A 223,863-nucleotide genomic window follows, 5' to 3' on the forward strand; every position below is an offset into this window, starting at 1 on the left:
CGGTGGTGGTAGCGGGGGGGGGGGCGGGGGCTTTGGGTCGTTGTGTTCTTTTTTCGTTCTTTGTTTTCTTTTTGGGGGTGTTGCTTCCCCTTCGGGGGGGGGGGGGGGGGGGGGGCTCCCCCCCCCCCCCCCGTGCCACACCCCTCCCCACCCTCACCCAGTTCCCAGTTTCCCCTCCCTCTCCGAAGGAGCGTTCCGTGCAACGCAAGCGAGTTCTGCCGTTGGCCGCCCTGCTGCTCTGCGCACCGGCCCTCGCCGGTACGGTGCCCGCCGCCGCGGCCGAGCCGCAGGGCGGGCCGGCGCCCGCACCGGTGCCCGCGGGCCCGCTGCGGATCCTGCTCACCAACGACGACGGCTACAACGCGCCCGGCATCCGCCTGGCCTTCGCGCGGCTGACCGCCGCCGGGCACGACGTCACCATCGTGGCCCCGCTGACCAACCAGAGCGGCGCCGGTACGAAGACGTCCAACGCCCCGTCCATCACCGTCCGCCACCCCGAGCCGAAGGTGTGGGCGGTCGACGGATCCCCCGGTGACTCGGTGAACTTCGGGCTCTCCGAGGTGTTCGAAGGGCGGGCGCCCGACCTCGTCGTGTCGGGCACCAACTTCGGTCCGAACCTGGCCGCGATCACCAATCACTCCGGCACGGTCGGCGGCGCCATCGCCGGACTGGACGCCGGTGTGCCCGCCATCGCCCTGAGCACCGGCGGCCTCGTGGCCCCCGACCCGGTGACCACGGTCAACGCGATGGGTCCGACGGTCGACTTCGCGGTCAAGCTGATCGACCGGCTGCGCGCGCGGGCCCGCTCCGGCCCGCTGCTGCCCAAGGGGGTCGGCCTCAACGTCAACCACCCCGTCATCGGCGCCGACGGCAAGGGAACCCCGGCCGGGGTGGCCACCACCTTCCAGGACGCGCAGGCAGTCCTGAAGGCCGACTACACCGACGCCGGCGACGGCACCTGGAAGGTCGGCGTGACGGTGGACCTGAAGACGCCGGCCCGGGGCAGCGACGTGGAAGCCGTGGCCGCCGGGAAGATCGCCGTCAGCCCGATGAACGCCGACTGGAACACCGGACCGGTCGACTTCGCCGTCACCGCGGCCCTGCTCACCGGGCTCCGCCCGTAGGCCTCCGCGCCAACCGACCCTCCGGGGGCGGGGCGGGGCGTCCCGCGCCCCGCTCCGCCCCCGGACTGCCCCGAACCCAGGAGTACGGATGCCACGGCCTTCGCACCGGACCACCCGGCTTTCCACCTCAAGACCCTTACTCGGCACGGTGCTCGGCCTCGCCGCGCTGATCGCCGCCGCGCTCCCGGCGGCGGCATCTCCCGCCACCCCCGCCGGAGGAGTTCCGGACGGCGCGCCCCGCCCGGTGGTCTCCGTTGCCCAGGGCGCGCTGCGCGGCCGCGCCCACGACGGCGCGCAGGAGTTCCTCGGCGTGCCCTACGCCGCCGCCCCGGTCGGGGAGAACCGGCTGCGCGCCCCGCAGCCGCCCCGGCGCTGGAACGGAGTGCGCGAAGCCGTCCAACAGGCCCCGGCCTGCCTGCAGTTCTCGCCGTTCGGGCTGAGCGATCCCTCGGCCGTCAGCGAGGACTGCCTGTACCTGGACGTGTACCGGCCCGGCCGGGCCCGCGCCGGGTCCCGGCTGCCGGTGATCCTCTGGATGCACGGGGGCGCGTACAGCCAGGGCACCGGCACCCAGTTCGGCGGACGCACGATGGCGGAGCTGACCGGCTCCGTCGTGATCAGCATCAACTACCGCCTGGGCCAGCTGGGTTACCTGGGCCTGCCCGAACTGGGCCGGGAGAACGCGCTGCGCTCCGGATCCTTCGGGCTGATGGACCAGATCCAGACGCTGCGCTGGACGAGGGAGAACATCGCGGCCTTCGGCGGGGATCCGGGCAACGTCACCGTCTCCGGCCAGTCCGCGGGCAGCGGTTCGGTGTGCGGGCTGCTGGCCGCCCCGTCGGCGGCCGGCCTGTTCCACCGGGCCGTGCTGCAGAGCGGGCCGTGCACGCTGCTGCGTACCCCCGACCGTGTGCGGGCCGAGTCCGAGGCGCGGGCCTTCGCAGTGGGCGCGGGCTGCCCCGATCCGGCGGACGTCGTGGCGTGCCTGCGGGCCGCGTCCGGGTCGTCGCTGGTGAATGCGGCCCGTACGCGGGCCACTTCGGGTCCCGCCTCGGGCGACGGGCTGCTGCCGCGGGATCCGGCCGCCGCGATCTCGGCCGGGGCCTGGAACAAGGTCCCCGTCCTGATCGGGAGCACCCGTTCCGAGGCGCGCTTCTTCGTCGCGCTGACCCAGCCCGGCCTGACGGCCGAGGAGTACGCGCAACAGGTCCTCGCGGGCTACGGCGCGGCCGGGCCTGAGGTTCTCGCCCGCTACCCGGTGGCCGCGCACGGATCCCCGTACCTGGCGCTGTCGGCGGTCCTGACCGATTCGACGTTCGCCTGCGAAACCGCCTGGACGGCCCAGTCGTTCGCCCGGCAAGTTCCGACCTTCGCCTACGAGTTCGACGACCCCGACTCGCCGACCCTGGCGGGCGCGCAGGTCCCCGGCCTGGACGAGTCGAACGCGCACAGCGCCGAGCTCGCCTACCTGCACGACTTCACCATGGGCGAACGGCCCCTCGCCTCCGTCCAAGTCGCCCTGTCGACACGGATGAAGCGCTACTGGGGTGCCTTCGCCCGCCACGGTGTTCCCGCCGTCGCGGGGCAGACCCCCTGGCCGGCGACCGGACCGGGCGGCACCGTACTGACGCTGGCGCCCGCAGGGGACCGGCTCGACCGGGCGTTCGCGGCCGAGCACCAGTGCGGCTTCTGGCGCGACCAGCCCTCCCGGCCGCTCTGACGGGAGACGAGACCCGGTGGTCCGTACGGGGGTGATCCGCGCTCGCGTCAACGCGTGAGCGCAGAGGTCATCCCTTGGTGATCACCGATTGGGCGGCGGCCCGGGGGGTGCCGCCACGCCGCCGGATGCCCCGAGGGCCACGGTCCCCACGGGCATCCGGCGGTTCCTTGCGTCCACGACGCGGGTGCGTGGCGCGCTGCGGCGGTTGATCGCCGCGGGGAAGGGGTCGCGCAGGTGCCAGCATGCCCGTTCGGGCAACGGAACTCGGGCGAAGCCGTTGCGCAGGCACGGGAACAGGCACGGAAGGTGGGCAACGTGACCGCTCGAGCGGTGGACGCGGAGGATCGGTCGGCACCTGAGGGGGACCGGCCCGCGGAATCGCCTACACCTGGGCATCTCGCAGAGGCAGAGGCAGAGGCAGAGGCAAAGGCCGGCGCCGGGGCCGCGGAAGCGAAAGCGGAAGCCTCCGGCTCTGCAGAGGCGGCAGGGGCCGCGGACCCCGCCCCGGCCGCGGACTCGACGCCGGCCCCGGACCCGGACCCTGCCCCGCCCACCGATCCGGCCCTGGTCCCCGCTCCGGCCCCGATCCCCGCTCCCGCCGCGGCCCCGGTCCCTCATCCCACCCCCGCCCCCGAGCCCGCAGCAGCCGCCCCGGCGGACCGGCGGCGCACGGACCCGGAGCTGCTCCTCGCGGCCTCGGTCCTGCTCGCGGACGCCGCCCTCACGGCGAAACAGGCGGGCGCCGAGCTGTCGGGTGCGCTCAGCAGCCCGCGGCTGGCGCTGGAGGCGCTGCGCCGCCCCGGCTGGGCCCTCGGTACGGCGGTGTCCTGTGCCCGGGCGCTGGCAGGCCCGTCGGGGCTCGGCTTCGGGTCCCATGGCGGACTCGTAGGGGAACTGGCCCGGTACGCCGGGATCGTGACCTACCGCCGGCCGGCCGCCGTGGCCCTGGCCGTGGACGCCTTCGCCCTGCGGATCAGCGCGACCGCCTCCGACCACCCCAACCTGGACTCGCCGCTCGCCAGGCGGCTGACCGATGCCGTGGCGGCCGGCAACCGGCTGGAGGCGCTGCGCGCCATGTACGCGCTCGTCGAACTCCTCGGGCTCACCCGCGCCCTCACCACGGTGAGCCCCGTGATCATGGAACTGCTCGCGCTGCTGAGCCTGCTCGACGAGAACCCCGTCAACGACGGCTTCTCCTGGGTGACGCTCGCCGGCGGGGTGCCGACCACCGATCCGCTGTTCGGGCTGCCGAGCACCCTGCTGAAGTACCTCAACCCCGGTCCCGGCCGGGCCGAGCGGGCCGAGGCCGACTCCATCCTGGCCAAGGTGCTGGGCACTTCCGCCAACGACATCGTCAGCTACGTCACCGACATCGGCGCCCTCGGCAACCACGGACTGGTCCTGCTGCGCCGCGTCGAATGCACCGACGGCGCCGTCCGGTACGTCCTGCTGCTTCCCGGAACGAGCTTCGCCCTGCTGAGCAACAGCACCCCGCAGGACCTGGTGGGTGCGTTCGACGGACTGCTGCGCACCGATACGACCTACACCCGTGCCGCACGCAAGCTGCTGCTGCGCGCCGGGGTACCGGCCGGGTCGGAGATCATGCTCGTCGGGCACAGCCTGGGCGGGCTGACCGCGATGAACCTCGCGGCCGACGTGGAGGTGTCCTCCCGCTACCAGGTGACGCACGTGATCACGCTGGGCTCGCCCATCGACGGCAAACGGCCCGCCGACCACACCACCCGGGTCATCAGCCTGGTCAACAAGCACGACGTGATCCCGATGCTCGACGGACGCGGCCCCGCCTCGCCCAACGGCATCCCCGACAGCTGGGTCGAGTTGGCCTGGCTGGACGAGTCGTACGACTACCCCCTGTCGCACGCCCCTCAGGCCTACTCGGACACCCTGCGCGGCCCCATGGCGCATCACCGGGAGAAGGTCAACGCGCTGATCGGCGCCTACGACGGCCGCATCGTCGGCAACCAGCCCTACATGCTGCGCGACAAGTGACCCCCGGAGAGCCCGAGATGACCGCTGCCACCAAGACGACCCCGGCCCCCGTGCCCCCCGCCCCCGAGTCCGCCTGGGCCCTGGAGAACGCCGTGTTCAGTGCGGCCATGGTCGCCCGGCGGCTGCCGTGGACCGATGGCCCGGCCCGTGCGCTGGGCCTGGACGTGCTGACTCGTGAAGGGGTCGTGCGGACCCTGCTCGAACACCTGAGGCGCACCCGCTCCGGGCGCCCGGTCCGGCTGCGCACCCCCTTCGGGGAGTTCCTCGTACCGCTGACCCCCGGGGTGTCCGAGTCCCTCCTCGTCCGGGCGGACGAGGAGGGGGTGTTGGAACCCGCCAGGGGGCTCACCGCCGGCGGGCACCGGTACGAACCGTCCCCGCACACCGAGCTGCCCTGGGAGGTCGCCGCACCCGACGGCGACCTGTCCGGCCTCGTGGCCCGGGACGTGGACGAGGCGGTCGCGGGCCGGCGCGGGGACGGCACCCTGGAGTGGCAGGGCTGGCACGAGGTGATGGCACGGCTGGGCCGACGCCTGGTGGCGGGCGAGGCGGCGGCCGAGGACACCCTGCTGAGCGCGATGGTGACCCGGGCCGCGGCGGCGGAGAGCCGCAGTGCCCGTGCGGAGGCGGCGGCCGCCCTCCGGCGCAGGACGTCCCGCTACCTGGAGAGCCCGGACCCCGCTTCCCTGGCCGGCCGCCTGGTCGCGGCCGGGACCTGTCCGGACACCACGGTGGCCGCGCTCGCCCACGCGCTCGCCCTGGTCTCCGAGGCCGCCTCCGCCACGGTCCTCCAGGCCCTGGCCCTGCACACCGTGGAGCCGGCGGCCGCCCCGGAGGAGGCCGTGGCCCGGGCGCTGCGTCACTATCCTCCGGTGGCGGCCTCCGTCCACCGGGTCCGCGCGCCGTTCGTCTGGGAGGGCCTCGGGATCGGCACGGGGACGGAGATCCTGTGCGCTCCGGGCTGGCTCTCGCCGCCGAAGGAGGCCGCCGGCCCGGGCATCTGGCCGTCGGCGCTGTGCGGAGCGCCCGGCGCGTGCGCGGCGACCCGGCTCGCGGTGCTCGTCGCCGAGGAGCTCGTCCGCGCGATCACCGCGGTCGCCCGGCCCTTCGTGGTCCACCCGAAGCTGACCGCCGGCCGGCTGCCGGGCACGCTCGACCCGCGCTCCCTGCTCATGGCGCTCGCGGAACCGCCCGGCGGGCCGGGCGACGGGCGGGTGACCGTGGGCAGCCCGTCGGCCGTACCGGTACCGGTACGCGGCTGCGCCCCCGTGGCGTACGGGGCTCTCGCGGGGGCCAGTGCGGAGCGGCTGGCGGCGCACGCGGAAAGCCTGGCGGCCTGCGCCGGGGCGGACGGCTGGGACCGGGACGAGGCGGGGGAGAGGTTCCGCATGATGCTGCTGGACCACGCGGGACGGTGCGCGCAGGCGGCCGACGGCGTACGCCGGGCCGCGCACCGGCTGGCGGACTGAGACGTGAACCGGGCCGCATCGGGGGCGTATCCGGGGCGGCATCCGCGCGGGCGCCGGGCGGCCCCCGGCACGCCGGGGCTACCAGAAGGGCGTCACCCGCCTGGCGCGCTCCCGGTCCACCAGGGACTGCACCGCGTCCCGGGCCTCGGCGCACAGCCCGCGGGCCGCGGCCGACCGGGCGGCGAAGGACTCGGGCCTGGGCGGCGCGGGGATCGGCTCGCCCACCGTGACGAGCCACTTCGCCGGCAGCGGGAAGAGCGGGGTGAGCGGGAAGAAGGGGAGGTCGAACAGGCGGGCCAGGGCCGGGATCTCGCCGAGCCTGGGGCAGGCCTCCTCGGCGCCGATGACGGCCACCGGAACCACGGGCGCCCCGGCCTGGACGGCGGTCACCGCGAACCCGGGGCTGAAGGGGCGCAGCCGGTAGCGGTCACGGAAGGGCTTCTCCAGACCGGACGTCCCCTCGGGAAAGACCCCCACGAGTTCCCCGGCCGTCAGATGTTCCAGCCCGAGCGTCGGATCGAGAGGAATGGCGCCCCCTTTCCGGGCATACGAACGAATGACCGGAAACCGGAAGACGGGGGAAGCGGACGGCACGCGCAAAGGGCGGTCCAGATGGCGGGCGAGTGCTTTGACGAGGACGAAGGCGTCGAGCCCCCAGGCCCCCGAATGGTTGGCCACGATCAGGGCGGGTCCTTCGGCCGGAATGTTCTCCCACCCCGTGATGTCGAGCCGGAAATAGTCGTCCATCAGCCAGTCGAGCAGCCGGTCGCAGGCGCCCTCACCCGCCTCTTCGAGCCGCTCCCGAACGTAACGGAGTTCCGCGCTTCCCGCCTCGATCACATCGTTCATGCTTTCCGACACGCGTGTTCTCCTTCACCCCTCGGCCATCTGCGTCACCCTGGCGCAACGGGCCGCGCTACCGCAAACGAGAGATTCCATGACCACCTCCGCACCCGAATCCACGATCGATCTGATCGGCGCGATCCTCATTGAAATGTTCGAATTCCCGGCCGAGGAGGTGCAGGGCGGCACCCTGATGCGGGACATGCTCACCGACTCGCTCATGGTGGTGGAGATGGCGATCGTCCTTCACGAGAGGCTGGGCATCAAGGTGGACGAGGAGGAGCTGCGCGCCCTCACCCTCGCCGAGTTCGCCGACGTCCTCGACGCGCGCATCACTGCCCTCTGAGGGACGCCCCCGACGACCGGGCGGCGGACGGTCCCCTCGGTACCCTGGTCCGATGACCGCAGAACCGCCCCCGGGCGGAGTGGAGATCACCCAGGCCGAGGCGGAGGCCAGGTGGGCGCACGCCTGGACCCCCGCCGAGGTGGCGGCCCGGCTCGTGGGCGTCCGCGCCCCCTGGTACGTCGCCGGGGGCTGGGCCGTCGACCTGTTCACGGGCGGGCCGCCCCGGCCCCACGGCGATCTGGAGATCGCCGTCCCGGCGGGGAGCTTCCCCGAGATCCGGGCCAGGTTCCCGGAGTTCGGCTTCGACGTGGTGGCGTACGACCGCCTCTGGGAGTTCACGCCTGAGGCTTCGGCACTCGGCCACCAGACCTGGCTGCGCGATCCGGCGAGCGGGAACTTCCTGGTGGACGTGTTCCGCGAGCCGCACGACGGAGAGACCTGGATCTACCGGCGCGACCCGTCCGTCCGGCTGCCGTACACCGCCGTGGTGTGCCGGACGCCGGACGGGATCCCCTACCTCGCGCCCGAGCTGGCGCTGCTGTTCAAGGCCAAAGCGGTCCGCCCCAAGGACCAGCAGGACTTCGCCCGCGCGCTGCCCCTGCTGGACGAAGCCCGGCGCACGACCCTGGCCGAGCTCGTCGAGCGGGAGCATCCGGGGCACGCCTGGCTGGCGGACCTCCGGCCGGGCGGCGCCCGACCGGCCGGAGGCGTTCCCGACGGCTCCGACGCGTCCGCCGGCTCCGAAGGGTTCGCCGTGTCCGACGGGAACGTCCGTCCCTAGCGTGCGCCCGCCGCAGCGTGGGCCGGTGCGGTGGAGGGCGCGGCCACCGTCGCCGCCGACGTGGCGTGCACGGTGTCGAGCTGGGCCTCCATGTCGTCGAGCGCGCTGCGCACCGCCGCGATCCGCAGCAGGAGCTCGTCCGCCGCGTCGGGCGGCGACTGCTTCGCCAGGAGCGCGGCCCGCTTCTCCTCCTTCTCGGCCTCGTCCTCCATCTCCCGCGCCTCCTCGAGGGCGTTGAGGACCACGCCGATCAGGACGTTGACCAGGACGAAGGAGGCGAAGAGCACGTAGGAGGCGTAGAAGAGGATGCTCAGCGGGGAGATGGCCAGCCCGGCGTGGACGGCGTCCCCGAGCCCTTCGAGCGTCATCAGGAGGAACAGGGTCAGCCCGGCCCGGCCGATGGACCCGTAGTGCTGCGGGTCGTGCTCGGCGAAGCAGATCCAGCCGATCATCGCGTACACGTAGACGATCAGCGCGCCCACGAACAGGAAGCTGACCGTGCCGGGCAGGCTGCGGCCCACCGCGACCAGCAGGACCCGCAGCTGGGGCATGAACCGGGCGGTCCGCAGGACCCGCGCCAGCCGGAGCAGCCGCAGGAGCGTGGTGTTCTCCCGGAGGAACGGGATGAAGGCCGAGGAGACGACCAGCAAGTCGAAGACGTTCCAGGGGTCTTGGAAGAAAGCTTTCGGCCGGTCGGCGTGCGCGCCGAGGCGGATCAGCATCTCCAAGGTGAAGGCGATCACGCAGAAGCGCTCGGTCGCCGAAAGGAGGCCGTTGTACTCGGCGGACAGGCCGCTGTACGTCTCGGCCCCCAGGAGTGCGGCGTTGAAGAGGATCACCGCGAAAACGGTGAGCGAGAACGCGGGCGCCTCGCACACGTCACGGCAAGGTGCGGCAAGCCTTCCACGCCAGGTGTCCACCGCGGTCGGGTCGGTCATCGTGCTCCCTCGTACGGGCCACCGGCCGCCCCCGGACCGCACGCGCCGGCTGCGCCGCGACGGAAGACGAGGCAGCCGAGGCGATGTTCATGTTCCGGGTCGTGTAACGCCGTACGGGCGAATTCGAGACGCCCTGGAGCGCTACATCGCCCGATCGGGGCCCCGCCCCGCCCCGCGGGGGCCGGGGCGGCGTGTGCAGGATGGGCGCATGAAGACGAGTGACGGTGGGACCGGACAGGCATGGGCCGCGTTGGGCGGCCCCGAGGAGCTGGCGGAGCGGGTCGGCTACCGGGGGCCCGGCGGGCTGGGGGACGGGCCGCTGCCCGTACGGGAACTCGCGCGGGCCACGGTGGGCGTGTGCGCGCTGGCCGCCGCCGAGCTGGCCGCCGTACGGGCCGGGGGGAACGCGGACGACGTGGCCCCGCTGCAGGTCGACGAAGGGGCCGTGGCCACGGCGTTCGTCAGCGAGCGGCACCTGCTCGTGGACGGCCGGGCGCCCGTCACCTTCGCGCCGCTGTCCGGCTTCTGGCGGGCCGCCGACGGATGGGTGCGGACGCACGCCAACTATCCGCACCACGAGACCGCACTGGTGCGCGTCCTGGGTGCCGGGACCCGGGAGGGCGTGGCCGCGGCGATCGCCCGGCGCCGGGCCGTGGACGTCCAGGAGGAGGTCTACGCGGCGGGCGGGCTGGCGGTGGCCGTGCTGACCGACGGGTACGGCGCACCGCAACCCCTCGTGGAACGCACGGAGTCGGGCGTGCCCGGGCGGCCCCTCGGGGCCATCGCCGCGGGCGCCGGACTGCCGCTGGCCGGGGTCCGTGTGCTCGACCTGACCCGGGTCATCGCGGGGCCGGTGGCCACCAGGACGCTCGGACTGCTCGGCGCGGACGTCCTGCGGATCGACTCCCCGGGGCTCCGGGAGTCGGACGACGCGTACGCGGACACCGGATTCGGGAAGCGCTCCGCCCTCCTCGACCTGGGGGAGGCGGGGGACCGGGCGGTGTTCGACGGGCTGCTCGCCGGAGCGGACGTGGTGGTCACGGGATACCGGCCGGGAGCACTGGAGCGGTACGGGCTGGGCGCGGCGGAACTGCTGGCGCGGCGGCCGGGGCTGGTGGTGGCCGAGCTGTGCGCGTGGGGCCCGCGGGGCCCCTGGGCGGGGCGCAGGGGTTTCGACTCGCTCGTCCAGGCGGGGTACGGGATCTCCGCGGCCTGCGGGGACGAGCGCGCCCCCGGGGTGCTGCCGGCGCAGGCACTGGACCACGGGACGGGGTACCTGGCGGCCGCCGGGGTGCTACGGGCCCTCGCGGAGGGCGGCGGGCAGGCCCTGCGGTTCTCCCTGGCGGGGACGGCGTCGTGGCTGATCCGCGAGGTCCCGCGGGCCGGCGCCGCCGAACCGGGGTACGCCCCGGAACCGTGGCTGCGCGAGACCGCATCGGGATACGGGCCGCTGCGGTACGCGGCTTCGCCGCTCGGGGGCCGGGCGTGGGACCGGGGCCCTTCCCGGTGGGGGACGGACCGGCCCGCCTGGCTCTGACCCGGGGCGGGGGACGGGGCGCGCACCGAGACGGGGCCCCGGCCGGGGTGTCGGCCGGGGCCCCGCGGGGAGGACTAGAAGTAGACGTTCCAGGTGACGTTGACCGAGGAGGACTTGCCCGCGGCGTCGGTCACGGTGAGGGTGCTGCCGCCGAAGCCCCAGGTGGTGGGGGAGCCGGTGATGACGCCCGTGGTGGCGTTGATGCTCAGGCCGGCGGGAAGTCCGGTGGCCTTGAAGGCGTAGGGCGCGGTGCCGCCGGTGGCCTTGAGGGCGAGGCTGACGGGCTTGCCGATGTAGACGGTCTGGTTGCCCGGGTTCGTCAGGACGGGGCTGGTGCCGGTGACGGTGCTGACGGTCCAGGAGAACGTGGCGGACGCGGTCTTGCCGGCGTTGTCGGTGGCGGTGACGGTCACGTTGGAGGTTCCGGCGGTGGTGGCGGTACCGGTGATGGTGCCGGTCGTGGAGCCGATGCTCAGGCCGGCGGGCAGGCCCGTTGCGGACCAGGCGTAGGGCGCGGTGCCGCCCGCGGCCTTGACGGTCAGGCTGGCCGCGGCGCCGACGGCGGAGCTCTGGCTGCCGGGGTTGGTCACGGACAGGGCCGTGCCCGCGGTCGTGATCGTCCACGAGAAGGAGGTGGAGCCGGTCTTGCCGGCGTTGTCGGTGGCGGTGACGGTCACGTTGGAGGTTCCGGCCGTGGTGGGGGTGCCCGTGATGGTGCCGGTGGAGGAGTCGATGGCCAGCCCGGCGGGCAGGCCCGTCGCGGACCAGGCGTAGGGGGCCGTGCCGCCCTCGGCGCTGTTGCGCAGCTCGGGTATCCGGGCGCCGATGACGCCGTTCTGCGCCGAGACCGCGGCGACGGTGACGTTGCCGGGCTGCGGGGTGGAGGTGACCAGGGCGACCTTGAAGTAGGTCAGGGCCTCGATCACGGGCTGGAAGATCGTGTACTTGTCACCACCGCTCGTGGAGCAGATGGCCGAGCCGCCGCCGGAGTGCAGGCCCACGGCCTTGCCGCCGGTCGCCGTGACGTACGCACCGCCCGAGTCGCCGCCCGCCGAACAGGCGCTGGAGAAGGACAGGCCGCCGATCTTGACGTTGCCGTAGTCCACCTCCTGGTTGACCTTCGTCACTTCGCCGCACCGCAGCTGGGTGGTCTGACCTGAACGGCAGATCGCGGTGCCCACGACGGCTTCGGCCGAGCCGGTGAGGGTGAAGTCGGGCTGGGTCCCGTACCCCGCGACCTTGGGCGCGAGGTTCCATCCGGTCTGGTCGACGTCGACGAGACCGAAGTCGCCCACCGGCCCGTTCACGCTGTTGCTGCCGCCCTTGTTGGACGTGCCCAGACGGGTGCCGTCCTTGCCGTAGGCCGCCTGGTTGGCGTCGTTGGTGCAGTGGCCGGCCGTCACGAACGCCTTGCTGCCGTCGCTGGTCCGGGTGGTGGAGAAGCCGATGGAGCACGGGCTCTCGGAGCCCGGCACCCACTTCTCGCCGCCGACCACGTCACCGCCCTGCTGCCGCGGGCTGCCGGTGGTCTCGGTGACGTGGACGATGCCGCCCAGGGCCCCGAGGCGGGCCACGAAGGCGTCGGTGGACGCGTTGCGCGCCGTCCGGTCGACCGTGACGTCGATCCGGTTGTTCCGGACGTCGGGACCCCACGACACCACACCCGCGATCCCGGACCCGATGTCGCGCGTCACGATGCGGGCGGTGGCGGCCAGTTCGGCCGGGCCGTACCGGGCCTGCCGGGCGACGGCGCCCGCGTCCCGTACCACCGCGGCGTCCGCGGCGTTGGTGACGGCGGCGTTCAGACGTCCCGTGGAGGAGTCGAACCACAGGCCCGCCACCCGGTCGCCGACCCGGCCCCGGATGAGGGTGGCCGCCTTGCCGGCCGCCGCTTCGTCGGTGATCCGGTCGCGGGCCTGTCCGGGGGTGAGGTGGAGATCGCGCTGCATGGCCTCGAAGACCTGCGGGGACACGGACGGTCCGGGCCGCGCGGCCGCAGTGGCCTGGGCGGGCAGGGCGCCGAGACCTCCGAGAGCGACGACGGCTGTGACCGAGGCCGCGGCAACTGAGGCCCACGTGGACCTGCTTGACAGATTTCGCACGGAAATCCCTTCATGGGGGGCGAACCGGAGGGGTAGGCCGGGACGGATGCGCGTCCCGTGGGGGAAGGACCCTTCACGTCCCCGGAGTGCGGAGGTCGGGGAGCCGCGCCTTCGCTCTCCGGGATGGCCAACAGAGTGATCCCGGGCCGGTGCCGCGAGCATCGGAGGAATCCCTTGCTGCCGAGCCGGCCGACCGCCGGCCACGGGCCGGTCCGCCGAGCCCGGCCTCCGGACCAACCCGCCTCGCCCCGGCCCGCGTTGGCCCTCCGAGTCGACCGGCCGGGGGGTGGGCGCGCGCGGCGGCCCGCGCCGACGCGCGTACGGCGCCTGGGACCCGGCGACCTGGACCCGACGCGCCGGGCCCGAGGCGCGGTGCGGCGGGCCGTCCGGACCGCGCCCCGCTCCTCCCGTGGAGGGTGCGGTGCTCCGGGTCTGCCACCCCGCACCCGGAGCACGGACGGCCCGCCGTGGCACCACCATCGCCGGGAGCCGCACCCCTTGGCATCAGGGGAAACCCTTGATCCCCCGGCCCGGCTGCACTCGGCGTTGTCACGGGAACCGACGCCGCCTACGGTGCCTCCTCGTGACGCCGGACACTTACTTGGCCAACCCCGCCAACCCAGCCACCCACGCCATCCCCGTGCCGGTCACCAGGGGAAGGCACGGGGACGCGGGCGCGGCCGCCCGCGCGGCCGCAGTGCTGGAGCGCGAGGGGCGGGTGGCGCTCGCCGGCCCCTGGGGCGCGGGCAAGACCACCGCCCTGGAGGAGGTGCTGCGCACCCTGTCCTCCGGCCCCGGCTCCGGCCCCGGTCGTACGGTGCTGCGCGTCACGACCGTCGAAGAGGACCGCGATCACGTCTTCGGCGCGCTCGCCCAGATGCTCTCCCACTGCGGTGCGGCCCAGCTCGCGGTGCTCTCCGGCCGGCAGAACGAGGTGGTCGACCGGATCCTGCACCGGGGAGCCGACGAACCGCTCGCCGCCTCCGAGCAGTTGCCCGCCCGCCTCGCGGTGACCGCGCTGCTCGCGTCGGGCCGCTGGATGCTGGCCGTGGACGGGGCCCAATGGCTCGATCCGGCCAGCGCCGACGTCCTCGGCTACGCCCTGCGCACCCTCGCCGCACCCGGGCTCACCGCGCTCGTCACCGAACGCGTCCACGGGCGCGCGCAGGCCGCCGCCCGGCTGCTCGGCGGGCATCCCGTCCAGGTCGACGTGGACCCGCTCGACGCGGAGGGGACGGCCGCCCTGCTCGACGCGCACGGCCTGCCCACCCGCTGGGCGGGCCCCCTGCAGAGCCACTGCGGCGGCCACCCCCTGCTGACCTCCGTGTCCTGTACGGCACTTGCGCGGATGCCCGCGTCCCAGCGGCACCGGCCCGCCATGGCCGAGCAGACGGTCGACGCGGCCGGAGCCTGGCTGCACGCCACGCTCGGCGAACCCGCCCGGCACACCCTGATGCTCGCCGCCCTGACGAGCCGGCCCTCGCTGCCGCTCCTCCTGCGGGCGGGCCGCTCCGACGCCGAGGAACACCTGGCCCGGGCCCAGGCCGCCGGGATACTGAGCGTGGACGGGGCGAGCGCCGTCCACTTCACCGCGGCGGCCCTGGCCCGGGCCGCCGCCCGGTCCGGGGCCAGGCCCCTGCGCGCCGCCGCCCACCTGACGCTCGCACGGGCCGTCGGGGACCCCGTCCACGAGGTGCGCCACCGGGCCCTGGCCGCGGACCTGCCCGACCAGGGACTGGCCGAGGACACCGAGACCGCCGCGGCCACCGCCCGCGAGGCGGGCGAACGGTCCCTGGCCGCCGAACTGTTCCTGCTGGCCGCCGAGATCACACCGCCGGCCCGCTCCGCCCTGCGCATCCGCAGGCTCTCGTACGCGGCCCAGGAGGCCGCCTGCGCCGGCTCCGTCGACATCGCCCGGCAGGCCGCGGACGCGCTGACCGCCGGCAGGGCCGAGCCCACCGACCAGGTCACCGCGCTGCTCGCCGTCGTCGACGCCCACGGCCAGGCCGTCTCCGATCTGGAGCCGCTGCTCGCGCGCTGCCGGGAACTGGGGGCGGGACACCCCGGCCTGCTCGCCGCCGTCGAGCTCCGCGCGGCCATCGCCGCCAACGTGGCCCACGCGGCCCCGGAGCGGGCCCTGCGCGCGGCGGGCCGGGCCGCCGAACTCGCCGCGGCCGGCGGCCACCGCCCCCTGCAGGCGGCCGCCCTGACCATGCGGGCCCGGATGGAACGCGTCCTCGGCACCGCCGACGCGCCGGGCACCCTCGCGGAGGCCCTCGCCCTGGGGATTCCGGCCCAGCACTCCGGCATCCGCAACAGCGCCCAGTACCTCGCCGCCCGGCACGCCGTCTTCGACGACCGGCTGGCCGAGGCGCGCGAACGGCTCCTGGAACTCCTCGCGCTCGCCGAGCACGAGGGCGACGCCGAGGACCTGGTCGACATCTGGCGCAGCCTCGCCGAGGTCGACACCCGGCTCGGGGCCTGCGCCCCGGCGCTCGCGTGGGCCGATCAGGCCGTACGGCTGTCCACGGGGGCGGGGCTGTCCATGGGCCCCGCCTGGTACACCGCGGCGCTGACGCAGAGCGCCGCCGGATCCTTCGCGGCCGCCCTGCGCACCGCCTCCTGCGGGGCCCGCGCCTCGCAGGAGGAGGGGGACGGACTGTACGTGTCGCGCAACCTCTGGGTCCTGGGCGCCGTCCAGCTGCACACCGGGGACGTCGCCGACGCCGTGGCTTCCCTCACGGCCGTCGCCGAGGCCGAGCGGCACGTTCCGGCGGCCGACCCGGGCATGTTCCGCTGGCAGCCGGACGCCGTGGAGGCGTTCACCTGCGCGGGCCGGCTCGACCTGGCCCGGGCCCTGCTGGAGCGTGCGGGGCCCGCCCGGGGCCGGGCCGGAGCGGACTCGGGTCCGGGGGCGGCGCTGGACCGTGCCCGGGGGATCCTGCTGGCCCGCGGCGGCGCCGTGGAGGAGGCGAGCGGTCTGCTCCACCGCACGGCGGCCGCCTTCGAACGGCTCGGCCTGCCCCTGGAGCAGGCCCGTACGCTGCTCGCCCTGGGCCGGGTCGAGCGGGCCCGCAGGCGCCAGGCGGCCGCCCGCGCGGCCTGGGAGGCGGCCCGGGCCGTCTTCGACGAGACCGGCGCCCGCCCCTGGCAGGAGCTCACCCGGGAGCTCCTCGACCGGGCGGGCGGACCGGCTCCGGCCACGGGGCCGGCTCCGGGCGCGGGGAGGCTGACCGAGTCCGAGTCGCGCCTGGCGGACCTCATCTGCCAGGGGGCCACCAACCAGCAGGCGGCCCAGCACATGTTCATCTCGGTCAAGACGGTCGAGGGCATGCTGAGCCGCGTCTACCGCAAGCTCGGCGTCCGCTCGCGCACCCAGCTCGCCGCGGCCCGCGCCGCCGCGGCCCCGGGCCGGGACGGACGAACGCCCCCCGAGTGACCTCAGGTCACTCGGGGGGCGTTCGGTACGTCCGGTCCTACGGGGTCCTACGAGGTCCTGCGGATTCAGGCCGCCGGCGCCGGGTAGGTCGGGTACTCGACGCCGGACACGTGCTGGACCACACGGATGACCTGGCAGGAGTAGCCGAACTCGTTGTCGTACCAGAGGTAGAGGATGGCGTTGTCGCCGTCCACCTTGGTGGCGCCCGCGTCGACGATCGAGGAGTGGCGCGAACCGACGAAGTCCATGGAGACCGCGTCGGGAGCCGTGGTGAAGTCGATCTGGCGCTTGAGCGGCGAGTGCAGCGAGACGTCGCGGAGGTAGTCGAGGACCTCTTCGCGGGTGGTCTCACGGCCCAGGCGCAGGCTCAGGATGGCGATCGAGACGTCCGGGACGGGGACGCGGATCGAGCTGCCGGTGATCGGCGCCTTGAGGTCCGGCAGCGCCTTGGCGACGGCGGAGGCGGCGCCGGTCTCGGTGATGACCATGTTCAGCGGCGCGGAGCGGCCACGACGGTCGGCCTTGTGGTAGTTGTCCAGCAGGTTCTGGTCGTTCGTGAACGAGTGGACGGTCTCCACGTGACCGCGCAGGACACCGTACTCGTCGTCCATGGCCTTGAGCGGCGGGACGATCGCGTTGGTGGTGCAGGAGGCGCAGGACAGGATCTGCTCGTCCGGCTTGATCGTGTCGTGGTTGACACCGTGCACGATGTTCGGGACGTCGCCCTTGCCGGGAGCCGTCAGGACGACCTTGTCGATACCGGGGCGCAGGTGCTTGGACAGACCCTCGCGGTCGCGCCACTTTCCGGTGTTGTCGATCAGGATGGCGTCCTTGATCCCGTACGCCGTGTAGTCGACCTCGGACGGGTCGTTGGCGTAGATCACCTTGATCTCGTTGCCGTTGGCGACGATGGTGCTGGTCGCCTCGTCCACGGTGATCGTGCCCTGGAACTGGCCGTGGATCGAGTCGCGGCGCAGCAGCGAGGCGCGCTTGACGAGGTCAGCCTCACCGCCCCCGCGGACGACGATGGCACGCAGGCGCAGGCCGTTGCCGGAGCCGGACTTCTCGATCAGCAGGCGGGCGACGAGGCGGCCGATGCGGCCGAAGCCGTAGAGGACGACGTCGCGGCCCTCGCCGCGCTCGATCTTGTTGGCACCCGTGGCACCGGCGACGGCGAGGGCGGTGAACTCCTCCACCGAGAGACCGCGCTCGTCGGTCGCGTACGTCGCGGCGAGCATGCCGAGGTCGATCTGCGACGGACCGAGGTCGAGCGTGGTGAGCGCCTGCAGGAACGGCAGGGTCTCGGTGACCGAGAGCTCCTCGCCGTCGATCTGGCGGGCGAAGCGGTGGGTCTTGAGAATGCTGACCACGGACTTGTTCACCAGGGAGCGGCTGTGGAGCAGGATCGTGACGTCCCGCTCGCGGTGCAGCTTCCCGATGATCGGGATCATCGACTCCGCGATCTCCTCGCGGTTCTTCCAGTTGGTGAACGAGTCGTCGTCTTTGACAGTCACAGATCATATCTTTCGAGCTAGGCGGCGCTCATATGCTAACCCGTGCCCGATTCGGGACTTCAGGCACCCCCTGAGCGGCCCTTCAGCCCTCGGCCCGCTGGGTGACGGGGGCGTTGCTCTCGTCGCCCAGGAACTCGTACCAGCGGCGCTGGAGGCACAGGTACCGGGTGTCCGCCTCGGCGAGCGCGAGGAAGGAATCCACCGTGTCGGCCAGGCGTCCGCGCAGGCCCGGATCGGTCAGCTCGCCGTCCTCGCCGAAGGCCGAGTGCGCCGCGGCGAGGCTGAACATGTCCGGGTACACCCGGGCCCCGAGGTGTTCGAGCGGGACCCGCAGCGCCCAGAGTCCGCGGTTCCCGCCGACCATCGAGGGGGAGGCCGACACCAGCAGGGTCTGCTTGTCCTTGAAGGGCTGCGGCCGGAACCGGGAGACCCAGTCGACGGCGTTCTTCACGACGCCCGGCACGGAGGCGTTGTACTCGGGCGAGGCGATCACCAGGGCCTGCGCCGCGAGCAGCCGCTCGCGCAGGGCGGCCGATCCGGCGGGCTGGCCGTCCGCCTGCTCGGCGTCGCCGTCGTAGGTGGGCATCGCGAAGTCCCCGATCCGGGCGAGGTCCGCGACGGCGCCCGAGCGCTCGACCTGACCGGCGACCAGCGCGGCCAGCCGGGCGTTCACCGAGCCCTCGCGGGAGGACCCCGCGAGGACGAGGACCCGTAGCGGGTCGGGTGTGGTGGTGACGTTCAGGGGATCCGGCGCGGCCGGATCCGTCGGGAACTTCGGGCTCTGGGGCTGGTTCGCATCGGTCACGTGCGGGACCGTACGGGACCCGCCACGGGTCCCCGCGGCGCGGCGCACGGGCTGTCACCCGGACGGGGTCAGTTGGCGCTCCAGCCGCCGTCCAGCGGGAGCGAGGTGCCCGTCACGTATCCGGTGTGCGGTCCGCACAGCCACAGGGCGGCCGCCGCGACCTCCTCGGGCTCGATGAGCCGCTTGATCGGAGACCGGGTCAGCAGCACCTCGGAGAGGACGTCCGCGGCGGGGATGCGGTGCGCGGCGGCCTGGTCCAGGATCTGCCCCTCGACCAGGGGGGTGCGGACGTAGCCGGGGCTGATGCAGTTGCTGGTCACCCCGTACGGGGCCCCCTCGATCGCGGTGACCTTGCTCAGCCCCTCCAGCCCGTGCTTGGCCGCCACGTAGGCCGATTTGTACGCGCTGGCGCGCAGCCCGTGCACGCTGGAGATGTTCACCACCCGGCCCCAGCGGGCGGCGTACATGTGCGGCAGCACGTGGCGCAGCAGCAGGAAGGGCGCGGTGACCATCACCTGCTGGATCAGGGTGAAGCGCTCGGTCGGGAACTCGGTGATCGGGGCGACGTGCTGGATCCCGGCGCTGTTGACCAGGATGTCGACGGCGGCGGGCAGCTCCCCGATGGCGGCGGGATCGGCCAGGTCGACGGCGTGGGCGTACCCGCCGACGAGGGCGGCGACGGCCTTGGCCGCCGCCGCGTCGATGTCGACCACGTGCACCGTGGCCCCGGCGTCGGCCAGGGCCACCGCGCACGCCCGGCCGATGCCGCTGCCGCCGCCCGTCACCAGGGCGATGCGCCCTCGCGGACCGTTGGGGGAAGGAGGTTCGCTCGTCATGGCCCGAAGCCTAGGGAGGGCCGCGGGCGGGGCCCACGGTGCCGCGCCCCATACTCGGGGCCGCCCGTATGGAGGCGATCACCATGCGGCCCGCGGCGTGCGCGGCGGGGGCGGTGCCTCTTCAGGAGCCGAGCGGGCAGCTGGTCAGCAGGGCCGCCGGGGTGGCCGACGGGTCCCGGGGGACGGTGTGTCCGAGCGGAGGCCGCACACCGCGGCCGATCCAGTCCTCCAGCGCGGTGAAGGCGGCGCGATGGCACGGGGTGAGCGGGCGCAGCCGGTCGGGGAAGGCGTCGACGAGCGAGTCCACGTGGGTGCCGCCCTCGATGCGGTAGTACCGCAGCAAGTCCCCGCGGCCGGACTGCCGGACCATCTCGGCGTACACGTCGGAGTCCCGGGAGATGGGGAGCAGGACGTCGAGGGTGCCGTGCAGGGTGATCAGCGGTTTGCCGATCCGGCCGGTGAGCGCCACCCGCCGGACGGCGCGCCGGACCTCCGCGGGCCGGTCGGCGTAGGCGTAGTCGGCGTCACAGGCCGGGGTGCCGGGCGCGCAGAAGGGGGTCCCGGCCTCGGTCGGACCGTCGAAGCCCGGATCGAACTCCTCGCGGTAGATCCGCTGGGTGAGGTCCCAGTAGGAGCGGTGGTGGAAGGGCCACAGGAACTCCGACCCGGCCGGGAACCCGGCGGCGAGCATCGCCTCGTGCGCCTGTCCGGCGCCCGGGCCGCCGGCCGCGTAGGCGGGGTAGGCGGCCAGCGCCGGGGGCAGGAAGGTGAGCAGGTTGGGGCCGTCGGCCCGCCACAGGGTGCCCTCCCAGTCCACCCCGCCGTCGTACAGCTCCGGATGGTTCTCCAGCTGCCAGCGCACCAGGTAGCCCCCGTTGGACATGCCGGTGGCGAGGGTGCGGGAGGGGGCCCGGTGGTAGCGCTGGGCGACGACCGCGCGGGCGGCCCGGGTGAGCTCGGTGACGCGGGTGTTCCACTCGGCGACGGCATCGCCGGGTGCCTGCCCGTCCCGGTGGAAGGCGACCCCGGTGTTGCCCTTGTCGGTGGCGGCGAAGGCGTAGCCGCGCGAGAGCACCCAGTCGCCGATGGCCCGGTCGTTGGCGTACTGCTCGCGCACGCCCGGGGAGCCGGCGACGACGAGACCGCCGTTCCAGCGGTCGGGCAGCCGGATGACGAACTGCGCGTCGTGGTTCCAGCCGTGGTTGGTGTTGGGGAGGGCGGCCGGGGCGGCCGTGTCGGGGAAGTAGCCGTCGATCTGGATGCCCGGCACGCCCGTGGGGACGGTCAGGTCCTTGGGGGTGAGACCGGCCCAGTCGGCCGGATCGGTGTGCCCGGAGGCCACGGTGCCGGCGGTCGTCAACTCTTCCAGGCAGTCGGCCTGTTGGTGTGCGGCCCCCGGTACGCGGAGGTGGGCGCGGCGGGCACAGTGCGCGTCGGCCCCGCCGGCGGCGGCCGGGGGAGCGGGGAGCGCCAGCAGGGCCGAGGCCAGGAGGGCGGCGGCCGCGGTGGCGGTGAGGGAACGGATGGCCGGTGGCATGGGGGAGGCTCCAGAGGGCGCGTCGGGACGGGGTGGGGAGGACGGACGGCCGGCCGGGTGGCCGGCCGTCAGGGTGGTCAGGGGCAGCCCGCGTCGGCGATGACGAAGTAGCCGGCGGGCGCCTCCTTCAGCGTGTGCGTGACGTAGAGGTTGTAGAGGCCGAGGTTCTGCCCCGAGCCCTTGGCGTAGGCGTAGCTCCCGTCGGTCGTGGCCCGACCTGCCTGTACCTGCTGGTAGTTGTTCGCCTTCCAGCACGCGGCGGGCGCTCCGGTCGTGCTCGCCGTGACCGGCGCCGAGCGGGCTCCGATCGCTCCCGCGCCGTCGCGGGCCGCCACGGTCCAGGTGTGCCCCGTACCGGGGGCGAGGCCGCCGTCGGTGTAAGGGGGCCCGGCCGGAGTGGCGACCTGGATCCCGTCCCGGTGGACGGCGTAGTCGGCGGCGCCCGGCACCGGGTCCCAGGTGAGGGTGACGCCGGTGTCCCCGACGGCGGAGACGGCCAGGCCGGAGGGTGCGGGCAGGGTGCCGGGACCGGGGCCGGGGTCGGTTCCGGAGCCGTCCAGACCGAAGAACTCCGAGATCCAGTGGGCGGAGCAGATCGAGGCGAGGAAGTACGCCGCCCCCGTGTGCCCGCACTGCCCGGGACCGGAGCCCGGATCGACCGGGGTGCCGTGCCCGATGCCCGGGACCCGGTCCACCTCCACGGCCACCGTGCCGTCGGCCGCCCGGTACTCCTCCCGGCGGGTCGCGTCGGGCCCGATGACGGAGGTGCGGGTGGGGGTCGGGGCCAGCCCGTGCAACGCCGTCCACTGGTCGCGCAGTTCATCGGCGTTGCGGGGCACGACGGTGGTGTCCGCGTCGCCCTGCCAGATCGCCACACGGGGCCAGGGGCCGGGCCACGCCGGATAGGCGTCGCGGACCAACTGGGCCCAGGCCGCCGGGGACTTGTCCACCCCGGGGTTCATGCACGTGTAGGGGCTGCTCCCTTTGGCGCAGTCGTACGGCAGACCGGCGATCACTGCCCCGGCCGCGAACACGTCCGGGTAGGCCGCGAGCATCACGGCGGTCATGGCGCCGCCGGCCGACAGGCCGGTGACGAAGGTGCGGGCGGGGTCGGCGGAGTAGGCGGAGGCGGCGTGAGCGGCCATCTGCCGGACGGACGCGGCCTCGCCCTGACCGCGCCGGTTGTCCGCGGACTGGAACCAGTTGAAGCACTTGTTGGGGTTGTTCGCGGAGCTCGTCTCCGCGAAGACCACCAAGAAGCCCTCGCGGTCGGCGAGTTCGGGCAGACCGGAGTTGTCGGCGTAGGTCTGCGCGTTCTGCGTGCAGCCGTGCAGGGCGATCACCACCGCCGGGTCGGCCGGGAGGGAGGCCGGGCGGTACACGTACATGGCGAGCTGTCCCGGATTGGTCCCGAACCCGGTGACCCGCTGGAGCGCGACGGCCGCGCGTGCGGGGGAGGCGGGCCCGGCCACGACACCCCCCACGGCCAGCAGCACCAGCGCGAGCACCCGCACGAGGGCCCGGCGCGTCCGCCCGTACGTGTGTCTGTACGCCCGCCCGAGCGACGGACGCCCGGGCGGCGGCCCGGGCGTGCGCCGTCGGCCGGTGGACCGGGATGCGGACGGTCTGCTGCGCAAGGACATGGCGGCTCCCTGAGGTGACGGGCAGGGCGGGGCCCCGTCACACGGGGCGGCCTGCGGTGCCCGCCACCGTAGGACCGGCTCCGTCCGCTCCGGCATGGCGCGGAGCGCCATACTCGGCCCCCGGTTGCGGGGACCACGAGGGTTGCGGGCGCCTCCCGTCCGCTGCTAACGGCCTGCTCTACTGGGGCACATGAGCATCGGCTTCCACGCGGACGATCTCCGGACCGCCGTTGCGGCGATCAATGGGCTGTTGCCGGCGGGCCGATGACGGCCTCCTCCGCCGCCGTACCCTCCGGCACCACCAGCTCCGCGTCCGTCGCCGTGCGGACCTCGTCCAGGCAGACCCCGGGCGCCAGTTCGCGGAGCAGGAAGCCTTCCGGGGTGATGTCGAGGACCGCGAGGTCGGTGATCACCCGGTGGACGACGCCCCGCCCGGTGAGCGGCAGCGAGCACCGCTCCACGAGCTTCGGCGTGCCGTCCCTGGCGGTGTGCTCCATCAGCACGATCACGCGGCGCGCGCCGTGCACCAGGTCCATCGCGCCGCCCATCCCCTTGACCATCTTCCCCGGGATCATCCAGTTGGCCAGGTCGCCCGAGGCTGACACCTGCATGGCGCCCAGCACGGCCGCGTCCACGTGCCCGCCGCGGATCATGCCGAAGGACAGGGCGGAGTCGAAGTACGAGGCCCCCGGCCGGACCGTGACCGTCTCCTTGCCCGCGTTGATCAGGTCCGGGTCCACCTCGTCGGGGAGCGGGTACGGGCCCACGCCGAGGATGCCGTTCTCCGACTGGAGCACCACCTCGACCCCCGGCGGAACGTGGCCGGGGACCAGGGTGGGCAGCCCGATGCCCAGGTTCACGTACGTACCGTCCGTCAGCTCGCGGGCGGCCCGGGCCGCCATCTGCTCGCGCGTCAGAGCCATGTCACATTCCGCCTTGCTGTTCGGGGAGGAGGGGAGTCCGGACCGTGCGACGCTCGATGTACCGCTCCGCCGCCGGATCACCGGGGCGCACGCGGACCACCCGCTGGACGAAGATGCCCGGTAGGTGGACGGCGTCCGGATCCAGCTCTCCCGGCTCCACCAGTTCCTCCACCTCGGCGATCGTGATGCGTCCCGCCATCGCGGCCAGGGGATTGAAATTGCGCGCCGAGGAATGGAAGACGAGATTGCCGTGCCGGTCCCCGGCCGCCGCCCGCACCAGGGCGAAATCGGTGGTGATGCCCTCCTCCAGGAGGTGCTCCCGGCCGCCCCAGCTGCGCAGCTCCTTGGGCGGCGAGGCCACGGCAACGCCGCCGTCGGCGCGGTAGCGCCAGGGCAGGCCGCCCTCCGCGACCTGCGTGCCGGCCCCGGCCGGCGTGTAGAACGCCGGGATGCCCGCGCCGCCGGCCCGCAGCCGCTCGGCCAGGGTGCCCTGCGGGACCAGCTCCACTTCCAGTTCGCCGCTCAGGTACTGCCGGGCGAACTCCTTGTTCTCGCCCACGTACGAGCTGGTCATCCGGGCGATCCTGCCCTCGCGCAGCAACAGTCCCAGCCCCCGGTCGTCCACCCCGCAGTTGTTCGACACCACCTCCAGACCGCGTACCTCCGTACGCTCCAGCAGCGCGCCGACCAGCACGCCCGGCACCCCGCACAGACCGAAGCCGCCCACCGCGAGCGAAGCTCCGGCGGGGATGTCCGCCACCGCCCCGGCCGCGCTCGCGACCTCCTTGTCCAGCCCCATCGCACACCCTCCATCGCCCGGCCCCGGGCCGCCGGCCACCCGAACGGGCCGGCGCGCGACCAGGTCCGCCCGACCGACCCTAGGAACCGCCGGCCCGCCCTGGCCATGGCGGCCGGTCACACAGCGGGCCGTCCTCCTGTGTGGTCGGGCGCCCCGGGGAACCGGTGGAGGCGGTCGTACGTCACAGGCGTGCCGATCGGGCAACGGAGAACGAGGGAGAGCTGCTGATGGTGCGTCGAACCGGCCGGGGACACCTGAGCGTCCCGAAGGCGAAGGCGAAGGCGAAGGCGAAGGCGAAGGCGGGGGCACGAATGAGGGGCGGCGCAGCCGCCGCCGTGGCCGCGGGCATGACCGTCGTGCTGCTCACCGGCTGCGGAAAGGGCCCGGCCGAGTCGGCCGTGGCCGATCCGGTCGCTCCGGCGGCTCCCGGCGCGGTGGCCGCCTCCCCGGCAGCGGACCGCACGTGCCCAGTGATCGACCCCACCGCACCGCAGTCGCCGCCGGTGGTGATCGACGGCTCCCCGGCCAACACCCCCGAGGGCGAGCGGCTCTCGCAGGCCATCGGGGCGCAGGGCTACGGAGCCTTCGCCGACGTGTACGCCACCCAGATCGTCGACCACCCGGCGGGCCGGGTCGCCCTGTGCGTCACCGACCTCGCCCGCGGGCGGCTCCTGGTGGAGGCCGCGCACGCGGCCGATCCCGAGGCGGACCCGGCCCGGGCCGACCTGTACCTGAGCAAGTACACGCACCGCACCCTCCGGGCCGCCGGTGCCAAGCTCATCGATCTGAAGGCGAAGTTCCCGATCTACAGCGTCTCCGGCAGCCACGGAGCGGCGGTGGAGGTCACCACCACCGAGGAGGGTGCTGCTTCGGCGGAGTTCAAGGCGCAGTTGGAGAAGGCCACCGGGGGCATCCCGGTCGCCGTCACGAAGGGCGAGCAGGCCTCGCCCCTGGACGGCCCGATGACGGCCGCTCCCTGACGAGCGGCCCCAGGCCGTCGGCCAGGACCCCCGTCAGAGCCTCGGTCAGGGCCGCGGCGTAGGGGTGCGGCCGGCGGCGGCGGAGGGTCAGGACGCCGATGTGCCGTGCGGGGCACGGTGCTTCGACCGGTACGACGGACACGCCGGGGGCCGCCGCGTCACGGCTCCCGTCCGCGTCCCCCGGAGGCAGTGCAACCTCGGGTATCAGCGCGACGCCGACGCCCGCCTCGACGAGGGAGCGCGCGAAGAAGTAGTACGTGGTGGAAGCCGCCACCCGGAGGTCGAAACCGGCCCGCTCCGCGTATCTGCGCAGGTACGCCTCCGTCTTGAGGCAGCCCAGCACCCAGCGGTCGGAGGCGAGTTCGGCCGGGGCCACCGAAGCGCGCCCCGCGAACCGGTGCCCCGGCGGCAGCACCAGCGCCAGCGGATCCTCCATCAGCGGCAGCCAGTCCAGCGCGGCCCCCGGCCGGAGCGGCAGCGGCCCGTCGAAGTGGTAGGTCAGCGCCAGATCGGCGGCGCCCGAAGCCACCATGGGCACCGCCTCCTCCGGCTCGGCCTCCAGCACCGTCAGCTCCACCTCCGGATGCGCGGCCACGAACCCGGCGAGCGCGCCCGGCAGCAGCCTGCGGCCACCGCTCACGAAGGTGGCGACCGTCAGCCGCGGCCGCTCGGCGGTGACCCGGTCGATCTCGTGGCGCACCCGGTCGAGCTCGGCCGACACCGCCTCCGCCGCCTCCACCAGCAGCCGGCCCGGCTCGGTGAGCGTGATCCCGCGCGTACTGCGCACCGCGACGGGGTGACCGAGGCCGCGCTCCAGGGCCGCGATGTGCTGGGACACGGCCGAGGGCGTCAGGAGCAGCGCCCCGGCGGCCTTGTTGAAGCTGCCGTGCTCGGCCACGGCGCGCAGGATGCGCAGCCGCTGCACATCGATCATCAGTTTCCCTTACGACGCGGACAGCATTCCGGTGGTTCCGCTGGGGACGGTACCGCGGCAGAGTCCCGGACATGAAGAAGATTCTCGTCATCGGCGGAAGCCGCTATTTCGGAAAGAACCTGGTCACCCTGGAGCGGGACGCCGGGAACGAGGTGACCGTCCTCAACCGGGGCTCCGCCGTCCCGCCCCGGGGCGTCGGCCACGTGATCGCCGACCGGGAGGACGAAGCGGGGCTCCGGACGGCGCTGGGGGAGCGCACTTTCGACGTGGTCTTCGACCAGGTCTGCTACACACCCGGGCAGGCCGAGACCGCCCGCCGCGTCTTCGCCGGCCGCACCGGGCGGTACGTGATGACCTCGACGATGGAGGTCCACGACCCCGCGCCGCCCACCCCCGAGGCGCGCGCCTACGCCGAGGGCAAGAGGCGGGCCGAGGCGGTCCTGGGGGAGGAGCCCGCTTTCGGGCACGTGGCGGTGCGCGCCGCGCACGTACTCGGCGGCGGCCGGGCGGAGTTCACCAGCCGCCTCGCGCACTACGTGGAGCGGATCGGCGCCGGGATCCCGGTGGAGGTGCACGAAGCCCCGTACCCCACCTCCTTCATCCACCACCACGAGATCGCCCGGTTCCTCCACTGGGCCGGGCAGCAGGACTTCACGGGTCCGGTGAACGCCGCCTCGCACGGGGAACTGGACGTGCTCGGGCTGTCCGGAGCCGTCGGCGAGCAGGTCGGGCGGGCACCGCTCCTGCGGACCGTCGCGGCCGGGTCCGAGGCCTCGCCGTTCTCCTTCGACCGGGCCTACGCGATGGACAACGGCCGGGCCGCGGCGCTCGGCTTCCGCTTCGGGCGACTCGCGGACTGGCTCCCGGGGGCCATCGGGGAGAGCGCCGCCGCGCTCCGGGCATAGTGCCCGGAGCGCAGGTCGCCCGAGGTCGCCCTAGGACCGGTCCCCGGCCCGGCGCTCCAACGGAGTTGCTACTGCCGAGTTGTTCACACTGAAGGTGACGCTGCCCGCCCGGTAGCGGTCGTCGGACCACTCGATGGGGCGGCCCGTGCGGGTCGCGGAGACGTGCCGCTGGCGCAAAAGCGGGCTCCCGCGGCGGATCTCCAGCAGCCGGGCGTCCTCGCTGCCGGCGGGCAGGGCGTCGATGAGGTGCTCGCCGTAGTGGGCGACGATCCCGGAGTCGTTCGCCAGCCCGTCCATCACCGAGCGGCAGTCCTCGGGCATCGCCTCGACCGCCGCCGCCACCCAGTCGGCGTAGGCCGTCCGTTCGACCATCGTCGGCTCCCCGTCGAGCAGCCGGAGCCGCAGCACGGCGAGGATCTCCGTGCCGGGCGGCAGGGCCAGCCGGTCCGCCTCCTCGGCGGTGGCCGGGCGGCGGGTGCGCGACAGGAAGCGGCTCGCGGCCTGGTGGCCGACCCCCTCGGCCCACTGGGCGAAGCTGTTGAGCTCGCCGAAGCTGTGCTTGCGCTCGTGGCGCAGGACGATCCTGCGGGCCCCCTGCCGGGAGCCGATCAGCCCCTCGGCGGCGAGTGTCGCCACGGCCTGGCGGACGGTCCCGCGGGAGGCCGACCAGCGCGCCGCCAGATCGCTCTCCGAGGGCAGTTGGGCGCCCACCGGGTACTGCCCGGAGAGGATCGCCCGGCGCAGCGCCTCGGCGATCTCCAGATACCGCACCGTAGCCATGCTGTCCCGTTCCCCCTCGCGTGGATGTGTCCACCGGTCCCGCGGCGTCCTGCGGCCGTGCCGCCCTGCCGCCCAGCCGTCCGGTGTCGGTCGCGCCCGCCCTCAAGCCTAGGGGGTGCGCCGAGCCCGAAGATCATCTCGAGGGGCCTCCGTCACGTCTGTATCCGGCCAGTCTCCGCTCTTCGTCGAGACGTGCTCCACGGGACAGCCGCCGTTCACCGTCCGTACAGAGACCCAGGGCGAACTGGAGCCAACTTGTTCAGACAAGTGAATCCCCTCCACGCATTCCTCATGCGTTTTCGTCTCCGGGAGAGACCGTGCTCAGTTCCTCCGCCCGTCGCGGTGCGGCCGTCCTGCTCAGTGCCGCCGTGCTCACCACGCTCAGCGCGTGCGGCGCCGCACCCGACCAGTCCGCCGGCTCCGCCGGTGGTGACGGCAAGAACAAGACCCAGCCCGGCACCGCCACCTCGGTCGCCGACTTCGGCGGCCTGGAGGGCCTCGTCGCGGCCGCCGAGAAGGAGGGCGAGCTCAACGTCATCGCGCTGCCCGCCGACTGGGCGAACTACGGCGAGATCCAGAAGGCCTTCGCGGCCAAGTACCCCAAGATCAAGATCAACGCCGAGAACCCGGACGCCTCCAGCGCCGACGAGATCGCCGCCGTCAAGTCCCGCAAGGGCCAGACCCGCGCCCCCGACGTCCTGGACCTCGGCATCGCCTTCGCCCGCAGCGGCGCCGCCGAGAACCTCTTCGCCCCGTACAAGGTCACCGGATGGGACCAGATCCCCGCCTCCCAGAAGGACGCGGAAGCCCGCTGGTACAACGACTACGGCGGCTACGTCTCCATCGGCTGCGACGCCGCCCGCATCCCCAACTGCCCGCAGTCCTTCGCCGACCTGGCCAAGCCCGAGTACAAGGGCAAGGTCGCCCTCAACGGCAACCCGACCAAGTCCGGCTCCGCCTTCGGCGGCGTCTACGCTGCGGCCCTCGCCAACAAGGGTTCCTTCGCGGACATCCAGCCCGGCATCGACTTCTTCGGCCGGCTGAAGAAGAGCGGGAACTTCATCCCCGTCGAGTCCACCCCGGCCACCGTCGAGAAGGGCGAGACCCCCATCTCGATCGACTGGGACTACCTGAACGCCGGCTACGCCGAGCAGTTCAAGGGCAAGGGCGTCGACTGGAAGGTGGCCATCCCCACCGACGGCGTCTACGCCCAGTACTACTCGCAGGCCATCAACAAGGACGCCCCCCACCCCGCGGCCTCCCGCCTGTGGATGGAGTTCCTGTACAGCACCGAGGGCCAGAACCTGTGGCTGAAGGGCTTCGCCCGCCCCGTGCTGCTGCCCGCCATGATCCAGGCCGGCACCGTCGACAAGGAAGCCCTCGCCAAGCTCCCGCAGGTCCAGGGCACTCCGGCCTTCCCGGCCTCGCCCGAGCTGGACAAGGCCAAGGCCACCCTCGCCGAGAAGTGGGACAAGGCCCTCAGCTGATGTCCGCCTCCACCACCCTCCCCCACTCGACGGGGACCGCCGGCGGCAGCACCACCCGCCGCCGGCGGCGCGGCCCGCGCACCTGGCTCGCCGCCCTCCCGCTCCTCGTCTTCACCGGACTGTGCTTCGGCGTCCCGCTGGGCGCCATCGCCTTCGGCGCGGTCACCCGCACGGACCCGGTGAGCGGCGCCACCGAAGCGACCGGCGAGCACCTGGCCCGCTCCCTCCAGGGGCCCTACCTCGGCTCCCTCATCGGCAGCGTCCAGCTCTCCGGCCTCACCGCACTCGTGGCCGGGGTGCTCGGCGTCCTCATCGCGCAGGCCGTCGTCACCTCCCCCTCCCGGGCCCTGCGCGGAGCGACGCTGACCGCCTCGGGCGTCCTCGCCAACTTCGGCGGGGTCCCGCTCGCCTTCGCGTTCATCGCCACCGTCGGGATCTCCGGGGTCGTCACCCAGCTCGCCGACCTGACCGGCCTCGGCTGGAACCTCTACTCCTTCACCGGCCTCACCGTGGTCTACCTCTACTTCCTGACCCCGCTCATGGTGCTGGTGACCGTCCCCGCGCTGGACGGACTGCGCCCGCAGTGGCGCGAGGCCGCCCAGAACAACGGGGCGAGCGGATGGCAGTTCTGGCGCCACGTCGGTCTGCCCGTCCTCGCACCCTCCCTGCTCGGCGGATTCGTGCTGCTCTTCGGCACGGCCTTCGCCGCGCACGCCACGGCCGCCGCCCTCGTCGGCGGCTCCGTCCCGCTGGTCACGCTCAAGATCGCGGACGCCCTGTCCGGGAACGTGCTGACCGGCCAGGAGAACGTGGCCCTGGCCCTCGGCCTCGACATGATCGTGATCGCCGGCCTGGTCATGGCGGTCTACCTGCCCCTCCAGCGACGGAGCGCCCGATGGCTGCGATGACCCCGACGCCCGCCCCGAACGACGAGGCCGCCCCGGCGGCTTCGAGCACCCCGGCGGACGTGCACGCCCCGGCAGCCACACACGCCCCGGCCGCGGCGGATCCCCGGGACCGGGCGCCGCGCCGGTTCCGCTCGCGGCCCCGGCCCCGGGTGTGGCGCGGAGCGGTCCTCGCGCTCGCAGGCGCGTACTTCCTCCTCCCGCTCCTCGCCTCCTTCGTGTTCACCGTGCACGTCCCCGGCCAGGGCATCAGCTTCGAGGCGTACACCCAGCTGCTCGGCGCCGAAGGGTTCACCCGGAGCCTGCTGCTCTCGCTTGGCCTTGCCGCGGCGACCATCACCGCCTCGCTGCTCCTCGCCGTGCCCGCACTGGTCGCCGTGCGCATCGGCTCGCCGCGGCTGCGCCCGGTCGTGGAGGTGATGTGCATGATGCCGCTGGTGGTGCCGCCGATCGCCCTGGTCACCGGCATCTCCACCGTGCTGCGCTGGGGTCCCGAACACCTCTCCAGGACCCCGCTCTACCAGACCTTCCTGGCCGTCCAGAACCCGGACTTCCCCCTCGTCCTGGTCCTCGCGTACACCGTGCTCGCGCTGCCCTTCGTCTACCGCTCCCTCGATGCGGGCCTGCGTGCCGTGGACGTCCCGACCCTGGTCGAGGCCGCCCGCAGCTGTGGCGCGAGCTGGCCGTACGTGGTCCTGCGCGTGATCCTGCCGAACCTGCGGGCCGCCCTCGCCGGAGCTGGCTTCCTCACGCTGGCCCTGGTCCTCGGCGAGTTCACCATCGCCTCGCTGCTCGGCTTCCAGCCCTTCGCGGTGTGGATCGTGTCGATCTCCGGAGCGCACGCCCGCATGTCGGTGGCCGTCTCCGTCCTCAGCCTGCTCATCACCTGGTTGTTGCTGCTCCTCCTCTCCCGGGCCGGCACCGCCCCCGCTACCGTGTCTCCCGGGACCACGCGTCACTCCCGTACCTCCCGCACCTCCGGCAAGGAGTCCTGACCCGCATGTCCCTCACCCTTCCCGAGGCCAGGAAGTCCGCGGAAAGCGAAGCGGCCCCCGGCGGCGCGCGCGTCGAATTCCGCGGCTTGCGCCGGGCGTTCGGCTCCACCGTCGCCCTCGACGGACTCGATCTCACCATCGAGCCCGGCGAACTCGTCGCCCTGCTCGGCCCGTCGGGCTGCGGAAAGACCACCGCACTGCGCGTCGTCGCCGGATTCGAACAGCCCGACTCCGGCGAAGTCCTCCTCGACGGACAGGACATCACCCGCATCCCGGCCAACCGCCGCGACGCCGGCATGGTGTTCCAGTCGTACAGCCTCTTCCCCAACCTCAGCGCCCGCGACAACGTGGCCTTCGGCCTGCGCGTCCGCAAGGTCGGCGCGGCCGCACGCCGCGAGCGCGCCGCCGAACTCCTCGACCTGGTCGGCCTGCCCGACCACGGCGACCGGTACCCGCACCAGATGTCCGGCGGACAGCAGCAGCGCGTCGCGCTCGCCCGCGCACTCGCCCTGCGGCCCCGCGTCCTGCTGCTGGACGAGCCGCTCTCCGCGCTCGACGCGAAGGTGCGGGCCGGACTGCGCGAGGAGATCCGCCGGCTCCAGCTCTCCCTGGGCATCACCACCGTGTTCGTCACGCACGACCAGGAGGAGGCGCTGTCCATGGCCGACCGGGTCGCCGTGCTCAACGCGGGCCGCCTGGAGCAGTGCGCCGCCCCGGCCGAGCTGTACGAGCGGCCCGCGACCCCGTTTGTTGCCGAGTTCGTCGGCACCATGAACCGGCTCCCCGGACGGCTGTCCGGCTCCGGGACGGTGGAAGTGGCCGGCTCCCGGCTGCCCGTGGACGGCCCGGTGCCCGCGACCTCGGACGTCGAGGTCCTCGTACGCCCCGAGAACATCACGGTGACGGCGTCAGCAGAGGGCGCCGCAGGCACGGCCACCGTCGTATCGGCCTCGTTCTTCGGGTCGGTGACCCGGCTCCACCTGGATCTGCCCGACGGCACCCGGATCAAGGCCGACCTGCCCTCGCGCGACGCCGGAGCCCTCGGACCGGGCGCGCGGGCCACCGTGGGTCTGGCCGAACGTCCCGTCCTCGTCGTCGCCGCCGCGACCGCCGCGGTGACCGCCCCGGCCTCGGCCTCAACCACAAGGGATGCCCCATGACCGGACTCGCCGCCGTCCTCTTCGACATGGACGGCACCCTCGTCGACACCGAGGTCCTGTGGTGGCAGACCACCGTGGAGATCGCCGCGGACCTGGGGTACGCACTGACCGACGCCGACGCACCCGAGGTGGTCGGCCGGGCGGTGGAGGACACCGCCGCCCACCTCGTACGGGTCGCCCGCGCGGGAGACGCGCAGGAGGTGGTGCGGGCCCTGACCGACAGCTTCTTCGGCCGGGTCGAGGAGGGCGCGCCGATGCGTCCGGGCGCGCAGCGGCTGCTGGCCGCACTGGAGGCGGAAGGCCTGCCGTTCGCCCTGGTCAGCGCCTCGCCGCGCGTGGTCGTGGACTCGGTGGTGGGCGGCTCGCTGGCCCACGTCCCGTTCGCCTTCACGCTCTCCGCCGACGACACGTCCCTGACGAAGCCCCACCCGGACCCCTACCGGGCCGCCGCCGCGCGCCTCGGCGCGGAGCCCCGGCAGTGCGTGGCGGTCGAGGACTCCCCGGACGGCGCGGCCTCGGCCGAGGCGGCCGGCTGCGCCGTGCTGGTGGTCCCGTCCCTGCTGGAGGTCCCCGCGTCGCCGGTACGCACCTTCGCGCCCTCCCTCTCGGAGGTCACTCCGGCCACCCTGAGGGCCTGCCTGGTCGCACCGCTGGGGGTCTGACGGGGGCTGGGCCGCTCCGGAGGCGGCCCGGGCCTGACCTGCAAGATCCGAAATGGACGGCCTAGACCGCCAGGTCGAGCAGGCTCAGGATGCCCTCCGCGTAGGCGGCCGATTCGGAGCCCGGGCGACGGGTCGCCGTCTCGCGCAGCCCGGGCGCGCAGGCGCGGATGTGCGCGGCGCACTGGCCGTACAGGCCCGCCTCGTGCGAGGAGCCGTCGTCCTCGGCGCCGAGGAGGCGCAGCAGGGCCCACAGCAGGCCCTCGCGCGTCGACTGCCGGGGCGGACCGGCCGACCAGACGGCCATCAGGACCCCGCACACCGCCGGGGCGGGCGGCCGCAGCACGCCGTTGTGGAAGGCATGGCCCTCCAGGGCGCGGAACGCGGCCGGGTGTCCCTCGGCCGCGTCCCACAGGGTGTCCACGAGGTGACCCGCCGGGCGGCCGCAGCCGCATTCGATGGAGTTCCAGTCGTGCCGGGCGATCTCCCGGGCCACCGCGTCGGGCACCAGCGGGCTGGTGCGGGGCTGCTTATCCGTCGTTCTCACGGGAGAAGTATGGGATCAGGCCGGTGGCCCGTCCAGAGCGGCCCTCCCGAAGGGGACCGGAGGATCAGCCGCCGTGCCCCTGGCAGCCGCAGCCCTTCGCCGCGGCCCGCGGCAGCCCCTCGGTGAACTCGCTCTGCGAGAACACCGCCAGGACCGTCGCCGGCTCCGTGCCGTGGTTGACCAGGGTGATCTCCTTGCCGGCCGGCAGCATCGCGAAGGTGCCCGCGGTCACCGTCTTCGCGCCGCACCCGCACGAGGCCTCCACCGTTCCGGCGACGCCCGTCAGCAGCAGTTCGGACGCCCCGTGCGCGTGGGCCGGGATCGTCCCGCCGGCCGGCACCTGGATCCGGACGGCGGCGAGCTCGCGGAACGGACCGCCCGCGGGGTCGAGGCGCAGCGCCGGGCCGCCGGTGCTCGTGTCGGGGGTGGTGTCGATGGTCATGCCGAACATGGGTGGTTCCTCCACGCGTTGGTGCGCGGCTCCCGCCGCGCGGGCCGTGCCACGGCCACCGGTCCTTCCGGTCACGCTTCGAATTTAGACGACGGGCATCATCTCAATACCGGGTGGAACGTCCCGACCTCCCGGGCCTTTCGCCCCACCCGGCCCATGACAGGCTGACCCCGTGAACGAGGCACCGCGCGACCCGGAACCCAGGACCCCGCTCTACCTGAAGGTCGCCGGCGACCTGCGGGCCGCCATCACCGCGGGCGAGTACGGATCCGGTGCGCGACTGCCCGCCGAGGACGAACTCGCCCGCCGCTACGCAGTCTCCAGGGGCACCGTGCGCCAGGCCCTCGCCGCCCTGCGCACCGACGGGCTGATCACCTCGCGGCGCGGCACCCGGCGGGTCGTCCTCGGTGGCGGCACGGGGGAGGCCGGGGGAGTCGCGGAGCTCCGCAGCTTCACCCGGTGGGCCCGCTCGCTCGGCGAGGACCCCGGAGGGCGGACCGTCACCGTGGACCGGGGCGAGGCCGGTGCCGAGGAGGCGGAGCAACTGCGGATCGACGCGGGCGCCCCCGTGTACCGCGTACTGCGGCTGCGCACCCTGTCCGGAACCCCCGTGATGGTGGAGCGCACGACGTACCCGGAGCCGGTCGGAGCCCTGGTCGCGGCCATGCCGCCGGACACGGTCTCGTACTCCGAGGAACTCGCCCGGCACGGAGTCCTCTTCGCCGACGCCCACCACACCATCGACATCACGGCCGCCGACGCCGACGACGCACGGCTGCTGGGCTGTCCGCAGGGCGAGGCCCTGCTGCGCGAACGGCGCCGCTCCACCGACCCGGCGGGGATCCCGGTGGAGTGGTCGCAGGACCGCTACCTGCCGGGGACGGTCGCCTTCACCGTGCACACCACCGCCGCCGGCGCGCTGGGCCGACTGCTCACCCCCTGATCAGGCGTTCTTGATCAGCAGGGACTCCAGCAGCGGCCGGAAGTGGTCGAAGCCGGGGGTGGCCCGCTCGGGGTCCTTGGCCTGCTCGTCCCAGCGCCGCACGGCCACCGCGTCGGCCGCCCCGGGGAGCGCCTCGAACGCGCGCGCCTGGTCGGCGGTCATCGGGCCGCCCTGGACCCGCAGGGTGTGTACGGAGGCCTCGGAGAGCAGGTGGAAGTAGCCCGGCTCGGCCGTGCACAAGTACCGCTTGGCGGCCACGTGCAGCCGGACCGGCTCCGTCACCTCCGGCCCGAACCACCGGGCCAGCCGGTCGGCGCCGGTGTGGCTGTGCCGGTTGTCCTGCCCGCCCTCCATCAGGTCGCGGCCGGTCACGGTTCCGTGGAAGTGCCCGATGTCGTGCAGCAGGGCGGCCGCCACCAGGTGCGCGGGGGCCCCGGCGGCCTCGGCGAGGGCCCCGGCCTGGAGCATGTGCTCGGCCTGGGTGACGGCCTCGCCGAAGTACTCGGCACTGCCCTCGCCCTCGAAGAGGCGCGCGAGCACATCGAGGGCGCCGGTGCTGTCGTGGGCGTTCATGCGGAGACTCCTTCGCGGCGCAGGACGGCAAGGGTGGAGAGCAGCCCGTCGAGATCGGCGTAGGTCCCCTGGAGGTGGCGTCCCCCCGATTCGGCGAAGGCGGTACGGGCGTGCAGCAGACGGGTGTTGTCGAAGACCACGCAGTCGCCGGGCGCGAGCCGGAAGTCGAGCCGGAGCCCGGGCCGTTCCAGCAGCTCGCCGAAGAGGCGGTAGGCCGCGTAGAACTCCTCCAGTACGGCGGCGGGCTGGTGCAGCGTGGAGAGGGAACGGTTGTTGAAGCGGACCTCACGGATCCGCCCGAGCGGGTCCACGTCGATCAGCGGCCGGTGGGCCCGCAGTGCGCAGTGCGCGTCGGCGAAGGCGAACTCCGCCGGTACGCGGGTCAGCACCTCGAAGGCCGCCGGTTCCCGCTCGCGCAGCAGCGCGGCGGCGCGGAAGCCGTCGACCAGCCCGGAGTCGCCGCCCCGGGCCTCGTTGCGCAGGCAGTGCAGCAGCTGGAGGGTGGGTACGGGGTCCCGGTAGGGGTTGTCGGTGTGCGGGCTGATCGACGCGGCGGTGAACGCCAGGTTGTTGGGGTCGGCCTCCACGCGGACGTCGAAGAGCTCCCCGTAGTTGGTCTCGCGGACGAAACCGAAGGTGCGGGCCACGTCCAGCACCATCCGGTCCCGGCACGGAACCTCCCGCAGGAAGGCGAAGCCCAGCCGGACCACGCTGTCGAGGACCTGTTCGCGGACCGCGCGGGAGCCGATGTACGCGTCCCAGCCGGCCTGCGGGATCCGCCCCTCCAGGTCCCCCGCCGCCCACAGCTCCTTGTCCGCCTCGGTCCGGCCGTCCCCGGCCGCGCGGTACGCCGGTCCGCCCGGGCCGTGGGCTTCGAGCCACCGTGCCGGGTACAGCGAGCGGTGGCCGTCCGGCTGCCACACCACCTCCCAGCCGGGCCCGCCGTCGGCGGCTGCCGCTTCGCGCACCGAGCCGACGGCCAGCCCGGCGGGCAGCTCGGTGATCTGGAACAGCTTCTGGCCGGTGCGCGGGTCGCGGCACTCGGCGCAGGGGCAGTTGTCGCGCAGCCAGGGCGCGGGCGGGCGGGTGATCGCCGGTACGGACATCGGTGGCTCCTGCCAGGCTCGGGAAAGTTGTATATACAACTTGGGGGTGCCCGCAGCGTGGCAGGAGCAGGTGGCCGGCAGGTGGCGCACAGGTGACCGGAACCGGATCACGGCGCCGGGCGTCTGAGTCCCGGGCCGGACGGGCCCGCGGCCGGTTGAGCGAAGGGTGTGGGGCGTGGGGGAGATGGTGGGGACGGCGAGGGTGGCGGCCGCAAGGGTGCGGGCCGCGGGGGCGCGGACGACCGGGTGGATCCGGCGCAGGGTCGGGCTCCTGCTGGTGGCGGTGCTCGCGACCCAGCTGGGATCCCTCGTCAGCCCGGCGTACGCCTGCGGCTGCGGGGCCATGGTCCCCGACGGCACCTCGCGGATCGGCGTCTCCCGGGAGGCCTCGGTGGTCCGCTGGGACGGCAGGACCGAGCAGGTGGCCATGCGGTTCACCGTCGGCGGCGATGCCAAGCGGGCCGCCTGGGTCATGCCGGTACCGGGACGGGCCACGGTGCGCCTCGGCGACGGCGGGCTGTTCTCCCAGCTGGTGGACCTCACCGGGCCCGAGTACCGCACCCGCGGCTACTTCTGGCCCCGCGAAGGGGACTGGCCCTTCGACTCCGGCCGGGGAGACGCGGCCGGAGCGGCCCCGCCCGGCAGCGCGGAGGCGCAGGTCGGCGTCATCGGCCGGGAGCGGCTCGGCGACTTCGACGTGGCCCGCCTGACCGCGACCGACCCCGAGGCGCTGGGCGACTGGCTCGAGGCCAACGGGTTCGTGCTGCCCGACCGCCTCACGGCCGAACTGGAGCCGTACGTGGAGCAGCGCTGGGAGTACGTCGCCGTACGCCTCGCCCCCCGGGAGCCGGGAGCCACCCTGCGCGGCACCCTGGACCCGCTCCTGATCCGCTTCGAGAGCGACCGGCTCGTCTACCCGATGCGGCTGTCGCGGCTGGCCGCCACCGCCCAGTCGCTGGGCCTGTACGTCCTGGCGGAGCACCGCATGGAACCCGTCTCCGCGATCGGCGGCAACGCACCCGAGGTGACCTTCGCCGGGCGGATCACCCCGACGGGGCCGGTCGCCGAATTCGCGGGCGCGGACCCGGTGTTCCTGACGGCGATCGACCAGAGCTTCCCGGTCCCGTCCCGGATCGACGGCGACCACGAACTGCGCGCCGCCGCCGGGGACGCCCCGTACCGCCGGGTCGAGTACACCGACGAGCTGCTCACGGCCGGCGGCGTCCCGGTCTGGATCCTGACGCTCGGAGGCGTGCTCGTGGCGGCGGCCCTGGCGGCCGTCCTGACCGCGCTGCGGCTGCGCCGCGGCCGGACGACCGCCGGGCAGGGGCGGCCGTACGTGTGACCGGCGCGGCTCCTGTCCTCAGTGGGCGGGGGATTCCGCTTCTGTCGACCGCCGCCGGGTGCGTGCACGCCCGGTGCCCCGTCCGGCCTCCCGGGCCAGTGCCGGGGCGCAGAGCCACCAGGCGACCAGCCCGGCCCCCGCGCCGGCCGCGGCCCCGGCGGCGGTGTCGCTGAGCCAGTGCGCGTGCAGCCAGGTGCGGCTCCACATCATCGCCACCGTGAACACTGCGCCGCCGATCCACCACGCCCGGCGCCGGGCGGCCGGGACGAGGATCGCGCCGACGAGGACGACCAGGAGCGCCGCGCCGGCCGCGTGCCCGGAGGGGAAGGAGCCGTGGTCGACCCGGACCAGCGGGTTCTCCGGGCGCGGCCGGTCCACCAGGTGCTTGAGGCCCTGTACGACGAGCATGTTTCCGGCCATGTAGACGGCGAAGAGGAATCCCGCCGCCACCCAACGCCGCCGGACGAGCAGGAAGACCAGCAGGCCGAGCGGGACGACGGCGCCCGCCGGGCCCCCGAACCAGTTCAGCAGCGTGGCGATCACGGAGGGGAACCCCTCGTGCGGTCCACCCATCCAGGTCAGCCAGCGGTCGTCGAAGGACTGGAAGGGCGGCCGGGTGACGTCCCTCCGTACGACGAACCCGAGCGCGGCGGCGGATCCGAGCAGGGCGATTCCGAGACCGAGGGTGCCGGTGCGGCGGCTGCCCCGGTCCGTCGCGGACGCGGGTGCGACGGCTTCGAGGGGTGGGTCGACGGGGAGCGTGGACATGGCTGTGCTGCCTCTCGCGGCGGTGGAGAAAGAGGGGAGACGAGGGGGGTGCAGGGGAGGAGGGGGCTGCAGGAGGTGTGGCGGGTTCAGTGTGGCCACATCTCGTGCTTACACGTGTAATCAAGGAATGTAGCCATGCCCTCCCCGCACCACAAGCCCCTCGCTGCCGGCAGCACGGCGGGCCGGCAGCTCCGCAGGCCGGCGGCCCGGTCGCCCGGCTCAGTTCCGTCCGTCGGCCCCCGGCCGGATGATCGTGATCCCGGGTCCCGGCGCGGTGCCCATCGCCGCCAGCGCGGCCGGCGCCCCGTCCAGCGGGATCGTGGAGGAGACCAGCAGGTCGGGCCGTAGGGCTCCGGAACGGACCAGTTCCATCATCGGCGGGTACGCGTGCGCCGCCATGCCGTGGCTGCCGAGGATCTCCAGCTCCCAGCCGATGACCCGCTCCATCGGCAGCGCCGCGGCCCCCCGCGCCGCGGGAAGCAGCCCGACCTGTACGTGCCGTCCGCGCCGGCGCAGCCCGCTCACCGACGCCGCGGCCGTGAAGGGGGAACCCAGCGCGTCGAGGGACAGGTGCGCACCGCCGCGCGTCAGCTCCCGTACGGCCTCGGCCGCGTCGACCCGGCCCGGATCCACGCAGTGCGCGGCCCCGAAGGACCGCGCCAGTTCCAGGGCGGCCGGCGCGGTGTCCACGGCGACCACCCGGGCGCCCGCCGCCACCGCGATCATCACGGCCGACAGGCCCACCCCGCCACAGCCGTGTACGGCGACCCACTCGCCCGGAGCCACCCGCCCCTGCGCGACGACGGCCCGGAAAGCCGTTGCGAACCGGCAGCCCAGCCCGGCCGCGGTGTCGTACGAGAGCTCCTCGGGCACCGCCACCAAGTTGACGTCGGCATGCTCCAGGGCCACGTACTCGGCGAAGGACCCCCAGTGCGTGAATCCCGGCTGCGTCTGCCGGGAGCACACCTGGTGCTGCCCTGCGGCGCACTCGGCGCAGCTTCCGCACGCGCAGACGAACGGCACCGTCACCCGGTCCCCGGTGCGCCAGTTGGCGACTCCCGGCCCCACCGCCTCGACCACACCGGCCAGTTCGTGGCCGGGCACGTGCGGGAGCGTGATGTCCGGGTCGTGCCCCATCCACCCGTGCCAGTCGCTGCGGCACAGCCCCGTCGCCTCGACCCGTACGACCACTCCACCGCCGGACGGCACCGGATCGGCCACGTCCCGCACCTCGCCGGGCTCTCCGTACCGCTCGAACACCATCGCGCGCACGCCGACCGCCTCCACTCGCCTGATCCGTCCGACCCGGGCTCACTTGTGGGCCCCCGGCCCGGATGCGAAGCTGCCGGGACGACCACCACACACCATCAGGGGGACCCCATGACCCGCAAGACGACCCGCAAGCGCGCCACGGCCACCGCCGTATCCGTCCTGCTGGCCCTCACCGTCACCGCCCTCGGCGCGAGCGCGTCGGCGTACGCGGCCGCGGGCGACAAGAAGGTCGAGGTCATCAAGTAGCCAATCGGCTCCCGGTCCTGCCTCCGCTCCGGCTCGCGGGCCGTCTCCCTACACTGGCGGGCATGGTAAGCCGCATCAGTGAGCTGGTCATCGACTGCGCCGACCCCGAGCGCCTCGCCGCGTTCTGGAGCGAGGCCCTCGGCTACGTGGAGCTCGCCCGGGAGGACGACGGGAGCATCGAGATCGGGCCGGCTGCCGCCGGCTTCGGAGGTCCGCAGCCCACCCTCGTCCTCAGCCCGAGCAGCGACCCCCGGCGGGGGAAGCTCCGCCTGCACATCGACGTCAACCCCGTCGACCGCGACCAGGACGCCGAACTGGAGCGGCTGCTCGCCCTCGGCGCCCGCCCGGCCGACGTCGGCCAGACGGGCGCCGAGAGCTGGCACACCCTGGCCGACCCGGAAGGCAACGAGTTCTGCCTCCTGCGCACCCGCCTGCAGCCGCTCTGACCTGAGCTCACCGGTCCGCGGATCCGAGCCCGGTTCCGGCCCGGTGGGCTCTGTCCGCCTCAGGACGGCTTGGCGGAGGACCAGGCGGTGACGGTCACCTTGTCGTCGCAGAAGGCGAACACGCCGTCGTCCATGGCGATCTGGTGCTTCCCGGCGCCGAGTACGCCGATGACCACCGTCGGGTAGGAGCCCGGGGTCGCGCCGGACTCGCAGTAGCCGTCCGCCTCGCCCTGGACCTGGACGAAGGTGAGCTTCGTCCAGGCGCGGGCGCCCGGAGCCAGCACCACGTTGGCGGCGTCCGGGCCGGTGTGGGTGGTGGCCAGCGGCTTGTTCTTCTCCGGCGAACCGTTGCCCGCCGCCGCGACCGTCGGGTACCCGTACACCTTGCAGGGGGCCTTGGAGGTGTTGGTGACGGAGACCACGGCGGCCCCGGTTCCCGTGCCCGACGGGCGGACGTCGGCCTGGTGCCCCTCGGAGACCTTGATGTCGTCGACCGTGCAGGGCTTCTTCGTCGCGTCGCCGGTCCCCCCGGAGGAGGAGCCGCCGCCTGAGGAGGTGCCGCCCGAGGCCGAGGGCGACGCGCCGCCCGTGGAGCCTCCGCTGGCACCGCCGTTGGTCGTTCCACCCTTGTCGCCGCCGGTGGCCGAGGGCTCGGCCGGCCGCGAGGCCCCGGTCGGCGCCGAGGGTGCGGCGGCCCCGCCGCCGTCGCCGGTCGGCGTACAGCCCGTCATCAGAGCCGCGGCCGCCAGAACCGTCGCCAGAGCCGCCGCGGTCCGGCCGGTGCCTGCTGTGTACTGCATTGGTGCTCCCCGAGGTTCACGACCGGTCCCACACCGGCACTCGCGTGCAGGACCACGACTCCCTGACCCGAGCAGGTTCCCGCCGCACGCCGCTGTGGCGGTTCCGTGACGCGCCCATGACGAACGGGATCACCCCGGAGCCGTACACGGGCACCGAGGCGCTGAACGGTCGGACCGGGAAGCCCTTGCGGTACGCCCCGATCCCGGTCCTAGCCCTTGGCCCGGCTGAGGGCCAGGGCTGCCAGGGCCTCGGGGGCGCCCGGCTGGTCGCGGACGCCGGGGAAAGCGTTGACGTCGACGATCAGCGGGGAGCCGTCGGCCGTGGCGACGATGTCCACGCCGTAGACGTCCAGGGAGTAGAGCTCGCCGACCCGGCGGGTCAGATCGGCCCATCCCTGCGGGAGCCGGGGCAGCGGCAGGGTGGGGCCGCGGCCTTCCGGGGAGAGTTCGGAACGGCGCAGGGCCGCGAAGACGCGGTCCCCGATCGCCCAGAGCTTGTGGTCCCAGCCGTTGTTCGGGGCGAAGTCCTGCACCACGACCGGTTCGTCGGGCCAGTCGTCCGCCAGCTCCGCGAGGCGCGCGGTGTCGTCGACCCGGGCCACGAGGTCCTCGCGGCGGCTGTGGCGGCTCTTGACGACGACGGGGGAGCGCAGCGAGACGCCGGCCGCCCACGACGCGAGCGCGCCGACGGTACGGGTTCCCGCGAACGGCAGCCCGGCCGGGACCGCCAGCTCCGCCATCAGGGTGCGGTCCTGGCAGAGGGTGGTCGCCGCGGCGGAGTTCACCACCGGCGCCCCGAGCCGCTCCAGGCGCCGGGCCAGTTCCAGTCCGGGCGGGGTGTGGGCCTTGAGGAGGTACACGTCGGCCGGGGCTCCCGCGGCAGCGTCCGGCGAGCCGGGATCCAGCAGCTCCACCCCGTGTCCGCCGGCCTGCAGGAGACCGGCCGCCGCCGAGAGCAGCGGGTGCCCGGGCTTGTCCGTGATCAGGCCGATCCTCATACGGGCTCTCCCGTGGGGGCGGCCGGGGCGGCAGCCGCTACGGCGGAAGCCGCGCCAGTGCCCGCGGCGGCGGCCGTGGCCGCCGTAGCCTGGAGGGGGATCGACATCTCCTGCCCGGACCGGCGGGGGAGGACGGACCCTGCCTCGGGGCAGGGGCGCGAACCGGCGCCCCGCGCGAGGTCCAGTACCGCGCGGGCCACCCGGGCCGCGGCGTCGGGTACCTGACGGAAGCTCGGGAAGTCGTTCACGTCCACGACCACCGGCCCGTCGGGCCCCAGCAGCACGTCCACCCCGTACAGGTCGAGCCCGTACACCTCCCCGACCCGTGCGCCGATCTCTGCGATCTCCGCGGACAGCGGGACGAGGCGCTCCGGGACGGAGGCGTCCGGATGCAGGGGAGAGCGGCGCTCGGTGGCGAAGAGCTCCCCGCCGACCGCGTACACCTTGAGGTCGGTGCCCGAGTTCGGGACGTAGGGCTGGGCGACGAGCATGCCCTCGCCGACGAGTTCGGGGAGCATCGCGGCCAGCCGCTCCGGCGAGGAGACCAGGTGCACGGCCCGCCCGGAGCTGCCGTCGGCGGGCTTGACGACCAACGGGTACTCCGACGCCGGGATCTGCGCCAGCAGCTCCGGCCGGGCCGCGGCGTAGGTCGGCGGCAGCGGCAGTCCCCGGCCGCGCCCGATGGCGGCGGCCAGCGCCTTGTCCCGTACGCCCCGGATCGCCCGGGCGTCGTTGACGGTGGTCGCCCCGGCCGCGGCGGCGGCTTCGAGCAGGGTCAGCCCCGGCCCGCCGGACACCGTCTTCAGGACCCAGGCGTCATGGGCGCCGGCCTCCACGGCCTCGCTCATCCGCAGTAGCGAACCCCCGGGCCGCAGTACCTCCACCCGGTGGCCCCAGGCCTTCAGTTGCCGGACCACCTCGTTCGGCATGCCGTCGTGGCGGTAGTGCTCCTCCACCAGGAAGCAGAGCCTCATGGACCTTCCCCATATTCCCCGGACGTCCGCCGATCCCGTCCGGCGAGTTGTGACGTCACAGGATGTCATGGGCTGCAATGTGATGATCGGTCCGTGTACGCAGCAACCCGCGAGGATGCCGCCGGGCGGGTTTCGCGGTCCGGTCGTGGTCCGGTCGCGGTCCGGCCGTGGCCCGGCGGAAACCCGGTCGGCCTCCGGTCGCTGTCCGTCCACTGGGACGCGGGGGGATCGGATGGCGCGAGCTCGCGATTTCCCTCCCGTCCAAAGCGCGACAGAAGGACCCTTACCGGTCGAGGGTGAGCGGAAAACTTGTCAGAGGCTGCCCAAAGCGATCAACAACTCTCCTATAGTGATGCCTCGTTGCCAGGAACCTTCTCCTCCATTTACGCCCGGTATGAGGCTTTGATTGATGACGGCGTCGCCCTCCCCCCTTCGCCCCTCCGCGCTGGCCCTGCTGATCACCGCAGTCGCCGGCGGCGCGCTCACCACGGCGGCGGTGGCCGCGGCCCCGTCGTCCATCGCCACCGCCCTCGGCTGGTTCGCCGGCGCGGGCGTCCTGTTGCTCGCGGTATCGGCCTTCGCCGTCACCTGGTGCGCGCGCACCTCCCGGGTCCAGCGCACCCGGATCTCCGGCCTGAGCGCCGAACTGGTCGCCCGTGACGGGCACATCGCCCGGCTGATCGCCGACGCGACCCGTGACGCGGCCGCGCACACGGCCGAGAGGTCCCGCCTCACCGCCGAACACACCGCCGTACTGGACCGGCTGACGGGCGACCACGCCGCCGCGCTGGAACACCTCACGCGCGTGCACGCCACCGAACTCGACGGTCTGGCCGCCGCCCAGAACGCCTCCCGCGAGCGGCTCGGCGGCGAGCTGCGCCGCGCCGAGTCGGGCCGGGCCGCCGCCATGGCCGCGGCCGCCAACGCCGCCGGGCGGATGCAGGCACTGGCCACGGGCATGCTCGCGGACCTGCGCGACATGGAGCACCGGCACGCCGACGAGGACGTCCTCGGCGACCTGCTCCACCTCGACCACCGCACCGCCCAGGCCGGCCGCCTCGCCGACTCCATCGCCGTCCTCACCGGGGCCCGTTCGGGCCGCCGCTGGGCGAAGCCGATCGTCATGGAGTCGATCCTGCGCGGCGCGATGGGCCGCATCGGCGGCTACCAGCGGGTCAGGCTCCACTCCACCAGCGACGCCGCCGTCGCCGGGCACGCGGCCGAGGGCGTCATGCACGCACTCGCCGAACTCCTCGACAACGCCGCCAACTTCTCCCCGCCGACCGCCGAAGTCCACGTCTACGTGGAGGAGGTGCCGTCCGGGATCGTCATCACCGTCGAGGACAGCGGCCTCGTCATGAGCGAGGTCCAGCTGCGCCGCGCGGAACAGGCCGTGACCGCCGTCTCCCTGGACCTGGCCGGACTCTCCGGGACCCGGCTCGGCCTCGCCGTCGTCGGCCGCCTCGCCCGCAAGCACGGACTGACCGTCTCCTTCCGGCCCTCCGCCCGCGGCGGTACGGGCGCACTGATGATGCTCCCGCAGGAGCTCATCAGCCGGACGCCCGCCGAAGCCCCCGCCGCGCCGCTCGCCGTTCCGGCGCAGCCCTCCGCCCGGGTCGCGCCGAAGGCACCCGCCGCGGCCGAAGTCCCCGCCGGGACCAAGCCCGGGCCCGGGCCTGAGCCCGAGGCCGTGCACGACACCGCCGCCGGTCGCGAAGACTCCGTCCGCGCGCAGGACCGTACGGCGACGGACGGCGGGAGCGCACTCCCCGGCGCAGCGGGCACCGGCACCGGCGCCGACCTCGGCGCCGCGTCCGAATCCACCGGCGAGCACCCGCACTTCGGCGACAGCGGCCTGCCCCAGCGCCGCCGCGGCCGGACCCTGGCAGCCGCCCACCCCGAGGGCGCCGACGGCGCGGGCGCCGATCCCCGTACGGCCACGGCCGCGACCCCGGCCACGGGCACGGCATCCGTGCCCGGCGGGGCGTCCCGGTCGGCCGCGCGGTTCGGCAGCTTCCGTCAGGCCGTCCGCGGCGCGGCAGCACCGGGCGCAGCAGCGGCCGGAGCCCCCGGCGAAGAGCAGCAGCCCGCGCACACCCCAGACCCGGAAGGCAACACGCACTCATGACCGGCTTCACCACCGACGAGACGCTCAACTGGCTCCTGGAAGGCCTCCTGGAACGCACACCGGGCGCCCGCCACGCCCTCGTGCTCTCCCGCGACGGCCTCAAGCTGTGCCGCACGCCCGAGCTCTCCGTCGACCAGGCCGACCAGCTCGCCGCGATCGCCGCCGGGATCCAGAGCCTGTCCCACGGGGCGTCCATCGAGTTCGGCGACGGCACCGGCGGGGTCCGCTCGGCCATGGCCGAGTTCTACGGCGGGATCCTCTTCATCGTCGAGGCCGGCGAGGGGGCGCACCTCGCGCTCGTGGCCAACGAGGACGCCGACGCCGGACTCGTCGGCCACAACATGTCCGAACTGGTCGAGCAGCTCGGCGAACACCTCATCGCCAGGCCCCGGGGATGAGCCGGCCCCGGCCGGGCCGGGACGATTCGCCGGACCGGCTCTACACCCTCACCGGTGGCCGCAGCCGCTCCGGCTCGGACGTCTTCGACCTGGTCACCCTGGTCGTCGCCGAAAGCGATCCGGCGCCCGGCATGCAGTCCGAGCACGCGGCGATCCTGCGGATGTGCCAGTTCCCGACGGCCGTCGTGGAGATCGCGGCCGAGCTCGGACTACCGGTGTCGATCGTCCGGATCCTGCTGGCAGACCTGCTCGCCACCGGACGGATCCGCGCCCGGCACCCGCGTACGGCGAACTCGGCTCACAGCTATACCGACCCCGACATCCTGGAGCAGGTGCTCGTTGGACTCCGCAATCTCTGACGCGACGATCCCCGAAGCCGCGTCATCGGCGAGCGCGCCCGTGGGGGCCGAAACGCTCCGGCCCCGCCAGGCGTTGCGCAGCACCGCCGACAACGGACTGAAGATCGTCATCGTGGGCGGTTTCGGCGTCGGCAAGACCACGATGGTCCGCTCGGTCAGCGAGATCCGCCCGCTGAACACCGAAGAGACCATGACCAAGGCCGGCGAGGCCGTGGACGACACCCACGGGATCGCCGGGAAGAGCGCCACCACCGTGGCCTTCGACTTCGGGCGCATCACCCTCGACGCCCGCAACGTGCTCTACCTGTTCGGCGCCCCCGGCCAGGAGCGGTTCTGGTTCCTGTGGGACCGGCTGTTCTCCGGCACCCTCGGCGCCGTGGTCCTCGTCGACACCCGGCGCCTGGCGGACTCCTGGTACGCCATCGACCGGCTCGAACACCACGGCACGCCCTTCGTCGTGGCCTGCAACGACTTCGGCGGCCCCGAGCACGCCCCGGAGCAGATCCGCGCCGCCCTGGACCTGCCGGACGCCATCCCGCTGGTGTTCTGCGACGCCCGCTCCCGGGAGTCCAGCAAGCAGGTCCTGATCTCCCTCGTCCAGCACCTCCAGACGGCCGCGCTGTCGAGCAACCGGCCGAGCCTCCAGCCGAGCCCCCTGTCCCAGACCCCGGAGCCCACCCCGTGACCTGCCCCGCCGCCTCCGAGCACCAGCCCGTCTACCTCGGCGGCCCCCGGTTCCAGACCGACCCCGCCGAGCTGTACCGGGAGATGCGCCGCGACCACGGCGCCGTCGCCCCGGTCGTCCTCGACGGAGACGTACCGGCCTGGCTGGTCCTCGGCTACCGCGAACTGCACCAGGTCACCAGCGACCCCGTGCTCTTCTCCCGGGACTCCGAACTGTGGAACCAGTGGGAGCGCATCCCCGCCGACTGGCCGCTGCTCCCGATGATCGGCCGGCGCCAGCCCTCGATCCTCTACACCGTCGGCGAACGCCACCGCGAGCGGGCCGCCGTCATCTCCGAAGCCCTCGAAGCCGTCGACCCCTTCGAACTCAAGGGGCACGCCGAGCGGTTCGCCGACGAGCTCATCGACGAACTGTGCGGCAAGGGTTCCTGCGACATCGTCGGCGAGTACGCCATGCTGCTCCCGCTGCGCGTCCTCGCCCGCCTCTACGGGTTCTCCGACGCGCAGGGCCCCGGCCTCGTCCACGCCATGAACGAGATGATCAACGGGCGGGAGGGCGCCCTGGAAGGCCAGCGCCACCTCGCCGAGTCGATGTTCGCCCTGCTCTCCGCCAAGCTCGCCGAACCCGGCAACGACGTGGTCTCCCGGATGCTCGCCAACCGGACCGGCTTCACCGTGGAGGAAGTCGCCCAGGACCTCATGGTCATGATGGCAGCGGGCCACCAGCCCACCGCCGACTGGATCGGCAACTCCCTGCGCCTCATGCTCACCGACGACCGCTTCGCCGCCTCCCTCGCCGGCGGCCGGCACAGCGTCGGCGAGGCCATGAACGAGGTGCTGTGGGAGGACACCCCCACCCAGAACGTGGCCGGCCGCTGGACCTCCCGCGACACCCACCTGGGCGGACAGCGCATCGGCAGCGGAGACCTCGTCCTGCTCGGCATCGGCGCCGCCAACGCGGACCCGCACGTGCGCACCGACGCCGGAGAACTGACCGGCGGCAACAACGCCTTCTTCTCCTTCGGGCACGGCGAACACCGCTGCCCCTTCCCCGCCCAGGAGGTCGCCGAGGTCATCGCGCGCACCGGCATCGAGGTGCTCCTCGACCGGCTGCCCGACGTGGACCTCGCCGTGCCCGCAGGGGACCTGGCCCGCCGCCCCTCGCCCTGGCTGCGCGGCCTCACCGCCCTTCCCGTGACCTACACCCCGACCCCCGCCCTTGGAGCCACCCGATGACGTGCCCGATCGACCACACCGGCCCCGCGGCCATCGTCCTGGACCCCTTCGTCGCCGACCTCGACGCCGAGAGCGCCGCGCTGCGCGCCGCCGGTCCCCTGGTCCAGGTGGTCCTCCCCGGCAACGTGGCCGTGTACGCCGTCACGCGCCACGCCGAGGCGCGCAAGCTGCTCACCGATCCCCGGATCGTCAAGGACATCGACGTGTGGGGCGCCTGGCAGCGCGGCGAGATCCCGATGGACTGGCCGCTGATCGGCCTCGCCAACCCCGGCCGCTCGATGCTCACCGTGGACGGCGAGGACCACCGCCGGCTGCGCACCCTGGTCGCGCAGGCCCTGACCGTACGCCGGGTCGAGAAGCTGCGCGCCGGCATCGAGGCGCTGACCACCGGGATGCTGGACAAGCTGGCCGCGCTGCCGGCCGGCGAGACGGTGGACCTCAAGGCGCAGTTCGCGTACCCGCTGCCGATGAACGTCATCAGCGACCTGATGGGCGTCGACGCCGAGGAACACCCGCGCCTGAAGGCCCTGTTCGAGAAGTTCTTCTCGACGCAGACGCTGCCCGAGGAGGTGCCGCAGATGATGGCGGACCTCGGCGCGCTGTTCTCCCGCATCGTCGAGTCCAAGCGCGAGAACCCGGGCGACGACCTCACCAGCGCCCTCATCGAGGCCTCGGAGGACGGCGACCACCTCACCACCGAGGAGATCACCAACACCCTCCAGCTGATCGTCGCCGCCGGCCACGAGACCACCATCAGCCTGATCGTCAACGCGGTCGTCGCCCTCGAGACCCATCCGGTCCAGCGCGACCTGGTCCTCAAGGGCGAGGTCTCCTGGGAGAACGTCATCGAGGAGACCCTGCGCTGGTCCAGCCCCACCTCGCACGTCCTGATCCGCTTCGCCACCGAGGACGTGGAGGTCGGTGACCGGATCCTGCCCAAGGGCGAGGGCCTGATCGTCTCCTTCGGCGCGCTCGGCCGCGACGAGACGCAGTTCGGCGAGACGGCGGGCGAGTTCGACGCCACCCGCACCCCGAACCGGCACATCTCCTTCGGCCACGGCCCCCACGTCTGCCCCGGTGCGGCCCTCTCCCGCCTGGAGGCCCTGGTCGCCCTCCCGGCCCTCTACGCCCGCTTCCCGGACCTCACCCTGGCGGTCCCCCCGGCCGAGCTGCGCAACAAGCCGATCCTCACCCAGAACGACCTCTTCGACCTCCCGGTCCGCCTGGCCTGATCCGCGGCTGCCCCGCCCCCTCGAACCGAGAGCGGGCGGGGCGGCCGATTTAATCGGATGTGCTTACGGGGCACGGTTGTTAGGTTCACCGTGTGCCGAAGCTGAATCAGATCATCGCAGTCGAAAAGGGCGTCAAGTCCAAGGCCCTCCAGGAGCTCACCCAGGCTCACCAGGACGTGCAGAAGCCCGCCCTGCTGGCCGGCATCTCCCGGACCTACCAGCCCAAGGACGAGGAGGGCGAGCAGCTCCCGCCCGAGTCCACCCGGGTCCAGATCAAGGCCGAGGACGCCCTGCGCGCGACCGCCTCGACGCTCACCCGGCTCTTCGACGTGACCGCGACGAAGGACTGGGCGAACCGGTCCGCGGCCGCGGACGTGGTGGTCGACGGCCGGGTCCTGCTGCCCCAGGTGCCCGTCCCGTACCTGCTGTTCCTGGAGAAGCAGCTCACCGACCTGCACACCTTCGTGCGCAAGCTGCCGGTGCTCGACGCCTCCGAGTCGTGGAGCCTGGACCCCTCGACCGATGCGTGGAAGACGGACGCGGTGCGGACCATCCGCACGAAGAAGGTCCCGCGCAACCACGTGAAGGCCGAGGCCACGGAGAAGCACCCGGCGCAGGTCGAGGTGTACTACGAGGACGTGGCGGTGGGCTACTGGACCACCGTGAAGTTCTCCGGAGCGCTGCCCGCCCGTCGGGTCAACGAGCTCCTCGACCGGGTCGAGAAGCTCCAGCAGTCCGTCAAGTTCGCCCGGGAAGAGGCGAACAACTCCGAGGTCACCGACCAGCGGATCGGCGACGCGGTATTCGGCTACCTCTTCGGGTAGCCCCCACATTCGCCCCCCGTCGCGAGCGGGGGGTGCGCGATGAGCGCAAGCTGAAACTGATGTTGAAGCTGATCATGGGGTGTCAGGTGGGGGTTCGAATCCCTCCCCCCGCACACGTGCGGGGGTGGCCCAAGTCCGGCAGAGGCGGCCCCGTCAAACTCAGATTCTCGCTCCAGTCTCAGTATTCGCCGCCGAACACCGGATCGACCGAGCGCGGGCGAACATCGACGGATGGGGGTTCAAGTCCCCTCGGCGGCTCTCTCGTGCCGCTGTAGTTCAAAGGCAGAACACGTCGATCTCAATATGACCCGCGGCTCTTAAACGCCGTCGGTGTGCGCAAATGGGTGGCAAGCTGGAGCCCGGGAGCTGGACATGCTCCCGGGCTCCGTCACGTTCGCCGGCCCGCAGGCCCGCCGGCCCGCCGTTACGCGGGCCCGCCGTTACGCGGGCATGGGCACCGAGACGAACGCCGTGCCCGACTCGTTCTCCACCAGGACCGCCCGGACGTCCGCCGGGTCCACCGCCGCCGAGCCGTCCAGCGCAGCGCCCTTGCCCTCGCCGTGTTCCGCGGTGCCCACCACCCAGCCGCCCGCGGTGGTGCGCGTACCGTCCCGGGAGACCACGACGATCCGGCAGCGCTCGCCCGCCGGAATGCCCGCCACCGCGGCGTGCACCCGCACCCACTTGGCCGCGGGCGTCACCTGTACGGTCATCCGCGCGCCCGTGCCCGCATCCGTCGCGGAGGCCACCTTGGTCCCCGCCGCCGGGGGAGAGGGCTGGGCCGAGACCGTCGGCAGCGGCCGGGCCTCGACCTCGACGTTCTCGCCGCCCAGCTGCGTACCGGCCCAGAAGACGGCGGTCAGCGAGGCCGCCACGGCCAGTCCCGCGAACGCGGTCCGGCGCCGGCGCGCCCCGTCCACCTCCTGGCGCATCTGGCGCAGGGTGCGCTGGAGCAGCAGGTCCCCGCCCTGCGGCGGACCGTCGAGGAACGCCTCGGGGGGCACCTCGCCCAGCGCCGTCTCCATCTCGCGCAAAGCCGTCACCTCCTGACGGCACTGCACGCAGCCGTCCACGTGTTCCTCGACCCGGCGGACCTCCGCGTCGTCCAGGACGCCGAGAACGTACGGGCCGAGGAGTTCCTCCTCGTGCCGCTGCCCGTTCATGCCACCACCTCCTGCAGTCCGCCGGGCCGCGGAGACGGGCCGCCCGTGCGCGTGCTTTCCCTGAAGACTTCTCTGAGCGCCTTGAGCGCGTAGTGCGAGCGCGATTTCACCGTGCCGGCGGGGATGCCGAGGGTGTCGGCCGCCTCGGCGACGCTCTGCTGCCGGTAGTACAACTCCGTCAGCACGTCCCGGTGTTCCGGCGACAGCCGGTCCAGGGCGCCCAGCACGGTCATCGTGTCCACGACCGCATCGGCGTGGTCCGCCTCCACCGGCGGATGCGCCGGCGATCCGGACACCTCCGGCGGCCGGGCCGCCTTCGCCCGGTACCGGTCGGTGACGATGTTGCGGGCCACCGTGAGCAGCCAGCCGCGTACGGAACCCTTTCCGTTCACCAGGACCTCGGAGTGGCGCCAGGCCCTGATCAGGGTCTCCTGGACGATGTCCTCGGCCGCTGCCCGGTCCCCGGTCAGCCGGGTCGCGTACGCGAGCAGGGCGTGACCGTGCTCTTCGTACACGGACTTGATCAGTGCCTCGTCGGTCGAGCCCCGCCGAGTGCGGGGCCACAGTGGTCCGGCCATCTCACCCTCTCCGTCTTCCTCGCTTACGTGGTGCGGTCACAACACGCCACCCACGGGCACCGGGTTCACGTGACCTGCGTCACCTGGGAGCCGCGGTGCGCGCTCCACCGCTCAGGTCCGGCAGGTGCGGCCCTGGTTGAGGCAGTCCACGACCTCGTCCATCCGCGGGCCGGTCATCACGTTCACGAACATCCCGTGGTCCGTCTTGGGGCTGTGCCGCTGCTCGGGGAAGGAGTCGAGGGCGAGGGGCGCCCCCGGGGGCACGTCGTAGGCGAGGGAGATCCGCAACCGCGGTACGGGGAAGGTGTCCTGCGGGCAGACCCCGTTCGCCGCCGGGAAGCGCAGGTGCGTGCGGTGTCCCGGGGCGGCAGTGTCGAGGCCGTTCCAGCAGCTCGGGAAGGTGAGCGTACGGGTGAGGCGCTCGCCCTGCGGGCAGCGCGGGTAGCGGGTGGTGGACCGGTCGGGGGAGCCCGAACAGCCCCATCGGGCCCGCACGTCCTCGTCGGAGTCCGCGGTGAGGGCCACCGCGTCGCCGGTCATCGCGCGCAGGAACCGGGGCATCGCCACCACCTTGCTCACCGGACTGCCCAGGAACTCCACCGACACCGCGGCCTCCGGCAGGATCGCGCCCGCGTTCCCGTGGCCCGCGGTTCCCTCGTGCGGCCGGTCGCCCGGCCGGTCGGTGCGGCGCAGCACCGGCCAGTAGTACGTGGAACGGTCCCCGCCGGCACAACTGGTGGCGGCCGCGTCCAGGGAGGCATCGGTGGAGAAGGCGTCCGTGGACAGGTTCCCGACGTAGCCGTGCGTGTGGTGGGCGCCGGAGCGCAGTCCCGGGGAGACGACGAGGTTGTCCTCGTTGTAGTGGCCCTCCGCGTTGCGGCCGCAATCCACCGACACCCGGCCCGCGGAGGCCTGCGGACCCGCGGCGGGGGGCTCGGCGGGCCCGGCCGGGACCTCCCGGAAGTCCACGAAGTCGGCGGGCACGGGACCGGCTCCGGTCGCCGGCGCGCCGGGCCCGCCGGTGCGCGCGGCCCCCAGTACGGCGGCGGTCAGCCCGGAGCCCAGCACCAGGCAGATCAGCAGCGTGAGCAGTCGGCGTTCGTTCCCCATGCGGGTCACCGTTGCCGCCCACCCCCGCCTCCGTCAACCGGGCGTCCGCAGGACGGTCACCGGCCGGCCGGGGCCCCGGAAACCGGCGGAGGCGGTGCGCGCAGGGGCCCCGCGGCCCGGGGCCCGCAAGCTTTGCCCCCGTTTGGCCGTTCCCGCGGCAAAGCAGCCTTCTCGAGCGACCCGCATCGCAAGGAAGGACCACCGCCGTGCCCGCTGCCAACCACCTCCTGCACCGCCTGATCGGGGAAACCGGCTGGACCTACGAAGCCCTGGCCCGGCGGCTCAACACGAGCGCGCAGGCGGTCGGCCTCACCACCGGCTACGACCGCACCTCGGTCGCCCACCGGCTGCGCGGCAGCACCCCGTCCTCGGCCTGCTCGGGGACCGTCCCGCGGCCCACGCCGCCCTGGACGCCTCGCAGGCCTCCCGTCCCGCCCGGCAGGAACGCGCGATCGTGCTCACCCACGTGGAACGGGCCCGGCTGTACCGGCTGGGCGGCCGGGAGCGGGATGCCGCCTCCGAACTGCGGGATGCCGAAGCCCTCGACCGGGGCGTGCACTCCCCGCGCGCGGCCCGCGAGATCGAGCTGCCGGGGCGGGGCGGCGCCCGCCGCGGCTGATCCTCAGGCCAGCGGCGCCGCGTCGAGCTCGATCACCTCTGCGGGTCCCGCGCGGAACGCCGGGCTCGCAGCGTCCGCCTCGATCATGTGCGGGGTGACGTCGTGCGCGGCGAGGGCCTCCCGGGAGGACCACTCCTCGACGAGGGCGAACCGGTCCGGATCGCCGCTCACTTGGTGCATGTCGTAGCGGATGCAACCCTCCTCGGCCCGTACGGCCGGCGCGAGGCGCTCGTAGGCCTCGATCTGCTCCCGGCCGCGGCCCGGGAGGGTGGTGATGAGGATCAGGAGTCGAACTGTCGATGGCATGGGCCGCATGCTAGATCGACAAGGCCGGGCGACGGAAAGGCATTTCCGCAGGACGGGATGCACGGCCCCCGCCCGTGGCCGTTCCGCTACGCATGGCCGTTCCGCCACGCATGGCCGGTCCGGTCCTTGCCCGGTACGGGCCGACCGCGCAGAGTGGCCAGGTATGACACCCGAAGACCTCTTGCAGGCCCTCGCCCGTACCCGCGCCTCCCTCGACGGATCCGAGGTCACCTTCTGGTGGACCGGCGACGTCCACGCCTGGGCCCTCGGTGAGCCGTACCGGCGCCTCTTCGGCTTCGAGGGCCTCAATGTGGCCCGGCTGGTGGAGGACGAGGCGCCGGGGACCTACCAGCTCCTCACCCGTGAGGCCGCGTTCTACCTGGACCCGCTGACCCGGGAGATCCTGGAGACCTGGGAGGACAAGCCCGTGGTCCACGTCTGGAACGACCCCGCGAACCAGAGGTGGCGCCCCTTCCCCGTCCCCATGACCGCACTGGGCGACGAGGTCTGCTTCAGCCTGGAGATCCCGCTCTCGTACCCCTCCCCGCTGCCCGTCGCGCAGTACCCCGCGAACTCGGCCGACGACACCTACCGCGCCCTGGAGCTCTTCCAGTTCTTCGCCCCCGCCTCGGTCCTCGCCACCGGCGAGCCCAGCGTCCCGGCCACCATGTCCTGGACCCGGATGTCTCCCTGGCTCCCCTGGATGGAACAGGGACCGCGCCCCGGCGGGCTCACCTTCCACTGCCGGGGCCGCAAGCTCGCCTCCTACGCGGAGGTCCCGGAGCGGACCCGCGCGTACGTCGCCGCCCACCACCCAGAGTTCGCCCACGCCCCCGAGAAGTGGACGGAGCCGAACGAGACCAGCTGGACGTACTTCCGCAGGCTCAACCCGCCGTCCGACCCGCCCGGCGCCTGAGCCCGGCAGGCCGGACACCCCTAGGGCTCTCAGCCGCCGGCCGCGAACCGGTCGAGAGACCCGAGCACATGGCCGAGGGTGGCCGTCCCGCCCATGTGTCCCGCCTCCTCCACCACGGTCAACTCCACGCCGGGCCAGGCGCGGGACAGCTCCCAGGCCGTGTCGAGGGGGCTGCCCATGTCGAGCCGGCCGTGGATCAGGACGCCCGGGATCCCGGCCAGCCGGTGGGCCCCGCGCAGCAGCTCGCCCTCCTCCAGCCAGGCCCCGTGCGAGAAGTAGTGCGAGCAGATGCGGACGAGGGCGACCCGGGCCGCCGGCGGCCGGCCGGTGTACGGCAGGGAGCCGCCCTTCGTCTCCCCGGACAGCACCGCGTCCTCCCAGGCGCACCAGTCCGCCGTGGCCTTCGCCCGTACCTCCTCGTCGGGATCGGCCGCCAGGCGGGCGTAGGCCCCGACGAGGTCGCCGTCGCGCGCGGCGCCGCCGGATCCGGCGACGAAGCGCTCCCACTGCTCGGGGAAGTACCGGCCGACGCCGCGGTACAGCCAGTCGATCTCCGAGCGCCGGGTGGTGGTGACGGCCGCGATGACGATCTCCGAGACCCGCTCCGGGTGCCGCTCGGCGTAGGCCAGGATCAGGGTGGAGCCCCACGAGCCGCCGTACAGCAGCCAGCGGCCGATGCCGAGGTGCTCGCGCAGCCGCTCCATGTCGGCGACCAGGTGCCCGGTGGTGTTGTGCCGCATGTCGGTCGCCGGATCGCTCGCGTGCGGGGTGCTGCGGCCGCAGCCGCGCTGGTCGAACAGGACGACCCGGTAGCGTGCCGGATCGAAGAGCCGGCGGGCCTTTTCGGTGCACCCCGACCCCGGACCGCCGTGGACCACGAGGGCGGGCTTCCCGTCCGGATTGCCGCAGACCTCCCAGTAGATGACGTTCCCGTCGCCGACGTCGAGCATCCCCTTGTCGTAGGGCTCGACCGGCGGGTAGAGCTCTCCCACGTCCGGACCTCCTCGTCTCCCCGTCCCGGACGGCCGTTCGCCGGGCCCCGGCCACCCTACGGGGGGCCCGGCAGGGTGCGGACAAGGGTTTTCCCCGTATCGCGTTCATCCCCGCTTTGCCTACTGTCTGCCCACCGGCGATCCTCCCGTCCGAACAGCCCCCGCGCCCACCCCACATGGCGCGAAGCTGCGAGGGCGGTCCGTCGCCGGTGCCACCGTTGCCCAGCCCCGACGCTGCGGCGGGCGACGACGTGGTGTGCAGCAGCGGTGGCCGGGCGGGTTTGACCAGCTCGTTCCGGTCCCGCCGCCGCCGGTCAACCTCCCACACTGCACCAACCGGCCGCCCCGGCGCGTTCTGTGGCGGCCCGCGAAAGGGAACACCGTGCACGCATCCAGACGACGCAGGCTCATATCCGTGGTGGCGATGTCCGTCACCCTGCTCGCCGGCTCCGCCACCACCTCCCTGGCGCTGACCGCCGCGGATCCCGCCCCCGCCTCGACCCTCCCGGCTGCCGGCGCCCCCACCGCCGTGGCCCCCGTCGAGAACCTCATCGTCGGGTACAAGTCCTCGGCCGCAGAGGCCGGCTCCAACTCCGCCGCCGCAGCGGACGCGGAGGCCAAGGGCAAGAAGGCCTCGAAGAAGGCGAAGTTCGATCGCCGCCTCGGCACCGGAGCCGCCCTCGTCTCCCTCGGCACCCCGGCCGACGCCGCCGCCGTCATGGCCCAGTTCCGCGCCGACCCCGACGTCGCCTACGTCGAGCCCGACTCCCGCGCCTACGCCCTCGCCGTCACCCCCAACGACACCGAGTACGCCAAGCAGTGGGACCTCTTCGAGTCGACCGCCGGCATGAACGTTCCGGCAGCCTGGGACACGACCACCGGCTCGGGCGTCACCGTGGCCGTGATCGACACCGGCTACGTCGCCCACTCCGACGTCGCCGCCAACGTGGTCGCGGGCTACGACTTCATCTCCAGCTCCACCGCCGCCCGTGACGGCAACGGCCGCGACAACAACCCGGCCGACCAGGGTGACTGGAGCGCGGCCGGCGAGTGCGGCACCGGCTCCAAGGCCAGTGACTCCTCCTGGCACGGCACGCACGTCGCCGGCACCATCGCCGCCGCCACGAGCAACTCCAAGGGCATCGCGGGCATCGCGTACGGCGCGAAGATCCAGCCCGTCCGCGTGCTCGGCAAGTGCGGCGGTGCCACCTCGGACATCGTCGACGCCATCACCTGGGCCTCCGGCGGCACCGTCTCTGGCGTCCCGGCCAACGCGACCCCGGCCAAGGTCATCAACATGAGCCTCGGCGGCTCGGGTGCCTGTACCTCCACGTACCAGAACGCCATCAACGCCGCCGTCGGCCGCGGCACGACCGTCGTCGTCGCCGCCGGCAACAGCAACGCCGACGCGGCCGGCTTCTCGCCCGCCAGCTGCAACAACGTGATCAACGTCGCCGCCAGCAACCGCACCGGCGACCGCTCGTTCTACTCGAACTACGGCGCGATCATCGACGTCGCCGCCCCGGGCGGTGAGACCCGCCGCGCCACCGACACGCCCGGCACCATCACCACGCCCGAGAACGGCATCTGGTCCACCCTGAACACCGGCGCCACCACCCCCGGCGCCGAGAACTACGAGCCCTACCAGGGCACCAGCATGGCCGCCCCGCACGTCGCGGGCCTCGCCGCCCTGCTGAAGTCGGCGAACTCCGCGCTGACCCCGGCCCAGATCGAGTCCGCGATCAAGGCGAACGCCCGCCCGCTGGCCGGCACCTGCACCGGCGGCTGCGGCACCGGCCTCGCCGACGCCGCCGCGTCCGTGGCGGCCGTGACCTCGACCCCGCCCACCCCGGGCTTCGAGAACACCACGGACTTCGCGATCGGCGACAACGCCACCGTGGAGAGCCCGGTCACCGTCACCGGTGTCACCGGCAACGCCCCGGCCACCCTCAAGGTCGGCGTCAACATCGTCCACACCTACATCGGTGACCTGAAGGTCGACCTGGTCGCCCCGGACGGCACCGTCTACACGGTGCACAACCGGACCGGCGGCAGCGCCGACAACATCAACCAGGTCTACACCGTGAACGCGTCCTCCGAGGTCGCGAACGGCACCTGGAAGCTGCGCGTCAACGACAACGCCGGCGGCGACACCGGCAAGATCGACTCCTGGAGCCTGACCTTCTGAGCCTGGCCTGCTGAGTCCGGCCCTCCGGGCCGGATCCCCGCCGCGGCCCAACTCGGCCTGACGGGCCGATAGTACGGACCAACAGCCCGCCCGACCTGCTGATACACCGCGTATCGGCAGGTCGGGCGGGTTTTCCTGTCACGTGACTGAATTCTGCGTCACAATCCCGGCCCGCCGGCCATCCGACCTCGTATTGTCGCGTCTCACAGGAAGGGCACAGAGTCGGGCAAGCGAGAGGCTGGTGGCTGTGCGTGGTGGTGGCGACGGGGAACGCCGACACGACCGTGGGACACGGTGAACTGATCAAGACGGTCGACCGCGCGCTGACCACGCACGGACGCGCCCTGCTCACCGGACCCGCAGGCTCCGGCAAGACCGAGGTGCTGCGCGCCCTCACCGAGGCCGCCGCGCTGCGCCACGAGACCGTGCTCCATCTCACCCCCGGAGCCGCCGACCGGTGGATACCGGAAGCCGCTGCCGCCGCCCTCCTCGCCTCCGTCCCGGCCGCCGCGCTGGAATGCCTCTCCGGACCGCAGCGCACCGCCATCGCCCTCCTGCGGCGGGAAACCGACGCACCCCGCGTCGGCCGCGACCACGTCGCCCTGCGCCTCGCCGTCGTCGAGGTGCTGCGCACCCTCGCCGCCCGCGGCCCCGTCCTGCTCGCGCTCGACAACGCCCAGTGGCTGGACGCGGAGAGCACCGACCTGCTCCGCTTCGCCCTGGGCCTGACCCCGCCCCGGGTCCGGGTCCTCGCCGCCGAATGCGTCCAGGGCGGAACCCCGCTCTCCGAGCCCCTCTGCGGACCGGACACCCCACAGATACGGGTGCCCCCGCTCGGCACCGACGAGATCGCCGAGCTGCTGATGCGCCGGGGGCTTCCGGCCCGTCTCGCCGGCCGGATCCACCAGGCCAGCGGCGGCAACCCGCGCCTCGCCCTGGCGCTCGGCCGCTCCGTCGCCGAAGCCGCCGGTTCCCGCGACGGCGGCGCCCACCACGCCGATCCGCTGCCCGTCTCCGGGCAGGCCCGTGAGGTGGCCCGCCGTCTCCTCGGCGTCGTGCCCGCCCAGGCCCGGCGCACCCTGCTCTACGCCGCCCTCGCCGCACGCCCCACCACCGCGCTGCTGCGCCGGGCCGGCCGACTGGCCGCGGAGGCGGAGCTCGCCGTGGCCGAGCGGGCCGCGCTGGTCACCGTGGAAGAGGACGGCACGATCCGGTTCATGGCCGGGGCCCTGCCGACCGCGCTGGCCGCCGACGCGGGCTGGCCCGAACGCGCCGCCGGGCACGCCGCGCTGGCCGCCGCCGTGGACGACCCCGTCCAGGCCGTACGCCACCGGGCGCTGGCCGTGGACGCCCCGGACCAGGCGCTCGCCGCCGAGGTCACCGAAGCCGCCGCGTCCTGCAGGCGCCGTGGCCAGCGGGCGCTGGCCGCCGAACTCGGCCTGCTCGCGGCCGACCGGACCCCCTACCACCTGCCCGGGGAGGAGCTCGCCCGGCTGGTTGCCGCCGCCGAGGACGCGGGCTGGGCCGGCCGCGCCGACCTGGCCCGCCGCGCCACACGCGCCGTGCTCGCCCGCGACGCCTCGCCGGGCGACCGGGTGCGTGCCCGCCTCGCCGTCATCGACGCCGCCGGTCAGGCCCTCGGGGCCCTCGACGAGACCTTTGCGTACGCCATGGCCGACGCCGAGGGCGACCCCGCCCTCCAGGCCGCCGTGCGGCTGCGGACCGCCTGGAAGCACAACCTCAGCGACGGCGACCCCGTCCGCTCCCGCGACGCCGCCGCGGAGGCCGGCGTACTGGCCCGCAGCGGCGGAGACCAGGTCGCCGAGGCCATGGCGCTGACCGTACGGGCCCGCATGGGCCGCATCCTCGGGGACCGGGACGCCGAGGAGATCCTCGCCGAGGCCCTCGCCCTGCCGGCACCCGAGGTACCCCTCGGCATGCGCAACGCCCCGCAGTACCTCGCCGTCCGCCACGCCCTCTTCGACGACCGGAACGCCGACGCCCGGCGCCAGTTGCTCGTGCTGCTGCCCGCCGTACGGCGCACCGGCTCCGCCGAGGACGTCTTCGAGGTGCTGCGCAGCCTCACCGAGGTGGAACTGCGCCGGGGCAGGTGCGCGGCTGCCACCGCGCACGCCCGTGACGCCCTGGAGCTGACCGTCGAGGCCGGCCTCTCGCCCGGCCCCGCCTGGTACCTGGCTGCCCTGGCCGAGGCCATGGGCGGGGGTTTCGCACGGGCCGCCGGATACGCCCGGCGCGGCATCCAGGCCTCCGAGGAGGAGCACGACCAGGTGTTCCTCTCCCGCGGCCTGTACGTGCTCGGCCTGGTCGAACTGGCCACGGGCGAGGCCGCGAAAGCCGTCACGACCCTGCGTCGGGTGGCCGAACTGGAGGCCGCCCAGCAGGTGGTCGACCCCTCGATCCTGCGCTGGCACGGCGAGCTCGCCGAGGCCCTGGTTCTCGCCGACGTGCCCGAGGAGGCCGCCGAGCTCCAGGCCAGGGTGCGTACGACGGCCCTCGCGCTCGGCCGCACCAGCGTGATCGCCGCCCTCGACCGGGCCCGGGGCCTGTGCCTGTCGGCGCAGGGCGACGCCGATGCGGCGGTGGCCCTGCTGGAGGACACCGCGCAGCGCTTCGAGCTCCTCGAACTTCCCCTGGAGCGGGCCCGTACGCTGCTGGCCCTCGCCCGGGTGGAACGCCGCCGCCGGCGGCGCGCACCCGCCCGCGCCGCGCTGGGGGCGGCGGCCGAGGTCTTCGCCCGGGCGGGCGCCGCTCCGTGGACCGAGCTCGCCCGGGAACCGTCCCCGTGCCCCGCCCCGGGCGAGGGCGCCGGGGCCCGGCCCCTGGCCTCCCTCACCGAGGCGGAGACCCGCCTCGCGGTGCTGGTGGCACAGGGCGCCAGCAACCAGGAGGCGGCCGCGAAGCTCTTCGTCAGCGTGAAGACCGTGGAGGCCCGGCTGACCCGGATCTACCAGAAGCTGGACGTCCGGTCCCGGGCCCAGCTGGCCACCACGCTGCGGCTGGGCTGACCGGAGCGGTGAAGAGCCGCCTCAGCAGCTCAGGTTGTTCCCCGGGGTCACGCCGAGGATCTGGATGAAGCTCTGGTACGTGTTCACCCGGCTCTGCACCTGCGCCGGGTTGCCGCCGTTGCACTCCAGGGCACCGTTGATGGAGCGGATGGTCTCGCCGAAACCGGCGCCGTTCACCATGGCTGCGTGGGCGGTCATCGTGCCCGGGCCGTTCTGCGTGTTCCAGTACCAGAGCGCCGTCTTCATCGCGACGGCCGGGTCCTGCTCCACCAGGTAGGGGTTGGCCAGGAGGTTGATGCCCAGGGCGTCGCCGGCCGCCTTGTAGTTGAAGTTCCAGCTCAACTGGATGGGCCCGCGCCCGTAGTAGGCGGCCTGCCCGGCGGGACAGCCGTAGGGCTGGTTCGCATCGCAGTAGTGCGGGTAGTTGGCGGTGTTCTGCTCGACTATGTGCACCAGCCCGCCCGTCTCGTGCGAGACGTTGGCCAGGAAGGCGGCCGCTTCGCGCCGCTTGACGGTGTCGTCACCGGTGGTGGCGAAGCCGGGGTAGGCCGACAGGGCCGCGACCAGGCCGTTGTAGGTGTAGAAGGGGTTCCGGTTCGGGAACATCTGGTTGAACTGGGCTTCGCTGACCACGAATCCGGAGGGGTTGGGGGTGGTCGGATCCGGGTTCGGGGTCTGTCCGCCTCCGCAGACGCCCTGGTCCGACCAGACGCCCCACTGGCCGGTGGTGCCGGGGGTCTCGCCCTGGGTCCACCACTTGGCCTGCCAGTTGTGGCCCCCGTACGAGGCGCTCGTGCCGCCGGTGTAGACGGCGGAGGATGCCCACGCGCCGGCGCAGGCGGGAGCCGCGGCGGCGGGGGAGGAGGGGAGGGCGATCGCGAGGCCGAGGGTGACGGCCGCGGTGGCGGCCAGCGAGAGGGCGCGGCGGCGCAGGGTGCGCTTCACGGAAGTTCTCCTTCAGTGGGGGGAGTTGCCGTGGGGGGCAACGGACAACGGACAACTGCGCCCACTGAAGCGAGGATGGTCTGGACCTGTCAAGGTCTAGACCAAAACGAAGCGCCGGTGCGCCGCCCCGAAGGGCAGTGCACCGGCGCTTCGTCGAGGGTCAGCTACCGGCGGAGAGGTTGCCGGAGAGGACCGGGATGTTGTCCAGGATGTGCGAGGCGGTCTCGTCACCCTTGGCCTGGGTGGAGTTCTCGGCGCACTGCTGGTTCTGCGGGTTGGACGCGATCGGGATGTCCTGGACGCCGACGTTGATCAGGGCCAGGATCGACTGCGCGTTGACCTTCGCGGGCAGGCCGACACAGAGCTTGTTCAGGGAGCCCTGGATCGCGGCCATCTGCGGGCTCATGGCGCCGGAGGTCTCCTGGTTGCCGTAGAGCTGGGAGGACTCGTTGCCGTTGACCGTGTTGACGCCGTTGTCGTTGCCGATCGCCATCGCCGGGGAGGCTACGGCGGCACCGGCACCCAGAACGGCGGCGGTGGCGGCTGCGGTGGCCATGAACTTCTTGAGCATGTGGGGGATCCTTCTTCTGTCGCACTGTCGCATGAGATAGCTGCCCTCGGCGGGACGAGCTGCTCAACTGCCGTGGACACCGGGGGTTATCACCCATCACCCGAGTGGCCCAACCTTGCACTCCACAGGTGCGGTCCCGCATCGGCCGATTGACCGAACGCCGACGGGCGCGACAGGCGGGCGGATCCAGTGCCCCGAGTGCGTACGTGCGCGTGCGCCCCGGGTGCGCGCCCCGTGCGCGGGGCGGAGGTGCCGCCCCGACCGGATCCGGACCGTGGTGCAGGTCCCGGACCCGGTCGGGGCCGGCAGGGGCGGTGTCGCGGCAACGCGACGTCGCCGCGGTCAGCCGGTCTTGCGGCGGACCTTCTTGTTCTTGCCCCCGGGGTTGCCGCCGGCGCCCTGGATCTTCGCCCGGCTCTGGTGTGCCTGCTGCGACTGAGCATTGGCGGCGTTCCGCTCCAGGGCCTCCTTGAACTTCCGCTTGGCCTCCTCGGCCGGCGATTCGTTCTGCGGGGTGTCTGATTCTTCTGACATGCGTCCTCCTGGAATGTTCTGAAGCCGTTGCAGTCTGTCAGGTGGCGTTTCCCCTGGCCAACGGGTTCGGGCGGAGCGGCCTCGAGTCGGCTCCGGAGCAGTTCCGGAGCTGCTCCGGGGGCGGTCTCAGGCGTCCTTCTCCAGGGTCGGGCGCAGTCGCTCCAGCAGGGCGTGGAGGGTCGCGCGCTCGGTGTCGTCCAGGATGTCGAGCGCGCCGTGCGTGGCCTGCATCTCCTCGCGCACCCGGCGCATCACCTCGCGGCCCGCGTCCGTGGCCACGACGTTCTTGACGCGCCGGTCCGCGGGATCGGGCTCGCGGCGCACCAGCTCGCGGGCCTCCAGCCGGTCCACGATGCCGGTCACGTTCGAGGCGTCGCACACCAGCAGGGTGGCGAGGCCGCGCATCGGGAGGGGGCCGTTCAACTGGGCGAGGACCTTCGCCTGGGTGGAGGTGAGGCCGTGGCGGGCTGCGGCCCCCGCGAAATCGCGCCACTGGGCGGTGCCGATCGCGGCGAGCAGCTCCAGCAGCTCCAGCTTGGTCGGGACGGCGTGGGGGGTGGTGGCGCTCATGCCCCGGAGCGTACTCAAGGTGCTTCACATTATCAACCTTTTACTTGACCACCTTAACTATTGAGGTCTACCGTCTGCTGGAGTCGAAGTACTTGATGACGTCAAACATCTGCGATCTGAAGCACTGAGAAGGTCTTCCCTGCCATGAGCACCACCACCTCCGCCACCACCCGGGCCGGCGGCCACCGGAACGAGACGGTCATCGTCTTCGCCCTGAGCCTGGCCGCCATGGTCGTGTCGATGATGCAGACGCTGCCGGTCCCGATCCTGGGCCTGATCCGCAGCGATCTCGGCACCACCACCGCCAACGTCAGCTGGGTGACCACCGCCACCCTGTTGTCCGCCGCCGTCTTCACCCCGCTGCTGGGCCGCTTCGGCGACCAGCACGGCAAGAAGCCGACGCTGGTGGCCGTACTCGGCGTCATGGTCGCGGGCTCCGTCATCGCGGCGCTGGCGTCCTCGCTGCCCCTGCTCCTCCTCGGCCGCGTCCTGCAGGGCGCCGCCACCGCGATCTTCCCGCTCGCCCTCTCGGTACTGCGCGAGGAGGTCCGCCCGCAGAAGCTCCCCGGAGCGATGGCCCTGGTCAGCGGAACCCTCGCGTTCGGCAGCGGCCTCGCGCTCGTCGCCACCGGCCTGCTGACCTCCGGCAGCGACGCCGACTACCGCAACGCCTTCTGGATGGCCACCGGCTTCGCCGTGCTCGCGCTGCTCGCCGTCGTCTTCCTGGTTCCGGCGACCCGGCACAAGACCGGCGGCCGTACGGACTTCCTCGGTGCGCTCACCCTGGGCATCGCCCTGCTGCTGCTCCTGCTGCCGATCTCCCAGGGCCACGAGTGGGGCTGGGCCTCCGGCCGCACGCTGGGCAGCTTCGCGGGCGCCGTCGTCATGACCGCCGTCTGGGTGTTCACCGAGCTCAAGGTCCGCGAGCCCCTCGTCGACATGCGGATGTTCGTCCACCGTCCGGTCCTGATGGCCAACCTGGCCGGCATCCTCGTCGGCTTCGGCATGTTCGCGAACTTCCTGGGCGTCTCCTACCTCGTCCAGATGCCCAAGGCCCTGACCGGCTACGGTTTCGACGCCTCCATCCTGCGCGCCTCCGTGGAGTTCCTGCTGCCCGGCGCGATCGTCTCGCTCCTCGCCTCGCCGATCGGCGGCCAGCTGGTCCGCCACCGCGGACCGCGCGCCGCACTGGCGGTGGCCGCGGCCCTCGGCGCCGCCGGCTTCGGCTGGCTGGCCCTGGACCACGGCCACACCGCCTCGGTGATCGGCGCCGGCCTCATCGTCGGCGCGGCCGTCAGCTTCGGCTACGCGGCCATGCCCGCCGTGATCATGGCGAGCGTCCCGCACCACCAGAGCGGCATCGCCAACGGCATCAACTCGATCTCCCGCTCCACGGGCAGCGCGATCGGCAGCGCGATCGTGACCACCATCCTGGCCTCGAAGACGATCGAGCACCTTCCGGCGGGCGTTCCCGCCCTGCCGGCCGAATCCGGCTTCACCCTCACCTTCGCCATCGGCGCGGTGGCCTTCGGCCTGGTCGCGGTCATCAGCGGAATCGGCCTGCGCGGGACCCACGGGCCGCGGACGGCCGCCACGGGCGCCGGCGCGCCGGTGGCCGCCTCGACCGGGACCGCGCCTGCGGCAACCGAGCCGGCCGCTGCCACGGCGTCCGCCGCGAAGGCCGACGCCTGACCGGTCCGCACCGCACCACCGGAGCGACGTTCTCACGGAGCCGCCCCAGGGTCCTGCCGGACACACGGCGGGACCCGGGGGCGGCTTCGCCCGTTCCCGCGCCGGACGTCCCCGCACAGTCGTGGGACCGAGGCGCCCGGATAGGCTCGACCGGGCCCGGAAAGGATCTCCCGGGCCCGGAAGGGTGCCATGACCAGCGAAGAACCGATCCGGATCCTGCGGGCGGCCGACCGCCCGGCCGCCCGGTGGAAGAACGGCGGGGGAGTGACCCGCGAGATCGCCGCCGGACCCGAGGGCTCCGGGATGGACGACTTCGGCTGGCGGGTCAGCCTCGCTGAGGTCACCGCGGACGGCGCCTTCTCCGTGTTCCCCGGCGTCGACCGCACGCTCACCCTCGCGGAGGGCGCCGGCATGGACCTGGAGATCGGCGGCGCACGACGCCTCGTGGACCGGCGGTACGTCCCCCAGCGCTTCCCCGGAGACGAGCCGACCGGCTGCCGGCTGCTGGCCGGGCCGGTGGTGAACTTCAACGTGATGTACCGCCGGGGAACGGTCACCGCCGACACCGCCGTCGTACGGGGTGACCTCGCGCTCGCCGTCCGGCCCGGCGAGACCCTGCTGATCGTGGCCCTGGAGGGCACGGCCGAGCTGCCGGGCTCCGCGGAACTGGGCCCGTACGACGCCGCCCTGATCACGGGCCCGGCGGAGATCGGGCTACGGAGCACCGGCCGCGCGGCGGTCGTCCGCCTCGCCCGGGATTAGAACTCCTAACGAAATGATGCCCAAGGTTGAGCGCCGGGTCCGTCATCCGGGGCGCAAGCGGCATCCGGACCGGCTGGTGTTTCAGGGCATCCTGTTCGTGCTGCAGACCGGCATCCCCTGGGAACACCTGCCGCAGGAACTCGGCTTCGGCTCTGGCATCACCTGCTGGCGCCGCTTGGCGGAGTGGACACCGAGGCCGATGTGTGGCCGCGGCTGCACGAAGCTCTCCTCGCCAAGCTTCGCCGTGCGAATGCCCTGGGCTTCTCCCGGGCAGCGGTAGACGGTTCCCACATCCGGGCCCTAAAGGGGGGACCCAAGACGGGAGGAAGCCCGGTTGATCGGGGCAGGACGGGCAGCAAGCACCATCTGATCACCGACGCCACCGGTATCCCGCTCACGGCCACCCTGACCGGCGGCAACCGCAACGATGTCACCCAACTCATCCCACTGCTTCAAGCGGTGCCATCTGTGCGCGGGAAGAGAGGCCGGCCCCGGCGTCGCTCTGACGTCGTCCTCGCCGACCGCGGCTACGACCACGACAAATACCGTCGCCTGGTCTGGAATCTCGGAGTCAAGCCGCTGATCGCCCGCCGGGGACTGACCACGGCTCCGGGCTGGGAACCGACCGCTGGGTCGTCGAGCGCGCGTTTGCCCACCTGCACTGGTTCCGCCGTCTACGGATCCGCTGGGAGATCCGCGACGACATCCACGAGGCCTTCTTGAGCCTGGGGTGTGCACTGATCTGCTGGCGACGCCTTGCCTCACTGCCCGGCCAGGCAGGCTGACAGCGGGAGGCCGACTGTCGCTCTCACTCCCAGCTGGTCTCCGGGATATGGCTGTGAGAATGCGTGCCCCATCCTTCGCGATCATGCCGGGCGCAGTGGTCGGCAACCATGCCTTCCCAGGACCGATCCGGCCACCACAGAGCTCCATGTTCCTCATGAAGATGATCGTGGAGAGCCTTCAGTGCGACCGGATCCGTGAATCGGGTGAAGACGTAGAAGGGCCACTTCCTCCGCCCAGTGAAGATTCGGGTCGGCCTGATCTCCCACCTACCCACGAACACCCCTCACCGTCGACGTTGACATGATGCGGCAAACGTCAGGGTCTCGTTCGGCAGTTGATCACTCTGTTGGCAGTTCTTAGTGGTCGAACTCGTAAATCCTTCGAGGGTTGACACGGTGGTCGATTGCGGCAGAGGTGCGTGGGCCGCTGAAGGAAGAGGGGGCGATCGCCACTGTTCAGCGAGGTATCCCCAACTCGCCTGCACGGAGACCGGCCTGGAATCGGGAGTCGGCCTCGAGTTTGGCCATCAGGTCGGCCACGCGTCGCCGGTAGGTGCGTAGCGAGATGCCGAGTTGTTTGGCCGCCGATGCGTCGGTGATTCCGGATGCGAGTGATTGGAGGATCACGCGTCCGTCGGTGTCGAGGTGTGGGCCGTTGCCACGCAGGTAGGCGTTGAGATCGGTGGCGGTGTCCCAGATCGCCTGGAACAGCGAGTGGACGCCGTCGACCAGGGTCCGTGACGTCGTGACGGTGTATTCGCGGCCGGTGGGGGTGTGCCGGCCGGCGAGGATCATCACTCGCCGGTCGATGAGGATGGTCTCGTGCGGCATCGGCGAGCTGCTGATCCGAACGGAAGTGCCCTTGCTCTGCACCATCTGCAGGTGCGCGCGGGCTTCCTCGTCGGCAAGGGCGACCGGGCTGAGCAGCTTTCGGGAGGTGAAGTCGGAGGAGCCCGTGGCTCGCATCCGGTTGCGGATCGCTTCCCTGGCCTGCGGTTGTGACCAGGTCCTGAGATCCCGGGCGCCGCACAGGAACTCGGCGGACTTGGCTGACCTGCGGGGCTGACTGGCCGACTCCGAAGGCGGACCTTCCCCCCATTGCCCATGGTCGCCGCCAGTCCGGTATCTCCGACCGCTGCCGAGCGTAAGCGGCTGAAGCCCCGCACGGTTCACCCCCGCGCAGGTCGCCGAACTGGCCGCACGCGGGATCACCGATACCGTCTCCGCGTCCACGGTGCGCCGCTGGCTGCGCGAGGACGCGCTCAAGCCCTGGCAGTACCGGTCCTGGATCCTCATCCGCGACCCGGACTTCCGCACCAAGGCCGCACATGCGATGGACCTGTATGCCCGTACCGTCGACGGTGCCCCGTTGGGCGAGGACGAGTACGTGATCTCCGCGGACGAGAGGACCTCCGTTCAGGCCCGCTGCCGCTGCCACCCGACCCTGGCACCCGGGCAGGCTCGGGCGATGCGCGTCAACCACGAATGTCAGCGCGGCGGCGCGCCGGCCTACCACGCCTCCTGGACGAACCAGATCGAGATCTTCTTCTCCGTCGTCCCAGGCAAGGTCGTGGCACCGGGGTGCGTCGGCGACGAAGCACGGCTCGAGATTGACGGCCGTGGTGGAGAGGGGGCGGCCCGTCCCGGCGGCTCCATGAAACGCATCGACAGGACAGAGGCAGATCCGGACGGCCCCGGGCGACGCGAACGCAAAGAGGCCGCAACCCGTTAGGCCCTTGGCGGCGCCGCCTGGCGGTACGCGGCCCCTTCGGCCCGGACCCTGCGCCGGAGTTGCTGCTCACGACGCAGCTCGTCGTCACACGCGCCTACGCCCCTCCGAGACCCCCTCCGAACTCCCCTCTGTGCGCGAAGCGTTGACAAAGTCGTCATCTGCTAGAAACCTGTGGCGCCATGGCCGCATAACTGCGACCAGATCACTCAAAAAATTAATAACGCTACGCAAGTTTGCGGCAGGCGCGGCTGCGTCGGGCCGGGGCCCCTCATGGAACAGAGGACAGCATGAGATGGAAGCAAAGCGGTCGGCTGATGGTGGCCGGCTCGGTGGTCGCGGGGCTGGTGTCGGTCGGGCTTCTCCCCGTCACCTTCGCGGCCGCCGCGGGCGGACCCAACATCGCCCTGGGCAAGTCGGTCAGTGCGAGCGGATCCCTCGGCGGGTACGGGGCCCCGGGAGTCACCGACGGCAACCAGGGCTCGTACTGGGAGGGGCCCTCGGGCACCTTCCCGACCTGGGTGCAGGTGGACCTCGGCAGCAGCGTGGCCGTCGACCAGGTGGTGCTGAAGCTGCCCGCCCCCTGGGAGGCGCGCACCGAGACGCTGACCGTGCAGGGCAGCACCGACGGGAACACCTTCACCACCCTGTCCGCCTCGGCGGGGCGGGCGTTCAACCCCGCCCAGTCCAACACGGTGACCATCGGGTTCACCGCGGCGACGGTCCGCTACGTGCGGGTCAGCGTCAGTTCCAACACCGGCTGGCAGGCCGCGCAGATATCCGAGCTGGAGGTGTACTCCGCCAACGGCAGCGGTGACCCCGGCGATCCCGGGGACCCGGGTACGCCCCCCGTCGGCGTGAACCTCGCCAAGGGCAAGCCCATCGAGGCCTCCTCCACCACCCAGTCGTTCGTCGCGGCCAACGCCAACGACGACAGCGTCGCCAGCTACTGGGAGGCCGGCGGCCAGCAGTCCACGCTGACCGTGAAGCTCGGCTCCAACGCCGACGTCACCGGAGTGGTCCTCAAGCTCAACCCCGACCCCGCCTGGGGCAACCGCACCCAGAGCTTCGAGGTCCTGGGCCGGGAACAGTCGGCGAGCGGGTTCACCACCCTGAAGGCCCGAGCCGACTACGCCTTCAGCCCGGGCGGCAACCAGAACACCGTGACGGTCCCCGTCACCGGCCGCCTCGCCGACGTCCAGCTGAAGTTCTCCGGCAACACCGGGGCCGGCGGCGGTCAGGCCGCCGAGTTCCAGGTCATCGGCGCCGCCGCTCCGAACCCGGACCTGACGGTCACGGACCTCGCCTGGTCCCCGGCCGCCCCCTCCGAGAGCGACGCCGTCACGGTCAACGCGACCGTCCGCAACGCCGGTACGGTCGCCTCCCCGGCCACCACCGTCAACGTCAGCCTCGAAGGTGCGGTCGCCGGCAGCGCCCCGGTCGGCGCCCTCGCCGCCGGAGCCTCGGCCACCGTCCCCGTCTCCGTCGGCAAGCGCCCGCAGGGCAGCTACACCGTCTCCGCCGTCGTCGACCCGGCCGGAACCGTCCCCGAGCAGAACGACACCAACAACAGCCGCACGGCCGCCGCGAAGCTCGTCGTCGGCCAGGCACCGGGCCCCGACCTGGAGGCCCTCTCCATCACCAGCAACCCGGCCAACCCGGCCGTGGGCGCCCCGGTCTCCTTCACCGTGGCCGTGCGCAACCGGGGCACCGCCGCGGTGAGCGCGGGCACCGTCACCCGGCTAGTCGCCGGCGCCACCACCCTGAACGGCCCCACCCCGGCGATCGCCGCCGGTGAAACCGTCAACGTGCCGATCAACGGCACCTGGACGGCGGTCAGCGGCGGAGCCACCCTCACCGCCACCGCCGACGGGACCGGTCTCGTCGCCGAGACCAACGAGACCAACAACAGCGTCTCCCGGGCCGTGGTCGTCGGCCGCGGTGCGGCGCTCCCGTACACCGAGTACGAGGCGGAGGCCGGCAGCTACACCGGCACCCTGCTGCAGAGCGACGCCAAGCGCACCTTCGGGCACACCAACTTCGCCACCGAGTCCTCGGGCCGCGAGTCCGTACGCCTCTCCTCCGCCGGCCAGTACGTACAGTTCACCTCCACCAACCAGGCCAACTCCATCGTCGTGCGCAACTCGATCCCCGACGCCGCGAACGGCGGCGGCGCCGACGCCACGATCAGCCTGTACGTCAACGGCAGCTTCGCCCAGAAGCTGAACCTCTCCTCGAAGCACAGCTGGCTCTACGGCAGCACCGACAGCCCCGAGGGTCTGACCAACACCCCCGGCGGCGACGCCCGCAGGCTCTTCGACGAGTCCCACGCCCTGCTCGCGCAGAGCTACCCGCCCGGTACGACCTTCCGGCTCCAGCGCGACGCGGGCGACACGGCCTCGTACTACGTCATCGACCTGATCGACCTGGAGCAGGTGGCCCCCGCGGCGCCCAAGCCCGCCGAGTGCACCTCGATCACCGACTACGGTGCGATCCCGAACGACGGGATCGACGACACGCTCGCCATCCAGAAGGCCGTGACGGCGGACCAGAACGGGCAGATCGCCTGCGTCTGGATCCCGCAGGGCCAGTGGCGCCAGGAGCAGAAGATCCTCACCGACGACCCGCTGAACCGGGGCCAGTTCAACCAGGTGGGCATCAGCAACGTCTCCATCCGCGGCGCGGGCATGTGGCACTCCCAGCTCTACACGCTGACCGAGCCGCAGAACGCGGGCGGCATCAACCACCCGCACGAGGGCAACTTCGGCTTCGAGATCGACGACAACACGCAGATCTCCGACATCGCGATCTTCGGCTCGGGCCGGATCCGCGGCGGCGACGGCAACGCCGAGGGCGGCGTGGGCCTCAACGGCCGCTTCGGCAAGAACACGAAGATCACCAACGTGTGGATCGAGCACGCCAACGTCGGTGTCTGGGTCGGCCGCGACTACGACAACATCCCGGCCCTGTGGGGACCCGGTGACGGCATCGAGTTCAACGGCATGCGGATCCGCGACACCTACGCCGACGGCATCAACTTCGCCAACGGCACGCGCAACTCCACCGTCTTCAACTCCTCCTTCCGCACGACCGGTGACGACGCCCTCGCGGTGTGGTCCAGCAAGTACGTGAAGGACCAGTCCGTCGACATCGGCCACGACAACCACTTCCGCAACAACACCATCCAGCTGCCCTGGCGCGCCAACGGCGTGGCGATCTACGGCGGTTACGGCAACACCATCGAGAACAACCTGATCTACGACACGATGAACTACCCCGGCATCATGCTGGCGACCGACCACGACCCGCTGCCCTTCTCCGGGCAGACCCTGATCGCGGGCAACGGTCTCTTCCGCACCGGCGGCGCGTTCTGGAACGAGGACCAGGAGTTCGGCGCGATCACCCTGTTCCCGTCGAACCTGCCCATCCCGGGGGTCGTCATCCGCGACACCGACATCCACGACTCCACCTACGACGGGATCCAGTTCAAGACCGGCGGCGGGGTGATGGCCGACGTCAAGATCACGAACGTGACCATCGACAAGTCCAACAACGGGTCCGGCATCCTGGCCATGGGCGGAGCACGCGGCAACGCCACCCTGTCCAACGTCACCATCACCGGATCCGCCCAGGGCAACATCCTGATCGAACCGGGATCGCAGTTCCTGATCAACGGGGGCTGACGGCGGGCGGGTTCACCGCTTGCCGAGCTTGACCCACTTCGCCGTGCCGGGGACACCCTTCGCGTCGAGGAGGAACAGCATGTAGTACCCGGGCGGGGCGTCGGCCGAGGTGGCCGGCGCCCGCAGCCCGATCGTGCGGCCGCGGACGCCGGTCATCCGCAGCTCCAGATGGCGCTGGCTGGTGTTCACCGCGTGGGTGACGGTGGTCGGCGCCAGCAGCACGGCCCGCCGCACACCAGAGGCCGTCGAGCTCTCCACGGAGAACTCCGCGTCATGGGCGATCTCGCCCGCCGGGACCCGGTCCAGTACGGGCCGGGCTCCCCGGTGCAGGTAGGCGGGCTCGTAGATCTCGATCGAGCCGTCCATGCCGTCCTTGATGTCCGGGTCGTTGGCGATCTGCTGGAGCTCGTCCCCGGTGACCATGACCCGGCCGTCCGGCAGCACCAGGGCATTGGAGTGATAGCCCCGCGGCAGCCGCTGGGCCGGCCCCAGCCTCCACCGGCCGTCCGCACCCCGCAGCTCGGTCTGGCGGAACTTCAGGTCGGCCTTCGGGTTGAACGGCCCGAACCCGTAATCCCTCGTGTCCTTGGCCCCGTTGACCGTCAGCAGCGTGCCGTCCGGCAGGATCAGCGTGTCGTCCTGGGTCCGGCCGAAGGCGCGCGGCTCCTGCGTGGTCCAGGCGCCGCCCGACAGCCGGTAGGTGTTCGGGTCCAGCGGATCCCCGCCCAGCACCAGTACCGAGTCGGGCCCGCGGAACCCCGCCGGCAGCGGCACGGCGGAGCCGTAGCCCCGGAAGTCGGCGGGCCGTCTGGGCAGGTCCGTACGGGTCTCCGCGCGCGGGTCGAAGAGCCACTGCTGGTCGGCGTCGCGCCCCAGGCCGTAGATCATGCCGTCGCGCAGCGAGAACAGGTGCGGGTAGTCGTTGCGGAAGGGCGCGTCGGAGCGCATCCGCTGCACCGAGAAGTCCAGCGGGATGTCGTACGGGCGCCAGGGCACCGGCTGCCCCAGCGCGGGGAACCGCTCCACCACCGGGGTGGGCGTCCCCGTCCCGCGCTCCGACTGGCCCGACATGATGATCTGGCGGCCGTCCGCGCCGGTCACCACCGACGGGTACCAACGGCCCACCGCCATATCGCGGTTGCGGTACCAGCCCTCGGTCCACGGGTCGAAGACGAAGGACAGCTTCGCTCCGCTGCCGCCCTTGCCTCCCGTGTTGCCGCCGAACACCCCCAGCATGCCGTTGGGCAGGAAGGAGTGCCCGGCACAGAAGAACGGGGCCGGGCGCGGGGCGTGCGTCCCGTCGGGCATCAGCACGACGGGCGGGGTGACCTTCTTGAACGCCCGCCCACCGGTCCCCTTCGCCGGATCCCACAGATAGGCGCGGCCCGCGTTCGACGGTCCGATCCGGTCCGTGGGCCCGGTCTCCTTGGTGGGGTCGGTCTCCACCCGCGAGAAGGAGAAGAGCAGCACCTTGCCGGTGGGCAGCTGGGCGACGTGCACGCCGAAGTCGGGGGAGGGGAAGTACTCGGTGAACCGACCCGAAACCGCCGCCCGGAAGACGGAGTTGGCATCGCGCTGCGAGGCGGCGAGCGAGGCCAGGCTCGCGTTCCGCCGGGACTGCGGGTACTCCACGGCGCCCTTGGTCGCCCGGCGCAGCTCGGCGTGGGCGCGCGCGTGGCCGACGCCGATCACGGCGGCTTCGGCCGGATCGGTACCGCCGTCCGTTCCGTGTCCCGGCGCTCCGGCGGCGGGCGCCGCGGCCGCGAGGACCAGGGCGCAGACGACCGCGGTCGCGGAGAGCAGGGCGGACCGGTGCAGGCGGCGCATGGGGGCTCCTCGGCGCGGGCGGTTCCGTAGGGCGCTCATCATAGGAAATACCGGGAGGAATCGGGGCACCCCACGTGCTCGGCACCCCGCCGATGAGCCGATCGGCCCTCCCCGAGGGGCTGCCCGAACGTTTCTCCGGTGAAAGTGCCCGGCCATCGGAGTGAGACCGCGCACCCGTTCACCGATCGGCGGGGTACGGACCGCTTCCATGGCCGGGTGATCAGAACACTGCGCACCGCGCTCGGCGCCGTCCTCGCGACCGGCGGCCTCCTCGCCCTCCTGCCCGCCTCCGCCGCCGGGGCGGCGGGCGGCCCGGCGGCCCCCGCCGCGCCGGAAGACCGGGTGACCGTCGACGTCGCCACGGTCAACGGCTCGGGCTGCCGTCCGGGCAGCGCCACCGTCGCCGTGGCCGAGGACAACTCGGCCTTCACCGTCACCTACAGCGAATACCTGGCCATGGCGGGCGGCAACAGCGCCCCGACCGACGGCCGCAAGAACTGTCTGCTCTCCCTGCTCGTCCACGTCCCGCAGGGATACACCTACGCCGTCGCCCAGGTCGACTACCGGGGATTCGGCAGCCTCCAGCAGGGCGCGATCGGCACCCAGAAGGCCAGCTACTACTTCCAGGGCATGAAGCAGACCGACTACCGCACCCACAAGTTCCAGGGCAGGCTCGACGACAACTGGCAGGCCACCGACACCACGGGCATCGAGGCCCTGGTCTTCGCCCCCTGCGGCGAACTGCGCAACTTCAACATCAACACCGAACTGCGCGCCGAAGTCGGCACCTCGGACCCGTCGACGACCAGCTACATGGCGCTCGACTCCACCGACGGCAGCATCAACAGCGTGTACCACTTCTCCTGGAAGAAGTGCCCGGCCCGCTGAGCCGGCTCGGCGCGTTTCCCACGGGCGGCCGTGCGGGGCTCCTGCTCAGGAGTCGCCCCGCGCGGCCGCCTGCCGCTGCCGCTTGCTCAGGGGGGCCAGCGTGAGGTCCTGGGCCTGCGAGCTGAGCCGCTTGAAGCCGTACCCGTGCTCCGTCAGCCAGGTCTCCGCGGCGAGCTCGGCGTGGGCGGTCGCGTCCAGGATGTCCTCCTCGGCCTCGCCCTCGGCCAGGAAGCGGAAGGTGAAGAAGGGCCGGGCCGCCACGTCGTACGTGAGGTGCCCCTCGGGAGTGAACTCGGCCGTCAGCATGTCGTGCCGGGCCGCGTCCGCGAGGAGCGCGGCGCGCTGCTCCTCGGTGAGGCCGTCGAAGGACCCCCGGACGGTGATGCGGAAGGTGCGGGTGCTCATCCCGTCAGCCTAGGCCGGACTCCGAGCCTCCCGCACCGGGATTTCCGGGGCCCGCCACTCCGACGGCCCAATCGGCGCGCGACCTCCGCGACCCCGGCGTCACCCGGTCGGCGCGGCTGCGACCTGGGGTTTCGCGCAAGTGCCCGGCGTGCCGGGCGTGTCGCGCCCCGCTAGCGTCGGCAGCGTCCGGAGTCCTCGGATTCCGCGAGGGGGGTCCTGCTATCCGCCTGTGCGAGAGGCCGAGCCGATGCTGAAGGACGCTCCGATAGCCCAGACGCCCCCGATGGCCAGCCTGATCCGCGTGGAGAAGGGCGTGGCAGCCCCCGAGGAACTCGCCGCGATCGCGGTGGTCGTCGCCTGCTTCGCCCGCCGCAACTCCGCCGGAGCGGAACCGGCCCCCGGAGCGGGAACGGCCCCCGCCGGGGCCGCCCGCCGCAGGCGCCCCGCACACCACGGCTCCGGCTGTTGGGCGGGCTGCTGGGCCTGCGGCTGACGCGGACTGGCACGGGTCCGCAGCCCCCATGAACGCCCCTGCCCCCGGCCCGCTCACGGGCCGGCGGCAGGGGGACCAATCGGCGTACGGGCCGGTCAGGCCCGGTGCAGCACCGTAGACAGGGCCTCCGACAGCGCGGCCTCGGGGTCGCCCACCGGACCCTGCGAGCGCCACGCGACGAATCCGTCGGGCCGCACCAGCACCGCGCCCGCCTCGGACATGGCGTGCACCTCGCTCCAGTCGGAGCCCTCCTCCTGCACCAGATCGGTGCCCGAAGCACTCGCCGACCCGATGGCATAAGCGTCCAGCTTCACCGACAGCCGCTCGGCCACCCGGTCCGCGGCCGCCCGCCACGGCGAGCCCGCACCGCAGAGCAGCACGAAGGCGCGCTCGTACAGGTCCACCGTGGAGACCCGCTCGCCGTCCGCCCGCGTCAGCCACATGTGCGGGGCCCGCGCACCGGGCTCGCCCGTCATGCGCATCCCCTCCGGGATGACGGGCCGGTCCGGAGACCCCCCGACGAAGGCGCCGCTCGGGTACGCGTAGGCCATCGCCGTCGTCAGGACCCCGCTGCCCGGTCCGCCGCCCATCGTGGGCGGCGGCGCGTACCCGGGGTGGCTGTGCTCCGCCGATCGGGCCGAGGCGCGCTGGGCGGTCGCCACGGCCACCGGGTGCCGCTCGGCCCCGTAGGTCTCCAGCAATCCCGCGCCCGCCGATCCGTTCAGGACCGCCGCGATCTTCCACGCCAGGTTGTGCGCGTCCTGGATGCCGGTGTTGGAGCCGAACGCCCCGGTGGGGGACATCTCGTGGGCCGCGTCGCCGGCCAGGAACACCCGACCGGCGGAGTACTGCTCGGCGATCCGTTCCGCCGCGTGCCAGGGGGCCTTTCCGCCGATCTCCACGTCCAGGTCCGGCACGCCGATCGCGGCCCGGATCTGCTCCCTGCACCGCTCCTCGGTGAAGTCCTCCAGGGTCTCCCCCTGGTCCGGGTGCCAGGGGAGGTGGAACACCCACTGGGTGTCGTTGTCCACCGGCAGCAGCGCCCCGTCCGCACCCGGCTTCATCAGGTAGCAGACGATGAACCGCAGATCGCCCAGCACCTCGACGAGCCGGCGCGAGCGGAAGGTGACGCTGACGTTGTGGAACAGCTCGCCGCTGCCCGTCTGGGAGATGCGCAACTGCTCGCGCACGGGGCTGCGCGGGCCGTCCGCCGCGATCAGGAAGTCGGCGCGCACGGTGATGTGCTCACCGGTCTCCCGGTCCTTGACCAGCGCGTTCACCCCGGTCTCGTCCTGGTCGAAGCTCATCAGCTCGGTCGAGAACCGCACGTCGGCGCCCTGGGCGCGGCTCTGCGCGGCGAGGATCGGCTCGATGTTGTTCTGGCTGCACACGCACCAGCCGGTCGGACTGAACTTGCTGAGCGCTCCGGACGGGTCGATGGCCTTGACCAGCCACTTGTGGTCGCCGCCGAGCAGGGACTCCGTCTGCAGGATGCCCATGTTGTTCTCCAGCGCGGACGCCGCCTGCCGGATGGCGCCCTCCGCCCCGGCCACCCGGAACAACTCCATGGTCCGGGCGTTGATACCGCGCCCACGCGGGTGGTCCGAGGTGCCGGCGTGCTTCTCCACTACCAGGTGCCTGATGCCGTGGCGGCTCAGGAACAGCGAGGTGGACAGACCCACGAGGGAGCCGCCCACGACGAGAACCGGTACGCGAACATCTGCCGTGTCTTCCATCAGCTGCGAGCTCCTGAATTCTGTGTGGGGGGAGTGCACTCTTTTATGCCCCCGATCGCCGCCCAAGCCCAGGAGATACGCCGGTTGTCACCCGCTTGATCCGGAGATGTAGCGGTACGTCCCCACCCGGATGACGATGAGCGACAGCGGTTCCCCCGAAGACACGCCGGCCTGCCGTCCCCGCGACGGCCGCCGGTCCGGGGCGGTCACCGCCGATGACGGACGAGGGGTCCGTACGCGATGCACATCCCCGCCCTCCCCCAGGGCCCTCACGAAGGAGTGAGCAGATGACGACCACCCTGTCCGAACGGGTGTCACAGTCCGCCTTCGACGGATCCATGCTCCGGGTGGTCCTGCTGATGGACCTCCACGAAGGAGCCCAGCAGCGGTTCTTCGAGGCGTACGAGCAACTGCGCCACGACATCGCGTCGGAACCGGGCCACATCAGCGACCAGCTCTGCCAGTCCTTCGAGAACCCCTCGCAGTGGCTCATCACCAGCGAGTGGGAGAGCGCCCCGCAGTACCTCGCCTGGGTCAACAGCGAGCACCACGCCGAGCAGGTGCGCCCGCTCGGCGCCTGCGCCCGCGCCATGCGCCCGCTCAAGTACACCGTCCTGCGCGAGACCGGCCGCGGCTACCAGGACGCGCAGCGGCCCACGGGCGCCCGGCTGCAGGAATCGCCCCGGCTCGGCGCCGGCGTCGTGCGCCACGCCCTGACCTTCACGGTCAAGCCCGGCAGCGAGAAGCAGGTGGCCGCACTCCTCTCCAGCTACGCCTCCCCGGAGGCGAAGGTGGACGGACACACCCGGCTCCTGCGGACCTCGCTCTTCATGCACGGCAACCGGGTCGTCCGTACCGTGGAAGTCCGCGGCGACCTGATGTCAGCCCTGCGGCACGTCTCCGAACAGCCCGAGGTACGGGCCGTCGAAGAGGCCATCAACCCCTACCTGGAACAGGACCGCGACCTCGGCGACCCCGAGTCCGCCCGGATGTTCTTCATGCGGGCCGCACTCCCCGCCGTCCACCACGTCGCCGCGCGCGAAGCCGGCGAAGTCGACCGCTCCGACGTACGGCGCCACGCGCTGTTCTACCCGGCCAAGCCCGGCTGCGGACCGGCGCTGGCCCGGTTCCTCGCCCGGCAGGACGAGGAAGCCGCCCACCGGTCCGACGCCCCGACCGTGAGCAGCAGCATCTTCCAGCGCGACGACATCGTCGTACGCCTCATCGACGTGCGCAGCCCGCACGGCGCCGGGCTGGAAACCGCCTTCGGCATCCGGGGCCCGCGCAAGGCGGCCGTCCTCGCCCGCCTGATGGCAGGGCCCGTCAGCAGCCCGGACGGCTCCGACGGAGCCGCCTCCGCGGTCCGCCACACCATGAGCCTGATCACCGACCGCAGGGCCCCCGCCGAACGCTGACGCGCAGCGGCATTCCCCACCGGCCCGCACCCCCCCGGACCACTCCTCTCCGGACGCCCCGTCTCCGGACGCCTCATCCCTGGACCCCCCACCCATCAGCCCCGTCCAGGATCCCCACCGCCAGGAGGAACCCCCGTCATGACCAGACAACGCCCACCGCACATCGTGGACCTCAGCGAGACGCAGCCCAACACGCGGCGCGGCGGCGACCTGAGGGCCGTCCTCACACCCACCTCGGTGGGCTGCACCAGCGGCTTCATGGGCCTGGCCGTCATGGCGCCGGGCGAGCACATCGCCGAGCACTACCACCCGTACTCCGAGGAGTTCGTGTACGTGGTCGCCGGCGAGCTGGAGGTCGACCTCGACGGCGAGGCCCACCCGCTCCTCACCGACCAGGGGCTCCTGGTCCCGATGAACGTGCGCCACCGCTTCCGCAACGTCGGCGGCACCGAGGCCCGCATGGTCTTCCACCTCGGACCGCTCGCCCCCGACCCGAAGCTCGGGCACGTGGACACGGAGGAGGCCGTCCACCCGGAGGGCTCCGCCTGGGAGCGGCCCCCGGACCGCGCGGGAGCGGTCTCGTGACCCGCCGACGCGTGGCCGTCACCGGGGTCGGCGTCGTCGCCCCCGGTGGGATCGGCGCCTCCGCCTTCTGGGAGCTCCTCTCCAACGGGCGTACGGCGACCCGTGGCATCACCCTCTTCGACCCGACCGGCTTCCGCTCCCGGATAGCCGCGGAGGTCGACTTCGACCCCGCCGCACACGGCCTCGGCGCCGACGAGGCGGCCCGCGCGGACCGGTACATCCAGTTCGCGCTGGTCGCCGCAGCCGAGGCGGTGCGCGACGCCGGACTCGACCTCACCACGGACGAAGCCTGGCGCACCGGAGTCTCCCTCGGCACCGCCGTGGGCGGCACCACCCGCCTGGAGCACGACTACGTGGCCGTCAGCCAGTCGGGCGACTGGTGGGACGTGGACCACCGGCTCGCCTCGGCGCATCTGCACCGCGCCTTCACCCCGGCCACCCTGGCCTCCGCCGTCGCGGAGAAGACGGGAGCCCGAGGGCCGGTCCAGACCGTCTCCACCGGCTGCACCTCCGGGCTCGACGCCATCGGCTACGCCTTCCACTCCATCGCCGAGGGCAAGATGGACGTCTGCATCGCAGGCGCCTCCGACTCACCCGTGTCGCCGATCACCGTGGCCTGCTTCGACGCCATCAAGGCCACCTCGCCCAACAACGACGACCCCGCCCACGCCTCCCGGCCCTTCGACGCCGACCGTGACGGCTTCGTCCTCGGCGAAGGCGGCGCCGTCCTCGTCCTCGAGGAGCTGGAACACGCCCGCGCGCGCGGTGCGACCGTCTACTGCGAGATCGGCGGCTACGCCACCTTCGGCAACGCCCACCACATGACGGGGCTGACCACCGAGGGCCTGGAGATGGCCCGCGCCATCGAAACCGCCCTCGCCCAGGCCCGCACCGACGCCCGCGACATCGACTACGTCAACGCGCACGGCTCCGGGACCAAGCAGAACGACCGCCACGAGACCGCGGCGGTCAAGAAGGTCCTGGGAGACCACGCCTACAAGACGCCGATGACCTCCATCAAGTCCATGGTGGGGCACTCGCTCGGCGCCATCGGGGCGATCGAACTGGCCGCCTGCGTCCTGGCGATGACCCACCAGGTCGTCCCTCCCACGGCCAACTACGAGACCCCCGACCCCGAATGCGACCTGGACTACGTGCCGCGCGTCGCCCGCGAACGCACACTGCGCAACGTGCTCTCCGTCGGCAGCGGCTTCGGCGGCTTCCAGTCCGCGGTCGTCATGACCCGCCCCAAGGAGGAGGTGGTCTCGTGAGCGTCCGTACGGTCATCACGGGCATCGGAGTCGTCGCGCCCAACGGCATCGGCGCCGAGGCCTTCTGGAAGGCGACCGAGTCGGGCGCCTCGGTCTTGGGCCGCGTCACCCGGGAGGGCTGCGAACACCTCCCGCTGCGCGTGGCCGGCGAGGTACGGGGCTTCGACGCGGCCTCCATGGTCGAGGAACGCTACCTCGTCCAGACCGACCGCTACACCCACCACGCCCTCGCCGCGGCCGACCTCGCCCTGGAGGACGGCCGGCTCGGCCGGGCCGACTACGAGGACGACCCCTTCTCGGTCGGCGTGGTCACCGCAGCCGGATCGGGCGGCGGCGAGTTCGGCCAGCGCGAGCTGCAGCACCTGTGGGGTCAGGGACCGCGCTACGTCGGCCCGTACCAGTCGATCGCCTGGTTCTACGCGGCCAGCACCGGGCAGATCTCCATCCGCCGGGGCCTCAAGGGCCCCTGCGGGGTCGTCGCCGCCGACGAGGCGGGCGGCCTCGACGCCTTCGCGCACGCCGCCCGGGCCATCCACCAGGGCAGCAAGGCCATGCTGGTCGGAGCCACCGAGGCGCCCCTGGCCCCGTACTCCATCGTCTGCCAGCTCGGCTACGAGGCCCTGAGCACCCACGAGGACCCCGAGCGGGCCTACCGGCCCTTCACCGAGAAGGCCTGCGGCTTCGTCCCCGCCGAGGGCGGCGCGATGTTCCTCGTGGAGGAGGAGCAGACGGCCCTGCGCCGCGGCGCCTCCGTCCGGGCCCTCCTGGCCGGGCACGCGGCGACCTTCACCGGCCCGCACCACCCTGATCGGGCCGACGCCTCCGCCGAGGGCCTGGCCCACGCGATCAAGGGCGCCCTGCGGGACGCGGGCTGCGCCCCCGAGGAGGTCGACGTGGTCTTCGCCGACGCGCTCGGCACCCCGGAAGCCGACCGGGCCGAGGCGGCCGCGATCGTCTCCGCCCTCGGAGCACACGGGCGCAAGGTGCCGGTCACGGCGCCCAAGACCGGGACGGGCCGGGCCTATTGCGCGGCCCCCGCCCTGGACACCGCCGCCGCGGTCCTCGCCCTGGAGCACGGCATCGTCCCGCCCACGCCGAACGTGTTCGACGTGTGCCACGACCTCGAGGTGGTGACCGGCAGCGCCCGCCCGGCGCAGCTGCGCACCGCGCTCGTACTGAGCCGGGGCCTCATGGGCTCCAACGCCGCGCTCGTCATCAAAATCCCCTCCTAGAGACAGAAGGAGCCGCTCATGTCCGAACGACTGACCGTCGAGGAGCTGGCCGCCCTGATGAAGTCCGGGGCCGGCATCACCGTGGACCCGGCCGACATGAAGAACCGCCCGGACTCCCTGTTCGACGACTACGGCCTCGACTCGCTGGGCCTGCTCGGCATCGTCGGGCTGCTGGAGAACCAGCGCGGCCGGGCCCTGCCCACCGACGCGGACCGCTGCAAGACCCCCAAAGAGTTCCTCGACCTCGTCAACACCAGCCTGATGACCGGAGCTTGAGATGACAGGACACACCGAGAACGAAATCGTCGTCAAGGCGCCCATGGAGACCGTCTGGGAGATGACCAACGATCTCCCCAGCTGGCCCGGGCTGTTCAGCGAGTACGCCTCGCTGGAGGTCCTGGAGGAGGACGGGCCCACCACCCGCTTCCGCCTGACCATGCACCCCGACGAGAACGGCACCGTGTGGAGCTGGGTCTCCGAACGCACCCCCGACCCCGTCACCCGCACCGTGCGCGCCCGCCGCGTCGAGACCGGCCCGTTCGAGCACATGGACATCCACTGGCAGTACTTCGAAGTCCCCGGCGGCACCCGGATGGTGTGGACCCAGGACTTCGCGATGAAGCCGCAGGCACCCGTCGACGACGCCTGGATGACCGACAACATCAACCGCAACTCCAAGGTCCAGCTGCAACTGATCCGGGACAAGATCGAACAGCGCGAACGCGAGAGCCGCACGCCCGCGGCCAGTCGCGTCTGAGACGAAAGGCAGCACACCGGATGCACCGCGCTCTCATCGTGGCCCGCATGGCGCCGCAGTCCGCCCCCGACATCGCCGAGCTCTTCGCGGCCTCGGACGCGGGCGAGCTGCCGCACCTCGTCGGGGTCACCCGCCGCAGCCTCTTCCAGTTCGGCGACGTGTACATGCACTTCATCGAATCGGACCGGCCCCCCGGCCCGGCCATCGCCGAAGTGACCGGCCACCCGGAGTTCCGGGATCTCAGCGACCGGCTCACCGCCTACGTCAGCCCGCACAACCCGGAGACCTGGCGCAGCCCCAAGGACGCCATGGCCCAGGAGTTCTACCGCTGGGAGCGCCCGGGCGCCTCCCGTACGGGCTAGCCGTACGGAGCGACCCGCGCCACCGGCAGGCCTCGGGCCCCGCACCCACCCGGGTGCGGGGCCCGCCACCATGCCACCGCCCCTCAGGCCGAGCCGCGCAGCACCAGCGAGGTCGGGGTGATCACGGATCCCGGCACCCGGTGCGATCCCTGCGCCGGGTCCAGGGACCGCAGCAGCAGCCGGACCATCAGGCGCCCCATGCCCTCGATGTCCTGGCGCACGGTCGTCAGCGGCGGATCGGCGCTCTCCGCCACCAGTTCGGCATCGTCGAAGCCGACCAGCGCCACGTCCCCCGGCACGGACCGGCCCCGCTCGTGCAGCACGCCCAGGGCGCCCGTCGCCATCAGGTCGTTCGCGGCGAACACCGCGTCGAGATCCGGGCAGCGCTCCAGCAGTTCGGCCATCGCCCGAGCTCCGCCCGCCGGGGTGAAGTCCCCCTCGGCGATCAGCGCCGGATCCGCGTCGAGCAGCACGTCCCGGTACCCGTCGAGCCGGTCGGTCGCCGACGTCTGGTCCAGCGGCCCGGCGATGTGCGCGATCTGCCGCCGCCCCCGGGACAGCAGGTACCGTACGGCCTCGCGCGCGCCCCCGCGGTTGTCGGCGTCGACGTACGACAGCGGACCGTAGGGCGCGGCTCCGTCGGCCTGCCCGGTCCAGCCGGGCCGCCCTCCGTAGACGGTGGGCATGCCGATGCGGCGCGTGATCGCGGGCAGCGGGTCGTCGGTGTGCAGCGAGAACGCGAGCGCGCCGTCGACGTGACCGCCCGCCAGGTACCGCTCGATCCGGTCGTAGTCCCCGCGGTGCTCGACCAGGAGCAGCACCAACTGCGTGTCGTGCGCGGTCAGTTCCTTGCTGATGCCGCGGATCTGCCGGGAGAAGAAGGGGTCGGAGAAGATCCGGATCTCCGGCTCGGCGATGATCACGGCGACCGCGCCGGTGCGCCGGGTGACCAGCGTGCGGGCCGCATGGTTGGGCACGTAGCCGAGGTCCAGGACGGCTGCGCGGACCCTCTCCGCCAAGTGCGCACGGACGCCGTCGCCGCCGTTGACGACCCTGGACGCGGTGGCCCTGGACACCCCGGCGCGCGCCGCCACCGCTTCCAGGGTGGGCCGGCCGGCGGGAACCTGTTCGGTCACGGGCGCTCCTCGTGCGTGTCCGGGGTCGGCGGCCCGGGCCCTAGGGGCCCCGGCCCTGTCGGACAGCAGGGTAACCCGTACCGCCGGGATCGCTGAGAGCGCTCTCACGGCAGCCGAGGGGGCGGCGCCGCAAGTCCGATTACGGCCGTTCCATCGAAGCCTGAACTACCAAGGCCCTCTTGTGAGTTGGACCCCGGGTCCTAACAATGCGCATGACAACCGAAGGATCTTCGGTCGCATTGTCACCCAGAGGGGAACCCCCACATGAACAAGCCTCTCGCCGGCGCCGCGTTCGCCCTGCTCCTCACCGGAGCGGCGGCCTCGCCGGCCGTGGCCCAGGCACCCCGGGACACGGTCGCACCCGCCGTCGCGGTCAACTTCGCCGGTACGGTCGCGCTCAGCAACTGCTCCGGCTCCGTCGTCCGCGTGCCGAACTCGCTGCCGTCCGACCCCGCGCTCGTCCTGTCCAACGGCCACTGTCTGGAGTCCGGCATGCCGGCGGCCGGACAGGTCGTCAAGGACAAGGCGTCCAGCCGCTCCTTCTCGCTGCTGAACGCCTCGGGATCCAAGGTCGCGACGCTGCGCGCGAGCAAGATCTCGTACGCCACGATGACCGACACGGACATTTCGATCTACCAGCTGACCAAGACCTACGCGCAGATCAGCAGCCAGTACGGCATCAGCGCGCTCACCCTGAACGACGCCCACCCGGTGCAGGGGACCGCGATCAAGGTGGTGTCCGGGTACTGGAAGCGCACCTACAGCTGCAACGTCGACGGGTTCGCCTACCGCCTCAAGGAGGGCGAGTGGACCTGGAAGGACTCCCTGCGCTACACCTCGTCCTGCAACACCATCGGCGGCACCTCCGGCTCCCCGGTGATCGACACGGCGACGGGCAAGGTGGTCGCCGTCAACAACACGGGCAACGAGGACGGCGGGTCCTGCACCGTGAACAACCCGTGCGAGGTCTCCGAGAGCGGAGCCGTGACGGTCCGGCAGGGCATCAACTACGCGCAGCAGACCTACATCGTCGTCCCCTGCGTGGGCCCCGGCAACACGATCGACCTGAACCGCCCCGGCTGCACGCTCCCCAAGCCGTAGCGTGAACGCGTCGGGGCCCGCCCGGAATCCGGACGGGCCCCGACGTCAGGGCGTGTCAGCCCTTGGGAACCACGATGACGACGGTGCTGCACACCTTGTCGGCGAAGGTCTGCTTCTTGGCGTCCCACAGCGGCCACAGGTAACCGAGGTAGCAGGCGATGCTGTCGAGGAAGTGCGCCAGCTTGCGGACGAAGGCCATGCCGAAGCCGAGGACGTTGCCGTCGGCCTCGCGGCGCACGCTGATCCCGACGACCTTCTTGCCGATCGACTGGCCGGTGGAGCCTTCCTTGTAGAGCTGGAAGATGCCCATGCCGACGGCGTACAGCCAGCCGATCAGGAAGAAGACGCCCGGGCCGGAGGCGCCCGCGTCGTCGCTCATGGCGAGGTCGATGAAACCGAGGGCGTACATCGGTCCGGCGATGATCAGACCGTCGAGGAGGGTCGCGCCGAGGCGCAGGCCCCAGTGCGCCAGCGGCGGCATTCCGGCGCCCGGCATGGGCGGCATGCCGGCCGGCGGGTAGGCACCGTACGGCTGCTGCGGGGGGACGCCGCCGACGGGCTGCTGCGGGTACCCGTACTGCGGGGGGACGCCCTGCGGTGCCTGCTGCGGGTAGCCGTAGCCGGGCTGACCCTGCGGGGGCTGCTGCTGGCCGTAGGGGTTGTTCGGGTCGCCGAAGCTCATGGCGGAGTCTCTCCAGGGGTGTGGCGGGGACGAGCGGTCCGTGCGGAGGGACTGGAAACGAGCGGTTTGCCCCCCTGCGCAGCCGCGAACTTGCGGGGCCATGGTGTTAGTAACATCGACCACTTGTCCAATCCGCCGCCCCATGTGCCGACCAAGTGATGGGCCGGTAAACGCAGCATGGAGTCCCGGACCCTGAAGACGGGTCCGGGACTCCGGGGGCCACTTCGCTGACCGCTTCTACAACGACCGGCGCCCGTGCGGGTCACCGGTCCGGAGCCACGGTTACTTCGGCATCAGGACCGTGTCCACGATGTAGACGGTGGCGTTCGCGGTCGGGACGTTGCCGCAGACCACGTTGGACGTGCCGTTGACCTTGTAGGACTCGCCCGAGCCGGCGGTGGTCACCTTTCCGGTCTCCAGCGTGGTGAAGGAGCCGTTCTCCAACTGCTTCGGCGTCAGCTTCTCGCCGACCACGTGGTACGTGAGGATCTTGGTGAGGGTGGCCTTGTCGGCGAGGACCTTGTCGAGGTCGGCCTTCGGGATCTTGGCGAAGGCGTCGTTGGTCGGCGCGAACACCGTGATGTCCTTGGCGTTGTTGAGCGTGTCGACGAGCCCGGCCTGCTTGACGGCCGCCACCAGGGTGGACAGTGCCGGGTTGTTGGACGCGGCGGTCGCGACCGGGTCCTTGGCCATGCCGTCGAAGCTGCCCGCGCCCTCCTTCGGGACACCGGCGCACGCGGCGCCGAAGGGCCCGTCCGCGGTCATCGGCGCCGAGGCGTCCGCGGCCGGGGAGGAGGTGTCGGCGCTCGCCGCGGCGTTGGCACCGGAGGCCGAGTCCTTGCCGGAGTCGGAGTCGGAGCAGGCGGCCAGCGCGAAGGGCAGTACGGCTGCCGTGGCGACGGCGAGGGCGGTACGGCGGAAACGAAGGGTGTTCATGGTGTTCTCCAGGGAAGGGGTTGGTGCATCAGGAATGCGGAATGGGGAAGGGAGAGGGGAAAGGGGAAAGGGGGAAGTGTGTGAAGTGGTGCGGAACCGGGGTCGCTTCGGTCAGCCGACCGTGACGAAGACGCCGTGCCGGCCGCTCGCGCCGTCCGGGATGGTGCGGGTCCGCAGCTCGGTCTGGACCTCGCCCCGGCCGTCCGTGGCGCGGACGGTCAGACGGTGGCCGCCCGAGGAGGCCTTCCAGTCGAAGGACCACTGGCGCCAGGTGTCGGTGGTGGCCTGCGCCGCGAGCGAGGCCTCCTGCCACGGCCCGTCGTCGACCTGGACCTCGACCCGCTCGATGCCGCGGTGCTGGGCCCACGCCACCCCGGCGACCGTCACGGTCCCGGCCGGGATCCGGGCGAAGGGCTTGGGGGTGTCGATCCGGGCCTGCGTCTTGATCGGCGCCCGGCGGGCCCAGCCGCGCTTGACCCAGTAGGGGTCGTAGGAGTCGAAGGTGGTGAGCTCGATCTCCCGGATCCACTTGCAGGCGGAGACGTAGCCGTAGAGACCGGGTACGACCATCCGGACCGGGAAGCCGTGCTCGAAGGGGAGCGGTTCGCCGTTCATGCCGACGGCCAGCATCGCGTCCCGGCCGTCCATGACCTCCTCGACGGGGGTGCCCAGCGTCATCGCGTCCACCGAGCGCGCGATCAGCTGGTCGGCCCGTCCGCCGCGCGAGGGTGCCTGAACACCCGCCTCCCGCAACAGGTCCGACAGGCGTACGCCGAGCCAGCGCGCGGAGCCGGCGTAGGGGCCGCCCACCTCGTTCGACACGCACGTGAGGGTGATGTCCCGCTCGATCAGCGGGCGTTGCAGGAGTTCGGCGAAGGAGTAGGAGCGCGGGCGGGAGACGCCCTTGCCGTGGATGCGCAGCCGCCAGGTGTCGGCGTCGACCTTGGGGACCACGAGGGCGGTGTCGACACGGTAGAACTCCTTGTTCGGTGTGGTGAAGGCGCTGACCCCGGGGATCCGCAGGGCCGCCCCCGCCGGGACCGGCGCGGCGGGCGAAGCGGGAGCGGGCAGGCGCACGGCGGCGCGGGAGGCGGTGGCGCCCTGGCCGCGCCGGCCGGTCAGGGCCCGGCCGAGGGCGCCGGCACCGGTGGAGGCGAGCGCGGTGACGGCTGCCGCGAGGAGGAAGCCCCGCCGGTTCCATGCGGCGGGCGGGTTGGTGTCGGTGGCGGTGTCGTCGGCGTCGGCTCCGGCTCCGGCTCCGGCGGGCCGGGCGGCGCCGCCGCCCACCTTGCCCACCAGCAGGTACAGCACCAGCGCCCCGGCCACCGCCCCCACCAGCGAGGGCAGTGCGTCCCCCGCTCCGGCCGCGTCGGGCCGGCCGAGGGCGGCCGCCGCACCGAGGACGCCGAAGGCGAGTACCCCGGCCGCCCCCGTACGGCGGTGGCGCAGGGCGAACACCCCGAGCAGGGCCGCCAGGAGAGCGACGGTGGCGAGGATGCCGAGCCGGAGGACCAGCTTGTCGTTCTCGCCGAAGGTACGGATGGCGAAATCCTTGAGCGCCGCCGGAGTACGGTCGATGGCCGCGCCGCCGATCACCGTGACCGGTCCCGCCTGCGGCCGGACCAGGGAGGCGGTCAGCTCGGCGGCGGCCAGGGCCGCGTATCCCGCCAGCAGACCGCTCGCCGCGGCGAGGGCGCCGTGCTCGACTGTCCTTCGGTTGATGCTCACGACCCTCATTCGGCACGGGATCCCTCCCGGATGGGTCGGTCATCCGATCACGTGAACATCCGTTGGTGTGTTGACCTTTGCGCGGGGGAGGGGGGCCAGGGCTGAATGCCCGTGTTGCCCCCCCCGCACGCGGGCGGCGGCGCCGACAGCCGCCGCCCGCGCGGGTCCTCCGGGCCCGGCGGCGCTCAGGAGTGGCGACCCACTCCCCGCCGATCCGGAGGACCACCGGCCCGCCGCCGCCCCGTTGCCGGCGGCGGGCCGGAGACTGTGGGCCGGAGACTGCGGCCCGGGCCCTGGGTCAGGCGTTGACGCAGGTGTTGCCGAATGCGGGGTTGAGCAGCCCGATCACACTGACCGAGTTGCCGCAGACGTTGACCGGGATGTGGACGGGGATCTGGATCAGGTTGCCCGAGCCGACCCCGGGGGAGTAGGCGGCGAGGCCCTGGGCTCCCGCGTCGGCCGAGGCCACCGAGGCTCCGCCTACGAGAAGGGCGCCCGAGGCGAGGGCGAGTGCGGCACTCTTGAGGACACGCGACACGACAGATCTCCTTGCTGGCTGTGCGGCGGCGGACTCCGGGGCCCATCAGCCCCGTGACCCGCCGCGCGGCGGCCCCTGGACCGGGCCCGCGACCCTCCTTCGGCCCGGACCCCCGGCGCGGTTTGGTCCAGGAGGGCCGGTTCCCCCGAACGGATTCCCTTTCGCGTGTATGTCGGCCAATCCGCACGCGGACCGGCTCCGAAGACAAGGTGAGACAGCAAGGACCCGGCGCGCACCGCGACCCCGGCGGACGGGGAACAGGTGTGCCTGCCACGAAGGATCGTTCATGCGATGGATGGACCGGCGAGAACCACTCGCGGCACCGCCGTGCCCGCCCGGGCCCGGCCGTACCCGGGGACCGCTCAGGTGAACCCCGAGAAGCTGCGCTTCCCCGGACCGGGCCCGGACGGCGGCCCCGGCGCAGGCACCGGCACCGGCACCGGCCCCGGATCGGCCGCGGCCGAACTCGCGGAGCTGATGGCGCGCGTCGCACAGGGCGACCAGGACGCCTTCTCCGCCCTGTACGACGCCGTGGCCGGAACCGTCTTCGGCATCGCGGTCAAGGTGGTGCGCGACCGCGCACAGTCGGAGGAGGTCGCGCAGGAGGTGATGATCGACGTATGGCGCCAGGCCGCCCGCTACCGCCCCGAGCAGGGGAGCGTCATGGCCTGGGTGGCCACGATCGCCCACCGCCGGGCGGTCGACCGGGTCCGCTCCGCCCAGGCCTCGGCAACCCGCGAGCACGACGTGGGCGTACGCGGCCAGGAACGGCCCTTCGACGAGGTGAGCGAGCAGGTGGAGACCCGGCTGGAACGCGACCAGGTCAAACGCTGCCTGCGCCGGCTGACCGAGCTCCAGCGCCAGGCCGTCACCCTCGCCTATTACCAGGGGCTGACCTACCGTGAGGTCGCCGAGACCCTCCAGACTCCTCTTCCCACGATCAAGACCCGGATGCGCGACGGACTGATCCGCCTGCGCGACTGCATGGGGGTGACCACGTGAAGCACGACGAAGAACTGCACACCCTCACCGCGGCCTACGTACTGGACGCGCTCGGACCGGGTGAACAGGAGGCCTTCTCCCGGCACTTGGCCCGTTGTGCGCCATGCTCCGGGGACGTCGCGGAGTTCTCCGCCACGGCCGGCCGGCTGGCCGCCGCCGTGGCCCTCGTGCCCCCGCCGCAGCTGAAGGCGGACGTGCTCGCCCGCATCGAGACGGTCCGCCAGCTGCCCCCGAGGGTCGGCGTCCGCCGGGCGGCCGGCTTCCTCGACCGGCTCCCGCGCAAGGCCGGGGCCTTCGTCGTCGCCGCGTCCCTCGTCGGGGCGGCCCTCTTCGGCGGCGCCGCGCTCCACGAGAGCGGGCAGGCGGACCGGGCCCGGCAGGAGGCCCGGCAGGCCGAGGCGCGCAGCCAGGAGCTGCGGGCCGTGGTCACCGCCCCGGACGCCCGTACCGTCCACGGCCGCACCAGCGGCGGAGCCGCCGCGACGGTGATCACCTCCGCCGCCCGGGACCGGGCCGTGTTCCTCGCCGACCGGCTGCCGGCCGCCGGGGAGGGGCGCACGTACCAGCTCTGGCTGGCCGACGGCGGCACGATGCGCCCGGCCGGCTTCATCACCGGGGACGGGTCGGCCGTGCTGGACGGCGGCCTGGGTAAGGCGACGGCGGTCGGTCTGACGCTGGAGCCCGCCGGGGGATCGGCGCAGCCGACGACCAGCCCGCTGCTGCTGCTCGCCCTCCCGGCGCGGGCGTAGGGAACCTCCGGGCCGGTGGCCCGGTTCAACGGCAGCCGGGTTCACGACCCGCCGAGCAACGCCGCCGCGTTCGTGTCGAGGATCGCGGCGGCGTCCCCCGGGGGCAGCCCCGACTCGGAGACGTAGGAGACCGCCCGCACGAACACCTCCCCGTCCTCGTAGGGGAAGTCCGTGCCGAGGACCAGCCGGTCCGCGCCGAAGGAGGCCGCCGCCGCGACCAGCGCGGGCCCGTGGCAGTGCGCGACGGTGTCGTACCAGAGCCTGCGGGCCGCCACCGAGGGGAGCTCGGGCGTCTCCGGGGACTCGAAGGCCAGGTGGTCGTCGAGGCGGCGCAGCAGCATCGGCAGGGCGCCGCCGAGGTGGGAGGCCAGGATCCGCATCCGGGGGTAGCGCCGCGGCAGGCCCGCCAGGACGAGGTGCATGACGGCCACCGTGTCCTCGACCGGCGCCCCGACCATCCAGGTCATGCGGTGCCCGGTGATCAGCGGGCTGCCGGCGCCCTCGCCCGCCGGGTGGACGTACAGGACCGCTCCGCGCCGGTCGAGTTCCTCGTACAGCGGGCGGAAGAGCGGATCGGCCAGGGTCAGGCCGCACACGGTCGTGGTGACGGCCGCCCCCGCCATGCCGAGCTCGTCGAGGGCGTACGCGAGCTCGCGCAGCGCGGCGTCCACGTGCGGCAGGGGCAGCGCGGCGAAGGCCCGGAAGCGCCCGGGCCAGCGGGCGACCAGCTCGGCGTAGGACTCGTTCACCGCGCGGGCCAGCTCCACCGCGTCGGCCTCCCGGGGCAGGTGCGGCGACTGAGGGGGCACGGAGAGCACCTGTACGGAGATCCCCGTCCGGTCCATGAGGGCGAACCGGTGGTCGAGGTCGGCCGGTGCGGCGTCCGCGCCGATCCCGCGCTGGGTGCCCGTGTCGGTCCGGCCCAGCCGCTCCAGCCGGTCCAGATAGGCGGGGGTCCAGAGGTGGGCGTGCACGTCGATCCGCCCGACCGGTGGCCCGGGCGGCGGCGCCTTGGATGGGCTCACCCTTCGATGGAACGCCCTGCCCGCGGGCCCGGCCAATCGGGGCCGCCGGATCGCGCCGTCGGGGGCTGGTCCCGGCCGCGAACCGCGTGGATCATGAGGGGGCGCGTCGGAGCAACGGGGCCCCGGCGCCCGCCACCGAGCCCAGGGGGTCCATGTGCCGTCCGTGCCGTCAGTGCCGTCCGCGTATTCCTCGTCCGCGTCGTCCGTCGAGCCGAGTTACGCCTCCGGGGCCGACGAGGTGCCGCTGCTGGGCGACACCATCGGCGAGAACCTGGACCGCACCGTCCGCAGGTTCCCCGGCCGCGACGCCCTCGTCGACATGGCCTCCGGGCGCCGGTGGACGTACGCGGAGTTCGCCGCGGACGTGGACGATCTCGCGCTCGGTCTGCTGGACCTCGGGATCGTCAAGGGGGACCGGGTCGGCATCTGGGCCCCCAACCGCCCCGAGTGGACGATGGTGCAGTACGCCACCGCCAGGATCGGCGCGATCCTCGTCACCGTGAACCCGGCCTACCGCTCCCACGAGCTGGAGTACGTCCTGCGCCAGTCCGGGATCCGGCTGCTGGTGGCGGCCGACCGGTTCAAGACCTCCGACTACGCGGCCATGATCGAGGAGGTCGGGCCGCGCTGCCCGGACCTGGAGTTCACCGCCCTGCTCGACGGTCCGCTGTGGAACTCCCTCCCGGAACGCGGCCGCCGCGCCGACCGGACGGAACTGCTGCGCGCCCAGGCCGCGCTGAGCCCCGACGACCCGGTCAACATCCAGTACACCTCGGGGACCACCGGCTTCCCCAAGGGGGCGACCCTCTCGCACCACAACATCCTCAACAACGCCTACTTCGTGGGCGAGCTGTGTCACTACACCGAGCAGGACCGGGTCTGCATCCCGGTGCCCTTCTACCACTGCTTCGGCATGGTCATGGGGAACCTCGCCTGCACCAGCCACGGCGCGGCCATGGTCATCCCCGCACCCGCCTTCGACCCGGGCGCCACCCTGGCCGCCGTCCAGGCGGAGGCCTGCACCTCGCTCTACGGGGTCCCCACCATGTTCATCGCCGAGCTGGCCCACCCGGACTTCGAGACCTACGACCTCTCCAGCCTGCGCACGGGCATCATGGCGGGCTCGCCCTGCCCGGTCGAGGTGATGAAGGAGGTCATCGACCGGATGGGCATGCGGGAGGTGTCCATCTGCTACGGCATGACGGAGACCTCGCCGGTCTCCACCCAGACCCGCGTGGACGACTCCGTGGAGCGCCGCGTCTCGACCGTGGGCCGGGTCGGACCGCACCTGGAGGTCAAGGTCGTCGACCCGGCCACCGGCCGGACCGTCCCGCGCGGCGAACCGGGCGAACTGTGCACCCGGGGCTACTCCGTCATGCTCGGCTACTGGGACCAGCCCGAGCGCACCGCCGAGGCCGTCGACGCGGCCCGCTGGATGCACACCGGAGACCTCGCCGTCATGGACGGGGACGGGTACCTGAGCATCACCGGCCGGATCAAGGACATGGTGATCCGAGGCGGAGAGAACCTGTACCCGCGCGAGATCGAGGAGTTCCTGCACGCCCACCCCGACGTCATGGACGTCCAGGTCATCGGCGTGCCCGACCCGAAGTACGGGGAGGAGCTCATGGCGTGGGTGCGGATGCGCGAGGGCGCCGAGCCGCTGACCGCGGAGGCCGTGCGCGCGTACTGCGACGGCCGGCTGGCCCACTTCAAGATCCCGCGCTACGTGCACGTCGTGGAGGAGTTCCCCATGACGGTGACGGGCAAGATCCGCAAGATCGAGATGCGGGAGACGGCGACCCGGCTGCTGGGCCTTTCCTCCTGACGGAGGCTCACCGACGTCCTTCCGTCCGGCTGGCCGTCCGTCCGAATGCCCGGCTGGCCGTCCGGCCGTCCGGCCGGCCGGTCCCGTGCCCCGTACCGCCGTCGCCGCGGTACGGGACACCGGGCGGGCGGGGCCCGCACCCGCTCAGCGGGCCGCCCCTGCGCCCTTCCCCGCGACCGTGTTGCTCGTGACCGCGCCGTCGGCGCCGGCCAGGGTCACGGCGTGCCGGACCCCGTCGGAGCCGAGGACCACCACGCGCCAGGCGCTCCCGCCGCCCTCCTGGGCGATCACGCGCAGGGCCTCGGCCTTCCCGCCGGGCACGGCGGCCTCCGCCTTCTCCAGGGCCTGGGCCGCCGGCAGCGCGGGCAGCGGTACGGGGGCCCGGCCGGGCCCGTCCACGACGAACCCCTCCCCGCCCTCGGTCGTCCCGGGCCTCCCCGGTCCGTCCGGCGGGACGACTCCCCGCTCGCCCTTGTGACCCCGCAGGCCGGGCTTACCCGGCTCGCCGGGCTTCCCGGGGCGCGCGGGCAGCGGAGCCGTCATCTCGCCGCCGCCCTCCCGCTCGACGTCGAACCGGTCCCACAGCCGCTCCGCGCGCGTGCGGCGGACATCGTGCTCGTGGTCCGTCACGGCCACCGCCGCGGCCCCCACCGCCCCCACTCCGGCGGACGCCACCACCACGAGCCCGAGCGCCACCCAGCGTCCCCGGCCCTCACGGGCGAACCGGGTGAAGCGGGCCATCCGGGCGCCGCGCCCCGCCGCCTTGCCGGCCGGGTCGCCGTTGCCCTCGCCCTCGCCGCCGCCCTCCCCGGGAACAACGGCCGGGGGGAACTCGGGCGGCTGCGGACTGGACTGAGTCATCTGAAAGCTCCTCGCGTTCTCCGGGCGGCGTGCCCGGCTCGGCCGATCCTGCGAGCAGGATGCTGAAGCCCCGCTGAAGCGAGCTGAAGAACCCTTCAGCAAGCCGGCGGCGCGACCTGAGAACCTTGCCCCATGCGCGTACTGGTGGTCGAGGACGAGCGGCGGCTGGCTGCCGCCCTGCAACGGGGTCTGCGGGCCGAGGGCTTCACCGTGGACACGGCACACGACGGCCCGCAAGGCCTGTGGATGGCCGGCGAACACGACTACGACGCCATCGTGCTCGACATCATGCTGCCCGGCCTCAACGGCTACCGCGTCTGCGCCCGGCTGCGCGCGGCCGGCTGCGAGTCCGGCATCCTCATGCTCACCGCCAAGGACGGCGAGTACGACGAGGCCGAGGCACTGGACACCGGGGCCGACGACTTCCTCTCCAAGCCCTTCTCCTACGTGGTCCTCGTGGCCCGCCTGCGGGCCCTGATCCGGCGCACCGGCCGCCGCAGCCCGCAGGTCATGGAGTTCGGCGACCTGCACGTCGACCCGGCCCGGCAGCGCTGCACGCGCGGCGGCGTCGAAGCCCGGCTGACCGCGCGCGAGTTCGCCGTGCTGCTGCACCTGGCGCGCCGGGCCGGCGAGGTCGTACCCAAACGGGACATCCTCGACCACGTCTGGGACACCGCCTACGAAGGGGACCTCAACGTCGTGGAGGTCCACGTCAGCGCCCTGCGCCGGAAGATAGACACGCCCTTCGGCCGGGTCGCGGTGGAGACCGTCCGGGGCGCCGGATACCGACTGGCGGCCGACGGTGGCTGAGCCGGCTGAGCCCGGCCGGTCCCGCGCGTACCGGCTGCGCAGGGCCGTGTCCCGGCTCCGTCCGCGGTCCGTCCGGGCCCAGGCCACCCTCGGAGCGTCCGCCGTGGTGGCCCTGGCCCTGGGCCTCGCCTCCTTCGCCCTGCTCGGGGCCCTGGAGACCAACCTGACCATGAGCGCCCAGGCCGATGCCGAACGGCAGGCCGTCAAGGTGGCCGCGCTGGCGGCCACCGGCCGGCTGGAGCCCGTACCGCCCCCGGGCCACGGCACGGACTTCGTCCAGGTCGTCGACGCGCAGGGCCGCGTCATCGCGGCCAGCCCCAACCTCCGGGGCCGCCCCGCCCTCGTCCCCGAACCGCCCGTCGCACCCGGCACGGTCCGCGGCACCTGGAAGGGCGGCCGGGTCCGCCAGGAACACCGCCAGCGCGTCGTGCAGGTCACCACCGTCACCGTGAACGGCCTGGTCACCGTCTACGCGGGGACCTCGCTGCGGGACGCGGACACCGCCGACGAGACCATCGTGGCGGTGCTGGCCGTCGTGGTCCCGCTGCTCGTCCTGGTCGTGGCCCTGATCACCTGGCGGGTCACCGGCTGGGCCCTGCGCCCCGTCGAGGCCATCCGCGCGGAGGTCGCCGAGATCGGCGACCGCGAACTGCACCGCCGGGTGCCCGTTCCGGCCACCCGCGACGAGGTGGCCCGGCTCGCCGTCACCATGAACGCCACCCTGGACCGGCTGGAGGCCGCCGGCATCCGCCAGCGCCGCTTCATCGCGGACGCCTCGCACGAACTGCGCAGCCCGATCACGGTGCTCCGCACCCAGTTGGAGGTCGCGCAGGCCCACCCGGACCCCGAGCTGTGGGGCGAGCTGGTCAGCGGCGCGCTGGAGGACACCGTACGGCTCCAGGATCTGGCGGCCGACCTGCTCCTGCTGGCCCGCCTCGACACCTCCGAGCCGCCGCCGGCCGCCGCCGTCGACCTCACCGAGGTGGTCCGCGCAGCGGCCCGTACGCGCAAGGGCGAGCGGGTCCCCGTCCGGGCGGACATCGCCCCCGGGATCGCGGTCCGCGGCAGCACGATCTGGCTGTCGCGGCTCGTCACCAACCTGCTGGACAACGCCGGCCGGCATGCCGAGCAGCACGTCACCGTCGTCCTGCGCGCGGACGCGTCCCGGGGCGAGGCCGTCCTCGAAGTGACCGACGACGGCGCGGGCATCGCGCCCGCCGACCGCGAGCGGGTCTTCGAACGCTTCACCCGGCTCGACGACGCCCGCGCCCGCGACGAGGGCGGCACCGGCCTGGGCCTGGCCATCGCCCGCGACATCGCCCTGCGCCTCGGGGGCACCCTCGCCGTCCGGGATTCCCCGAAGGGGGCCCGCCTGGTCGCCACGCTCCCGCTCGGCCCCTGACGGAGCCTGCGGCGCCGACGGAGCCCGCTCAGCAGACCGGCCGGCGCCCGGCGTCCCGTGCGGCCTCCTCCTCCGCCGCGACGGGCGCGGGCACTCCCGGTACCGGATCGGCCGGGATCACCAGCAGGCCTTCGCGGCCCGGGGGGTCGAGGAGCGGGGAGGGCTTCACCGAGACCCGGCCCGTGGAGACGGCCTCCAGGGTGCCGAGGGCCGCGACGTACGCCGGGAAGGCGTCCGTGTCCCGCCGGTGGCGGGCCGGCTCCCGGTAGTCACCGAGGGCCGGGAAGCCGTCCTGCCCGGTGAGCGTGTACGAGGTGGTCACGACCCGGTACGAGGCCTCCGGCCGCAGCGGAACACCGTCGACGAGCACGTCGCCCGGCGCCACCCGGTCCCCGACGGGCGCCGCCGCGTCGAAGGAGTACCGGACGTTGTCCGACACCGCGAGCGGGGCGTACGTGAGCACGCCGGAAGCGTCCAGCGCCCACTGCTGCTCCAGGGCGTCGTGGAGGCGGCGCCCGCTCACCTCGGCGCTGACCAGCGGGCACCCGTAGCCGACGGCCCGCCAGGCCCGGTCGAAGCTGACCGGATCGTCCAGGGCGGGACCGGCGAGCAGGTCGGTGTTGATCACGCTGCGGCCCACGCGCGGGGCGACCGCGATGAGCGCCAGGTCCGCGCCGGAGCGCGCCGGCCGGGGGCTGGTGTCGAAGGAGTCGGGCGCCTGACGGGCCGCCCACAGCGCCCAGTCGGCGACGAGGTTTCCCATGGTGGACTCCCCGGCCGGGGAGAGCCGGCGGCGGAAGGAGGCCCGCTGGCGCCCGATGACGCCGGCCCCGTGCCGCTGCGCGTAGCCGGTCCAGTGGTCGACGACCTCCTTGAGCACCGGATCGGGGTCCACGTCACGGGTGTTGGGATGGTTGACGGAGCTGGTGAGCGCGCGCACGACCGTACCGGTGTCCGCGTCGAGCCGCAGGGTGATCTCACCGATGATCTGCCCGTGGCAGCCGGCCTCGACGAAGGGCCTCGGCCGTCCGTCGGGACCCGGGAGCATCATGTTGAAGGCGCAGTGCCAGTGGCCGGTCACGATCGCGTCGATGTCCGGGGACACGCGCAGCGCCAGCTCGTAGGCCGGACCGCTGGGTTCGCTGCCGGAATCGAAGTCGCTGCCCGCCACCGCCCCGTCGTGCATGCTCAGCACGATGGCGCCCACCCCGAGTGCCTTGAGCCGGGCGGCGCAGAGGTTGGCGGAGGCGAGCTGGTCCAGGGTGGTCAGGCCGGGCTGGAAGGAGTTCCCGAAGGTCTCGGTGCCGACGACCGTCAGGTGGATGAACCCGATGGGCAGCCGCCGCCCGCCCGGTGCGTCCACGTACTCGATGTTGTACGGGGGGAGCACCGTCTCCCCGCTCGCGGCGGACACGGCGTTGGCGCTGTAGTAGCGGAAGTCGGCGCCGTGGAAGGGGGCGCCGCTCGAGTCCGGGAAGGTGTTGGTCACTCCCGCCCCGTCGTAGGGGATGCCTTCCTCCATGTGCCGGCGCAGGAAGCCGGGCGTGCGGTCGAACTCGTGGTTCCCGGCGGTCGCGAAGTCCAGGCCGAGCCGGTTCAGGGCCTCGATGGTCGGCTCGTCGGCGAGGGTGAAGGCGGGGTAGTCCCAGCCGGAGAACAGGTCGCCCGGCGCGAAGAAGAAGGAGTTGGCCCGCCCGGCCCGCAACCGGGCCAAATGGGTGGCCATGTAGGCGACCCCGCCGACCGCGTACGTACGGCCGCCCGCGCCGGTGATGACGGAATCCCGGGCCGGGGCGGCGGAGAGGTAGCCGTGCAGGTCGGTGATGTGCAGCAGCTGTACGTCCACGTACCCGGCCGCGCTCGCGGCGTCCTCGGCCGCGCGGGTCGCGGCCGCCGCGGTGCCGGTGAGCGCTTTGACGCCGAAGGCCCCGGCGGCTCCCGCGGCCCGGGCCAGGAACCGGCGCCTGCCGAACTCTTCCATCAGGGCCGCCCCCGATCCGCCGGCGGGCCAACTCCCGCGCGCTCGGAAGCAGTCTGTACGTGTGCGGTGACCGAGCGTGGCGCGGCATCCGTCAGCGGGGCGAAATTCCGGGGAACTTCACCCTGTCGACGTCCCCTGGGGAGCGGCGTAGCGGGCCAGGAAGAGGTCGACCCCCGAGGTGACGACGCGGGTCAGCTCCGCCGGGTCGGTCTCGGTGCCGGGGGCGAAGGTGTGCACCAGTTGCGGGACGCCGACGGTGGCGGCCACGAGCTGCCGGACGGCGAGCTCGGGGTCGGCGACGTGGAGCCTTCCGCGCCGGCCGAGTTCGGCGAGGGCCTCGACGAGGGGCCCGTTGAACATGTCGTACGTGACCCGGTACCAGAGCCGGCCCAGCTGGGGGAAGCGGCCGATCTCCCCGATCACCAGACGGCGCAGCGCCATGATGTCGGGGCGCAGCAGGACCGTGGCCCAGTCGCCGGTGACGGCGACCAGGGCGGCGCGCAGATCGGCGGCCTCCACGAGGGCGGAGCCGTCCGGTTCGAGGCCCGCGCAGGTCTCGCGCAGGATGCCGCCGATGGCGGCGAGGAACAGCCGCTCCTTGGTGCCGAAATGCTTGTAGAGCGTCGCCTTGGAGACCCCCGAGCGGCTGGTGATCGCGTCCATGGAGGCGGCCGCGTACCCCTCGGCGAGGAACTCCGCGGCTGCCGCGTCCACGATCGCCCGGCGCTTGCGCCGGACGGCGTCGGAGGAAGCGGGGATGACCGGGATGCCGTAGGCGTCGGTGGCGTTCGCCGTCTCGGCTTCCATGGGGGAGTCCTTCGTACCTGCGGGGTGGCGTGGGGGCGGTGCGTGCCGGGGCAGGGCCAGTGTAGGAACCGAACAGCCCGGTACGCACCGCGGGCCCGGCCCCGGCGCGCGTCAGCCCTGCGCCGCGCCGCCCTTCTTGACGGCCTCGGTGATGTCGGCCGTCTCGGCGGCCGGGGGGATCGCGATGTCCTTGGCCACGCCGAAGGACAGGAAGTCGATGGCGACGGTGACGTTCCCGAAGACCTGGTTCAGCCGCGAGGGCATGCCCTTGTCGTCGACCCAGATGTCCGAGACGAGCTCGGTCGCACCGCCCCCGCCCACTGCGCCGAAGACCGCCTTGGAGTCGCCCATCTTGTCCACCGGAACCGTGGCCCGGTAGTGGACGGAGCTCTTCCCGTTGACGTCCTCCCGGCCGACCTCGGTGACGTTGCTGGCCCACTTGAGCGACTTCAGCCCGGCCGTCGGGTCGTTGTTGCCCGCGCTCATCCCGGCGGCGCCCTGCTCGCCGAGCACGGCCGAGGCCTCGAGCTTCAGCCAGGTCTTGCCCGCGAAGGGTCCGCTCGGTGCCGGGTCGATGCCGTAGTAGTACGCCCCCTGGACGAGCCGGTACGTGATCGTGCCGTCGGCGACCAGGTCCTGCATCTGCAGGTCCGCGGCCGGCATCTCGGCTTCCATCGCCAGGCCGTTGCCCCAGGAGTAGGTGCCGTTCACCTGGACCGGCTTGCCGCCCGTGTCGGGCATCGTCACGCTCATCTCGACCTCGGCCGAGCCCGCCTTGGAAGCCTCGTCGGAGACCTTCGTGAGCCTGGCGACCAGCGTCTCCGCCGAGTCCGCCGCCTTCTTTCCCACGGAGGCCCCGGCCGTACAGCCGCTCAGGGCCGCCGTGACGATCACGGCAGCCGCGATGCTTGTGGTGACTGTTCCTGCCTTCATTCCCCACCCCTTGCTCGGTTGTCGTCCTCGTCCCCCCGGACAGGACCGGTCGCCCCCCCACGCTCGCACAACTCCCGGACGGGAGAAGAAGATTTCGGCCTCCGCAGCCCCGCCGCGATGCCCCCGCGATGCCCCCGGGAGGCCCCCGAAAACTCGGGGCGCCCGTCCGAGCAGCCCGTATATCCTGCCCGGCATGCTGCGACTCGAACGCCTGCGGGCCGATCACGGAGACGCCCTGCTGGCCTTCGAGCGGGCCAACCGGGCGTACTTCGCCCGCTCCGTACCCGACCGCGGGGACGCGTACTTCGCGGAGTTCGCCGCGCGGCACCGCGCCCTGCTCGCGGAACAGGACACGGGCGCGTGCCGCTTCCACGTGGTGCTGGACGGTGCCGGGGAGCTGATCGGACGCGTCAACCTGGTGGACCTGGCGGACGGCGCCGCCGACCTCGGCTACCGGATCGGCGAACGGGCGGCGGGCCGCGGTGCGGCCACCGCGGCCGTCCGGGAGGTCTGCCGGATCGCCGCCACGGAGTACGGGCTCGGCGTCCTCACCGCGTCCGCGGCCCTGGACAACCCGGCATCGGCGGCGGTGCTCCGGCGGACCGGGTTCACGGCGGTGGGGGAGACCGTCCTGGACGGCTGCCCCGGGCTGACCTACCGGCGCACGCTCACGGCAGAGGGCTGACCGCTCCCGCCCAGGGCTTGCCCCGCCGGGCCGCCCCCTGCCGCTCCGACGGCCCGTCGGCCCCGAGTCGACGGCCCCTCGGCCCCGAGCCGGCTGGCCCTCGGCCCCCGCTCCGACGGCCCCTCCGCCCCGCTCCGACGGTCCCTCGGCCCCCGAGTCGACGGCCCCTCGACCCCGAGCCGGCTGGCCCTCGGCACCCGCTCCGACGGCCCCTCCGCCCCGCTCCGACGGTCCCTCGGCCCCCGCTCCGACGGCCCGTCGGCCCCGAGTCCACGGTCCCTCGGCCCCCGCTCCGACTGGCCCTCCGCCCCGCTCCGAACGGGCCCTCCGCCCCGCTCCGACGGGCCGACAGCCCCGGTCCTGGTGCGTCCGGGTGACGGTCCGCCAGGGACCCGTCACCCCATCGGTGGCCCCGGCGCGCGCGCACGGCGTTGATCACCGAGTGTGTTGATCACCGGCAGCACGCGCTGCCCGTCGGCCCCCGCACTGAGGAGTCCCCGGCCCCATGGCTGTCGCCGCCGTCCCCTCCGTCCTCCGCGCCGCCCTCATCGCGACGGGCGCCGCGCGGCTGCTCGCACAGCGCCGGGTCCGGGTGGCGCACGGCCGGGGCGGGCCGCCTTCCACGAGCCCCTGCGCCGGATGGCCTTCGTGACGGCCCGCGGCATCTGAGACACCACCCCGCTTCCCCCTTCTCCCCACGTAAGGGTTCCCCATGTCCCGTCCCGGAGCCGCCCGCGCGCTGGTCGCAGGCACCCTCCTAGGCCTGCTCCCCGCGGGCCCCGCGGCCGCGCACGAAGCGCCGTACGATCTGGATGCCGCGCGCCCGGCTCCGTACGTCGCCCCCGAGCGGGTGCGCCGCGAGATCGGCGCGGACGAGCGGCTGGTCCTCGGCGAGGAGCACGCCGAGGAGCACGCCCGGACCCGCCTCGCGCTGAGGGACGCCGCCGACTACCCCGACACCACCCGCCGCGCCCGTCTGAAGGCCCTCACCGCATCCCAGGCCGAGGCCAACGCCGGTCTGGCGCCGGAGAAGTACGGCGTGTTCAAGGAGTACTTCGACTCCCCGGACTTCGCCGCCCACATCGCACTCCTGCCCACCGGCAAGGTGCTGCTCTTCTCCTTCGAACGGATCGAGACCAACCCCACCAAGGAACCCGCCCCCACCAACATCATCGGCGCCACGAACGCCGGCCGCGCCTTCCTCTGGGACCCGGCCAAGGGCACCGGCGCGGATGCGTTCACCAAGGTCACCCCGCCGGTGGTCGACATGCCCGACGGGACCGACTCGCCGCGCCCCGCACCGTTCTTCTGCTCCGGCCACTCCTTCCTGCCCAACGGCATGCTCGGGGTCTTCGGCGGCAACCTCGGCTCCAACGGAGGCAGCGGCGCCAAGCTCTCGCTGGTCTTCGACCCGTGGACGGAGACCTGGAGCCGCAACCAGGACATGGCCACCGGGCGCTGGTACCCCTCCGTGGTGACCGCCGCGGACGGCCGCCAGCTCATCATGTCCGGCCAGTCCGAGCTGGGCTGGGGCACCCCGACCCCGCTCGTGGAGCGCTTCCCCGCCCTCTCGCACCCCGTGCCCCGGGAGAAGACGGACGTCCCGCGCGACGTCCCGGTCGGCCCGTTCAAGGCCAAGGCCCCCTTCACCCGCGACTACCCCCATCTCTTCTCGCTCCGCGACGGCCTGGTCTACGGGCTCGGCCGGGTCCACGACGAACAGTGGGCCTTCGACCCCGTCAAGGAGTCCCGCACCGACCTGCCGCCCCGCCCCGACGGCAGCATGCGGCTGTACGGGGGAGCCGTGCCGCTGCCCGGCGGGTACGAGGGCCCCAAGGCGGCCCTGGTCATCGGCGGGGACCGCACCGACCCGAACACCTACACGCTGTCCGGGGGCCGCTGGACCGTCGACAAGCCCCGGGCCTTCGGCCGCACCCAGGACAACACCCTGCTGATGCCGAACGGAACGCTGCTGACGGCGGGCGGCGGATACGACATCCGCGACTACGGGAACGGAGTCCTGAACCCCAACGCCGACCTGAAGTACCGCCAGTTCGAGATGCGCGACGGGCAGGGGAACTGGAAGCTCGGCCCCGCCCAGCGGCTTCCCCGCGGCTACCACTCCAATGCCGTGGTGCTGCCCGACGGCCGGGTCGTGGTCACCGGCGACGAGCTCCAGCAGCTCGCCAACGACGCCGACATCACCGACGGGATGAACGGCACCATCGAGATCTACGATCCCTCCTACCTCCACCAGGGACCCAGGCCCGCCCTCGGCAAGGTGCCCGCCGGCCCCGTCGGCCACGACACCCGCTTCGAGGTCACCACGAGCACGCCCGACCGGGTCCAGCGGGCCGTACTGCTGGCGCCCACCACCGCCACGCACGCGGTCAACACCAGCCAGCGCCACGTGGACCTGCGGATCAAGCGGCGCGCGGGCGACACCCTCACCCTGCAGGCTCCGCCGAGCGCGGCCGCCGCTCCGCCCGGCTACTACATGCTCTTCCTCCTCGACGCCGCGGGAGTGCCCAGCGTCGCCCAGTGGATCAAGCTCGACTCCGGAGCGCCCGCGGCGCCGGCGCGCTGACCCCGGCCGCCTTCCGTCGTTCCCCCCTCCGGACCTGTGTCTCTTCCTCCCCCCGCCCCTTCGCCACTTGGAGCAAGCCGATGGCCCTCGCCCCGTCGCCGCCCCCGGGCTGCCCCCACACCGGACCCGCCCGCAGGACCGTCGTGCAGGCGGCGGCCCTCGCCGCCGCCGGTCTCACCGCGGGCCTCGCGCCCACGGCCCGGGCCGCCGAGGCCCCGGCCCGCCAGGCGGCGGCCCCGGCCGCGGAGCCCGCGCGGCGGGACACCGCCCCCGAAGCCCTCCCGCTGCGCACCGACCGCAACGCGCAGGGCGACATCCTCGCCGGGTTCCGCAAGGACCACGCCTGCTTCCTGTTCCTCCACTTCGGCGACGCCGACAAGGCCAGGCGCTGGCTGACCGGGCTGCTGCCCTCGATCTCCACCACCGAGGAAGTGGGCCGCTTCAACCAGGCCTTCAGCAGGGCCCGCCGGCGCAGCGGAGGCATCGACCCCGCCTCCATGGCCACCTTGTGGACCGGGATCGGCCTGACCCATCCGGGGCTGCGCCTGTTCGCGGGCAAGGAACCCTTCCCCGCCGCTCCGCCCGGCTCCAGCGCCGAGGCCTTCACCCAGGGTTCCGCCGCCCGCGCGCAGCAGCTCGGTGACACCGGCACCAGCGCCCCGCAGTCCTGGTTGTTCGGCGCCGAGGAACCGGACCGCGCGGTGCACGCCGTCCTCACGCTCGCCGCCGACCAGCCCGAACGCCTCGCCGTCGCCGTCGCCGAACACCACGCGGGCACGGCCGCGGCCGGCGGGACGGTCCTGTTCCGCCAGGACGGAGCCACCCTTCCCGGCGCGCTGCGCGGGCACGAGCACTTCGGCTTCCTCGACTGCATCAGCCAGCCCGGCGTACGGGGCTTCGACGAGCCCGATCCGGCCGACCCCGCCAGCGTGCTGGGCAAGCCCGGAACCCGGCTGATCCCCGCCGGCGAGTTCGTCGTGGGCCCCGAGCGGGTGAACAAGCGCCCCACGGGCCTGCCCGCCTGGGCCACCGGCGGCGCCTTCCAGGTGGTACGCCGCCTCGCGCAGGACGTGCCCGGCTGGTGGACCCAAGTCGCCCTGCGGCTCGCCGAACTCCAGCGCGCCGGCGCCGCTCCCGCCGACGCCGGCCGGGAATGGCTCGGAGCCCGCCTGATGGGCCGCTGGCCGGGCGGCATGCCGGTCGCCCTGTGCCCCGCGGCGGAGGAACTGCCCGTACCGGGCAAGCACCCCGACATCGGACTCGACTACAGCCAGGACCCGCAGGGCTGGCGGATGCCGCTGTTCGCGCACATCCGCAAGGGGAACCCGCGCGGCGGCCTCGTCCTCACCCCCGGCCGTCCCCCCGTGACCCAGTCGGAGCTCGACGCGCGGCGCCTGATGCGGCGCGGAATCCCGTACGGCCCCGTCTACAAGCCCGAACTGGGCGAGGAGCACGGTCCGCAGGCCCCGCGCGGGCTGGTCTTCGTCTGCCACCAGTCGGACCTGGTGGGGCAGTTCGAGCTGGTGATGCGCAAGTGGGTCAACGACCCCGAGTTCCCGGCCGGCCGCACCCCGCGCACCGGCTGCGACCCGGTGATCGGCCCCGACTCGCCCATCGCCTTCGAAACCCCCTCGGCGGACGGCACCGGCAGCCGGGCCAACACCCTCTACTTCGGCCGGTTCGTGCGCACCGAGGGCTCGGTCTACGCCTTCAGCCCCTCGCTCCCCGTCCTGCGCGGCCTGGCCAAGGGGGAACTCGACGCCTCCATCGAGTTCCACACCGGTTCCGTCCTGCGCCCCGGCGACGTCCTCGACGCGGGCAAGGCCCGGCTGACCCTCGACGCCACGGGCGACCTGGCCCTCCTCGACACCGCGGGCAAGCGCACCTGGCACACGTACACGGGTGGCGTCGGCCACGACGCCGTGCTCACCCCGGACGGCGAACTGCTCGTGCGCGACGCCGACGGCGCCACGGTCTGGTCCAGCGGGACCGGCGGCCACCCCGGCGCACGCCTGTTGCTGCGCCCCTCCGGAGAGCTGGTGATCCTGGACGGCAAGCGGGTGCTGTGGAAGGCGTCCGCCTCGTAGGGTGACCGCATGGCGATCACGGCACCAGTGACAGGCGACACCCGGCTGATCTACGGCTGCATGGCTCTCGGCGGGAGCTGGGAGCCCGGCCCGTACCGGGCCGAGGACATCGACGAGGCGGAGGCGGTGATCGAGGCCGCCCTCGACAGCGGGATCACGATGTTCGACCACGCGGACATCTACCGGCACGGAAAGGCGGAAGGCGTCTTCGGCGAGGTCCTCGCCCGCACCCCCGGCCTGCGCGAACGCATCACCCTGCAGACCAAGTGCGGGATCCGGCTCGCCGAAGGCGACCGCCCCGGCATCTACGACCTGCGGGGCGCGAGCATCCTCCGCCGTGTCGAGGAGAGCCTCACACGGCTGCGCACCGACGTGATCGACGTCCTGCTCCTGCACCGGCCCGACCCCCTGGCCGACCCGGCGGACATCGCCGAGGCGCTCTCCTCGCTGCACCGCCAGGGCCTCGTGCGGCAGTTCGGCGTGTCCAACATGAACGCCGCCCAGTGCGCCCAGCTGCAACGCCACCTCGACCTCCCGCTCGTCGCCAACCAGCTGGAGATGAGCCTGCACCGGCGGGACTGGCTCGAGGACGGGGTCCTCGTGAACACCCCGGCCGCGGCGGCCGTCGGCTTCCCGGCCGGCACCGTCGAGTACTGCACGGCGAACGCGGTCCGCCTCCAGGCCTACGGGGCCCTGGCCCAAGGGCGCTTCACCGGACGGGAGTCGAGCGTCGGGGAGCACGCGACCGCCGAGCACCTGCGCGCCCTGGCCAAGGCGAAGGACACGACGCCGGAGGCGATCCTGCTGTGGTGGCTGCAACGCCACCCGGCCCGGATCGCCCCCGTGATCGGCACCGGCCGCCCCGAGCGCATCCGGGCCTGCCGCGACGCCGCGCTGCGCGCCCCGGACCTCGGCCACGAGGAGTGGTACTCCCTGTGGCTCACGGCCCGGGGCGGTCCGCTTCCCTAAGGCACGTCCTAGCCGGGCGAGCCGACCGCGCACACCAGGATCGGGGTGGCCCGGCGCGGGTCCAGGGCGTTGCGGACCATGTGCCAGACGTTGAGGTCGTAGGCCTCGCCGATGTGGCCCACCGGGTCGAAGGGGCAGAAGTCCTGCACGTACTGGTTCTTGACCCCGGGCTCGCGGACGAACGCCGTCTCGGTCGGGGTCACCAGCTCGTCGTAGCGGGAGGTGATGACGGTGTACGCGATCCCGGGCTGGGCCACCGGACCGTCGTTCAGCGCCAGGATCGCGGGACCGCCGGGGACCTCGTCGGCGAGCACGGGGATGCCGATGGTGGTCACGATCTTCTCCATGGTCGCCCGGCCGATCAGCTTGTCGCCCAGGTCCAGCAGCCCGGCGGCGTTCGTGCCGTGGGTCGGGGGAGCGATGGCCACGACCGCCTTGATGTGGGGCTGGATGCCCTGCATCTTGGCGAGGTAGAGGGCCTGGAGCCCGCCCTCGGAGTGGCCGACGACGGAGACCTTGTCCGCGCCGGTCGCGCCGCGCACCTTCTCCACGTACTCCTTGATCTCCAGGTTCGAGACGGCCACCGGCTTGAGGCCGCCGACCAGCGGGAAGCCGTCGTAGGCGCCGTAGGTCAGGGCGAAGGTGCAGTAGCCGCGGGCGGCGAGGTCGAGCTGGAGGAAGTTGAGGTCCTCGTACCAGGTGGCGAAGGTGCCGTGGAGGAGCACCACGGGCTCGGGGTGCGCGGCGCTCGGCCGGCAGGAGAAGTCGTTGACCCCGCCTCCCGTGACGCTCTCGGAGGCGGCGTTCGCCGGAAAGGCGGCGCCGAGCAGGAGGGCCAGCGGGAGGGCGGCCCTGGCGAGCAGGGTGCGGGTGCGCGACGCACGGGTACGGCGAGCCATACGACATCTCCTGACGGGGGTCTGACGGGGGCTGACGAGAAGTCAGCACTGGTCGGACTGCACAGAATGCTCCGGTGCGCCGCCCGTGTCCCCTGGCGGTACGCGCAGAATGCTTCCTCCCGCGTTTGTGCACGGCGACAATGCGGGGATGGGCGATGCGGGCGGGACGGCGGGCACGGCACCGGGCGGGGCGGCGGGCGGGGAAGCCGGCGGGGAGGGTGCGGCCGCCCAGGAGCTCGCCGCCGCGCTGCTGCCCCGGATACCGGAGATGGCGGCCGAGACCGTCGCGAGGCTGACCGCCGACATCCCCGCCTACCGGCTGCTGCCCGACAGCGTCCTCGGCGGAGACCTCGTCGCGAACACCGAAGCCGTGCTGAACCTGTTCTTCACCACCGTCGCCGAAGGACGGGCGCCCACCGAAGCCGAGTTGGCCGCCCCCGTCGCCTGGGGCGCCGAGCGGGCCCGGGACGGGGTCCCCCTGGAGGCGGTGCTACGGGTCTACCCGCTCGGCGCCCGCCGGGCCTGGGAGCTCGCCGCGGCCGGCCCGGACCCCGTGGCCGATCCGTACGCCCTGGTCACGGGCCTGCTGGCGTTCCTCGGAGAGGTCATGCCCAAGGTCGCCGAGGCCTACCTGCGCGAACAGGCCGACCTCGACTGGGAGCAGCGCGAACACGGCCGCAACCTCGCCGGAGTCCTGCTCGCCGGCCGCCCGGCGCGCCGCGCGGCCGAACGGTACGGCCGCACCCTCGCCGAGCGGTACGAGGTGGTCGTCCTGCGCCTGCCCGAGGCGCCCGGCGGCGCGACGAACCGGATCCTGCGCGCCCTGCGCTCCGAACTGGACGGCAACCCGGAGGTGCTGGCCACCTTCAAGGGCGAAGGCGGCGTCCTCCTGGTCCCGCTCGCCCCGCTCGCACCGCCCGGCCCGGACGGTGCGACCCGGCGGCTGCTCGCCCGGCTCGACACCGCGGCCGAACTGCGGTGCACGGCGGCGGCAGCCGTCGCCGAGGACCACGGATCGATCCCGCGGGCCCAGGCCGAGGCCTCGGAAGTGCTCTCCCTGGCCGAGGACTTGGGGCGCCCGCCGGGGCTCTACCGGCTGGCCGACCTCGCCGTCGAGTACCAGCTCGTGCAGCCCGGCCCCGCCCGCGACGCCCTGGCCCGCGTCCTGGCGCCCCTGGACGACCAGCCCCATCTGATCGCCACGCTGCGGGAGTTCATCGCGGCCGGCTACCGGCGCGCCGAGGCCGCAGAAGCCCTCACCGTCCACCGCAACACCCTGACCTACCGCCTGGGCCGCATCCGGCTGCTCACCGGCCACGACGCCACCGACCCCACGGGAGCCCGCCACCTCGCGGCCGCCCTCACGGCACACGCCGCAGCCCACCGCACCGGCCCCTAAGCCACCCCGGCGAGCCGGTTCCCCGCCGGGCCGGTCAGAGCACCGGCGGCCGGCCCGCGGCCGTGAGGCGGGCCACGGTGCGCCAGCGGAGCGGCCGGCGCAGCTGGTCGTGCCGGGTCGCCCATCCTTCGCGCAGGCCCTGGAGCGAGTCCCGGAGTCCGCCGCCGCGCAGCCCGCGCAGCGCCGTGACCGCCGTCCAGATGCCGAGGTACGCGGGGATGAGGGGCGTCGGGAGGTTGCGGTAGGCGAGCCAGACCCGGTTGCGGGCTGCCAGCCGGTGGAAGAGCACGTGCCGGGTGGGGCTGGTGACCGGGTGGTGCATCCGGACCTCCGCCGCGTACCAGCCGGTGCCGCCCTGCTCCCAGAGCCGGTACGCGAGGTCGATGCCTTCGTGGTACAGGAAGAAGTCGGGCCAGCCCCCGGCCGCGTCGAAGGCGTCCCGGCGGACCATGACCACGCCCTCGGTCATGGTGGCGATGGTGCCGGGCCGCCCCGGATCGCCGGTACGCAGCCGGGGCACCCAACGCCGCGGCGTCGTGGTGTCGTCGGGCCCGGTCAGCCGCGGCTGGACGTACGCGGCCTCCGGGCGCCGGCGGGCTTCGGCCACCAGCCGGGACAGGACGTCGGGCCGGGGGAAGGAGGCGTCGTTGTCGAGGAAGAAGAGGAACTCGCTGCCCGTGTCCCGCAGGGCGAGCGCTCCGCGGTTGCGGCCCTCGGGGATGCCGAGGTTCTCCGGGAGGGGGACGACCGTGGCCCCGTCCACCGAGAGCGAGGGGTGGCAGCCGTTGCCGACGATGACGACGCGGAGCTCGACGCCCTCCTGCGCGAGGAGCGTGCGGACGGCTGCGGCCTCCTCTTCGGGGCGGTCGTTCATCGTCAGCAGGACGACGTCGATCCCGGTCGCGGCGGGGGAGGGGGAGGCGGGGGAGGGGAACGTGGAGGAGGCGGGCACGGAGCGGATGCTATCGGAGCCGCCGTGCCCGCCCCCGCCTCCGCGCCTGCCCCGCGCCTGCCCCCGCCGGGAAGCCGGGACGGTTCAGGTGAGCGGGACCAGTCGGGACGGTCCGTGCGCCGATGCGAGTGCGGAGGTGGGCGCGAGCGGGGCGTCGGTGGCCGCGCCCAGCGCGCTGCCGGCCAGCCAGGCGTCCCAGCCGAGGTTCCAGTCCCCGAACCCGTTGGCGAAGGGGGCCATCGGCTCACCGCCGCTGTTCACCACCGACACCACGTCCCCTTCCCGCACCGTGTCGAAGAACCAGGCCGCGTCGGCGGTGCTCATGCCGGTGCAGCCGTGGCTGACGTTCTCCTCGCCCTGCGCGTCGACCGACCAGGGCGCGGCGTGCACGTACTCCCCGCTCCACGTCACGCGGGTCGCGTAGAAGACGGGCAGGTCGTAGAACTCGCTCGTACCGCGCTTGATGCCCACCGTGTCCCCGCGCATGCGCACCTTGCGCTCCTTGCCGAGCACGACCTTGATGCCGGTGCGCGTCAGGAAGCCCGCCTTGCCGGTGGTCACCGGGATGGTCCGGACGGTCCGGCCGTTGCGCCGTACGGTCATCTCGTGCGCGGCGGCGTCGGTGACCGCCTCGATCCGGTCCCCGATGGTGAACCGCAGGGACTCCGAGGGACCGCCGTACTGCCGTTCGCCGACCTCGACCCCGTCGAGACCGCTGACCACGTGCACCACGGCGTGGGCGGGCCAGTAGGTGCGGGGCCGGTAGTGCAGGGTCGAGTCGTCGACCCAGTGCCAGGCCCCCTCCACCGCCGGTTCCGAGGTGACCTGCAGGGCCCGCTCCAGCCGGGCCCGCGCCGCCGGGTCGGCGGCCGGGACGGGGTGGCTCAGGGAGGCCGTCACGATCTGTCCGGCCCCGTACGTGCCGGGCCGGGGCCCGAACTCGGCGGTGAGCCGGTCGTCCGTCGCCGTCTCCGTTGCCGCCGTCCGGAACGCCATGGTCACGCCGACCGGGGTGCCCGCCGCGTCCTGGGCGCCGACCCGGACGGTGTAGGTCTCACCGGCCCGCAACGGCTCGGTGTTGCTCCAGTGGTGCCCGTGGGCTCCCAGGGCGCCGCCGACGTAGCGGCCGTGGCCGTCGTGGACGGTGACGTAGGTGAGCAGGCCCGGTCCGGCAAGAGCGATTTCCAGGGGGCCGGCCGCGTCGGTGGGCAGCACGACCGTGTGCGCCGCCGCCCGGGCCGCGCCGCGGGACGAGGGATCGCGGACCACGGAACCGGCTCCGCTGGCGGTGGCCCGGACCAGCTGCTCCTCTAGTCCGCCGCACAGGCCGGCCCGGAAGGCGTCCATCGAGCACCGCCGGCCCCCGTCGTCCAGCACCCGGCCGACCAGCAGCTCGACGGAGCCTGCCGGTGCACCGCCGGCCTGCTGCCCGTCACCGGACCGCGACGCCGCCTGCGGCGCGGCGGCGACGACGAAGACCACCCCGACCACCGCCCCGGCCACGCTCCACGTCCTGCCCCGTCGCCGGAGTCCTCCACGGTGTGTCGATGACAGCATGCGTGCCACGCAGCCCTCCCAGATCGCCTTCGGCCGGATGGCAGCATCAAAACGATTTCCGGGCAGCCCGATGATCATGAACTCGGCCCATGGGGCCGAACGGGCACCGAAGAGGGCTCGTACGGAGTAGGGGAGGGGTGCGTCAGGCCGTCGCCGTGACGTTCGCGGAGGCGGTGACATTGGCGATGAACCCGGCGAGGTTCGCGACCGTCCGCTGGATCTTCTCCTCCAGGGTGAGCGACTCGTGGAGCCGTGCGTCCGGGCCCGCGTCCTTCTTGCCCCGAACGTAGAGCGAGCAGGCGAGGTCCCCGCAGATGTACGCGCCCACCGTGTTGCCCTGCTGCCCGGCCTTGCCCGCCTTCGGCGCGACCATCAGCGAGACGCCCCCGGTGTGGGTGGTCAGACACAGCGAGCACATGCTGCGCCGCGCCTGGGAGGAGGTGACGCCGGAGGAGCGCAGCGCGAGGGCGACCGGGCGGCCGTCCCGCTCGGTGACGAGGTAGGCGCGCTCGGGGGCCTTGGGGTCCCACCAGCCCAGGAAGTCCAGGTCGGCCCAGGGGCGGTCGGCCAGGTCGCGGGGGACGGACAGGCGCTTGGCCTCGCCCTTGGTGCAGTTCACGAAGGCGGCACGGATCTCTTGCTCGGTCAACGGCTTCATGAGCGGCAGGCTAATTTGCCTAAAGGTTTTAGGCAAATGCATAATGGCTATCGCCAGCTAGGAGGCACATGATGGTTCGAGCAGGACTGACCGCCGAGCGGCTGACCCGGGCGGGGGCGGAGCTCGCCGATGAGGTCGGCTTCGAGCAGGTGACCGTCTCGGCGCTCGCCCGGCGGTTCGACGTCAAGGTCGCGAGCCTCTACTCGCACCTGAAGAACTCCCAGGACCTGAAGACCCGGATCGCCCTCTTCGCCCTGGAAGAACTGGCCGACCGGGTCGCGGCAGCCCTGGCCGGGCGGGCCGGCAAGGACGCCCTCGCCGCCTTCGCGGCCGCCTACCGGGACTACGCCCGGCAGCACCCCGGCCGCTACGACGCCGCCCGGCTCCGGCTCGACCCCGAGACGGCGGCCGCCAGCGCGGGCGTCCGGCACGCCCAGATGACGCGGGCGATCCTGCGCGGCTACGACCTGACGGAACCCGACCAGACGCACGCGGTCCGGATGCTCGGCAGCGTCTTCCACGGCTACGTCAGCCTGGAGCTGGCCGGCGGCTTCAGCCACACCGCCGTGGACCCGCAGGAGTCCTGGGACTGGATCGTGGACTCGCTCGACGCGATGCTGCGCCAGCCCGCGACCTCGTAAGCCCGCGACCTCGTAAGCCCGCGACCTCGTAAGCCCGCGACCTCGTAAGCCCGCGACCCCGTGAGCCCGCGACCCCGTGAGCCCGCGACCTCGTAAGCCCGCGCCCCCGAAACGCCCGCGCCCCCGTAACGCTTGCAACCCCGTAAACCGAGCACACCCATGACCCCGATCACCATGAGGCTGAGGCGATGACCACCGACCACGACCGGATCACCACGCCGATCACCGAAGACCTCCTGCGCGGCGCGGCCGACGTGGAACGCACCGAGCACGGGCTGCTGCCCCACCGGCTGCCCGCCCGGGCCCGCCCGCAGATCCCCGACGACCAGCTGGCCACGGCCGAGGCCCGTCCGTCCGGCGTGCGCCTCGCCTTCCGTACCCGCGCCACCGTCATCGAGCTGGACGCCCTGCCCACGAAGCGGGCCTACCGGGGCTTCCCGGTCTCGCCGGACGGCGCGTACGACCTCGTGATCGACGGCGTGCTCACGGCCCGGGCCACCGTGCCCGGCGGCAGGGTCCGCACCCTCGACCTGGCCACCCAGGCGGTCGAACTCGCAGAGGGGCCGCCCGGCACCGCCCGCTTCGCGGAGCTGCCCGCGCGGGACAAGGACGTCGAGATCTGGCTGCCGCACACCGAGATGACCGAGCTGATCGCGCTGCGCACCGACGCCCCCGTCACCCCGGCGCCGGACAGCGGCCGCAGGGTGTGGCTGCACCACGGCAGCTCGATCAGCCACGGCTCCAACGCCGAGCGCCCCACCGGCACGTGGCCGGCCCTGGCCGCGGCGCAGGGTGCGGTGGACCTGCGCAACATGGGGTTCTCCGGGAGCGCCCTGCTGGACCCCTTCACGGCCCGCGCCATGCGCGACACCCCCGCCGACCTGATCAGCGTCAAGGTCGGCATCAACATCGTCAATCTGGACGTGATGCGGCTGCGCGCCTTCGTCCCCGCGGTCCACGGCTTCCTCGATACCCTCCGAGAGGGCCATCCGAAGACGCCGCTCCTCGTCGTGTCGCCCATCCTGTGCCCGATCCAGGAGGACACCCCCGGCCCCCTCACCACCGACTTCAGCACCGGGACCCTGCGGTTCAAGGCGCTGGGAGACCCGGCCGAACGGGCCGCCGGGCGCCTGACGCTCAACGTCATCCGCGATGCGCTCGCCGCCATCGTCGCGCAGCGGGCGGCCGAGGACCCGCACCTGCACTACCTCGACGGCCGCGACCTCTACGGTGCTTCGGACCACGCCGAGCTGCCGCTGCCGGACGACCTGCACCCCGACTCCGCGGGCCACGTGCGCATCGCCGAGAACTTCGCCCGCCACGCCTTCGCCGCCGGGGGCCCGTTCGCCCCGTCGGCCGGCTGAATCACGCTGAACCACGCTGAACCACCTCGCGCCGCGGTCCGGCGGGGCCGCCCCACAGGGCTCCGCCGGACTCGCCGCCCGCGCGGCCGCGCGTCACAATGACGGCACGCACGCCCGGTGCCGGGAGCTTCGACGGCCCGTCATTTTGCATGATCATGCATCATCGCGCATACTCATCCCATGTCAAAGGTTCTCACCTCCCTGCCCACCGGCGAGCGCGTCGGTATCGCCTTCTCCGGAGGCCTCGACACCTCCGTCGCCGTCGCCTGGATGCGCGACAAGGGTGCCGTCCCCTGCACCTACACCGCCGACATCGGCCAGTACGACGAGCCCGACATCGCGTCGGTGCCCGCGCGGGCCACGGCGTACGGCGCCGAGATCGCGCGCCTGGTCGACTGCCGTGCGGCGCTCGTGGAGGAGGGCCTGGCGGCTCTCGCCTGCGGCGCGTTCCACATCCGCTCGGGCGGCCGCGCCTACTTCAACACGACGCCCCTCGGCCGCGCCGTGACCGGCACCCTGCTGGTCCGCGCGATGCTGGAGGACAACGTCCAGATCTGGGGCGACGGGTCGACCTTCAAGGGCAATGACATCGAGCGGTTCTACCGCTACGGCCTGCTCGCCAACCCGCACCTGCGCATCTACAAGCCCTGGCTCGACGCGGACTTCGTCACCGAGCTCGGCGGCCGCAAGGAGATGTCGGAGTGGCTGCTCGCCCACGAGCTGCCTTACCGCGACAGCACCGAGAAGGCCTACTCCACCGACGCCAACATCTGGGGCGCCACCCACGAGGCGAAGACCCTCGAGCACCTCGACACCGGTGTGGAGACCGTGGACCCGATCATGGGCGTCCGCTTCTGGGACCCCTCGGTCGAGATCGCCACCGAGGACGTGACCATCGGCTTCGAGCAGGGCCGCCCGGTCACGATCAACGGCAAGGAGTTCGCCTCCGCCGTCGACCTGGTCATGGAGGCGAACGCCATCGGCGGCCGCCACGGCCTGGGCATGTCGGACCAGATCGAGAACCGGATCATCGAGGCGAAGAGCCGCGGCATCTACGAGGCTCCGGGCCTGGCCCTGCTGCACGCCGCGTACGAGCGCCTCGTCAACGCGATCCACAACGAGGACACGGTCGCCCAGTACCACAACGAGGGCCGCCGCCTCGGCCGCCTCATGTACGAGGGCCGCTGGCTGGACCCGCAGGCGCTGATGATCCGCGAGTCCCTGCAGCGCTGGGTCGGTACGGCGATCACCGGTGAGGTGACGCTGCGCCTGCGCCGCGGCGAGGACTACTCGATCATGAACACCACGGGCCCGGCGTTCAGCTACCACCCGGACAAGCTCTCCATGGAGCGCACCGAGGACTCGGCGTTCGGCCCGGTGGACCGCATCGGCCAGCTCACCATGCGCAACCTCGACATCGCCGACTCCCGCGCGAAGCTCGAGCAGTACGCGGGCCTCGGCATCGTAGGCACCACGCACCCCGCCCTGATCGGCGCGGTCGAGGCGCCCGGCTCCGGCCTGATCGGCGCCATGCCCGAGGGCGGCGCCGAGGCCATCGCCTCGCGCGGCGAGGTCTCCGGCGACGACGAGCTGCTGGACCGTGCCGCGATGGAGTTCGGCACCGACTAGTCGCTGCCGGCAGCAGGACGTGACGCGCCGCCCGTGGTCCCCGTGGGGACCGCGGGCGGCGTTCTCGTGCGGTCACGAGGCCGTGGTCATCCAGGGGGCGACCGCGCCGCCGCGGACCCGGCGCACCTCGCCCCGCGAGGCCAGGAGCCGGAGGTCGCGGTGGATGGTCATCGCGCTGACGTCCAGTTCGCGGACGAGCCGTTCGAGGGAGACGTAGCCCTCACGGCACACCGTCCCGACGATGTGGTGCTGCCGGGAAGCGGCGGTCAGCTTGCCCGTCGCCAGACTGATCCGGCGCACGTGGTCACTCACGGCCCTCCTCAGGGATGTGGACCAGATATAGACCAAAACTAGACCAGACGGGAGGGTCGGGACTCGGCCGAAGGTCCCGTAGTCCCAGGTCCGTGGACTGGTCGGGCCCGTGTGCCGGCTCGTCCTTTTGGTCCATTCCTGGTACGGACACGGTCTGGTGGCGTGAATACTGGAGGGGTGAATCAGTCCCTCGACCTGCGACCCGTCCTCCGGGACGGGTCGAGGCCCGTCCACGTGCAGGCGCGCGACGCGATCGCCGCCGCCCTCGCCGCAGGGGTCCTCGCCCCCGGCACGCGCCTCCCCTCCGAGCGCCACCTCTGCGAGCGCCTCGGCGTCAGCCGGGTCACGCTCCGCAAGGCGCTGCACGCGCTCCAGGAAGAGGGCCGGGTCGGGTCGGCGGAACGGGCGGGCTGGCACGTCGCGGCCGGCGGCGCCGCGGTCCCGGCCTTCGAGCACACCTCGGAACTGATCGGCGGGCTCAAGGAGTACGGCCGCAGGCTCGGGTTCACCCCGACCGCGCGCGTGCTCGCCGCCGGGCTGCGCCCTGCGGAGTTCGAGGAGGCGGAGACCCTCCGTGTGCTGCCCGGGGCGGAGATCTTCGAGCTGGACCGGGTGCGGCTCTTCGACGACGCGGTCATGTGCCACTCCGTCACCCTCGTCCCGGCCGAGCGCGCCCCGGGCCTCGGCGAGGCCGACTACACCACCGCCTCGCTGTACACCGAGCTCGCCGCACGCGGCATCGTTCCCACCCGTGCGCGCTACACCGTCCACTCCTCCCTCGTCCCGCCCGACGAGGCTCCCCTGCTCGACCTGGACGAGGGGGCTCCCGTACTCCACATCGAGCAGCTCAGCTACGACCAGCTCGGCCGCCCCTGCGAGTACAACCGCGTCGTCTACCGCGCCGACCGCTACCGCTTCCACGCGACGCTGACGGCCGGTCCCGGGACGAACCCTCCGGTCCCGGGCGTGCTCGGCAAGGGATTCTGACGGCGTCCTGGCAGGATCGCGGTATGGAACGTGTGCTGGGAATCGGTGGGTATTTCATGCGGGCCGCAGATCCGGCGGCCCTGGGCGCCTGGTACCGGGACTGCCTGGGGTTGGACTCGGACGAGCACGGTCTGTGGCGTCAGGGAGCCGGGCCGACGGTGTTCGCGCCGTTCGAGTCCGGGACCGACTACTTCGGTTCTCCCGCCCAGCAGACCATGCTCAACTTCCGCGTCCGGGACCTGGACGCGATGCTCGCGCAACTGCGTGCCAAGGGTGCGGACGTGGCCCAGGAGACCCAGGACATGGACGGGGTCGGCCGGTTCGGCTGGGTCACCGATCCCGAGGGCAACCGGATCGAACTGTGGCAGCCCGCCTGATCGCGGCTTCGGACAGGAGGCCGTGACCGGGCGGGCTGCGGGGCTCTCGGCGGGGGAGCGCGTCCCTCAGGCGGTGGCCGTGGTGGCCGGTTCTCGGGCGGATGCTTCAGTGCCAGTGCCAGTGCCAGTGCCCGGAGCCGGGGAGGGAGCCGGGGAGGGAGTCGCGGACGGCTGGGCGGCGTGCACCGCCTCCGCCGGGAGGTGGCGCTCCAGCCGGGTCAGGGCGAGTGCGGCGCCCAGCGCGGCGACGGTCAGGAACGCCCAGGGCAGGCGGCCGTCGAGCGCGAGCAGTCCCGTGAAGAGGGACGGGGCCAGCGCGGTGGCCAGGGAGTACGACAGCTGGTACGTGGCGAGGTAGCGGCCGCGGACGGCCTCGGGCGCGGCGGAGACCGACAGGGCGCCGCCCGAGGGGCTGTGGACCAGTTCGCCGACGGTGTAGACCACCACGATGACCAGCAGGGCGACCAGCGTCGCCGTCTGTCCGGGCCGGACCGTGCCGAGCACGATCTGCCCGACGAAGGCTGCGGCGAAGAGCAGGGCCCCGAGGGCCGCGGAGCGGGTGCGCCGGGCTCCGGAACGGCGGACCCGGCCGGCGATCAGGACGCCGATGCCGGCGCAGAGGGCGGTGTTGACGGTGAAGGCCGCACCGGTCAGGGAATCGGGTCCGTGCAGCCAGGTGCTGATGTAGAGCGGGAAGAGGACGGACAGGGCCGAGTATCCGAGCGCGGTCAGGAAGTTGGCGGCGGTCAGGCCGAGGAAGGGCCGGTCGGCGAGCACCATCCGGTAGCCCGCGGGCGGACGCTTGGCCGAGGCGGGTGCGCCGCCGGCCGTACCGGGCTCGCCGTTCGCGTGGTGCCGTACCGGCTTCACACGGCTGACGAGCAGTCCGGCGAGCGCGAAGGCGACCGCGTTGCCCCAGGCGGTGTAGGTGAACCCCTCCGTGCCCCACAGGGCCAGGACCCCGGAGACGACCAGGGCGCCGGCGCCCATGCCCGCGTTCTGCAGGGCCCGGATGGAGGCCTGGAGGCGGTCGCGGGCGCCGCCCCGGGCCACTTCCCCGATGAGCGACTGCTGCACGATGGGGAAGGAGCGGTCGGCGAGGGCCGTGATCAGCGCGACGGCGGCGAAGGCGGGGAGCGACCCGGCGAGCGGGTAGAGGGCGAAGCCCAGGGCCCGTACCGCGTAGAGCAGCAGGTTGACCTTCCTGGCCCCGAAGCGGTCGACGGCCGATCCGGCGAGCGGCATGACCGCGAGCCCGGCCAGGCCGGTCACCGTCAGCACGATGCCGACGAGGGCGAAGGAGAGGCCGGTGACGTGGTGGAAGAAGACGAGCGAGAAGGGGATGTACATCCCGATCCCGATCGCGCTGATTCCCACTCCGAGGAGCAGCGACCGTTCGCCCGCCACCCGTTCCTCGCGCATGCCCTTGATCACGTCGATCTCTCCCCCGATTAGATTGCTAGGAAGTAGCTTAGCGCTAAGCGGCTTTGCGTCAAGGGTTTACTTTGCGGTCGCGAGCGGAGGTCGCCCGCCGGTCGCACGGCAGTCGTCCGCGCGTCGTCGAACGGTGCAGCGGGGGAGGGGCGTTGGGGTTCAGTCCTCCCAGTGGTCCGCCCCGGACTCCTCCCGGCCGCCGAGGTTCCACGCCTCGATGTCGCGGTAGTGGATCGGGCCCGGGCCGCGGCCGATGTTGCTGCCGACCAGGTGCAGCCGCTCCGTCCGCCAGTAGCGGCCGGCGAACCCGGCGAGTCCGGCGGCGGCCTCCACCGCCGAGGAGACGTCGTTCCGGCGGGCGCGGGCCAGCGTCAGATGGGGTCGGAGCGGCCGGTCTTCGAAGGGGATGCCGCACTCCTTGACCACGGTGCGGACATCGGCGGCGAGCCCGTGCAGCCCGTCTAGATCCCCGTCGATCCCGCTCCAGAGCACCCGCTCACCGAAGTGGCCGCCCCCGCGCAGGGCCAGGTGTACGGGACCGCGCGCCGCCGCGAGCTCCGCGAGCGGCGGCCGCAGGAGCGGGACCGACCCGACCGGCAGCTCGCCGAGGAAGGCCAGGGTGATGTGCCAGTCCTCGATGCGGTTCCACCGCATGTGCGGGTACGCGGCGTACGCGGGGCCCAGCTCGCGCGCGAGTTCGTCCTTCGCGTCGTCGGGCGGGGCGAGGGCGATGAACACGCGAACGGTCGCGGGCCCGGTCTGTTCGTTCACATCGTTCACAGGAGACTTCGTACAGTGCTTCGGGCGGTCCGGTCCTTCATCGTGATCAGATGTAATCCGCCGTGTTGTGCACGTCGCCGAACCTGGGGAAGATCCGCTCCACCGCGAACGCGTGCTCGTCGGCGGCGAAGCCGGACATGGCGTCGGCCACGAACTCCAGCTCGTAGCCGAGGTCGCTCGCGGCCCGCGCCGTGGACTCGACCCCCATCGTGGTGACCAGCCCGCCGAGCACCAGCGTGTCCACGCCCAAGCCGCGCAACCGGTCGTCCAGGCCGGTGTCGTGGAAGGCCCCGACGGTGTGCTTGACGATCAGCACGTCGCCCGGCCGCACCAGACCGTCGGCGAAGCCGCTGCCCGGCGGCTGCTCGGCGACGCCGGGCCGGTCCACCCGGACGAGCACCACCGGGCGCCCGTTCGCCCTGAAGGCCTCGGCCAGCCGGAGGCAGCGGGCCAGTACCTCTTCACCGGAGTGAGGGGCGACCGGCATGCCGATGATGCGGGGCATCAGGTCGATGAGGATCAGTGCGGAGGTCACGGGAACGATCATAGGACAGGGCCGTAGCGGCGGGAGGGGTGCGGCGGCAGGGTCTATGGCGTGCTGGTGAAGGAGCGGCGGTAGGAGCGGGGCGGAACTCCCCTGCGCCGCACGAACTGTTCGCGCAGTACCGCCGCGCTGCCGTAGCCGACCCGGCGGGCGATCTCCTCGACGGGCAGGTCCGTGCTCTCCAGGAGCTCCTCCGCACTGCTCAGCCGCAGGTTCCGTAGCCAGGCGTGCGGGGTGGTGCCCGTCGCGGCGGTGAACCGGCGGGCGAAGGAGCGCTTGCTCATCATGGCGCGGCGGGCCAGCTCCGTGACGGGAAGCGGCTCGTGGAGGTGGTCGCGGGCCCAGGCGAGCACCTCGGAGAGCCGCTCGTCCCGGCAGTCCTCGGGGACGGGTGCGGCCAGGTACTGGGCCTGCCCGCCGTCGCGGTGCGAGGGCAGCACCATGTCCCGGGCGACGCCGTTGGCCATCGCGGCCCCGTGCTCCCGGCGCAACAGGTGCAGGCACAGGTCGAAGCCGGCGGCGGCTCCGGCGCCCGTGACGATCCTGCCCTCGTCGATGTACAGGGCGTCCGCTTCTACGGCGACGTCCGGATGGCGGTGGGCCAGCAGCTCGGCGAACCGCCAGTGCGTGGTGGCCCGTAGCCCGTCGAGCAGCCCGGCCTCGGCGAGCGCGAACGTGCCGACGCAGTGGGCCGCGAGCACGGAGCCGCCCCCGTACGCGGAGACCAGCGCCTCGAGCACCGCGGGACCCGGCGGTGTACGGAAACCCGCCCCCGGAAGGGCGATGACCAGATCGGCGGCGGCCAGCCGGTCGAGCCCGTGCTCGATCGCGAGCGGCACGCCGATGTCGGTGGGGACCGGCCCGGGCCGCTCGGCGCACAGGGCGAAGTCGAAGCCGGGCAGGCCCTGCCCGTGCGGGCCGAAGACCTCGGAGACGATCCCGACGGCGAGCATGCCGACACCGGGCGGGACGTACGCGGCGACGGTCGTGAAAGGGGGCACGGGGGCAGTCTGCCACCTGTGGCACGAATCCTGCGATCACTGGCAGGCGTGCCACTCGTACGCCCCCGGCCGCCGCGGCAGGATTACGGACATGACGAACACGACGACGGACTTCGCGACCGACACCACGACCGCCACCGACACCACGACCGGCACCGCCACCGCGACCGCCACCGACGCACCGCTCGGCCGCAGCGCCGTCTACAAGATCCTGACCACCGGCTACGTCGGCTCCACCGGCCCCGGGGTCGCCGCCACCGTCTCCTACGTATCCGACGCCGGCCGGCACTTCATCTTCGACCCGGGCATGGTGGCGAGCCACGCGGACATCCTCGGTCCGCTCGCGGAACTGGGCCTGGGCCCCGAGGACATCACCGACGTGGTGCTCAGCCACCACCACCCGGACAACACCATGAACGTGGGCCTGTTCGGCGGGGCCCGGGTGCACGACCACAAGGTGGAGTACCAGGGCGACCAGTGGACGAACCGGGACGCCGAGGGCTACGAACTCACCCCCTCCCTGCGCCTGATCCGTACGCCGGGACACAGCCACGAGGACATCACCCTGCTGGCCGGGACCGACTCGGGTGTGGTGGCCTTCGCGGGCGACCTGTGGTGGCACGCGCAGGGCCCCGCCGACGACCCGGTGGCCCCGGACCGCGAGGTGCTGCGCGCCTCCCGGCTGCGAGTGCTCGCCGCGGCGGACCTGATCGTCCCCGGTCACGGCGGCCCGTTCGCCGCCGGCGACACCGTGCCGGTCTAGGAGGGCTGCGGTTTTGCGTCAACTCTCCTCTCATTTAGGCGAGTTGCCGCCCTGCTGACCTATCTTCCATGGGGCATGCCGGTTCGCCCCATGGAGGTCAGATTGCAGCCCAGGCCCTTCCTCGCCCTACCCCGCGCACTACGCCGATCCCGTCTGCTCATCGCCTTCGGCCTCGGCGCGCTGCTGATCGGCTTCACGCCGTGGCTCGGGGTCGCGAGCCAGGCCGCGGCCGGCCGTGGCCCGGATCCCCGATCCGCGTCCGTGCCGTCCCCCGCGCCCTTCGGCGATCAGGCGGCGAAGCAGTCGCCGCACCACGGCATCGCACCGGCCAACGCCATGGAGCCGACGGCCCCCGTCCTCGACCGGACCGGATGGACGGCCGTGGCCAGTGACGAGGAGACGGTCCGCGAGAACGGCCGTGCGTCCCAGGTCCTCGACGGTGACACCGCCACCATCTGGCACAGCCGTTGGTCGAGTACCCCGGCCCCCCTCCCGCACAGCATCACCATCGACATGCACCGTACGGCGGTCGTCTCCGCGCTCGTCTACACCCCGCGCACCAACGGGGCCAACGGGCGCGTCGGTGAGTACACCCTCAGCCTCAGCGCCGACGGGGTGAGCTGGCCGGCCCCGGTCGCCGGGGGCACGCTCGCGGACGACGGGAGCGCCAAGACGCTCGGGTTCGCCCCGCAGGGGGCCCGGTTCGTCCGGCTGACGGCCCTCACCGAGGCCGGCGCACGCGGCCCGTGGACCTCCGCCGCCGAGATCAACCTGCTCGGCGACCCCGGGACCCCGGAGGCCACCGTCGACCTGGCCCGGACCGGATGGACGGCCGTGGCGAGCGACGAGGAGACGGTCCGGGAGAACGGCCGTGCCTCGCAGGTCCTGGACGGTGACACCGGCACCATCTGGCACAGCCGTTGGTCGGGTACCCCGGCACCCCTCCCGCACAGCATCACCATCGACATGCACCGCACGGCCGCGGTCTCCGCACTCGTCTACCACCCCCGCACGAACGGCATCAACGGCCGGGCGGGCGCGTACACCGTCACCACCAGCACCGACGGAGCCGCCTTCGGCGCACCGGTGGCCGCGGGCACCTGGCGCGACGACGACACCGTCAAGACCGCCACCTTCACCCGTACCGCGAACGCCCGGTTCGTGCGGCTGACCGTGACCACCGAGGCCGGCGCCCGCGGTCCGTGGACCTCCGCCGCCGAGATCCGCCTGAGCGGGCCGGCCGCCCCCGCCGTCCACGGATCCTGGGGCCGGATCACCGGCTTCCCCCTGGTCCCCGTGGCCACGGCCGTGCTCCCCGGGGACAAACTGCTGGCCTGGTCCGCGTACGCGGTGGACCGCTTCGGCGGCAGCAACGGCTACACCCAGACCGCGATCCTCGACCTGAAGACCGGCAAGGTCACCCAGCGCCGCATCGACAACACCGGGCACGACATGTTCTGCCCCGGCATAGCCATGCTGGCCGACGGCCGCGTGCTCGTCACCGGGGGCAGCAACGCGGAGAAGGCCAGCATCTACGACCCCGCCACCGACACCTGGTCCGCCACCGCTGCCATGAACATCCCCCGCGGCTACCAGGCCATGACGCTCCTCTCCACCGGCGAGGCCTTCGTCCTGGGCGGATCCTGGAGCGGCCCCGCGGGCGACAAGGCCGCCGAGGCCTGGTCGCCGGTCACCCGAACCTGGCGCGGGCTCCCGGGAGTCCCCGCCCTCCAGGCCTCCACGGCCGACCCGGCCGGGCCGTACCGCGCCGACAACCACATGTGGCTGCACGCCACTTCGGGCGGCAAGGTGCTGCAACTGGGCCCGAGCAAGCAGATGAACTGGATCTCGACCACCGGCACGGGCAGCATCACCCCTGCCGGCACCCGGGCCGACAGCGCCGACGCCATGACGGGCAACGCCGTCGCCTACGACATCGGCAAACTGCTCACCCTGGGCGGCTCGCCCGCCTACCAGAACACCCCCGCCACGAACCGCGCCTACACCGTGAGCATCGCCGGCAGCCAGGTTGCAACCGCCCGTACCGGAGACATGGCGTACGCCAGGGCCTTCGCCAACAGCGTGGTCCTGCCCGACGGCAAGGTGATCGTCTTCGGCGGGCAGAGCTACCCGGTCCCCTTCAGCGACGCGACCTCGGTCCTGACCCCCGAACTGTGGGACCCCGCGACGGGCGCCTTCACCCCGCTCGCCACGATGGCCGTTCCGCGCAACTACCACAGCGTGGCCAACCTGTTGCCCGACGGCCGGGTCTTCTCCGGCGGCGGAGGCCTGTGCGGCGACTGCGCCACCAACCACGCCGACGGAGCCGTCTTCACACCGCCGTACCTGCTCAACCCGGACGGATCCCCGAAACCCCGCCCCGAGATCACGGGGAACGTCCCCACCCGAACGTCCCCGGGCACCTCCCTGACGCTCACCACCGCCACCTCCACCCCGGCGGCATCCTTCGTCCTGATGCGTGCGGCGGCCGCGACCCACTCCACCGACAACGACCAGCGACGGGTTCCCCTCACGTCCACCCCCACGGGAACCGGCACCCACAAGGTCTCCATCCCCGCCGACCCCGGCGTGGTCCTACCGGGCAACTACATGCTTTTCGCCCTCGACGCCCAGGGAGTACCGAGCCCGGCCCGCTTCCTCACCATCTCCTGACCCCACACGCCACCCACCCGGCCGGAGCCCCCACGCCCCGGCCGGGCGGGCGGCCCGGCATCCTGCAGGCGGCCATCGCCCCTGACAGCGGGCACCGTGACACCACTACGCTCTGCCCATGGCAGACGACTGGCGGACGGACCGGATCGGGAGCGCGCTGCGCGGCGAGAACCCGACGGTGCTGCGGCGCTTGGCGGCGGGGTTCGCGGTGATCGGCGACGTGCAGTTCTTCGACCGGGAGCCGCCCGACGTGGTGGGCAGCCCGGTCTGGCTCCACCCCGGCGACCGCTGGTCCGACGCACAGTTCGCCCTCGCTCCCCGGCACGCCCCCCTGCGCAAGGCGATCACGACCGAACTGGACCGCCTGAACACGGAAAACTGACCGCGGCCCAAGAAACCCCCGTCGCAGGCCGGTGCGGCGTGTGCGCTCCGGTCACGACAACCGGGCTCCCGCCTCCACCCCGACCGCCCGGATCTGATCCGCGCTCAGTCGCCGAAGCTCGGCGATGAGGACGGCCCTGTCGTGTCCGGCTCCATGGTGACGTGGGTCGCGGTAGCCCAGTCGGGCGTTGCTCTCCCCGACAGGGCCGGCCATCGCGGCCAAGTCCCCCAGGGGAATGCCCAGCACGACGGCGAAGTCAGCCAGCAGATCGCGCGTCACCTCCACCGTGCCGTGTCCGACCTGGCCGATCGTGGAGGCACTCACGCACAGACCCGACAGTGTGTGCATGACCCGGACCGAGGCGCTCCAGGTCAGATTCCGGTTGGCGAGCATCTGGAGAAGTGCGGCGCCGAAGCTCGGTTCATACCGCGCGTGTGAGGGTTGTGGTGAGCCAGTCCGTGGTGGTGGGGAGCCAGTCGGGTTGGGCGTTGCCGAGGAGGTGGTCGCCCGGGGGGATCAGGAGGTGGGTGGCGTTCGGTGCTCGGCGGGCCAGTTCCGAGCCGTTGGTGACGCCGGGGACGCGGTCCTCGCCGCCGTCGACCACCAGGAGGGGGCATGCGATGCGCGGCGCCAGGGCCGACAGGTCGACCTCGGCGGTGAACTCGCGTGCCGCGTCGGCTCCTCCGGCGCGCTGGGTGAACAGGTCCTGCAGGGGCGGTGGCAGGGCATCCCAGTCGAGGCGGTGGGGGCCGCTCACCACCGCCGCGGCTGCCACGCGGGGTTCGAGGGCCGCGCTCCGTGCGACGTAGTAGCCGCCCAGGCTGAGGCCGATCAGGCCGACGCGGTCGACGGCGAGGGCGTCGATGACCTGGCCGATCACCCGGTCGTAGTCGGCGCGGAGGGTCGTGGAGGCCGCGAGCGCGCCCTGCCCCGGGCCGTCCATGGTGAACACGGCCGAACCCCTGCGCAGCAAGGCCGCGGTGACCCGGTGGAACTCCTCCTTGCCGGAGTCGAGTCCGGGGACGACGATCACCGTGGACGGTGCGTCGGCGGGGCCGCGCAGCCAGCCGCTGAAGGCGGGGCCCTCCAGCCGGCGGGCGCCGGGCTCCAGCAGGGCCAGGGCGCGGCCCATGGCGGCGTCCGCCTCCGCGGCCGCGTACGCGTGGTGCGTGGCGTCGGCCGTCTGCGGAGACAGGGTGGCGAAGTGGAACCACCGCGCCGCCGCCTGCTCGTACTCGCCCGCGGAGACGGAAGAGAGGGCAGAGACCGCAGAGACCGCCGACACCGGTGATGCAGCCGCGGCCGCCTGCCCTGCTGCGCGCGCGACGTACTGCCGGGCGGTACGGATCAGCGCCTCGCTCCATGCTCCGAGGGAGGCGACCCCGTCCGTGGCGCGCAGGTACGCGTGCGGATCGAGCCCGGCACCGGTGGCCCGGGTGAGCTGGGCGGCGGCGAAGGCGGACGCGAGGCCGGCGGACTCCGTGCTCATCGTGCCGCTCCCGTCGTGAGGACGGCCTTGCCGCGGATCCGGCGCTCGCGCAGGTCCACGAGGGTCCGGGGCGTCCGTTCCCAGTCGTCGACGCGGCCGATCTCCGGATGCAGCCGCCCGCGGTCCACCAGGCGGACCAGCGTCGCGAGATCCTCGCCGTACGGGGCGCCGGCGTAGTGGAAGTGCCGGATCGAGGCGCCTTCCGGCCCCGCGAAGAAGTCGAAGAAGTTCAGCGTGACCGGTGTCCGGCTCGCTTGGCCGAACCAGATCAGCGTGCCGCCGGCGGTCAGTGTGGCCAGCGCCCGCGGCAGGGCGGTACCGCCGGTGGACTCCAGCACCAGGTCGAACGGCCCCCGGGCTTCCGTCACCTCGCGGACGACGGCGGTCGCGCCCCGTTCGAGGAGCCTCTCGCCGCGCGCGGCGGTGGCGGTCACGGCGGTGACGTCCGCACCGGAGGCGGCGGCGAGTTCGCTCACGTAGTGGCCCACTCCGCCCGCCGCGCCGGTGAGCAGGACGCGCCGGCCCGCCACGCTGCCGGCCGTGCGCAGCAGCCGGAGGGCCGTGATCCCGGCCAGCGGCAGGGCCGCGGCCCGGACGGCGTCGATGCCGTCGGGGAGCACGGCCAGGGAATGCGTGGGCACGGCGACGTACTCCGCCCAGCCGCCCTGCGGCGGATGGCCCACGACGCGGGTGCCGATCGGCGGCCCGGACCCGTCGGTGGCGGCCTGCACCACGAGCCCCGCGACGTCCTTCCCGGGGAGCAGCCCCGGCCGAGGGTCCTCCAGCAGAAAGGTCTCACCGCGGTTCGGCGCGAACGCCTCCACCCGGACCAGGGCCTCGTCCGCGGCCGGGACGGGCTGGGCAACGTCGGCGAACTCAACCGGCTGCGCCGGATCGCCGGTGGGAATCAGTCTCTTCATGTGGATCATGGAAGCGGCAGCGCCCGCGAACCGTCCAACAACCCCCGGGACCGGTCGACAACCAAAGGTTGTCGCCTAAGGTGAGGGGCGTGGATCTGGACCTCGCACAGGTGCGTGCCTTCGTACTGACCGCCCAGGAGCTGCACTTCGGACGCGCGGCCGAGGCCCTGTCGATCTCCCAGCAGGCCCTGTCGAAGCGGATCGCCCGCCTGGAGTCCGGGCTCGGCGCCGAGCTGTTCCACCGGGGCGGCCACGGCGTACGGCTCACCGAGGTCGGCCGCCGCTTCCTGGACCCGGCCCGGCGGGCCCTGGCCGCCGCGGAACGGGCCGTGGCCGCCGTACGGGACGAACGGCGGCCGCTACGGGTCGACGTATGGGGCCACCTCTACGCACCGATGCGGACCCTGGCCCAGGTGGCCGCGCACGCTCCCGAACCGGCCATGGAGCTCGGGCACGGACGCGATCTGCCCGCGGTGGCCGCAGCCCTGCTCCACGGGGACGTCGACGCGGCGTTCGGCCGGGTCCACCCGCCCCTGCCCGAAGGGCTGACGCACCGACTGGTGCGGCTGGAGCCGGTGGACGCGGTCCTCGGCGCGGACCATCCCCTCGCGGGAGAGGCCGCACTCCGGCCGGGCCAACTGGCGCAGAGCGTGCTGTGGACCCCCGGAGCCCTCGACCGGCTCGACTTCCTGCACCGCTTCGCCGAGCGGTTCGGCGTCCGCGAGCACGCCGAGGGCCCGAACCTGGGAGCGGAGCACTTCCTGGCCGGCCTGTCCGGGGACGTACGCCGCTTCGCGCTGATGCCGGCCGACGTGCCGCTCCCGCGGATCCCGGGCATCAGGTCCGTTCCGCTGGTGGACCCCACACCCCTCTACGCCTGGTCGCTCCTGTGGCGTGGAGACGGCGGGCGAGACGGCGGGGGAGACGGCGGGCGCACAGACGGCGGGAGCCGCGAAGGCGCCGGGCACCCCTCGCTGGACCCCCTGCTCGAAGCCTTCGCCGCGGAGGCCGGGCGCACCCGCTGGCTGGAGTACGACCCGGCCCGCGACTGGCTGCCCGAACCGGGCACCTCCACCACGCCCTGACGCCGGTGGCCCGCCGGCCACCGGAGCGGATCGCCCGGGGGCCCGGCCTCAGCCCAGCGGCTCGCGCTGCTTCTCCAGTGACGTGCGGTCGCGCCGGGGGAGCAGCAGCGGGGTGGCCATCGCCAGCAGACCGGCGGCCGCGAGGGCCGTGCGGGGGCCGGTGAAGGCGGCCAGCAGGCCCCACAGGGCGGTCAGTGCGGCGATGGACGCCTTGCTGGTCACCGACCACGCGGACAGGACGCGGGCGACCCGATCGGGCGGGGTCCGGGTGAGCCGGAGGGTGGCGAACACCGGGTTGAACACGCCCATGCAGGTGATCAGCCCGAACTCGACGGCCATGACGAGTACGAGCCCGCCGGGCCCGGAGTGGACGAAGGCCAACCAGGGCAGCCAGCACGCCCGCAGCCACCCGGCGGTGATCATGACCCGGTGCTGCCCGAACCGCTCGACGAGCCGCGGGGCCAGCCGCGAGCCGAGCAGGCCGCCGGCGCAGGGCACGGCGAAGGCGAGCCCGTACTGCCAGGGCGAGAACCCGAGCGGGCCGAGCATGAGGACGGCGAGCAGCGGTGCGGTCGCCATGATCAGGCCGTTGACCAGGATCGTGTTCGCGAACAGCGGGCGCAGCTCGGAGTCGGCCAGGATGTACCGCCAGCCTTCGAACAGGTCGCGGAAGCGCAGCCGCGCCGGAGCTCCCGCGGGCGGGGCCGATGCGGCGGGGTGCGGCTCCTCGCCGCCGATCGCACGGATCCCCACCGCCGAGAGCAGGTAGCTCACCGCGTTGCCCACCACCGTCATCACCGGCCCGAACGCGGCGATCGCGACGCCGCCGAGCGGGGGGCCGAGCATCGTGGCGGTCCAGGTGGTGGATTCGAAGCGGCCGTTCGCGACGATCAGGTCCTCCGGCCGGACGAGCGCCTTCACACAGGCGCCGCCGGCCGCCGTGAAGGCGATGTCCGCGGCGCCGACGACGACCGCGACGACCAGGAGCTGGGTGAGGCCGAGCATTCCGAGCGCGTACGCCGCGGGCACGCTCATCAGCGCCGCGAACCGGATCAGGTCCATGGTGATCATCACCGGCCGCTTGCGGCGGAACTCCACCCAGGGGCCGAGCGGCAGCGCCACCACCGCGGCGACGGCCGGTCCCGCGGCCGCCAGCGCGGACACCTCGGCCGGCCCGGCGTGCAGGGCGAGGATCGCGATCAGGGCGAAGGCGTCGAACGCGAGCCAGGTGCCGAGCGTGCTGACCGCGTACGCCGCCCAGAGCCATCCGAACTGCCGTCCCAGCGACCGTCCGGTCCTCCTGATCGGCGTGATCGGCATGATCGGCGCAGCCCTCGCTCTCTCGTGCACACGGTTCCACGAACAAGCGTACGAATCTACTCGTGTCGACCGGAGCAATCAAAGCGAGCGGCACGCCCCCGGGTCAAACGACGCCCGGGGCTCGCGCCGCACACGGCCCGGAACCGGTCCGGCCCGGCACCCGCGCGATGCGGGGCCGGCCCGGAGCGGTGTACGGCAGGCTCAGGGAGCGAGCAGGTAGGCGTTCGTGATCGTCTCCCGCACGGTGTTGCCGGCCTTGTCCTTCAGGTCCACCCGGAACGACACGGCCTTGGCCGCCGCCGGGTGCTGCACGGTCACCGAACGCGCCCCGTCCGCGTCCGTCGCCACAGGGAGGAGCCGCCAGGTGGCGCCCCCGTCGAAGGAGACCCTGACCGCCAGCGCGGCGACCTGTCCTTCCCCGGCGGCCGCGCCGGCCAGCCGCAGCGGCACCTTCAGCGCGCCGCCCGCGGGCGCCGTTCCGCTGAGGCTCAGATTCGGCGCGAGCCGCACCGTGGACAGCGGCAGCGCCACGGCCTGGTCCGAGGACGGACGGGCCGAGGTGAACGTCCAGATCGCGTTCACCTTCGTGCTGGTCGAGGTGTCCTTGGGGGACCGGGTCGCCTCCTTGGTCAGCCGGTACGTCGCCTTGCCGGCCGGCACCTCGGCGCTCAGCCAGCCGTTCGGGTCGGTCTCGGCGATGACCCGGCCGCCGGACTCCAGCCGGGTGAAGCCGCCGGTGGTGACGGACGAGCCCGGGTGGCCGCCGCCGTCGTTGAAGAGCCCGACGTTGAAGTCCACGTAGTCACCGGTCCGCGTCGCGGCCTGCTCCCTCCCGGCCGCCAGGTTGGGGCCGACCACGCCGGTGTTGAAGTTCAGCGTGTACCGCCGGCCCGGCTGGTACGACCCGACGTCATGCGAGTAGATCATGCTCGCCTCGCCCTGGGGGTTGATCTGCGAGGCGACCCAGGACCAGCGCACCCCGCCTTCGGTGCTGACGTACTGGGTGCTCGCCAGCGGCAGGCTCTGCTCGGAGGGGTCCTGCACGCCGGAGGTGTAGCCGCTGGAGTCCGTCGGCGTCGCGTGGATCAGCCCCTTCGCTCCGGTGACCGAGGCGCCGAAGCCGAGCTTGACCTCGGCGACGTCGGCCTTGGTGAGCTTGCGGTCGAGCCCGGTGAACCAGGTGCCCGAACGGTTGAAGGCCAGCCGGTGGTCGACGTTCTTGCCCGCCGCCCCCGGCGTCTTCCACAAGCCGTTGTACTGCGCGCGCAGCGTGGGCGCGGCCGGGCCCAGGTGCTGGGTGAGGATCTTCGTGAACCCGTCCGTGGCCCACATGTCGGACACCATCGCGGCGTCGTCGTAGAACCCGGCGAAGGCGCTCACCAGCTTCGCGGTGGGGTCCGGCGGGGTGACGGCGAACGGCTTGGCCTTGCGGGAATCGAAGGTGACCGTGGTCTTCCCGGTGAGCTTCAGCATGGGCTGGACGAAGAAGCCCAGGGTGGAGTCCGGGCCCCAGAGGACGCCCTCCAGCAGGTAGTCGCCCTTGGGCAGCCGCTGGACGACCGTGCCGCTCGGGTCGTACGGGACCTCGAAGCGGCCCTCCATGCCGGTGCCGAGCTTGGTGACCGTGGTGTAGTACGTCGCCGGGTTCCCACCCTTGACGTCCAGGTGCTTCAGCGTGACGTCGTAGGACTCCACCTCGCGCTCGACCACGAGACCGGTGCGCACCTGCTGCCCGTCCCCGGAGGCCAGCACGGTTCCGCCGAAGGCGCCGTCGACCGTGCCCTTGCGGGTGTCGGCGGTGACGGTGGTCGACGCGGTGCCCCCGGCGGGGACGGTGAGCTGCGCGTCCTTCACGGTGAACATCCCGGCCGGGGCCGGACGGCCCGACGGGTCGGTGCCGACCGTGCTCAGCTTCAGCGTGACCGGCTTGGTCCCGTGGTTGCGGTACGTGAGGGACTTGGACACCGGCTTGTCGTCGGCGTGCGGCCACAGCTGCGTACCGAAGGCGAGGGAACCGGGATCGGCCGTGACGACGGCCTTGCCGGCCCGGACCAGGTCGACGCGGCCCGCGCCCTGCTGGTAGGCGTTGTTCTTCGGGTTGGGAGTGGCGGAGGCAGTCAGCAGGGCCTTGATCGCGGCAGCGCTCCAGCTCGGGTGCTGCTGCTTGACCAGGGCCGCGGCGCCCGCGACGTGCGGGGTGGCCATCGAGGTGCCCGACATGCCGACGTAGCCCTCGGGGGGCCCGGGATCGGTGCCCTGCGTGGTCGCGGCGGCGGTGATCTCGACGCCCGGGGCGGTGATGTCCGGCTTGGCCAGTCCATCGGCGGTCGGACCGCGGCTGGAGAACTCCGCGAGCTGGTCCTGCTTGTCCACCGCGCCGACGGTGAGCGCCGCCGTGGCGCTGCCGGGCGATCGCAGCGTGCGGGCCTTGTCGCCCTCGTTCCCGGCGGCCACCACGAACAGCGCCTTGCCGGACAGTTGGGCGACCGCCTCCTCCTTGGGGTCGACGCCGGGCTCGTCGGGAGAGCCCAGGCTCATGTTGACCACGGTCGCGCCCTGGTCCACGGCCCACTGCATACCGCTGATGATCTCGGAGTCGGAGCCCCAGCCGTCGTCGGCCAGGACCTTGCCGTCCAGGAGCTGCACATCGGGTGCCACGCCCTTGTACAGGCCGCCCGACCGTGCGCCCGACCCGGCGATCGTGGAGGCCACGTGCGTACCGTGCCCGTACCGGTCCTTGGAGTCGGGCGAACTGCTGAAGTTCTTCTGCAGGGTTTCGACGCCCTTGAGGTCCGGGTGGGTCTCGTCGACCCCCGTGTCCAGGACCGCCACCTTGATGCCCTTGCCGGTGAAGCCCGCCTTCCACATGGTGGGCGCGCCTATCTGCGGCACGCTCTTGTCCAGGGTCGCGCTCACCTTGCCGTCCAGCCACAGGTGGGCGACGGGCGGAACGGGCGCGGAGCCCAGCGTCCGGGCGTCCTTGCGGCCGGTGACCGCCGTCCACAGCGCCGCGGCGTCGGCCTTCTGCGCGTGGAACGCCTCGCCCGCCACCGCGGGCAGCTCGCGACGGTCACGGGCGACCGCCGCGAGCGTGTCGCCGGCGGCCCCGAAGGTCTTGGCCCCCGAGGCGTCGCGCCGGTAGCCGGCGATCAGGGGCAGAGTGGTGCGGTGCGCGTCGTCGTACCCGTCCCTGATCAGCCCGGCGACGTCGAACAGCCGGCGGTCGAGCACCCCGTCGGCGACCAGCCGCAGGGCGTCCTGCGGAATGACGTACGTGTGCGCGCCCTCGCGGCGCACCGAGAAGGCGGTCCCCTCACGGCCCGCGCCGCGGATCAGCTGCTCGACGCTGCCGTCGCCCTTGACGACGACCCGGTCGCCGGTGATCAGGGTCACCGTCGCCGACGGCTTCGATTCCTTCTTCGCCCGGCCCTCGGCCGGACTCCCCTTGCCCTGCTGTGCGGTGGTGCCTGCGGCCAGCGCCGGCGCGACGCCGACCGACACCGTCCCCGCGATCAGCGTCCCCGTCACCGCTGCGGCGAGCGCCGCAGATCGGGCCTTCCTCGTGAATGCCACCCGTGTTCCCCCGCGTTCGTGTGCATGCCAATGCGTGTGGTGTGGGGTATCACGCCGGGCGGGCCCGTTCGGTTCTCCGCGGACGCGGGAAATATCAAGGTGCACCCGAACTCGTCCGCGCAGGTCACCAGGTGACGGGGAGCTCCCGCAATCCGTAGACGATGGTGTCCCGTTGGAACACGAGCCGCTCCTCGGGCACGGCCGGCCGCAGACCGGGCATCTCGCGCAGGACCGTTTCCAGCATGACCTGGAGCTCGACCCGCGCCAGGGTGCGCCCCAGGAACTCAGCTCGGCGGCGCAGGCCACGACGCCGTCCGCCGAGCCGAAGAGCTCCGGCTGCCGCTTGGCGGTGGACAGCATGCAGATCACCCCGTCCCCGGCCCGGATCGTGTGACTGATTCCCAATGACCGTTGTCAAGGGTCGAGGATGCCTACTGGGTGGTTGCTGTCATGCCGATGGCACGGCGGAACCTTGCCCACACAGAGGTCGGCACGAGGACGCTAGGGACTTCGTCAGGAGAGCCGGGGTCCTGTGATGCCGCCATCCGCCCTGCTCGGTAATCGTGAGCGTCCCCGCGGAATGCGACGGCGTCCTCCCCGATCCCAACTACTGCCAGCAGGGTGTCCAGGGCCTTGTCGGCTTGCTCGTGCGGTTGGGTGAGCCAGACACACGAGATGGCGGGCTGAATGCCGTCGTGCTTGCTGATCGCGAAGCTGAATCCCTTCAGTCGGAACAGAACGACGTCGAGCTCGTCCAGCCCGTCCCACGACCGCTCCACGTGTAGACGCAGCCGCTGGGCCACGGGCTGAACCGGCAGCTCCAGCCCTCCGATCATCTGGAAGAGCGGGACGGAGTGCTCCCAGACGCTGTACTGGTAGGCGGGGTTCTTGCCGGTGTAGTAGGGCGGTTGTGTGGCCGGCTGCCAGTAGGGCTCAGGTCCCGGGACCTTGATCTCTGTCACAGCAGCTCCTCCCCAGGGCCTCTGGCCAACTGATGATCAACCTACCTTCACCAGGCCGACCGGGTTCGTGTGGCGGCGGTCAGACCCGGCCGCGGCGGCTGGACTGGCCATCGGATTTGGTCGCGGATGAGGGCCCGCACGATGTCGAGGGCGCGGCCCCGCCATCGTTCACCAGTCCCGGCCAGCGGTCAGCACCTCCGAAACCGCATCTGTGAACCCGTATGCCGACGCGACGAAACAGAACTCGTCACAGATCCACTCACGTGCAGCCGTCTCGATCCCGCTTCCGGCCGCCGCGAACTCACGGTCCAACAGGTTGAACTCCTCCGTCGCAGCCTGGGTGAGCGCATACAAGGTCCCCAGGCATGACGGGTTCTCGGACTCAATTCGTTCGCACAGCCGCAGCAGGATCGCCCTCCCTTGGTCGACTACACGATCTGGAAAATATGAGTCGTCGTACATCAGTCGCAGGAACGCGTGTCCCGCTACCTGCTAATTTGTGATCGGCATGGCCCTCTTCTACCTCCGCGAAGACGTGACGCGCCGATCATGCACGGCACCACTGACAACGACGATTGCGGTTAGTCCCACCAGCCGTCGCCAACTTGCCAACGCTGCACCCACTCCAGGAAACCGAAGGCTTCCGGCCCCGGATATTGGTAGGCGCCCACGTCGCTGACCAGCCAGACCTTGCCCCGTTGAGGCCCGTTTACGACGAGTACCCAGTAGGAGAGCTCATCGTCCGTGCCCAGGACGATGGAGCCGTTGCAGTAGACGTTGGTGACGCGCTCATTGTGGTCCGCGGCTAGGGGCTCGCCTTCCCAGGCCCAGGTCCCTCCGAGTGGGAACGGCGCGGCGGGATTCCGGTCCACCTGGTTCTGACCGCTCTTCCGTGGCGCCTCCGGCCAAGGGACGACCCTCGTCCAGGCTCGGCAGACGCCGCGCTGGGCCTGAGCGGCGCGGGGACCTGTCGGAGCGAGCACGTGGAGCCGCCGGCAGGCGGAGCCTTCACGGAAGCGCGGCCAGAACCCGATAGTTGGCCCGGACCGACAACTTCGATGCTCAGAATCGGCCCGACGGATCCGAGCACAGCCGCCCACCAGCCGGGGGCGCCGGATCAAGGTCTGCAGTTGCTGGGATCTCACATCCCGCGCTGCTGCGGGCGCCCCGGAACACTGCCGTCGCCTTCACCGTCGACATGAATAGGCCACCACAACCACGGCAGAGCCGCGGCCCGGGATCGTCGTCCGTGACCACGAAGAGCCTTAGCCAGAGTGTTCCATCCCTGTCCGCGGGACCGCCACAGGGGCTCGGTCCAGGCAGCCGAAATCCCGTGGAGCCCACCTGCGTGGCGTGGAATGATCTTCGGCGACCGCTGACTTGAGAGAAGGTTGAAAACGTGTACGTACCGCCATCTGCGCGAGCTCTCGATGATGACGAGCGCGAGCTCGTAGAGCTGGCACGCCGCACCATAGACGCGCATACCGACGCTGGGCCCGACGAAGACGGGATCCACACGATGGGCGCCGCGGTCATGGCCGCCGACTACCGGATGTTCGCCGGCGTGAACCTCTACCACTTCACCGGCGGCCCCTGCGCCGAACTCGTGGCTCTGGGAGCCGCACGAGCCCAGGGCGCCCGCCAGATGCGCTGCATCGTTGCCGTGGGAAACCACGGGCGGGGGGTCATCGGCCCGTGCGGGCGTGACCGACAGGTCTTCGTGGACTACTACCCCACCATGCGCGTCATCGTGCCCACGCCCGCGGGGCCCAGGTCCGTCCTCGCCGCCGACCTGATGCCGCTGACTCAGCGATGGACCCCAGAAGGCATGAACGGTCTCGACCCATCGCTCTACCAAGACCCCGAGACGGTCGGCCCTCAGATCATCCGGTTCAACCCCCGCTACCTTGAAGACGTCCGCTCCGGCGCCAAGACCAAGACAACCCGCTTCCGGGACCCGGCCCAGCTCGGTCCGGCGCGACTGGTCTTCGAGAGCGACCCCGAAGTCATCCTGCCGGCAAACGTGACCGACATCAGGCACTGCCTGGTCAGCGACCTCACCAACCAGGACGCCCAAGCCGAGGGGCTGGCGACCGCAACCGAACTCCGGGAAGGCCTCAAGGGCCACTACCCGGATCTGGCGGGAACCGACGGGGTCGACGTAATCACCTTCCAGATCAACGACAAGACAGGCGACGCCTAAACCGCTGAGACACCAGCGACGACCGGGCCGCAAGGTGACGACGAGCACGGGACCCCCGTCGCTTCAGGCAGCCCCGCCCAAGCCGGCACCGTCCGCCAGCTCGAGGAACTGCTCGTCGAGTGGGCTGCAGCCCTCCACGTGGGTCGCCCCCTGTCCCCTGCGGACATGGGCCAACTATCGGGCTCTGGCCGCGCTTCCGTGAAGGCTCCGCCTGTCGGCGGCTCCACGTGCTCGCTCCGACAGGTCCCCGCGCTGCTCAGGCCCAGTTTGGCCGCCACCACATGGGCGGGGGCCAGACCGTGCATGTGCTGGAGCACACCCCGGGACATCGGGGTGCCGGGGCTGCCCGCCCGGAAGCGGTCCTCGACAGCGGAGAGGCTCTGACGCTCCTTCGGTACGTGGATGATGGCACTGTGAACGGCCAAGAGTGCGGGGCCTTCTGCTGGTGGGGGACGGCGGCGGTCAGGGCGCGGTGAGCAGGAGCACCACGTTGTGCCCGCCGAAGCCGAAGGAGTGGCTGACGGCGGCGGTGACCCGCTGCTCGCGCACCGTGCCGGTCACGCAGTCGATGTCGTAGGGAGAGCCGGAGGCGCAACCGGAGCCGCCCGCCGCCAGGTTGGCGATCGGCGGCACCCTGGAGTCCCGGACGGCGAGTGCGGTGAGCGCTGCCTCCACTGCGCCGGCGGCACCGAGCGTGTGGCCGAGCACCCCCTTCGGGGCGGTCACGCTGGGGCCGTGCGGCAGGACGCGTGCGATGAGCGCGGCCTCGGTGCGGTCGTTGAGGGGGGTGGAGGTTCCGTGGGCGTTGACGTGGTCGACGTCGGCCGGGGACAGTCCGGCTTCGGCGAGCGCCGCCCGCAGGGCCGCCTCGGCGAACTCCCCGCCGGGGGAGGGCGCCGTCGGATGGTGTGCGTCCGAGGTGAGGCCGGCCCCGGCGAGGTGCGCGTACCCGCGCCGCCCGCGGGCCGCCGCGTCCGCCGGCCGCTCCAGTACGAGCACTGCGGCTCCCTCGGCGATGACGAAGCCGTCCCGGTCCGCCGCGAACGGCCTGGAGGCCAGGTCCGGCCGGTCCACTCGCCCGGACAGGGCTCCCATCCGGGCGAACCCGGTGGTGACCACCGGGGTCACGGCGGCCTCCGAGCCGCCGGCGATCGCGATGTCGCAGGCGCCGGAAAGCAGCAGGTCCCGGGCGACGGCCAGGGCGGTGGCCCCGGAGGAACAGGCCGTCTCGGTGGCCAGGGAGGGGCCGTGGGTGCCCAGGTCCGCCGACACCTCGCCCGCGGCCATGTTGGGGATGAGCATCGGAATGAGCGAGGGCGAGACCAGGTCGGGTCCCCCCTGGTGGTGGCGCAGGGTCTGGGTCTCCAGATGGGCGGCCCCGCCCAGTCCCGAGCCGATCACCACGGCGACGCGCGCCCCGTCCCAGGAGGCGGGGTCGAGCCCCGCGTCGGCGACGGCCTCCCGGGCCGCCAGCACCGCCAGCTGCGTGAAGCGGCCCATCCGCCAGGCCTTGCGGCCGCCGATGCTTCCCTGTTCGGCGGTCATGGCGGGGATCCGGCAGGAGAAGTCGACCGGGCAGTCCTTGAGCTCGGGATCGGTGTCCGCCGTCGCACGGCCCCGGAGCACTCCGGCCCAGGTGTCCTCGCGGCCGATCCCGGCCGGGGTGATCAGCCCCAGGCCGGTGACGGCAACGGCGCGGGGGTGCGCGGAGCCCGTCACAGGGCGTCCTGCTCGGTCCGCTTGGAGCGGAGTACGGCCGCGAGCTCGCCGATGGTGGTGCGCTTGGCGGCCTCGTGCTCCTCGACCTCCACGCCGAGCTCCTCCTGGAGGGCGAGGGCCAGTTCGGCGAGGGCGAGCGAGTCCAGGTCGAGGCTTTCCAGGGTGGCGTCGGGCAGGACGCTCTCGGGGGAGACTTCGAACTTCTCGGTGAGCACGGTGGTCAGGACGGTCTGGACCGGGGGCATGGCGTGGTGTCCTTCCGGGACGGGTGGCGACGGCGAGCGGGCAGGGTGGAGCGGCCAGGCGGCAGCAGGGAGTCGGAGCGTGAGCCTGGGCGGGGAGCCGGGGCCTGGTGGGGGAGCCCGGCAGCGTGAACCGGTGGCGTGAACCGGTGGCGTGACGAAGAGGTGGTGCTCAGGGCGCCGGTTCGATGCCGGGCACGGCACGGTCGAGCCTCGGCCAGAGCACGGCCGCCGACCCCCACGTGAGCCCGGCGCCGAAGGCGGTGAGCAACACCCTTTCCCCGGCGTGCAGTTCGCCGCGCGAGGCGGCGTCGGCCAGGGCGAGCGGGATGGACGCGGCGCCGGTGTTGCCGACCCGCTCGATGTTGGTCACCCGGCGCGGACCGGGGACGGGCAGGCGCTCCCCGACGGCCTTCACGATGCGGGCGTTGGCCTGGTGGGCGCAGAACCGGTCCACGTCCTCGGGTGACCAGCCAGCGTGCTTCAGTACGGTCTGCGAGGACTGGGTCATCCGGGTCACCGCGTGCTGGAACACCTCGCGCCCCTGCATGCGGAAGTGCCGGTCGCCGGGGCCGTAGGCGCCCGGGGCCGACCGCTCCCGGGCTCCGCCGCCGCGCACCTCGATCAGCTCGTCGCCCGAGCCGTCGCTGCCGAGGTCGAAGGCGAGGATGCTCCCCGGTTCCCCGGAGCGGCCCCGGCGGAGTACGACGGCACCCGCACCGTCGCCGAAGACGATGCCGGCCGCGTGGTCCTCGGGATCCAGGAGGGTCGAGTAGAGGTCGGCCGCCACGAGCAGGACCCGGTCCGCACAGCCGGACAGCAGGGCGCCGGCGGCGGTGGCGAGCCCGTACAGGAAGCCGCTGCAGGCCGCGTTCACGTCCCAGGCCGCGGCGCCGCCCAGGCCCAGACGGGTGGCCAGCTGCGGGGCCATGGCCGGCATGGGCCGGTCCGGGGTGGAGGTGGCCACGAGCACGGTGTCCACCGGAGCGCCGCCTGCCACGGCCAGGGCGCGCCGCCCGGCTTCGAGGGCGAGCTCGCCGGTCGAGACGCCGGGGCCGGCCCGGCGCCGCTCGCGGATCCCGGTGCGGCGGTGCACCCAGGCGTCGTCGACGCCCCAGGCCGAGGGGAGTCCGGCATTGGCGACCACCCGGGGCGGAACGTATCCGGCGATTCCCTCCAGCACCGCCGCGGGCGGGGCGGAACGGGTGGCCGGGGACGTCAACTGGTCTTCTGAGCAAGGCAGGAGGGAGGTCACGCACGTCTCTCAGGAGGGATCTCGGGGGAGCGGCACGACTGTAGGGCGGGTCAAGATCACGGCGGGCGCGGAGGCGCAGGAGAACGGATGCGCGGGACGTGCGGTTCGGCGGTATCGCCGCAGCTCAGGGGGTGGGGAGGGAGAAACGTTACGGCCGATGGGCCATCGGGGTATCGCCCCAAAGGCTGAACCGGGTGCGGCTGCTGAACGTGTTGCACGCACACTCCTCCCGGGCCGCTCCGTGGCACGCGATGCCGGGAGCGGCCCGGGGGAGGGGTCGGGCGTGAAGCGGCGCAGGTCGGGCGTCAGTCGACCTGGAGCTCGCCCATCCGGCTCCAGCCGGTCGCGCCCTCGATGGTGGTGCTGACGATCTCCGGCGTCCGGGTGACCAGGGGGCGCATGGTCTCCAGGGCCTTCCGGAAGTGCGCGGAGGTGACGTGCGCTTCGGCGGCGCCGTCCTGGAACGCCTCGACCAGTACGTAGGTGTCCGGCTCCTCCAGGCTGCGGGACCACTCGAACCACAGGTTGCCCGCCTCGCCGCGGGTGGCCTGCGTGAACTCCGAGACCAGCTCGGGCCACTGGTCGACGTACTCGGACTTGACGGGGAATTTGACCACAATGAAGATCATTCGAGCATTGTAGGCGCGAGCCTGCCGGGGCCTACGGCGCCGCCGCCGGCGCCGGGAACGCGGTGGCGGTGAGCGCCGACGCGAGCTCCTCCTTGCGCATCCGCTGGTCGACGTAGAGCAGGGCGATGACCAGCTGCGGGAAGCTGAACTGGAACAGCGCGCTGATGACGCCGCCGAGCAGCATGGCCGCGGCATAGATCACGAATCCGAAGACCAGGGTGCTGAGCTCCGGTGTGGGATCGCCCTCCCCCGGCAGGGTCGGGAAGAGTCCGAACATGCCGACGAAGCCGAACGGCATCTGGATGGCGTACCCCACGGCCATCGCCACGACGTATCCGAGCAGCGAAATGCCGAACACCCTCCACCAGCCGTCGCGGACCAGGTGCGAAGAACGCCGCAGGGCCGCGACGGCGCCCAGCCCTTCGCACACCGCCGCTGCGGGCGCGAGGCTGAACCGGACCATGAGCCAGATCGAGAAGGGCACGCTCAGGAGCAAGCCCAGGAGGAGCAGGCCGAAGGCGACCGGCGGGCCGGAGCCGTCCGGGTCCGTGGACGTGACGATCAGCGGGATGCAGATCGCGTACAGCACGAGCATCGGCCCGCCCGCGCTCAGTGCGGTGAGCAGTACGGTGCCCAGCACCGACGGCAGCCGCGAGCAACTGCGGCGCCAGAGCGAGCCGAAGGTCACGGTGCGGCCGAGCACCGCTTCCTGGATCAGCGCGGGGCACAGGGCGCTGAACATCGCGGCGCCCACCGTCATCGTGATGAGCAGCACCACGCCCGCCGGTACGAAGGACAGGAAGAAGGCCGCCACGTCCGAGCCCCGGGGGTCTTCCCCCGGGGCGAGATCGAAGACGGCGGAGAACCGGTCGTAGGCGACCGCGAAGGTGACGGCGAGGGTGGCGGCAACGAGCAGGATCCCGATCCCCTGTACGACGGCCATGACGCCGATCAGGGGCTTCCAGTACCGCCGGAAGGCCCCGAAGGCCCCGCTCAGCACCTCGCCCGTGTCGAGCGGCCGCAGCGGTATGACGCCGGGCTGTGGTGCGGGAGGCGGCATCCAGCCACCTCCCCACTGCGGCGGTACGGGCTGACCCGGGTGGTGACCCCACCCAGTGTGATGCGACATTGCTGTTCCCCCTCGAATGAAGGGATACGGTAACCCGCCCGCGAAAGCCCTGGCCAAAGCCCTGGCCAAAGACCGCAGTCGAGCCCCGCCGCCAAGGCCCCCGTCACATCCCTGCGGTCCTCAGCGGGCGTCCCGCGCGTCCCCGTCCAGGGGGACCACGAGCCCGATGCTTTCGGCCGCCACGGCGACGGCGTAGTCGAAGAACGCGGCCTCGTCCCGGACGCTGTCGTGGGTACGGCTGAAGACCTGGAACACCAGGAGTCCGATCAGGCTGCTCCAGAGCACGATGCCGCGCTCGATGACGTCCGAGTACGGTGCCGGGGGCAAGCCGCCGAAGGCCTCCACGGCAGCCGGCAGCAGCAGCGGCGGCCCGGGCACCGTCCGCCGGGGCGGGGTGAGTTCGCCGCCCTCCAGGGCCGCGCCCACGATGCGGGCGAGGACGCCGGGCGTGCGGGAGGCGGGCAGGACGGTGTCCTGCGGGGCGTGGTAACCGGGTACGGGCGATCCGTAGATCAGCGTGAACTCGGCGGGGTGGTCGAAGGACCACTTCCGCAGCGCACGCGTGACCGCGAGGAGCCGCGCACCCGCCGGTGCGCCGGCGCGGGCGGCGGCCTCGTCGGCCTGCTCCATGGCCGCGCCGGACGTGTCGTAGGCATCGATGACCAGCGCGGTCAGCAGGTCGTCCCGGTGCGGGAAGAGGGCCTGCACCTCGTCGGCGGCACGACCGCAGTCCTGGGCGACCGAGTCCGGGGACAGTCCTGCGCCGCCCAGCTTCAGCAGGTGCACCCGTGTGGTGTCTTTGATCAATTCTGACAGGATCGCAGCGTCGGATGTCGAATTCGTTGCGTAATCGTCCATGCCGAAACCGTACCTGCCGTCGACAACTGCCTTGCGTGCGGCCTCCGTAGGACACGGCGCCCGAGTGCGCTGATGTCGTCGTACGCCGCCCCGCCCCTGGTGCGTGAAGATCGCAGGTGGGTACGACCGCAGACGGAGGGCTCCATGGCATCCAGTGATACGGGCACGGATTCGGACCGGCCCGGCCGCATCGAGGCCCACGGCATCGACCACGTTCCCGACCGGGAACGCCACGGACGGGCCCGCGAGCTGTTCCCCGTCTGGGCGGCGGCGAACGTGAACTACCTGAGCATGGTGGTCGGCGGCGCCCTGATCCTCATGGGCCTGAGCCTGGGTCAGGCCGTCGCGGTCATCGTGGCGGGCAGCCTGTTCTGGGCCCCGATCGGCCTGCTCGCCGTCTCGGGACCGGCCTCGGGCACGCCGAGCGAGGTGGTCGCGCGGGCGATGTACGGCATCCGCGGCAACCGGGTGAACATCGCCGTCAACGGCTGGCTGCTCTGCATCTGCTACATCGCCCTCAACCTGGCCGCCGCCGCGGTCGCCGCCTTCGTCCTCGTGGAGAAGGCGGGCATCGACACCGACAGCGGTGTCAAGGTCGCCGTCGTGGTGGTCATCGCCGCCCTCACCCTGGCCATCGGCGTCTACGGACACGCCACCATGGTGAAGCTCTACCCCCCGATCGCGATCGCCCTCACGGTCACGTTCGCCGTCGTCGCCCTCTACGTGTGCACCCGCGCCGACCTCGGCCACCAGCCCGCGGAACCACTGGCCGGTGGAGCCCTGTGGGCCGCTCTCGCGGCCGGTCTCACGCTCATCGCCTCGGGACCGCTCTCGTACACCAACAGCGCGGACTTCTCCCGCTACCTGCCGCGAACGACCTCCCCGATGGCCGTCGCGGGCTGGACCGCGCTCGGCGGATTCCTGCCCGGCGTCCTCCTCACCTCACTGGGCGCCCTCGCCGCGACCGTCGTGGACATGGCCGAACCGCAGGCCGGGCTGGAGGGCATCCTGCCCTCCTGGTTCTCACCCGTGTTCCTGGCGGCGATCGTGCTCGGCACGATCGCCAACAACGCCATGACCGCCTACAGTTCCGGCCTCGCCCTCCAGGCCGCCGGCGTCCGGGTCCGCCGCTCCCTCGGAGTCCTCGTCGACGGAGCGCTCGGGGTCGCGGTGACCTTGTACGCGCTCCTCGTCTCCGACTTCCTCGACACGGTCGCCAACCTCCTCCAGCTGACCGTCGTCGTGCTCGGGCCCAGTACGGCGGTCTACGCCACCGACATCCTGCTGCGCGGCGGCCGCTACGACGGCCCCGCGCTCACCGACGAAACCCCGGGCAGCCCCTTCTGGTACACCGGGGGCGTCAACTGGGCGGGCGCACTGGCCCTGACGGCGGGCATCGCGGCCTCCGTCCTCTGCGTGGACACCCTGTACACGGGCCCCGTCGCCCGGGCCCTGGGCGGCGTGGACCTCTCCTTGCCCGCCGGGATCATCGTGTCGGCCTCCGTCTACGGGCTCCTGATGCGCCGTTCCCTCCGGGACCGGGCCGCCGCACCGCCGGCCTGACTGCCGACCCGGCGTCCCGGCCGGCCGATCGATCGATCCCCTCAGTCCACGCGCGGAGCTTCGAGGCGGCCGACGAGTTCCTCGACGAACGCCTCCAGGTGGGGCGGGCGGGCGCCGGTCCGGGTGGCGACGAACCACGTACGGGTCAGCGGCTTCGCACCCATGCGGACCAGGGCCAGATCGTGCGAGGCCGTGTAGGGGGAGGCCACCCAGTTGGGCAGGACGGTCAGGCCCTGACCGCCCGCCACCATCTCGATCACCAGGTCGGTCACCACCGGCATCGTGGTGATGCGGGCGGGCCGCGCCCCGGCGGGGATCGGCAGCGGCATCGACGGGATGCGCTTCTGGTCGTAGAAGTCGTAGAGGACCAGGTCCTGGCCGTCGAAGTCGCGGGCGGTCACGTGTGCGCGGGACGCCCACGGGTGCCCGGCGGGCACCACCGCCACCATCTCGTCTTCGAACAGCCTGGTCAGGGACACCCGGTCCATCTGCAGGTCCGGCTTGGTCACCAGGGCCACGTCGACCAGGTCGGCGAGCAGGGCCGGGATCGGGGCGTCGTCCGCGACGGTCTCGATCCGGACCTCGATGTCCGGCTCGCGCGCCCGGAAGGCGCGCAGGACCGGAGGCAGCCACGGGAAGGTGGTGCTGCACTGCGCGGCGAACCGCACGCGCCGGTCCCGGCCGTCGCGGAGCTCCCGCAGGTCGCGCGAGGCCGATTCGAGTTCGCCGAGGACGTGGCGGGCGGCGACCAGGAGTCGACGGCCGGCGGCGTTCGGGATCAGGCGGCGGCCCTTCCGGTCGAAGAGCGGCATGCCGAGACGGGCCTCGAGCCGGGTGAGCCGCTGGCTCAGCGCCGGCTGGCTGACGTAGAGGAGCTCGGCGGCGGCGGTCAGCGAGCCGGCCTCGGCCGTGGCCTCGAGGAGTTCCAGGTCGCGCAAGTCCACATCCATAACGCTGGATTATCACATGCTCCATATTCCGTCGTGGTGTTATGGATCGAGGGCTCCTAGGTTTTTGGTGTCGGCCACCGGAACTTCCCGGTCGCCGCCCACGAAAGGAACACCTTCCATGAGCGTCACCAGCACCACCACGGCCGGCGTCACCGGCACCACGACCGTCATCGTCACCGGCTCCTCCAGCGGGATGGGCCTCGACATCGCCCGCGCCTTCCTGGCGGCCGGCGCGAACGTCGTCCTCAACGGCCGCGACCCCGACCGTCTCGCCAAGGCCGCCGCAGGTCTCGGGCATCCGGAGCGCACCGCCTGCGTCGCGGGCGGCACCGCGGCCCGGGAGACCGGCGATGCGCTCGTCCGTACGGCACTGGAGCGCTTCGGGCGGATCGACGTCCTGGTCAACAACGCCGGCACCTTCGAGCCGAAGCCCTTCACCGACGTGACGGAGGACGAGCTCGACGGCTATCTGACGGGGAACCTCAAGGGCACCTACCTCACCACGCAGGCGGTCGTACGGGCCCTGCGGGCCCAGGGCCGGGGCGGCAGCATCGTCAACATCGGCACCGTGCTGGTGGACCACGCGCTGGCGGGCTTCCCGGCCACCGCCCCCGTGGTCAGCAAGGCCGGTGTGCACGCGCTGACGACGAGCCTCGCGGCGGAGCTCGCCGCCGACGGGATCAGCGTCAACCTGGTCGCGCCGGGCATCATCCGCACCCCCCTGCACGCGGGCGCCGACGTGGACTCCTACGCCGGCCTCGCCCTGCAGGACCGGGTCGGCGAGGTCGCCGAGATCTCCGACGCCGTGCTCTACCTCGCGAGCGCCGGGTTCGTGACCGGCCACGCCCTGCGGGTGGACGGCGGCCACGTCACCGGCCGCCGCATCTGAGACCGGCCCCTCCCTTCGCCGGGCATCCGCCGTTGCCCGTCAGCGTCAGCGTCACCGCCACACCGCGCCACCGCCACCGTCACCAGAAGAGGAATCCCCGTGCCGTACGTCAACGTCAAGATCACCCGTGAAGGCGCCACCGCTTCGCAGAAGGCCGAGATCATCGCAGGAGTGACCGACCTGCTGGTCAAGGTCCTCGACAAGGACCCGGCCACCACGTTCGTCCTCATCGAGGAGGTCGCCCTGGAGGACTGGGGCGTCGGCGGCGTCCCGACGGAGGAGTACCGGCGCCGCAACCGCGCCAACGCCTGACCCCCGCCGTCGGCCCTGTGGCCGGCCGAGGCTCCGTACGGCCGGCGATGCGGGTCAGGCCGGGCGCAGGTCGGCCGCGCACAGGTCCGGGCCGATGAAGGGCAGGAGCCGCACCGTGGTCCCGCTGGACTCCAGGAGGCCGTCCAGGACGCCCTGATGGACGGCGCACACGACCTCGGGCCGGGACCGGGCCAGCTCCCGGTACGGGCACGCGTCGAGCAGGACCCGACGGGTGCCGGGGTCGGGCCCCGCTCCGTCCCGGGGGGCGAAGCCCATCCGGGCGGCCGCGGCGAACACCCGCTCCGCCGCGGGCCCGCCCCCGGTCAGTCGGCGCCCCCAGCCGAGGCCGGCCTCGCGCGACGCGCCGGGGCCGCCTCCGACCGCCTCGGCCAGGGCCTGGGCGAGCTCCCGGAAGGGGCTGCCCGCCTCCTCCTCCCGGGGATCGGGCCGGGTGGCCGCGTACCGCAGTCGAGGGCGGCCCCGGCCCGGCCCGGCCGAGGCGGTGGCCGTGACCAGGCCCGCCCCGGACAGGGCGGCCAGGTGATGGCGGACGGTGGCGACCGAAAGCCCCGTGGCGGCAGCCATGTCATCCACGCCCAGCAGGCCGTCCGCCTCCCGCAGCAGGGACATCAGACGACCACGCGAGGGTACGGCCAGGGCGTGGTGGACCCGCTGGGCATCCACATCACGGGGCATTTCGGTCATGTATTAAATATAATCGATGCCCATTGCTTAAAAACTGCCCGTCTTTCCTCAGGTGCCCGTCCGGACGGTGAGGGACCACTCGTGCAGCACCCCGGCGTTCGAGGCGACCGAGTCGGCGATCTTGAGCTTCCAGCTCCCCGGCACGGCGTCGCCGATCAGCGGGGCGAGGAGGGAGGGCGGCTGTGAATCCAGGGTCACCCGCAGGTTCTTGGCGTCCCCGCCCGTGCGGTTGTGGATCACGGCCCGGCGCCCGCTCGGCGCCATGAGGACCACGCGCAGATCGCCGATGCGGGGGTGCTCGATGTCGAGCGTCACCGTCAGGTCCCGGACCGTGCCCTGGCCCTGGAGGGTGATCACGTCGGTCAGACCGCCGGCGTCGTCCTCGGGGATCACGGCGCCGGGCGCCGAGTCGCCCGTGACCAGCGTCCCCGCCACACCCTGCTCGCCCGTCCGGAAGGTGAGGACCGGGCCCGGCGCGGAGATGCCCGAGATGGTCAGCCCGGACTCGGTGCCGTCCCACCACAGGGACGCGGGGCGGCTGCTGTGCGAGACGGCGGTGCCGAGCGTGGGCCCGAACAGGTCCGAGCCGTCGCCCTGGTTGAGGTTGGTCTCCAGGTCCATGTGACCGTCCGCCTGGAGGAGCGCGCACTGGTAGTGGCCCACCGGCGTGCCGTTCTGGAACTCGTTCGATCCCTTGATGTCGCAGTGGTAGACGGCGAGCCCGCTGGAGGTGAGGCGGGAGTCGAAGCCGGTGCGGGTGCGGTTCTCGACGAGGTAGTACTCGATGTCGCGCCGCTGCGGGTTCTGGTAGATCAATGCCTCGTCGTACGCGCCCTGCCGGGCCTCGTGGACGCCGGGCAGGGAGAGGTCGACGTCGTGCGTCCAGTTCACGAGGCGCCGCAGGTAGACGCAGACCGCGGACGGGACGAACCCGTCGCCCAGGTTGTTGCCCGCGGCCATCGCGCAGTACGTGCCCAGTCCCGCGCTGGTGAAGTCGTCGCCCTCGCGCTCGGCCGTCCCGTAGTCGTAGAGGTCGGGCCAGCGGCACAGCAGGTGGCCGCTCTCGTGGCAGAAGGTGCCGATCCTCAGGTCGGAGGCCGTGTCGCCGATGCTCGTGACCGTATACAGGTCCGTCCGCACGCTGCCGATCTGCGCGGGGAAACGGGAGTTGTGCGGCCAGAGGTCCTCCCTGAACTCGGTCCGGCCCGCGTACATGATGCAGAGGGAATCGACGACGCCCCGGCCGAGCGAGTCGAACCGGCTGAAGTCCACACCGGCGTCGACGGCCGCCTGCAGCGCCTCCGGCACGAGCCGGCCCCGGTTCGCCTTGAGCCCGTAGGCGAGGCGGGGCAGGCTCAGACGGAGCGGGCCGACCACGGTGTTGGTGAAACGGAGCCGGCCCGTCGACATGGTGCGGAAGAACTCCTTGACCGAGCAGCTGTTGCCGTTCGCCGTGAAGTTCGGGCTGTTCAGCAGGGCGGAGACCTCGTCGACGGTGACCTCGGTGGGCTTGTCCGGGAAGTCGACGAGGATCGTCAGGCCCTGGACGTCGCCCTCGCTGAGGACGAAGCCGGGGAGCAGGCCCTGGTTGGGGCCGAAGGTCAGGAGGGTGTCCGGGTCGGTGGTGGCCCGGTCCTCCTCCGGGACCGTCTCCATCAGCCGCTCCTTCACCACGTCGCGCCGGTGGATCTGCCCTTCCCGCAGGTGCCGGGGCAGCCCGTCGGGCGCCGGCCGGGAGATCGGCGTACCGCTGGAGAGGAACCGGCGTTCGGCGCCGCCGCTGTCCGCCTCGGCGAAGCAGTAGAGGCCCCGGGCGTCGTCGTAGACGACCGAGTAGCCGTCGAGCGTCTCGTACCGTGCGTACTTGTCGTCGCCGAAGGCGACGAGCCGCACGTCACCGCCCTCCTCCTGGGCGAAGGTGAGGGTGTCGCCGAAGATGCCGCTCATCGCAAAGCGCCTCCCGGATCCGGGACCACGAGGGCTGTCGCCTTCAGTGTCCGGTGGATCCCGGGACGGCCACAGGGCAGAAGGGCCCACGCCGGACGGGGCAGGGTTACCCCGGCTCAGGAGGACGCGGTGATGAGGTCGTGGGTGAGGGCGAAGCGGGTCAGGTCGGCCCGGCGCCGTGAACCGATCTTGTCGCGGAGCCGGTCAAGGTGGGAGTGCACGGTGTGCTCGCTGATGCCCAGCCGCACGGCGATGCCGTGGTCGGTCTCCCCGTGGGCGACCAGCTCCAGGACCTGCCGCTCGCGGTCCGTCACGTGGCAGGGGGGTGCCGCGTCCGGTACCGCCCCTACGGCGAGGTCGGCGGAGACGTAGGAGCAGCCTTCGGCGACCAGCCGGATCGCGGCCAGCAGCTCGCGCTCGCCGGCCCGCCTGCTCACACAGCCGCGGGCTCCGGCGCGCAGCGCCGCCCGGGCGTCGTCCGGGGGGCCGGAGGAGAGCACCAGGACGGCGAAGCCGAGTCCCGACAGCCGTGCCACCACCTCCGCCAGGCATCCGGGCGACAGCCGGAGGTCGACGAGCAGGACGTCCCCGGCCAGCGCCTCCCCGCGCTCCAGTGCGGCGGTCACTTCGTCGACCGATCCCGCGCCGAGCGCGAAGGCCGGACCACCGGCCGTTTCGAGGACGCGGGCCACGCCGTGGCGCAGCAGCGGGCAGTCACCGAGGACGGCGACCCGTCCCGCGTCCGCACTCATGCGCGCCCCTCTCCCGCCGGGGTCCGCACCCGGAGGGTGCACCGCCCCGCCCCTCCAGTCTTGGCCCTGGGCGGCCGTCCGGCATGCCGGAGGGGTGCCGGAGGGCCCGTGCGTGCCCGTCCCCGCGGGGGCGGTTCCGGCGGACTGTTATCGTCCGGACATGCCCGAGCTGATCACACCCACCCCCCGTCTGCACGCCTCCTGGCTCGCCGCGCAGGCGGAATGGGGGCCCGACGCCCACATGGACGGCGCGGGGCTCGCCTCCGACGACGACGTGGACAGCCCGGAGGGCTTCGCCGCCTGGACGCAGCGGCTGCGGAGCTACGGGGACCGCACGGTGCCGCTCGAACCCGGACGCGTCCACGCCACGTACTGGTGGATCGCCGAGGGTGACGCCTACCTGGGCGCCATCGACCTGCGGCACTACCTGAACGGATTCCTGCTCGATGCGGGAGGCCACATCGGCTACGGCGTGCGCCCCTCGGCCCGCCGCCGCGGCCTGGCCACCTGGGCCCTGGGCGAGGTCAAGCACGAGGCCCGGCTGCTGGGGATCGACCGGGTGCTGCTCACCTGCGACCCCGGGAACCGGGCCTCGATCCGCACGATCGAGGGCAACGGCGGCGTGCTGGAGGACGTCCGCGAGACCCTGGTCGGTCCCAAGCGGCGCTATTGGATCGACCTCTAGCCCGCCACCGCGCCGCCGGATGGTGTGGGTGGGGCGGATGGGTGCGGGTGGTTCGGGTGGTGCGGGAATGCCGGCGCCGCGGGGGCCGGGCCCAGGGTGGTCGTGCCCGGAGCCGCACGGTGGCCCAGACCCGTGCGGTAGGCGTCCAGGGCCGCCTCGGTGCGGCCGGCCCGGCGCAGCAGATCACCCAGGAGCCGGCACAGGTCCGCGAGGTCGCCCGTCGCTCCGCTGCGCTCCAGCAGCGCCAGGGCCTGCACGTAGTGCTCCTCGGCGGAGTCGTACGCGCCGCGCTCCTCCGCCATGAGGCCGAGGAGCCGGTGCGCCCCGCCCGCGTGGACCGCGCCGTGGCTGTCGCCGAGGTCCAGCAGCGCCGAGAGCAGCCCGGCGGCCTCCTCGTACCGGCCGAGCCGGCGCAGTACGTCGGCCAGCTCGACCTCCACCTGCGCGGTGTACAGGGCCGCCCGCCCGGCCGAGAGCATGTCCCGGGCCGTGCGCAGTTCCCGCTCGGCGGAGGCCAGGTCCCCGTTCTGGGCGTGGACGTAGCCGCGCATCCAGTGGCAGTGCGCCAGATCGGTCCGCAGCTGTAGCTGCCCGTAGATCGCCTGGGCCTTGGCCAGGGAGGCGTCGGCATCGGCCACGCGCCCCTCCGTCAGGAACGTCCGCGCGACCTGCCGGTGCATGCCCGCCACCAGGGCCGGGTCGGTGACCCGGGGGGCCAGTGCCAGGGCGAGTTCGGCGGCGTGGGCGGCCCGGGCGTGGGCGCCCATGTCGATGTACGGCCCGATCACCGCGGCGTAGAGCAGGACCAGCGCCTCCGGGTCGGCCAGCCCGCTCGCCCCGAGCTCGTCGATGGTGGATTCGAGCAGGTAGCAGGCGTAGCGCAGTTCCCCGGCGAGCAGGTGCGCCACGGCGCGGCCGCGGATCGGGCGGGCGCGGCGGGGGAGCGGCTCGTCGGCCAGGAGTCGCTCGGCCGCCTCGAAGTAGCCGATGGCGGAGGGGAGTTCACCCGTCTCCAGGGCGCAGTCGCCGAGTCCGAGCAGCGCCCCGACCCGTTCGTCCGTCAGCCCGAGGTCCTCCGCTTCGGCGAGCAGTCGCCGGTAGTGGACGGCGGCCTCGCCCGCGGCGCCGGAGGCCAGGATCTGCTGCGCGTCGGTGAGGGCCAGGCGTAGTTCGGTGGCCAGTCCGGCGGGGCGTCCGGTGGCCAGCTCCTCGTAGGAGGTGCCCAGCCGCCCGGCCAGGTAGCGCAGTGCGGCCTCCGAGGGGCGCACCTTGCCCGCCTCCAGCGTGGAGACGTAGGCCGGGGTGTAGGCGGGCTCCGCCAACTTGCGCTGTGTCAGGCCGAGTTCGGTGCGCATGCGCTGAACCCTGCGGCCGATCTCGGCCGGTTCGTCCATGGGATCCCCCTGGTTGCTCGAACTGCCCAGTATTCAGGGGCGGCAGGGCATTGCGCACCCGTCGTGCGCCGCCTAATTTAAGCAACCGATTCACTGCACTTACATCGTGGCTTAACTCCCGCCAGCACAGGAGGACTTCATGCACCACGTCAGACGCCCGGCCGCCCCGCGGGCGGTCCTGCGGGCAGCCGTCGCGGCGGCCTGCGCGACCGCCGCGCTGCTGGCCGCCGGTCCCGTCCGCGCGGCCGACGCCCCGGTCGCGCCCCGGCTGGTGGTGGAGATTCCGGGTCCGGAGCAGGGTGATGACGCCGGATCGGGCCACACCCGCGTGCCCGCACGGGGCGACCGGCCGGCCGGGACGGCCGCCCGGCTCTCCGAAGCGGACCGCGCGGCGGACGGCGAGGTGGTCAAGCTCGTCGACAACGGCCCCACCGCCGACCGGCTGGACGTGGTCGTCGTCGGCGACGGCTACACGGCGGCCGAGCTGGCGAAGTTCCACACCGACGCCCGGGCGAAATGGGCCGAACTGACGGCCGTGGAGCCGTACGCCACGTACCGCAACCTCTTCAACGTCTGGACGGTCGACGCCGTCTCCCGGGAGTCGGGCGTCTCCGGCGACCCCGACCGGACGACCGTCCGCGATACGGCCCTCGGCGCGTACTTCTGGTGCGAGGAGATCGAGCGGCTCCTGTGCATAGACCAGCCCAAGGTGGACTCCTACGTGGCCAAGGCGCCCGAGGCCGACCTGGTCATCGTCCTGGCCAACAGCGCCAAGTACGGCGGCGCCGGCTACAACGAGCCCAGCGCCACACTCGGCTACGAGGGCATCTCCACCGCCTCGTCGGACAACGCCAAGTCCGGCCAGGTCGCCATCCACGAGACGGGCCACTCGCTCGGCAAGCTCGCCGACGAGTACTTCTACCCCGGTGTCCCGGACTACGAGAAGTACACCGGGCCCGAGCCCGCCGAGTCCAACACCTCCACGCTGCCGGCCGACCGGATGGCCGCCCGGCGGGCCAAGTGGCACCGCTGGCTGGGCGAGCCCTCGCCGGACGGTGGCACCGTCGGCGCCTACGAGGGCGGCGGATACTTCGTCACCGGGCTCTACCGGCCCACCGACAACTCGTTGATGCGGGTCCTGGGCAAACCCTTCAACCTGCCCGGGGTCGAGGCGATGATCGCCGGCTTCCACCAGCACGCGAGGACCGTCACCCCGCTCACCCCGACGGACCGCACCCTGCGGACGCGGCACACCGCGAAGGCGGCCGTACCCCGCCTCACCGGCAGTGACGGCCGCCAGCTCGCGGTGCGCTGGTACCTCGACGGCCGGGAGGTCAAGCGACTGGCGGGCCGGACCGAGGTGACGGTCGCGGAGCTGCGGCTCCCCGACCTCCGCACCCACACCCTGTCGATCACCGCAGAGGACCGGACCCCCTCGGTCCGCGACCCGGAGATCGCCCGCACGCTCCGCTCCACCGTCGGCTGGACCGTCCGCCGGTAGGCAGGGGCAGGGGCGGCCGCAGTCACGACGGCGGGGCGGGAGCCCACCGCTCCCCCGCCGCCACCCCCGCACCCCCTTCACGGGGTTCTCGGCTAACTCGTCCCCTGGTGAGTCTGCGGGGGCGCCCGCCCGGTCGCCGCTCTGCGGCAGGCGGCGCAGGGCCACGGCCACGGCGGCCGCCGTGTAGGCGCACAGCACCCCCACCCCGGCCCACCAGGGCAGCGGGAAGTACCCGGCGGAGGGCGCGTAGTGGGCGGTGACCTGCGGATACTCCACCAGGGTCTGCTGGACGGCGAAACCGGCCGCCGGAGTCACCCGGAGCAGCCACTGCGCGAGTTCGTCGCTCAGCAGGGGGACGGTGCTCACGGCGTACGGGACCACGACCGCCGAGACGGCCACGAGCACCGCGAGCAGGCGGCGCCGGAGCACCGCGCCGAGGGCCAGGGCGAGCACGGCCGTGAGGGCGAGCGCCGCGGAGACGCCGACGACCACCCGCGCTCCGGTGAGGGCGGACAGCCCCACGACGGGAACCCCGTTGGACTTCAGGACCGCGACGCCGACCGGAATCGCGATGCCCACGGCGAGCAGCCCGGTCACGAAGGTCACGGCTCCCACGACGACGGCCCGCGCCCCGAACACCGCCCGGGTGAGCGGCGCGCCGTCCCCCGGCTGCCGGCTGCCGGACCCGCCGCGGGCGAACCGCACGGCCACCACGAGCACGATGAGCAGGGCGAGGCTCAGGCCGCTCAGCATCCCCTCCACGGGGCGGCCGCCCGAGGTCGCCGCGGGCGCGATGTCACCCGCGCCGGTGACGGTGACCGTGCCGTCCTTCTCCACCGCCCCCGAGGCCTGGTGGAACTTCTCCCAGTCGGTGGAGTTCATCTCGCCGACCGTCCCGGACTGCCAGCTCCCGCCGGCGGCGGCGCCCTCCAGGCCGATGTGGTCGAAGGAGCCGGCGGCCTGGGTGAAGCGCACCTGTTCCGTGACCCCGCCGAGGCGGCCGACCGGACGCAGCGTCAGGTCGCCGGGGGAGGTGGCGAACATCCCGACCTGCGCGGTGTCGGACAGCCCGGCGAGCTTCACCGCGGCCACCTCGACCCACCGCTCGCCGTCGGAGGACTCGTAGCCCGTGACGGTGTCGCCCGCCCGGGTCAGCCGCAGCCACACCGGCGCCTTCTCCGAGACGGAGCCGCCGTTGACGGAGCTCCCGGCGATGTCCCGGCCGTAGTCGTACTGCATCCGCACGCCGTGGTCGCCCGTGACCATCAAGGCCGCGTACGAGGACCCCTGGCGGACTCCGTCCTTGATGATGATCCCGGCCTTCGCCCACGGCACCAGGCCCGGGACGATCTGGTCGTGGTGGGGCGGCGGATAGGTGATGGTGCCCGTCATCGACGTCATCCGGACCGTGATGCCGCCCTCGCGCGGCAGATCCCGGTGCATGAAGGCGAACTGGTCGCTGACCGCGCTGCCGTCCGGACCGGTGGGGTCGACCGGGCACGGGCCCGAGCAGGACGCGTGGTTGCCGAACGCATAGAGCAGCCCCAGGGCGAGGACCATCAGGGCTGCCGTGACCAGGGCGATGAGCCGGGCCGGACGCAGGAAGCGGGTCCACTCGCGCCGGAGGAGTTCGTTGTGTGTGAGCATGCTCCGGTTCTACGCAGCGGCCCGTAACGCGGTCCGAACCGTCGCTGTCATGACGCTGTTAGGTGCCGCGGGGCATGCTGGACGCCATCGGACGGGACGGGGAGAGAAGTCATGGCCAGACTGCGGAGCAGGACCGTCGGACGGCGGTTCACGATTCTCTACGCCACGGTGTTCCTGCTGTCCGGGATCGGGCTGATCGCCCTGATCTACCTGTTCTCCCGCTCGGACCTGGCCCTGTCCGTTCCCGGGCAGCAGCCGCCCGGCGGGCCGGCCACGGGCGTCGCACAGCACGTACTCGATCTCGAACGGCAGCTCGCGGACGTACACGCCCAGCAGTCCAGGCAGCTCCTGTTCGGGTCGCTGATCGCGATCGTCGTGATGGCCGCCGTCTCGCTCCTGCTCGGCCGGATCCTCGCCGGGCACGTCCTGCGCCCGCTGCGCCTGATCACCGCGGCCACGCGGCGGATCTCCGCCGACACCCTGGACCAGCGGCTCGCCGTGGCCGGGCCCGACGACGAGGTCAAGGAGCTCGCGGACACGGTGGACGGCCTCCTGGCGCGCCTGGAGGCCTCGTTCGCCGCGCAACGCCGCTTCGTGGCCAACGCCTCGCACGAACTGCGCACCCCGCTGACGACGATCCGGGCCTCGCTCGACGTGGCCGTGGCCAAACCGCAGCCCGCGGCGCAGACCGTCGCGCTGGCCGGCCGGGTGCGTACCGAACTCGACCGGGTGGACCGCCTGCTGGAAGGATTCCTCGTGCTCGCCCGGGCCCAGCACGGAGTCCTCCCCGACCGGGTTCCCGTCTCGCTCGCCGAGCTGGCGGGAGAGGCGCTGGCCGCCAGGGCCGCCGCCGTCGCGGAGCAGGACCTGACCGTCGAGGACGGGCTGACTCCGCAGGCGTGGACGCGGGGCAGCCCGGCGCTGCTGTCCCGGCTGGTGCAGAACCTGATCGACAACGCCATCGTGCACAACCGGCGGGGCGGCTGGATCCGGATCGCCACCGAGGACGGCGCCGGCACGTACGGCACGGGAGCGGACGACGTCTCCTGGGCCCGCCTCGTCGTGGAAACCGGCGGGAGCGTCCTCGACCAGGGAGAGGTGGACCGGCTGACGCAGCCGTTCGAGCGGCTCGGCACCGACCGGACCGGATCGCAGGAGAGTTCCGGTCTGGGGCTGTCCATCGTCGCCGCCATCGTCTCCGCGCACGGCGGCCGTCTCGACCTCCGCGTCCGGCCGGAAGGCGGTCTGAAGGTGACGGCCGCGATGCCGTCGGCGGAGGCCCCGGACGGCCCGGACGGCCCGGTCGGCCCGGACCACCTGATCGGGGGGACGCCGTGAGGATCCTGGTCGTCGAGGACGCGCGCTCGCTCGCGGAGGTCGTCGCCGAAGGACTGCGCGACCAGGGCATGGCCGTCGACCTCGCGTACGACGGGCTGGCCGCCGCCGCCAAGCTCGACGTCAACGCGTACGACGTGGTGGTCCTCGACCGGGACCTGCCCGGCATCCACGGCGACACACTCTGCCGGATGATCACGGAGCGGGAGGACCGCGCGATGGTGCTGATGCTGACCGCGGCCGGAGCGCCCGGCGACCGGGTCAGCGGCCTCACCCTGGGCGCCGACGACTACCTCGCCAAACCCTTCCACTTCCCGGAACTGATCTTGCGCATCCGCTCCCTGGCCCGCCGCAGGCCCGCGGCCCGGCCCCGCACCCTGCGCGCCGCCGGAATCGAACTCGACCCGGTGCACCGCACCGCCCTGCGGGACGGCACCCGCCTCGAACTCTCCGTCAAGGAGTTCGCCGTCCTGGAGGCCCTGCTCCGGGCCAGTCCGGGCTTCCTGAGCGCCGAGGACCTGCTCGAGCAGGTGTGGGACGAGAACGCCGACCCGTTCACCAATACGGTCGCGGTCACCGTGGGCCGCCTGCGCCGCAAGCTGGGCGGCCCCCAGATCATCACGACGACCCCCGGCGTGGGCTACCGCATCGCCGCTCCCGATCCCGCACCCGCCTAGAGGGGGTCGAGCTCTCCCAGCCCCAGCGTGCGCAGGGTGTGGTTCGCCATCCGCAGGTGACCGACCGCGTTGGGGTGGGCGGCGTCGTCCAGCCAGGAGATCGGGTCCGACGTGCCGTGGTGCTCCAGCCAGTGGGCCTCGTGGTCGACGAGCAGCGCGCCGGTGTCCTTCGCGATCTCCCGTACGGCCCGGCAGTACGCGGGGAGCGCCGCGCGCCGCTCCCGGCCCGCCAGGCCGACCAGCACCGGGGTGTGCAGGACGACCTGCGTCCGCGGAGCAACTCCCGCGATGATCCTGCGCATCGCCTCGTGGAACTCGGGGAGTCCCTCCTCGCCGTCGATGCAGTCGTTGGTGCCGAGGGACACGGACAGCACGTCGGGGTCGAACCGGCCGACGAGGTGGTCGTGGACCGCGAGGACGTCGGCCGCACCCCATCCGGAGACCCCGGTGTTGACCACGATGTCGGTGGGCCGGTTCAGCTGCCACCGGATCCGCTCGTGCACGTGCTCGACCCAGCCGCGGGCTCCGTGGGTGTGCAGCACGGCCTGGGTGATGCTGTCCCCGGTCGCCACCCAGGTCATGGGGCTCTCCGTCAGCCGGATCATCGGTGCGTCCCTTCCACGTCCGGTCGCCGCGCGCCTCCGTCGACCGCGGTGCCCCGTCGAGAGGTCATGCTGCCCGCCCAAGATCATTCGTACAATGCCTGCCGGCCGGCAGGGCCGCGCGGAGCGGGACGGATAATGGCACGGCACGTACCGAGCGGAGAGTTGAAGAAGCGATGACGCTGAACGAGGGCCGGCGGGTGAGGCTGGCGGCCGACACCCGGCTGACCGACTGGGTCGCGATGACGGAGGACCCTTCGGGTTCGGCGGGGGCCGTTGCCGGTTCGCTGTCGCTGGCGGCGGGCACCGAGGGCACCGTGGTGCGGGTGGTCGAGCACGACCGGCAGACCGAGGAGTCCCGCGAGTACGAGAGGCTCAAGTCGCTCCTCGACGCCTACGGCTCGGGCATGCCGGCGGAGAGCAAGAAGCAGCTGGAGGAGAAGGTCGCGGGCCTGGAGCCCGCGTGGGACGCCTACCGTGCGGAGCCGCTCCGGGTGACCGTCCGGGTGCGCTTCGACAACGGCTTCATCCTCGACGACGCGCGCGAGGACGTCTTCGTTCCCGCCTGACGGGCCTAGGGCCGACAGGCCCTAGGGAGCCAGGGCCGCGTCGACCGCCGCCTCGGCGTGCAGCCGGGCGGTGGGGAAGAGCGGTACGGGGCTGTCCGCTGGACCGATGAGGAGCTCGATCTCCGTGCATCCCAGGACGACTCCCTCGGCGCCCCGGGCGACGAGGTCCTCGACGACCCCGCGGTACGCGGCGCGCGATTCCTCGCGGACGACGCCGAGACAGAGCTCCTCGTAGATCACCCGGTGCACGAGCGCACGTCCCTCGGGACCGGGGACGAGCACGTCGAGCCCGCCCGCGGCCAGGCGGCCGCGGTAGAAGTCCTGTTCCATCGTGAACGCGGTGCCCAGGAGCCCCACCCGGCGCAGTCCGGCGCCGCGGACGGCGGCGGCCGTGGTGTCCGCGAGGTGCAGGAGCGGGACGGAGACTGCGGCCTCGACCGGGTCCGCGACCTTGTGCATGGTGTTGGTGCAGATCAGCAGGAGCTCGGCGCCCGCCGCCTCCAGCGACCGGGCGGCATCGGCCAGTACCTCGCCGGCTTCCTCCCAGCGGCCCTGGACCTGCAACCGCTCGATCTCCGCGAAGTCCACGGAGTAGAGCACGCAGCGGGCGGAGTGGAGTCCGCCGAGGCGTTCGCGGGTCCGCTCGTTGAGGATCCGGTAGTACTCCGCCGTCGACTCCCAGCTCATACCGCCGATCAACCCGATCGTCTTCATGGAGCGATCATAAGGGGAAATTCGCTATGACTGTCCACTCATAAGTCAGCCTTTGGGATCCTGTGGGCGGGGCTCCACTGCGTCGAGGACCCGGTGCAAGGGCCGGCGCAGCGCCACGGCGACGGGCCGGGGATCCGTGCGGGCGTAGGCGGCCAGCCCGTCGCGGGCGGCGGCCACGGCGGCCGCGGGATCGTTTCCCGACAAGGCGTCCTCGACGGCCCGCGCGGTGAGCGAGGCCAGTTCGGGAACCCGGAGCCGGGCCCGCGCGAGCTCGGGAGCGAGCTCGTCGCGGCAGGTGAACGCGTCCACCTCGCCGGCCAGGGTCGCCACGTGCACGGCGAGCCCGTCGGCGGTGGCGATGCGCTCGGCCCGCAGGCGTACGGTGCCGCGCTGACCGCGGCGCAAGGGGTTGAACCGCAGGGCACGTTCGGCCTCACGGGCGCGCGCGGCGCCCGCGTGCACCGCTTCGACGTGGGCGTGCACCCGGGCGAGATTGTCGCGGGCGGCGGCCGGACCGCCGCCCAGCACCGCCGCGGTACCGGTGAGGGAGCGGCTCAGGCGCGCGGCGCAGTCGCCGGCGACGGCCGCCAGGACGCGCTGGGGGTCGGGCGGCCACAGCAGCGGGGCGAGGAGGATGGTGACCGCCGCACCCGCCGCGGTCTCCCAGATGCGGTCCAGTGCGTAGGCGTCGGGCGAGGTGTTGGCGAAGACCAGCAGCGAGGACAGCGCGACCTGGATGTTGCTCGTGCCGCCGGCCCGCAGGACCATGCCGACGCCCAGGCCCAGGGCGACCACCAGGGCCAGGGTGAGGGGGGAGGGCTGCCACAGGTTCAGGACGGCGATCGCGATCAGCACGCCCGCCACGACCCCCAGGATCCGCTGCAGCGAGGTGCCCAGGGCCGTCATCGGATCGCCGCGCAGGGCCACCAGCGGGACCATCGCCGCGAACACCGGCGGCTGGTCGGCGCCCAGCCACAGCGCGGCCTGCCAGGCCACGGCCACGGTGACGACGATCCGGGCGGCGGCCGGCCCTTCGGTGCGCAGGAGCTCCCGGGCCCGCCCGGCCCGCCCGTGGCGGTGCGCCGTGGCGGCGCCGAGACCGGTCATCCGTGCTCAGCCGCGGTGGATGCGGTCGTCATGGGAGCCCCGATCGCAGGTCGAGTGGGGTGGGACGGTGTCGGATGCCGGCCCCGGCCGGGACCCGGCGCGATCCGCCGCCATCGTCGCCCGCACCGCTCAGCGCTGCCACCCGGAACTCGCGCGGTAGCCCGGTCCGCCCGCCGCCGGCGGGACGGCCGGGTACCAGGGGGAGGAGGCCGGACGGCTGCCGAGGGGTTCGGAGCCGCCGGGGGGAGCGGTCGTGACGTGCAGAGCGGCGTCCAGGCCGAGAACGGCGGCGACGGCCGTGCCGTCCTGCGCGGTCAGGGCCGCCGGGGCGCCCGTGTAGTGCATCTGGGACTCGTACCAGGACGGTCCGCCGTCCGTGTTCGCCACGCCGACCGTGCCCGCGCCCGCGCGGCCCGCGAGCAGGCCTCCCGCGGCGCCGACGGAGCCGTAGCCTCCCTCGCCGCCCACCTCGGTGACCGGGGAGAACTCCGGTACGGGCCCGCCCGCGGTGGCCAGGCTCGTGGCGACGGTACCCGTGCCGGGGTGGCGGAAGTACAGGGCGACGCCGTCGCCCTTGGCGCTCGCCGAGAGCGGCCCGGTGGTCGTCGGCAGCCCGGTGGGGACGGGGGCGCCGAACGGGGCGTCCGGGGTCTCTTGGACCCAGGCCAGCACGCTCTGGGCCGTGGCCGCGTACACGTGGCGGCGGCCGGCCGCGTCCGTCGCGGTGACCGGGTCGCCCCGCAGGCCGGAGCCGCCCAGGGACTCCCACGCTCCGAAGGGGCCGTCGGGCACCGCCTGCGTGCCGGCGCGCAGGGTGCGCTGGGAATCGCGTACGTAGACGGTCATCCGGCCGGTACGGTCCACAGCCACGGCCGGTGTGCTGATCGCCGAGGTGCCGGACAGGTCCTCCGTGTCCGGGGTGCCCAGCGACAGCAACGGGCCGAAGGCGCCGTCGGGCGCCGCCTGGACGGAGTACACGAGCTCGCGTCCGTACTCCTGGGGCGTGGTGCCCAGCGTGGTGCGGGTGCCGAAGACCGCGACCCTGCCGTCGGGGAGCCGGACCGCCGTCGCTCCCGTGTCCATCCCGGTCCCGGCGAGGAACCGGGGCCCCTGCCAAGGGGCGTTGGGGCCGCCGCGCGACCAGTAGGCCATCCGACCGTCCAGCACGCCGAAGGCCCACAGCCGGCCGGACACGCCCTCGGTCATCCAGGAGGTGACTTCGCCCCGGCCGTAGCGGATGGTCCGGTTCCAGCCGGAGCCGGCGGGTCGGGTCGCCGTCTTGCGGTCGCCGCACCCGGCGGGGCTGCCGCACCAGTTCTCGTGGTCGGACCAGGCGTAGGTCTTGAGGTAGCCGAGCTTCTCCTCGGCGGCCTGCGGGTCCAGCACCGGGGGCAGGGAGCTGTTCGGGTAGCTCACGTAGTTCTGGACCGAGAAGTGCGGCCGGTCCGTGGATTTCGCGTAGCGCTCGGCGGCGGCCTGCACGAAGCGGGCGCCGTATATGTGGTCCTGGTGGTCGAAGAAGACGCCGCCGCCGCCCACCCGGCCGGGGGTCGGGTCCTGGGTCCGTATGGTGGTCGGCCGGTACAGGGCGAGGACCCCCGCGATGGCCTCCACGACCTGGTCCTTGTCGTACGAGAACCCGGGCTTGACCGGCGTCCCCGAGCTGAGCTGGGCCTCCAGGGCCGGGACCCGGCCGTCCCACAGTCCGCGCAGGCTGTCCGGGCTGTCCCCGGAGATGGTGCGGGCCTCGCGCAGCTGCATCCACACCAGATTGACCTCGGGCCGCGCCACGAGGACGTCCACCTCGGCGCTCCCGCCGCCGACGGTGGGTATGGAGCGGCGCTGCCAGGCGCTGGTGCGGTCGCCGGTGGCCATCTGCGCGTAGGCGGCCCGTATGCCGTTCTGCCGGGCCTCCGCGTACGCGGCGTGGTCGGCGGGGCCCGCGGGGTCCTGCAGATGGGGGCTGTGGGCCTCGTTGCGGCCGTCGGACTCACCGGAGGTGAGATAGACGGTGGTGACCTTGATGCCCGTCGATATGGAGCGGCTCAGGTCGGGATTCATGAAATAGAGGTCGTCGTCGGGGTGCGCGACGACCTGGAGGACCGCGCCCTCGGTCACGCTCGGGCGGCGCGCCGCTTCGGGGGCCACCGACTCCGGCGTCGTCCCGTACCCGTAGGCCCAGGTCGTCACGCCGACGGCGCCGACGGTGAGCGAGGCGAGCAGGCCCGCGATGCGGGTGCGGCTGGCCAGGGACATCTGCAACGCCTCGGGGCTCGGTCGGTCGGGTGCGGAACTGGGCTGCGGGGCGGGTCCGTGCCCCGTTGGCCCCACCGCTTTCCGGAGACGACCGGGCCCGATTATGCCTCGCGCGCGTGCGCCTGACACACCGTCGGGTCGAATATCGGGGGGTATGGGGTATCTCGGATTGATCATACGAATCGATGTGGTTTGTCCGGATAGGTCGCGGGTGAAATCGCGTCACATGCCCATCGGTCCGGGCGGTTGGAGGCGCTCCGCGCTCCTGGTGCGAGCGGCCGAGGCCCAGGTGGGCGCCGTAGGAGGCTCGGTCCCCACACCTGACGAGGAGTCGGCGGCCGGGGGCGAACCGTCCGGGGCGGCCGCGCGAAGGGGAGCGGCTCCCGTGTGAGCGGATCCACACGGCGGGCGCCGGTCGTGAGACGCGCAGGGGAAGGGCGCGCCCGAGGCGCCGACGGCCGCGCGGCTGCTCCTCGCAGGGGGTGGCCGGACCGCTTGACCTCAAGTCGGGTCGAGGTCATACCGTCGGCCCCGTCGATCGTCACCCGACGGCAACGGCATGCACCGCATGCCCGGCACGAGACGAGGGGCGGACCCCGTGGACCCTGAAACCGGAGCCACCGCGGAGCGGGTGCTCGTACTGGGACCGGGCGGCCCGGTCGGCACGGCCTGGATGGCGGGCCTGGCCGGTGGACTGCGCCGCTCCGGGGTCGATCTCGGCGGAGCCGGCCTCGTCGTCGGTACGTCGGCCGGTGCGATCGTCGGCGCACTGCTGGCCACCGGCCAGGACCCCGGGCGGCTCGCCGCCCCCGGAGCCCGGACCGGTCCGGCCGCCGGCGCAGGAGCGGCGGACGCGGCCCGGCTGGGTGCGGTGTTCGCCGTGCTCGGGGAAGCCGGCCTGGAACCGGGAGAGGCCCGGCGCCGAGTCGGCCGGATCGCCCTGGACCACGCCGACTCGGCATCCGGCCCCGACGCCGAGCGGGCGCTGCTCGCGAGCCGGGCCGCGCTGATCGGCGCCGGCGGCTGGCCGGACCGCCGGTTGCTGATCACCGCGGTGGATGCGGCCACCGGTGAGCCCGTGGTGTGGGACCGTACGAGCGGCGTGCCGCTGGTGCAGGCCGTGGCCGCGAGCAGCGCCTTCCCCGGAGCCGAACCGCCCGTCGCCATCGGAGGGCGGCGGTACATGGACGGCGCCCTCCGCGCCGGGACGAACGCCGACCTCGCGGCCGGGGCGCGCACGCTGGTCGTCGTAGCGCCCATGGCGCACCTGTTCCCCGGCGAGCCGCTCGAAGAGCGGCCGGAGTCCGCCGGGGAGCGGACCGTGGTGACCCTGGGACCCGATCCGGACGCCGTGCGGGCGTTCGGACCGGACCTGCAGGACCTGGCGCGGTGGGTGCCGGCGTACCGGGCGGGCCTCGCCCAGGCGAGCGCCGCCGCCGAACGGCTCCGCCCGGTGTGGAACACCGGAACCGGCGCGGCCTGACAACGTCCGGCGCCCCACTCTCGCGAGCCGCCCTCCCGCGCCGCTCTCCCGCACCGTCCTCACGCCTCCGGTGAACCGGCGTACCGGCCCGCGGTCATCCGGTCGGCCCAGCAGGCCGGGGCGCCGCCCGGGCCGAACCCGCTGGCCGGGGCCGTGCGTTCCGCATCCCGTCGACGACGCCGTCTATCCCGCCCGCCCCACGGATGGGAACCTGAACCTGCCGCTCAGCCGAGCGCGGGCGCCCACACCCTTCCCCCCGGACCCGTGCGCGCCCCTGCCGTCGACCTGCCACCAAGGGAGTTCACCGCATGCAGACCCGTTTAGCCGATGATGCGCGCAAGCGAGTGGTGTGGGGGATAGCCCTCGTCCTGATCGCCGTCACCGCGCTGCTCGGAGCCGGGCCGGGGGCCGCCACGGCCACCGCCGTGCCCGCCCCGCCCGTACCCGTCCTGTCCTGGGGGCCCTGCTCCGACGGACAGGGCGACGGCTTCGAGTGCGCGACCGCCCAGGTGCCCCTCGACTACCGCCGGCCCACCGGAGCCACGATCCCGCTGGCCGTCACCCGTCGGCTCGCCGCCGACCCGGCCCACCGCACCGGCGTGCTGGTGCTGCACCCCGGCGGCCCCGGCAACTCGGGCGTGAACTTCGCCCGCAACAGCTACGCCGCACTCCCCGCCGCCCTCCGCGACGGCTTCGACGTCGTCGGGTACGACATGCGGGGCGTGGCACGCAGCGGCCAGGTGGAGTGCTGGAACGACGCGGAGTACTCGGCCGCGGTCGACGCCGCGCGCGGCGTCCCGGGACCGGGCGCGCTGCAGACCGCCGTCCGGCAGGGCCAGGAGTTCGCCGCCGCCTGCCGCGAACGCGCGGGCGGCCTCGTGCCGTTCGTCGGCACCGCGTCGAACGCCAAGGACCTCGACCTGCTGCGGCAGGCCCTCGGTGAGGAGACGCTGACCTTCTACGGCCGTTCCTTCGGCAGCTACGTCGGCACCGTGTACGCCGCGCAGTTCCCCCGGCGCGTGCGCGCCATGGTCCTGGACGGGGCCTACGATCCGCGCCGCTACGCCGACGTGCCCTACGCCTACGACGCCGCGCAGTTCACCGCCCTGGACTCGGCGGTCGGCCGGTTCCTCGACTGGTGCGCACAGAACGCCACCGCCTGCGGATTCGGCGAGGGCGCACCCCGCCAGGCCTTCGAACAGCTCAAGCGGGACCTCGACGCCGATCCCGTCATCACCGCGAGCGGACGCCCGGCCACCGGCTACACCCTCGCCTACCGCCTGATGTTCAACATCAACTCGGGCAAGGAGATCTGGCCCTACCTGGGTGAGGCCCTGGCCTTGGCCCAGGCCCACAAGACCTCCTTCCTGCTGTCGCCGCCCTCACCCGCGTCCTTCGACTTCCTCAACGTCAACCTGGCCGTCGAGTGCGCCGACCGCGTCTACCCGACCGGCAAGCTCCTCCTGAGCGCCCTGGTCGGTGCCGAGGCCGCCTCGTCGCCCCTGCTCGGGCCGCCCATCGGCCTGGGACCGCCCACCTACGACCACAACCATGCGCCCGCCTGCGCGCAGTGGCAGGCGGAACGCCCCAGCCGCTACGAGGGCTCCTACCGGGCGGCCGGTTCCGCCCCGATCCTGGTCCTCGGCACGACCGGGGACCCGGACACCCCGTACCGGGACGCCGTGGCCCTGGCCGGCACGCTGGACGCCGGCCGGCTCCTGACCTTCTCCGGCGAGGGGCACACCGCCTACAACCGGAGCGCGTGCGTCAGCGCGCTCGTCAACGACTACCTGGCCACCCTGGCCCTGCCCGCACGGGGCACCGTCTGCGCGGACGAGACGCCCCCGGAGGCGCTCGGCCGGCGCACCACCGGGCCCGTGGAAGTCGACGAGACGAACGATGTGATCCCCACCCTGCGCTGACAGGGGATCCGCCTCAGCTCCCCGCCGTCGGGGAGCCGGGGCGGGTCAGGCGGGCGAGGTAGCGGGGCAGTCCGGTCGCGTCCTCGCCCGCCCAGCCCACGTACCCGTCGGGCCGGACCAGGAAGAGCCCCTCGCCGTACGGCTCGTACGGTCCGATCCGGTGGACGTGCAGGAACTCCGTGCTCACGGGCGGCAGTTCGGCATCGGTGCCGACGGCGAGCAAGGTGAAGTGCGGTCCCCGGAACAGGTCGAAGAGCCTGCGGCCGTCCGGCAGCGGGCCGTCGGGGGCGCGGTCCCCGGCTTCCAGGGCGCCCGCGGCTCCCCGGGAGAGGGGGCCGCCCCGGTAGCCCAGGCCGAGCTGGCGGGTGGTGCCGCCGCGCTCCTCCTGGCCGCGGTGGATCCGTGTGGACAGGCCCAGTACGTGCGCGGCGACGGGCCGGCGCTCCTCCTCGTAGGTGTCCAGGAGGGCGGGGTCCGCGCCGTGGCGCAGTACCTGTCCGAGCTTCCAGCCGAGGTTGTAGGCGTCCTGCACGCTGGTGTTGAGGCCCTGGCCGCCGGCGGGGGAGTGCACGTGTGCCGCGTCGCCCGCGAGCAGCACCCGGCCGGCGCGGAAGCGGTCGGCCAGGGCGGCGCGCGGCCTGAAGTCGGAGGCCCACCGGACCTCGGTGACGTCCTGCGCGCTCAGGTGGGTCAGGGCGGCGACCGCGGCGGGGATGTCGAGATCGTCCGTCCGCGCGACGAACTGGTGCTCGTCGGTGCCGGGCAGCGGGCACAGCGCGGCGAAACCGCCGTCCGGGCCCGGGAACAGGTGCCAGTGGTCGCGGTCGAGTGCCCCGGGGCGCAGCCGGATGTCGGCCACCACCATCGGAGCGGGATCCACGGTCTCACCAATCATGCCGATGTCCAGGGCCTTGCGGACGGTCGAGCGGCCGCCGTCGGCGGCGACCAGGTAGGCGGCGCGCAGCGTACTGCCGTCCGAGAGGTACGCACCGACCCCGTCGGCGTCCTGCTCGAAGCCGGTCAGCGCGGTGCCGAAGCGGACCCGGCCGCCCAGCCCGGTGAGGCGCTCGAACAGGATCTCCTGGGTGCGCCACTGGGGCAGGAGCCGGGCGCGCGGATGCGGCTCGGTGTCCGTGGGGCCGCCGACGCCGCTGTCGCCGAGCATGTCGTGCTCGCCCACGGGCCGGCCGTCCTGCCAGATCTGCCCGATGGGCGCGTGGGCGCTCGCCTCGTGGACCGCGTCCCCCACGCCGAGGTCGTCGAAGACCTCCAGGGTGCGCGGCTGAAGGCCCTTGCCCCGCGAGCCGGGGAACAGGGTGTCGGCCCGCTCGACGACCAGGGCGTGGACGCCGCGGCGGGTGAGGTCCAGGGCCAGGGCCAGTCCGGTGGGGCCCGCACCGACGACGAGCACGTCGGGAGCCCCGCTTTCCTTAACGCTGTTAAGTGCGGTCATGGGTACGAGAATGTGCTTAACGCTGTTAAGTTGTCAAGGTGGCGAGAGAAGAACGAGAAGCGAAACCCGAACGGGCCCGGCTCGACCGCGCGACGGTGGCCTCCACCGCCCTGCGGCTGCTCGGAGACGTGGGCCTGGAGGGGCTGACCCTGCGGGCCATCGCCAAGGAGCTGGACGTCAAGGCACCCGCCCTGTACTGGCACTTCAAGGACAAACAGGCGCTGCTCGACGAAATGGCCACCGAGATGTTCCGCCGGATGACGGCGGACCTGGACGCGGCCCGGCCGCCCGACGACTGGTCCCAGGCCCTGGAAGCCGCCATGCGGGGGCTGCGGGGACACCTGCTGCGCTACCGGGACGGGGCCAAGGTCTACAGCGGTACGCACTTCACCGACATGAGCTACGCCGCTCCGATGGAGGCCCATCTGCGGACGCTCGTCGCGGGCGGCTTCACGGCCGCGGGGGCCGCCCGGGCCTGGTTCACCGCGTACAGCTACACCATCGGGTACGTGATCGAGGAGCAGTCGATGGGCCCGCTGCCCGGCTCCGACGGCGAGGGCTACGACCTGGAGGCCCGCGCCGAACGGCTCGCCGGCTACCCGCTCACGGCCGAGGCGGGCCCGGAGATGTTCCGCGATCAGGACGCCGGGTTCGAGGCGGGCCTCGCGGCGGTGCTCGCGGGCATCGCCACGACCCTGCTCCCGCCGGCGGCGCGGCCGGCCCCGAAGGGCACGTAAGCCGCGCCGGCCCCGTCAGCGCGTCGGGGCCGCGACCGCCGCGCCAGGCGCCTCGCGACGGGGCGCGGGCGCCGGCGCGGTGACCAGGACGGCGGCCGCGGCCGCGCCCAGGAGCATGATGCCGGCCGCCCACCAGAGCGCGACGCCGAAGCCGTGCACCACGCCCTGGGCCTCGATCAGCCGCTGCGTCGCGGCTGCGGAGGCGCCGTGGGCCGCCTGTGCCGGTCCGGCGAGGTGCGAGCCGAGGTAGGCGGTCGCGGCCGTGCTCGCGATGGTGTTGAGGAGCGCCGTTCCGATCGCCCCGCCCACCTGCTGGGCCGTGTTGACCGTGGCCGAAGTGACCCCGGAGTCCTTCCGTGCCACGCCTTGGGTGGCCGTCGACATCACGGGCATGAAGACCAGGCCCATGCCGAACCCGAGGACCAGCATGGCGGGGAGCACGTGGGTCGCGTACGAGGAATCGACCGTCAGCCGCGAGAGGAGGACCAGGGCCACGGTGGCCAGGAGCAGCCCGGGGACGATCAGCGCGCGGGGGGCGAGCCGGTCGAGGAAGCGGGCGGAGACCTGGGTCGCACCGGTGATGATCGCCAGGGTCAGGGGGAGGAAGGCCAGCCCGGTCTTGATGGGGGAGTAGCCGAGGGCGAGCTGGAAGTAGTAGCTCAGGAACAGGAGGACGGGGAGCAGGGTGATGGTGGCCAGCATCATGGTGGCGAGGCAGCCTGCCCGCGTCCGGTCCCTGATGATGTGCGGAGGGAGCATGGGGTCGCTCGCCCGCAGCTGCCACCAGGCGAACGCGGCGAGCAGGGCGGCCCCGCCGATGAGGAGGCCGATGACCAGGCCGTCGGACCAGCCGCGCGGCTCGGCCGCGCTCAGCCCGTAGACGACGGCCAGGAGTCCGCCGCACCCGAGGACCGCTCCCGGGACGTCGAGCTTCGCGCCCGTACGCCCCGTGGCGCGCAGGACGGCGAAGGCGCCGATGATCGCTACCGCGGCGATGGCCACGTTGACGTAGAGGCACCAGCGCCAGTTCAGGTACTCGGTGAGCAGACCTCCGGCGATCAGGCCCACGGCCCCGCCGCCGCTCGCGATCGCGGCGAACACGCCGAAGGCCTTGGCGCGTTCCCTGGGGGTGTCGAAGGTGGTGGCCAGCAGCGACAGGGCGCACGGCGCGAGGAGCGCCGCGAAGACGCCCTGCAGCGCCCGGGCCGCGAAGAGCATGCCCGGTCCGCTCGCCGCGCCGCCCAGGGCGGAGGCGACGGCGAAACCGCTCAGGCCGATGACGAAGGCCCGCCTGCGGCCGATGAGGTCCGCGATGCGCCCGCCGAGCAGGAGTAGTCCGCCGAAGGCCAGCGCGTAGGCGGTGATCACCCACTGCCGGTTGCCGTCCGACATCCCCAGATCGCGCTGGGCGGAGGGGAGCGCGATGTTCACGATCGTGGCGTCGAGGACGACCATCAGCTGGGCCAGTCCGATGACGGCGAGCGCCCACCAGCGCCGGGGGTCGGGCGGAGCCGACGGCGCGCCGTCGCCGGCGGGCCGGGCTGCGGCGTCGGGCATCGGGCCGGATGGGGTTCCGCTGGCGGACGTCATGCAGTCAGCCAAACACGGATCGTGATGTTCAGCCCGCCTGGAGATCCGGTGGTGGGACCCGGCGGCCCCAGCCGGAACGGCCGGACGGGTGAGCGGGGCGGTGGTGCCGGTGCAGGCGGGGGAGACGGCGGTGCCGGTGGGCCCGGCCGGGGCTGACCGGGCGGCCGGACCGACCCGAACGTGCGCCCGGCACGGAGCTCCGTACCGTACGCACGGCGTCCGCCGGGGCCGCCGCCGCCCGCTGTCGGCGGACGTGGAGGCGGCGCAGGGCCGCGTACAGGGCGGCAGTGGCCACGCTGACGGCGCACCAGGCGCCGAGGATGACGAGGATCGTGCTGAGGACGGCCACGGGGACTCCTCGGGTGTGAACGGCAGCGCCGGGGCGCTGCCGGGCAAGGTGGTGCTCGCCGTGACCGACCAGTACCCGGAGGAGGCGGACTTCACGCCCGCCGCCACCGAAGCGGACGGGAGCTACGGCGCGATCGGCAGCTGCCGCTTGTGCTCGGTCAGGCGGTAGCGGCGGACGATCGTGTCGAAGGCGCGCTCCCCGACGGGCTTGCCCTCCAGGAAGTCGTCGATCTCGTCGTACGTGACACCCAGCGCGTCCTCGTCGGCCTTGCCCGGGTCGAGGGTCTCCAGGTCCGCCGTCGGCGTCTTCCAGACCAGCTCGGCCGGTGCGCCCAGGGCGTCGGCGCAGGCCCGCACCCGGCGCTTGGTCAGCCCGGTCAGCGGCACCAGGTCGGCCGCGCCGTCGCCGAACTTCGTGAAGAAGCCGGAGACCGCCTCGGCCGCGTGGTCGGTTCCGACGACCAGGCCGTCGTGCGCGCCGGCCACCGCGTACTGGGCGATCATGCGCTGGCGGGCCTTGATGTTGCCCTGGACGAAGTCCTGGTGGTGGGCGTCCCGGAAGACGGTCCCGCCGGCCAGGGAGGCGGCCAGCGCGGCGTCGCTCGCCGGCTTCACGTCCACGGTCAGCACCCGGTCGGCGTTGATGAAACCGAGGGCGAGCTGCGCGTCCCGCTCGTCGGCCTGGACCCCGTAGGGCAGCCGCATGGCGTAGAAGGTCGCCTCGTGACCGGCCGCCCGGGCCCGCTCCACGGCGAGCTGGCAGAGCCGGCCGGCCGTGGTGGAGTCCACCCCGCCGCTGATCCCGAGCACCAGGGACCGCAGGCCCGTGGACGTGAGCCGCTCGGTGAGGAACGCCACCCGGCGCTCGATCTCCCGCTGGGCGTCGAAGCTTTCGGCGACCAGGAGCTCCCGGGCGATCTCCTGCTGCAGGGCGGTGGACGCCGGCTGGCTCACGGTTGCTCCTCATGGTGGTGCGTCGGTTCGCGGTGCGATGCGCTGTCCCGCCGACCCTAACCGAGCGCGCGGGTGAGCCGTGTCTCACCCTCGTGGCGGCGCTTGTCTATGCAACGAGTTGCATAGAAAGATCAGGGCATGGCACTTGAGCACGCGATCCTCGTCTCCCTGCTGGAGCAGCCGGGGTCCGGATATGAGCTGGCGCGCCGGTTCGACCGGTCCATCGGCTACTTCTGGACCGCGACCCACCAGCAGATCTACCGCGTGCTGAGCCGCATGGAGGGCGACGGACGGCTCGACGTCCGCGAAGTGCCGCAGCGGACCCGGCCGGACAAGAAGGAGTACTCCGTGACCGCGGCGGGCCGCGCCGCCCTCTCGGCCTGGCTCCACGAGCCGATCCAGGCCGACACGGTCCGCCACGAGCTCGCCGTGAAGATCCGCGGCGCGGCCTTCGACGATCCGGCCGCCCTGATCCGCGAGGTCGAGCGGCACCACCGGACGCATGCCGACCGGCTCACGCACTACCTGGCGGGCGAGCTCCGCGACTTCACCGGACCGCAGGCTCCGGCTCCGGACCCCACCGACCCCGCCGACGCCGGGCGGGAACTCCAGCACGTCGTGCTCCGCGGCGGCATCGCCTACGAGCGCATGCAGCTCGCCTGGCTGGAGGACGTACTGGCCACCCTCCACCGCCTGGCGTCCCCCTGACCCGGCGCCGCCGAGCCCCCTCCCTCCCCCCTCCTTCTCCTTCGTCACCCCTCATCCTCCGACCGGAAGGCGAACGCCCATGAGCGACCAGCTGCTGTTCAACCCGCGCACCTACGACCCCGCGCACTTCGACCCCGAGACCCGCCGCCTGCTGCGCGCGACCGTCGACTGGTTCGAGGAGCGCGGCAAGCGCCGGCTGATCGAGGACTACCGCACCCGCGCCTGGCTGGGGGACTTCCTCGCGTTCTCCGCGAAGGAGGGCCTCTTCGCGACCTTCCTGACCCCGGAGCCGGCCGCCGGCCAGGACGGGCCCGACAAGCGCTGGGACACCGCGCGCATCGCCGCCCTCAACGAGATCCTCGGCTTCTACGGGCTCGACTACTGGTACGCGTGGCAGGTCACCATCCTCGGTCTCGGCCCCGTCTGGCAGAGCGACAACGCCGCCGCCCGTGATCGGGCCGCCCAACTCCTCGACTCGGGTGAGGTGTTCGCGTTCGGCCTGTCCGAGAAGACCCACGGCGCGGACATCTACAACACCGACATGCTGCTGGAGCCGGACGCCTCCGTCGAGGGCGGCTTCCGGGCCACCGGCTCGAAGTACTACATCGGCAACGGCAACGCCGCCGGACTCGTCTCCGTCTTCGGCCGCCGCACCGACATCGAGGGCCCGGACGGCTACGTCTTCTTCGCCGCGGACAGCCGCCACCCCGCGTACGACGTGGTGAAGAACGTGGTCGACTCCTCCAAGTACGTCAGCGAGTTCCGCCTCACGGACTACCCGGTCGGCGCCGAGGACGTCCTGCACACCGGCCGCGCCGCCTTCGACGCCGCCCTCAACACGGTCAACGTCGGCAAGTTCAACCTCTGCACCGCCTCCATCGGCATCTGCGAGCACGCGATGTACGAGGCCGTCACCCACGCACAGGGCCGCATCCTCTACGGCCGCCCCGTCACCGCCTTCCCGCACGTGCGCCGCGAGCTGACCGACGCGTACGTCCGCCTCGTGGGGATGAAGCTGTTCAGCGACCGCGCCGTCGACTACTTCCGCTCCGCGGGCCCCGACGACCGCCGCTACCTCCTCTTCAACCCGATGACCAAGATGAAGGTGACCACGGAGGGCGAGAAGGTCATCGACCTGATGTGGGACGTCATCGCGGCCAAGGGCTTCGAGAAGGACACCTACTTCGCCCAGGCGGCCGTCGAGATCCGCGGCCTGCCCAAGCTGGAGGGCACGGTCCACGTCAACCTGGCGCTCATCCTCAAGTTCATGCGCAACCACCTGCTGGAACCGGCCGACTACGCCCCCGTCCCGACCCGCCTCGACGCGGCCGACGACGCGTTCCTCTTCCGCCAGGGCCCGGCCCGCGGCCTGGGATCCGTACGGTTCCACGACTGGCGCCCGGCCTACGACGCGTACGCCGCCGTGCCCAACGTCGCGCGATTCCGTGCACAGGCCGACGCCCTCTGCACGTTCGTCGAGACCGCCGCCCCCGACGAGCAGCAGAGCCGCGACCTCGACCTTCTCCTGGCGATCGGCCAGCTCTTCGCCCTGGTCGTGCACGGCCAGCTCGTCCTGGAGCAGGCCCGCCTGACCGGTCTGGACGAGGACGTGCTCGACGAACTGTTCGGAGTCCTCGTACGGGACTTCTCCGCGCACGCCGTCGAACTGCACGGCAAGGACTCCGCCACCGCGGCCCAGCAGGCCTGGGCCCTGGACGCGGTCCGCCGCCCGGCCGTGGACGCGGACCGCTCGGCGCGCGTGTGGGCCCGTGTGGAGGCCCTGGCGGGGGCGTACGAGATGAAGGCCTGACACCCGGCCCGGTCCTGGCTCAGGCCGGGGCCGGGCCGGGCAGGCCCTTCGGGAGCCGGCCCGGGACTTTGGACCCGGGTCGGTGATCGTGGAATGCGTGCGGTACTGGCGCTCTTCCTGATCGACACCGCCCACGGCCTCGGCATGTCGAAGACCACGGCGGTCGCCCTCGTCGGCGCCTACCTGTCCGCCTGCTACTTCACCGCCCTGCCGGGCGGCTGGATCGCCGACCGGCTGCTCGGCGCCCGTAAACCGCCCTCATCGGCGGGGTGGCCATCCTGGCCGGACACCTCGCGCTCGCCTTCGAGGCCGGAGCGGCCGGCGTCTACGCCGGCCTCGTCCTCATCGCGGTCGGCACCGGCCTGCAGAAGCCCAATATGACCGCCCTGGTCGGAAAGCTGTACGCGCAGGGCACCGACCAGGAACGGGACGCGGCCTACAGCCCTGCCGCACGCACTCACCGCGTTCGCGGTCCTGGCCGTCGTCGTACCGGTCGGCTACCTCGTCTCCCTGCTGCGCCGCCCGGACCTCGACGAGCGGGGACGGGCGGGCATCCGCGCCTACGCGCGGCTGTTCGCGGCGGCCGTCGCCTTCTTCTGCATCTTCGACCTGGCCGCGTCCAACGTGCAGCTGTTCGCCGCGGACCACGTGGACATGGAGGGGATCCCGGTCACCTGGCAGGCGGCCCTGAACCCCGTCATGACCATCGCCTTCGCCGGGGTCCTCGCGTTCGTGTGGCGCAAGGTGCGGCTCTCCTCCCCGGCGAAGTTCTCCACCGGACTCGTCCTCGGCGGACTGTCCTTCCTTCTGCTCGCCCTGGCCGCGGGCCGCGCCACCGGCAGCGCCCACGTCTCGCTGCTCTGGCTGGTCGGCCTCTACGTCCTGCTGAGCCTGGGCGAACTGTTCCTCGCCCCGACCGGACTGTCGATCAGCCACAAGCCGGCCCCGGCCGGCACCGGGTCCCAGCTCGTGGGCCTCTTCTTCCTGGCCGCCGCGGCGGGCGACGCCATCGGCAGCCAGGTCGCCACCCACCTGACCGGCGCCGCCCTCTACATCGCCCTGGGCGGCCTGGCGCTGGCAGCCGGCCTCGCGATGGCCGCGGCCACACCGAAGCTGCGCCTCCTGACCGGAGAATGAACCGGCTGCCCGCCGGCGCGGCGCTCCCGCGCTATCCGATGGCCTCGAAGGAGGCGACGAGGTCGGCGGGCGAAGGGAGCGCGTCGATCTCGGACCGCGTGGCGGCGGCCCCCTTGCGGACGGCCTCGTCGGTGAGCAGGCGGCCGAGCAGGGCGGCGTCCACGTCGGCGCTGGTCGCACGGAGGGCGAAGCCCAGGCCGGTGGCGGCGTCGGCGTTGATGAAGTGGTCGGCGCCCTGCGGGAGGATCAGCTGCGGGACGCCCAGAGCGGCGGCGGTGAGCATGGTGCCGGATCCGCCGTGGTGCACGATCGCGTCCGCCGTGTCGAGCAGCTGCGCCAGGGGCACCCAGGGCAGCACCCGCACATTGTCCGGAAGCGTGCCCAGCGGTCCCAGATCGGTGTCGGCGACCGCGAGCAGGAAATCGGCGTCGACGGAAGCGGCCTCGGAGACGACCCGGGCCACCGGGTTGACGCCCGCGAACGCGGTCACCACGGTCCCCAGGGTGATGGCGATCCGGGGCCGGTCACCGCGGGCCACGAGATCGCGCGGAACGGAGCCGCCGCCGTTGTGCGGCACGTAGCGGACGCGCCAGCCGGTGCCGTCCCCGCCCAGGGAGGCGGGGATGACGTCGAGGACGGTGTGGGTGGCCGGACCGTCGACCCCGCGGGCCGCGTACTCGTCCGCCAGCAGGCCGCCGAGCCGGCCGACCATGCCGAAGCCGGACATCACGCCGAAGTTGTGGACCACGGCGGGTATGCCGAGAGCCGCGGAGACCAGGGGCGCGGCGGCCTGGAAGGCGGCGTGGACGATGACGTCCGGCCGCCAGGAGCCGGCCAGGGCCAGGAGGTCGTCGATGGTGACCCGGCCGTGTTCGGCGAAGCCGGCCGAGGCGAGCCGCTCGGTGTCGTCGGGGCTGTTGCCGTCCGTGACGAACTGGAGGTCCGAGCCGTTCTGGGCCCGCTTGAAGGCGTCCAGCAGCGTCGAGCCGTCACCGATCTCGACGGTGGGCAGGCCGGCCTGTCGCATCTGGTCGTACGGGGCCGAGACCGCGAACAGCACCTGGTGCCCGGCGGCCTGAAGGGCCTGGGCGGTCGGCACCATCGGGAACAGATGGCCCACCGAGGCGGGGCCCGTGAAGAGGAAGCGCACGCTATGACTCCTTGGGTGGAGCCCTGAATTTCCGCTCGGTCAGGGCTCCTTGAGGGTGCTGGCACATCCTCGAACGAATCTGCCATCGCCTCGGTTTCCGATGAGATGATCGAATTTCAGACGATTCTGGCCTGCATCCGACCCTCCGGAGGCGGGCGACGGCCTGTGCGCCCCGGCCGTCAGCCCTCGGCCGGGCCCTGTACGAGAAGGCGTGCCGCGGTGTGATCGGCGCGGTCCGCCTCGTCCGAGGCGTCGATGTAGCCGAAGGCGTCGTCGCCGACGGGGATCCGCAGCGGCGTGGGGCCCTCGGCGCCGACGATGTCCAGGACCCGCGCGGCGAAGTACTCGGGGCGTCCGGTCTCGGGGCTGTCCGCGAGGCCCCGGGCCCCTTCGAGCATCTCGCGGTTGGTGACGTCGTAGGCGGGCACCCGATGGGCGGCTTCGGTCATGGAGGTGCCGTAGCGCGTCGCGAACATGCCCGGTTCGATGACGGTGACGCGGATGTTGTGGGGAGCCGCCTCCATGGCGAGGGTCCGGCTCATGCCCTCGAGGGCGTGCTTCCCGGCGGTGTAGGCCGCCAAGCCGGGGAAGGCCATCCGGCCCACCACGGAGGAGACGTTGAGGATGTGGCCGTGCCCCTGGGCCCGCATCAGCGGCAGGACGAGCCGGGCGAGCCGCCAGGGACCGACGACCAGGGTCTCCAGCTGGTCGCGGAGTTCGGCGTCCGAGACCTCCTCGACCGCACCGAACAGCCCCACGGCGGCGTTGTTGACGAGGATGTCGATGCCGCCCAGGCGCTCCACCGCCGTGCGGACGGCCTCCTCGCAGGAAGCTCCGTCCCGCAGTTCGAGCGGGACCGGGACGATGCGGCCGGGCCAGGCCGCGGCCAGATCCTCCAGGTCGGCGGTCTTGCGGGCGGTGACGGCCAGTTCGTCCCCGGCCCGGGCCGCCGCGGTGGCCAGTGCGTGCCCGAGCCCCGAGGAGCATCCCGTCACCAGCCAGCGTCGTCCCATGGTTCCCCCCCCCCCCGTGATGGCCGAGTTGCCCCGGATGGTGGGGCAGTTCATGTTCGGGGCGGCTCCGGTCCGGGGTCATCCCTGCTGCGGGGGCGCGCAGAGGCGCGCAGGCGCACGTCGGGGCGCGCGCACGCGCCGGGCGCCGCCGGGCAGGCGGGACTTCGCGGACACCCCCTAGGCGGCCGGGGCGCCGCCGCTCGCCCGGGCGGCGCGGCGGAGCCGGGAGCGGGCCGGATCCTGGGAGGAGTGCGAGGCCGGGGCGGTGTGTTCCCGCGGGTTCGGGCGGACGAAGAGGGTGACCGTGACCTTCTCGGCGAACCCGTTGCGCCGCATCATCGCGGCGGAGGCCGCGTTGCCGCTCTCCACGTCGGTGATGATCCGGGACGCCCCCGCCGCGAAGAGCGCGGCGCAGCAGTGCTCGACCAGGGAGCTCGCGACGCCCCGGCCCCGGGCACGTTCCTCCAGCGCGATCCACTCCAGGTAGCCCCAGTCCTCCCGCTCGTCGTAGGACAGCGACCCGAGGACGAACCCGAGCAGCCCCTCCTCGTCGCGGGCGATCCAGCAGGCGTCCGGCTGGGCGTCCCAGTGCGCGGCCACCGAGGACAGGGACCAGGAGGTGTAGGGCATCGCCTTCACGTCGAAGGACCGGTAGCCGAGGTTGAGAACGGCATCGAGGTGGGGCAGTTGCAGCGGGAGGATCTCGACTTCACTCATGCAAGGGATGATGACATAGCCGCATATGTCTGCCCGTCACCTCACGGAGAGAACCTCGGGGTCCGCCTCCGACTCCCGGGCGGGCGCCGGGACCGGGTTCTTCGGGCCGCGGGCGAGGACGTAGAGGAACAGGACGCCCATGACGGCCACCCCCGCCCACATGGCCTGCTGCCAGCCCTCGACGAAGGACTGCCGGGCGGCGTCGACGAGGGCCTGCGCCCGGGGGCCCGCTCCGCCCGCGGCCGCGACGGCGTTGGCGACGCCCTCCCTCGCGGCGTCGGCGGCGCCCTGCGGAATGTCGTGGAGCCGCCCGTCGACGGCGCCCCGGTAGCCGGCCGACAGCAGCGCTCCGAGCAGGGCCACACCCAGTGCGGTGCCGAACTCGCGGGTGACGTCGTTGAGCGCGGAGGCGACGCCCTGGCGTTCGCGCGGCAGGGAGCCGGTGATGGCCTCGGTGGAGGGCGTCATCGCCAGACCCATGCCGATGCCCATGGCGAGCATGCCCGGAAGGACGGACGGGTAGCCGCCGTCGACGGAGACGATGCCCGCCATGAGGGCGAGACCGGCGCCCGCCAGCAGGATGCCGGTCGCCATGGTCGCGCGCGCACCGATGCGCGGGGTCAGCCGGGGAGCCAGGCCGGAGGCCGCCATCATGGCCACGGCCATGGGCATGAGCGCCAGCGTGGACCTGATGCCCGACCAGCCCAGAACGGCCTGCAGGAAGGGGAAGAGCACCACGAAGATCCCCGCCTGCACGCCGAAGACCGTGAGCAGGGTGAGGGAGCCGCCGGCCGGTCCGCGCTCGCGGAACAGCCGTACGTCGAGCAGCGCTGCATCCCGCAGCCGCAGTTCCCGGACCACGAAGGCCACGGCGGCGAGGAGCCCGGCCACGAGGCCGGTCAGGGTGGCGGGATCGGACCAGCCGCGCTCCGGCCCTTCCTGGAGGGCGAAGATGAGGCCGGACACGGCGACGACGGAGGTCAGCGCGCCGACGGTGTCGAAGGAGTGCCTCGGGGCCTCGCGGGAGTCGGGGATCGCGCGCAGCGCCATGACGAGGGCCACGACGACCAGCGCGACGGGCAGCACGAAGAGGTAGCGCCAGTTCGCCACGTCGACGAGCGCCGCGGAGAGGAACATGCCGAGGATGCCGCCGCCTCCGGCGACCCCGGTCCACACGCCGATGGCCCGGCCGCGCTGCTCCTCGGGGAAGGTGGAGGTGATCACGGCGAGGGTGATGGGCATGATCATCGCGGCGCCCACACCGCTGAGGAGGCGGGCGGCGAGCATGACCTCGGCCGACGGGGCGAGACCCGCGAGGGCGCTCGCGATGCCGAAGACGGCCAGGCCGGCGAGCAGCGTGGGCTTGCGCCCCAGCCGGTCCCCGAGCGCTCCCAGCGGGAGCAGGAGCGCGGCCAGGGTGAGGGTGTAGAGGTTGATGATCCACAGGACGGTGCTCTGCGAGGCGCCGAACTCGACGGCGAGGTCGGGCTGAGCGACGTTCAGTCCGGAAACCGAGGCGATGACGGCCATCAACGCGATGCACACGGTGATCAGAATGATGCGCAGCCGACGCGGGTCCGGGCCGTCGTCGCCGTGGACGGTCACGGGTCCGGGTCCGGGTGCGTCGGGGGATGCCGCCCCTGTGGGCTGGTGCGTACTCATGGCTTCCTCTCGGAAAAGGGCATGCGGAAGGCGGCGCCGGACCGGGTCCGGCGCCGCCGGTGGGGGAGGGACGGGGGAGGGAGGTGCGGGAGCCCGCTACGCGTCAGGCGGTGGCGGCGGCCGAGGCGACCGCCGCGTCGGTGTCGGCGACGGCGAGGAGGGCGTTGATGTGGGCGCCCGCCAGCGCCCCGGCCGCGGCCGAGGCCCCGACCTGGGCGATCGGGTCGGTGACGTTGCCGGCCACCCACACCCCCGGCACGTCGGTGGCGCCGGCCGCGCCGGAGACGAAGCGGCGGCCGCCGCCTGGCAGGTCCTCCACCGGCAGGCCCAGGCCCGTCAGGCCCTCGGTCCGGGCCACGAGCGTGGTCGCCACCGCGAGGACGCGGCGGGCGACGACCCGGCCGTCCGCGAGGCGGACACCGCCGATGCCGCCGTCGAGATCCCCCACGACCTCGGCGACCGGGCCGTCGACGACCCGGATGCCGCGTGCGGAGAACCGCGTACGGGTCTCTTCGTCGAGCTCGGTGCCGTGTGCGAAGTAGACGAGGTCGTCGGTGAGCTGACGGAACAGCAGGGCGTGGTGGAGCGATGCGGGGCCGGTGGCGAGGACGCCGATCGGCTCGTCGCGCACCTCCCAGCCGTGACAGTACGGGCAGTGCACCACGCTGTGGCCCCAGTGCGCGGCCAGTCCGGGCAGCTCGGGCAGCACATCGCGCAGACCGGTGGCCACCAGCAGACGGCGCGCGGTCAGGGCGCGGCCGTCGGCCAGGGTGACGGTGAAGCGCAGGTCGCCGTCGGCGGAGGGAGCGGCGTGCTCGGCGGCGGAGACCTCTCCGGAGACGACGAGGCCGCCGTAGCGGCGTACGTCCTCTCGGCCCCGCCCGTACAGTTCCGCCGGCGGGGTGCCGTCCAGGGCGAAGAGGCCGTGCACGCCCTCGGCGGGCGCGTTGCGGGGGGTGCCGCTGTCGATCACGACGACCGAGCGGCGGGAGCGGGCGAGCATCAGCGCGCCGTTCAGACCGGCGGCGCCGCCGCCGATCACCACGGCGTCGACGGTCCCGTCCGGCAGTGCGTCGGTCGCGTATGCGGTAGTCATCGCGGTCATGTCGTCGGTTTCCTTCCCGGGTGTTCCTTCGTACCGGCCCGATGGTCCGGGGCCGTCTGCACACGACGCTAACCGCGACTTGCAGCACGGGCATACAATGTTGCCTATGACGCAAGAAGACGGCGACCTGGACAGCCTCGTACGCAAACGCATCCGCGCGCTGCGGGTGGCGCAGGGCTGGTCCCTGGAGGAACTGGCCGTGCGCGCGCGGCTCAGTCAGTCCACGCTCAGCCGCATCGAGAACGGTCAGCGCCGCCTGGCTCTGGACAGTCTCGTCACGCTCGCCCGCGCGCTCGACACCACCTTGGACCAGCTCGTGGAGACCGCGACCGACGACGTCGTCACCAGCCCGATGATCGACGCCGCCCGCGGGCAGATGCGCTGGCCGATCAAGGGTGAGCCGGGCATGACGGTCATTCGCCAGCGCATGACCGAGCCGCCGCCGGACAACCCCTCCCGCATGCGCGCGCACCCCGGGCGCGAATGGCTCGTGGTCCTGTCCGGAACCGCGATCCTCCTGCTGGGGAACCGTCGCTTCCGCATCGAGGCCAATCAGTCCGCGGAGTTCCCCACGATGATGCCGCACGCGATCGGCGCCGAGGGGGGACCGTGCGAGATCCTGGGGATCTTCGACCGGGACGCCCGCCGCGGCCACCAGCGGGACAGCGGCGTCGGTGACACGGGAGGCGACGGGGGCGGCGAAGGCCCTGCTCAGGGGTAGGGGCGTGGGGTCCCCGGCCCGGGGGTCTTGCGCGTCCTGGGGGCCCTGAGGCCATCTTCTTGCCTAACTGGCAAGGTTTGATGCGGCAAGAGCATGAGCGTCCTACGGTGGAACCATGACCCACGCACAGCACGCACCCCAGCACGGCGCCGCCCACGACGGGCACACCCACGACGGACATGGCCGCGATGGGCACGGCCACGATGGGCACGGCCACGGCAGCCAGGGGCATGCCCCCCACGGCCATGCCGGGCACGGCAGCGATCACGGCCACGGCGGCGATCACGGCCACACCCGCCAGGACCTCGAGGGGCAGGCGGAGATCCTCGACCTGGACGCGGAGGTCCTCGCCGAGCACATCACCGACATCACCACCTGGCTGCCCCTGACCGAGCCCCCTCGCCACATCGTGGATCTGGGCTGCGGCACGGGAGCCGGCACCTTCGCCCTGCTCGACCGGTTCCCCGACGCGCACGTCACGGCCGTCGACTCCTCGGCCGGACACCTGCAGCGCCTGAGGGAGAAGGCGTGCGCCCGCGGCGTCGAGGACCGCGTCCGCACCGTGCAGGCCGACCTCGACGAAACCGAGTGGCCCGACCTCGGCGCGCCCGACCTGGTGTGGGCCTCGGCCTCGATGCACCACATGGCCGACCCGGACCAGGCCCTGCGCACGGTCCGCGAACTACTCGCCCCCGGCGGCCTGTTCGCCGTCGTCGAGCTGGCGGGCTTCCCCCGCTTCCTGCCCGAGGACGCCCCCGAAGGCCGACCGGGACTGGAAGAGCGCTGCCACACCGCGAGCGAGAGCTACCACGCCGAGCACGTACCCCACCGGGGCGCCGACTGGGGGCCGAAGCTCACCGCGGCCGGATTCACCCTCGACGGCGACCGCGTGATCGACGTGAACATCGAGGCCGCCCGCAGCGAAGCGGTCGGCGCGTACGCCCTCGGCAGCCTGCAGCGCCTGCGCGGCAGCATCGCCGAGATCCTCCCGCCCGAGGACCTCGCCGCACTCGACCGGCTGCTCGACACCGACGGCCCCGAGAGCATCCTGCGCCGCGAGGATCTCGCCGTGCGGACCGAGCGCACCGTCTGGGCCGCACGCCGCAAGAGCTGATCCGCGCCGGCGGCCGCCCTCACCCCCGTCGGCCCGGTGAACCCTTCAGGAGGGCGGCGGTGAACGGCGCGCGGTGACGTACCAGCCAATCCTGGATGCGGTCCCAGCGCTCCCAGCCCCCGCGCTCGGTCAATGCCTGCAGATAGGTGGTGTCGCCGTCGGCCACGCGGCGGGCGACGAAGGCCCGGCATACCGCGGTGGCCTGCTCGATGGTGTCCGGCAGTTCGGCGCGTTCCCGCAGCGAGAGGCCGTAGCCGTCGGCAAGGATCCGCAGCCGAGTGGGGGCATCCAGTCCGGCAGGGTGAAGGGCGCTCGCCGATACGGGGTCGAGCATGGGGACCCAGTAGCGGGCGGTCATGGCGACGTCCCAGAGGGGGCGCCCCGGGGCAGCCATGTCGAAATCGATCAGTCCGGCGGCACGGCCGTCACGGAAGACGACGTTCTCCGGGCAGACGTCGTTGTGACAGAGCAGCGTCCCTCCCTCCGGATCGGCCAGATCTTGCGGCCATGCGGCATGGACGTCGACGGGAATGTCCGCGCCGGCCTCGTGGAGGCGCCGCAACAGCCTGCCCACCGAGGTCAGTGCGGTCGGGGTCATGGCCCAAGGCGGGAACGGCGGCAGGGCGACGTCGCCGGGAAGAAAGGTCAGCTGCTCGCGGCCGTCCTCGGTGAGGTGGACGGGGGTCGGTGCCGCGTCGAAGCCGTGATGTCCCAGTGCGAGGAGGTGGGCGTGGAGGGCGCGCGCGGTGCGCGGCGCCGGGCGATCCACCAGCGCCCCGCGACGGAAGACCGCGCCCACGTTCGCCATGCCGCCCGTGAGCACGTCGCGGTGCGGCGGGTCGTCTTCGGCCGTCATGTCGATCACGCTAGCGTCCAACCGGCCGTGCGAGGGCCCGTGTTGGGAGGAAGTCCCGGGCTTCTACGGCCCGAAGGAGATCACTCCTGCGGCCGGCGCAGCAGCGGGGGAGCCGGATGGGGGAGCGGGCCGGCCGCAGCCGGGCTCAGTCCGTCCATGACCAGGGCCACGTAGCGGCGCCAGCCCTCCTCGGCCGGGTCCATGGTCCACAGCACGCTGACCAGCATGCTCATGATCCTCTTCAGGTCGTCGGGCACCAGGTCGCCGCGGATCACACCGGCCTGCTGCCCCCGCGCCACCAGCGGGTCGAGCGCATCGAAGAACCGGGCGCTGACCTCGGCGGAGAGGACGCCGGCCTTGCGGGCGGCGGTCAGGACGTGGTGCTCGTCGGCCGCCGAGGCCAGGGCGGCTTCGAGTACGACGGTCAGGCCGCGACGGGGGTCCTCGTCGGCCAGTCCGCGGTCGATGACGGGCAGTACGTCCTGGGTGAACTGCTGGTCGAGCACGGCCCGGAGCAGGGCGGCCTTGTCGGGGAAGCGGCGGAAGAGCGTGGCGATCCCGACGCCGGCCCGCCGTGCGATCTCGTCGAGCGGAGCATCGGGTCCGAGCTCGGCGTACACGTCGCGTGCCGCTCTCACGATCTTCTCGATGTTGCGCACGGCGTCGGCGCGCAGGGGTTTGGGGCTGTCGGTCGGCACGCTGTCGACAATACAACTGATAGTCGACGATCGGATCCGGTTGACACGTCGCCCGCGTCGAACTGATAGTTGACTACTGATTGTGGGGTGCGCCGACCCCCGGCAAGACACCACCTAGGACCTCATCTATGCAACAGCCGCCCACCGCCGTTCCCCGCACCGGCAAGGTGATCGCGACGCTCGCACTCGCGGGCATCGCCGCAGCCGTCATGCAGACGCTGGTCACGCCGCTGCTGGCCGACCTGCCGAACATCCTCCACACCTCCCACTCCAACTCCGCCTGGGTCGTCACGGCCACCCTCCTGGTCGCGGGCGTGTGCGTACCCATCAGCGGGCGCCTCGGTGACATGCTCGGCAAGCGCCGCATGCTCCTGGCCTGTTGCATACCGCTGATCATCGGCTCGGTGGTGTGCGCGCTGGCCGGCGGCGTCGTCCAGATGATCATCGGGCGGGGCCTGCAAGGCGTCGGCATGGGCATGATCCCGTTGGGCATCGCCCTGCTCCGCGACATCCTCCCCGCCGAGAAGCTCAGTTCCTCCATCGCCCTCGTGAGCGCCTCCATGGGGATCGGCGGCGGCATCGGCCTCCCGCTCTCCGCGGCCGTCGCCCAGTACACGAGCTGGCGCTTCCTGTTCTGGGGTTCCGCGGCGCTCGCCGGCTGCGTCGCCGTCATGATCGTGGCCTTCATTCCCGAGGTCCCGGCCGCCGCCAAGGGGCAGCGCTTCGACGTGATCGGTGCGCTGGGCCTCGCGGCCGGCCTGGTCTCCCTGTTGCTGTTCGTGTCCAAGGGCGCCGACTGGGGCTGGGGATCCGCCACCACCCTCGGCCTGATCGCCACCGCCGCCGTGGTCCTGGCCGCCTGGGGGTGGTTCGAATGGCGGACCACCGACCCGCTGGTCGACCTGCGCACCACGGTCCGCCCGCGCGTCCTGCTCACCAACCTCGCCTCCGTCTCCATCGGCTTCGGCATGTACGCGAGCATGCTGGTCATTCCGCAACTGCTGCAGTTCCCCGCCGCCACCGGCTACGGCCTGGGCCAGTCCATGCTGGCGGCCGGGATGTGGATGCTGCCCGGCGGGCTGATGATGATGGCCGTGTCCCCCCTCGGGGGCAAGCTCACCAACCTCCACGGCCCGAAGCTCACCCTCGTCTGCGGAGCACTCGTCCTGGCCGCCGGTTACGGCGTCGCGCTCCTCTTCTCCGGAACGGCCGTCGGGCTGATGGCCGCCGTCATGGTCATCAACAGCGGCGTCGCCCTCGCCTACGGAGCCATGCCCGCTCTGATCATGAGCGCGGTGCCCCTGGCGGAAACCGGCGCCGCCAACGGCTTCAACGCCCTCATGCGCTCCCTGGGCACCTCCGTCGGAGCCGCCGTCGTCGGTGTCGTCCTGGCCCGGATGACCACCACGGCGGGCGGGTTCACCCTCACCTCCGAGGCGGGCTTCCGCACCGGCCTGCTCATGGGCGGCGGCTTCGCCCTGCTGTCCGGGGCCGTCGCCGCCCTCATTCCCGCCCTCCGGCCGCAGCAGCTCGAACTGCGGGACCAGGCGGGCCCCACGACCGAAACGGCCCCCACCTCGGTGAGCAAGTAGCGGGGCATCCGGCTTCGCCGCTCAGTTCACGGGCCCGTCTCGAGGTACGACGCCAGGTGGGCCAGAGAGGAGGCGATGCCCGCCTCGTGGTCCGCCCGCTCGATGCCGGGCGGAACGTCGGTGGCGGTGACGGTCACCTGGGTGCCCCCGTCGGCGGCGGCGAGGTGCCAGGTCATCGTCATGGTGCCGGCGTACGACGGGTCGTCGGACTCGAACACGGCCTGCTGCACCACGCGTTCCGAGGGCACCAGAGCGGCGAACCGGACGTCGACGACGTCGGTCGCGCCGGAGGTCTTGCCGGGGCCGTCGGCAGGATCGAGGGAGGTGCCCGGGTGGGTGTCGAGGTAGGTGAGGACCATCCGGAACCCGCCGCCCGGCCGCGGGTCCCACCGCTCGATCCGCCCGCTCATCCCGTCCGGCGGGAGCCAGGTTTCGAGGGACGCGCGGTCGAGGAGGGCGGCGTAGACGGCCGACGGCGGCGCCGCGACCGTCCGGGCGGCGCGGTCGGTCCTGCCGGCGGACCGGTCCCCGGGCCCGCCCCGCTCCGCCGACGCGTCGTCCGCGGGAGACTCCAGGGTGCGGAGGTGGGCGGTCACCGCCGCAGTGGTGCGCTGCTCGTCCCGGCTGGCCAGGAGGTCCAGCAGCGCCCCGCGCAGGACCGAGAGCAGCAGGGTGCGCTCGGCGAGGCCCTCGGGCGTGTCGCGCCGGGCCGGCGGCTGGGCCGCGGCGAAGACCTCCAGCCAGTCGGCGATCGTCCGCTCCGCGAACCCCGCCCAGGGCCCTGCGCCGCCGCCCAGCGAACGCGAGTAGCCCTCGACCCAGAGGGTGAGGACCTTGCGGTGTCCGGGGTCGGCGAGCCAGCTCCACACCAGCTCGCCCGTGCGTGCGAGCCCGTCCTCCGGCCGGGCCCGGTGCACGGCTTCGAGCATGCCCGTCTCGTCCTGCCGGGCCCGCGCGAGCAGCGCCTGCACCAGCGCGTCCTTGCTGCCGAACAGGAAGAGGAGGACGCGCGGACTGCTGCCGATCGCCTCGGCCAGGGGGCGCAGGGACATGTCCGCCAGCCCGTGGTCGAGCACGTGGGCGTAGGCCAGCTCCAGGAGCTGCTGCTTGCGGGCGGAGTCGGCGCGGTCGGAAGGGGTCACCCGGACATTATGCTTTACTGAAACAGTCGTTTCAGTAGCTCGATGGCTCAGCAGTAGCGCGATTTCAGAGAGAGGGAGGGTCCCCATGAACGAGGTCCGTGCGGTGATCCGTCCGCTGGGGGAGCCGGGCGATCTCGGCTGGGTGGTGATGGCCCACGGCGAGCAGTACGCCGAGGAATTCGGCTGGGACGTCAGCTTCGAGGCCCTGGTCGCGCGGATCGTCGCGGACTACGCGGCCGGCCACGATCCCGCCCGCGAGGCGGCCTGGATCGCCGAACTGGACGGCCGCAGGGTCGGCAGCGTGTTCTGCGTGGCCGACGAGGGTGGCGGGGAAGGGGATCGGGGCGCCGCCAAACTGCGCATCCTCCTGGTGGACCCGGCCGCCCGTGGCCACCGCCTGGGCTCGCGCCTGGTCGCACAATGCGTGGACTTCGCCCGCGAGGCGGGATACGAGCGGATCCGGCTGTGGACCAACGACGTCCTCGCGGCCGCACGCGGGATCTACCTGGCCGCCGGCTTCCGGCTCGTTGAGGAGGAGCCGCACTCCAGCTTCGGCGCCGACCTGATCGGCCAGGTCTACGAACTCGACCTGCGGGCCTGAACGGTGCCCCCACCCGGCGTACGAGCGCATGGCGTTCGCCGGGCGGAGCCTGGTAGCCGCCCTCCCATTTCAGGAGCAACTCGGCTGTGTCGCAGGCCCGTTGCGGGGTATCCGCGCAGCATGCCCGTCAGGCGGACGCCGCATGGGCGCACGACACCCGGCCGGCCCGCGGGCAGGCGGAGTACTCGAAGGAAGGGAACCGCGATGACGACGACCGGATTGCACGGAATGAAGACCCTCCCCGGCGCACAGGCGCTCCGGCGGCAGGCCGTCCGGACCCGGCAGGAGCTCGGCCGCCTCGTGGAGGACGGGAAGCTCGACTCCGCACGGGGCAAGGCCGTACGGGCCGCGACCACGGTACGGAGCCACCGGACCGCGTGGGTCACCGCCGCCGGGGTACTGGCCGCGGCTCTGCTGGCCCGGCGGAGCCGCCGGGCACGACGCGGTTGAGCTCCGGCACCCGTGAAGGGAGCGGCCCCCGAACATCGGGGGCCGCTCCCTTCACGTCATGCCACCGCTTGGCGCGCTCTCAGCAGGGGCGGACCGGCTGGAGGTTGTGGACGTAGCGGGCCGAGACCCACCCCTTCGAGCCGTGGAGGCGGTACCACACCGGGTTTCCGTCCACCCAGCCCCCGCGCTTCTGGCACACCAGGAGCACCCGCTCGTTCGGACGCAGCTTCTTCACCACGTCCGAGTACACGGTCGGCTTCTCGCGGACGTTGAGCGGTGCGCGGGTTTCGACCACGCCCACGGGGCCGGACTTGCCCTGCCCGTAGCCGGCAGCGAGGCCGTCGGCCGCCCAGCCGGCCGTGCTCAGCGGCCCGATCAGTACTCCGGCCGCCAAGGCGTACGTCAGCAATGCCTTCTTCACCATCGGATCCACTCTCTCCCTGTGTCGCCTGGGCGCGGGGCCGGCAGCCCGTGCGGCCGACCGCCCCGACCACCCCGACCGACTATCCACCGCCCGGGCGGTGGATGGTCGGCGGCCCGGAGGGAACACGCCCCCGTTGCTCCGGATGGCCTAGAGCCGTGCGCCCCGACCACGACGAGAGCTCCGCGTGGGTCCGTGCCCGGGGGTCAGATGATGCGGCCGCCGAAGCCGCCGATGGAGTAGTAGGTCCCGATCTCCTCGCGGTACCCGACGTCGTCGAGGTGCTTCTCGCGGTGGAACTCCGGAGCGTTCTTGATCTGCTCCTTGGTGCCGTCGACGTAGATCTTCTCGCGGTTCGCATCGACGATGATCACGGTGCTCGCCGGGAGCAGCACTTCCTTGCCGAAGATCCAGATCCCTGTGTCCACGACCAGGTAGGCGTCACCGGCCTCGTCGGAGTGCTTGTCGACCTTGCCGATGCTGCCGTCGGTCGCCTCGACCGTGTAGCCGATCAGATCGGTGCCGGTCAGGTGGCCCGCGGTCGACTTGTAGCTCCACACATGCTCAGTCACGCGAAACAACTCCTTCGCCAGACAGGGGGCGGCGGGGCAGTGCCGGCCGTCCCTCTCTTTCGATGTCGTACGCGGCGCCGTCGGCGCCCCGCCCGAACTCGCCTGCCCCGGCTCGGGACCTTCATTCGCCCGGGCCCGGCTCTCCCGCCGGGCGCGTACCGGACCGTGCGCAGGGCAGACGAGCCGCCATGACATGGAGACACGCGCTGCGGCGCGGTGAGAGCCCCGAGACCGGGCCCGTGGCGGCCGCCCGGCAACGACGCCGTCCGGCACACCCGTTCGTTCGGGCGCTGGCCATGGTGGCGGCCTTCGTCGGGACCGTGCTGTTCAGCGTGGTCCTGGCACGGCTCACGCTGGAACCCTCCGCCGCCTCGGTGGACCTGGTGCACAGCAACGTCCGGCCCGGCCACTCGATCAGCGCCTACCTGGACGGCGCGTCGACCGCCCAGGCGGTGCGTCAGTTGGGCGGGAACCTGCTGCTGGGCCTGCCGTTCGGGGTGCTCCTGCCCGTCCTCATGCCCCCGGCCCGAGGGCTGCTGCGGGTCGCCGCGGTGACGGTGTGCCTGATGACGCTGGTGGAGCTGATCCAGGGCGCCCTCGTCACGGGACGCGTCTTCGACATCGACGACGTCATCCTCAACACGACCGGAGCCCTCCTCGGCTACCTGCTGATCGGCCGCCGCCTGGGCCGGGCCGTGCACCCCCGCCGCAGGCACTGGTGGCACCGCCGCTCCCGGCAAGGCATGCCCACGCCCGCGCCCTCGCCGGAGCCGAAGCCGAGGCCTGAGCAGAAGCCGACGCCGATCGCGAAGCCGGCAACGACGCCGCTCGCGAAGCCGAGCCGCGCCGGTTGGCGGAAGGCCTTCCAGCGCGGCGACTGACCCGCTCGCCGCGGCCGGGCCGCAGGCCTCCCCGTGTCAGGTCCCTGCCGTGGGGCAGGCGCGGGGATGTCCGTGCCGCTTCCACCCACTGGGGAGACATGAACAGCGCCCTTCGCCTCCTGGCCCTCCTGGGGGCCTCGATCCTGCTCACCGCCGCGGCCGGCTGGGCCGTCGACCGACTGCTCCGCCGCGCCGACGCACGTCACCCCGAAACGCCCTGGTGGAACCTGCTGCGCCGCTGCCGCCACGCCCTGCAGATCGTCCTGCTCGCCGCACTGTTCAAGGGCGCCTGCCGGCACACGGCGTGGCCGCCGCTGCGGGACAACGCGGCCGTCACGGGCCGGATCCTCTCGCTCGCCCTGATCGGCGCCGGGGCCTGGCTGATCGTGGCCGTGGCCTCCGCCGCCGTCGAGTCGGGGTACGCCCGCTACGCCACCGGCACCCGCGACCCGGCCCGCGTACGCCGGGTCCGTACCCAGGTGACGCTGATCACGAGGGTCGTGACGGTGGTCGTTGCCGTGATCGCGGGCGCCGCGATGCTGCTCACCTTCCCGAGCTTCCGCGCGCTCGGCACCTCCGTCCTCGCCTCCGCCGGGATCATCGGCATCGTGGCGGGCGTGGCGGCCCAGTCCACCCTCGGCAACCTCTTCGCCGGCTTCCAGATCGCCTTCGGCGACATGGTGCGCATAGGCGACACGGTCGTGGTCGCGGGCGAGTGGGGGGTGGTAGAGGACATCACCCTCACCTTCCTCGCCGTACGGACCTGGGACGAACGCCGCATCACCATGCCCGTCTCGTACTTCACCACCACGCCGTTCGAGAACTGGTCGCGCGGCGGAGTCCAGATGACCGGCACGGTCTTCCTCCACTGCGACCACAGCGCGCCCGTGGACCTCCTGCGGGACAAGGTCCTCGAGATCCTGCACGCCTGCCCGCAGTGGGACGGCCGCGGCTGGGACCTCGCGGTCACGGAGACGACGCCCTCCACCATCGTGGTGCGGGCCATCGTCACGGCCAAGGACGCCGACGACCTGTGGACGGTGCGCTGCGCCGTACGCGAGCAGCTGATCGCCTGGCTGGCGGAGAAGCATCCCGGCGCCCTGCCCCGCATCCTGCTGGACCCGGCTCCGACGGTGCCCGCCACGGCCGAGGGGCGCCCCCTCTGAGGGAACTCCCCGGCAAGCAGCACCCGTACGGTGCGGCCACGGCCGAACGGACGCGTTCCTACCGGTGCCGGGCGAGGGTGTGCACGAGGACGATCAGCGCGAAGGCGATGACGAGCAGGTGCACCCAGGACGGGCCGATCGCCGGGGCCAGGGACAGGGAGGTGAACTGATGAGGGGTCATGAGGCGCTCCTGCCCCCGGATGCCGGATCGACGCCCTCCCTCGCGGGACGGCCGCAGGACGGCCGCGGGACCGCCGGGGTCCGGCCGGACGCGCCCGGCCCCGTCAGCGCGGCGCGGGCCTGCCGGACACCAGCCGGGCGGCCTCGATCTCGGCCCAGACGGCCTTGCCGTGCTCATGTGGCTGCGTGCCCCAGCGGTCGGACAGGCGCTCCACGATGTGCAGACCGTGGCCGCCGGGCATGCCGCGCCGCGGGGCGGGGTGGAGCCGGGGCAGGTCCGTCGTACCGTCGCAGACCTCGATGCGCAGCGTTTCCCCCGCGGTGAGCACGAGCTCCCGGCAGCCGTCCGCGTGCAGGGAGGCGTTGGTCAGCAGCTCGGACACGAGGAGCAGGGCGTCCTCGGCGGTCTCCGTTCCGTCCCAGCCCCAGTCGCGCAGGGCCCGGCGCGTGAAGTCGCGTCCCTTGGCCACCGCGCCCCCGACGCCCGCCAGTGCGAGGCGACGCCGTTGGCCTCCTCCGGGAAGGCCGCCGGGAAGGCCGGCGCTCACTGGATCTCCCGTCTTCGGTCCGATGGTCTCCACCGTGCTCTCGCACCCCCGTGCCGACGCTGCTTCGTTCGCTGCTCCCGGGACCGCACGACGAGGTCGTGATCGGGGTCCCGGACTGTTCGTATGCCCCCGAGCGGCCCGGGGACACCCGAGCCCGCCCCCGAGTGTAGGTGACCTCGGGTGTCAGGGCGTTGCCATGTGGAGCCGCAGCGTGAAGCCGTCGTCCACGGCCCGGACCTCGACGAGATCGCAGAGCTGGTGGATCATCCACAGACCGCGGCCGCCGTTCGCCGAGGCGAGGGAGGGGCGGCGGCGGCCCGCCAGGGGGTCGGCCAGACGGCCGCCGTCACGGATCTCGGCGACGACTCCCGCCCGTGCGCCGCCGGTGGTCCACAGGCGCAACGTGCCCTTCCCGCCCCCGTGGGACAGGGAATTGGCCGCGGCCTCGCTGACGGCCAGGACCAGGTCGCCGCGCCGCGCCGCGCTCAGAGCGGTCCCGCGGGCCCAGGCGTCGGCGTACTCGCGCACCTCGGCCAGTCCTCCGTGGGCGTACGCGAACCGGGGCGGCTCGCCCTCGGGTTCGGGCAGCGGCAGGTCGCAGTCGGCCGAGACCCGTACGGCGTCGGTGTACGCCGGACTCGGCAGGTCCAGGGCCCCCGCGATGAGGGTGGGGTGCGTGCGCCGGGCATCGGCCAGCACGTCGGGCGCGAGCCCCCGTACGTCGTACGGGCACAGGATCGTGGCGGGCCGGCCGGCGAAGGCCGTGTTGATGAGGGCCTCGTGCCGGGTGGCCTCCAGGACCTCGGCGGGGGAGCGGCCGGGCCAGATCGGCTCTCCGACGATCCGGACCGCCCGGCTGACGTGCAGGTCGGCGAAATCCTGCAAGCCGGCCAGGATGCGGCCGGGATTGCGCCCCAGCTCGGTCATGTCCGTCCAGGTGACCGCGGCCGCGCTACCGCCGAGGCTCTCGCGCAGGGCGTCCAGGTGCGGGCCCGGCACCGCGACGAGCACCGGTTCGCCGGCCGACACGGCGGTGCGCACGAAGCCGCCCACACCGGACACGTACGCGTCGAGGTCCTGGTAGAAGAGGGCGGGATGGACGAAGGCCCCGGGCCCAGCGGGCGCAGGAACAGTGATCATGCTGCGACCTCCAGCGCGGCGCATTCGTCCGGGAACATCTCCACGACCTTGCGGAGCGAGTACGGCGGGTCGTGGAGCAGCAGGCGCCGTCCCTGCCCGCTGAGGGCGGCCGCAGCCCGTACGAGGGCGGCGACCGCGGCCGTGTCCAGGAAGACCACGGCGGAGAGGTCGAGGTGGACGACGGGGCCGGGAATCGCGGTCACGGCGCCGAGCGCGGCGGACAGGCACTGCCGGGTGTCGAGGTCGCAGCTGCCGCTCAGGCGCGCGCCGGGACGGTCCTGCCACGGCCGGGCGGTGAGCGGCGCCCCGGCGTCCGCTCCCGCCTCCGCGCCGGTTGGGGAGTTCATGGTCCTTTCCTACACCGCGAGCATGCCGTCGCGCAGCCGTGCCAGCGTGCGGGACAGGATGCGGGAGACCTGCATCTGGGAGACACCGAGCACGGTGCCGATCTCCGCCTGGGTCTTCTCCTGCCCGAAGCGCATCCGCAGGATGAGCCGGTCGCGTTCGTCCAGCTGCTCCAGCAGGGGGGCGAGGGTGTGGAACTCCTCGAAGAGCTCCATGCCGGGATCGACGGCGCCGTGGCGCTCCGCAGCCGGCCGGGCGGTCCGGCCCGCCGCGGGCGAAGCGTCGCCGTCCACGGGGGTGGCGTCGAGGGAACTGCTCGTGTAGCCGTTCGCGGCCACCAGCCCCTCGATGACCTCGTCCTCGGACAACTCCAGGTGGTGGGCGATCTCCTTGACCGTCGGCGCCCTGCCCAGGACATCGCTCAGGGAGTCCTGGGCCTTGGCGAGTTCCGTACGCAGCTCCTGCAGCCGGCGCGGTACGTGCACGGCCCACGTGGTGTCACGGAAATAGCGCTTGATCTCACCGATGATGTACGGGAGGGCGAGGGTGGAGAACTCGACCTCGCGCTCCGTGTCGTAGCGGTCGATGGCCTTGATCAGGCCGATGGTCCCGACCTGGATGATGTCCTCCATGTCGAGCCCGCCGCCGAGCACCCGGGCCCGGAAGCGCCGCGCGGCGAACTGGACCAGGGACAGGTTCATCTCGATGAGCGTGTTGCGCGTGTACTGGTACTCGCGCGTCCCCTCCTCCAAGGTGCGCAGCCTCGCGAAGAAGAGCCGCGAGAGCTCCCGGGCGTCACCGGGCGCCATCTCCCGGGCGTTCTCCACCCGGAACAGGTCCGCGTCCTGCGTGGGCGCTCCCGCGGACTCGAGGTCGCACACGGGTACTTCAGCGTCTGCTGCACGCATGGGGCCTACAACGGTGGCCGAGCGATACATGGTGGCCGCTCCCTCCCGATTGACTGACGGCTGCCGGGGGCGCTTCTGCCCCGCCCGGGAGGGTCTACACACTTCGATGCTCGATTCTTTCCCGGGACGGCCCTGCCGACAGGCGCCTGGGGTGAGCAGGGAGCCGGTGGATAGCGTGGGGCCATGGCGAAGACGGGGAAGCAACGGGTCCTGTACCGGCAGGGCAGCGGGTTCTGGCGGATGACGGCGAAGTGGGCCCTGTTCTTCGGAGCCGTGTCCCTGCTGGACGGCGGGCTGCTCCGGTCGTGGGGCCACGCCGTGATCTGGCCGATGGTCGGGATCCTGCTGTGGGTGCCGTTCGGAATCGGCGTCTTCTGGTACCCGAAGAAGGACCAGCGGATCGAGCTGACGGCGCGTGAACTGCGGGTGCGGCGCAAGCGGCTGTCCATGGAGAAGGTGAACCTGCTGCACGTGGCGCACCTGTGGCTGGAGGGGCGGTCGACCGCGGACGCCGAGCCGGTGTCGGCATGGACGCCGTCCGACCGCTGGGTGTGGGTGCCGCTCCTCGACGGCCGGGCCTTCATGCTGGAGTTCCGCGACCCGGCCGCATTCGCCAAGGTCTTCGGGACCTTCGCGGTCGCGGCGTGCGGCGGACCCGACATCGTCCGCGCCAGGGCCGCGGCGGAAACCCACCCGGATCCGCGCCCCGTGCGGCCCCGCCGCTCCTCCGACGATTCGGGCTCCTGGCTGTACCTCCTGGACGCCTTCGACTGAGAGCCGGAGGCGCACGGCAAGGGGAGCCGGGCCGGGAGGCTGCGGTGCCGGAGCGAGGAGCAGGCATACTCCCTGGGAAGAACGTACGGCTGACGATCCGGGGAGGCGGACATGACCGGAGCAGGGGACGGATACGGGCAGAACGTGGTCGGGGACGGCTACCCGGCCGGGGCCGGCTGGGTGGTGGTGGCCCGGGGTGAACTGGACCAGGACACCCTGATTCCCTTGGAGGAGGCCCTCACCGAGGCGGCGGGCCTGCATCCGCTGGTGATCCTGGACGCCGGTTCCATCACCTTCGGGGACTCCTCGTTCCTGAACCTGCTCCTGCGGCTGCACCACCTCACGACCCTGCGCATCGCCGCCCCCGGCGAGCAGTTGCGCCGGCTGTTCGCGGTGACCGGGGCCGATACGGTCCTGTCCCTGCACGAGAGCGTCGAGGCCGCCGCCGGGGCGTGACCCCCTCCCGGCGCCCGCCCGCCGCTCAGCCGGTGTCCGGGCCCTCGGAACGCGGGTGGTGCGGGTCCGGTCCGCCGCCGGGCCGGAAGCACGCGGTGATCGCCTTCCCGCCGTGGCACGCGTGGACGTCCAGGGAATCGGCCAGGGCGTTGACGATCCCCAGCCCGCGGCCCGACGTCGCCTCCGCATCGGCGGCGGGCTCCCGGTGGCGGGGCAGCCGCGGATCGGCGTCCGCCACGCTCACGTGCAGGCAGCAGCCGTCCCAGGTCAGCACGAGGTGCGCGGTGCCGGCCGCGTGCAGGTGCGCGTTGGTGACGAGTTCGGAGACGCAGATCAGCACGGAGTACACGGGGTCGGCGGCCGAACCGCTCCACGGCAGCGACGCCAGGTGGCCCGCCGTCCACTCCCGCGCCGCCCGGACACCCTCCGCGACGGGAAACGACCGGGCCCAGCCCACAGCCTTGACCGCCATCCCCTTCACCCCGTTTCCTCCGTGGTGTGCGAGTACCGCCGGTTCGTCTACCCGGAACCCGCCGGGTCACCCGGGATCTCCCCAAAGCGCCGGGCCCGTGGGTCAGTTCGGGACTGGAGCGGGGGCCTCCCGTCGGCTTCCCTTTCCCGCAGGCGGGATGCACTGTCCCCGGTGTGATCGACCGTGCCTTATCGTCCCTTCGGCGGCGCTAGCCTTCACCGGACCGGTGGTGCGGCGAAGGCGGATCCCCACGGAGTGCAGGGCGCATCGGTGCGCCCCGAAGCCGGGGGTCCTTCTTGTCCCGTTCGTCGGAGTGTCGGTTTCGAGTGTGAGGTTGGGGCGGATGGCCGAGCGGGCGGGCACGGGTTCGGCGGGCGGGGAGCCTCCGCTTCCGGGCGAGGGCGGGATCGGCGAGGCGGAGCTGCGCAGGCTGCTGGCCGGGCTGACCGCGGTACGCGACGGGGATTTCCGTACCCGGCTGCCCGATGCGGCGGACGGGCTGCTCGGGGAGATCGCCACCGTCTTCAACGGGATGGTCAACCAGCTGTCCCTGTTCACCTCCGAGGTGACGAGGGTGGCCCGCGAGGTGGGCACCGAGGGAACGCTGGGAGGCCAGGCCGACGTACCGGGAGTCGGCGGCGCCTGGCTGGACCTCACGGATTCGGTCAACTTCATGGCGGGAAACCTCACCGCCCAGGTGCGCTCCATCGCCCAGGTCGCGACCGCCGTGGCCAAGGGCGACCTGTCGCAGAAGATCACCGTCACCGCGCGGGGCGAGATCCTGGAGCTGAAGGAGACCATCAACACGATGGTCGACCAGCTCTCCGGATTCGCTGGCGAGGTGACCCGGGTGGCCCGCGAGGTGGGCACCGAGGGCCGGCTCGGCGGCCAGGCGGACGTGCAGGGCGTCTCCGGTACGTGGAAGGACCTGACGGAGTCGGTCAACGTCATGGCCGACAACCTGACCGCCCAGGTGCGCTCCATCGCCGAGGTCACCACCGCCGTGGCCCAGGGCGATCTGACCCAGAAGATCCGCGTGGACGCGCGCGGGGAGATCCTGGAGCTGAAGGAGACCATCAACACGATGGTCGACCAGCTCTCGGCCTTCGCCGACGAGGTCACCCGCGTGGCCCGCGAGGTCGGCACCGAAGGCAACCTGGGCGGTCAGGCCACGGTCCGGGGCGTCTCCGGCACCTGGAAGGACCTCACCGACAACGTCAACGTCATGGCCTACAACCTCACCGGCCAGGTGCGCTCCATCGCCCAGGTGGCCACCGCCGTCGCCCGCGGAGACCTCTCGCAGAAGATCATGGTGGAGGCGAAGGGCGAGGTCGCCGCGCTGGCCGGGGTCATCAACACGATGGTCGACACCCTGTCCGCCTTCGCCGACGAAGTGACCCGGGTGGCCCGCGAGGTGGGTACGGAGGGCCGGCTCGGCGGTCAGGCGCAGGTGCCCAACGTGGCGGGCACCTGGAAGGACCTCACCGACAACGTCAACTCCATGGCCAACAACCTCACCGGCCAGGTCCGCAACATCGCCCTCGTCACGACGGCCGTGGCCAACGGCGACCTGTCCAAGAAGATCGACGTGGACGCCCGCGGGGAGATCCTGGAGCTGAAGACCACCATCAACACGATGGTCGACCAGCTCTCCGCCTTCGCCGCCGAGGTCACCCGCGTCGCCCGCGAGGTCGGCAGCGAGGGCCGGCTCGGCGGCCAGGCCGAGGTCGAGGGGGTCTCCGGCACCTGGAAGCGGCTGACCGAGAACGTCAACGAGCTGGCCGGGAACCTGACCCGCCAGGTCCGGGCCATCGCCGAGGTCGCCAGCGCGGTCGCCGAGGGCGACCTGACCCGTTCCATCACCGTCGACGCCTCGGGCGAGGTCGCCGAACTCAAGGACAACATCAACTCCATGGTCGGCTCGCTCCGCGAGAGCACCCGCGCCAACCAGGAGCAGGACTGGCTCAAGTCGAACCTGGCCCGCATCTCCGGCCTGATGCAGGGCCACCGGGACCTGGCCGCCGTCGCCGAACTCGTCATGGACGAACTGACGCCGCTGGTCGCCGCCCAGTACGGAGCCTTCTACCTCGCCGAGGACCGCCCCGGCGGCACCGTGCTCACCCTCGTCGGCTCCTACGGGCGCTCCGCCGCCGCACAGGAGGGCGCCGCCTTCGCCCTCGGGGAGTCCCTCGTCGGACAGGCGGCCCGCAGCCGCCGGATCATCGCCACCGACCAGGTCCCCGCCGGCTACGTGATCTCCTCCGGGCTCGGCCACACCACCCCGGGCAGCCTGATCATCCTGCCGATCGTGGTCGACGACCAGATCCTCGGCGTGATCGAACTGGCCTCCTTCTCCGCCTTCACCCCCGTCCACCGCGACTTCCTGGCCCAGCTGATGGAGGCGATCGGCGCCAACGTCAACACGATCGTGGCCAACGCCCGCACCGACGAGCTCCTCGGCGAGTCCCAGCGGCTGACCGGCGAGCTCCAGGCCCGCTCGGAGGAACTCCAGGTCCAGCAGGTGGAACTCCAGCGCTCCAATGCGGAGCTGGAGGAGAAGGCGGCCCTCCTCGCCAGCCAGAACAGCGACATCGAAGCCAAGAACCTGGAGATCGAGCAGGCCCGGCAGGAGCTGGAGACCCGCGCGCAGCAGCTGTCGCTGGCCTCCACCTACAAGTCCGAGTTCCTGGCCAACATGAGCCATGAGCTGCGCACACCGCTCAACAGCCTCCTGATCCTGGCCCAGCTGCTCGCCCAGAACCCCGCGCGCAACCTCACCCCCAAGCAGGTCGAGTACGCCGGCATCATCCACTCCGCCGGCTCGGACCTCCTCCAGCTGATCAACGACATCCTCGACCTGTCGAAGGTCGAGGCCGGCAAGATGGACATCAACCCCGAGCGGGTGCACCTGCCCCAGCTCCTGGAGTACGTCGACGCCACCTTCCGGCCGATGACCACGCAGAAGAGCCTCGACTTCACCGTCACCACGGCCCCCGGCGCCCCCGACGACCTGCTCACCGACGACTCCCGGCTGCGCCAGATCCTGCGCAACCTCCTGTCGAACGCCGTGAAGTTCACCGAGCGCGGCGGCGTCGAGCTCCGCATCGAACCGGCCGCGGCCCCCGAGATCCCCTCCGGACTCTCCCGGCGCGGTCCGATACTGGCCTTCCGGGTGCGCGACACGGGCATCGGCATCCCCGAACAGCAGCTGGAGTCGGTCTTCGGGGCCTTCCAGCAGGCCGACGGCACCACCAGCCGCAAGTACGGCGGCACCGGTCTCGGGCTCTCCATCAGCCGCGAGATCGCCCAGCTCCTCGGCGGCGCCGTCACCGCGGAGAGCACTCCCGGCCAGGGCAGCACCTTCACCCTCTACCTGCCGGTCAGCCGCGCGGCCTACGAGGACGCCTCCTCCGCCGATGCTCCCGCGGCGCTCCCGCCGGGGGCCTCGTACCGAGAGGTGAAGGCGCAGGGCGGCCGTCCGGGCGAGCCCGTGCTCCCGGAACAGCGACGCTCCCGCCGCCTGCTGGTGATCGAGGAGCGGACGCACGGCCTGCTCTCCCTCGTCGCCGAGAGCGCCGACCGGGACTTCGCCCCCGGCCACCGGGGGGCGGGGGAGCGGGGCGGCATCCACGTGGTCCACGCCACCGGATCCCGCGAGGCGGCCGCCGCCCTCGCGGCGCACTCCTTCCACTGCGTCGTCCTGGAACTGGACCTGCCCGACGGCGAGGCGCTCCGCTTCCTCGACGCCCTCGACGGAGACCCGGCCCTCGCCTCGCTGCCCGTCCTCGCCCACAACAACCCTCGGGTACGGGCCGGCCAGGAGGAGGCCCTGCGCGGGCGGTCCGCATCGCACCGCGTGGAACTGCTCTCCAGCCTGGACGAGCTGCGCGAACGCATCGCGCTCCACCTCTCCGCCGAACAGCCGGGAGACGTCCTGCCCCTGGTGCACGGGGACGTGCGCCGCCGCAGGACCGCCGATCACGTACGCGAAGGCGACCTGGCCGGACGCACCGTCCTCGTCGTCGACGACGACGCCCGCAACCTCTTCGCCCTCAGCGGGGTCCTGGAGCTGCACGGCATGCGGGTGCTCCATGCCGAGGACGGCCGCAAGGGCATCGACGCCCTCGTCCGCAACCCCGGCGTCGACATCGTCCTGATGGACGTGATGATGCCCGAACTGGACGGCTACGCCGCCACCGCCGAGATCCGGCGGATGCCGCAGTACGCGGGCCTGCCCATCATCGCCGTCACGGCCAAGGCGATGCCCGGGGACCGGGAGAAGAGCCTCGCCGCGGGCGCCAGCGACTACGTGACCAAGCCGGTGGACGCAGACGACCTCATCGCCCGCATCCGCCGCCGGCTCACCCGGTGACCGGGGACACGCGCCGGCACGACGATGCCCGCCGGCCGGGAACGCCGGACGCCGACCGGGCGGCGGGCCTCGTGCCGCAGCAGGCCCCGACGCCGCTGGGGCGCCTCGTCGCCACCGTGGAACGGCTGCGCCGCGAAGTGCTGGAGGCACAGGCGGCCGCCGACGGGCGTGCCCTGGTCGAACTGGCGAAGGGCATCCTGATCGGGCAGCTGAACTGCACCCCGGCCGCAGCGGCCCGCCAGCTCGACGTACTGTGCCGCGAGAGCGGCATGTCCCCGCTCGAACTCGCCGCGGACATCGTCAACCAGGCCTCCCGCGACCGCGTCAGCGAGATCGCCGCCGAGTTCGTCGAACGCACCGGGGCGGGTGCAGGTAACGGTACGGGTACGGGCACCGGCGGGGCCGGCCCGGCCGATCGGCACGCCACGGTGGCGGTGCGCCTGCGCACAGCCGAGAGCGGAGTGCTCGCCGTCGCCGCCGACACCCAGACGGTCGCCGAGTCCCTCCTGACGAACGCCCTGGGCCCCCTGGGAGCCGTGGCGGTGGCCGTGTGGGCCGCGGAACCCGACGGCTCGCTGGCCCTCGCCGGCCACGCCGGATTCCCGCCCAGGGAAGCCGCCCGCTGGCGCCACGTACCCCCGGGCGTCTCCACCGTCGCCCGCCGCGCGCTGGGGGAGCGCCGGCTGGTCACCCTCACCGACCTCGACCGGGAAGGCCTCCCCTCCATCGGCCGCGCCGAGTGGCCCGACGGCGGTCGGATGGCGGTGCCCACGGGGACGGGCGGACGCATCCAGGGCGTCCTGGAGATCTGCTGGCCGCGGCCCCTGGAGCCGCAGGCACCCCAGATCGAGCGTCAGGTCGAGGCCCTCGCCGAGCTGTGCGCCCGCACCATGGAAGCCTCGCCCCCGTGCGACCCCGCGGCGGCCGACGCGGTCCTGCCGGACGTCGCCGAGCTCATCGACCTCGCCGAGGGCCTTCAGGACCCGGCCGTGGTCCTCACCCCGGTCCTCGACTCCGACGGCCGGCTCGCCGACTTCCGGATCAGGCACACCGGCAGCCGCTTCGTCGACCCGGTGGGACGGCCGCGAGGCGACGTCAACGGCGCCCTGCTGCTGGAGGCCTACCCGCTGGCCGCCGGGGAGAGCGGGCTGTTCGACATCATCGAGCGCGTGCACGCGACGGGCGAGCCCTTCCGCGCCGAACGCATGAGCCTGACCGCGCTCGTCGACCAGATCCCGCTCACCTCGGTCGCGAACATCAGCGTCAGCCGCCACGGCTCCGCCGTCCTGCTGATCTGGCGGATCCAGGACGAGACGGCCCGCCTGGCCAACCTCCTCCAGCACGCCCAGCGCCTGGGCCGGATCGGAGGCTTCGAAGAGAACCTCGTCACCGGCGAGACCACCTGGAACGCCCAGCTCTACGCGCTCCACGGACTCCCGCCCACAGCGCCCCCGGTCCGGCTGAGCGAACTCCCCGGCTACGCGCACCCCGACGACTCCGCCGCCCTCGGCCGCTTCCTGCGCGCCGTCCTGCGCCACCGCCGCCCCGCCTCGGTCAACCTGCGCCTGCGCAGATCCGACGGCATCACCCGCCACATCCGGGTCGTCGCCGAGCCCGTCCTCGACGCGGACCAGCGGCTGCACGCGGTGCGCGGCGCCTACCAGGACATCTCCGCCCAGCACTGGACCGAGGTTGCCCTGGCCGCGACCAGGGACCAACTCGCCCACACCGAGGCCGAGTCCGCCGAACGCAACCGGCTGGCCCTCCAGCTCCAGCACGCCATCATGCCCCCCACGCCGCAGGCCATCGAGGCTCCGGGCCTGCGGGTGGCCGTCCGCTACCGGCCCGCGGAGATCGAGGCGCTCGTCGGCGGAGACTGGTACGACACCGTGGTGCTGCCCTCGGGGCTGATCATGCTGTCGGTGGGCGACGTGGCCGGGCACGGCATCGAGGCGGCCACCGGCATGGTCGTCCTGCGCAACGCCCTGCGCGGCCTCGCCGTCACCGGGGCGGGCCCTGCCCAGCTGCTGTCCTGGCTCAACACGGTCACGCACCACCTGGCCAAACACGTGACGGCCACGGCCGTCTGCGGCCTCTTCGACCCGCGCACGAGGGTGATGCGCTGGGCCCGCGCGGGCCACCTGCCGCCCGTACTCGTCCGCGGCGGGGAGGCGGAGGCCTTCCCGCTCATCGAGGGGCTGCTCCTCGGAGCCCTGCCCGATGTCGCCTACGTCGAGCGGGAGGTGCAGCTCGAACCGGACGACACGCTGCTGATGTACACGGACGGGCTGGTGGAGCGCCGGGACTCCTCGGTGCAGGAGTCCCTCGGCCACCTCGTGCGCGTGGCGGCCTCCGCCGCCGGGGACCTGGACGGCCAGCTGGACCGCCTCCTCGCCGAGAGCCGTTCCGACACGGACGACGACACGTGCGTGATCGGCATCCGCGTCGGCTGACGGTCTAACGGGCGGCGATCCGAACGGAGTCGACGGTCACCTGCTGCCGGGGCGCTCCGTCGCTCCCGCCGTCCCTGGTCCCCTTCTTCGCGATCTCGACCAGCACCCGGGCGTTCCGGGTGATCTTTCCGAACGGGGTGTAGTGCGGGGGCAGCCGGGTGTCCTGGTACACGAGGAAGAACTGGCTGCCGTTGGTCCCCGGTCCCGCGTTCGCCATGGCGACGGTGCCGGCCGGATAGACGGCGCCCGTCAGGTTCTCGTCCGCGAACCGGTAGCCGGGCCCGCCGGAGCCGGTTCCGGTCGGGTCCCCGCACTGCAGGACGAAGATGCCCGCGGTGGTGAGCCGGTGGCACGTGGTCCCGTCGAAGTACTTCCGGCCGGCCAGGTACGCGAAGGAGTTCGTGGTGCACGGCGCCTTCGCCGTGTCGGCTTCGAAGACCACGGCGCCGTGGTTGGTGTGGAGCGTGGCCGCGTACGGCCGCAGACGGCTGACGTCCCCGGGCGGGGTGCCCACGCTCCTGGCCGCCTTCCCGTCCGGCGTGTACGCACAGCCGGCGGCGGCCGAGGCCGGGCCCGTGGGCCCGGTGAGCAGCCCGGCGGCGAGTGCGGCGCCGGCGGCCACGCGGAGAACGTTCGAGAGCATGGGGGTTCCAATCCAAGAGCAGGGACCGGCCCTTGATACCGGTGTCCCGCTCCGTCCCGGGGAGAAACGCCGTACGGGTCCTTCGATCAGCGGATCCGGGCAGCTCGCCTCCACGGGCCGGCCATCGACAGAGGAGCTGTACGTGAACCATCGGCCCGAGCCCTTCGAGATCCTCCCCGGCGCCGCCGCGTCGCCGGTGATCCTGCACGTGCCGCACTCCTCGCGGGTCATACCGGAGCCCGTCCGCCGGGGAATCCGCCTGTCCGACCGTGCGCTCGACCGGGAGCTCGACCACATCACCGACTCCCACACCGCCGAGATCGCCGCGGCGGCCGCGGCCTCCTCCGCCGTCACGCCGTGGCGGTTCGTCAACGGGCTGTCCCGGCTGGTCGTCGACCCGGAGCGGTTCCCCGACGAGCGCGAGGAGATGCTCGCCGTGGGCATGGGCGCGGTGTACACGCACTCCACGCACCGGGAGCGCCTGCGCGCCGAGGGGTTCGACGTCCGCCCCTTGCTCGACCGCTACTTCCACCCGTACGCGGAGGCGATGACGCGGGCCGTGGAGGACCGGCTGCAGGCCGCCGGACGAGCGGTGATCATCGACGTGCACTCGTACCCGACGGAGCCCCTCCCGTACGAACTCCACGGTGAGGGCAGCCGGCCGCCGATCTGCCTGGGCACGGATCCCTTCCACACCCCGCCCGCCCTCCTGGCCGCCGCCGGGAAGGCGTTCGAGGGCTTCGGCGGCACCGGGCTCGACAGTCCCTTCGCCGGCACGTACGTGCCGCTGAAGTACTACGGCAAGGACGACCGGGTCGGCGCGCTGATGGTCGAGATCCGCCGGGACACGTACATGTCGGAGCCCGGCGGCCCCGCCGGTCCCGGCCTCGCCGCGCTGGCGGCGGCCCTGACGGAACTCGTCGGCGAGCAGGCGACCTGATCCGGTCCGGGCGGTGGATCGCGGGGGCCCGGGGCGTGTCGGTCCTGGTCCGGGCCGCTGCCGTCCGGCACGGTGGGCGCGGCCGCCGCCGTCCGCCACGACGGCCCCAGAACCGTGTGAAGGGGTGCGCATGACGGAGAACGGCACCTCCCGGACCAGCCGCCGCACCCTCCTGCTGGCCGCCGGATCGGCCGGCGCCGCCGCACTGGCGGCGGCCTGTTCGGGTCCGGCGACCACCCCGGGTGCGGCAGGCCGGCCCGAGGGCCCCGCGTCCCCGGCCGCGAACGCGACCCAGACCCCGACCCGGCCCGCACCCGCGGTCGCAACGGGATCGCCCACCCCGGCGTGCGTGCTGACCACGGAAGTCGGCGAGGGCCCGTACTACCTCGACCTGGACCGGGTGCGGTCCGACATCACGGAAGGCCGGGCCGGCGTGCCGTTCCGCCTGGACCTGACCGTGGTCCGGGCATCGGCCGGCTGCCGCCCGGTCCCCGGCGCCGCGGTCGACGTCTGGCACGCGGACAGCTCGGGCGCCTACTCCACCGGCAAGGACACCTTCCTGCGCGGCACCCAGCTCACGGACGCCGCCGGGCGATGCACCTTCCGCACCATCGTGCCGGGCTGGTACCGGGGGTTGGCGCCCCACATCCACTTCAAGGTGCGCCCCGACCGGGACACCGAGACGACCTCGCAGTTCTTCTTCCCCGAGGAACTCCTCCTCCGCGTGTACGCGCTCCAGCCCTACGCCCGCCGCAAGGCCCCGGCCCACCCCAACACCCGGGACGGCCGCTACCGGGACTCGGGCGCCGCGATGACCCTGAACCCGTCAGCGGACGCGGCCGGCTACCGGGCGGCGTTCACCGTCGGCATCAGCTGACGTCCGCCGAGGGCTCGTACCAGAGGCTCGTCATCGGGGCGTGCACGGTCCAGCCCAGCGCGGAGTAGAGCGCCCGGCCGTCGGGCGTTCCGACCAGGATGCCGGTCCGCGCACCGGCCTCGTACGCGGTGTTCTGGAGCGTGCGCATCACCAGGCCGCCGAGGCCCTTGCGCCGGTGCTCGGCGGCGGTCTCGACCTGGTCGACCACGCCATGGGCGCCGGCAGGGGAGACGGCATGGGCGATCTGTCCCCGGGCCGCGAAGTGCCCCTCGCGCGTACGGACCAGCACCCGGCTGACGCCGCCCCGGTTCCAGCGGGTGAGCGTGTAGCCGGCCGGCACCTCGGGGTGCTCCGGTACGAGGCGACAGGTCATCAAGAAGCCCGGGATGTCGCTCCGCCAGCCCGGCCCGACCCAGGGCAGGACCGCCTGCTCCTCGGCGAACAGCTTCAGCCAGGTCCCCGGCGCGCTCGTGGCGGCGACGAGCTTGCGCACATCGGCCTCGGAGGGGTCCGGCAGCACGTGCCGGGCGACGTGCTTGGGCTGCCCGACGTCGATCGTCCACCCCCACGGCTCGTCGACCGGGTCCGCGCTGCCGCGGGACACCACCCAGCCGCTGATCCACATCCGCACGAGCTCACTGATCCCGCTGTCCGGCATCGCCGCTGCCCCCTCGATAGGTAATAAGTGATAACCCCAAAGGGACCTTACGTAACGGGGGTGGGTCTTGGCCATGGGCGGGGTGGTTGTCGCATGCGCAAGATCGCCGCGCGGGGCTACTGCGTGAGGAACGCGCGGAGTACGGCGACCGTCTCCTCCGGAGCCTCGAAGGGCCAGAAGTGGCCCGAGTCGAAGAGGTGGACGCCGCTCCCCTCCGGAAGGTGCGCGAGGACCTCGGGGTCGGTGTAGAACTCGCGGGGCTGTAGCGGGTCGCCCGCTCCCTGCAGGAGCAGGACCGGGCATGTCCACCGGGGGATGAGCCGCGTGCGCCGCTCGATCCATTCCTGACGGAACGAAGAAGAGTGGAAGTAGCGGGGGACCGCCGTGCTGATTCCGTCGTGGCCGAACTCCTGCACGGTGCGCGCGAGGTCCGAGGCGTTCACTGCGCGCTCGGTGAGCAGGAGGTAGGCCGTGGCCACGAACCGGCGGGCGTCGGCCAGCATCGAAGGCGCCTCGGGTGAGGTGAACATCGCCTGCTGGGGGTGGAGTTCGGGGTTCAAGTGCCAGAGGTGCTGCTGTCCCCGGCCGTACCGGACCACGCGGTCGCCCGCCCGGGCCACGAGATGGTCTCCGACCGGAGTGCCCCGGTCGTGCGTGATCAGGCTGAACCGCTCGATCCGGAGCTGGTCCAGGAGGGCCTCCAGCTGGATGGCGACACCCTCTTGGCGGAAGTCGCCGGTTCCCTTCTCCGACTGGCCGTAGCCCTTCAGGTCGATGGCCAGGCAGTGGTGGTCGGAGCCGAGCGCCTCGAGCGCGTAGTGCCACTGCCACCAGGAGTCGGGCACGCCGTGGAGGAACACCACGACGGGGCCGTCCGCGGGTCCTGCCTCGACGTAGTGCCAGCGCACGCTTTCGCCGTCGCCGGGAGCCTCTGCGATGCGGTGGGTGACGGTGACGTTCCCGAGCTGCTCCTGGTCGCCGTCGGCGTCGAGGGCGCGGGGCGGTGTGTGGGGCAGGTCGACGATGAGCTCATCGACTCCGGCGAGTCTGGAGAAACCCTCCTCCAGCCCCGCGCGGACCCGCTGGGGAAGCGGGGAGTAGGCGTGCTGGATCACGGTGCCCTCGGACGGCATGGCCGGTCCTCTCTCGGAGTGAGTAATTGATGAAAGCATCAGTCACGCGAGAGTCATCAGTCAATGGGTTGCGGCCATGTACCGGGAGAGGTGGTCGGAGTTTGCTGATACTTCCATCAATTGTGGTATCGACTAGAGTCGAGCCATGCAGCAGCCGTCTCCCCAACCCGTCAACCGCTTCGAGCGCCGCCGGGCCCAGACCCGGCAGGCCCTCATCGGGGCGGCCCGCGCCATCCTCGCCGAGCGGGGCAATGCCGAGGTGAGCATCCAGGTCATCGCCGAACGTGCGGACGTGGGGTTCGGCACCTTCTACAACCACTTCGAGACCAAGGAAGCCCTCTTCGACGCGGCGGTCGCCGACGCGCTGGAGGAGTACGGGCAGCTGCTGGATGCCGCGACGGGGTCGATCGACGACCCGGCCGAGACCTTCGCGACCAGTGTCCGGCTCGCGCTGCGCCTGGCGGCGAGCCATCCGGAGATCACGGGAATCCTGCGCTTCCGGGGTCTGCAGCACGTGCACAGCGGGACCGGCCTCGGCCCGCGCGCCCTGCGCGACCTGGAGGTCGGCAGGGCGTCCGGCCGGTTCCGCGTCGCGGACGCGCAGGTCGCTCTGAGTGCCGTCGGCGGGGCCGTCCTCGGGATGGTCCAGCTGGGAGCCACCACCGACCTCGGTGAGGCGGCGGGCGAGCAGACGGCCGAGATGATCCTGTGCATGCTCGGCGTGCCCGCCGACGAGGCCCGCGAACTGGCGACCCGACCCCTGCCGGCCTTGGGGCAGTAGGGCGGGGGCGCCGCCTCGTGGATGGGGCCGAGCGCGATGCAGAGAGGCGAGCGGGTGGAGCGGACTCCACCCGCTCGTCGCGTTGTGGGCCACCGATTCCCCCCACCATGGATGAGGGCGAAATCGTAACTGATGAATACCTCAGTTACGATGGATCCCATGAAGCCTGCAATCGGGGACACCCCCCTCCGAGTGGGCCGCGCCGGCACCCGTGGCGTGCTCTTCGCCATGTGCCTGTCGCTGGTCCTCGTCGTCGCGTCGGTCTCCGCGCTCAATCTGGCCCTGCCGGACCTCGCCGTGAACCTCGACGCCTCGAACTCCTCGCTGACCTGGATAGCCGACGGCTACACCGTCGCCCTGGCCGCGCTCGTCCTGCCCTTCGGTGCGCTCGGCGACCTGTTCGGCCGCCGCAAGATGCTGATCCTCGGCAATCTGGTGTTCGGGGCGGCGGCCCTGTTCGCCGCCTTCGCCGACTCCACCACCCACCTGATCGTCTGGCGCGTCCTGATGGGCATCGGTGCGGCCATGATCATGCCCGGCACCCTGTCCACGATCACCTCCGTCTTCCCGGCCGAGAAGAAGGACCGCGGGGTGGCCACCTGGTCGGGATTCGCCGCCGCCGGTGCCATCATCGGCATGTTGGTCGCCGGCGGTCTGCTGGAGCAGTGGACCTGGAAGTCGATCTTCGTCGTCAGTGCGGCCACCTCGCTGGTCTGCGCGCTGGCGGCCCTGCTCCTGGCGCCGGAGACCAGGAGTTCTGCGCCGGAGCCCTTCGACCGGGGTGGTTCCCTGACCACCGCGGTCATGGTGGGAACCCTGGTCTACGGCATCATCGAGGGCAGCGACCGCGGCTGGACCCGGCCCGAAGCACTGGTCGCCTTCGGTGTCTCCGCCCTCGCCCTGATCGGATACGTCACCCTCGGACTGCGCAGCCGCCACCCGATCCTCGATCCGCGCCTGTTCCTCCTGCGCGGCTTCCGCGCCGGCACGATCGCGATCATGACCCAGTTCATGGCCGTCTTCGGGTTCTTCTTCGTCGGCCTGCAGTTCCTCCAGCTCATCCTCGGCTACAGCCCCCTCAAGAGCGCCGTCGCCCTCATCCCGGTCGCCGCCGTGGTCCTGCCCACCTCGCAGGTCACGCCCCGGCTCGTCCGACGGCTCGGCTACAGGGCCGTGCTGCCCGTGGGTCTGCTGTGCCTGGCCGGCGGGATGTTCTGGCTGACCCTCCTGGACGCCGGGAGCGGCTACCCCGCCTTCCTCGTCGCCCTCGTCGTCGCAGGCCTCGGCATCGGCCTGATCGGCTCCGCCGGCACCAGCTCGATCGTCGACTCCCTCGGCCCCGACCGCCAGGGCGTGGCCTCCGCCATGAACGACACCACCCGCGAGGTCGGCTCCGCCGTCGGCATCGCCGTCATGGGCTCGGTCTTCTCCTCCCAATACCGCTCCGCCCTCCCCGACAGCATCCGCGGGCTCCCCGCCGACGCCGCCGAGACGGTGCGCCACTCCGCCGCCGGAGGGCTCCAGGTCGCCTCCCGCCTCGGAGAGCGCGGAGTGCAGCTCGCCGACGGAGTGCGCGACGCCTTCATGAACGGCTTCACCGACGCCATGAGCGTCATCGCCGTGATCCTGGCCGTGGCCGCCGTCGCCTGCCTGGTCTTCGCCCCGGCCCGTCATCGGAGCGCCGCGGGCCCGGACGGGGAACCGCAGACCGCCGTTCATCCGCAGGAAAAGCACTGTTGACAGATTGATCGGTCAAGACTGATGCTTTCATCAATTAGGCGGGGGAGTCATCCGCCGCCATCAGGGGACGCCGATCCGTCGTGCCGCGTACGTACACACCGTGCGAGGGCTCATCGCGCGCGTGCCCCTCGCCGGGTCCGTCCGAGGACCCCTGGCCATTCCGAGCAGGAGAACCCCATGAGCACAGCCGTTGTCCGGACACCCGAGGGCTGGTGGGTCCAGCGCGCCGACGGCCGGATCCGTCCGGTCGAGACCGGCGCCGCCACCACCGCCGAGCTCCTGGCCGACCGTCCCGCCGTCGAGCGGGCCTCCCGAGCGGAGGGCGGCTGGGAGGAGCCGGGCCCGCGCGAGCTGCTCTCCCCGGTCACCACGCCGTGCCGCGTGGTCGCCCAGATGGTGAACTACCGCTCGCACGCGGTCGATTCCGGATTCGACCCCGACCTGGTCCCCACCGCGTTCTTCCGCAAGGCCTCCGGATCGGTGACCGGACCGGCCTCGGAGATCGTCCGCCCCGAGCACGTCCGGCTCCTGGACTACGAGGTCGAACTCGGTCTGGTCTTCGGAGCGCCGCTCCCCCTCAACAGCGACGTCACCCCCGGCTCGCTGCCGCAGTACATCGGGGCCCTGGTCGTGGCCAACGACATCAGCGCCCGCGACCTCCAGCTGCCCAAGACCCAGTTCTACGAGAGCAAGTCCTATCCGACCTTCACCCCGCTCGGCCCGCGCCTCGTCCTCGTCGACGAGCAGGACCTCGCGGGCCTGGACCGGCTGCGGCTGCTCTGCACGGTCAACGGGGAGATCCGCCAGGACAGCACCCCCGCCGACATGATCACCAAGCCGGACCGGGCGCTGACCGCACTCGCCCGCTTCCAGACGATGGCCCCCGGAGACGTTCTGCTGACGGGAACGCCCGGGGGGACCGCCCTGCGCTCCCCGGGCAAGGCCCTCGAACTCATCGGCTCCCTGCTGCCGCCCGCGAAGAAGTGGCGGGCCTTCTTCGCCCGGCAGGAGAGGAACCCCGCCTACCTCAAGCCCGGCGACATGGTGACGACCTCCATCGCCACCCCCGACGCATCCCTGGACCTCGGCACCCAGCGGACCCCGGTCCGCGCCGCGACCGCGAAGGAACGCGCATGACCACGCCCCCTGACCTCCTGTGGCCGGATTACTCCACCCCGAGCTCGCTCGCCGCGATCGAACAGGTGGCGCTCGCGGACCGGCACCTGCCCGCCTCCACCTACGCCGTCCTGACCCGGGCCGCCGAACTCTGGCCCGACCGGCCGGCCATGACCTTCCTGCCGGGAGCCGACGCCTGGGAATCGGGAAGGACCCGTACCTACGCCGGCCTGCGCGCGGAAGTCGACCGCATCGCCGCTCTCTTCCGCTCCCACGCCGTCAGCCGCGGGGTCACCGTGGGCCTGCTGTCCCCGAACACCGCCCTGCTGCCCTCCGCGTTCCTGGCCGCCCAGGCCACCGGCATCGCGGCCCCGGTCAACCCGCACCTCCCCGCCGAGCACATCACCCGGCTGCTGGAACGGGCCCGGGTCCTGGTCGCCGCCGGACCCGAACTCGATCCCGAGGTCTGGGCCACCGCCCGCACCGTGGCCGCGGACCTGCACGCGACCGCCCTGTACGCACTGAGGCCCACCGGCGCCGAAGGCCCCGGCCCCGGCCTGGAACCCCTGCCGGGAACCGTCGTCGGCCATCTGGACGCCGCAGCGGCCGGACTCCCGGACGCGGCGCATCCGCAGCCACCCACGGCCGGCGACCTCGCGGCCCTCTTCCACACCGGAGGCACCACCGGCGCCCCGAAACTGGCCGCGCACACCCACACCAACCAGGTCGTCGACGCGTGGAGCATCGCGGCGAACTCCCTCCTCGGCGAGGACTCCACCGTGTTCGCCGGCCTTCCCCTGTTCCACGTCAACGCCCTGGTCGTCACCCTCATCGCCCCCATGCTCCGCGGCCAGCACGTGGTGTGGGCGGGCCCGCTCGGCTACCGGGAACCGGCCCTCTACAGCCGGATCTGGAAGATCATCGAGCGCTACCGGATCTCCGCGATGTCCGCGGTCCCCACGGTCTACTCCGTCCTCGCACATGTCGCCGTGGACGCGGACATCAGCTCCATGCGGTTCGCCGCCGTCGGCGCCTCGGCCCTTCCCGACACGGTCCGCACGGCCTTCACGGCCAACACCGGAATCGAACTCTGCGAGGGATACGGACTGACCGAGGCGACCTGCGCCACGGCCCGCAGCTTCACCGGCACCGACCACCGCCCCGGATCCGTCGGACAACGCCTGCCCTACCAGCAGGTGCGGACCGCGCTGGTCGACACCCAGGGGAACTGGCTGAACCTGCCCGACGGCGCACCGGGCGTGCTCCTGGTCAAAGGCCCCACCGTGTTCGCGGGTTACGTCACCGGGCACAGCCCGACCGGTCCGCGCCTGGACGTCCAGGCGACCGTGCGCGACGGCTGGCTCAACACCGGCGACCTCGCCCGCGTGGACAAGGACGGGTTCATCCACCTCCTCGGCCGCGCCAAGGACCTGATCATCAGGGGCGGACACAACATCGACCCCGCCGCCATCGAGGACGCCCTCCTGCAACACCCCTACGTCACCGGCGCGAGCGCCGTGGGCCGCCCCGACCCGCACGCCGGCGAGGTCCCCATCGCCTACGTCACCCTCGCCCCGGGAGCACCCGAGGCCATGACCGGAGCCGGCGCACTGATCGCGCACGCCAGGACCTTCCTGCAGGAGAAGGCAGCCGTACCCAAGGACGTCATCGTCCTGGACAGCCTGCCGGTCACCGCCGTGGGCAAGCCCACCAAAGTCCCGCTGCGGATGCGCACCCTGACGCAGACCGCCCTCGACGAACTCGCCGCCATCGGCCTTCCCTGCCGGCCCGACCGGGTCCGCTGCCACCTCGACGGACCACGACTGACGGTCACCGTCCCCAGGCCCGCCGACATCGCCGACGCCGACCGGATCGCCGCTGCCCTCGGCCGGTACACCTTCGACTGGACCTTCACCGAGCGCTGAGCGCCACCCGTCTGGAGCCACCCATGACCACCACGCCCACCCCCGGCCCTGCTCCCACCCCCACCCCGCCGGATCCCCACCGAGGCCTGCACAGCCAGGACGGAGCCCGCCGCGACGAACACCCCGGACGGGACCCGCAACCCGTCATCAAGGCCGTCGACCTGGCCTGGCTGGAGTTCGTCAAGCCCGACCTGGAGCGGGCGGAAACCTTCGCCCGGGACTTCGGGTTCGCCGTCGCCGCCCGGACCCCCCAAGCCCTCTACCTGCGCGCCACCCTGCCCGGACCGCACTGCCTCGTCATCCGCAAGGGCCCGGCCTCCCGTTTCCTGGGCCCTGCCTTCCTCGCCGCCGACCGCTCCGACCTCGACCGCCTCGCCGAAGCCACGGGCCGCCGCGTGCACGCGCTGCACGAGTACGGAGGCGGTCGCGCGGTGGACCTCCTGGACCCCTCCGGCATCCCCGTCCGGGTCGTCCACGGCGTCACCGACCACCCGACCCTGCCCGCCCAGCAACCGCTGCCGCTCAACTCGGGCGGAAGCCGCGTACGGATCAACGCGACCCAGCGACCGCCCCTGGAGCCGGCCCGCGTCGAACGCCTCGGCCACCTCGTGCTCTCCACCCCCGTCTTCCGGCGCGCCCTGGACTGGTACCTGCACCACCTCGGCCTCATCGTCAGCGACTTCCTCCACCTCGACGGACAGCGCGAGCGCGGCCCCACCATGGCCTTCCTCCGGTGCGACCGCGGCAGCCTGCCGGCGGACCACCACACCCTCGCCCTGCACCTGGGCCCCGACACGGGCTACGTCCACTCCGCCTACCAGGTCGCCGACCTGGACGCCCTCGCGGCCGGCGGCACCTACCTCGCCCAACGCGGCTACCGCCGCTCCTGGGGCATCGGCCGCCACGTCCAGGGCAGCCAGATCTTCGACTACTGGCGCGATCCCGACCGTTTCCTCGTCGAGCACTTCACCGACGGCGACCTCTTCGACCACACCCTCGAACCCGGCTGGGCCGCCATGTCCGCCTCCGGACTCGCCCAGTGGGGACCGCCCGCCACCCGGGACTTCCTCGGAGCCACCCCCTCGCCCGCCCTGCTGCGCACGGTGCTCACCGCCTTGCGCCAGGACAACGAGCTCGACCCGGCCCGGCTGACCGCCCTGATGAAAGCCATGAACTCATGACCCGCCTCCCCGGCGAACGCCGTGCGGCAGACCCGGTCGCCGTCATCGGAGCGGGCCCCGTGGGGCTGGTGGCAGCCCTCCTGCTGGCGCGATACGGCGTGCCCTGCGAGGTGTTCGAACGACACACGGCCCCCTACCCCCTGCCCCGCGCCGTCCACATGGACGACGAGGTCGTACGGATCCTCCAGGCCGTCGGAGCGGCCGAGCCCTTCGCCGCCCGCAGCCGACCGGCCCTCGGCATGCAGCTCGTGGACTCCCGGCACCGCGTCCTGGCCCGATTCCTGCGCGATGCCCCCACGGGAGCCCACGGGTACCCCCAGGCCAACATGTTCGACCAGCCCGAACTCGAACACACCCTCCGCGATCTGCTCGAACAGCACCCCTTGATACGCCTGCACGGGAACACCGAGGTCCTCGGCCTGGCCCTGCCGCCCTCCGGTACCGGCAGGCCCGCGGCCCTGCACGTCAAAGACCTCGCCACCGGGGCCGAACGCACCGTGCACGCGGCCGCCGTCCTCGGATGCGACGGCGCCACGAGCCTGACCCGCCGGGCCATCGGCTCCCGGCCGCAGGTCCTCGGCACGCCCCAGCACTGGTTCGTGGTCGACGTCCGGTGTCCCGTCCCCCTCCCCGCCTGGGACGGCGTACACCAGGTGTGCGACCCCGCGCGCCCCGCCTCCTACATGCGCATCGGCGAGGACCGCTACCGCTGGGAGTTCCGCCTCACCGACCAGGAAGCCGAAGCGGCCATCGCGGACCGTGCCCGCACCCTGCGGCTCCTCGCGCCGTGGACCGGGCCGATCCCCGAGGACCATCTCGATGTGGTCCGCACGGCCCGCTACACCTTCCGCGCACAGGTCGCCGACCGCTGGCGCCACGACCGCGTCTTCCTCCTCGGCGACGCCGCCCACCTCACTCCGCCCTTCATCGGCCAAGGCCTCGGCGCCGGCCTGCGCGACGCCCACAATCTAGCCTGGAAACTCGCACGGGTGCTCGACGGGCACAGCTCCGAAGCCCTCCTCGACACCTACGAGAGCGAACGCCGCCCGCACGCGGTCCACCTGGTCCGCACCGCGGTCCTCATCGGCGGGGCCATGACCAGCGGTCACCCCGCCGCCCGGATCGCACGCCGGGCAGGTCTCGCCATCGGCCGCCGTGCCCGGATCCCGGCCCGCGCCGTGCCGGCCACCCTCAGCCCCGCCCTGCGCGGAGGAACCCTCGCCGGGCGAACCCCCGTCCCCACGCGGAGCCCGCGCCCGGGCGAACTCGCGCCCCAGCCCCCGATCCGTACACCCGACGGACGCCCCGCACGCCTGGACGACCTGCTCGGCGACGGCTTCGCGCTCCTCACCTGTCGCCCCCTCACCCCCGGCGAGGACCGTCTCGCACGTGCCGTGCCCGCCCGGATCCTCACCGTGCTCCCGCCCGGCGCAGCATGTCCGGGCGACGAGAACGCCTCGTACGCGATCGACACCACGGGCGTGCTCGGCAACTGGCTCCGGGGAGGCGCGGTCCTGCTCCGCCCGGACCGTGTGGTGCTCGCCGCTCAGCACGGAGAAGGGGAGTCGCTCGTGGAGTCGGCGCACGCCTGGGCCCGGGTACTGGCACCGCCCGGCCCCGTCGCGTAGAAACGTAAAGTGTTCAACCGATCGCAGTGCGTGATGATCCAGGTGTGCGGGGACTCCTGGCGGGCAGATAACCCGCATGCTCTCGGACATGATCGAACGGTTGCGGCTCCTGCCCCGCCCACGCCGAACTCCCGCCTTCACCGCCGACTTCGCCTCGCCCACCCAGTGGATCGCCGGCCGTTCCTGGGCCTATCCCGACGGCGGCCCCGTCAACCCGGGCGACAACAAGCTGGACCACCTCACCGACGATCCCGCCTACAGCCGCGGCGGGGTCTTCCGGGCGACACCGCGCTCCGACGGCGACTGGGACTGCGGGCTGCTCACCACCGAGGGCAGTGACGAGGGCTTCCAAGTGCGCACCGGAGACGTGCTGGAGGCCCGGGTGAAGCTGCCGGAACAGCTCGGCGCCTGGCCCGCCATCTGGACCTGGCGCGACGGCGGCCAGGAGATCGACGTCTTCGAGTACCACCCCGACAACCCGGACCTCCTCGAACTCTCCAACCACGTCCGGGAGGCCCACCGCTACCACCGCGACCCGGCGGTCCGGCCCGGAGCGTGGATCGACGTGAAGGTCGAGTTCGGGAAGAGCTCGGTCGTCTGGTGGGTCAACGGCGACCGGGTCTTCAGCGACGGCAGGGGAGTGGGCCGCCGCTGGTCCGCCTACCTCATCGTCAACCTCTCGGTCTGCGCGGGCCGGTACCACCCGGCGCCGGAGTCCGGGGTCACGGAGCTGTCCTACGAGGTCGCGCAGTTGCGGGTGTACCGGACGCTCCGGGGGCTGCTCTAGAGCGGCGACGCGGCGGCGACGCAGCGGCGGCGGCCGGATCCGAGGGGAAGGCGGTGGCCGGGACACGCCCTGGACGCCGAATCCGGGGTGCGTTAGCTTCCGGCGCCATGAGACTTCTGGGAGTTGGCATGTGCGCGGCGGCTCTGCTGCTGGGGGTGGTGGCCGCCCCGGCGCAGGCCGCAGACGGGTCGCGGGACCTCCGGAGTGCGCGCTGGGCACTGAAGGAGACCGGCAAGGACGCCCGCTTCCGGGGACTGGCGGCGGTGAGCCGGTCCACGGCCTGGGTGGCCGGCTCGAAGGGGACCGTCCTGCGCACCTCGGACGGCGGTCGCAGCTGGCGCGACGTCTCACCGCCCGCGGCCGTCGCGGAGGGGCTGGAGCTGCGGGACATCGAGGCCTTCGACGGGCGGCGCGCCGTGGCCCTGTCCATCGGCGAGGGCGAGGCCTCCAGGGTGCTGCGCACCGAGGACGGCGGCGCCACGTGGACGGAGACCTTCCGGAATCCCGACCCGCGGGCCTTCTACGACTGCCTCACCTTCTTCGACTCCCGCCACGGGCTCGCGATGAGCGACCCGGTCGACGGCAAGTTCCGCATCCTTTCCACGGACGACGGTGGCCGTAGCTGGCGGGTGCTGCCGAATGCGGGGATGCCGGACGCGCTGCCGGGCGAGGCGGGCTTCGCGGCGAGCGGCCAGTGCCTGGTGTCCGCCGGACCGCGCGACGTCTGGCTGGCCACCGGCGGGGGCCCGGTCGCGCGGGTGCTGCACTCCGCGGACCGCGGCCTCACCTGGCAGGCCTCCGAGTCCACCCTCCCCGCGGGTGACCCGGCGCGCGGAGTCTTCGCCCTCGCCTTCAGGGACCGTACGAGGGGCCTGGCGGTCGGCGGCGACTACCGCACCGGGCAGGCCTCCCCGCAGGCCGCGGCCGTGTCCTCGGACGCGGGCCGGAGCTGGCGCCCGGCATCGGCCCCGCCGCCGGCCTACCGTTCGGGCGCGGCCTGGTTCCCGTACGGGGCCGGCGCGGCCCTGGCGGTGGGCCCGACGGGCACGGACGTGACCGGGGACGGCGGCCGCACCTGGCGGGCGTTCGACCCGGGTTCCTTCGACACGGTCGACTGCACGGCGGACGGTGCCTGCTGGGCGTCGGGGGAGAAGGGCCGGGTCGGGCGCCTGGAAGGGGCGCGCCGGGGCTGACCGGCCTCACCTGCCGCCGTGCGCCGCCCGCAGCCGTGCCAGATAGACCTCGGGTTCGGGGCCGTGTGCCTGGTCCTGGGCTCCCCGCCGGACGTGCGCCAGCTCTCCGCCGGAGCCGATGCGCAGCATGGTGGTGGCCGCGTGAGGGATGCCGGGGCGGCGCAGTGCGTCGGCGTCGACGACCGGGATGCCGGGCCCGAACATCGCCGTGGCCCGGGCCGCGGTGTCCGCCGGGAGCTGACCGGTCCGGTTCGCGCTGCTGACGTAGAGGTGCGGAAAGCCCGTCAGCAGGGCGGACAGCGGCCGCCAGTGTGCACCGAACAGCAGGAGGTGGCCGTCGCGGAGGGCGGGTCCGGTCCAGGGCGACGGCCGCGCGTCTGGGCGTACGGGCACCAGGAGCGTGACCTGTTCGTCGCGCAGCAGCGCGAACGCGGTGCGGAGCGCGGCCGGTGTCAGGGCCAGTTCCGTGCCGAGGTCGCGCCAGACGGCGTCGTCGTGGACCCAGAGGGCGACTTCCTGGCCGGTCGGGCGGCCCTTCGCGTCGTTGACGGCCCCGGGGGTGGTGGCGGTGACGACGTAGGTGAGCGGGCTGGGGTTGGGCAGGATGACGGCCCCTCCGGCCCGCAAGGCGTCGGCGGCGGCGCCGGTGTCCGGAAGGCGGGTGTCCGACATGGGGGGAGTCCGATCAGGGTGCGGGTGCGGGTGCGGGTGCGGGAGTGGGCGTGGCGGTGGTGAGGGCTTCGAGGTACGCGGTGAAGTCCGCGTCGGGGACCTGGGCCCGGTTCAGGCGGTAGGCGCGGTCCTTGACCCAGGCCAGGGCCTCGCCCGTCTGGTCCGGATCCAGGTGGTGGCCCAGGCGCTCGGCGACCGCGCGCAGCACGCGCCGGCTGGCGAGGTGGGTCAGCACCACGGTCGGGGCGAGGCCCAGGTGGTGCTCGGGGTCGTAGGGCTGGAAGGTGCGCGGGTGGGTGAAGGGGGTTCCGGTGGAGATCGTGGCGACCCCGCTGCCCACGATCGGAGTGGTGACCGTGAGCGGTACTCCGGTCTCCGCGGACACCATCCGGGCGATGCCCGGCAGCCGCGTCAGGTCCGGCTGCGTCCACCACGGCTCGCAGTCGGGCCCAAGGACGTACACGGCCTTGGCCCGGTCGTGCGCGAGGAGGAAGAGCAGCTGCTCGGTGGCGACCATTCCGCTGCGCTCGGCCATGCCCAGCCAGGAACAGGCCGCGACCCGCGCACCGCTCTCGAGGGCGGCCAGGGTGTTGGCCAGGCCGAGGCCGAGGTCGTTGTGGAGGTGCGAGACCAGGACCGTGTCCCGACCGGCGTCGGCGGCGACCCGCCGGAAGAGGTCCCGGGTCTGGCCGGGCAGCAGGTCGCCGACCGTGTCGGCCAGCACGATCGTGGCCGCACCCTGCGCCGTCATCCGGCCCGCGTACTCGGCCACCAGGGCGTGGTCCGCGCGCGGCGCGTCCACCAGGCACACGTCCACCGCCGTACCCTCGGCACGGTCCACGGCCTCCTTGACCACGTCCAGGCCCCGGTCCAGGGCCGTGCGGGCGTCACTGTGCACCAGGGCGCGGGCCGTGGCCTCCGAGGCGGCCACGATCACCATGATCCGCCCGTGCGCCGCACCGCGAACCGCGCTCAGCGCCAGCCGCACGTCCTCCACCGTGCCCCGGCAGATCGCGGACGGACTCACCGACTCCTGGGCTTCCAGCGCCACTTGCCGGGTCGCCTCGTATTCCTGACCGCACACGGAGGGGAACCCCGCGGCGAAGACCACGTGCCGGGGACCGTCGGCCCCGAACACCGCCCCCTGCTCGCGGGCGAGCCGCACGCGGAAGCCGGCGCTCATCAAGGTCTTCGCCTGCGCGCCGTCCCGTGCCGACTCCTCGAAGAGCACGACCCGCCCGGCCCGTGCCGACTCCCGCACCACGTCCACGTCCACGTCCGGATGCACGTTCACGTCCAACAACGGTCAAGCTCCATTCCCGGCGCGGCACTTGCGCGCCCCCGAGCGTTGTGGAGATCCACTGGGGGGAATCGTACGGGGCGGGGCATCCCCGGTTTCGTCATACACGGATGTTCGAGTCCGTGATCGAAATCGAGATGCGTCCGACAGCGTCACGCGTAGCCGACGGTGACCTCCTGGAAGCCCAGGGAGTGGAGCAGGCCCTCCAGCATCGTCGTGGTGTTCTTCTCGGTGCGCTCCACGAGCCCGCTGTCGCGAGCCGCTTCCGTGATGTGCTGAACGGCCAGGCGCTGTACGGCCTGTTCGCCGGCCGGGTTGTCGGTGAACAGGTCGCCCAGCCGGTCCAGCAGGCCCCGCTGCTTGGACACGGCGTAGGAACGGTCCAGATCCAGCGCCGCCGTGCCGAGGACGGCGTGGGGCAGGCGGAGCGAGACCTCGGTGCGCTCCTCGTTCACGGTGACGGCCTGCTCGCCGAGCCCGCCCAGGTCCACGTAACCGCTCACGGAGCCCGCTCCGACGTAGAGGGTCCGCGTTCCCCGGACGGAGTCCGGCAGGAAGGCTGCGTCCTTCTCCAGGTCCACCACGACCTGGAAGTTGCCGGCGGCTCCCTCGTAACGGTGCATGTCCTGGATCGACTTGAGCAGGACCGGCCCCGAGCGGTCCACGGTGTCCTCGCGGAACAGGTCGCCGAAGTCGGGCAGAAGACTGAAACGGCCGGCCAGGACCAGGACCGCCGCGAGCACTGCCAGCCCACCGACGGCCCGTCCCCACCACGGCAGCCGCCGCGGCTCTCTTCGCGGTGCGGGTTCGCGCTCCGCGTCGTGCGATGCGTTGTCCATGTCCTGCGGATGCCCCACGCGCGCGGCCCCACTCCCCGGAGCCGGCGGCGGCCCGCGTCTACGCTCGGGGGATGGATCGTTGCGAGGGGACGGCGCGGCTGGAGTGGTGGGCCAACGCGTCCACCTGCCTGGTGGGCATCCCGGTCGAAGTGACGGCCACCACCACCGGCGCGGGTGGGTGGGAGGCCGTGATCTCGCCGCCTCTCCACCTCGTCGCCCGCGAGACCCTCGGGCAACTCATCGTCGCGGACCCGTGCTTCACCCTTCGGTTCGACGGATCCGACCGGTCCGACGCCTCGGGCGTCCTCGTGCGGGCAGAGGACTTCGACGGCGTCGACCACCTCCGGCTGGTCCTGATCCCCGGGCTGTGACGGCGAGGGGTGGCCAGGGCTACCAGGTGCCGCCCGGCGCGGCCTCGGCGTGGGCGGAGCGGCCGGGGGCGAAGGACATCCGGTTCCAGGTGTGGCGGCGGCCGCGGACGGCCACCGAGTAGGCGTACATGACCTCGGGATCGCACATGCCGGGGAGGTAGGAGTCGCCGAAGTGGTGGGCGTCGAAGCCGGCTTCCTTGGCGTTGAGGGCGAGCTGCGGCACCACGTTCGCGTGCGAGCCCTCCTGGCTGGTGCCGATGGCGCCCATCACGATCGCGCCCGCGTCCTGGACCGCGGCGACGGCCGTCGCGGCCAGCTCGCGGGTCATGCCGGGCAGCGTGCCCGGCAGCGGGGCGACCACGCCGTCCGCGCCGGCGTCGACGAGGGCGGTCAGGCGTGCGGGGGTGACGCGTTCGGGGCAGCCCGCGTGGTGCATCTTGCCCGACCACAGGGCGGCGTCGTCACCGAGCCCCTTGCGCAGTTCCTCGGTGACCCGCGCCATGCCGTCGTAGGTGCCGCCCGTTCCGGGGTTCGCGGTGATGCACAGCAGGGCGGCGCCCATGTCGATGAGGCGCCGGGCGTGCTCGGAGGTGGCGCGGCGGATCTCCGGGACGTCGCCGGGCTCCAGGTTCACGCCCACGGGGCGACCGATCAGTCGGGCGAGATCGGTGAAGGACGTGAAGGTCCCGAGTCCGGGCATGACGAGCCGCTCCCCGTCCCAGGCCCGCTCGATGAGGTTGAGGATGACGATGTCGGCGCCGAAGGCCGCCACCAGTTCGGCGTTGTGCACGCCGCGCCCGTCGGGGTGCGGGGAGAGCGCGGCGCGCTCGGCGAAGACCTCGGCCACCATGGTCCGGCCCTCGGCGGCGGCCACCGCCCGGGTCAGATCGCGGCCGCGCAGGGCGGAGAGCGCGTCGCGGTCGAGGTCGAGGATGCGCTGAGTGGTCATGCCTACGACCCTAGCCAGGGGGAACCCCACCCCCGAGCCGCCGATGGTCCCCCCGGGCAGGGCCCTTGGCCCCGGCCCCCGTTCCCGCTCCGTCGTGGGGGAGACGGGCGGCAACGAACGGCCTGCGGCACACGGCGCAGCCCCTCAGCCGCGCTCCCACGTCGTGAGGGCCTCGTCCACCGCGTCGCGGACCTCCGGGTCGGGGTGGGCCCGCAGGTCTCGCAGCACCCCGAGGGCCGGGCCGAGTTCGCCGCCCGTCGATGCCGCCCGGCTCGCGTGGTCCTCCGTCAGGGCCACCGCGTACAGGCCGGCGAACAGCCCGTCCCGGAGCGGGTGCGTGCCGTTCCGGCGCCGCGTGAACCACCGGGGCCCCGACGCCCCGATCGCCAGCGCCGCGTCGCGCGCCTGCGCCAGCTCGTCCGGGGAGACCCGGGGCGAGCGGCGGGCCATCGCCACCGCCGTACGGGCCGCGAGCAGCGGCCGGTCGCGTACCGCCCGGGCCTGCGCCCGTAGCTCCCGGGCCCGCTCGGCCGACGGCGCGGCCGGGTCCCACAGCGCCGTCCGGGCCTTGACCGCCCACCGCAGGCTCGCGTCCTGCTCCGAGATCAGTGCGATCGCGCGCTGCCAGACGGGCCGGCAGGCCTCGGGCAGGCCCTGTCCGGCCGTTCGTTCGAGGGACCCCGCCAGCACCGCGATCCGGTGCAGGGCGTTGCGCGGGTCCCGTTCCGCCGGTTCGGCCGGCGCGCCGCGCCCCCGCGCCCGGGCGTCCGCCCCGGCCTCCCGTACGTACCGGCTCAGCAGCGCCGCCGTGACCGCTTCCAACGTCGGACCGTACGTGTCCGGGTCGACCCGTGCCGCGTCCACGACCGCCTCCACCGCGGCCCGCCACACGACCTCGTGGCTCCTGGGCTCGACCGCCAGACGCGGCAGCAGGCCCGCGTCCACGGCGGACGGCACCGCGAGGGTCCAACGCCGCAGCACCCGGCAGGCCTCGGCGACCGTCCGCGCGTCCGGCGCCTCCTCGGGCGCCCCGTCAGGGGCCCGGCCCGCGCCCTCGGGGGACGCGCCGCGCGCGGGCTCCTCCGTGAGGAACCGGTGGCACACCTCGGCCACGAGCTTCCCGTACGGCTCCCGCGCCGCCGCCGGCAGAGCGAGCGGGGCCACGCGCAGCAGCGCCTCCCGCTCCGCCCTCGAACCCTCCCGCGCCGTCGTACGAAGACACGCCTCCACCGGCCCCAGCGTCACGAGCTGCGCCGCCCGTGTCACCGCCGCCGCCCGGACGTCCCGGTGCTGTCCCGGCGCCGAGAAGGCCGCCACCAGCAACTCGCCCGCCAGCGCCGCCGGCAGCCGGTCCGCCGCCAGCCGGACGATCTCCTTGCGGCTCGTCACCTTCGTGCCCGTGGCCCGCTCCAGCACGGGCCGGAACCGCTCCGCGAGTTCCGCCGGCGGCACGTGCGCGCAGACCCGTCCGATCCCGTACACGGCGACCCGCGCCCGGTCGCCGTCGGCCCGCGCGAGCAGGTCGGGCAGGACCAGGCCGGGCCGGTCGGCGCCGGGCAGCGCGGCGAGGGCCGCCTCGGCCGTCGGTACGTGTTCCGATTCCGCGGCCTCCCGCACCGCCGCCAGCCCGCCGCCGCCCGGCACCGCCGCGAGCTCCCGCAGGAGTGCGTCACCGGGGGACCGCTCCGGATGCGCCCGGGCCCGCAGCCCGGCCGCGAGCCAGTCGGCCACGGCTGCGCACGTCGCACCGGTCCACCGGTGCGCGTACCCCCGTACCGGGGGCAGGACCTGCCGCAGGGGCCGGCCCACGATCCGCTCCGGGTCATGGAAGCGGCCGAGGGGCGGCGAGTCCAGGGGCGCGGAGGCGAATGCCGGCAACAAGTCGTCGGCCTGCCGCGCCACGAGCTCCATCACACGGGGCAGCACGACGGCGGACGGATCCGCGGCGAGCAGGGTGCGGATGCGCTCGGCACGCGGACCCGCCGAGGCCAGCCACAGCACACAGGCGCGTTCCGCCGGCCCGCGCGCGCCGGTCAGCGCGATCCGCTCCACGACCTCCGCCAGCCAGGGCTCGGCCTGCTCCCAACGCGGGTCCGACGCAAGGGACTCGGCGAGGGAGAGCGCGGGGACGGGATCGCCCGCGTCGAGGGACTCCGTCACCACGGGACGCACGGCGTCGAGCAGCGCCCGGGCCGCGTCGGCCGGCGGCTCCGTACGCAGGGCCTGCGTCACGAACCTGCCGAACCCGCCACCGGGCGTGTCGGGGCCGTCGGCGCGGACCAGCGTTCGGACCGCCCACGCGGCGAGCGCCGACAGCTCGCCGCCATCCGTTCCGGAGGCCTCCGCTGCGGAGTGCGTCCCGTCCGCGGTCGTGTGCAGCAGGCGGCCCGCGAGCTGGGTGAGGGAGGCGAGCGTGCCGTACGAGAGGTCCCGCGCGGCGAGCGCGTCCGAGGAGAGCCGCTCCAGCGCCGGCACCGCGGCCGCAGTGAAGGTCCGTGTGGGCAGGGCGCTCAGAGCGCCCAAGGCGGTCTGGCGCACCGGGTCCTGCTCCGAGCGCAGCCGGGCCAGTTCCGTCAGTACTTCGGTGGTCACCTCCGGGCGCCGGGCCCGCGCGGCGGCGTGCACCAGGGCCCGCCAGGCGGCCGCGCGC

At 73.0% G+C, this 223,863-nt stretch carries 208 protein-coding genes and 3 pseudogenes (1 of these 211 only partly in view); 107 read left to right on the forward strand and 104 right to left on the reverse strand.

Annotated elements, in window-relative coordinates; genetic code table 11:
• Positions 1 to 197 precede the first annotated feature (197 nt).
• The 4 genes from surE (at position 198) to ACFRU2_RS23910 (ending at position 6,323) form a co-directional block, all read left to right on the forward strand.
• Positions 198 to 1,124, forward strand: a complete 927-nt coding sequence (gene surE / locus ACFRU2_RS23895; RefSeq protein ID WP_382975352.1) for a 5'/3'-nucleotidase SurE — start codon at positions 198 to 200, stop codon at positions 1,122 to 1,124.
• Between the two features lie 88 nt (positions 1,125 to 1,212).
• Positions 1,213 to 2,844: a carboxylesterase/lipase family protein gene (locus ACFRU2_RS23900; RefSeq protein ID WP_382975355.1), complete on the forward strand. Its 1,632-nt coding sequence runs from the start codon at positions 1,213 to 1,215 to the stop codon at positions 2,842 to 2,844.
• A 315-nt stretch (positions 2,845 to 3,159) separates the two neighbouring features.
• A complete protein-coding gene (locus ACFRU2_RS23905; RefSeq protein ID WP_382975357.1) occupies positions 3,160 to 4,854 on the forward strand; it encodes a hypothetical protein in 1,695 nt (564 codons plus the stop codon).
• A 17-nt stretch (positions 4,855 to 4,871) separates the two neighbouring features.
• Positions 4,872 to 6,323: a hypothetical protein gene (locus ACFRU2_RS23910; RefSeq protein WP_382975359.1), complete on the forward strand. Its 1,452-nt coding sequence runs from the start codon at positions 4,872 to 4,874 to the stop codon at positions 6,321 to 6,323.
• A 78-nt stretch (positions 6,324 to 6,401) separates the two neighbouring features.
• Here the strand turns inward: ACFRU2_RS23910 and ACFRU2_RS23915 are convergent, their stop codons facing one another.
• On the reverse strand, positions 6,402 to 7,184 hold the full coding sequence (locus tag ACFRU2_RS23915) for a lysophospholipid acyltransferase family protein (protein WP_382975362.1): 783 nt from the start codon (positions 7,182 to 7,184) through the stop codon (positions 6,402 to 6,404).
• A 76-nt stretch (positions 7,185 to 7,260) separates the two neighbouring features.
• Here ACFRU2_RS23915 and ACFRU2_RS23920 point away from each other — a divergent pair, with 76 nt between their 5' ends.
• Positions 7,261 to 7,512, forward strand: a complete 252-nt coding sequence (locus tag ACFRU2_RS23920) for an acyl carrier protein (RefSeq protein ID WP_382975364.1) — start codon at positions 7,261 to 7,263, stop codon at positions 7,510 to 7,512.
• A gap of 52 nt (positions 7,513 to 7,564) precedes the next feature.
• Positions 7,565 to 8,293: a nucleotidyltransferase domain-containing protein gene (locus ACFRU2_RS23925; RefSeq protein WP_382975367.1), complete on the forward strand. Its 729-nt coding sequence runs from the start codon at positions 7,565 to 7,567 to the stop codon at positions 8,291 to 8,293.
• Here ACFRU2_RS23925 and ACFRU2_RS23930 read toward each other — a convergent pair.
• On the reverse strand, positions 8,290 to 9,231 hold the full coding sequence (locus tag ACFRU2_RS23930; RefSeq protein ID WP_382975370.1) for an ion transporter: 942 nt from the start codon (positions 9,229 to 9,231) through the stop codon (positions 8,290 to 8,292). The genes ACFRU2_RS23925 and ACFRU2_RS23930 overlap by 4 nt on opposite strands.
• A gap of 208 nt (positions 9,232 to 9,439) precedes the next feature.
• Between ACFRU2_RS23930 and ACFRU2_RS23935 the strand changes: the two genes are divergently transcribed.
• Positions 9,440 to 10,768, forward strand: coding sequence for a CoA transferase (locus tag ACFRU2_RS23935; RefSeq protein WP_382975373.1), 1,329 nt, complete (start codon positions 9,440 to 9,442; stop codon positions 10,766 to 10,768).
• Between the two features lie 74 nt (positions 10,769 to 10,842).
• Here ACFRU2_RS23935 and ACFRU2_RS23940 read toward each other — a convergent pair whose 3' ends face one another.
• Positions 10,843 to 12,870 (reverse strand): putative Ig domain-containing protein, encoded by a 2,028-nt coding sequence (locus ACFRU2_RS23940; protein ID WP_382975376.1) that lies wholly within the window; start codon positions 12,868 to 12,870, stop codon positions 10,843 to 10,845.
• A gap of 583 nt (positions 12,871 to 13,453) precedes the next feature.
• Between ACFRU2_RS23940 and ACFRU2_RS23945 the strand changes: the two genes are divergently transcribed.
• Entirely contained in the window at positions 13,454 to 16,309 is a 2,856-nt protein-coding gene (locus ACFRU2_RS23945; protein WP_382975379.1) for a LuxR C-terminal-related transcriptional regulator, read from the forward strand.
• A 65-nt stretch (positions 16,310 to 16,374) separates the two neighbouring features.
• On the opposite strand, the gene ACFRU2_RS23950 is transcribed toward ACFRU2_RS23945, so the two are convergent.
• From ACFRU2_RS23950 to ACFRU2_RS23980, 7 genes are all read right to left on the reverse strand, one after another.
• Positions 16,375 to 17,823, reverse strand: coding sequence for a glyceraldehyde-3-phosphate dehydrogenase (locus tag ACFRU2_RS23950; protein ID WP_382975381.1), 1,449 nt, complete (start codon positions 17,821 to 17,823; stop codon positions 16,375 to 16,377).
• Positions 17,824 to 17,905: 82 nt separating this feature from the next.
• Positions 17,906 to 18,565: an NADPH-dependent FMN reductase gene (locus tag ACFRU2_RS23955; RefSeq protein WP_382975765.1), complete on the reverse strand. Its 660-nt coding sequence runs from the start codon at positions 18,563 to 18,565 to the stop codon at positions 17,906 to 17,908.
• Positions 18,566 to 18,696: 131 nt separating this feature from the next.
• On the reverse strand, positions 18,697 to 19,464 hold the full coding sequence (locus ACFRU2_RS23960) for a 3-hydroxybutyrate dehydrogenase (protein WP_382975384.1): 768 nt from the start codon (positions 19,462 to 19,464) through the stop codon (positions 18,697 to 18,699).
• Positions 19,465 to 19,585: 121 nt separating this feature from the next.
• On the reverse strand, positions 19,586 to 21,001 hold the full coding sequence (locus ACFRU2_RS23965) for a 3-hydroxybutyrate oligomer hydrolase family protein (RefSeq protein WP_382975386.1): 1,416 nt from the start codon (positions 20,999 to 21,001) through the stop codon (positions 19,586 to 19,588).
• Between the two features lie 77 nt (positions 21,002 to 21,078).
• A complete protein-coding gene (locus ACFRU2_RS23970) occupies positions 21,079 to 22,644 on the reverse strand; it encodes a PHB depolymerase family esterase (RefSeq protein WP_382975389.1) in 1,566 nt (521 codons plus the stop codon).
• Between the two features lie 239 nt (positions 22,645 to 22,883).
• Positions 22,884 to 23,567, reverse strand: coding sequence for a CoA transferase subunit B (locus ACFRU2_RS23975; protein ID WP_382975391.1), 684 nt, complete (start codon positions 23,565 to 23,567; stop codon positions 22,884 to 22,886).
• A 1-nt stretch (position 23,568) separates the two neighbouring features.
• Positions 23,569 to 24,366 (reverse strand): CoA transferase subunit A, encoded by a 798-nt coding sequence (locus tag ACFRU2_RS23980; RefSeq protein ID WP_382975394.1) that lies wholly within the window; start codon positions 24,364 to 24,366, stop codon positions 23,569 to 23,571.
• A gap of 227 nt (positions 24,367 to 24,593) precedes the next feature.
• Here ACFRU2_RS23980 and ACFRU2_RS23985 point away from each other — a divergent pair, with 227 nt between their 5' ends.
• Complete coding sequence (locus tag ACFRU2_RS23985; protein ID WP_382975396.1) at positions 24,594 to 25,346, forward strand: hypothetical protein; 753 nt, start codon at positions 24,594 to 24,596, stop codon at positions 25,344 to 25,346.
• Here ACFRU2_RS23985 and ACFRU2_RS23990 read toward each other — a convergent pair.
• Complete coding sequence (locus ACFRU2_RS23990; RefSeq protein ID WP_382975399.1) at positions 25,291 to 26,280, reverse strand: LysR family transcriptional regulator; 990 nt, start codon at positions 26,278 to 26,280, stop codon at positions 25,291 to 25,293. The two genes, ACFRU2_RS23985 and ACFRU2_RS23990, sit on opposite strands and share 56 nt — an antisense overlap.
• A gap of 71 nt (positions 26,281 to 26,351) precedes the next feature.
• On the opposite strand from ACFRU2_RS23990, the gene ACFRU2_RS23995 reads away from it, so the two are divergent.
• The gene (locus ACFRU2_RS23995; protein ID WP_382975402.1) at positions 26,352 to 27,185 is read left to right on the forward strand and encodes a reductase; all 834 of its coding nucleotides are present in this window, start codon (positions 26,352 to 26,354) and stop codon (positions 27,183 to 27,185) included.
• A gap of 30 nt (positions 27,186 to 27,215) precedes the next feature.
• Here the strand turns inward: ACFRU2_RS23995 and ACFRU2_RS24000 are convergent, their stop codons facing one another.
• Positions 27,216 to 27,965, reverse strand: a complete 750-nt coding sequence (locus ACFRU2_RS24000) for a GntR family transcriptional regulator (RefSeq protein WP_382975405.1) — start codon at positions 27,963 to 27,965, stop codon at positions 27,216 to 27,218.
• A 317-nt stretch (positions 27,966 to 28,282) separates the two neighbouring features.
• Between ACFRU2_RS24000 and ACFRU2_RS24005 the strand changes: the two genes are divergently transcribed.
• The 5 genes from ACFRU2_RS24005 to ACFRU2_RS24025 are packed head-to-tail and all read left to right on the forward strand — an operon-like array spanning position 28,283 to position 33,174.
• Positions 28,283 to 29,452 carry an ABC transporter substrate-binding protein gene (locus ACFRU2_RS24005; protein WP_382975408.1) on the forward strand — a complete coding sequence of 390 codons (1,170 nt, stop codon included), beginning with the start codon at positions 28,283 to 28,285 and terminating at the stop codon, positions 29,450 to 29,452.
• Positions 29,452 to 30,360 (forward strand): ABC transporter permease, encoded by a 909-nt coding sequence (locus ACFRU2_RS24010; RefSeq protein ID WP_382975411.1) that lies wholly within the window; start codon positions 29,452 to 29,454, stop codon positions 30,358 to 30,360. Before ACFRU2_RS24005 ends, ACFRU2_RS24010 begins: the two co-directional genes overlap by 1 nt.
• Entirely contained in the window at positions 30,348 to 31,352 is a 1,005-nt protein-coding gene (locus ACFRU2_RS24015) for an ABC transporter permease (protein WP_382975414.1), read from the forward strand. The genes ACFRU2_RS24010 and ACFRU2_RS24015 overlap by 13 nt, the downstream gene beginning before the upstream one ends.
• A 5-nt stretch (positions 31,353 to 31,357) precedes the next feature.
• Entirely contained in the window at positions 31,358 to 32,512 is a 1,155-nt protein-coding gene (locus ACFRU2_RS24020) for an ABC transporter ATP-binding protein (RefSeq protein WP_382975417.1), read from the forward strand.
• Positions 32,509 to 33,174 carry an HAD family hydrolase gene (locus ACFRU2_RS24025; protein ID WP_382975420.1) on the forward strand — a complete coding sequence of 222 codons (666 nt, stop codon included), beginning with the start codon at positions 32,509 to 32,511 and terminating at the stop codon, positions 33,172 to 33,174. Before ACFRU2_RS24020 ends, ACFRU2_RS24025 begins: the two co-directional genes overlap by 4 nt.
• 61 nt (positions 33,175 to 33,235) lie before the next feature.
• On the opposite strand, the gene ACFRU2_RS24030 is transcribed toward ACFRU2_RS24025, so the two are convergent.
• Positions 33,236 to 33,718, reverse strand: coding sequence for a hypothetical protein (locus ACFRU2_RS24030; RefSeq protein ID WP_274546656.1), 483 nt, complete (start codon positions 33,716 to 33,718; stop codon positions 33,236 to 33,238).
• Between the two features lie 64 nt (positions 33,719 to 33,782).
• Positions 33,783 to 34,244 carry a cupin domain-containing protein gene (locus ACFRU2_RS24035; RefSeq protein ID WP_382975423.1) on the reverse strand — a complete coding sequence of 154 codons (462 nt, stop codon included), beginning with the start codon at positions 34,242 to 34,244 and terminating at the stop codon, positions 33,783 to 33,785.
• Between the two features lie 97 nt (positions 34,245 to 34,341).
• On the opposite strand from ACFRU2_RS24035, the gene ACFRU2_RS24040 reads away from it, so the two are divergent.
• Positions 34,342 to 35,112, forward strand: a complete 771-nt coding sequence (locus tag ACFRU2_RS24040; protein ID WP_382975426.1) for a GntR family transcriptional regulator — start codon at positions 34,342 to 34,344, stop codon at positions 35,110 to 35,112.
• On the opposite strand, the gene ACFRU2_RS24045 is transcribed toward ACFRU2_RS24040, so the two are convergent.
• Together ACFRU2_RS24045 and ACFRU2_RS24050 are read right to left on the reverse strand one after the other, a co-directional pair.
• Entirely contained in the window at positions 35,113 to 35,685 is a 573-nt protein-coding gene (locus ACFRU2_RS24045) for a phosphonate degradation HD-domain oxygenase (RefSeq protein ID WP_382975429.1), read from the reverse strand.
• Complete coding sequence (locus tag ACFRU2_RS24050; protein ID WP_382975432.1) at positions 35,682 to 36,791, reverse strand: TauD/TfdA family dioxygenase; 1,110 nt, start codon at positions 36,789 to 36,791, stop codon at positions 35,682 to 35,684. Before ACFRU2_RS24050 ends, ACFRU2_RS24045 begins: the two co-directional genes overlap by 4 nt.
• A gap of 184 nt (positions 36,792 to 36,975) precedes the next feature.
• On the opposite strand from ACFRU2_RS24050, the gene ACFRU2_RS24055 reads away from it, so the two are divergent.
• On the forward strand, positions 36,976 to 38,136 hold the full coding sequence (locus tag ACFRU2_RS24055; RefSeq protein ID WP_382975766.1) for a DUF2330 domain-containing protein: 1,161 nt from the start codon (positions 36,976 to 36,978) through the stop codon (positions 38,134 to 38,136).
• 18 nt (positions 38,137 to 38,154) lie between these two features.
• On the opposite strand, the gene ACFRU2_RS24060 is transcribed toward ACFRU2_RS24055, so the two are convergent.
• A complete protein-coding gene (locus ACFRU2_RS24060) occupies positions 38,155 to 38,904 on the reverse strand; it encodes a phosphatase PAP2 family protein (protein ID WP_382975434.1) in 750 nt (249 codons plus the stop codon).
• Positions 38,905 to 39,123: 219 nt separating this feature from the next.
• Positions 39,124 to 40,176, reverse strand: a complete 1,053-nt coding sequence (locus ACFRU2_RS24065; protein ID WP_382975437.1) for a zinc-dependent alcohol dehydrogenase family protein — start codon at positions 40,174 to 40,176, stop codon at positions 39,124 to 39,126.
• A 108-nt stretch (positions 40,177 to 40,284) separates the two neighbouring features.
• Here ACFRU2_RS24065 and ACFRU2_RS24070 point away from each other — a divergent pair, with 108 nt between their 5' ends.
• Positions 40,285 to 40,422 carry a hypothetical protein gene (locus tag ACFRU2_RS24070; RefSeq protein WP_382975440.1) on the forward strand — a complete coding sequence of 46 codons (138 nt, stop codon included), beginning with the start codon at positions 40,285 to 40,287 and terminating at the stop codon, positions 40,420 to 40,422.
• A gap of 62 nt (positions 40,423 to 40,484) precedes the next feature.
• A complete protein-coding gene (locus ACFRU2_RS24075) occupies positions 40,485 to 40,868 on the forward strand; it encodes a VOC family protein (RefSeq protein WP_274546648.1) in 384 nt (127 codons plus the stop codon).
• 59 nt (positions 40,869 to 40,927) lie between these two features.
• Here the strand turns inward: ACFRU2_RS24075 and ACFRU2_RS24080 are convergent, their stop codons facing one another.
• The 3 genes from ACFRU2_RS24080 to ACFRU2_RS24090 all read right to left on the reverse strand — a co-directional run bounded on the left by ACFRU2_RS24080 (position 40,928) and on the right by ACFRU2_RS24090 (position 43,640).
• Entirely contained in the window at positions 40,928 to 41,668 is a 741-nt protein-coding gene (locus tag ACFRU2_RS24080; RefSeq protein WP_382975443.1) for a DUF4232 domain-containing protein, read from the reverse strand.
• Between the two features lie 209 nt (positions 41,669 to 41,877).
• Positions 41,878 to 42,666 carry a RimK family alpha-L-glutamate ligase gene (locus ACFRU2_RS24085; RefSeq protein WP_382975446.1) on the reverse strand — a complete coding sequence of 263 codons (789 nt, stop codon included), beginning with the start codon at positions 42,664 to 42,666 and terminating at the stop codon, positions 41,878 to 41,880.
• Positions 42,663 to 43,640: a RimK family alpha-L-glutamate ligase gene (locus tag ACFRU2_RS24090; RefSeq protein WP_382975447.1), complete on the reverse strand. Its 978-nt coding sequence runs from the start codon at positions 43,638 to 43,640 to the stop codon at positions 42,663 to 42,665. The genes ACFRU2_RS24085 and ACFRU2_RS24090 overlap by 4 nt, the downstream gene beginning before the upstream one ends.
• Positions 43,641 to 44,049: 409 nt before the next feature.
• On the opposite strand from ACFRU2_RS24090, the gene ACFRU2_RS24095 reads away from it, so the two are divergent.
• From ACFRU2_RS24095 to ACFRU2_RS24130, 8 genes and pseudogenes are all read left to right on the forward strand, one after another.
• A complete protein-coding gene (locus tag ACFRU2_RS24095; RefSeq protein ID WP_382975450.1) occupies positions 44,050 to 45,768 on the forward strand; it encodes a sensor histidine kinase in 1,719 nt (572 codons plus the stop codon).
• Positions 45,765 to 46,166, forward strand: a complete 402-nt coding sequence (locus ACFRU2_RS24100; protein WP_112451677.1) for a roadblock/LC7 domain-containing protein — start codon at positions 45,765 to 45,767, stop codon at positions 46,164 to 46,166. The genes ACFRU2_RS24095 and ACFRU2_RS24100 overlap by 4 nt, the downstream gene beginning before the upstream one ends.
• Positions 46,163 to 46,525, forward strand: coding sequence for a DUF742 domain-containing protein (locus ACFRU2_RS24105; RefSeq protein WP_382975453.1), 363 nt, complete (start codon positions 46,163 to 46,165; stop codon positions 46,523 to 46,525). Before ACFRU2_RS24100 ends, ACFRU2_RS24105 begins: the two co-directional genes overlap by 4 nt.
• A 40-nt stretch (positions 46,526 to 46,565) precedes the next feature.
• Positions 46,566 to 47,210: an ATP/GTP-binding protein gene (locus ACFRU2_RS24110; protein WP_382975454.1), complete on the forward strand. Its 645-nt coding sequence runs from the start codon at positions 46,566 to 46,568 to the stop codon at positions 47,208 to 47,210.
• Complete coding sequence (locus tag ACFRU2_RS24115) at positions 47,207 to 48,445, forward strand: cytochrome P450 (protein ID WP_382975456.1); 1,239 nt, start codon at positions 47,207 to 47,209, stop codon at positions 48,443 to 48,445. The genes ACFRU2_RS24110 and ACFRU2_RS24115 overlap by 4 nt, the downstream gene beginning before the upstream one ends.
• A complete protein-coding gene (locus tag ACFRU2_RS24120) occupies positions 48,442 to 49,677 on the forward strand; it encodes a cytochrome P450 (protein WP_382975458.1) in 1,236 nt (411 codons plus the stop codon). The genes ACFRU2_RS24115 and ACFRU2_RS24120 overlap by 4 nt, the downstream gene beginning before the upstream one ends.
• Positions 49,678 to 49,769: 92 nt before the next feature.
• Complete coding sequence (locus ACFRU2_RS24125; RefSeq protein ID WP_382975460.1) at positions 49,770 to 50,501, forward strand: hypothetical protein; 732 nt, start codon at positions 49,770 to 49,772, stop codon at positions 50,499 to 50,501.
• A gap of 25 nt (positions 50,502 to 50,526) precedes the next feature.
• Positions 50,527 to 50,614, forward strand: a pseudogene (locus ACFRU2_RS24130).
• Between the two features lie 327 nt (positions 50,615 to 50,941).
• On the opposite strand, the gene ACFRU2_RS24135 reads toward ACFRU2_RS24130, so the two are convergent.
• The 4 genes from ACFRU2_RS24135 to ACFRU2_RS24150 all read right to left on the reverse strand — a co-directional run bounded on the left by ACFRU2_RS24135 (position 50,942) and on the right by ACFRU2_RS24150 (position 53,818).
• Positions 50,942 to 51,664, reverse strand: a complete 723-nt coding sequence (locus ACFRU2_RS24135) for a zf-HC2 domain-containing protein (protein WP_382975462.1) — start codon at positions 51,662 to 51,664, stop codon at positions 50,942 to 50,944.
• Positions 51,661 to 52,242 carry a sigma-70 family RNA polymerase sigma factor gene (locus tag ACFRU2_RS24140; protein ID WP_382975464.1) on the reverse strand — a complete coding sequence of 194 codons (582 nt, stop codon included), beginning with the start codon at positions 52,240 to 52,242 and terminating at the stop codon, positions 51,661 to 51,663. Before ACFRU2_RS24140 ends, ACFRU2_RS24135 begins: the two co-directional genes overlap by 4 nt.
• Positions 52,243 to 52,353: 111 nt before the next feature.
• Positions 52,354 to 53,352 carry a DUF1996 domain-containing protein gene (locus ACFRU2_RS24145; protein WP_382975466.1) on the reverse strand — a complete coding sequence of 333 codons (999 nt, stop codon included), beginning with the start codon at positions 53,350 to 53,352 and terminating at the stop codon, positions 52,354 to 52,356.
• 319 nt (positions 53,353 to 53,671) lie between these two features.
• Entirely contained in the window at positions 53,672 to 53,818 is a 147-nt protein-coding gene (locus tag ACFRU2_RS24150; RefSeq protein ID WP_382975468.1) for a hypothetical protein, read from the reverse strand.
• Here ACFRU2_RS24150 and ACFRU2_RS24155 point away from each other — a divergent pair.
• Entirely contained in the window at positions 53,807 to 53,971 is a 165-nt protein-coding gene (locus ACFRU2_RS24155) for a hypothetical protein (protein WP_382975470.1), read from the forward strand. The two genes, ACFRU2_RS24150 and ACFRU2_RS24155, sit on opposite strands and share 12 nt — an antisense overlap.
• A gap of 3 nt (positions 53,972 to 53,974) precedes the next feature.
• Here the strand turns inward: ACFRU2_RS24155 and ACFRU2_RS24160 are convergent, their stop codons facing one another.
• Positions 53,975 to 54,277 (reverse strand): putative quinol monooxygenase, encoded by a 303-nt coding sequence (locus ACFRU2_RS24160; RefSeq protein ID WP_382975472.1) that lies wholly within the window; start codon positions 54,275 to 54,277, stop codon positions 53,975 to 53,977.
• A 163-nt stretch (positions 54,278 to 54,440) separates the two neighbouring features.
• Between ACFRU2_RS24160 and ACFRU2_RS24165 the strand changes: the two genes are divergently transcribed.
• Positions 54,441 to 55,193, forward strand: a complete 753-nt coding sequence (locus tag ACFRU2_RS24165; protein ID WP_382975474.1) for a DUF1838 family protein — start codon at positions 54,441 to 54,443, stop codon at positions 55,191 to 55,193.
• Positions 55,194 to 55,222: 29 nt separating this feature from the next.
• Here ACFRU2_RS24165 and pip read toward each other — a convergent pair whose 3' ends face one another.
• On the reverse strand, positions 55,223 to 56,185 hold the full coding sequence (pip, locus tag ACFRU2_RS24170; protein ID WP_382975476.1) for a prolyl aminopeptidase: 963 nt from the start codon (positions 56,183 to 56,185) through the stop codon (positions 55,223 to 55,225).
• A 424-nt stretch (positions 56,186 to 56,609) separates the two neighbouring features.
• On the opposite strand from pip, the gene ACFRU2_RS24175 reads away from it, so the two are divergent.
• Both ACFRU2_RS24175 and ACFRU2_RS24180 read left to right on the forward strand, forming a co-directional pair.
• A complete protein-coding gene (locus tag ACFRU2_RS24175; RefSeq protein ID WP_382975768.1) occupies positions 56,610 to 58,373 on the forward strand; it encodes a S8 family serine peptidase in 1,764 nt (587 codons plus the stop codon).
• A 251-nt stretch (positions 58,374 to 58,624) separates the two neighbouring features.
• A complete protein-coding gene (locus ACFRU2_RS24180; protein ID WP_382975478.1) occupies positions 58,625 to 61,399 on the forward strand; it encodes an AAA family ATPase in 2,775 nt (924 codons plus the stop codon).
• Between the two features lie 21 nt (positions 61,400 to 61,420).
• On the opposite strand, the gene ACFRU2_RS24185 is transcribed toward ACFRU2_RS24180, so the two are convergent.
• From ACFRU2_RS24185 to ACFRU2_RS24200, 4 genes are all read right to left on the reverse strand, one after another.
• Positions 61,421 to 62,332: a glycoside hydrolase family 19 protein gene (locus ACFRU2_RS24185; protein WP_382975771.1), complete on the reverse strand. Its 912-nt coding sequence runs from the start codon at positions 62,330 to 62,332 to the stop codon at positions 61,421 to 61,423.
• 172 nt (positions 62,333 to 62,504) lie between these two features.
• Complete coding sequence (locus tag ACFRU2_RS24190; protein ID WP_382975480.1) at positions 62,505 to 62,915, reverse strand: rodlin; 411 nt, start codon at positions 62,913 to 62,915, stop codon at positions 62,505 to 62,507.
• Between the two features lie 342 nt (positions 62,916 to 63,257).
• Positions 63,258 to 63,449 carry a DUF5302 domain-containing protein gene (locus ACFRU2_RS24195; RefSeq protein WP_243333056.1) on the reverse strand — a complete coding sequence of 64 codons (192 nt, stop codon included), beginning with the start codon at positions 63,447 to 63,449 and terminating at the stop codon, positions 63,258 to 63,260.
• Between the two features lie 126 nt (positions 63,450 to 63,575).
• A complete protein-coding gene (locus tag ACFRU2_RS24200; protein ID WP_382975482.1) occupies positions 63,576 to 64,019 on the reverse strand; it encodes a MarR family winged helix-turn-helix transcriptional regulator in 444 nt (147 codons plus the stop codon).
• 144 nt (positions 64,020 to 64,163) lie between these two features.
• On the opposite strand from ACFRU2_RS24200, the gene ACFRU2_RS24205 reads away from it, so the two are divergent.
• The 3 genes and pseudogenes from ACFRU2_RS24205 (at position 64,164) to ACFRU2_RS24215 (ending at position 67,258) form a co-directional block, all read left to right on the forward strand.
• Positions 64,164 to 65,711 (forward strand): MFS transporter, encoded by a 1,548-nt coding sequence (locus ACFRU2_RS24205; protein WP_382975484.1) that lies wholly within the window; start codon positions 64,164 to 64,166, stop codon positions 65,709 to 65,711.
• A gap of 189 nt (positions 65,712 to 65,900) precedes the next feature.
• Complete coding sequence (locus tag ACFRU2_RS24210; protein WP_382975486.1) at positions 65,901 to 66,473, forward strand: HutD family protein; 573 nt, start codon at positions 65,901 to 65,903, stop codon at positions 66,471 to 66,473.
• Between the two features lie 13 nt (positions 66,474 to 66,486).
• Positions 66,487 to 67,258, forward strand: a pseudogene (locus tag ACFRU2_RS24215) (IS5 family transposase).
• Positions 67,259 to 67,714: 456 nt separating this feature from the next.
• Here ACFRU2_RS24215 and ACFRU2_RS24220 read toward each other — a convergent pair.
• Positions 67,715 to 68,491 (reverse strand): DNA-binding response regulator, encoded by a 777-nt coding sequence (locus ACFRU2_RS24220; protein WP_382975487.1) that lies wholly within the window; start codon positions 68,489 to 68,491, stop codon positions 67,715 to 67,717.
• A gap of 1 nt (position 68,492) precedes the next feature.
• Between ACFRU2_RS24220 and ACFRU2_RS24225 the strand changes: the two genes are divergently transcribed.
• Positions 68,493 to 68,990, forward strand: coding sequence for a hypothetical protein (locus tag ACFRU2_RS24225; protein ID WP_382975489.1), 498 nt, complete (start codon positions 68,493 to 68,495; stop codon positions 68,988 to 68,990).
• Between the two features lie 287 nt (positions 68,991 to 69,277).
• Positions 69,278 to 72,670, forward strand: coding sequence for a CARDB domain-containing protein (locus tag ACFRU2_RS24230; protein ID WP_382975491.1), 3,393 nt, complete (start codon positions 69,278 to 69,280; stop codon positions 72,668 to 72,670).
• A 12-nt stretch (positions 72,671 to 72,682) separates the two neighbouring features.
• Here ACFRU2_RS24230 and ACFRU2_RS24235 read toward each other — a convergent pair whose 3' ends face one another.
• Positions 72,683 to 74,497, reverse strand: coding sequence for a galactose oxidase-like domain-containing protein (locus ACFRU2_RS24235; RefSeq protein WP_382975493.1), 1,815 nt, complete (start codon positions 74,495 to 74,497; stop codon positions 72,683 to 72,685).
• 216 nt (positions 74,498 to 74,713) lie between these two features.
• Here ACFRU2_RS24235 and ACFRU2_RS24240 point away from each other — a divergent pair, with 216 nt between their 5' ends.
• Complete coding sequence (locus tag ACFRU2_RS24240) at positions 74,714 to 75,385, forward strand: DUF4360 domain-containing protein (protein ID WP_382975495.1); 672 nt, start codon at positions 74,714 to 74,716, stop codon at positions 75,383 to 75,385.
• 45 nt (positions 75,386 to 75,430) lie between these two features.
• Here the strand turns inward: ACFRU2_RS24240 and ACFRU2_RS24245 are convergent, their stop codons facing one another.
• Positions 75,431 to 75,790 carry a DUF6204 family protein gene (locus tag ACFRU2_RS24245; RefSeq protein ID WP_382975497.1) on the reverse strand — a complete coding sequence of 120 codons (360 nt, stop codon included), beginning with the start codon at positions 75,788 to 75,790 and terminating at the stop codon, positions 75,431 to 75,433.
• 229 nt (positions 75,791 to 76,019) lie between these two features.
• Here ACFRU2_RS24245 and ACFRU2_RS24250 point away from each other — a divergent pair, with 229 nt between their 5' ends.
• Positions 76,020 to 76,283, forward strand: coding sequence for an acyl-CoA carboxylase epsilon subunit (locus tag ACFRU2_RS24250; RefSeq protein WP_382975499.1), 264 nt, complete (start codon positions 76,020 to 76,022; stop codon positions 76,281 to 76,283).
• 95 nt (positions 76,284 to 76,378) lie between these two features.
• Here the strand turns inward: ACFRU2_RS24250 and ACFRU2_RS24255 are convergent, their stop codons facing one another.
• On the reverse strand, positions 76,379 to 78,019 hold the full coding sequence (locus ACFRU2_RS24255) for an FAD-dependent oxidoreductase (RefSeq protein ID WP_382975501.1): 1,641 nt from the start codon (positions 78,017 to 78,019) through the stop codon (positions 76,379 to 76,381).
• A gap of 287 nt (positions 78,020 to 78,306) precedes the next feature.
• Here ACFRU2_RS24255 and ACFRU2_RS24260 point away from each other — a divergent pair, with 287 nt between their 5' ends.
• The 7 genes from ACFRU2_RS24260 (at position 78,307) to ACFRU2_RS24290 (ending at position 83,641) form a co-directional block, all read left to right on the forward strand.
• Positions 78,307 to 79,434 (forward strand): SchA/CurD-like domain-containing protein, encoded by a 1,128-nt coding sequence (locus tag ACFRU2_RS24260; protein ID WP_382975502.1) that lies wholly within the window; start codon positions 78,307 to 78,309, stop codon positions 79,432 to 79,434.
• Between the two features lie 138 nt (positions 79,435 to 79,572).
• A complete protein-coding gene (locus ACFRU2_RS24265) occupies positions 79,573 to 80,019 on the forward strand; it encodes a cupin domain-containing protein (protein ID WP_243333070.1) in 447 nt (148 codons plus the stop codon).
• A complete protein-coding gene (locus ACFRU2_RS24270) occupies positions 80,016 to 81,290 on the forward strand; it encodes a beta-ketoacyl synthase (RefSeq protein WP_274546619.1) in 1,275 nt (424 codons plus the stop codon). The genes ACFRU2_RS24265 and ACFRU2_RS24270 overlap by 4 nt, the downstream gene beginning before the upstream one ends.
• The gene (locus ACFRU2_RS24275; protein WP_382975505.1) at positions 81,287 to 82,522 is read left to right on the forward strand and encodes a ketosynthase chain-length factor; all 1,236 of its coding nucleotides are present in this window, start codon (positions 81,287 to 81,289) and stop codon (positions 82,520 to 82,522) included. The genes ACFRU2_RS24270 and ACFRU2_RS24275 overlap by 4 nt, the downstream gene beginning before the upstream one ends.
• An 18-nt stretch (positions 82,523 to 82,540) precedes the next feature.
• Complete coding sequence (locus tag ACFRU2_RS24280) at positions 82,541 to 82,798, forward strand: phosphopantetheine-binding protein (RefSeq protein WP_250743221.1); 258 nt, start codon at positions 82,541 to 82,543, stop codon at positions 82,796 to 82,798.
• 1 nt (position 82,799) lies between these two features.
• Entirely contained in the window at positions 82,800 to 83,279 is a 480-nt protein-coding gene (locus ACFRU2_RS24285) for an SRPBCC family protein (protein WP_382975507.1), read from the forward strand.
• A gap of 20 nt (positions 83,280 to 83,299) precedes the next feature.
• Positions 83,300 to 83,641 (forward strand): TcmI family type II polyketide cyclase, encoded by a 342-nt coding sequence (locus ACFRU2_RS24290; RefSeq protein ID WP_382975509.1) that lies wholly within the window; start codon positions 83,300 to 83,302, stop codon positions 83,639 to 83,641.
• A gap of 83 nt (positions 83,642 to 83,724) precedes the next feature.
• Here ACFRU2_RS24290 and ACFRU2_RS24295 read toward each other — a convergent pair whose 3' ends face one another.
• Entirely contained in the window at positions 83,725 to 84,777 is a 1,053-nt protein-coding gene (locus ACFRU2_RS24295) for a LacI family DNA-binding transcriptional regulator (RefSeq protein ID WP_382975511.1), read from the reverse strand.
• Between the two features lie 264 nt (positions 84,778 to 85,041).
• Here ACFRU2_RS24295 and ACFRU2_RS24300 point away from each other — a divergent pair, with 264 nt between their 5' ends.
• Positions 85,042 to 85,878: a serine protease gene (locus ACFRU2_RS24300; protein ID WP_382975513.1), complete on the forward strand. Its 837-nt coding sequence runs from the start codon at positions 85,042 to 85,044 to the stop codon at positions 85,876 to 85,878.
• 55 nt (positions 85,879 to 85,933) lie between these two features.
• Here ACFRU2_RS24300 and ACFRU2_RS24305 read toward each other — a convergent pair whose 3' ends face one another.
• The 4 genes from ACFRU2_RS24305 to ACFRU2_RS24320 form a co-directional block, all read right to left on the reverse strand.
• Positions 85,934 to 86,560 (reverse strand): RDD family protein, encoded by a 627-nt coding sequence (locus ACFRU2_RS24305; RefSeq protein WP_382975515.1) that lies wholly within the window; start codon positions 86,558 to 86,560, stop codon positions 85,934 to 85,936.
• Between the two features lie 282 nt (positions 86,561 to 86,842).
• The gene (locus tag ACFRU2_RS24310) at positions 86,843 to 87,496 is read right to left on the reverse strand and encodes a fasciclin domain-containing protein (RefSeq protein WP_382975517.1); all 654 of its coding nucleotides are present in this window, start codon (positions 87,494 to 87,496) and stop codon (positions 86,843 to 86,845) included.
• A gap of 111 nt (positions 87,497 to 87,607) precedes the next feature.
• The gene (locus ACFRU2_RS24315) at positions 87,608 to 89,233 is read right to left on the reverse strand and encodes a molybdopterin-dependent oxidoreductase (RefSeq protein ID WP_382975519.1); all 1,626 of its coding nucleotides are present in this window, start codon (positions 89,231 to 89,233) and stop codon (positions 87,608 to 87,610) included.
• Positions 89,234 to 89,522: 289 nt separating this feature from the next.
• The gene (locus ACFRU2_RS24320; protein ID WP_382975521.1) at positions 89,523 to 89,762 is read right to left on the reverse strand and encodes a chaplin; all 240 of its coding nucleotides are present in this window, start codon (positions 89,760 to 89,762) and stop codon (positions 89,523 to 89,525) included.
• 477 nt (positions 89,763 to 90,239) lie between these two features.
• On the opposite strand from ACFRU2_RS24320, the gene sigK reads away from it, so the two are divergent.
• Positions 90,240 to 90,764: an ECF RNA polymerase sigma factor SigK gene (gene sigK / locus ACFRU2_RS24325; RefSeq protein ID WP_250743295.1), complete on the forward strand. Its 525-nt coding sequence runs from the start codon at positions 90,240 to 90,242 to the stop codon at positions 90,762 to 90,764.
• The gene (locus ACFRU2_RS24330) at positions 90,761 to 91,513 is read left to right on the forward strand and encodes an anti-sigma factor domain-containing protein (RefSeq protein WP_382975523.1); all 753 of its coding nucleotides are present in this window, start codon (positions 90,761 to 90,763) and stop codon (positions 91,511 to 91,513) included. The genes sigK and ACFRU2_RS24330 overlap by 4 nt, the downstream gene beginning before the upstream one ends.
• A 41-nt stretch (positions 91,514 to 91,554) precedes the next feature.
• Here the strand turns inward: ACFRU2_RS24330 and ACFRU2_RS24335 are convergent, their stop codons facing one another.
• Positions 91,555 to 92,538: an amidohydrolase family protein gene (locus ACFRU2_RS24335; protein ID WP_382975525.1), complete on the reverse strand. Its 984-nt coding sequence runs from the start codon at positions 92,536 to 92,538 to the stop codon at positions 91,555 to 91,557.
• Between the two features lie 163 nt (positions 92,539 to 92,701).
• Here ACFRU2_RS24335 and ACFRU2_RS24340 point away from each other — a divergent pair, with 163 nt between their 5' ends.
• Entirely contained in the window at positions 92,702 to 94,366 is a 1,665-nt protein-coding gene (locus ACFRU2_RS24340; RefSeq protein WP_382975527.1) for an AMP-binding protein, read from the forward strand.
• Positions 94,367 to 94,510: 144 nt separating this feature from the next.
• Here ACFRU2_RS24340 and ACFRU2_RS24345 read toward each other — a convergent pair whose 3' ends face one another.
• Positions 94,511 to 95,227 (reverse strand): PepSY domain-containing protein, encoded by a 717-nt coding sequence (locus ACFRU2_RS24345; RefSeq protein WP_382975529.1) that lies wholly within the window; start codon positions 95,225 to 95,227, stop codon positions 94,511 to 94,513.
• Positions 95,228 to 95,359: 132 nt separating this feature from the next.
• On the opposite strand from ACFRU2_RS24345, the gene ACFRU2_RS24350 reads away from it, so the two are divergent.
• Complete coding sequence (locus tag ACFRU2_RS24350) at positions 95,360 to 96,037, forward strand: response regulator transcription factor (protein ID WP_382975531.1); 678 nt, start codon at positions 95,360 to 95,362, stop codon at positions 96,035 to 96,037.
• Positions 96,030 to 97,439: a sensor histidine kinase gene (locus ACFRU2_RS24355; protein ID WP_382975533.1), complete on the forward strand. Its 1,410-nt coding sequence runs from the start codon at positions 96,030 to 96,032 to the stop codon at positions 97,437 to 97,439. The genes ACFRU2_RS24350 and ACFRU2_RS24355 overlap by 8 nt, the downstream gene beginning before the upstream one ends.
• Positions 97,440 to 97,467: 28 nt before the next feature.
• Here the strand turns inward: ACFRU2_RS24355 and ACFRU2_RS24360 are convergent, their stop codons facing one another.
• The 3 genes from ACFRU2_RS24360 to ACFRU2_RS24370 all read right to left on the reverse strand — a co-directional run bounded on the left by ACFRU2_RS24360 (position 97,468) and on the right by ACFRU2_RS24370 (position 101,160).
• Entirely contained in the window at positions 97,468 to 99,420 is a 1,953-nt protein-coding gene (locus ACFRU2_RS24360; protein WP_382975535.1) for a bifunctional metallophosphatase/5'-nucleotidase, read from the reverse strand.
• 117 nt (positions 99,421 to 99,537) lie between these two features.
• Positions 99,538 to 100,227, reverse strand: a complete 690-nt coding sequence (locus ACFRU2_RS24365) for a TetR/AcrR family transcriptional regulator (protein WP_382975537.1) — start codon at positions 100,225 to 100,227, stop codon at positions 99,538 to 99,540.
• 111 nt (positions 100,228 to 100,338) lie between these two features.
• On the reverse strand, positions 100,339 to 101,160 hold the full coding sequence (locus ACFRU2_RS24370; protein ID WP_382975539.1) for a hypothetical protein: 822 nt from the start codon (positions 101,158 to 101,160) through the stop codon (positions 100,339 to 100,341).
• Between the two features lie 193 nt (positions 101,161 to 101,353).
• Between ACFRU2_RS24370 and ACFRU2_RS24375 the strand changes: the two genes are divergently transcribed.
• The 5 genes from ACFRU2_RS24375 to ACFRU2_RS24395 all read left to right on the forward strand — a co-directional run bounded on the left by ACFRU2_RS24375 (position 101,354) and on the right by ACFRU2_RS24395 (position 107,488).
• Complete coding sequence (locus ACFRU2_RS24375) at positions 101,354 to 101,845, forward strand: GNAT family N-acetyltransferase (RefSeq protein WP_382975541.1); 492 nt, start codon at positions 101,354 to 101,356, stop codon at positions 101,843 to 101,845.
• 505 nt (positions 101,846 to 102,350) lie between these two features.
• Positions 102,351 to 102,497 (forward strand): hypothetical protein, encoded by a 147-nt coding sequence (locus tag ACFRU2_RS24380; protein WP_382975544.1) that lies wholly within the window; start codon positions 102,351 to 102,353, stop codon positions 102,495 to 102,497.
• A gap of 60 nt (positions 102,498 to 102,557) precedes the next feature.
• Complete coding sequence (locus tag ACFRU2_RS24385) at positions 102,558 to 104,432, forward strand: galactose oxidase-like domain-containing protein (protein ID WP_382975546.1); 1,875 nt, start codon at positions 102,558 to 102,560, stop codon at positions 104,430 to 104,432.
• An 80-nt stretch (positions 104,433 to 104,512) separates the two neighbouring features.
• Entirely contained in the window at positions 104,513 to 106,519 is a 2,007-nt protein-coding gene (locus ACFRU2_RS24390) for a peroxidase (protein WP_382975548.1), read from the forward strand.
• Between the two features lie 9 nt (positions 106,520 to 106,528).
• Positions 106,529 to 107,488: an aldo/keto reductase family oxidoreductase gene (locus ACFRU2_RS24395; RefSeq protein ID WP_382975550.1), complete on the forward strand. Its 960-nt coding sequence runs from the start codon at positions 106,529 to 106,531 to the stop codon at positions 107,486 to 107,488.
• A gap of 8 nt (positions 107,489 to 107,496) precedes the next feature.
• Here the strand turns inward: ACFRU2_RS24395 and ACFRU2_RS24400 are convergent, their stop codons facing one another.
• Entirely contained in the window at positions 107,497 to 108,387 is an 891-nt protein-coding gene (locus ACFRU2_RS24400; RefSeq protein WP_382975553.1) for an esterase/lipase family protein, read from the reverse strand.
• A gap of 148 nt (positions 108,388 to 108,535) precedes the next feature.
• Here ACFRU2_RS24400 and ACFRU2_RS24405 point away from each other — a divergent pair, with 148 nt between their 5' ends.
• Positions 108,536 to 109,786 (forward strand): PucR family transcriptional regulator, encoded by a 1,251-nt coding sequence (locus ACFRU2_RS24405; protein ID WP_382975555.1) that lies wholly within the window; start codon positions 108,536 to 108,538, stop codon positions 109,784 to 109,786.
• 34 nt (positions 109,787 to 109,820) lie between these two features.
• Here the strand turns inward: ACFRU2_RS24405 and ACFRU2_RS24410 are convergent, their stop codons facing one another.
• From ACFRU2_RS24410 to ACFRU2_RS24420, 3 genes are all read right to left on the reverse strand, one after another.
• A complete protein-coding gene (locus ACFRU2_RS24410) occupies positions 109,821 to 110,738 on the reverse strand; it encodes a glycosyltransferase family 2 protein (protein WP_382975557.1) in 918 nt (305 codons plus the stop codon).
• An 84-nt stretch (positions 110,739 to 110,822) separates the two neighbouring features.
• On the reverse strand, positions 110,823 to 112,241 hold the full coding sequence (locus tag ACFRU2_RS24415) for an Ig-like domain-containing protein (protein WP_382975560.1): 1,419 nt from the start codon (positions 112,239 to 112,241) through the stop codon (positions 110,823 to 110,825).
• A gap of 196 nt (positions 112,242 to 112,437) precedes the next feature.
• Complete coding sequence (locus tag ACFRU2_RS24420; protein ID WP_382975562.1) at positions 112,438 to 112,953, reverse strand: FBP domain-containing protein; 516 nt, start codon at positions 112,951 to 112,953, stop codon at positions 112,438 to 112,440.
• A 71-nt stretch (positions 112,954 to 113,024) separates the two neighbouring features.
• On the opposite strand from ACFRU2_RS24420, the gene ACFRU2_RS24425 reads away from it, so the two are divergent.
• From ACFRU2_RS24425 to argG, 3 genes are all read left to right on the forward strand, one after another.
• Complete coding sequence (locus ACFRU2_RS24425; protein ID WP_382975773.1) at positions 113,025 to 113,594, forward strand: TetR/AcrR family transcriptional regulator; 570 nt, start codon at positions 113,025 to 113,027, stop codon at positions 113,592 to 113,594.
• 188 nt (positions 113,595 to 113,782) lie between these two features.
• Entirely contained in the window at positions 113,783 to 114,958 is a 1,176-nt protein-coding gene (locus tag ACFRU2_RS24430) for a GDSL-type esterase/lipase family protein (RefSeq protein ID WP_382975564.1), read from the forward strand.
• Positions 114,959 to 115,138: 180 nt separating this feature from the next.
• A complete protein-coding gene (argG, locus tag ACFRU2_RS24435) occupies positions 115,139 to 116,587 on the forward strand; it encodes an argininosuccinate synthase (protein ID WP_382975566.1) in 1,449 nt (482 codons plus the stop codon).
• A gap of 72 nt (positions 116,588 to 116,659) precedes the next feature.
• Here the strand turns inward: argG and ACFRU2_RS24440 are convergent, their stop codons facing one another.
• A complete protein-coding gene (locus ACFRU2_RS24440) occupies positions 116,660 to 116,899 on the reverse strand; it encodes a DeoR family transcriptional regulator (protein WP_382975569.1) in 240 nt (79 codons plus the stop codon).
• A 177-nt stretch (positions 116,900 to 117,076) separates the two neighbouring features.
• On the opposite strand from ACFRU2_RS24440, the gene ACFRU2_RS24445 reads away from it, so the two are divergent.
• Both ACFRU2_RS24445 and ACFRU2_RS24450 read left to right on the forward strand, forming a co-directional pair.
• Entirely contained in the window at positions 117,077 to 117,886 is an 810-nt protein-coding gene (locus ACFRU2_RS24445; protein ID WP_382975571.1) for a GntR family transcriptional regulator, read from the forward strand.
• 23 nt (positions 117,887 to 117,909) lie between these two features.
• On the forward strand, positions 117,910 to 118,263 hold the full coding sequence (locus ACFRU2_RS24450; protein ID WP_382975573.1) for a VOC family protein: 354 nt from the start codon (positions 117,910 to 117,912) through the stop codon (positions 118,261 to 118,263).
• 66 nt (positions 118,264 to 118,329) lie between these two features.
• Here ACFRU2_RS24450 and ACFRU2_RS24455 read toward each other — a convergent pair whose 3' ends face one another.
• From ACFRU2_RS24455 to ACFRU2_RS24470, 4 genes are all read right to left on the reverse strand, one after another.
• The gene (locus tag ACFRU2_RS24455) at positions 118,330 to 119,697 is read right to left on the reverse strand and encodes an MFS transporter (RefSeq protein WP_382975575.1); all 1,368 of its coding nucleotides are present in this window, start codon (positions 119,695 to 119,697) and stop codon (positions 118,330 to 118,332) included.
• Between the two features lie 159 nt (positions 119,698 to 119,856).
• A complete protein-coding gene (gene thpR / locus ACFRU2_RS24460) occupies positions 119,857 to 120,468 on the reverse strand; it encodes an RNA 2',3'-cyclic phosphodiesterase (RefSeq protein ID WP_382975775.1) in 612 nt (203 codons plus the stop codon).
• A 55-nt stretch (positions 120,469 to 120,523) separates the two neighbouring features.
• A complete protein-coding gene (locus tag ACFRU2_RS24465; RefSeq protein ID WP_382975577.1) occupies positions 120,524 to 121,012 on the reverse strand; it encodes an isochorismatase family protein in 489 nt (162 codons plus the stop codon).
• A gap of 53 nt (positions 121,013 to 121,065) precedes the next feature.
• Positions 121,066 to 121,974, reverse strand: a complete 909-nt coding sequence (locus ACFRU2_RS24470) for a GlxA family transcriptional regulator (protein ID WP_382975777.1) — start codon at positions 121,972 to 121,974, stop codon at positions 121,066 to 121,068.
• A 139-nt stretch (positions 121,975 to 122,113) separates the two neighbouring features.
• Between ACFRU2_RS24470 and ACFRU2_RS24475 the strand changes: the two genes are divergently transcribed.
• The 3 genes from ACFRU2_RS24475 (at position 122,114) to ACFRU2_RS24485 (ending at position 125,840) form a co-directional block, all read left to right on the forward strand.
• Entirely contained in the window at positions 122,114 to 122,785 is a 672-nt protein-coding gene (locus tag ACFRU2_RS24475) for an MBL fold metallo-hydrolase (RefSeq protein WP_382975580.1), read from the forward strand.
• A 102-nt stretch (positions 122,786 to 122,887) separates the two neighbouring features.
• Entirely contained in the window at positions 122,888 to 125,458 is a 2,571-nt protein-coding gene (locus ACFRU2_RS24480; protein WP_382975582.1) for a discoidin domain-containing protein, read from the forward strand.
• 118 nt (positions 125,459 to 125,576) lie between these two features.
• Positions 125,577 to 125,840, forward strand: a complete 264-nt coding sequence (locus tag ACFRU2_RS24485; protein WP_382975584.1) for a hypothetical protein — start codon at positions 125,577 to 125,579, stop codon at positions 125,838 to 125,840.
• Between the two features lie 51 nt (positions 125,841 to 125,891).
• Here the strand turns inward: ACFRU2_RS24485 and ACFRU2_RS24490 are convergent, their stop codons facing one another.
• The 3 genes from ACFRU2_RS24490 to ACFRU2_RS24500 are packed head-to-tail and all read right to left on the reverse strand — an operon-like array spanning position 125,892 to position 128,249.
• Complete coding sequence (locus ACFRU2_RS24490; protein ID WP_382975586.1) at positions 125,892 to 126,233, reverse strand: hypothetical protein; 342 nt, start codon at positions 126,231 to 126,233, stop codon at positions 125,892 to 125,894.
• Positions 126,234 to 126,261: 28 nt separating this feature from the next.
• Entirely contained in the window at positions 126,262 to 127,329 is a 1,068-nt protein-coding gene (locus ACFRU2_RS24495; protein WP_382975588.1) for an alpha/beta hydrolase family protein, read from the reverse strand.
• Positions 127,326 to 128,249, reverse strand: coding sequence for a zinc-binding dehydrogenase (locus ACFRU2_RS24500; RefSeq protein WP_382975590.1), 924 nt, complete (start codon positions 128,247 to 128,249; stop codon positions 127,326 to 127,328). Before ACFRU2_RS24500 ends, ACFRU2_RS24495 begins: the two co-directional genes overlap by 4 nt.
• Positions 128,250 to 128,338: 89 nt before the next feature.
• Between ACFRU2_RS24500 and ACFRU2_RS24505 the strand changes: the two genes are divergently transcribed.
• Positions 128,339 to 129,334, forward strand: a complete 996-nt coding sequence (locus ACFRU2_RS24505; protein WP_382975591.1) for a LysR family transcriptional regulator — start codon at positions 128,339 to 128,341, stop codon at positions 129,332 to 129,334.
• A 48-nt stretch (positions 129,335 to 129,382) separates the two neighbouring features.
• Here ACFRU2_RS24505 and ACFRU2_RS24510 read toward each other — a convergent pair whose 3' ends face one another.
• Both ACFRU2_RS24510 and ACFRU2_RS24515 read right to left on the reverse strand, forming a co-directional pair.
• Positions 129,383 to 130,654, reverse strand: a complete 1,272-nt coding sequence (locus ACFRU2_RS24510; RefSeq protein WP_382975593.1) for an MFS transporter — start codon at positions 130,652 to 130,654, stop codon at positions 129,383 to 129,385.
• A gap of 201 nt (positions 130,655 to 130,855) precedes the next feature.
• Positions 130,856 to 134,227 (reverse strand): S8 family serine peptidase, encoded by a 3,372-nt coding sequence (locus ACFRU2_RS24515; protein WP_382975595.1) that lies wholly within the window; start codon positions 134,225 to 134,227, stop codon positions 130,856 to 130,858.
• A gap of 172 nt (positions 134,228 to 134,399) precedes the next feature.
• On the opposite strand from ACFRU2_RS24515, the gene ACFRU2_RS24520 reads away from it, so the two are divergent.
• Positions 134,400 to 134,621 (forward strand): hypothetical protein, encoded by a 222-nt coding sequence (locus ACFRU2_RS24520; protein WP_382975597.1) that lies wholly within the window; start codon positions 134,400 to 134,402, stop codon positions 134,619 to 134,621.
• Between the two features lie 37 nt (positions 134,622 to 134,658).
• On the opposite strand, the gene ACFRU2_RS24525 is transcribed toward ACFRU2_RS24520, so the two are convergent.
• A complete protein-coding gene (locus ACFRU2_RS24525) occupies positions 134,659 to 135,189 on the reverse strand; it encodes a hypothetical protein (RefSeq protein ID WP_382975599.1) in 531 nt (176 codons plus the stop codon).
• A 168-nt stretch (positions 135,190 to 135,357) separates the two neighbouring features.
• Positions 135,358 to 135,651 carry a DUF5713 family protein gene (locus ACFRU2_RS24530; RefSeq protein ID WP_382975601.1) on the reverse strand — a complete coding sequence of 98 codons (294 nt, stop codon included), beginning with the start codon at positions 135,649 to 135,651 and terminating at the stop codon, positions 135,358 to 135,360.
• Positions 135,652 to 136,588: 937 nt separating this feature from the next.
• On the opposite strand from ACFRU2_RS24530, the gene ACFRU2_RS24535 reads away from it, so the two are divergent.
• Positions 136,589 to 137,392, forward strand: a complete 804-nt coding sequence (locus tag ACFRU2_RS24535) for an ASCH domain-containing protein (protein WP_382975602.1) — start codon at positions 136,589 to 136,591, stop codon at positions 137,390 to 137,392.
• Positions 137,393 to 137,854: 462 nt separating this feature from the next.
• Here ACFRU2_RS24535 and ACFRU2_RS24540 read toward each other — a convergent pair whose 3' ends face one another.
• The 6 genes from ACFRU2_RS24540 to ACFRU2_RS24565 form a co-directional block, all read right to left on the reverse strand.
• Positions 137,855 to 139,111 (reverse strand): beta-ketoacyl-[acyl-carrier-protein] synthase family protein, encoded by a 1,257-nt coding sequence (locus ACFRU2_RS24540; RefSeq protein WP_382975604.1) that lies wholly within the window; start codon positions 139,109 to 139,111, stop codon positions 137,855 to 137,857.
• Positions 139,108 to 139,356 carry a phosphopantetheine-binding protein gene (locus tag ACFRU2_RS24545; protein ID WP_382975606.1) on the reverse strand — a complete coding sequence of 83 codons (249 nt, stop codon included), beginning with the start codon at positions 139,354 to 139,356 and terminating at the stop codon, positions 139,108 to 139,110. The genes ACFRU2_RS24540 and ACFRU2_RS24545 overlap by 4 nt, the downstream gene beginning before the upstream one ends.
• A 169-nt stretch (positions 139,357 to 139,525) precedes the next feature.
• Entirely contained in the window at positions 139,526 to 140,575 is a 1,050-nt protein-coding gene (locus ACFRU2_RS24550) for a beta-ketoacyl-ACP synthase 3 (protein WP_382975608.1), read from the reverse strand.
• Positions 140,576 to 140,913: 338 nt separating this feature from the next.
• The gene (locus tag ACFRU2_RS24555; RefSeq protein ID WP_382975610.1) at positions 140,914 to 141,237 is read right to left on the reverse strand and encodes a putative quinol monooxygenase; all 324 of its coding nucleotides are present in this window, start codon (positions 141,235 to 141,237) and stop codon (positions 140,914 to 140,916) included.
• A 31-nt stretch (positions 141,238 to 141,268) separates the two neighbouring features.
• Positions 141,269 to 142,297: an oxidoreductase gene (locus tag ACFRU2_RS24560; RefSeq protein WP_382975612.1), complete on the reverse strand. Its 1,029-nt coding sequence runs from the start codon at positions 142,295 to 142,297 to the stop codon at positions 141,269 to 141,271.
• Between the two features lie 189 nt (positions 142,298 to 142,486).
• Positions 142,487 to 143,224: a TetR-like C-terminal domain-containing protein gene (locus ACFRU2_RS24565; protein WP_382975615.1), complete on the reverse strand. Its 738-nt coding sequence runs from the start codon at positions 143,222 to 143,224 to the stop codon at positions 142,487 to 142,489.
• Positions 143,225 to 143,368: 144 nt separating this feature from the next.
• On the opposite strand from ACFRU2_RS24565, the gene ACFRU2_RS24570 reads away from it, so the two are divergent.
• Positions 143,369 to 144,787 carry a purine-cytosine permease family protein gene (locus ACFRU2_RS24570; RefSeq protein ID WP_382975617.1) on the forward strand — a complete coding sequence of 473 codons (1,419 nt, stop codon included), beginning with the start codon at positions 143,369 to 143,371 and terminating at the stop codon, positions 144,785 to 144,787.
• A gap of 41 nt (positions 144,788 to 144,828) precedes the next feature.
• Here ACFRU2_RS24570 and ACFRU2_RS24575 read toward each other — a convergent pair whose 3' ends face one another.
• Positions 144,829 to 145,737: a LysR family transcriptional regulator gene (locus ACFRU2_RS24575; RefSeq protein ID WP_382975619.1), complete on the reverse strand. Its 909-nt coding sequence runs from the start codon at positions 145,735 to 145,737 to the stop codon at positions 144,829 to 144,831.
• 118 nt (positions 145,738 to 145,855) lie between these two features.
• On the opposite strand from ACFRU2_RS24575, the gene ACFRU2_RS24580 reads away from it, so the two are divergent.
• Both ACFRU2_RS24580 and ACFRU2_RS24585 read left to right on the forward strand, forming a co-directional pair.
• On the forward strand, positions 145,856 to 146,626 hold the full coding sequence (locus ACFRU2_RS24580; RefSeq protein WP_382975622.1) for an SDR family NAD(P)-dependent oxidoreductase: 771 nt from the start codon (positions 145,856 to 145,858) through the stop codon (positions 146,624 to 146,626).
• A 99-nt stretch (positions 146,627 to 146,725) separates the two neighbouring features.
• Entirely contained in the window at positions 146,726 to 146,938 is a 213-nt protein-coding gene (locus ACFRU2_RS24585; RefSeq protein WP_382975624.1) for a 4-oxalocrotonate tautomerase family protein, read from the forward strand.
• Between the two features lie 54 nt (positions 146,939 to 146,992).
• Here the strand turns inward: ACFRU2_RS24585 and ACFRU2_RS24590 are convergent, their stop codons facing one another.
• The 3 genes from ACFRU2_RS24590 to ACFRU2_RS24600 form a co-directional block, all read right to left on the reverse strand.
• Positions 146,993 to 147,643 (reverse strand): helix-turn-helix transcriptional regulator, encoded by a 651-nt coding sequence (locus tag ACFRU2_RS24590; RefSeq protein WP_382975626.1) that lies wholly within the window; start codon positions 147,641 to 147,643, stop codon positions 146,993 to 146,995.
• 48 nt (positions 147,644 to 147,691) lie between these two features.
• Positions 147,692 to 149,590 (reverse strand): M6 family metalloprotease domain-containing protein, encoded by a 1,899-nt coding sequence (locus ACFRU2_RS24595; protein WP_382975628.1) that lies wholly within the window; start codon positions 149,588 to 149,590, stop codon positions 147,692 to 147,694.
• 116 nt (positions 149,591 to 149,706) lie between these two features.
• A complete protein-coding gene (locus ACFRU2_RS24600; protein WP_382975630.1) occupies positions 149,707 to 150,342 on the reverse strand; it encodes a response regulator transcription factor in 636 nt (211 codons plus the stop codon).
• A gap of 160 nt (positions 150,343 to 150,502) precedes the next feature.
• Here ACFRU2_RS24600 and ACFRU2_RS24605 point away from each other — a divergent pair, with 160 nt between their 5' ends.
• Positions 150,503 to 151,027 carry a GNAT family N-acetyltransferase gene (locus tag ACFRU2_RS24605; protein WP_382975631.1) on the forward strand — a complete coding sequence of 175 codons (525 nt, stop codon included), beginning with the start codon at positions 150,503 to 150,505 and terminating at the stop codon, positions 151,025 to 151,027.
• Here ACFRU2_RS24605 and ACFRU2_RS24610 read toward each other — a convergent pair.
• On the reverse strand, positions 151,024 to 152,421 hold the full coding sequence (locus ACFRU2_RS24610) for a tetratricopeptide repeat protein (protein ID WP_382975632.1): 1,398 nt from the start codon (positions 152,419 to 152,421) through the stop codon (positions 151,024 to 151,026). The two genes, ACFRU2_RS24605 and ACFRU2_RS24610, sit on opposite strands and share 4 nt — an antisense overlap.
• Before the next feature lie 139 nt (positions 152,422 to 152,560).
• Here ACFRU2_RS24610 and ACFRU2_RS24615 point away from each other — a divergent pair, with 139 nt between their 5' ends.
• From ACFRU2_RS24615 to ACFRU2_RS24630, 4 genes are all read left to right on the forward strand, one after another.
• Positions 152,561 to 153,922, forward strand: coding sequence for a M64 family metallopeptidase (locus ACFRU2_RS24615; protein WP_382975634.1), 1,362 nt, complete (start codon positions 152,561 to 152,563; stop codon positions 153,920 to 153,922).
• A 535-nt stretch (positions 153,923 to 154,457) separates the two neighbouring features.
• The gene (locus ACFRU2_RS24620) at positions 154,458 to 155,048 is read left to right on the forward strand and encodes a hypothetical protein (protein WP_382975636.1); all 591 of its coding nucleotides are present in this window, start codon (positions 154,458 to 154,460) and stop codon (positions 155,046 to 155,048) included.
• A gap of 632 nt (positions 155,049 to 155,680) precedes the next feature.
• Positions 155,681 to 156,907: a sensor histidine kinase gene (locus ACFRU2_RS24625; RefSeq protein WP_382975638.1), complete on the forward strand. Its 1,227-nt coding sequence runs from the start codon at positions 155,681 to 155,683 to the stop codon at positions 156,905 to 156,907.
• Positions 156,904 to 157,581, forward strand: a complete 678-nt coding sequence (locus ACFRU2_RS24630; protein ID WP_382975640.1) for a response regulator transcription factor — start codon at positions 156,904 to 156,906, stop codon at positions 157,579 to 157,581. Before ACFRU2_RS24625 ends, ACFRU2_RS24630 begins: the two co-directional genes overlap by 4 nt.
• Here the strand turns inward: ACFRU2_RS24630 and ACFRU2_RS24635 are convergent.
• The gene (locus ACFRU2_RS24635) at positions 157,578 to 158,186 is read right to left on the reverse strand and encodes an SGNH/GDSL hydrolase family protein (RefSeq protein WP_382975642.1); all 609 of its coding nucleotides are present in this window, start codon (positions 158,184 to 158,186) and stop codon (positions 157,578 to 157,580) included. The two genes, ACFRU2_RS24630 and ACFRU2_RS24635, sit on opposite strands and share 4 nt — an antisense overlap.
• Before the next feature lie 173 nt (positions 158,187 to 158,359).
• On the opposite strand from ACFRU2_RS24635, the gene ACFRU2_RS24640 reads away from it, so the two are divergent.
• On the forward strand, positions 158,360 to 158,752 hold the full coding sequence (locus ACFRU2_RS24640; protein ID WP_382975644.1) for a hypothetical protein: 393 nt from the start codon (positions 158,360 to 158,362) through the stop codon (positions 158,750 to 158,752).
• Between the two features lie 21 nt (positions 158,753 to 158,773).
• Here ACFRU2_RS24640 and ACFRU2_RS24645 read toward each other — a convergent pair whose 3' ends face one another.
• The 3 genes from ACFRU2_RS24645 to ACFRU2_RS24655 all read right to left on the reverse strand — a co-directional run bounded on the left by ACFRU2_RS24645 (position 158,774) and on the right by ACFRU2_RS24655 (position 162,829).
• Complete coding sequence (locus tag ACFRU2_RS24645) at positions 158,774 to 159,466, reverse strand: aspartate/glutamate racemase family protein (RefSeq protein ID WP_382975646.1); 693 nt, start codon at positions 159,464 to 159,466, stop codon at positions 158,774 to 158,776.
• Between the two features lie 45 nt (positions 159,467 to 159,511).
• Positions 159,512 to 160,573 carry an aromatic acid exporter family protein gene (locus ACFRU2_RS24650; RefSeq protein ID WP_382975647.1) on the reverse strand — a complete coding sequence of 354 codons (1,062 nt, stop codon included), beginning with the start codon at positions 160,571 to 160,573 and terminating at the stop codon, positions 159,512 to 159,514.
• 129 nt (positions 160,574 to 160,702) lie between these two features.
• Positions 160,703 to 162,829: a PIG-L family deacetylase gene (locus ACFRU2_RS24655; protein ID WP_382975650.1), complete on the reverse strand. Its 2,127-nt coding sequence runs from the start codon at positions 162,827 to 162,829 to the stop codon at positions 160,703 to 160,705.
• 598 nt (positions 162,830 to 163,427) lie between these two features.
• Between ACFRU2_RS24655 and ACFRU2_RS24660 the strand changes: the two genes are divergently transcribed.
• Both ACFRU2_RS24660 and ACFRU2_RS24665 read left to right on the forward strand, forming a co-directional pair.
• On the forward strand, positions 163,428 to 164,312 hold the full coding sequence (locus tag ACFRU2_RS24660; RefSeq protein WP_382975652.1) for a patatin-like phospholipase family protein: 885 nt from the start codon (positions 163,428 to 163,430) through the stop codon (positions 164,310 to 164,312).
• 308 nt (positions 164,313 to 164,620) lie between these two features.
• The gene (locus tag ACFRU2_RS24665) at positions 164,621 to 166,234 is read left to right on the forward strand and encodes an alpha/beta hydrolase (RefSeq protein ID WP_382975654.1); all 1,614 of its coding nucleotides are present in this window, start codon (positions 164,621 to 164,623) and stop codon (positions 166,232 to 166,234) included.
• Positions 166,235 to 166,247: 13 nt separating this feature from the next.
• On the opposite strand, the gene ACFRU2_RS24670 is transcribed toward ACFRU2_RS24665, so the two are convergent.
• Positions 166,248 to 167,687 carry an FAD-dependent monooxygenase gene (locus ACFRU2_RS24670; RefSeq protein WP_382975655.1) on the reverse strand — a complete coding sequence of 480 codons (1,440 nt, stop codon included), beginning with the start codon at positions 167,685 to 167,687 and terminating at the stop codon, positions 166,248 to 166,250.
• A gap of 38 nt (positions 167,688 to 167,725) precedes the next feature.
• On the opposite strand from ACFRU2_RS24670, the gene ACFRU2_RS24675 reads away from it, so the two are divergent.
• The gene (locus tag ACFRU2_RS24675; RefSeq protein ID WP_382975657.1) at positions 167,726 to 168,424 is read left to right on the forward strand and encodes a TetR/AcrR family transcriptional regulator C-terminal domain-containing protein; all 699 of its coding nucleotides are present in this window, start codon (positions 167,726 to 167,728) and stop codon (positions 168,422 to 168,424) included.
• 15 nt (positions 168,425 to 168,439) lie between these two features.
• Here the strand turns inward: ACFRU2_RS24675 and ACFRU2_RS24680 are convergent, their stop codons facing one another.
• Both ACFRU2_RS24680 and ACFRU2_RS24685 read right to left on the reverse strand, forming a co-directional pair.
• Positions 168,440 to 170,014, reverse strand: a complete 1,575-nt coding sequence (locus ACFRU2_RS24680; RefSeq protein WP_382975659.1) for an MFS transporter — start codon at positions 170,012 to 170,014, stop codon at positions 168,440 to 168,442.
• A 28-nt stretch (positions 170,015 to 170,042) separates the two neighbouring features.
• Positions 170,043 to 170,363, reverse strand: a complete 321-nt coding sequence (locus ACFRU2_RS24685) for a hypothetical protein (protein ID WP_382975660.1) — start codon at positions 170,361 to 170,363, stop codon at positions 170,043 to 170,045.
• A 15-nt stretch (positions 170,364 to 170,378) separates the two neighbouring features.
• Here ACFRU2_RS24685 and ACFRU2_RS24690 point away from each other — a divergent pair, with 15 nt between their 5' ends.
• Entirely contained in the window at positions 170,379 to 170,531 is a 153-nt protein-coding gene (locus tag ACFRU2_RS24690) for a hypothetical protein (protein ID WP_382975662.1), read from the forward strand.
• Here the strand turns inward: ACFRU2_RS24690 and nadE are convergent.
• Complete coding sequence (gene nadE / locus ACFRU2_RS24695) at positions 170,486 to 171,316, reverse strand: ammonia-dependent NAD(+) synthetase (protein ID WP_351382636.1); 831 nt, start codon at positions 171,314 to 171,316, stop codon at positions 170,486 to 170,488. The genes ACFRU2_RS24690 and nadE overlap by 46 nt on opposite strands.
• Before the next feature lie 138 nt (positions 171,317 to 171,454).
• Between nadE and ACFRU2_RS24700 the strand changes: the two genes are divergently transcribed.
• From ACFRU2_RS24700 to ACFRU2_RS24715, 4 genes and pseudogenes are all read left to right on the forward strand, one after another.
• Entirely contained in the window at positions 171,455 to 172,024 is a 570-nt protein-coding gene (locus ACFRU2_RS24700) for a PadR family transcriptional regulator (protein WP_382975664.1), read from the forward strand.
• 79 nt (positions 172,025 to 172,103) lie between these two features.
• Positions 172,104 to 173,834 (forward strand): acyl-CoA dehydrogenase family protein, encoded by a 1,731-nt coding sequence (locus ACFRU2_RS24705; protein WP_382975666.1) that lies wholly within the window; start codon positions 172,104 to 172,106, stop codon positions 173,832 to 173,834.
• A gap of 269 nt (positions 173,835 to 174,103) precedes the next feature.
• Positions 174,104 to 174,214, forward strand: a pseudogene (locus tag ACFRU2_RS24710) (hypothetical protein); the annotation flags it as partial.
• Between the two features lie 229 nt (positions 174,215 to 174,443).
• On the forward strand, positions 174,444 to 174,971 hold the full coding sequence (locus ACFRU2_RS24715; RefSeq protein WP_382975779.1) for a hypothetical protein: 528 nt from the start codon (positions 174,444 to 174,446) through the stop codon (positions 174,969 to 174,971).
• 31 nt (positions 174,972 to 175,002) lie between these two features.
• Here the strand turns inward: ACFRU2_RS24715 and ACFRU2_RS24720 are convergent, their stop codons facing one another.
• The 5 genes from ACFRU2_RS24720 to ACFRU2_RS24740 form a co-directional block, all read right to left on the reverse strand.
• Positions 175,003 to 176,121 (reverse strand): glycosyltransferase, encoded by a 1,119-nt coding sequence (locus tag ACFRU2_RS24720; RefSeq protein WP_382975668.1) that lies wholly within the window; start codon positions 176,119 to 176,121, stop codon positions 175,003 to 175,005.
• 179 nt (positions 176,122 to 176,300) lie between these two features.
• Positions 176,301 to 177,134 carry an SDR family oxidoreductase gene (locus ACFRU2_RS24725; protein WP_382975670.1) on the reverse strand — a complete coding sequence of 278 codons (834 nt, stop codon included), beginning with the start codon at positions 177,132 to 177,134 and terminating at the stop codon, positions 176,301 to 176,303.
• Between the two features lie 177 nt (positions 177,135 to 177,311).
• Positions 177,312 to 177,851: a GNAT family N-acetyltransferase gene (locus tag ACFRU2_RS24730; protein ID WP_382975672.1), complete on the reverse strand. Its 540-nt coding sequence runs from the start codon at positions 177,849 to 177,851 to the stop codon at positions 177,312 to 177,314.
• Between the two features lie 36 nt (positions 177,852 to 177,887).
• Entirely contained in the window at positions 177,888 to 179,513 is a 1,626-nt protein-coding gene (locus tag ACFRU2_RS24735; protein ID WP_382975674.1) for an MFS transporter, read from the reverse strand.
• Positions 179,514 to 179,616: 103 nt separating this feature from the next.
• Positions 179,617 to 180,618: an NAD(P)/FAD-dependent oxidoreductase gene (locus tag ACFRU2_RS24740; protein ID WP_382975677.1), complete on the reverse strand. Its 1,002-nt coding sequence runs from the start codon at positions 180,616 to 180,618 to the stop codon at positions 179,617 to 179,619.
• Positions 180,619 to 180,715: 97 nt separating this feature from the next.
• Here ACFRU2_RS24740 and ACFRU2_RS24745 point away from each other — a divergent pair, with 97 nt between their 5' ends.
• Both ACFRU2_RS24745 and ACFRU2_RS24750 read left to right on the forward strand, forming a co-directional pair.
• Positions 180,716 to 181,339: a helix-turn-helix domain-containing protein gene (locus tag ACFRU2_RS24745; RefSeq protein WP_382975679.1), complete on the forward strand. Its 624-nt coding sequence runs from the start codon at positions 180,716 to 180,718 to the stop codon at positions 181,337 to 181,339.
• A gap of 115 nt (positions 181,340 to 181,454) precedes the next feature.
• The gene (locus tag ACFRU2_RS24750; protein WP_382975681.1) at positions 181,455 to 182,453 is read left to right on the forward strand and encodes a class I SAM-dependent methyltransferase; all 999 of its coding nucleotides are present in this window, start codon (positions 181,455 to 181,457) and stop codon (positions 182,451 to 182,453) included.
• Positions 182,454 to 182,472: 19 nt separating this feature from the next.
• Here ACFRU2_RS24750 and ACFRU2_RS24755 read toward each other — a convergent pair whose 3' ends face one another.
• Positions 182,473 to 183,309 carry a phosphotransferase enzyme family protein gene (locus ACFRU2_RS24755; RefSeq protein ID WP_382975682.1) on the reverse strand — a complete coding sequence of 279 codons (837 nt, stop codon included), beginning with the start codon at positions 183,307 to 183,309 and terminating at the stop codon, positions 182,473 to 182,475.
• 80 nt (positions 183,310 to 183,389) lie between these two features.
• Positions 183,390 to 184,007 (reverse strand): TetR/AcrR family transcriptional regulator, encoded by a 618-nt coding sequence (locus ACFRU2_RS24760; protein ID WP_382975684.1) that lies wholly within the window; start codon positions 184,005 to 184,007, stop codon positions 183,390 to 183,392.
• 128 nt (positions 184,008 to 184,135) lie between these two features.
• On the opposite strand from ACFRU2_RS24760, the gene ACFRU2_RS24765 reads away from it, so the two are divergent.
• Complete coding sequence (locus ACFRU2_RS24765) at positions 184,136 to 185,599, forward strand: MFS transporter (protein ID WP_382975686.1); 1,464 nt, start codon at positions 184,136 to 184,138, stop codon at positions 185,597 to 185,599.
• A 26-nt stretch (positions 185,600 to 185,625) separates the two neighbouring features.
• Here ACFRU2_RS24765 and ACFRU2_RS24770 read toward each other — a convergent pair whose 3' ends face one another.
• Positions 185,626 to 186,741 carry an SRPBCC domain-containing protein gene (locus tag ACFRU2_RS24770; RefSeq protein ID WP_382975688.1) on the reverse strand — a complete coding sequence of 372 codons (1,116 nt, stop codon included), beginning with the start codon at positions 186,739 to 186,741 and terminating at the stop codon, positions 185,626 to 185,628.
• Positions 186,742 to 186,826: 85 nt separating this feature from the next.
• Between ACFRU2_RS24770 and ACFRU2_RS24775 the strand changes: the two genes are divergently transcribed.
• Positions 186,827 to 187,342 carry a GNAT family N-acetyltransferase gene (locus ACFRU2_RS24775; RefSeq protein WP_382975690.1) on the forward strand — a complete coding sequence of 172 codons (516 nt, stop codon included), beginning with the start codon at positions 186,827 to 186,829 and terminating at the stop codon, positions 187,340 to 187,342.
• A gap of 204 nt (positions 187,343 to 187,546) precedes the next feature.
• Positions 187,547 to 187,792: a hypothetical protein gene (locus ACFRU2_RS24780; RefSeq protein WP_382975692.1), complete on the forward strand. Its 246-nt coding sequence runs from the start codon at positions 187,547 to 187,549 to the stop codon at positions 187,790 to 187,792.
• A 79-nt stretch (positions 187,793 to 187,871) separates the two neighbouring features.
• On the opposite strand, the gene ACFRU2_RS24785 is transcribed toward ACFRU2_RS24780, so the two are convergent.
• Complete coding sequence (locus tag ACFRU2_RS24785; RefSeq protein ID WP_382975694.1) at positions 187,872 to 188,216, reverse strand: SH3 domain-containing protein; 345 nt, start codon at positions 188,214 to 188,216, stop codon at positions 187,872 to 187,874.
• 203 nt (positions 188,217 to 188,419) lie between these two features.
• Positions 188,420 to 188,785, reverse strand: coding sequence for a PRC-barrel domain-containing protein (locus ACFRU2_RS24790; protein WP_382975696.1), 366 nt, complete (start codon positions 188,783 to 188,785; stop codon positions 188,420 to 188,422).
• A 188-nt stretch (positions 188,786 to 188,973) separates the two neighbouring features.
• Between ACFRU2_RS24790 and ACFRU2_RS24795 the strand changes: the two genes are divergently transcribed.
• Both ACFRU2_RS24795 and ACFRU2_RS24800 read left to right on the forward strand, forming a co-directional pair.
• On the forward strand, positions 188,974 to 189,666 hold the full coding sequence (locus ACFRU2_RS24795) for a VanZ family protein (protein WP_382975698.1): 693 nt from the start codon (positions 188,974 to 188,976) through the stop codon (positions 189,664 to 189,666).
• Between the two features lie 98 nt (positions 189,667 to 189,764).
• The gene (locus ACFRU2_RS24800; protein ID WP_382975700.1) at positions 189,765 to 190,832 is read left to right on the forward strand and encodes a mechanosensitive ion channel family protein; all 1,068 of its coding nucleotides are present in this window, start codon (positions 189,765 to 189,767) and stop codon (positions 190,830 to 190,832) included.
• Positions 190,833 to 190,890: 58 nt separating this feature from the next.
• Here ACFRU2_RS24800 and ACFRU2_RS24805 read toward each other — a convergent pair whose 3' ends face one another.
• From ACFRU2_RS24805 to ACFRU2_RS24825, 5 genes are all read right to left on the reverse strand, one after another.
• Positions 190,891 to 191,013, reverse strand: coding sequence for a hypothetical protein (locus ACFRU2_RS24805; protein WP_351382685.1), 123 nt, complete (start codon positions 191,011 to 191,013; stop codon positions 190,891 to 190,893).
• Positions 191,014 to 191,116: 103 nt separating this feature from the next.
• Positions 191,117 to 191,560 (reverse strand): ATP-binding protein, encoded by a 444-nt coding sequence (locus ACFRU2_RS24810; RefSeq protein ID WP_382975702.1) that lies wholly within the window; start codon positions 191,558 to 191,560, stop codon positions 191,117 to 191,119.
• Positions 191,561 to 191,743: 183 nt separating this feature from the next.
• A complete protein-coding gene (locus ACFRU2_RS24815) occupies positions 191,744 to 192,700 on the reverse strand; it encodes an anti-sigma factor RsbA family regulatory protein (protein ID WP_382975704.1) in 957 nt (318 codons plus the stop codon).
• On the reverse strand, positions 192,697 to 193,047 hold the full coding sequence (locus ACFRU2_RS24820; protein WP_382975706.1) for an STAS domain-containing protein: 351 nt from the start codon (positions 193,045 to 193,047) through the stop codon (positions 192,697 to 192,699). The genes ACFRU2_RS24815 and ACFRU2_RS24820 overlap by 4 nt, the downstream gene beginning before the upstream one ends.
• Before the next feature lie 9 nt (positions 193,048 to 193,056).
• The gene (locus ACFRU2_RS24825; RefSeq protein WP_382975708.1) at positions 193,057 to 193,953 is read right to left on the reverse strand and encodes a SigB/SigF/SigG family RNA polymerase sigma factor; all 897 of its coding nucleotides are present in this window, start codon (positions 193,951 to 193,953) and stop codon (positions 193,057 to 193,059) included.
• Between the two features lie 183 nt (positions 193,954 to 194,136).
• Here ACFRU2_RS24825 and ACFRU2_RS24830 point away from each other — a divergent pair, with 183 nt between their 5' ends.
• Together ACFRU2_RS24830 and ACFRU2_RS24835 are read left to right on the forward strand one after the other, a co-directional pair.
• Positions 194,137 to 194,727, forward strand: a complete 591-nt coding sequence (locus tag ACFRU2_RS24830) for a hypothetical protein (RefSeq protein ID WP_382975710.1) — start codon at positions 194,137 to 194,139, stop codon at positions 194,725 to 194,727.
• 111 nt (positions 194,728 to 194,838) lie between these two features.
• Positions 194,839 to 195,183 carry an STAS domain-containing protein gene (locus ACFRU2_RS24835; protein ID WP_274546519.1) on the forward strand — a complete coding sequence of 115 codons (345 nt, stop codon included), beginning with the start codon at positions 194,839 to 194,841 and terminating at the stop codon, positions 195,181 to 195,183.
• A gap of 25 nt (positions 195,184 to 195,208) precedes the next feature.
• On the opposite strand, the gene ACFRU2_RS24840 is transcribed toward ACFRU2_RS24835, so the two are convergent.
• Positions 195,209 to 195,655: an ATP-binding protein gene (locus ACFRU2_RS24840; RefSeq protein WP_382975712.1), complete on the reverse strand. Its 447-nt coding sequence runs from the start codon at positions 195,653 to 195,655 to the stop codon at positions 195,209 to 195,211.
• Between the two features lie 343 nt (positions 195,656 to 195,998).
• Between ACFRU2_RS24840 and ACFRU2_RS24845 the strand changes: the two genes are divergently transcribed.
• Complete coding sequence (locus ACFRU2_RS24845; RefSeq protein WP_382975714.1) at positions 195,999 to 200,027, forward strand: HAMP domain-containing protein; 4,029 nt, start codon at positions 195,999 to 196,001, stop codon at positions 200,025 to 200,027.
• A complete protein-coding gene (locus ACFRU2_RS24850; RefSeq protein ID WP_382975716.1) occupies positions 200,024 to 202,480 on the forward strand; it encodes a SpoIIE family protein phosphatase in 2,457 nt (818 codons plus the stop codon). Before ACFRU2_RS24845 ends, ACFRU2_RS24850 begins: the two co-directional genes overlap by 4 nt.
• 4 nt (positions 202,481 to 202,484) lie before the next feature.
• On the opposite strand, the gene ACFRU2_RS24855 is transcribed toward ACFRU2_RS24850, so the two are convergent.
• On the reverse strand, positions 202,485 to 203,123 hold the full coding sequence (locus tag ACFRU2_RS24855; protein ID WP_382975717.1) for a peptidylprolyl isomerase: 639 nt from the start codon (positions 203,121 to 203,123) through the stop codon (positions 202,485 to 202,487).
• Between the two features lie 142 nt (positions 203,124 to 203,265).
• Here ACFRU2_RS24855 and ACFRU2_RS24860 point away from each other — a divergent pair, with 142 nt between their 5' ends.
• Together ACFRU2_RS24860 and ACFRU2_RS24865 are read left to right on the forward strand one after the other, a co-directional pair.
• Positions 203,266 to 204,063, forward strand: a complete 798-nt coding sequence (locus ACFRU2_RS24860; RefSeq protein ID WP_382975719.1) for an N-formylglutamate amidohydrolase — start codon at positions 203,266 to 203,268, stop codon at positions 204,061 to 204,063.
• A gap of 130 nt (positions 204,064 to 204,193) precedes the next feature.
• Positions 204,194 to 204,940: an intradiol ring-cleavage dioxygenase gene (locus ACFRU2_RS24865; protein WP_382975721.1), complete on the forward strand. Its 747-nt coding sequence runs from the start codon at positions 204,194 to 204,196 to the stop codon at positions 204,938 to 204,940.
• Here ACFRU2_RS24865 and ACFRU2_RS24870 read toward each other — a convergent pair.
• Together ACFRU2_RS24870 and ACFRU2_RS24875 are read right to left on the reverse strand one after the other, a co-directional pair.
• Positions 204,933 to 205,598, reverse strand: coding sequence for a GNAT family N-acetyltransferase (locus ACFRU2_RS24870; protein ID WP_382975723.1), 666 nt, complete (start codon positions 205,596 to 205,598; stop codon positions 204,933 to 204,935). The two genes, ACFRU2_RS24865 and ACFRU2_RS24870, sit on opposite strands and share 8 nt — an antisense overlap.
• A gap of 116 nt (positions 205,599 to 205,714) precedes the next feature.
• The gene (locus ACFRU2_RS24875; protein ID WP_382975725.1) at positions 205,715 to 206,731 is read right to left on the reverse strand and encodes an alpha/beta fold hydrolase; all 1,017 of its coding nucleotides are present in this window, start codon (positions 206,729 to 206,731) and stop codon (positions 205,715 to 205,717) included.
• Between the two features lie 145 nt (positions 206,732 to 206,876).
• Between ACFRU2_RS24875 and ACFRU2_RS24880 the strand changes: the two genes are divergently transcribed.
• The 8 genes from ACFRU2_RS24880 (at position 206,877) to ACFRU2_RS24915 (ending at position 217,082) form a co-directional block, all read left to right on the forward strand.
• Positions 206,877 to 207,512 carry a TetR/AcrR family transcriptional regulator gene (locus ACFRU2_RS24880; RefSeq protein ID WP_382975727.1) on the forward strand — a complete coding sequence of 212 codons (636 nt, stop codon included), beginning with the start codon at positions 206,877 to 206,879 and terminating at the stop codon, positions 207,510 to 207,512.
• 159 nt (positions 207,513 to 207,671) lie between these two features.
• Positions 207,672 to 209,252: an MFS transporter gene (locus ACFRU2_RS24885; protein ID WP_382975729.1), complete on the forward strand. Its 1,581-nt coding sequence runs from the start codon at positions 207,672 to 207,674 to the stop codon at positions 209,250 to 209,252.
• 177 nt (positions 209,253 to 209,429) lie between these two features.
• Entirely contained in the window at positions 209,430 to 210,389 is a 960-nt protein-coding gene (locus ACFRU2_RS24890; RefSeq protein ID WP_382975731.1) for a fumarylacetoacetate hydrolase family protein, read from the forward strand.
• Entirely contained in the window at positions 210,386 to 212,293 is a 1,908-nt protein-coding gene (locus tag ACFRU2_RS24895) for an acyl-CoA synthetase (protein ID WP_382975733.1), read from the forward strand. The genes ACFRU2_RS24890 and ACFRU2_RS24895 overlap by 4 nt, the downstream gene beginning before the upstream one ends.
• 23 nt (positions 212,294 to 212,316) lie before the next feature.
• Positions 212,317 to 213,474 carry a VOC family protein gene (locus ACFRU2_RS24900; protein ID WP_382975735.1) on the forward strand — a complete coding sequence of 386 codons (1,158 nt, stop codon included), beginning with the start codon at positions 212,317 to 212,319 and terminating at the stop codon, positions 213,472 to 213,474.
• Entirely contained in the window at positions 213,471 to 215,102 is a 1,632-nt protein-coding gene (locus ACFRU2_RS24905; RefSeq protein ID WP_382975736.1) for a bifunctional 3-(3-hydroxy-phenyl)propionate/3-hydroxycinnamic acid hydroxylase, read from the forward strand. Before ACFRU2_RS24900 ends, ACFRU2_RS24905 begins: the two co-directional genes overlap by 4 nt.
• An 88-nt stretch (positions 215,103 to 215,190) precedes the next feature.
• Complete coding sequence (locus ACFRU2_RS24910) at positions 215,191 to 215,889, forward strand: beta-glucanase (RefSeq protein ID WP_382975738.1); 699 nt, start codon at positions 215,191 to 215,193, stop codon at positions 215,887 to 215,889.
• A 107-nt stretch (positions 215,890 to 215,996) separates the two neighbouring features.
• Positions 215,997 to 217,082, forward strand: coding sequence for a WD40/YVTN/BNR-like repeat-containing protein (locus ACFRU2_RS24915; protein ID WP_382975740.1), 1,086 nt, complete (start codon positions 215,997 to 215,999; stop codon positions 217,080 to 217,082).
• Between the two features lie 6 nt (positions 217,083 to 217,088).
• Here the strand turns inward: ACFRU2_RS24915 and ACFRU2_RS24920 are convergent, their stop codons facing one another.
• From ACFRU2_RS24920 to ACFRU2_RS24930, 3 genes are all read right to left on the reverse strand, one after another.
• Positions 217,089 to 217,754 (reverse strand): hypothetical protein, encoded by a 666-nt coding sequence (locus ACFRU2_RS24920; RefSeq protein WP_382975742.1) that lies wholly within the window; start codon positions 217,752 to 217,754, stop codon positions 217,089 to 217,091.
• A 13-nt stretch (positions 217,755 to 217,767) separates the two neighbouring features.
• The gene (locus ACFRU2_RS24925) at positions 217,768 to 219,048 is read right to left on the reverse strand and encodes a 2-isopropylmalate synthase (protein WP_382975743.1); all 1,281 of its coding nucleotides are present in this window, start codon (positions 219,046 to 219,048) and stop codon (positions 217,768 to 217,770) included.
• A 158-nt stretch (positions 219,049 to 219,206) separates the two neighbouring features.
• The gene (locus ACFRU2_RS24930; protein ID WP_382975745.1) at positions 219,207 to 219,893 is read right to left on the reverse strand and encodes a DUF4230 domain-containing protein; all 687 of its coding nucleotides are present in this window, start codon (positions 219,891 to 219,893) and stop codon (positions 219,207 to 219,209) included.
• Between the two features lie 71 nt (positions 219,894 to 219,964).
• Here ACFRU2_RS24930 and ACFRU2_RS24935 point away from each other — a divergent pair, with 71 nt between their 5' ends.
• Complete coding sequence (locus tag ACFRU2_RS24935) at positions 219,965 to 220,264, forward strand: hypothetical protein (RefSeq protein WP_382975747.1); 300 nt, start codon at positions 219,965 to 219,967, stop codon at positions 220,262 to 220,264.
• 19 nt (positions 220,265 to 220,283) lie between these two features.
• Here ACFRU2_RS24935 and ACFRU2_RS24940 read toward each other — a convergent pair whose 3' ends face one another.
• Entirely contained in the window at positions 220,284 to 221,213 is a 930-nt protein-coding gene (locus ACFRU2_RS24940) for a hypothetical protein (protein WP_382975750.1), read from the reverse strand.
• 144 nt (positions 221,214 to 221,357) lie between these two features.
• Positions 221,358 to 223,863, reverse strand: the 3' portion of a protein-coding gene (locus ACFRU2_RS24945) for a hypothetical protein (RefSeq protein ID WP_382975751.1). 1,250 nt of this gene lie beyond the right edge of the window; the window shows 2,506 of its 3,756 coding nt (coding positions 1,251-3,756); its start codon lies off the right edge, out of view — the gene reads right to left on this strand; it ends in the stop codon at positions 221,358 to 221,360.

Origin of the sequence: Streptomyces sp. NPDC056883 (assembly GCF_042788835.1) — a bacterium.
In the GTDB taxonomy this organism is placed as follows: Bacteria; Actinomycetota; Actinomycetes; order Streptomycetales; family Streptomycetaceae; genus Streptomyces; species Streptomyces stoeckheimensis.

Excerpts from the sequence above, each read along its gene's own strand:
- ACFRU2_RS23900 (WP_382975355.1), top strand. The coding sequence starts at position 1,213 with ATGCCACGGCCTTCGCACCGGACCACCCGGCTTTCCACCTCAAGACCC.
- ACFRU2_RS23910 (WP_382975359.1), top strand. The coding sequence starts at position 4,872 with ATGACCGCTGCCACCAAGACGACCCCGGCCCCCGTGCCCCCCGCCCCC.
- ACFRU2_RS23920 (WP_382975364.1), top strand. The coding sequence starts at position 7,261 with ATGACCACCTCCGCACCCGAATCCACGATCGATCTGATCGGCGCGATC.
- ACFRU2_RS23925 (WP_382975367.1), top strand. The coding sequence starts at position 7,565 with ATGACCGCAGAACCGCCCCCGGGCGGAGTGGAGATCACCCAGGCCGAG.
- ACFRU2_RS23930 (WP_382975370.1), bottom strand. The coding sequence starts at position 9,231 with ATGACCGACCCGACCGCGGTGGACACCTGGCGTGGAAGGCTTGCCGCA.
- ACFRU2_RS23935 (WP_382975373.1), top strand. The coding sequence starts at position 9,440 with ATGAAGACGAGTGACGGTGGGACCGGACAGGCATGGGCCGCGTTGGGC.
- ACFRU2_RS23960 (WP_382975384.1), bottom strand. The coding sequence starts at position 19,464 with ATGACGAGCGAACCTCCTTCCCCCAACGGTCCGCGAGGGCGCATCGCC.
- ACFRU2_RS23965 (WP_382975386.1), bottom strand. The coding sequence starts at position 21,001 with ATGCCACCGGCCATCCGTTCCCTCACCGCCACCGCGGCCGCCGCCCTC.
- ACFRU2_RS23970 (WP_382975389.1), bottom strand. The coding sequence starts at position 22,644 with ATGTCCTTGCGCAGCAGACCGTCCGCATCCCGGTCCACCGGCCGACGG.
- ACFRU2_RS23975 (WP_382975391.1), bottom strand. The coding sequence starts at position 23,567 with ATGGCTCTGACGCGCGAGCAGATGGCGGCCCGGGCCGCCCGCGAGCTG.
- ACFRU2_RS23980 (WP_382975394.1), bottom strand. The coding sequence starts at position 24,366 with ATGGGGCTGGACAAGGAGGTCGCGAGCGCGGCCGGGGCGGTGGCGGAC.
- ACFRU2_RS23985 (WP_382975396.1), top strand. The coding sequence starts at position 24,594 with ATGGTGCGTCGAACCGGCCGGGGACACCTGAGCGTCCCGAAGGCGAAG.
- ACFRU2_RS23990 (WP_382975399.1), bottom strand. The coding sequence starts at position 26,280 with ATGATCGATGTGCAGCGGCTGCGCATCCTGCGCGCCGTGGCCGAGCAC.
- ACFRU2_RS23995 (WP_382975402.1), top strand. The coding sequence starts at position 26,352 with ATGAAGAAGATTCTCGTCATCGGCGGAAGCCGCTATTTCGGAAAGAAC.
- ACFRU2_RS24000 (WP_382975405.1), bottom strand. The coding sequence starts at position 27,965 with ATGGCTACGGTGCGGTATCTGGAGATCGCCGAGGCGCTGCGCCGGGCG.
- ACFRU2_RS24010 (WP_382975411.1), top strand. The coding sequence starts at position 29,452 with ATGTCCGCCTCCACCACCCTCCCCCACTCGACGGGGACCGCCGGCGGC.
- ACFRU2_RS24015 (WP_382975414.1), top strand. The coding sequence starts at position 30,348 with ATGGCTGCGATGACCCCGACGCCCGCCCCGAACGACGAGGCCGCCCCG.
- ACFRU2_RS24020 (WP_382975417.1), top strand. The coding sequence starts at position 31,358 with ATGTCCCTCACCCTTCCCGAGGCCAGGAAGTCCGCGGAAAGCGAAGCG.
- ACFRU2_RS24025 (WP_382975420.1), top strand. The coding sequence starts at position 32,509 with ATGACCGGACTCGCCGCCGTCCTCTTCGACATGGACGGCACCCTCGTC.
- ACFRU2_RS24045 (WP_382975429.1), bottom strand. The coding sequence starts at position 35,685 with ATGAACGCCCACGACAGCACCGGCGCCCTCGATGTGCTCGCGCGCCTC.
- ACFRU2_RS24050 (WP_382975432.1), bottom strand. The coding sequence starts at position 36,791 with ATGTCCGTACCGGCGATCACCCGCCCGCCCGCGCCCTGGCTGCGCGAC.
- ACFRU2_RS24055 (WP_382975766.1), top strand. The coding sequence starts at position 36,976 with ATGGTGGGGACGGCGAGGGTGGCGGCCGCAAGGGTGCGGGCCGCGGGG.
- ACFRU2_RS24060 (WP_382975434.1), bottom strand. The coding sequence starts at position 38,904 with ATGTCCACGCTCCCCGTCGACCCACCCCTCGAAGCCGTCGCACCCGCG.
- ACFRU2_RS24070 (WP_382975440.1), top strand. The coding sequence starts at position 40,285 with ATGACCCGCAAGACGACCCGCAAGCGCGCCACGGCCACCGCCGTATCC.
- ACFRU2_RS24075 (WP_274546648.1), top strand. The coding sequence starts at position 40,485 with ATGGTAAGCCGCATCAGTGAGCTGGTCATCGACTGCGCCGACCCCGAG.
- ACFRU2_RS24080 (WP_382975443.1), bottom strand. The coding sequence starts at position 41,668 with ATGCAGTACACAGCAGGCACCGGCCGGACCGCGGCGGCTCTGGCGACG.
- ACFRU2_RS24085 (WP_382975446.1), bottom strand. The coding sequence starts at position 42,666 with ATGAGGATCGGCCTGATCACGGACAAGCCCGGGCACCCGCTGCTCTCG.
- ACFRU2_RS24090 (WP_382975447.1), bottom strand. The coding sequence starts at position 43,640 with ATGAGGCTCTGCTTCCTGGTGGAGGAGCACTACCGCCACGACGGCATG.
- ACFRU2_RS24095 (WP_382975450.1), top strand. The coding sequence starts at position 44,050 with ATGACGGCGTCGCCCTCCCCCCTTCGCCCCTCCGCGCTGGCCCTGCTG.
- ACFRU2_RS24100 (WP_112451677.1), top strand. The coding sequence starts at position 45,765 with ATGACCGGCTTCACCACCGACGAGACGCTCAACTGGCTCCTGGAAGGC.
- ACFRU2_RS24105 (WP_382975453.1), top strand. The coding sequence starts at position 46,163 with ATGAGCCGGCCCCGGCCGGGCCGGGACGATTCGCCGGACCGGCTCTAC.
- ACFRU2_RS24120 (WP_382975458.1), top strand. The coding sequence starts at position 48,442 with ATGACGTGCCCGATCGACCACACCGGCCCCGCGGCCATCGTCCTGGAC.
- ACFRU2_RS24135 (WP_382975462.1), bottom strand. The coding sequence starts at position 51,664 with ATGAACGGGCAGCGGCACGAGGAGGAACTCCTCGGCCCGTACGTTCTC.
- ACFRU2_RS24140 (WP_382975464.1), bottom strand. The coding sequence starts at position 52,242 with ATGGCCGGACCACTGTGGCCCCGCACTCGGCGGGGCTCGACCGACGAG.
- ACFRU2_RS24145 (WP_382975466.1), bottom strand. The coding sequence starts at position 53,352 with ATGGGGAACGAACGCCGACTGCTCACGCTGCTGATCTGCCTGGTGCTG.
- ACFRU2_RS24160 (WP_382975472.1), bottom strand. The coding sequence starts at position 54,277 with ATGCCATCGACAGTTCGACTCCTGATCCTCATCACCACCCTCCCGGGC.
- ACFRU2_RS24165 (WP_382975474.1), top strand. The coding sequence starts at position 54,441 with ATGACACCCGAAGACCTCTTGCAGGCCCTCGCCCGTACCCGCGCCTCC.
- ACFRU2_RS24175 (WP_382975768.1), top strand. The coding sequence starts at position 56,610 with ATGTCCGTCACCCTGCTCGCCGGCTCCGCCACCACCTCCCTGGCGCTG.
- ACFRU2_RS24190 (WP_382975480.1), bottom strand. The coding sequence starts at position 62,915 with ATGCTCAAGAAGTTCATGGCCACCGCAGCCGCCACCGCCGCCGTTCTG.
- ACFRU2_RS24195 (WP_243333056.1), bottom strand. The coding sequence starts at position 63,449 with ATGTCAGAAGAATCAGACACCCCGCAGAACGAATCGCCGGCCGAGGAG.
- ACFRU2_RS24200 (WP_382975482.1), bottom strand. The coding sequence starts at position 64,019 with ATGAGCGCCACCACCCCCCACGCCGTCCCGACCAAGCTGGAGCTGCTG.
- ACFRU2_RS24205 (WP_382975484.1), top strand. The coding sequence starts at position 64,164 with ATGAGCACCACCACCTCCGCCACCACCCGGGCCGGCGGCCACCGGAAC.
- ACFRU2_RS24210 (WP_382975486.1), top strand. The coding sequence starts at position 65,901 with ATGACCAGCGAAGAACCGATCCGGATCCTGCGGGCGGCCGACCGCCCG.
- ACFRU2_RS24230 (WP_382975491.1), top strand. The coding sequence starts at position 69,278 with ATGAGATGGAAGCAAAGCGGTCGGCTGATGGTGGCCGGCTCGGTGGTC.
- ACFRU2_RS24235 (WP_382975493.1), bottom strand. The coding sequence starts at position 74,497 with ATGCGCCGCCTGCACCGGTCCGCCCTGCTCTCCGCGACCGCGGTCGTC.
- ACFRU2_RS24245 (WP_382975497.1), bottom strand. The coding sequence starts at position 75,790 with ATGAGCACCCGCACCTTCCGCATCACCGTCCGGGGGTCCTTCGACGGC.
- ACFRU2_RS24255 (WP_382975501.1), bottom strand. The coding sequence starts at position 78,019 with ATGGAAGACACGGCAGATGTTCGCGTACCGGTTCTCGTCGTGGGCGGC.
- ACFRU2_RS24260 (WP_382975502.1), top strand. The coding sequence starts at position 78,307 with ATGACGACCACCCTGTCCGAACGGGTGTCACAGTCCGCCTTCGACGGA.
- ACFRU2_RS24265 (WP_243333070.1), top strand. The coding sequence starts at position 79,573 with ATGACCAGACAACGCCCACCGCACATCGTGGACCTCAGCGAGACGCAG.
- ACFRU2_RS24280 (WP_250743221.1), top strand. The coding sequence starts at position 82,541 with ATGTCCGAACGACTGACCGTCGAGGAGCTGGCCGCCCTGATGAAGTCC.
- ACFRU2_RS24285 (WP_382975507.1), top strand. The coding sequence starts at position 82,800 with ATGACAGGACACACCGAGAACGAAATCGTCGTCAAGGCGCCCATGGAG.
- ACFRU2_RS24290 (WP_382975509.1), top strand. The coding sequence starts at position 83,300 with ATGCACCGCGCTCTCATCGTGGCCCGCATGGCGCCGCAGTCCGCCCCC.
- ACFRU2_RS24300 (WP_382975513.1), top strand. The coding sequence starts at position 85,042 with ATGAACAAGCCTCTCGCCGGCGCCGCGTTCGCCCTGCTCCTCACCGGA.
- ACFRU2_RS24305 (WP_382975515.1), bottom strand. The coding sequence starts at position 86,560 with ATGAGCTTCGGCGACCCGAACAACCCCTACGGCCAGCAGCAGCCCCCG.
- ACFRU2_RS24310 (WP_382975517.1), bottom strand. The coding sequence starts at position 87,496 with ATGAACACCCTTCGTTTCCGCCGTACCGCCCTCGCCGTCGCCACGGCA.
- ACFRU2_RS24315 (WP_382975519.1), bottom strand. The coding sequence starts at position 89,233 with ATGAGGGTCGTGAGCATCAACCGAAGGACAGTCGAGCACGGCGCCCTC.
- sigK (WP_250743295.1), top strand. The coding sequence starts at position 90,240 with ATGGCGCGCGTCGCACAGGGCGACCAGGACGCCTTCTCCGCCCTGTAC.
- ACFRU2_RS24345 (WP_382975529.1), bottom strand. The coding sequence starts at position 95,227 with ATGACTCAGTCCAGTCCGCAGCCGCCCGAGTTCCCCCCGGCCGTTGTT.
- ACFRU2_RS24350 (WP_382975531.1), top strand. The coding sequence starts at position 95,360 with ATGCGCGTACTGGTGGTCGAGGACGAGCGGCGGCTGGCTGCCGCCCTG.
- ACFRU2_RS24360 (WP_382975535.1), bottom strand. The coding sequence starts at position 99,420 with ATGGAAGAGTTCGGCAGGCGCCGGTTCCTGGCCCGGGCCGCGGGAGCC.
- ACFRU2_RS24365 (WP_382975537.1), bottom strand. The coding sequence starts at position 100,227 with ATGGAAGCCGAGACGGCGAACGCCACCGACGCCTACGGCATCCCGGTC.
- ACFRU2_RS24370 (WP_382975539.1), bottom strand. The coding sequence starts at position 101,160 with ATGAAGGCAGGAACAGTCACCACAAGCATCGCGGCTGCCGTGATCGTC.
- ACFRU2_RS24375 (WP_382975541.1), top strand. The coding sequence starts at position 101,354 with ATGCTGCGACTCGAACGCCTGCGGGCCGATCACGGAGACGCCCTGCTG.
- ACFRU2_RS24380 (WP_382975544.1), top strand. The coding sequence starts at position 102,351 with ATGGCTGTCGCCGCCGTCCCCTCCGTCCTCCGCGCCGCCCTCATCGCG.
- ACFRU2_RS24385 (WP_382975546.1), top strand. The coding sequence starts at position 102,558 with ATGTCCCGTCCCGGAGCCGCCCGCGCGCTGGTCGCAGGCACCCTCCTA.
- ACFRU2_RS24390 (WP_382975548.1), top strand. The coding sequence starts at position 104,513 with ATGGCCCTCGCCCCGTCGCCGCCCCCGGGCTGCCCCCACACCGGACCC.
- ACFRU2_RS24395 (WP_382975550.1), top strand. The coding sequence starts at position 106,529 with ATGGCGATCACGGCACCAGTGACAGGCGACACCCGGCTGATCTACGGC.
- ACFRU2_RS24400 (WP_382975553.1), bottom strand. The coding sequence starts at position 108,387 with ATGGCTCGCCGTACCCGTGCGTCGCGCACCCGCACCCTGCTCGCCAGG.
- ACFRU2_RS24405 (WP_382975555.1), top strand. The coding sequence starts at position 108,536 with ATGGGCGATGCGGGCGGGACGGCGGGCACGGCACCGGGCGGGGCGGCG.
- ACFRU2_RS24420 (WP_382975562.1), bottom strand. The coding sequence starts at position 112,953 with ATGAAGCCGTTGACCGAGCAAGAGATCCGTGCCGCCTTCGTGAACTGC.
- ACFRU2_RS24425 (WP_382975773.1), top strand. The coding sequence starts at position 113,025 with ATGGTTCGAGCAGGACTGACCGCCGAGCGGCTGACCCGGGCGGGGGCG.
- ACFRU2_RS24430 (WP_382975564.1), top strand. The coding sequence starts at position 113,783 with ATGACCACCGACCACGACCGGATCACCACGCCGATCACCGAAGACCTC.
- argG (WP_382975566.1), top strand. The coding sequence starts at position 115,139 with ATGTCAAAGGTTCTCACCTCCCTGCCCACCGGCGAGCGCGTCGGTATC.
- ACFRU2_RS24450 (WP_382975573.1), top strand. The coding sequence starts at position 117,910 with ATGGAACGTGTGCTGGGAATCGGTGGGTATTTCATGCGGGCCGCAGAT.
- ACFRU2_RS24470 (WP_382975777.1), bottom strand. The coding sequence starts at position 121,974 with ATGCTCGCCGTCGGGATCGTCTCCGAGGTCTTCGGCCCGCACGGGCAG.
- ACFRU2_RS24475 (WP_382975580.1), top strand. The coding sequence starts at position 122,114 with ATGACGAACACGACGACGGACTTCGCGACCGACACCACGACCGCCACC.
- ACFRU2_RS24485 (WP_382975584.1), top strand. The coding sequence starts at position 125,577 with ATGGCAGACGACTGGCGGACGGACCGGATCGGGAGCGCGCTGCGCGGC.
- ACFRU2_RS24490 (WP_382975586.1), bottom strand. The coding sequence starts at position 126,233 with ATGCTCGCCAACCGGAATCTGACCTGGAGCGCCTCGGTCCGGGTCATG.
- ACFRU2_RS24495 (WP_382975588.1), bottom strand. The coding sequence starts at position 127,329 with ATGAGCACGGAGTCCGCCGGCCTCGCGTCCGCCTTCGCCGCCGCCCAG.
- ACFRU2_RS24500 (WP_382975590.1), bottom strand. The coding sequence starts at position 128,249 with ATGAAGAGACTGATTCCCACCGGCGATCCGGCGCAGCCGGTTGAGTTC.
- ACFRU2_RS24510 (WP_382975593.1), bottom strand. The coding sequence starts at position 130,654 with ATGCCGATCACGCCGATCAGGAGGACCGGACGGTCGCTGGGACGGCAG.
- ACFRU2_RS24530 (WP_382975601.1), bottom strand. The coding sequence starts at position 135,651 with ATGTACGACGACTCATATTTTCCAGATCGTGTAGTCGACCAAGGGAGG.
- ACFRU2_RS24545 (WP_382975606.1), bottom strand. The coding sequence starts at position 139,356 with ATGCCCCCGGTCCAGACCGTCCTGACCACCGTGCTCACCGAGAAGTTC.
- ACFRU2_RS24555 (WP_382975610.1), bottom strand. The coding sequence starts at position 141,237 with ATGATCTTCATTGTGGTCAAATTCCCCGTCAAGTCCGAGTACGTCGAC.
- ACFRU2_RS24560 (WP_382975612.1), bottom strand. The coding sequence starts at position 142,297 with ATGCCGCCTCCCGCACCACAGCCCGGCGTCATACCGCTGCGGCCGCTC.
- ACFRU2_RS24565 (WP_382975615.1), bottom strand. The coding sequence starts at position 143,224 with ATGGACGATTACGCAACGAATTCGACATCCGACGCTGCGATCCTGTCA.
- ACFRU2_RS24570 (WP_382975617.1), top strand. The coding sequence starts at position 143,369 with ATGGCATCCAGTGATACGGGCACGGATTCGGACCGGCCCGGCCGCATC.
- ACFRU2_RS24575 (WP_382975619.1), bottom strand. The coding sequence starts at position 145,737 with ATGGATGTGGACTTGCGCGACCTGGAACTCCTCGAGGCCACGGCCGAG.
- ACFRU2_RS24580 (WP_382975622.1), top strand. The coding sequence starts at position 145,856 with ATGAGCGTCACCAGCACCACCACGGCCGGCGTCACCGGCACCACGACC.
- ACFRU2_RS24590 (WP_382975626.1), bottom strand. The coding sequence starts at position 147,643 with ATGACCGAAATGCCCCGTGATGTGGATGCCCAGCGGGTCCACCACGCC.
- ACFRU2_RS24595 (WP_382975628.1), bottom strand. The coding sequence starts at position 149,590 with ATGAGCGGCATCTTCGGCGACACCCTCACCTTCGCCCAGGAGGAGGGC.
- ACFRU2_RS24600 (WP_382975630.1), bottom strand. The coding sequence starts at position 150,342 with ATGAGTGCGGACGCGGGACGGGTCGCCGTCCTCGGTGACTGCCCGCTG.
- ACFRU2_RS24605 (WP_382975631.1), top strand. The coding sequence starts at position 150,503 with ATGCCCGAGCTGATCACACCCACCCCCCGTCTGCACGCCTCCTGGCTC.
- ACFRU2_RS24610 (WP_382975632.1), bottom strand. The coding sequence starts at position 152,421 with ATGGACGAACCGGCCGAGATCGGCCGCAGGGTTCAGCGCATGCGCACC.
- ACFRU2_RS24615 (WP_382975634.1), top strand. The coding sequence starts at position 152,561 with ATGCACCACGTCAGACGCCCGGCCGCCCCGCGGGCGGTCCTGCGGGCA.
- ACFRU2_RS24625 (WP_382975638.1), top strand. The coding sequence starts at position 155,681 with ATGGCCAGACTGCGGAGCAGGACCGTCGGACGGCGGTTCACGATTCTC.
- ACFRU2_RS24635 (WP_382975642.1), bottom strand. The coding sequence starts at position 158,186 with ATGATCCGGCTGACGGAGAGCCCCATGACCTGGGTGGCGACCGGGGAC.
- ACFRU2_RS24640 (WP_382975644.1), top strand. The coding sequence starts at position 158,360 with ATGACGCTGAACGAGGGCCGGCGGGTGAGGCTGGCGGCCGACACCCGG.
- ACFRU2_RS24645 (WP_382975646.1), bottom strand. The coding sequence starts at position 159,466 with ATGAAGACGATCGGGTTGATCGGCGGTATGAGCTGGGAGTCGACGGCG.
- ACFRU2_RS24650 (WP_382975647.1), bottom strand. The coding sequence starts at position 160,573 with ATGACCGGTCTCGGCGCCGCCACGGCGCACCGCCACGGGCGGGCCGGG.
- ACFRU2_RS24655 (WP_382975650.1), bottom strand. The coding sequence starts at position 162,829 with ATGTCCCTGGCCAGCCGCACCCGCATCGCGGGCCTGCTCGCCTCGCTC.
- ACFRU2_RS24665 (WP_382975654.1), top strand. The coding sequence starts at position 164,621 with ATGCAGACCCGTTTAGCCGATGATGCGCGCAAGCGAGTGGTGTGGGGG.
- ACFRU2_RS24670 (WP_382975655.1), bottom strand. The coding sequence starts at position 167,687 with ATGACCGCACTTAACAGCGTTAAGGAAAGCGGGGCTCCCGACGTGCTC.
- ACFRU2_RS24680 (WP_382975659.1), bottom strand. The coding sequence starts at position 170,014 with ATGACGTCCGCCAGCGGAACCCCATCCGGCCCGATGCCCGACGCCGCA.
- ACFRU2_RS24700 (WP_382975664.1), top strand. The coding sequence starts at position 171,455 with ATGGCACTTGAGCACGCGATCCTCGTCTCCCTGCTGGAGCAGCCGGGG.
- ACFRU2_RS24705 (WP_382975666.1), top strand. The coding sequence starts at position 172,104 with ATGAGCGACCAGCTGCTGTTCAACCCGCGCACCTACGACCCCGCGCAC.
- ACFRU2_RS24725 (WP_382975670.1), bottom strand. The coding sequence starts at position 177,134 with ATGGGACGACGCTGGCTGGTGACGGGATGCTCCTCGGGGCTCGGGCAC.
- ACFRU2_RS24730 (WP_382975672.1), bottom strand. The coding sequence starts at position 177,851 with ATGAGTGAAGTCGAGATCCTCCCGCTGCAACTGCCCCACCTCGATGCC.
- ACFRU2_RS24735 (WP_382975674.1), bottom strand. The coding sequence starts at position 179,513 with ATGAGTACGCACCAGCCCACAGGGGCGGCATCCCCCGACGCACCCGGA.
- ACFRU2_RS24740 (WP_382975677.1), bottom strand. The coding sequence starts at position 180,618 with ATGACCGCGATGACTACCGCATACGCGACCGACGCACTGCCGGACGGG.
- ACFRU2_RS24745 (WP_382975679.1), top strand. The coding sequence starts at position 180,716 with ATGTTGCCTATGACGCAAGAAGACGGCGACCTGGACAGCCTCGTACGC.
- ACFRU2_RS24750 (WP_382975681.1), top strand. The coding sequence starts at position 181,455 with ATGACCCACGCACAGCACGCACCCCAGCACGGCGCCGCCCACGACGGG.
- ACFRU2_RS24755 (WP_382975682.1), bottom strand. The coding sequence starts at position 183,309 with ATGACGGCCGAAGACGACCCGCCGCACCGCGACGTGCTCACGGGCGGC.
- ACFRU2_RS24765 (WP_382975686.1), top strand. The coding sequence starts at position 184,136 with ATGCAACAGCCGCCCACCGCCGTTCCCCGCACCGGCAAGGTGATCGCG.
- ACFRU2_RS24775 (WP_382975690.1), top strand. The coding sequence starts at position 186,827 with ATGAACGAGGTCCGTGCGGTGATCCGTCCGCTGGGGGAGCCGGGCGAT.
- ACFRU2_RS24780 (WP_382975692.1), top strand. The coding sequence starts at position 187,547 with ATGACGACGACCGGATTGCACGGAATGAAGACCCTCCCCGGCGCACAG.
- ACFRU2_RS24785 (WP_382975694.1), bottom strand. The coding sequence starts at position 188,216 with ATGGTGAAGAAGGCATTGCTGACGTACGCCTTGGCGGCCGGAGTACTG.
- ACFRU2_RS24795 (WP_382975698.1), top strand. The coding sequence starts at position 188,974 with ATGACATGGAGACACGCGCTGCGGCGCGGTGAGAGCCCCGAGACCGGG.
- ACFRU2_RS24800 (WP_382975700.1), top strand. The coding sequence starts at position 189,765 with ATGAACAGCGCCCTTCGCCTCCTGGCCCTCCTGGGGGCCTCGATCCTG.
- ACFRU2_RS24805 (WP_351382685.1), bottom strand. The coding sequence starts at position 191,013 with ATGACCCCTCATCAGTTCACCTCCCTGTCCCTGGCCCCGGCGATCGGC.
- ACFRU2_RS24815 (WP_382975704.1), bottom strand. The coding sequence starts at position 192,700 with ATGATCACTGTTCCTGCGCCCGCTGGGCCCGGGGCCTTCGTCCATCCC.
- ACFRU2_RS24820 (WP_382975706.1), bottom strand. The coding sequence starts at position 193,047 with ATGAACTCCCCAACCGGCGCGGAGGCGGGAGCGGACGCCGGGGCGCCG.
- ACFRU2_RS24825 (WP_382975708.1), bottom strand. The coding sequence starts at position 193,953 with ATGCGTGCAGCAGACGCTGAAGTACCCGTGTGCGACCTCGAGTCCGCG.
- ACFRU2_RS24830 (WP_382975710.1), top strand. The coding sequence starts at position 194,137 with ATGGCGAAGACGGGGAAGCAACGGGTCCTGTACCGGCAGGGCAGCGGG.
- ACFRU2_RS24835 (WP_274546519.1), top strand. The coding sequence starts at position 194,839 with ATGACCGGAGCAGGGGACGGATACGGGCAGAACGTGGTCGGGGACGGC.
- ACFRU2_RS24840 (WP_382975712.1), bottom strand. The coding sequence starts at position 195,655 with ATGGCGGTCAAGGCTGTGGGCTGGGCCCGGTCGTTTCCCGTCGCGGAG.
- ACFRU2_RS24845 (WP_382975714.1), top strand. The coding sequence starts at position 195,999 with ATGGCCGAGCGGGCGGGCACGGGTTCGGCGGGCGGGGAGCCTCCGCTT.
- ACFRU2_RS24855 (WP_382975717.1), bottom strand. The coding sequence starts at position 203,123 with ATGCTCTCGAACGTTCTCCGCGTGGCCGCCGGCGCCGCACTCGCCGCC.
- ACFRU2_RS24865 (WP_382975721.1), top strand. The coding sequence starts at position 204,194 with ATGACGGAGAACGGCACCTCCCGGACCAGCCGCCGCACCCTCCTGCTG.
- ACFRU2_RS24870 (WP_382975723.1), bottom strand. The coding sequence starts at position 205,598 with ATGCCGGACAGCGGGATCAGTGAGCTCGTGCGGATGTGGATCAGCGGC.
- ACFRU2_RS24875 (WP_382975725.1), bottom strand. The coding sequence starts at position 206,731 with ATGCCGTCCGAGGGCACCGTGATCCAGCACGCCTACTCCCCGCTTCCC.
- ACFRU2_RS24880 (WP_382975727.1), top strand. The coding sequence starts at position 206,877 with ATGCAGCAGCCGTCTCCCCAACCCGTCAACCGCTTCGAGCGCCGCCGG.
- ACFRU2_RS24885 (WP_382975729.1), top strand. The coding sequence starts at position 207,672 with ATGAAGCCTGCAATCGGGGACACCCCCCTCCGAGTGGGCCGCGCCGGC.
- ACFRU2_RS24890 (WP_382975731.1), top strand. The coding sequence starts at position 209,430 with ATGAGCACAGCCGTTGTCCGGACACCCGAGGGCTGGTGGGTCCAGCGC.
- ACFRU2_RS24895 (WP_382975733.1), top strand. The coding sequence starts at position 210,386 with ATGACCACGCCCCCTGACCTCCTGTGGCCGGATTACTCCACCCCGAGC.
- ACFRU2_RS24900 (WP_382975735.1), top strand. The coding sequence starts at position 212,317 with ATGACCACCACGCCCACCCCCGGCCCTGCTCCCACCCCCACCCCGCCG.
- ACFRU2_RS24905 (WP_382975736.1), top strand. The coding sequence starts at position 213,471 with ATGACCCGCCTCCCCGGCGAACGCCGTGCGGCAGACCCGGTCGCCGTC.
- ACFRU2_RS24910 (WP_382975738.1), top strand. The coding sequence starts at position 215,191 with ATGATCGAACGGTTGCGGCTCCTGCCCCGCCCACGCCGAACTCCCGCC.
- ACFRU2_RS24915 (WP_382975740.1), top strand. The coding sequence starts at position 215,997 with ATGAGACTTCTGGGAGTTGGCATGTGCGCGGCGGCTCTGCTGCTGGGG.
- ACFRU2_RS24920 (WP_382975742.1), bottom strand. The coding sequence starts at position 217,754 with ATGTCGGACACCCGCCTTCCGGACACCGGCGCCGCCGCCGACGCCTTG.
- ACFRU2_RS24930 (WP_382975745.1), bottom strand. The coding sequence starts at position 219,893 with ATGGACAACGCATCGCACGACGCGGAGCGCGAACCCGCACCGCGAAGA.
- ACFRU2_RS24935 (WP_382975747.1), top strand. The coding sequence starts at position 219,965 with ATGGATCGTTGCGAGGGGACGGCGCGGCTGGAGTGGTGGGCCAACGCG.
- ACFRU2_RS24940 (WP_382975750.1), bottom strand. The coding sequence starts at position 221,213 with ATGACCACTCAGCGCATCCTCGACCTCGACCGCGACGCGCTCTCCGCC.